Genomic DNA, 230686 nt, shown 5'->3' on the forward strand with positions numbered 1-230686 from the left:
GCTCAACCGCGGGCGTGACTTCAAGCCTGGGCGGTAGACGGCCTACAGCCCAGGTACAAGAACCAATCACTTTATAATGGCTGTTTTGAAATAGCTTTTGCAAGACCCGTGTGGCTATGGTGAAGGTGTTCACTGGGTGAGGAGGGCTAGTGCTTTCTAAAGCAAAGGACAAGTTAGTCATAAAAATAAGCCCTATTGTGAGTAGCCGTGTTAGGTTGTTCGAGTTTTTTAGCCATGATTTCAGCAGCTTCAAGGACATCATGTTCTTTCTCCAGGAGGTGGCGTTGTGCTTTTTCTGATTTTTCAGTCATTAAGAGGGCAAGCAGGTAGCGAGGCGGAATGACACGAAACAATCCCTGATAACGTGACCCTAATAAAACTGCTTCTGCATACAAGCCTTTTTGCGAATCAATATCTCTGATTAAGGTTTCCTGCTGCGGTGTTAATGATTTAAAGCGTTTGACATCAGCAATTTCTTTTTCATCAAGTCCCAATAAAATCCAGGTTTCAATCAACGATAAAATTTTGGTGGCCTTTTCTGAATTCATGTCCGTGACGTTTTGGGTAATAGCAACTAGCCAAAGACCGAGCTTTCTTGCTACTTTGGCAATCAGTAAACACACGGTCACAACAGAAGGGATTTGAAATTGCAAATGGGACTCATCAATAAAGAGAAAGGTTGGTCTGTTATCGTTCTGGGTGGCTTCCGCCATGGCTAGTATTCTTGGTAGCAACGACACCATGACCAAGGCCAGTTTGCCGGTATCATCCTTAATGGCTGAAATATCAACATGAAAAATATCAAAGTCACCTAAAGGCTCTGTCGGCACATTAAAAAAACGAGATTTGACACTGTTAATCACATAACTGTTCAATCGATCGTGCATATCAAGGATGCGGTCTTTCTTGCGAGCAACTGTTTCTCTATCCAGTCGTCGTTTAAAAGCACTTACGATATGCTCAGTGAGCATTTGCGGTATTTCATTGTTAAAGGACGTTAAAATTGCATCACTTAACACTTCGATTAATAGAGTTTCATCAGCCAAAGTAAATTGTTCTTCTTCCAAAGCATTAGCCTCAGTAATCATGGTACGTAAAGCTAAAGCAAGCTCGGCCAGATAAGATCGGTGACCATCACCACAGACCACGTCTTCTGAATTAGCAGGTTCTTGAAGGTTGCTCTTTAATTCCATGATTTTTTGAGCAATTAAGGTAGCCTGCTCTGTACTTAAATTATCTGTGATTTCGGGAATGGCTTTATATGCTTCACAAAATGGATTTAATGGGACTGCTTCATCTTTCTTATTGCTCAGTAATAACTGGTTGGTCTTTTTACCGTGCGCTTTGGCGTGAATGAGTATCCTGTCAAAAGAGTTTCCCATTTCAAAAAGCACTACTCGGGCATCTTTCATGGCCAATAAAGATTGAATCATCCAGCCCGTTAAAACCGACTTGCCACCACCAGAGTTTGCGAAAATAGCGCAATGAGAATTTTGGCTAACAAAATCATGATGCAGTAAGTCAAAAAAAACAGGTTCACCCAAACGATTGAAAAAAGGGAAACAAGGTAAATGTCGTGCCCCTTGGTTGCGTCCATAGACCGGAAGCAGTGCTGCCAGCTCAGTGGCATACATCAGACGATCAAAACATAAATATTTACGGGCATAGTAGGGATCAAAATTAAAGGGTAGAGCATTGAGCCAGGAATTTAGAGGATGGAGATCATAGTTGGAATGAATCAAGGGCATTTTGGCATCATTGAAAATCGCGTGCAGATTTTTTTCTATGATTTGAGCTTGTTGCTCATCTTCGGCTTGATAGAAAATGGCCTGATTAACCCAGAACAATCGATTGCCCATACTTAACTCATTACGGGCTGTCCTAATATCATCTTTGACTTCCTGAGGTTTTAGACTGGTTCCTACGATTCCTTTTTCCAATCGCGTTAAATGGGAATCAAGATTTTCATCATGACTAAAGACGACTTGGATTGTGTAGATGCTTCCTTCTGGCAAGGTATCTAAAAGTGCGTATCGATGTTTGGGATTGGCTTGCTGTCTTTCTCGTGAGACTAAACCAATGATAGGCGCTTCTTTTAACCCATCCACATATAGAATTCTTTGTTTCATTCCTTCAAAGATGAAGCCTTGTTCATCGCTTTCAGGTGGAGCAAAGAATACATTTTGCGCTAGGTTAAAACCTGCTGGTATGGGATTCGGATAAGGGTATTGTTCTAATATCTCGTCAGCTGATTTGGGATTAAACCAACGTATCCACCACTGGTAATAATCTTGCCCTTTGAGGCGTTTAATTTCCAGCCCTGGTGAACGCAGTTTGGTTTCAATCTGACTAATGACTTCTTGATGTTCGAGAAGAATTTGCTCTCGAGGTAGAGTGGTTTGGTGTAATTGTCTATAAAACAAAACTCTGATTCTTCGTCTTCGTCCACGGTAGGGCGCGCCTGTTTTGGGATCAATAAATAAGCCTTCGGGTCGGGTCATCTTATTGTAGAGATCGTGCAGGCGTTCTAAATAATCTTGCGTTAATGGACTTTCTCTAAATTGTTGGGGGATTTGGGTTTTAATATGAGTGATAACGGGATCAAGGCAATATTCGTCTTGAACAAACATCTGCATGACCCAAGGATCAACGGCATGAAGTGGAACTACCGATGCAAAGGTATCCCGAATTTTATTAAATACGGCTTGTAAATATTCAGGTGAAGCGGCTTCTGCTTGAATGTCACCTAATTCAAACCCCGAACCTAAACTTTTACCATCGGCAAATAAAAAGACCTGCTCTTGTTCATTAAAATCAACAATAGCCAGTCTATCGGCAAAAGAGGGTAAAGGATTGGCGTAACGCTTTTTAACGGTTTGTTCCTTTATGGCTTGGGGATTCATTTCCCCAAGCAACCAGTTAGATAATCGTTTCATTATGTCTCCTTAATACAGTTCTGATGCCAAGGCATATTGGTTTTGCTTGTAAAGGAAAAAGCGAGTCGTGTAGGCAGGCTTGATGATTTGTTCATCACCCAATTGCGCCACATGCGCAAAAACATGGATAGGCACTTCGGGGTTAGGCAGTTGCTTAAATTCTTCTCCCGAATCATCAAGACGCATCTGTTGGTAAACAGGCTTTTGTATTGGTTGTTGCAGGCTCTGCTGATACAACTGGCTGACTGTTAAGCCCTGCTCAGGAATGGCGTTTTGCGACATCCTGGCAGTGGAACAAGCGCTTAATGCCAGACTAGCGCAAAGCATTATCAAAGTTTTTTTGTTGATGGTAACCATAATCTAATACCCTCCCTTGGTGTTCTTTATCAATGGCTATTGTTTGGCTGAAATGTAAACTGAGTTGATTAGGGACAAACCCTGTATGGCCGCGGATACTTGCAGGAACAAAGACCATATCGAAGCTGCCCTGGATTCTTTTCTCAAGCCAGTCAGTAATCTTTTGGCTGCCTTCGTTGATTGCGCCCCCAGCAGCAAAGTGCGCTAAGTCGCCTGTCGGTGTGGCAATGGCAGAACCTCCCTCGGCCTGATAACTCATTTGCCATTTAGATAGGGCATTTCCTGCACCTTGAATACCGCCAGCTGCCATGAAGGCTGTTAATACTCTGGGGGCATTGGTGATGTACTGTCCTTTGATACAAGGATTACCGAATTGCGTGGTCAGGTAACCAATGCTGTCGTTATTCACCAGCTCTGCGGAGCTTTTCATTTGTTCTTGGCCGACATTCACAAAATGTCCATCCTCAAAGACAAATAGGGCTGAGGTGACATAGGCGCGAACACAGCTGATGTTATCGAGAAAGGAACCAACGCCAATCGAATAACCGCTGATTTTCATACCAGTGATTTCTTCGGGTAGTTGCATCCCATTGGCTGTCATTAAATCCCCTCGACTGACCATTGCTGTGAAGGGAAATAAAGGCTGCATGAGTTTGCCCTCAACAGGAACTTCGCCGATTAAAGCTGATAAGAGCGTGATTTTGCTGAAATCGCTGCCAGCTGGAATAGTATAAAAAGGCGTTTTAGTGGGTGCTTCTTCCTTAGTTGATGTGTCATGTTCAGGGAAAATTTTGCCTTCTTTCGGTGCTTTATCCAGCAAGGTATCCAGATCTTTAATTTGACCGGATACAGGCGCTTGATTGCCTTCCATGGGGTAGGATTGCGTTTGATGTTCAGTGAGTGACGCAAATTTTTCCTTTAATGCATTCAGTTCATCTTGCAGTGCAAAACTTGTTTCTTGTTTGGGTTGTTTTAATTGTTTTTGCAGCGATTTATTCTCTTTGTGCATTTGATCTAATTTCTTTTCTGTTTCTAATAATCGTGCGGAAACATCACGAATATTGTCATTGAATTGGCTTGCTATAGCTTCGCCAAAATTATTAGGATTGGGCGTGTTGTTGTTAACCGGTGCGCTATGACGGCTATTAATAAGAATCATAATGACCGCAAAAAACACCGAGCCTGCCAGAATTTTAATGCCATTGTTTTTATTCATCGGCTGTACCTCGCATGTTGGATGAGTGCTGTTGCAAAAGGTTGATCAGAGATTAAAAAGACAGTAGTGCTTTCGTGTTGATTGCGTGGTGGCAGTTCGCTTTTTGGGTAAAAACTGGCGGTTTGCCAATGCCCCATCAGCTTGGTGAATTGCAGCTTTACAGGTTGATTCAGCAAATTTTTTAAATCGACTGCGGTGACGTAAAGATTGCCGCCACGCCATGAAGCCAGAGGATGAGCTTCAATGCTTGCACCATAAAACAAAGGGATGGTTTTATTGGTTTGCATAGGTGAGCGGTAAATTCCCTCTGGAATTTCTCTGACCCGTTCAGGCGAATACAAGGCTTGAATGGCAAAACGGGTTAATTGAATAGCGTTGTATTCATATTGACTGGCTCCTGCATTAAGGTTGATTTTGGGATCATCTATCAGAATCTCAATCGGCGTGGTGTTGATTGCTTTCTCATTGGCATTAAGATTAAGAATAACCACTTCGCCTTCAGGCAATAACTGGACAATCAAGCGAGAATCTTTGAATGATTCTTTGGCTTTAAGATACAAGCTACCTTTGACTTTCAGAATATCGAGGCTGGCACTGAGTTGTTGATCAATCACCTTAATGGCTTGGGGAAACTGGACTAACCGCTCTTTATTGATCGGTAATTCAATTGTTAAAGGAACTTTTTCCCAAACCAGGTGTTCACTTTGCAGGGCATGGCTTAGGTGCATCACAGCAAAGCACAGAGCGAATAAGCTAATTTTAATGAGTTTCATGGTGTTCCTCCGTGTCGACCAGTAAATCTTGTAAACGTTCTTCAGGACGGGTATAGCCATCCAGAGCTAATTGAAAAGGGTTGTGAAGACGCGACAGGTTGAGCTTGACCACACGAAGATGATAAGCCACTACTTTGTCAGCAATGACCATGGCAGAGTTGTCTTTGAGCCTTTGCGTAATGCGTAGTATCAGCTTGACTTCCCAGGTATCGGGACCAATTTTTTTAATGTCTTGCGGTTCCATAAAGCGATAGAGACTTGCTACTTGAGTGCGGTCAAAGAGTTGAGCGTTTTTATAAGCTGCCAGGGTTTCACGAAGTAACTGCTCATGCCGTGATGTGAAGTAATAATGAAAGGCTTTAATGTTTTGGTTGAATTCTTCTTTGCCTTTATTAGACCAGCTGTAGAGTGTCGGCATTAAGGAAGTCACATATCCTTGCACGTATTCATTCGGTATTTCGCTTGCCTTCATTAAACCGCCATTAGCAGCCATATTAGGACTAAGCCAGAATTCATAGCGTTTGGGCATGGTCATCAGGTTAATAATTAATGCTAAGATGATGATTGATAACACACCGATAAAAGTCAGTAATAAACGATTGTGATGTTGTAGGCTGTCGATTTTTTTCCAGTAGTTAAACATGCGGCTCTCCAACAGATTTATTCTTTTGCCAAGTTCCCTGGTAATGAATCCAAGGTGAATGTTTGAGCCTTAATCGCACCATCCACTGAATCGTTTTCTTCATCACATAACCATAGGGCTTACCTGCTTTGATGCGGGAAACTCCTTTAGGCCACACAGTAATAGACAGAATGAATCCAATCACAAAACCGATGCAGCCAGAGGCCAGCGGAAACTCAACCATTGCTCCTAAGAGAACGAAGAACAGGGTAGTTGCTGGGGTTGTGGTGATAACAATCCAAAATAATTCACGAAGACTTAAACCTTTCCAGGCTGGGAAGTCGTGTGACAGATGGCGCGAAGAAGGCTGACTCATATTTCACCTCCTATATTTTGAACTTGGTAATCATGGTGTAACCCACATAACCAGAAGCAATGCTAATGGCTAAATAGGTGATGCCCATTACGGCAAAAGTACCGAAGGCCACCATGGATCCTTCGTTCTTTTTAGACTCTTCAATACCGTGTTGTACCGTGGTAATGAATTTAATAAAGGTCACAACAGCGGTAATGAAGAGCAATAAACCCAGACCTTGTTTGACGTAATTCCCTGTCACGGTCATCATGCTTTTAGAGCCGTCCCCGATGTTGTCCGCGTCGGAAATTTTAGGGAACCAGTTATCTGCCAATAGCACAGGGGCATATAAGATATTTACTACTCCAAGGCAGATTGAGCGAAGCATTGTTTTCATGTTGTCTCCTTAACAAATAAAACTAAAATGAAGATCATCAGACCAATCACTAATCTGATGAGCCGAGAACCCAGACGCAGTAAGTATCCATGTTGTTGTTTTTCCTCTGCGTCCATCATGTGGTTGACAGACCACATCACCGCTAATATCACCAGGGCTATGGCAATAAAGCGGATACTGCCGGAAAAGACTTGTGCCGATATGTTATTGCTTGCTTGTTTAAAGGTGGTAGCAAACATTCTGGCTATTTCGTCTTTACTCATTAGGGTTTCCTCACAAAGTCCATTTCCAAGGCCTTGATCTTGCGTGGTGCAATGATTGGTTGATTGATGTAATCAATCAGGCCATTGCGAATATTCAGTAAATCTTCTCTTAAACCTGCATGATATTGGCCTTGGACATCTTCAAATCCTTCAATTTGTAATTGGATACGGGTATTGGGGGTTATCTGTGTTTGTGCTTCATCAAGCAGGGGCATGATGGCGTTAATCTGGTTAATGATGCGCACCAGCGTTTCATTTAAATCAGGGTTATTCGCCCAGCTGTGTAGGCTTATCATCATTAAGGTCAAACAAAGCAATCGTTTCATGGTTTCTCCCTATAAATACTTTTTAAAGCGACTGGCCGTCATGGCCACCATTAATCCCATCAATAAACTGATAGGAACAAAGACATAAGCAGGGGTGATGCTGACAGGCAGGGCAAGCCAGAGCATGAGTAAAATCACAAGTCCCTTTTTTAAATAGTGGTTAAGTCTGTGGAATAAATAAGAGGATTCACGGCCTAAGCAAGCGGTGCGTATTGCTCTTTGGTTAAGACCATCAACTAGACCTGCAACCATAGTCAGGGCAAATAAAGGCATGGCAGCGAATAAAATAATAAGTTTGATTAATAGACATTGACTGCTTAATAAAACCAGCTGGAAAAACTGTTGTGATTTTTCGAGTAAGTCTGCTGCAAATTCATTAATCGCTAATTTGTTTAAATAGGGAATAGTCAGCGTCCAGCTAGGTTTGGCATCTAAGGGTAGGGCTGCCAATAGTGAACCTTGATAAACAGGGGTGATGGCTTCTCGTTGAGTATTTACAAGGACATTGACCTTATCAAAGGCAAATGGATAGCCATGAAGCATCCATTGACTTACAGCCCAGATAATCAACGCTAACCAACCCAAGAAAAGAACTAAAGTCAGCTGCATAGTCATTTGTCTGGAATATTGTTTTACTGCCATACAGCCCCCTCAGCAATGATTAAGGGGTAATGTTGTTCACGGATGTAATTCAGCAATGGATCAACATTGACGGGTAATAGTGGCAATTTAAACTTTTCTTGCAGAGCTACAATGGTTTCAAAGTCATTCACATTGGTGATGAACCCAGTGGCTTGCATGGATTTTAATTGCTCTTGATGTTGTTCTAACCATTTGATGGATTCTCTATCCGCGCCTATGACAAATAGAGCCATGTTTAACAGATTGGTATCCAATTTTTTGCGGCTTACTTTGCCAACAGTGGCTTTGCTCTTTGCTGGTACGCCAATAGGGCTAGACAGATTAAGTCTTAATGACGCATCACTTTGTGACAGCGTTAAAGGAATCACATTCATGCTATGAACATTTAAAGCGACCAACAGCAAGAGCAAAATCCTAATCATTAAAATCTCCCTAAATCGACGACTTGCGAAGTTTTGCCTTTTGCCAGTAAGAGCAAGGGTGTTTGTTTCTTGTCGAGTTTTAAGCCCTCATACTGTTGGCTACCTGGGTTCAAGGTGATTTGTTGACTGGTCACCAAATGGATAGGGATTTGATGTCTGTTAGCCCAAAGTTGGATAGCGCTATTGTCCATATCCAGAAAGAGAAGATTGAGCTTGGTGTTTGGTGTACGGCTAATAGCATCGACCAGTTGCAGTACAATGGTGGTTACAGCGTCATCGGCTCTTATAAAGAAATAGAGCGTTTCACTTTCTTTTAATTGAATGGGTTGATGTGCATAGGGAGAGTAAGGAGATGGATCAAAATCACCGACTACAGGCACATCTTTAAACAGTTGGTTATAGGCTTTGTAAAAGGCATTATTCCAGGCTATGTTTTGCGCGACCTTTTGGGCTTCTTGAAGGGCAGCAAGTTCGGCGAAATGAGCTCGTTCAGCGTCATTCTTGGCATTTAGTCCAAGAATATCAACGGGTGTCATACGTAGGTCTTTGTAGTAAATACCACTTCTGCTTTGTATTAATTGCAGATAGCGTTTTTCTTCTGCCTCACTTAATCCCCATGCTTTGGCTTCCTGTTTTTGTAAGTCGTTAAGTTGAAAATCTTTGTCTTCAATAACTTCATCATGAAATTCGGCCAGACCTGCTTTCGTCAACGCATTATCAGCACTGAGCATAGGTGGTGTGGCAATACCTGGGATATACAAACCGGCAATTGCCTGTTGACCCAGGAGTAACCCGATTGCCAGTGTGGACAGCTTAAGCATGGCTCACCTCTTGTTGACTTAGATGAACCAGCAGATGCGCATTGTCAGCATTTTCAAATTCTATGGTTTGCTTCGCAAAGTCGATCTCAAAGACAGTCCATCCTGCCAAGGAATCGCCTTTTTCCAACGCTTGGGTTTTGTAGTGGTAGGAAACAGAGGCAACAGAAACTTCTTGGATACTGTCTATGCTTAATACTTTAAACGGTAGTTGATTTGCAGGAAGCATTTTGACAGGTTGCTTTTTCTCATCCAGATGGCGTAATAAATCAGTAATGCCTTCAAGCTGTTTCTTAATTGCGATTTGTTCAGTTGTAAACATTTCACCTAATTGGTGTTCATCTTTATTTTGTATTTGTTGAATGAACGCTCCCAATTGTTTTATGTTTTTGGTAATAGGCGATAAATCCGGTTGTTCAACAGGTTGATTGAGTTGTTTTTGTATAGTGGTTAATCGCTCATCCAGCGTATTAAATTTATTGTTCTCAATAGAGGGTTGGCTTTTTAAACAAATGAATACGACCAACAATCCGTTTAACAAAAGAAGACTAAGCCATTTGGCATCAAAATACTTTTTCATCCTGCTCTCCTTGCTATCAGACTAAAATTGATTTCTCTTAACAGGTCATCCTGCTTGAGATTGAATAGATGCTGACCGACCAATACCGTCAATCCATCGGTAATCGTTAAAGGTCCTAAATTTCTACTAACCTGTGGTAGTGGTTGTTGAAATACTTGTTGTAGGCTTTCGCTTTGTTTTTCTTTTGGAGCAAGGTGATACCCTGAATAACGAAGCCAGTAATTCACTGCTTCTCCTATAGTTTGTATGGATGCAGGAAAATGAATCTGTTGAACAGTTTTCAATGGATTTATCTGAGCTGCCAAAGGTTGATTGTTGAGCGTGGCATAGCGACCGACTTGGGTTATATTAGCTGCCTGAGCATTTAGGCTACATAAAACAAAACTACAAAGCAGAAATTTTCTAAGCATGATTGCCTCCTGATTCTGTGGATTTATCCCTTAATTTTTGAGCCAGGGCATGTTGTTCCATTGCTTTTTGGATAAAGACCTCTTTACGTTCAACATCAATATGTTTGGGAGCATCTATACCTAATTTGATTAGTCCTTCCTTTTCAGAGATAAGAAGTACTTTGATTCTGCCTTTATCAATGTAAATTGCTTCGCCCATACGACGGATTAGAATTAGCATGATGTTTTCTCCTTAGCTTCTTTGAAGAGGTAGTCTTTCATTTGGTCGATATGAAGTTGGACGATTTTGGGATCGGTAGGGATATGCGGTTCAGTTTTTTGTTTTAACACTTCTTGACGGGCTTGGATGCCTTTTTGGATGTTGGTGCAGTACTCATAAAAAATCGGCAGACAAGGAGGAACAGCCAGCTTTTTCTTTATTTGTTCTAAAGCAAGTTTCAACACTTGATTGTCAAATTCTTTCAAGCCTTCTGACCATTCACGTTTTGAGATCTCGAGAAAATTAGTGTTGCTGTAAGTTGAGACCCACAGATAGCCATAAATTGCTGCAAGGCGCATAAACAGTGTATCCATTCTCTTATCGTACTCTGGAGTTGTCGAATGAGAGGACATTGCTTCCTGACTCTGGGGGTTCATCAAAGTCGAAATCGAAGTTTGCATCTTTGCAGGATTCAGTAAGGATATCTGTTGCTGATTTTTTTCGAGAACGCGCTTGATTGGCTTCATTTTGCTGCTCCTCTTGGGTTTTTAAGGTAAGTAATTCATCGTTCCAACATTTGCGTGAAAGCCAGGTGGCTGGGTATTTCCAGTTCGGCAGCCACTCGCCGAAAAACTCCATTTCCTCACGGTTATTAATTTGGGCTTGCAAGCCTGTTAGTATTTGTTCAATCAACTGTTCATCTGGTTGCAGATAACCAAACTCACGCCAGGCTTTAGTTCGGTCTTGTTTTAAAGGATAAAGAGACCAAAATTTTTCAAATTGCTGCTGTAAAAAAATAAAACGATCTTTGGAGTTATGAGGTGTGTCGGGTTTTGTGTTTTGCGCTGTGTTGGGTTTTTGATATTTTTTGTCGTAACTTGATGATTTAATATTATTTTTATCGTTCGGGTTTGTGCTGGGTTGAAGTGTCGGGTTTGTGTCGGGTTTATTCTGAACAGACAAATCCGAATTGGCTAATAAGCATTTTAAAATGAGTTGTTTACCAATAGATTTGATCTCCACTAACCCAGCGCGCTCAAGCGCATAGATGATACGGCGTAATTGCGGACGACTAGGGCTACCTGAATGTTCAAAACCTTGGTGGGGTTCAACATAGAGGGCTTCAGCAAGCTGTTGATAGCTGATTTTACGCTTAACACCTACCAGAAAGGTATTACGGTCCATATACGGACGAATCCCCAGCAAATAGGCTGATTGCTGGATATAAGGTAACCCCATCAGAGCTGATAATTCATCGGTATTAACAAACAAAAATCCCATTTTTCTATTTCATCCCTTCAAAAGCACCATCAAAAAACAGCGCTTGCACTATCAAATGATTTCAATTAGTATCAATCAATAACACGAAGTGTGTTGTTGATAACCCATTGTAAATAAGCACTTTTTAGTGTCAATGGGGTATTTCCGTTTGATAGCAAATGAACCTAAATGAACATGAAAAAAATTATTGGCAGTAGGATTGCACAGGCAAGAAGGGCGAATGGATTGACGATTAAAGTTTTGGCTGATAGGACAGGATTTGGGGCTGCCAGGATTGGGAATTGGGAGCAGGGAACCAGGAGTCCTGGGCCGGAAGAGGCTAAGAGCTTGTCTAAGGAATTGCAGGTTGCGGCTTCTTGGTTGCTTTGTTTGACAGATGACCCATTAGGTGAACGAGTTGAAAAGAGCATAATTGCCAACACAAAATACGAGTAAATGTTTTCACAAGAGCTTATTTTGAAAGATCAAGAACAAATATTTTAGTTTTATCAGAAATATCTTTATAACATTCATTGAGTTTATTTTTCATTTCTTGTAGAGATTGAGGACGTTTTCTTTTCCAAGCTTTTGGGAGTTTAGATGTGGTTTTATTTCCAAACCATAATACTAAATAAACACCAAATCCGTTGGCATGATAATCTGTTGAATAATTTTGTAGTTGATCTATTGCGGCAGACCATAGATCAGTATGCCATTGACCTTTTATTTCTATTGGCACATCTAATAAATTATAAGTACTAAGAAGATCACATCGTTTATCATCAGATCTAGCGCCCTCTACGTGCGCGCGTGCATTATATTTTTCAAGATGCGGTGTTAGTGCTGATGCTATTAGATCACGACAATAATTTTCTTTATGTGGGTTTTCGTTATCCCAATAAAATTTAAAATCACTTGTTTCACTACCTTTGAGTCTTAACTGTAATATTTCTAATTGGTCAATTAGTAAGGCTGATCTTGCCCTGAATTGTCGGACACCCTGCTAAGAGAGTAAAATCAAAGGCAGAGGTGAATAATGAACAATAATAAACCAGAGAAGCAGTTAGCCAGAAAAAAATATAGTCCCCGATTTAAAGATCAGGCACTTGAACGAATAGCACAAGACGGAGTTCGTCAGGTGGCAAAAGATCTTGGTCTATCAGAACCCTTACTCTATTCCTGGAAAGCCCAACAGAAAAAAGGTGGAGACTCTCTTGAAAATCAAAAGCTACAGCAAGCAGAAATGGCTCGTTTGAAGCGGGAAAATGCACTGTTAGCAGAAGAAAATGCGTTTCTAAAAAAGGCGGCTGCGTACTTCGCGAAGGAATCAAAGTGAGGTACGCCATGATTAAGGAGCACTCAGGTCAGTTTTCCCTTCGTTTAATGTGTCGCCTACTTTCTGTATCGGTCAGCGGATATTATGATTGGCGGAAACGAAAACCCTCCCGTCGCGACATGAATAGTCAAGTATTAGCCAAGAAAATTAAAGCTATTTTTGATGAGGAAAAATCACGCGCTGGAGCCGTCAGGATTGCTAAACGATTAAACAATGAAGGCGAGCCAGTGAGTAGGCATCGAGTGGCTAAAATCATGCGTTCAAATGACTGGCGTGCACGTGCTGCGAAGAAATTCAAAGCGACAACCAATAGTAGCCATCAACTACCTGTCGCACCGAATTTATTGCAGCAAAATTTCCTGGCACATCAACCTAATGAAAAATGGGTGAGCGACATCACCTATATTTGGACTGAGGAAGGATGGCTTTACCTTGCAGTTGTTATGGATTTGTATTCACGCAAGATCGTTGGATGGGCTCTTTCTGAGCGAATGACAAAGGAATTAGTAATTGATGCTCTTCAAATGGCTATATGGAGTCGAAAACCAACTAAAGGACTTGTTCTACATTCAGACAGGGGAAGCCAATATTGCTCTTACGAGTATCAACAACTTTTAACGCAGCATGGTATTGTGTGCAGCATGAGTAAGCGTGGTGATTGTTATGATAACGCTGCTATGGAAAGCTGGAATCATAGTTTCAAAGTAGAAGCGATTCATGGGGAGAAATTTGCAACACGTGCAATTGCCAAAAATCATGTGTTTGAATACATCGAAATATACTACAATCGGAAACGACTTCACTCAATGATCGGGTATAAATCTCCTGAGTTATTTGAGATTAAAATGGTAGCTTAGTTAGGTGTCCGTTTTTTCCAGGCAAGATCAGGCTTGTAAATCCTTGTGTCCGGTGGGTTCTTTGCTCAGTAAGATATTTTGTACATCTTGTAATGAAAAATATTTTTTATAGCTTTCTGATTTATGCTTTTTATTCTCAGTTAACGCATGTTTAAGTTCATCGCAATATTGACATAAATCGTTTTTGTTAATGAGATCAGAAATTAAATCTTGTGCTTCTTGCGTTGTAATTAAAGAAAGTTCAGTTATACATCCTTTAATAAGTCTGGATGCATCCCACGGATGTTGATTTCCTTCCCAACTGCCAGTGGGGTATGGCACCGGTGGCCATATTGAACCAAATTTCAAAATAAAAAAATATAATTGCTGTGCATTCATCTTTGGCCAATAAGTTGAAATTTTCTTATCAACGAAGATAAACTCACTTAATACCCAAATACTTATTTTATCTTCTGAAGTATATTGATTGAGTATTTCAAAATGAGATTCAAAGTCCAGAAGAAAACAAGTGCTTATCCAAATATCCCGTTGAGGGCATTTATCAAATTCTTGCTTACTAATTTGTTCTCGAATTAACTTAATAACATCATTAGGTGAGTAACAAATAGCTATGGTAAGGACTGTTTTCAAGCTATCATAAGCTAATTTTTGGTAATTATTAAGCCATTTTAAAGCTACTTTTCCTGCTATATCCTGGAATAAACTGTCAGTTTGAATTCGATATAATCCAGGAACATATCTTTCTTCAGAATATAAATAAGGTTCTATCGTTTCATAAATAAAATTTTCTTTTGACAATGAGTCTTTGAAAAGAATAAATTCAAGCTCTTTTTGTACAGAAGAGGATATATCATTGCTTTTGAAGCTAGCTCCCCAATGACAAGCAGCTAGAGCTGAATGAGCAATATTTAATGGAATTTCGTCTAACTTTTCATTGCGAGATAAAATAATATCGCAGTATGCTAAAAGAATAGCCTCAAAGGGGGAAATCAAGTTTTGATTAATACGTAGTTTTATTATCTCATGGACGGTTGGTATGTTATTTTCTTCAATAGCTGAACAGATTCCATTTATTGCTAGTGGTAAGAGCTCTATACCTAAAAGTTCAACTACACGTTTTTTCGGTTCATTTCCCTGAATATCACTAAACCAACCTAAATAAGCTTTCGCTATTTGATTTAAGCCATTTATATGTTTTCCTGAAACTAACTGATCTCTAATTTCATGATATTGTTGGTGTCTTTCTATTACTTTTTTCTTTTGTCTACTACGATGAGCTGCTTGCTTTTTTTCATATTGTTCAATTTCTTTTTTTCCATTAGCTCTTTGCAGTTCTATATCATGTATATGTTTTTTTAAATTTATATTTAGAATGGCTTGATCCTGAGCATGTTTCAAAGCAGCACCAGTAAAAGGCTGATAGGCAAATATCCAACGAACTAGTTCTTTCCATTTTAATTCGTTATCCGACGTATGCAGTCCCATAATATTATCGAGATGAAATATTATGTCTTCCTCTATTACCCATAACCATGTATGACTTAAACAGAATATTAGCCAGAGTTTATCTGGCTTTGAGCTTTTAATTGCAACTGATTGAAGAGATCTACGATAATCAGTATTTTCAGATAAATATTTAGTAATTTCATCATACTCATTATGATGCCGAGAAGCATTTGTTTCAATTATGCTTAACCAAGTCCATAATTCTTGAGGTACAGGTTTAGAAATTCGTTTCATTCTCTCTTGAGTAAACTGTAATACTAATCTCTTTATTTTGTTTTGAATTTTTTCATTTTTTTCTGATGATGCTGAGCCTAATTCCTTCAGAAAAGATCGGATACATCCTTCAATTTGTTCAATAGACAATTGTTCGAATAATTTATAACCTAAAGCTATCAAAGATATTTGTTTATCTTCAGCTGATTTTTTTAATATTTCTAAGAAAATTTCTGAAATTTTGTCTGAATTATACAGTTTGGTAGCAACTCTAAATATATCTAAAATGAGATATAGAGAATTAATTTCGTCATGGTGATGTAATTTATCAGATATTATTATCCAATTGGGTTCTATCGTACATTTTTTTAAAGCTGTTACAACAGCTTCTCTTTCTACAAGAGTTACAGTTTGTTCTAATAAAATAGATATGAGCTCATCTTTTATACTATCAATAAAATTAGGAGATGCGGTATGTTCAATGGATTGAATAATTAAATAAGATAATTGAAACGGCGTATCTTTAGTATGTAAAATACTTAAAACATCGTCTCGCAACTCAGGTCTTAACAGACCGTCTCCCACGCTGATATGCCAATCTTCGGCTCGGAAATAGGGATCGTCCTTTGCAATTTTTTGTAAAGACTTCAGAAGAAATTTTAACTGTTCTGTAGTTAAAATTGTGGGATCACTATATTTTAAGAATCCGTAAGGATCTCGGTTAATAAAACTATTCCTTTCTGGCTGACAAAAAACTGCAAGCCAAGCATGGAGTCCTCTAAGAGCAGAAGGAACTATATATCTATCACCATAAAGCAACGCTTCTAGACGTCGTATAGATAATTTATTATTTAACTTATTGCCGAGCCATTTTGCAGCTAAAAATTCTGCTACTGTTCTATGGCATGGCACTAAAATATTATTAGAATCTGAACGGAATAACATTGTTGATAAGATATGTTGCATTAATTCATTAGAACTATTCTCATCGAAAAATTCTTCAATTTTAGGTGCAGATAAATCTTTATTATTAATAGATACGCCTATTTTCCCTGAAAGCAAAAGTTGAGCACAAATACAACCAGCTGTTTCAATTAGCTTATGGATATTTGGAGGTGTTTTAATAGATGCATGAATTTCACTATGTTCCTCAAGAAGAGTCAAACAAGCATTTTCATACAAATCTAATTTAGAGCTCGGCCATCCACCATTTTGTTGATGTGCTTTTAAAAATAATGACAAATTATTAGGATTTCTTAGTAAATCTACAACACCTCGTTTTTGAGCTTCTATAAAAAAGTCGTTACCATCTATTTCTTTACCTTCGTTGTTAATGAACTCTATAATTTCTCGGTCATTTAAGGATAATAAATGCCCAAGAATTGGTTTTTTATTCCATCTGTTTTGAATGATTTTACTATTTACCGCATCCTTCCAGTCAGCAGTGCGACATGCCAATATAAAGTTTGGGCTATGATGATGCGAGATTTTTGATAAAATATTATCGGATATAAGCTCTTTTTTATATACTGTTACCTCATCAATTCCATCAATGATAATTTTAGAGGGCTTAGAAACTGCTTCGATTGCTGGAGATAACATTATGGATACTGCATCATAACAGATAGAATTTGTTCTTTCTTTGAATTCTCTTAATAGAGTAGACTTCCCACTGCCAGGCTCACCTAGTAGGATTAAAGGACCATCCATAGCAAAAAAATCCGCATCAGAGCAAATTTTTTTCTTGTCTGAATCATCAATAATTTCTATTCGTCTTGGAATATAGTTCATTCAGTGCTCTCTGTCTTGGCTTTGTAGGCTCTTAATTTTGGGTATATTTTATCTATAACATGCTCATATCACCACCCAAGCGATGATTGAATAATATAATAGGTTTTGTCAGCTTTAACCAATGAATGTACCAATATAAAAAATAATGGGGGGAGTGTGCAAATTTAGCATATGTAATCGTTAAACTATTTTATGCAGGTAACTGAGAGTATTTTTGTCTATTATTAGAATGCTTCACATACATAGTAATAAAAGCACTAGCCACCAAAGTAAATACTAATATAGAAGGCGATGATGCAATACCTGTTTTTTTAACCAGTATTAAAGAAACTAACGGAGCAAGTCCAGCTGATAAACTTGCAGCAGTTGAATATAAAATTGATAAAACAGTGCATCGTAACTTAATCGGAAACATTTCAGCTAACATCACCGGTACTGTTGCATAATAAGCTCCAGCAGGAATTGCAATTAATGCTTGTCCTAATAAGAGCTCATAAATATCATGGTGCGATAAAACATAAAAAAATGGCTGGGAAAGAATCAATAAACCAACACTAGCAAAGATCACAATTTTTTCTCGATTGATTTTATCAGATAGTTTTCCAACTAAAGGAAATACAGCTAATAAAACAATTAATGAAAGTATATTTGATAGGATAATTTCATGATCCTGAAAATGACTATATAAATGGGCTTGCATAGGACCATAAATGTAAATCTGGAAAGTCGTTGTTACTCCTAGGCAACTTAAAACAAATACATAAAGAGATTGAATTTTATTGTCCTTGATGTAGTTGACTGATTCTGAAAGTAGACTCTTAAATTTAGGTTTTGGCCTGTCTGCATAGTACATGATGTACTCCATACTCTCAGGAATACACAACCGGATATACAAGCCAATGGAAGAACCTAGTAGTGCAAGGACAAAAGGTACACGCCAGACTAGCCAATCGTGTTCAGGATAGTGATTGGTAAAATAAGTAACTAATAATGCTACCAATGATGCTACGAGCATTCCTGACATGGCACCAAACGAAGCCCAGCTGCCCGAGTAGCCTTTTTTGGAGGCTTCTGCATTTTCAACCAGATAAGCTGAAGAATTTAGATATTCTGCACCACAGGAGAAGCTCTGAATAACTCTTAACACTAATAAGGTTATAACAGAAAAAGTACCTATGGTGCTGTGTGGGGGGATAAACCCGATAAGGGTTGTTGACACGCCCATCGTTAAGATGGACGCTGCAAGGATAATTTTTCTGCCATAGATATCGGATAATAAGCCCATTATCATAGCCCCAATAGGTCTGGCTAGATATCCAGCAAAGAAAGTAAGAAATACTAGAAATAAACCCTTTGAAGCATCACCAATTAGGTATTTGGCAATGTAGACTGAGAGTAGGCCGCAAATGGCCATATCAAAAGATTCTATTAAATTGCCTAGTGTGCCTGCCAGTATGATTCGGGTTTGATGCTTCATAGGATTATCCTTTACTTTGCATTGCCGATAGAGTGGTTAGTGAGTCCTGATCTTCTACTCGGTCTAAAAATAAAAATCCATTCAGGTGATCAATTTCATGCTGAAGAATACGGGCTTCCAAGCCGGAAGCTTTTTTGGTAATTCTATTTCCATCTATGTCAAAGCCTGAATATTCAATTTCCATGGCTCTTGGAACCTCTCCCATTAATTCACCGCAATTAAGGCATCCCTCGTAGCCAGTTTGAATTTCTTGGGACAGGATTTTTAATGCAGGATTAATTAATGCAGTATCGGGGATCGGGTATTCTGGTTTTCTCCGTTTGGTATAATTAGTACCAAATACAATAACTCGTTTGCTGATGCCAATTTGGGGAGCAGCTACCCCTACGGCACCTTTGTCAGCCATAATGCCGAACATAGTCTTAATCAGCTCTTTTAACCAACTGCTACCAAATTCTGATTCTTTAATTGGCTCAGCGGTTTGTCTTAAAATAGGATCGTTTTTATCCAGGAGTGTGTTCATAGTTCACCTGATTGTTGATGATTAATGTGAGTTTGGGCTTAGTCTTCATGCAGGACTGTTTGTCTGGTAAAGTTAAATACTCTTGAATTTGCCTTAACGCAAACTTGCCCATGGCTAACAGTTTTTCGCAATGAATGGAGCTTTTGTTTTGGATATAGGGATTTATTCGTTTTAATCCAAATGAAAAGATTGCTCTATGAGAATCATATTCAGTGGGGATGGAAATACCTGTGATGAGTCCAGGTTCTATCTGTTTGTATTTTGTAATTGCTTCTATACAGCCTATATGAGGAAGTTCGCTCCATAATTTCGGTTGATCCTGGCTGATGAACTCTGGTTGATAGCAACCATCAAATAGCCAGAGACTTTTCTCAATTAAATTTTGCTCTATAGCTGGGTTGGAGGACATGAAAAAGATCTGTCCTGCTTGATTGATGAGGGCAATGGAAGCATAGTCTGTTTCTACTTGCCCGAGTACGTCAGAGAACACTTTTCGCATGGTGATATAATGTTCAAAGAGAAAATCTTTTGCTTTAGGGTGAAGCCTTACTTCAACAGCTGTTACATCCATATCTACAAACTTCTTAAACGGCATGACTGTGCTTTTTTCTTTGTTCTTCGTAGGAAGAAATGGAACCAATGGCCAAGTCAATGATTTTTAGTAAATTATTTTCCGATGTGTCAATTGCACGTACTTCTTTGATTAATCCTAACACAAAATCGGCGTAATCGTCATTACTTCCATGAGAAACAGGGTATAAATGATGGCTTTGCTTCAAGATGTAATGAAGTAGTGTTTCATCGACTTCATTTTTCTTAGGAGCTGCATGTCCTTCCTCACCAAATAATAGCCAGCCTGGGTTTACATGAAGATGATGAGCTAATTGTTTAACTTTCTCATAATCAGGTAGAGCATCACCTCTTATATAGCGACGGCAGATTTGTTCTGATGCACCTGTAAATTCTGCTAGGGCTTTAATACAGATCCCATTAGGTGAACGAGATGCAGTATGTCCTTTATCTTTGAGGGTATGGATCAAGCGATTTGCAAACGATTGATAGGGTCCCTTACTCATAAAATTATCCTTTTAATCGAACGTCGTAAAAAAATTATCATATAAAACGGTATCATTCAATATCATATCGTATCTTAATTTAAATTTCTTAAAAATACATATTGATAATTATTTTAATATCGTTTTAATATTAGTTTCGATAAATGATACTTAATGTTCATTTTGCGCGATTTGGACTTTATTACACATGTTTTACAGGAGTATATCGCATGTTTTACGATCAAAAAATCACCATCTATAAGGGTATTATTCAGTATCTACTGGATTCAACCAATTATTCTCTACAACGAATCGCTAATTTATCAAACTCCCCAATTGCTCATTTGCAGTTAATCTACCAGCACAATCGTTTACCTAAAGAAAGTAAGGTTGAATTGAATTTGCTGAAGCTGTTTATCACAGTCATTGATATGGAACACAAGGGTGAATGGAAGGCTCGTTTACAACTTAAATAACAGAGGGATTTGGAGAATCAATGATGCAACCAGTTAATGATCTATTTACACAACAGATTCTGTTTATCAATGACGTAGAAGTCATTATCGGAAAGGACCGATTGACTTTACGCCGTTGGTGGAGTGAAGGGAAATTTCCCAAGCCAGTAAAATTACATGGCAGAACTTTAGCCTGGCATAAAGACGTGATTGATAACTGGATTAATCAATATGTCAGATAAATCCATTTTCATTGCCTGAAGTGGTCAATGACTGCTTTAGACAATGATTAATTTCTAAAGGTTTATAAGTAATACTTATCATCCCCTTTTTCTAAAATGACTTTAAAACCGCAAGTGTGAGAGATGTTGAGGAAGTTACTAAGCTTTACATCTTCTTGCTCACCGGAGCGAATTTTTTGAATTACAGTTGGAGAAAGCCCTGCTTTTTCGGCCAGTTTTCTCACGGTCATTTTGCCATTCTTCATGAGTGCTTTGATGATTTCAGATAATAGAAACTCATCATATTCTTTTTCAAATTGTTCACGAAAAAGAGGGTCCTGCATTTCTCGTTCAAAAGTAGATAAATGTTTCTTAGTCATAATAATCACCTGTTTTTACTCTACTGGTATATTGATCCATAACCTTTAAGGCTTTTTCCTTTTCGGTTAAAGGTAACTTATCCTGCTTCTTCCTAAAGGCATTAGTTAAAATTATTTTTCTGTCTTCAAAAAAGAAACATAAAAATCTATCTGGCTTAGGTTTGAAGGCATAAATTTTGTCTCCTTCATGTCTAAACTTGGTTTTATCGTGAATGATACCGGCATCGCCCATTCTCTTTAATAGCTTCAACAACTGAATGCGTTCGTCTTTATTCAAAGAATAATAATATTCTTGAGATTGGCTATGCTTCTTTTCGTCAAAGTACCATTCAATCGTAAACTTTTCGCCTTGATAGGCAATATATTCAATATCTCTATTCATTATAATAGTACCACTATAGTTGCACAAATTCAAATTTGTTTATTGTTAGTTCTTCTATCAGGCTACTCCATTTATCTAAAGCCTCTTTGCGCTGGTACAGCATTTCGTCTTTGTTATAAGTCGCCATGATCTTAGGCATTTTATGTCCAAGACATTTTTCTATAACTACTGGGTCGATTCGCAATGTTTCTCCAAGCTGAGTGGCAAAAGTGCGTCTGAGATCATGGGCAGTCCATTGTGGGATACCTACTCGTTTTTGTATGCGTTGAATAGCTTTAGATATCGATTTATCGCCTAGTGGGGAATCATCATCGACCCCAGCTAAAACAAAATTAGATAAGCTGATTTCTTTTATTTCCAACAGAAGTTTTTTAGTAAGCTCGCTCAGATGAATCTTCATGCTAAGTCCGATTTTATTATTCTCGGGAGGAATAATCCAAAGAGATTTCTCGAAATTAAATTCAGACCATTTTGCTAGTCTTAGTTCACCAGTCCTTGCACCAGTTAATAATATGATTTTAATGGCGTTTTTAATCTGAATTGACATCGAGTGATTATCACTATCCAAAAATAGCCATATTTTTTTTATTTCATCAAGATCGAGATTGCGATCACGAGGTTTTTCTACTCCACCTATGTCTCTTGCTCGAATATTTATGGCTGGATTAATTGTAATTTCTCCTCGACTTACCGCGTAATTAAATACTTGTTTCAAGGTACTAAGCACTTTATTGGCGTGAACAGGGGAGCCTCTTTGAACTATATTATCCAAGGCCTTTGCTATGTCTCGAGGCTGTATTTTTTCAATTTCTAATGTTCCTAATAGAGGGATAATGTCAGCATCAATTTGTTGTTTAATCTGTTGAGGTTGCTTACGGTGTTTAACAATATAATTGTTGTACCAATCAGAAATTAACGTTTTCACATTATTATTTTTTTGGAGCAATTTTTTTTGGATAATGTCTTCTGGGTCTTGGTCAGACTGCCTTATCTCCCATAAATCATTAAAGGCTTTTCTAGCTTCAGCAACACCCATTACTGGGAAATTACCAATAGTGAGCCATTTCTCTTTACCGCCAAATTTATAACGGTAGAACCAGGTTTTCGTACCTTTAGGAGAAACCCTTAAACAAAAGCCATTACCCTCAGTAATATGGTAACGATTTTTTTCGGCACTTAAATTTGCAATTTTGTTATGAGTAAACTTTTCCATAATTATGCTCTTATTAGGATATCAGAAATTGGCTACACTTCTGGCTACACTTTTTTGTTTGCTTGTATGAAATCAATTTATATCATTTGAAATATTGAAATGCAAATAATCCTTTATTTAAAAGGATGTTATGGTTATAATTGAATTTGTTTGAAATTAAATGAAATTGGTTGTCACTAGCATGGGGTGCTAGTGGTCGAAGGTTCAAATCCTTCCGTCCCGACCAAGCCCAGTAAGGGTTTTATGAAAACCCCACAACCACTTCAGAATTATTTGGTACCAGTTTTGGTACCGGTCGTAAAATGGTACCTAAGCCAATTAATAAAAACTGACTTTAACTGTATTCTATAAATTTTTGTAAGCTATTGACTATGAATCACGTGAGAGAGTGTAAATGTTAGCTGATTCAATTATATGTGGAAAATACAGACATTATAAAAACGAAAAATTGTATGAAGTCATTGGCCAAGCTCGCCATAGTGAAACAGATGAAGATATGATAGTGTACAGGGCGCTTTATCAATGCGAACAATTTGGGAGTAATCAGCTTTGGGTTCGTCCTATGCAAATGTTTTTTGAGAATGTTGTTCATAATGGAAAAACAGTTCCTCGATTTCAACGAATAGAATAGTCTTAATTTAATCACTTATGTAAGCTAGTTGAGTTTCTGAAGATAATAGTATTAGGGCAAAAAGCGAACTCATTTTTGTTGATTCGCAAAACGATGGGTTTGTTAACACATGCGTCAAGATACTCTAATTTACCAGATTGCTTCCAAAACAGGTCGATAACCAATGTCTATTTCCATTTAGCTTTCATAATTGTATACAAAAAGAATGAGTATGACTTCGTTGCTTAGGGTAAGTTGTTGTTAAATCATATTTGCTTAATAGTGTGTAGCTCAAGAATGTTTGCTTACTCATAAATTAGATGAGCCTTATAACAATCCTCAATATTGGAAATAAAATCATTAACTTGAGAACCTTCTATTTGTGGGGGAAATTTTTCTATCATTAGATCATAACATAACCTGTTAATTTCGGTCATTTTGCTGAAACAGTCTTCAAGATTACTAAATCTTTTAACAAAAAGGTGGACATTACTTTGTAGCATAGAGGAGCACCAACGGGGTCAGGCCTTGAATCTTGAATTTAAGGATAGAGTAAACCTCAGGGGTCAGGTCTTGCCTATTGCCTTTTTTATATAAATAGGCGAAAGGCAAGACCTGACCCCTATGTGTGAGATTGTACTTCGGCTCTTTAATCTCATTTTGAGTCTCAAATCAAGGACTTAGTCTAAACTAAGTTGATTAATGTGCCCCCTTAATTGGTGTAGAGCCAATTTATCTTCGCGTTCGGGGTGAGTTAAAGTTATTAAAAATTGCCCTACAGTCTTGATTTAAATATTTTATTCCAACTCATACACGAAGGTTTTTGAGAAAGCGTATGCCAGTAAGATTGTTAGGCATAGGAATCAAATTGAAGCAAGAAAAGATCTATGAGGGCATTCAACTGCCTTTATTTGAATTAAACTTAGTTCAAAAGCGATAAACAACCCTAACATAAGGCATCAATATTTATGACTGAAGAAATCAAAATTCCAAATCTAAATGAAATTCGCGAAGCCAGAACGCTTCTTGGTGATAAAATTTTGCTCACTCCTGTATGGGAATGGAAGGGACAAGAAAAAGATAATCTTTTTGGAAAGAATACTGAATTATTTCTCAAGCTTGAAACACTCCAATACGGTGGGTGTTTTAAACTTCGTGGCGCCTTATTAAATATGATGGCTCTAAAGATCAGTGAATTAAAAAACGGAGTTACTGCTATAAGTGCTGGTAATCATGCAATTGCAGTCGCATACGCTGCAAAACAATTAGGTATCAGTGCGAAAGTGATTATTCCAAAAACGGCTAACAAATTTCGAGTTCAACGTTGTCAATCCTATGGTGCCGAAATAATTTATTGTGACACCATTAATGAAGGCTTTAACCGGGTTCAAGAAATTGCAAAGCAGGAATCTCGAGCCTTTATTCATCCTTTTGAGGGTTATCATACTGCATTGGGCACTGCTACCCTAGGTTTAGAGTTTGCAGAACAAACTAAAGGATTAGATGCTGTTGTTGTCGCTATAGGAGGCGGTGGTTTATGTGCAGGGGTTGCAAATGTATTTAAGCAAGCTCAACCATCTTGTAAAGTCTATGGAGTTGAGCCCGAAGGCGCAGATACAATGAATCGAAGTTTCATAGCGAATAAGCCAATGGCCATTAATAAAATTCAAACCATCGCAGACAGCCTTGGCGCCCCTAAAGCGGAACCATATAGTTTCCATTTATGTAAACTGAATGTCGATAAATTAGTAACGGTTTGTGATCATGAACTTATTACTGCAATGAAATTAATTGCAGAAGAACTCAAAATGATGGTTGAGCCGGCTTGTGCAGCCGGCATTGCAGCATATCTTGGCCCTTTAAAAAATGAGCTTCATGGAAAAAGGGTGGGGATTATTTTTTGTGGGAGTAATATTGATATCAGTACCTTTTGTGGTCATTGTAATTAGTAAAACAATATTACCAATACATGAAGCAGCCTTGATAAGAGCCTCTTTAAGAGGCTCAGTAAGAATGTAAACCTCAGGGGGCAGGTCTTTCCTTTGCCCTAAAGGGAAAAAGGAAAGACCTGACCCCTTTGTCTGACCCATTATCTATTCAGTTGTTCTACTCAAATCGACTAATTATATTGACATATATATGTATTTAAAGTTTTATATGTGAACAATATGTGGGGATAATTTGGGATCTTTGCGTTTCATTCAAATTAAAGTGAGGAAGATATGTTATGGCCGGTGGTAAGAAAATTGAATCTCCCAAAAACAATAAAACATTCGATTCTCAAAAATATCAGGAATTGCTACGTACTGGTGGAACATTCTCAATAAGTGAGGAGTATCCTAATATTGATATTGGATACATAGGTAGCAAGAAAATAGGCAATGGTTTTGGCACTGCTGTGATGCGTCATGTTGCTGAACAAATAATTGAAAATGATGGAACAATCACTCTTCAAGCAGTTTGGTCTTCCCATATTTTCCATCTTTACATGGGAATGATACCCATTGATCGCGAAGTAAACTATCTAAAAGTCACCTATGGTATGGATAGCCAGAGCTGCCTGGAGAAGTTTCGAGATTACCCTGAGGATGAATTATCACCAAGTATTATCAATAAACTTATCTTCATCTTCAGAATGGAAAAACAAATCGCTGAGGATCAGATACTGACATTACAAGATATCTCTAATGACGATAACCGCTCTTTTCTCCTAAAACTACTTGATAAAAAAGGCTCATATTTAATCCATGAATTTATTCCTAACCTATTGTATATATTTGAGACAAATATCACTCAGAAGTTTCCCAGTACTAGTTCTATGAGATCCGTCAATATGCAATTATCCAATGAGGGTAAATTACGATGGGCAAATGCAATCAATGAGCAAATTGATTTTGAACCTTTCCGCGATTTTGCTCAGCTCTTGCCTTATATGACAGAGGAGCAAAAAAAACAATTGCATTCTATTTTAGAACGTCGTGCTGAACATTTTGGTAAACAGAAAGAAACTACAAATGCTGAAATAACTTTACAGACAAATCCAGAGAAACAATTAGCTAAATCATCAGAGTCTGCTCATATCGCTCTCTCTTTGTTTCCACCTGGACCTAATGAGAGACAAGCAACTAATAATACTGTGATACAGCCAAAAATTTAGTTAAATTGTGATTGAACATATATAGGGTCAGGCCTTGAGTTTTGAATTTTATGGTTTTTATTGGCTCATAGGTGCAATGCAAAATTCAAGGCCTGACCCTACATGCCTACATGCGCTCATTAGTACAAGTACATTAGCAATTTTGTTTCACCATAAAATCTTACCTATTCAATTGGCTATAAACATTTGCTAAGTCTGGCGGTAATTCATATCGTACTGGTTCTGATTTTAGCCATTTATTACTGAAAAAACTTAAATTGGATTTTACAAATTCATAAGCGTTTGATACTGCACTTTTACTGATGTCATAAATTCTTGCGGGGTTGGTGAGTTGTATCATACTATCAATGAAAATCGCATGAAAAATCGACTGCGCATCAGGCTTCTTATTTTCTCTTAATAAGCGTTCCAGGCTGTTTTGAGCGGAATTGATAAACAGAATATAAAATACTCCTAAACCAATAGATGAAAAACTTTCATCTAGTAAATTAACAATTAGAGACATTGTATTAGTAGTTACCAAGAGCCCGGCTATATATCTAGTTAGTTGCACGTACACCGCATTTTGGAATGCAATTTTAATTCTGCTACTCTCAATTTCAGATATAAGTCTGTAGGTATTAAATAGAAATAATAAGTCATGCTCTTCTTTTAGCGAATTACTGATTATTTCATTAAGTGTTTGATTATAGGTTGCCATATTATCACGCCTAAAGAAGACATCCAAAATTCTTAGTCGCGGAGCAGGGTGCCTCAAAAAATTTGCCTTATATTCGCTTATAAATTGACGATTAGGCAAAAGTCTATGGGCTGGAGCAGTTCGGTTTTCATTAGTTCCATGATCAATAAAAGTCAATAGTTCCTGGATGTTCGTTTCAGATGGATTATTGGTTATGTTCTCTTTGAAACTTCTTAATTGCCAATTGAATTTGTTTTCTGTATCTATCTTGGCAAGAACATCATTATCATCAATAAGGGTATTATTATCATTACTTTTCAGCAACTTGCTTACTAAATCTTCATTAGTAACATTTTCGTGAGAGACTGAGATTTTACTTGATAATTTAAGTGCATAATAATGGCCTTTTCGCCTTGATAAAGGGCAAGAAGAAAGCTTTCTCAGAGTTTCCTCATCTCCGATATAGAAGTAGATGTCTTTTTGCTTTTCATTCTGTTTAGGAACTTTAATTAGAAGAGCGTTTTCTTTAGTAAGTGGTTCGAATGATATTGGGCATTTATTAGTGTATGGCATAGATTATTTCTTCTTATTAAAGTTTTCCGGATTTTTAGTTAATCTCTTTACTCGAAGTCTCTCTATCTCTATAGATATCGTGTGAAGCAGTCATTAGAGGAAATTTTAAATCCTTCCTTATTACAATGATTAATTGTAGTAATACTGCTGTTGTGTAATAGTAGATTCCTCTTCTTCATCGCTGTAATACGATTGGATTTCTGTAGGCTGGTTATGTCTATCCTTTTCTTTGTAATAAGCTCTTTCCAGCAAACGAAATTGCTCACGTTCAACTTCTAATCTTGTTTGATCGCTTCTCTGAGACTCTCTATGGCGTTCATTATTTTTGTCGTTTTTTGTAGAAGCATATAAAGTCATCTGACCCAGCATAGTTTGAGTGCTATCTGGACAAGTCCCTGCTTCTTGTTGCAATTCAAATTTAGCTTCTAGAAACAATTCCTTCCATGCTACCAGGGCTTCTTTCATAAGAGGTATGCGATTGATAGCGTCTAATTTTGATAGGCTACTGATAATTTCAGTGGCTTTTAGATGTGACAGAGAGCCTAACTCCCAAATTCCAGCACGCAAAGCTGTATCATGGCTTAAGGCTAAAAGATACAAGAGATCAACTCCATTATACTTGTTTAACGAAGTTAACTTATGATGTGCTATGAAATCTATAAAATCTTGCCCTAAGTGTATGTCTTTTCTTGTCGTTAAAAGAGAAAACTTGTATTGCGAAGAAAAAATAATAGGGGCAACAGCCTGATAATGAGCACTTTTTTCTGCTGATTTTACATCTAGGGGGAATGAATGAGATGTCAATTCATCAATGGAATTTGTCACATGGATCTGGGCATTTTTTTTATAGAAAAAAGGCATTTGTTTTCCTTTTTAAAAAGTTAGAGTGAAATTTAGATAAATACTTATTTGCCTATATGGTAATCTATAGCCAGATAGAACTTAAATAGAACATTTGTATATAGGTTATATAATATTTTTATATTCTTAATGCATGATCTATGAAAGCACACGCGGTTTTTCAAAAGGTTTCAGCACGTGTAGTGATAAGAATTCCTATTTTTCTCAGCAAGCGTAGGTCGGGCCAAACAATTCTTTTTCCTAAGCAACTTGTTAATTTAATCATCAAAATAATTAAATTATTAATAAAACCATAATCTTTTTGAATTATAATTATGCAAAGTGAGTAATTGTATATCAAAAATGACTGCCGGCATCTTTAATACCATAAAACAATGTTTAAATAATTTCTGCGATAACTATTTGAAAACTCCTATTGATGGGTATATTTATGTGCCATTTATGGAAAATGAAATTTCCGAAAAAATGAGAAAAGATATCCAAACATTTAGAGATAATAGTGCAAGCAGATTTAAGAATAAAAATTTTGTAATTTTATATCACAACACCTGTGATCTAGCTAATCTAGCTCCTAACACAAAAATTTATGTGCTGGGACACGGAATTGATTGTTATCCCGATAGAAAATTATCATCAACCTTAGACAATCCCAATTTACCCTATGAGGAATTAAAACATCTCCCCTTTCATGATTGGGCCTATACCGTTTCGGGAGGTAAAAAAGCAATTACAATAGATGAAATTTCCAAACGTATGATAGCTGACGGATTAACTAAAACAGATTCCATTACTATTAAATTGTGGTTTTGTGATCCAAGCAATAAAGCCTATATTATTGCAAGACGATTTGTAGAGGGTTTTGCTAATTATTCAAATTCTCTAAGGGTTGATTATTATGAAAACAAAATTTTATATTCACCAACGATACGAGATGGTGAAATGCATAAATGGGCTAGAGATGAAAAAACGGGCCAAGTAGTAAGAGCAAGCTCAATAAGGGCATCTTTATTTTCTAAGAATCACTCTGATGAAAATGAAACAAATATGCAAGCGTGTAATGAGCAAGTGGAAGAAACAAGATATATTGTTTAAAAGATAGAGTCTGTTTTTGATTCTTTAATCGGTGGCTATACTTCTTGGCAATTTCAAACTACTTCAATTTCAACAGGGGCAATGCCTTTTATACCGAGCTTTTTAGCGGCAGCAAAGGATAAATCAATTATCCTGTTCGATAAAAAAGGTCCTCGATCAGTAATTCGAACCAAAATCGTACGGCCATTATTCAGGTTTTTAACCCGTACTCGTGTAGCAAATGGAAGTGTTGGATGAGCTGCTGTCATCGCATACATGTTGTAGCGCTTTCCGGTCGATGTTTTTTGAGCTTTTCATGTGGGGGTAAGCGGAATTAATATTAACAATATGGCGTAAAAAGAGATTTTCTACACCGCCTTGATTTCGAAAATTAAAAGAAAATTATTCAACAAGCCAAGCTTGAAGTAAATACTCATGGTGAAAATACGGATTTAATTGTCCGGCTCAATGAGAACAAGGAAATTTCCATTGAATCCACAACGAGAAAAACTCATGTTAAAAATAATACGCTACAAGAGGAAGACGATAATGATATAGTCGCAAGTGCTTTAGCTTCTTTGCGTAGCCGTTCTCCATAGCATAGTATTACCTACCTAAAGATAGAGTATCAAATGAACATCTAAAAAATTAAATCTTATCTGCTAAATCATCCTATGGGTTCATTTCTGTTTGCTCTTGGAGGTAATACCCAAATACATGAAACAAAAGTGAGGTTAATCTACCTTTTTGCCAGTAGGTTTCACACTGATTTTTGCCGGAGTAAGGTTGTTGGTGATACGGGAGACCGTTCTATCTACTCGTCGCTGAAGCATGATTTCAACCATTACTGTTTCATTCGGATGAAGAATTTTGTTAATGTCAGCGAGCGAGGAATGAAAATCGAGTAGCTTGTAATAGGCAAGTGCCTGGTCACTTGACTCAGGGTATGCTTTAATACGGAATCCCAGGTTACCCTGCATTTTTGGGGTATTAATCCCGGACTCCATGATATCGTAGTCAAGAAAATAAGTCAGTTTTCCCCGATCATGTTGGTTACGCTGACGGTCTGCGAAGAAACCTGTAGGAAGCGCATACTCGCTATATTGAGGTCCAGCAGTTAGATAAAGATCATAATCTTCAAGATGATTGCCCCGGTCATCAATCAGCCGGAATATAATCATAGAGTAGCGATTGGTGATGTACTCGCGTTTATGTATAAGCGTCTGCACACGTTCTATATGCTCATTTTTCTGGGTTTCTTGGGTAAGCTTATCCAGATCTTTGGTCAATTGACTATAGGAGTCACGATTTTTTACTTGAAGACATCGCAAGACCCATATAGCCGTAGGATGAGTAGCGGCATTGGCCATAGTCACACTGCGGATAATTCCCATTTTTTTACCGGAATGCGAACACCCAGGCAGAACCCCAAATGCCAATTGCTTTGTCCGGGTCATTTTGGAGACAACCAGATTTTCACCATTATTTCCCTCCTGATGTAACTTTAATAGACTGTAATTCATATTTGCAGCAGCTACACGTACAATTCCATCAGACCCGGCTTCTCCCGTGTAGGAGTTAAGTGCATCATAAAGTTGGCGATCAATTTTCTGGCCCGTAAGGACAAACGCATAGATACCATTAGCAGTACAATCGTAATCAAGCCAACTTTCATTAAGTTGCCAGCTCATATTGCTTCCAAGCTCAAGCCAATCAAGCACATGCTGTCCTGGTTCAATACCTTCAAAAAAACTTTTTATACGACCTAGCCGGGATTTACCCAGTTGAGCAAGCGCAGAACCGTGGTTGGGGGGAGCCAACATGATAAGATGACTCAATGGACATTTTGCAAGATTATTCTTAAAGTATAAATCCATCCATTTACGGACAACTGGGCCTCCGGTAGAGTGAGTAATACAAGCAAAACGCTCTCCGTTGCGCAGTTTATCAGCAATTTCATCACGCACTGCATGATTAAATGCACGTGCTATATCGTCGACTGTTACTGTATCGTCAAAGCTGATATAGCGTCCAAGATAGATATTACCCACTTGAATAGTCAGCTTTCCAACTTTGCTCTGACTTTCAAGCCATTGAGGAAGCTCTCCATAAGTATTGGTATGTGTGACACTCCAGCCATGGACGAAGATAACAATCATAACTTTCCTTAACTAATTGACATTACATGGGGTATTGTTGAATAAACCGGATGATATTGCATTATTTTACAATAATATAGGGTTGACCCCATTGATTAATTATTTGAAAAATTAATCAGGAGAGCAAGAGAAAAATCGCATCTACACATGTTTAATTTCAACGAAAAATCTAGTAGGGTTCAATATTGTTAGCGAACTTAATCTTCAATATAATACGATGCTTCGATGATCATCCATCAGCAATGCAGTTCTTTCTCGAGACAGGAGTTTTATGCCATGTTTAGCAAAGCTTTATTAACATCTACATACAAAAATGGAAAACCTGGGCAACGTACTGATGCGCATGAAAGAGCAGAGCACCACCGTTTTAAAACAGAATATCTGTTTAAAAATCCTAAAATCCCCAAAGATTTGTACGTCTCACGATTGATCCAACACTTTTTTATTATTAAAGCAATAGAAACGCAATTACAGGGCTTATCAGGAACTAATAAAGCAGAAATTAATGCATTTTTTTCTTTATCTTATCTTCAACAATTATGGCGTACCTCAGCTATAGAAGAGGATTTGCGACAATTAGGGGTTGAACCTGAAACAATTCAGGAGCACATGAAAGCCAGAACAACCCAAAGTTACCTAGAAAAAATAGAAACATTAAAGCCCAAAGCATTACTTGCCCATTTTTTACTTCATGTTGCCGGTTTTATGCATGGTGGAAATATTATTCAATCAAAATATATTAATCCCAGCAATCGTTTGACTTCTTATAAAATACCAGCAAACCAATATGATTTTTTCCCTGCAGCCTCGTTTCTATCTACGGAGAATCCAATAGCTCTTTATGGAGATATGATGAAGCAAGTGGATAAAATAACTCTGGATGAGGATGAATATAGAGATATTTTTGAGCAATGTACGGGTATTTATGCAACAATGGCAAGTATCTATGATGACTTATGTGATATGCATTCTCTCCACCCAAATCGATTTGTTTCCTCCCTTGCGTTACTCACCGTGAGCATGGTAGCTATTGCATTTATTTTCAAACTAATGACGGATTACTTGAGTCCTAGTCAATCATTTACCCCTACTTAAGACGCATGAAACAATTTAAGGATTCTGGTCTGGGTGATTGTGGCGACAAAGATCAATTGGGGCAGACTCGATTGATTTTACATTCTACCCAATAATTGGGCTGGGGAGGTTCGGGGGAGTTTAAAGAGAAGTCCTGGTTGCGAGCAACCAGGCTTGCTTATCACATTTAGTGCTGTTCAAAGTCTATTTTTATGCATTTGAATCTAAAAATTCTTCCAGGGCTGATTGCGACCTGTTTCCCATAAAATTGTTTTTCATATTATTTTTAAAAGTGATAGGAACGCCTCTAATAGCAGTACCACAAACATTTTCAAATTTATCATTTACCATTTGATAGAAAATCCAATCCTTGTATTTTTCTTTATCAGAAACTTGCCCATAAATTGGCAAAAAAGCCTTGCAATGTGAGCACCATGATGCGTGAACTAATAAGACCGTTTTAGGCATTGCTAAAGCGGGGCAATCTCTGTTAGTAAATGGTCTTAGAGTTGCAAAAGACAGGGTAGGAATCAGCGTTATTAGGGCTATAGCTAAACATTTTGTTACATTCTGCATTTGTTTCTTACTCTGGGTTGATTTCGAGAAGAAATGATAAAGTATATGATAATTCAAATCAATTATAAGGGAATAGCTCAATGAGAGGGTAGGTAGCCACGTCGAAAATAATATTTAAAAGTCTCATTACCCGGAAAGCAGACAGAGATAAAAAGTCGTTTAATTAAGGGGCAAAGACAACGAGAAAAATATTATCTTAAAGATTTAATAATTTACAAATATAAGCCAGCGTAAATATATGGGGTTATGTCTTGAATTTTACATTACGACTTGATCAATGGGGAAGAGTCCGTGATGCTAGATTTTCTTTCGCCTGATAAGTTTTGACTTTTCCCTGTCCCGGGATAATTTTAGAATTAATATTATGTCATTTAAATCAGTCCTCAAATACCATAATACCCTTTTAATTAATGTATCGCGATAAGTTATCTTTTTAAAACAGAGAGTATATAGAGGTAAATGGGGATATCTTTCTGATTAAAATTCAAATATAGTTTCCAACTACTAGAAAATAATATAGGGATATTATCTATGAGATGGGCTATTTCATATACTGGTATTTTATCTGCTTCAATGTTTGTAGCTTTTAGTTCATTCGCCTCGAATATCCATCCAAATAATCCTTCAAATTCCCATGCGAAGGTGATTTATGGTTTATCTAATACACAACACGTTAAAGAAGGTGCGAATGGTCCATTTTACGTTCAAGCCGCTACATTTAAAGATATAAAAAATGCCAGTCTCTATAAACAGCAATTACGAAAAAAATTCCATCAACCAGTAACTGTTAAAGCAACGAGCAAATACTATGTTGTAATCATCGGTCCGCTGAATTCAGTCGCCGAGGTTAGGGCATTGAGTAGCTCCTCGCATGTACCTTTAAACACAATGGCTCATGAGCCTAATAGAACAGTGCATGTATCAAAAGATAAACCTAAAATTAACACTAAAGTCATTATTGGTGATAAAGATGGTGTAGAACCAACTGCCCCTAACCATATAGATATTATAGGCGCTCTTGGGTTTGCAAGTTTAAGTGCAAGTGATGGTTACTTAGGGGTGACCAGCAGTGAAACCGACAGGCTTGTACAAACCAATAATAATCAGTGGGATACATTCGCTGCGCAATTAGGGGTTGGCTATGTTTATCATTTGCGCCATTACAACCCCTTTTCCGACCATGTTCAATGGTTTACCGCTATAGAGCCTGAACTAAACGGATATTACCTCGGTCAAAGCAGCATTAAAGGAGATGTTTGGCGTTTTAGTGATCCTGCTTTTAATGAGATGACCTTTAACATGCCAATAAGAAGTTATCGTCTGATGGTTGATGGGGCCTTAACTGTTGTTTCTAAGAGACAATATTCACTTTACGCCAAGGGCGGTATAGGAAATGCCTGGAATCGTGTAGGCTATCGTGATGCGGATCGTAGCAGTATCCCTTGTGCGGATCAATTTTTAGATCTCAATTCCAATACACGTTCAAGTTTCGCTTGGGAAGTTGGTGGTGGGTTTTTCTATGCGTTCAATAACCGTTTTGCTCTTTCTATAGAGTACTTGTATGCGGATTTGGGCAGTGTGGAAACACCTGGTACTGGATTTACAGGTACTATCACCGCACCTGTCTTAGTTCCAGCCAGTTTTAACCTGACCTCACAAGCAGCATTATTTGGATTGCATGTAGCAATATAACTACACCAGGAATTACAAGGAGATACATGATGTTTAAGAAAGCTCAGCATGGAGTGGTAATTTTAGGTTTATTACTGCCTTTAGCAACGCAAGCACTATCCTGTCGCGGTGTTTCTGAAGGTGGCACATCCCTTGCAAAATGTGACGCAACGTTTATAAATCCCCCCATTTTTGGAGATCTTTGCCAAAACGCAACCTTGACTGGCATTTATACCTTAAGAAACGATACGCCACGTGCTTTGAAGATAAATTATATTAGGATTCAAGATAATGATCCATTGCCTGCCGCTGCTACGGCCATTATTCCAACACCTACGAATGGCTGCGTCATCGGCAGTTTTTTAGCACCAGGTGCTACCTGCAACATTAGCTTGCAACTCCTGCCACTGGCTGCAGGTACTTTCAACCGAGTCCTCCAGGTTGGGATTGATACTCGCCAGGTTCAAATAGATGCTCCAGCGATTACTTCCCTGGTAAGCCTCTGTTCTACGCCAAGCCCTCTCCCTCCTCCAGATTTTATCCCCCCAGTCCCCGTACCCCCTGTCCCGGGTTTTCCTCCCACTGTCCCAGGAGCGCCGCCTCAGCCTCTCTTTAGTACTTCTATTCTTGGGGCATCAACAGTGACAAACACGGGACCAACGTTAGTGAATGGCAATTTAGATCTTACGCCCGGATCATCAGTCACTGGTTTCCCTCCTGGTGTTGTTATCAATGGAGCCATCAACATTAATAATGCTCATGCGACTGGTACAAAAATACAAGCCAGTGCTTATTTCACTGAGCTTAACGGATTGGCTTGTAACTTTAGTTTCGGTCCAGGTGATACGGTGATAACACAAACAATGCTCAATACGAACGGACCAGGCGTTTATTGTTTTGCATCAAGTGCTCAAATTGCCTCTAACCTAAATATTGCAGGTTTACTAGGACAATCCTACACGTTCAAGATAGGCTCTACTCTCACAACAGGTGTTGGTACAATCGTGACGACTAGTGGTGGGATTTTAAATGATAATATTAGCTGGGCAGTTGGCAGTTCAGCCGTTCTGGGGGTTGGTAGTACCTTTCATGGAATCATTGATGCACTTGCCAGCATCACCCTCAATAATGGTGCAATATTAAACGGAAGAGCTTGGGCACTAAATGGGGCTGTTACTCTCGATTCCAATCAAGTAAACCCTACTGGTCCATAATTACCCCAATTTCATTCACTAAGAAGATCTAATTATTAGATCTTCTTAGCTTATACAGTGTAGAAAATAATGATGACCTAATTTTAATCTGCGTGCGAAGACTCCGACCTAAACCAGTGACGGTAACACATCCCTTTTCATTCCCGCTGTTACTGCACACATCAGAATAGCTAAGCGTTTGCAGTGAATTCCAACTGATTTTTGAAGTTGTTTATATAATAATTGCTCGACACGCATTTTTTATTACCTATTAGATTTGGCGACAATAATTGGATCAAAGTACAAAATACGTATCAATTGATTTTCAATAAATTCAAATAGTTATTGGGGGATATTACAGGTCTGACCCCATTGATTCTCTTATTTTTCAAGTAGAACAGCGTATCTTGATAAAGAGGGCATAAATTCCAATGTTATTTTAAGGGTTACAAGAATTGGAACAGAAATAATCGCACCCGCGAAGCCCCATAACCAACTCCAAATCAAAATGGTTAAGAAAATTAAAAGAGGATTTAATTTTAAACGTCTTCCTAGAAAAATAGGAGTTATGAGTTGGCCTTCTATTACGGTAATTAAAAAATATAAAACAGGCGGTGCAAAAATTTGCAGATAAGTATCAAATGTTATTAATGAAACAAATAAAATTATAATGATACCAATTAAATGGCCGAGATAAGGAACAAATGTGAGTATAGCCACCATGGCACCCCAAAGAGGAGCATTCGGCACGTTTAATAACCAAAATACTAAAGCCATTACTAATCCAAGGCAAAAACATATAATCGAAAAAGTGAATAAATATTTAGAAACTTCATTTTTAAGAGTGAGAATATATAGATTTTCTGGTGCCGATGATTTTTTTCGTTTGTAAATAAGTAGTTCTAGTTGTTGTATAAAAGACTTAAAATACATTAAATAGAAGAAAAGCAAAACCACAACGGTACCAATAGAAATAACTATATCAGTGGTTAAATTAAATAGAGAGGGTGCCAAACTGACGTTAGACGTTACAATCACATTCTTTTTTTGGTCTATACCGGCCATGGATTGAGCACTTTCAGCAGCTTTATTGATTTCCCCTAATGAACTTTTTACTGTTCTAAATTTACCCTCAATAATTTTGAAATTATCTGATGCATTGATGATCCAATTTGTAGCAGGTGGAATTATGAAAGTAATTCCTAATGAAATAATGCCGAGAATGCCGCTTAAAATAAATGCTGAAGCAATAACTTTAGGAATCCTAATTTTGACAAGCCATTCCATAAATGGACTAAGTAATAAATATAAAAGAAAAGATAACAATATAGGAAATAAAATATATTGAGAAATTGCAATAGTATATAAAAGAGCAATGGCTACTAATATTTTCAACTCTAAGGATGATTTCATATTTATCTTAATTTTATCTATTCCACTATTTAATTTATAATAATTTGTTTCAGTTCACTATCTAAATTTTATAATTCACAAAAGATTGTTGAAGGGTTTTCAACTCATCCATTTGAGGAAGCACAGCCGGATTGCTTGCAGCCAGGATTTCCAGCGGTGACACAGAATTTTCGAGGCTTTTTCGCCTTACTCGGATTTCCATAGGTATGCACGTGACAATATTCTAGCCAATAAGGGGGCGGAGAAGTTCAGGGGTAATTTTGTGAATAAGAATAGGCAGATTAAATAGAAGTCCTGGTTGCATGCAACCAGGTTATGCTTGTTGCTATTACACTCTTACGATGTTTCAGCAGATCTTCCTGAACATGCTATGAGTGGAACATATATCTTAGGAAGGACATGGCACCAGACCTTGCTTTATCTGTCTTAAACCTTGCGCCACTTTTTCTTTACTCAATGCGTAACAAAAACGTAACACATGTTTTCCTTTATCCGGATTTAGATAAAAAGCGCGTCCAGGAACCACGGCAACTTTTGCCCGCTCAAGTAACATGCGTGTCATGGCGGCATCATCTTTAAAACCCATGCGGGAAAAATCAGCCATAATATAGTAAGCTCCCTGAGGAACCGTCACCTCAAAACCAATGTCACGTAACTCACGAACAGTATGATCCCGTTTTTCCAAATAGCTTTGACACATCGTTTGATAATAATTTTCTGGTAATTTGAAAGCATCGATCGCCGCATGCTGTAACGGGGTCGCAGGACACACATACAATAAATCTTGAACCAAGGCCATTTTTGCAATTACATGTGCCGGACCACTGGCATAACCTAAACGCCATCCCGTCATATTATACGTTTTTGAACATCCTGAAATCGTGATGGTGCGATCTTTAAAATTTTTTAAACTAGCAAATGACACATGTTTATAGCCAGGATAAGTAATGTATTCATAAATTTCATCAGTGATCACTGCTAAATTATAGTGTTCTGCAATTTCGCCAATCGCTAATAATTCGTGCTCAGAAAAAACTTTGCCACAAGGATTACACGGTGTGCAAATGATAATCGCGCGGGTTTTAGGAGTTATCGCTTTTTTAAGATCATCGATTTGAATGCTAAGATCATGTAAATTAATAGGTACCGCTTTAACATTAACTTGATACAGCTCCAAAATATTTTTGTGGTAGCCATAAAACGGTTCAAACAAAATAACTTCATCACCTGGATTAAATAAAGACATCGTCGCACAAATAAAGGCGCCAGTAGATCCGTGGGTCACCAGAATTTCTGTTTCGGCATGAACCGGGATTTTATTAAAAGTTTGAATTTTATTGGCAATAGCATGGCGTAAATTGAATACCCCTTCACAAGCAGAATATACATTTTTCTCTTGTTCAATCGCACGTACAGCGGCCTGTTTGATTATCTCAGGTGTAGGTAAATCACAAATACCCTGACCTAAATTAATGCCGCCAATTTTTTCACACTCCGTGCTCGCCGCACGAATACCAGATTGACACAAGTTTTCACTCGCTTGACTTGTTTTCAGCATGTTGTTAGTTCCTCTTTGATTCTTTGTCCTGCATATAAGAAAAATCTCCGCCTTGTACCGCTCACTACGCGCATCCGCAAAATTGCTTTTAAAAATAACAAGCGTAGCCTTGATGAAGCCCAGCGTAATCAAGGTTTTCATTCTCCGAAGTGCAGGCTATCAACATGCTTCAGTCTCAAGCTTGCCAATGTTCACCTATCCGGCCATTGTGCACATAATGATGAAATGAAGAATATGGCCAATCATGCAGCTCGTCAACTAAACCAGCAAATATTAACGAATAGATTTAAATAATAAACCTTGATTACGCTGGGCTTCATCAAGGCTACGCTTGTTCCCCATCTTTATTTTGCTTGGAATAATGAGAGTTGCAAGGATAAAATAAATTGCGAACTCAGTGGAGTGGGGATAGTTCATTTTTGTGTTTTGCACTCATCTACAATTTCTGGCAATATCCGGCTTCTGTTAAGGATTAAGGAAGATCGTGTCGTGTCGATAAATCTAAATTCCCACTGCTTTAGATTTTTGTTAGGAAGCTTATTGTTCTCTTTCTGTCAAATTATTGTTGCCGGAACTCCTAATGAAAAAGAAAAGAATATATCGCACTATGGCCATGCGATAGCGAGCCAAGAAGGCTTTGGCTTCATTTCAAATGATAACCAAAACAAATTATTTCTGCATGGGCTTTATCAATTTGACCAAGATGCCTTTTTCAATGTAAGGGGGTTAACCATAAATAATGGTGTTGAAAGTACCGATATGATTAACCAGGATAATGTGAATCGATTTTGGATGAGACGTGTACGCCCCATTTTTAATGGTACTTTTTTAAAATATAATGATTTCTATTTCATGCCGGATTTTGGTCAAGGTCAAACTCGCTTATTTGATGCCCTCATTGATTTGCATTATTTTGAAGTGTTCAGTTTAAGAGCTGGCAAACAAAAAAGCCTCTTAACAGGATTTGATCGATTGAGAGGGGCCGCTACGAACAATACAGTTGAACGTGGCTATGCAACGATGATGGCGCCAAGTAGAGAATATGGTTTCGTATTCTACGGAGCTGTGGGGCCAAAGCGAAAAACCAATCAATCTCCTTATAATTATAAGTACAATAAATTCAATGACTGGTTTTCTTATGAAGTTGGGGTATTAACAGGGTCTTTTGATAATACCAATCCCGGATTAAATCCTGTTACACCCACTACCTTTAATTCAGAGACAGCAACTTTAGCGAATAAAGTATTTGAACTTCGTTTGTTTACTAATCCGTTTCTAAACGGTTCTTTGCCGCTTTTAAGAAATTTAGGATTTGGCATCGCTGGCAGTACAGAAGAGGTAAACAATCAAAGCAATCCACCAGCTCTAGTCTCTGTTGGCCAAAATCCAATTTTCTTTTATGAAACGGATGTACACGGCAATGGCCCAAGAAAAAGACTTCATCCTCAAGCTTTTTGGTTCCTGGGTTCTTTTGGCGTATTTGGGGAATGGACACAAACTCAGCAAACCCTGTCTAAAGGGCTTGTTTTCCCCAACGCTGATGATCTTCAATTCGTTGAAGTGACAAATCACGCGGCAGAAGTGCAGGTAGTTTATAATTTGACTCAAGAAGCCTTCACGCTCGGGTCGTTAAAACCTAATCGCAATTTCTCGCCTAGAGAGAGGGGAGCATGGGGCGCGTTTCAATTAGTCGCGAGGTGGTCACAATTAGCGCTGGACAATCGTATTTTTAATTCTTTTTCTGCCGAGGAAGAGCAAACTAATTACACCTTTTCTGATCCTAGGCTATCCGTACAAAGAGCGAACACCTGGGGAGTAGGGATTAATTGGTTTTTAAATAGAAATATGGTCATTATGACAGAATATGATCAAACTAATTTTGTTGGTGGTTGTTCAACAGGAGCATTAAATGCTCCTGAGACACCTGGATGCTTAACCGCTGGTGACTATGCAACCGCTTCGACAAGCAAAGTTAGGAACCGCCCCAATGAACGTGTGATTATGCAACGGTTTCAATTATCTTTCTAGAAATAGTACCTTGCCTAGCCTTGATGAAGCATAGCGTAACCAAAGTTTTCATTCTCCAGAGTGAAATGAAGGATATGGCAATCATGCAGCTCATCAACTAAACCAGCAAATATTAACTAATAGCCTGGCCGACAAAATGAGTAGGGTAGATGAGGTCATTTTGCCCTGAGGTAACGTCAGTTTTTTCATGAGAAACCTCCACTAATTTTTTCGTTTACGTACCGTGCTTATTTTTTTCGCCTACATACCGCACTTATTTCTTCGCCTACCTGCACTTTATGCGCGGTATCCAGGGGATGTTGCTATAGAAATGCTCAGCGGCATCTTAAAATATTGTTCTGGATACCGCGCATAAAGCGCGGTACGTAGAGAAATTTAAGCAGAGAAATTTAAGCAGTACGTAGGGAAATTTAAAATGAAAAACTGACGATCCCTCAGGTTTGTTGGCCTAAGGTATCGTCAATTTTTTGATGAGAAACCCACTAATTTTTTCGTTTACGTACCGTGCTTATTTTTTTCGCCTACATACCGCACTTATTTCTTCGCCTACCTGCCGCGCTTTATGCGCGGTATCCAGGGGATGTTGCTATAGAAATGCTCAGCGGCATCTTAAAATATCGTTCTGGATACCGCGCATAAAGCGCGGTACGTAGAGAAATTTAAGCAGAGAAATTTAAGCAGTACGTAGGGAAATTTAAAATGAAAAACTGAAGATCCCTCAGGTTATTTTGCCCCAACCTATTATGCTATTAATGCACTTCACCACCGTATTTATAGCAAGCAGCGCCACGTGCAAGTTTACCTTGTTTGTATAATTTACTAAGTTTTTTATCACATCTTTTTTTCGCTTCAGCACAGGCATCCGATGCTTTTAAAGCCTTACCTGATTTTGTAACTTCAGCATATTTGCCATTCTCGTATTGTGCAATATATGTGCATTTTTTAAATACCTTAGCATTGGCATTTTCTGCAAACAAAGTCAGCATTAAGGAGGTAGCTAACATTATATTTAAAACCCGTACTATAGTTTTCATTCCTTGATCTCCCAAAAGTACACTCAACTATAGCTCGTTAGTCGAGCTAATATTTGGTAACTATAGCACCTCAATGTGCAGTGGTCTAATAAAACAGAATTTCTATAACACATAAGGGGGCAAGTCTTGAATTTTGCGTTACGACTTGTACATTAAAAATTTTTCTTATTGCTACTTTAGCAATTAAAATATTCGATAAAGACAAGGTATACAAATACCCCTCCCTTATCAAACATATCATTGAAACAAGCGTGAAACCTGCTCAAAACATAGAGTATGTAACAAGGGAGGCCGATCGACACGACTAAAGGCAGTACCTGCGTTTGCGCAAAATATGAATACTTCAATGGGTGTATTATAATAAGTCCATTGTCGCTATAATTTTGATTAATTCTAAACCAAAGCTTTAGAAGTCTGACGCCTTGGAAATAAATGCAACTGAATAAATCTCAAAATGCTATAGAGCTAACATCTCAACTTATTTAACGCTAGGAGATAACTTTGACTATCACCGAGAGCGCGATGGAACAACGCGTTCTAAAATTATCCATAGTGATGACTTCCTTTTTATCACTGATAGGTATCGTATGTGGCCTGCTATCGGGATCATTAGCTATCGTGTTTGATGGTATGTTTGACATGATTGATGCTGTCATGTCAGTTCTTGCGCTCTTGGTTACCCGACTTTTGACCAGTGAAGGTAATCGCCGATTTCAATATGGTTATTGGCATGTTGAACCAATGGTATTGGTTTTTAACGGCAGCATACTTATCTTGGTGTCAGCCTATGCTTTGATAAATGCCATTGGCAGTATATTGTCTGGCGGGAGAGAAATGAATTTTGACATGGCGCTAATTGTTGCTTCATTTATGTCCTTATTATCCATGGGTATGTATGGTTATGTGCGACATAAAAACTTAAAAATTAATTCTGAATTTTTAAGGCTTGATGCCCATAGTTGGCTCATGTCAGGATCGATTTCATTAGCCCTCTTAATTGCATTTGTCATTGCCCAATTAATGGAAGGGAGCAGATACCAACACCTTACTCCTTTTGTTGATCCTTTTGTGTTAGCAATTATGTCTACCTTTTTGTTTTTTGTACCGATGTCGACAGTACGTAATGCAATGAAAGATATTTTTCTCATAGCCCCATTTAGTCTTGATGAGAAAGTAAGACTATTTTTAGATGATCTCATCATACGATATGAATTTAAGACCTATTCAAGCTACGTAGCCAAAATTGGGCGGGCCCAGTTTATTGAAATTCATATTGTTGTCCCACCTGAATATAAAATTTCTACTATTGACTCATTGGATGTAATTCGTCACGAAATAGCTGTTGCTATGGGAGGAGAGAGCCCGCAACGCTGGTTAACCATAGTGTTTACTGCCAATGAAAGTTGGATTTAGGAAGTTGCCAAAGGGAATAGACCCTGGATATATAACATAGCAAGCGTAGCCTTGATGAAGCGCGGCGTAATCAAGTTTTCATTCTCCTAAATGCAAGCCATTAACATGCCTCGGTCTCAAGCTATCCAATGTTCACCTATCCGGCCATTGCGCATATAATGATGAAATGAAGAATATGGCCACTCATGCAGCTCGCAATCATGTATTACGACTCATACTGTGTATATGGGGCAGGTTTGAATATATTAATTTTAAAGGAAATTCACATGCGCCAGTTTTTGATTACAATTTTTATTTTTTTGTTGTCTCTTGCAGCATATTGTGCGCCTGTCTTCGAAATTATTCCTCTTGGAGTCTATGGTGGTTTGAAAGATGGAAATTTATCAGCTTATTTATTAAAGACTAATGAGAGCGAAAATTATACAGTTCTTGATGCGGGTACTCTGGTGCATGGGCTTGAAGTTGCAGTCGGTAGGCAATCAATGCGTAATAAAAATGTTGAGGATTTGCTGCAAAAACATATCCCGACTTACCTCATTTCCCATGCACATCTTGATCATCTTATGGGACTTGTGATGGCGCAACCTGAATTGCGAGAGCAGCAAACAATTATGGCGCGCGAAGAAACAATGCACGCATTGCAGAAAAATATTTTTAATTGGTCGGTTTGGGGGAATTTTGGCGATAGAGGGGAAATTCCGCACTTGAATTATCAGCATTATCAAACTATGCCATTACTACAGTGGGTTGCTATCCCTAATACTGATTTGCACGTAAAAGCGTTCCCTTTGAGTCATGGTGGCATGGCATCAAGTGCTTTTTTAATACGTTATAAGACGGAATATATCTTATATTTTGGTGATACTGGCGCTGACAGCATTGAAAAATCGACAAACATGGGGAATATTTGGAAAGAAATTGCACCACTTATAAGAAATAAGCAGCTTCATGCCATCATGCTGGAGTGTTCATTTTTAAATTCACAGCCAGGTGATAAATTATTTGGTCATTTAAAACCAAACTTATTTATGTTTGAGTTGCGACAATTGGCGTCGATTGTGGATCCTTTAGATTTAAGAAACTCACTACGGGGATTGCCAGTTGTTGTTACTCATATCAAGCCCAGATTAGTTGATCTTGCAAATTCCAGGAAAGATATACGAATGCAGGTTATCAACGAATTGTCTCAGGAAAATGATATTGGCGTAGAATTAATTAAACCTGAGCAAGGTATTATGTTCCGTTTATAATAGACGCTCACGACATCGGTTAAGAGTGCCGAACCAGTCTTAAGAAAGCATGTTGGGTCTGCGGCGGTGCCCCGGACCCCGTGGACAAGCCCCGGGTATAGGCAGAGACGTGATCAAGGGACAGTTGCTACCCCTACACCTGCCCGGCAATGATGGATAGCTAAACTCCATGTTTAATTCCAACAACAATAATTTTTCTTCTATCCCTATAAGCTTGATCTGTAGCTAGAAGATCAAAGTGTTCGAGATTGGCCCGAAAAAATGGACTAAACTATTATTATGAAGGAAGTAATGATATTTTTATTTTGGTTTTCTATTTTATTTTTTTCGCCGTTTATAACGGCAGCGGATCCTCTTTATTCTGATCAGACTGTAAAACTACAAATTTATCTGGATAAAAACAATTTTAGTCCTGGAAAAATAGATGGGGTTAATGGACAGTTTACACGTTTTGTTTTTTCTTTATTAGATAAAATCTCCAAAGAGGAAAAGGCAAACCTAAAACATCCCATTAGTTCAATTAATCCTCTTTATACCGAATATAAAATTAAAGAATCGGATAAAAAATTTATTGGAAAAGTACCTAAAACACCGAAGCAGCAATCCCAAAAGAAATTTATTCCCTATGCCAGTTATGGAGAATTTGTAGCCGAGCGGTTTCATAGTGATATACGTTTATTAAAAGCACTTAATCCAGGAAAAAATATAAATACTTTAAAAGCTGGCGATATACTTAAAGTCCCCAATGTTGACCCTTTTGTCATTGAAGAACTGAAACCAAAAATGTTTGCAAAGCAAAAACCAGAATTCGCAAAACGTGTGATAAAAATAAATACCAAACAACGGATTTTAAGTGTTTATGAGAACGAGGCTCTTTTGGCAGCATTCCCCATAACACCAGGGTCTACCGAGCTTCCAGCACCAAAAGGTGTATGGAAAATTGTAAAAATTACCTTTTTACCCTGGTTTAGATATGACGAAAAAATGTTAAAAAAAGGAAAAAGAAGCAAGCATTTTTTTAATATTCCACCAGGACCGAATAATCAAGTAGGAGTCGTTTGGATAAGTTTAAATAAATCAGGGATAGGTATCCATGGCACGGATAACCCAGAAACAATTGGACGTTCGACAAGTCATGGGTGTATTCGTTTGACGAATTGGGATGCGGTAAAATTAAGCAAATTAACAAGCCCCGGTGTTGAAGTCAAAATCGATGTGAATGAGTAGAGCGATATCTAACATTGCTCCTCTGGTCTTAAGGTAAGGATTTCATGTCCACTATCTGTTACTAAAATAGTATGTTCCCACTGTGCAGATAATTTGTGATCTTTTGTGACAACAGTCCAACCATCTCCTAAAGTTTTAACTTCTTTGCTACCCAAATTGAGCATTGGTTCAATAGTAAAAGTCATTCCTGCCCGTAATTGTAATCCTGTATTTGGTTTGCCAAAATGCATCACGTCAGGTTCTTCCCACATTGCTCTCCCAATTCCATGACCACCAAACTCTCGCACGACTGAATATCCATGTTGTTCTGCATGCTTTTGGATTATGCTGCCTATATCTCCGAGATGAGTCCCAGGACGCACTATCGAAATCGCTTTATATAGGCATTCTTGTGTCACTTCTACTAATTTTTTAGCAAAAGGCTTTACATTGCCAACCAGAAACATTTTGCTTGTATCCCCAATATAACCGTTTTTTTGTACTGTCACATCGATATTAATAATATCGCCATTTTTAAGTCTTTTATCGGAAGGGATGCCATGGCAAACCACATGATTTATGGACGTGCAAATGCATGCCGGAAACCCATAATGATTTAAAGTTGAGGGAATAGCTTGTAAATCTTCGAGAATATATTGACGACAAATTCGTTCAAGCTCATTGGTGCTTGCACCTTCAACCACGTAAGGTTCTATCATTTGCAGTACAGATGCAGCCAAATTACTGGCAATTCGCATTTTTTCTATTTCTTCAGCAGTCTTCACTAACATCGCGTATTTCACCTAATGATGCTTGGTTTATTAAAATTTTGAGAATTTCAGAATAAGTAATTGATGGGTTTTCTTCTGCCAGTTTCCCTATTCTAATCCAATATTCTGCCTGAGAATTAATTGAACGGCTCATTGCTCTTGCCATCAGTTTGGTTGCTTCGTGCAACTCGTCAGAAATTTTTACTATGCCCATATTTTCTCCAAAGCACAAAGAATATAGTGTTTTGTAATAAAATGCTATATTTTGAAATAAAATATATTTCGGGAGAGAGTAATATAATGTACCCCAAAATAAGGGAGATAAGGGTTAAGGCTCGATACACTTGTTGTTTATAAATCCAAGCTTCAAAAGAACTTATAATTAAAAGTAGAATTAAATTCGGAATCTAGATTAGGGACTACGTTAGCTTTCTCTGCAGCAACATCTCATTCTAGGAAATTTAAACAAGCAAACGGGTTACTTCGCTGAATAAGTATAAATTCTTGTTAATAATGTTTATGATTGGCCAAAAATTGCAAATCAATTAAATATATCAGGATTAAATTGATGGATACCACAACTTTAAATCAAACACTCGCAGCGATTCATACCTTTGAAGACTATGAAAAACTTAAGCAGTATATTGAAGAAGACCTCGCTAGAGCGATTATCCATAGACACCAATTACCAGAAGCATCATTAATGCTCTTTTCTGAAGGGACAAATATTGTCTTTTCATATGGGGATACTAAAGTTATTAAAATTTTTCCGCCGTTTCATCAAAGCCAATTTAAAAGTGAGCGATTGGTATTGAAGCATGTGCATGGAAAGCTTTCGATCAAAACGCCTATACTTGAGCATGAAGGTGAGCTATTTGGTTGGCCTTATCTTATCATCAGTAAAATTGAGGGAACGCTTTTAGAAAATCTTTGGGAAAACATGGCTCACAACAACAAAGAGGTCATTCTTCATGAATTGGGAGCACTCATTCGAGAAGTGCATACTTTACCGATCCATGGACTTGAGGCTATTGATTGTCATTGGCCGCAATTTCTTGAAAAACAAATAGCGCATTGCATAGAGCAACATCGAGCTAAAGGACTTTCAACGGCTTTACTGCAACAGCTGCCTGCTTACCTTGATTCAATCAAAGAGGCATTACCGGAAATAAAAAAACCAGTTCTCTTAACCGGGGAATATACTCCGATGAACTTTTTAGTTGGGCAAGTAGATGGCGTTTGGCATCTTAGTGGTTTAATTGATTTTGGAGATGCAATGCTCGGTTTGCCAGAGTATGATTTGCTCGGTCCTGGCGCTTTTCTTATACAAGGCGACAAGCAATTACTGCACACATTTTTAAAGGCTTATGGTTACTTGCCGCATGAGTTGACAAACAGGTTAAGTCATCAATTGACTGCATTAATGCTGCTCCACCAATATAGCAATTTGAACATCCAGGTAAGAATTCCTAATTGGCAGGATAAAGTTAGAAGCTTGAAGGATTTAGAAAATCTAGTGTGGGGCTTTTAAAAACAAGCGGCTCCACCTCTGCCTACGCCCTGCGGCTTCCGCGCGACGTAGGGGTAGAGTTGGAATTCTACGAACATTTATAAAAGGTAATCTTGCGATGTTAATTATTTTTGGTGGGTTGCCCGGAACAGGCAAAACGACGATTTCTAAAATGATAGCCAAGCGTTTAAAGGCAGTCTATCTGAGAGTAGATACCATTGAGCAGACTTTAATGAACTTAGATGGCTATCCTGATTCATTGGTAGTCGGTTCAGAGGGTTACTTAATCAGTTATGCAATCGCTCGAGAGAATTTAGCCTTAGGTTTAAATGTTGTGGCTGACTCGGTTAATCCGATTGCCATAACGCGTAAAGATTGGCAGGATGCGGCAAAACAAACTGAATCAGATTTTATTGAGATTGAACTCATTTGCTCCGATGAAAAAGTTCATCAAAGTCGAGTAGAAGAGCGCATTGCAGATATAGAAGGTCATAAACTGCCTACATGGCAAGCTGTTTTGGATCGTGATTATGATCCTTGGGAAAGCAAGCACATTGTAATTGATACGTCAAAGCATTTAGTCAATGAGTCAGTGGACATCATTATGAGTTTTATAGCCTCGAAGCGAATTTAATTACCATTTGAAGCATTAATGACCTCCTATACCCGGTCCATAACCCTCTTGGAGAACTTGATCTTGATGGCACGCAATAATCTGTTCCTCAAGCACCCAAAGCCCTTCCTGTGTCATATACTGCTGAGTTTCTCTGAAGCAAGCTCCCCTGGATACCGCGCATAAAGCGCGGTACGTAGGCGAAAAAATTATTGGAGGCTCTTATAAAAACTGACGGTACCTCAGGTGAAAATGACCTACTGCTGGATTTCACTTTATCATTTATCTTACTAAATTAATCTTATATTGACGGTATTGTATATTCCCTTTAGAGTTAATCCTGAGTAATTAGAAGTTCATTCTAGATGTTTATTGTTCGGAACATAATTAATAAGGGATTAAACGATGCAATTCACCAAAAATATAGGTTTTATTCTTCTCGCTGTTTACCTGATTATAGTGGCTCTTGGTATCTTGGCGCCTGGAGTTGCAATTCCCAGCACCATCACCGCTGTAGTTGCTTTGGTAGCTGCAATTTTTATACTCATAGGTAGGTAAATAAAAGAAATCCCTATAAGCTTTGATGCACCTCAGCGGTTTGCTAAGCAAAGGGCCTGGCTCGTGCGTGGGGTGGTCGGGTTATAGGTTCAAATCCTACCGTCCCAATCGGCTTCTAGAAAATATCCATGGTGACCTTTTTTTCTGTTACTACTGTAGGGCTTACTTTCTCTCTTGAATGATCAAAAAGGCCCATTTGACTTTGAACAACACTAATTTGCTCTTGAGATTTTACTGGTTCAGGTACCACTGAAATTTCATTTTTCTGTTCTTCTTGGAACTTAGTAAGCATTTCAGCGATTGCGGTAAATCCTCTTGCATTTGCATAATCAAGCGGAGTCTTATACTAGTATCCACAATATCCGTTTTAGCACCTTTGCTTAAAGCAATTCAACTAGCTCTTTTTTTCCCCGGCATACAGCTAAATGCAGAGCAGTTACCTGGATTCAGTTAAGCAGCCAATTGGCTCACTAGGTTAAAGAAGTCAGGGAACGTATTTGTTTGCATGTTTTTTGATGCCTGCATCTGGCGTACTACTACAATATTTTTTTCAGGGATAATGACAAGGTATTGACCTAGATATCCTTCAGCAAAATACATCGTTGGTTGCATCTTTACCCACCAAAGCAAACCGCACATATAAGTGACTCCACTGCCAAAGCGATTAGAGAGTGGCTCTGGATTCATGGATAATTGAATCCATTCTTTGCTGATAATACGCCTGTCGTTCCAAATGCCGTTATTCAGTATCAATTCACCAATTTTAAGCAAATCTTCTGCTTTAATTTGCAGTCCTGCCATACCATGAGGATTGCCAGCAGAATCTTTCATCCAGGCATAATCAGTAATTCCTAAGGGTTGAAATAAGGTGATTTCGATAAAGTGATCCATTGGCAAACCTGATATTTTTTTAAATAGGCCAGCTAATAAATTGATTGCCTTGTTGTTATAGAAAAATACTTCTCCAGGATGGTTACTGAGTTCTGCAGCTAACGCGAGTTGCACAAAATCTGGAGAAGCATAAATCTCTTTGGTTGTTGGATCAGACTGAATACCAGAAGTATGTGTTAGTAATTGCTGAACCGTAATGAATTTTTTTTCCCCCTGCCTCCATTCTGGGTAAAACCGAAAAATCGGATCATCCAATGAAATCAGTTTTGCGTCATATAATATCCCAATGCCCAAGCTAACGATTGACTTGGTCACTGACATGGCTTCAATTGATCCTACGTGCGGCCTTGAAAAATACGCTCCTAGGTTCCGTGAACCAATTTTTTTAATTACTTGAAAAGTAGGCAGTTTTTATAGTGAAATTCGATTGCGATCGTTAACAACACTAATGGAACTGCCTACATGTATAATAATATATCAGAACGAGTCTGGGATACAATTTATTCTTTTCTGCAAGGAGTAAAAGGATTGCACATTAAGAATAATGAGAAGACAAGATGCTTTGTGGAAGGAGTCTGGTATGTATTACGTACAGGCTGTCAATGGCGCCTGCTCCCGCCCTATTACGGACATTGGCGTAAAATTCACAAGCGATATAAAATGTGGTCAGATCGCGGCATTTGGACTGGCTTAATGTCTTCAGTTAGCGATGTTGATGATCAAGCCGTCATGATTGATGCCACCATAGTGCGCGCGCATGCGTGTGCATCTGGTTACGACAAGGAAGGGAATGATGCTCAGGCATTGGGGCGCAGTAAAGGAGGTTTTACCACTAAAATTCACGCTTTGGTGGATGGACTGGGGAATCCGATTAAGTTTATCCTGACCGGGGGACATCGAAACGATATTACTCAAGCAGCAGAGCTATTGAAGGAGCAGCGTGACACGATAGTTCTTGCAGATAAAGGATATGATTCACAGGCACTTGTTGACACACTGGAGAGTCAAGGCTGTATTGCAACCATTCCGTCAAAAAAGAATGCGAAGAACCCAAGAAAAATCGATAAAGAGCAGTACAAAGAGCGGTTTTTAGTTGAAGCTTTTTTCTCCAAAATCAAACACTTTCGGCGTGTTTTTTCTCGTTTTGATAAAACAACGACCGCTTTTTCCGGGTTCTTACATTTGGCCGGAGCGCTTATATGGATGCGCTAGAAAATTGGTTCACGGAACCTAGAATTTTACCATTTTGTGCAACAATCGCAGCATCAGATTGGGATGATTTAGCTCCGCTAATAATATCGATTATAATTTTTTTAGAATTAGCATCAAGTTGATCCAGGGAATAGAATTCATTAGATCGATTATCAAAAGACATATTGAAAGACATACAACACACATCAAAGTTACATCATTTTTTTATATAATAGATTACTTTTTGAACAATTTCATAATTGGATGGATTTTTTTTATCGTTTTTGATTCTTTAACTGAGATATTTATGATTAATTTGACCAACAGGCTACCTCGCTGAGCAGATCATTTTTTGCGATTTTTCCCTCATATTTCCACCTGGCTGCGGACAACCAGGGCTAATATTGTTCGATATATCTTAGTACTTGTTACTTAAGGAAAATGTATATGAACTCATTGGCAAACTACTCGGGAAGTTGGATGGTTTTGGCATTAAACCAAATACTGCTAACCCTTTTGCATGAATGGCCGGTGATATATGGTCAAACGCGACATCCACATCACTAGGAATCGTGTCATGTTCAAGCCCAGCTTGTTTTCTAACATCTAATACCACTGATTCAAAATGCTGTACCAACTTTAAAACATCATCTAAAAGTGTGTTATCTTGTTCAAATGCAGTGATGTAGTGTCGACTTTTTAAATCGGATACTTTCATGTTAGGTTTAGGAAGCACTATCTCCTCATTAACAGGAGGGAGCACAGGCATTACCAAATTCTCAATTGCTGTAGCAAGAGTTTCATCGGTAAAGTGCTTTGCAATTTTAAACCAGGATTCAATTGTAAGCTTTTTATTACTCTCTGTTCCATTCGTGTTATATGCCATCGAATAACTTGCCAGGCTGTAACCCGAAGGCTTCTTTTCGCGGGTCTTTGCTTCGAGGTTCATGCATTCATCAATGTTTTTATAACCTTGCTTTTTTAAATAATTCTCAATTTCATTAATTGTTGCGTCATTGCTTTCCAAATAAATTCTAATTTTTGCATTATCAAGTTTTATCGTAACTTTGATGCCCACAACCATCTCCTTATTATGTTTAAAATAGTCACAACTATACCGATATAGATGTTTAAAATCTATCACTGCCCAAGAGCTATAACGCTCCACTATATGGGCTTAATTCACAGCAAAGCATTATAACCTCTAAGCGCTTCTTCAGGAGAAAGCACTTCACCTTCTAAAGTCTTGTTTGCTGGGATCACTTTTGTTTTTAGGTGCTCAGGAATAGAAAACTCCGAAGTAAAATACATTTGGTCTAAAAAAATTTTAGTGATATTTTTTCTTTGGGAAATACATTTAAAAATGGTATTGTAAAGATTTTTATAATGACAACGGATCTTTTTGCTTATTATTTGATATTAAAGATGATGAGATGAAAAGATTGTCCTTGGCCTCATAACCATTTCAAGCGCATGCTGCGGCAGTATTCATATTCTGGAGTATGGGACGCTGAGCCAAATGGAGAGACAGGAGTGCGTTATCATTTCTGATATTTACTATCGTACCAGCTATTAAATAAATAACAGGGAGGTATTTATGCAGCGATCAGAAAAACACTTGGGCGAGACAACTTTACGAAGATTTTCTATAGCTCTAGGATTAACGATAGCCCTCTATGGGGCGAGTACTGTCGTACAGGCACAAGATTTCCTAACCCACCATATATACCCGGAAATTGCAAATGGAAGTGTGGCATATGTGCGCCCTATGCTTGCGACCAAAGTTTTGCGTCTCGACATTGTATTACCACTGCGTGATCAGGAGGGATTAGACAGTTTTGTAAAAGAACTTTATAACCCTGCAAGCCCCTTTTATCGGAAGTTCCTAACGGTATCAGAGTTTACCGATAGATTTGGTCCGAGTCAGGAGGACTATGACACTGTAATTCATTTCGCCAAAGATCACGGCTTTAAGGTAGTCGGAGGCTCCCGCGATGGTATGGACATTCAGATTGAGGGCTCTGTAGCGAATATCGAGAAAACCTTCAATATATCGATGCAGATGTTCAAGGACGACAAAGAAAACCGCACATTTTATGCTCCAGATCGCGAGCCCACAGTGGACTTGCCATTTCCTCTATGGCATATCTCTGGCTTGGACAACTATTCAATACCTCATCCTCAGTATAAGAAGAGAGATAAGGAGCTGGTTGAACCTTGGGCTATTACGGGTTCTGGTCCTCTGAACTCGTTCTTAGGAAGTGACATGAGGGCCGCTTACTATGGAGTGAATGGGACTCTGACGGGCGCAGGTCAACATCTCGGGTTGCTTGAGTATGCTGGTACAGATCTGATTGATTTGTACCAATATTTCGCTAACATTGGTCAAATCAATAGGGTTCCTATAATCTTGCTCTCCACAGACGGTACGCCAACGAGTTGTGTGTATCCGTCGTGTGATGACACCGAGCAAACACTTGATATGACACAAGCTCTTGGTATGGCTCCTGGACTTGCAAGCCTGGTAATGTACATAGGCTCCACCGATACTGCAATTTTCAGTTCTATGGTATCGCATAATCCTCTACCAACTACTATTGGCTGTTCATGGGGATGGACGCCTGCTGATCCAAACACCCTTAATCCGTACTGGGTGAGAATGATGGCTCAGGGCCAAACTTTTTTTGTAGCATCGGGCGATGATTCTACCTGGACGCAGAGCGGCAGAGCGGCGGCATGGCCAGCAGACTCTCCATATGTTGTCTCAGTGGGTGGTACCAACTTAATTACTACTGGTCCAGGCGGTTCCTGGCAATCGGAAACTGCCTGGTCGCATAGCGGCGGCGGTATTTCCCCAAACAATGTTCCAATCCCCCCATGGCAGACTATTCCTGGAGTGATAAATACCAGCAATAATGGTTCGAGATTTTTGCGCAATGGCCCAGATGTAGCTGCCAATGCGAATTTTACTTTTTATGTGTGCGCCAATCGAAATTGTACGGCAAACCGTTTGGGAGGTACTAGTTTTGCGGCCCCTATGTGGGCTGGCTATATAGCTCTGGCTAATCAACAAACACTGGCCACGCACCAGACGACGCTTGGATTTATTAGCCACACTCTTTATTATCTTGGAGCATCATCCGTTTATAGTATTGTTTTTCATGATATCATCTTCGGCCAGTCCGGCAGTTTTTCAGCAGTACCTGGTTATGATCTTGTAACTGGCTGGGGTAGTATGAAAGGGCCTAACTTGATTAATTTTCTTGCATACTTTGGATAGATGGAACGCTCCGAGCGCTTAGGTACCGAACCACTCCCAGTTGTGGGATGGTTCGGCATTATCTTAAAGAAAACATGTAAATTGGAAATCCTGTTTACAAACAACCAGGCTAGGCGCCAATCTCCTTGATTTATAGTCATTGATTCAAATAGGTAATCCGTTTTCTTTATTGTAATCCACGTGATTAATCAATGTGCAACTCTTTCGCATCGAAATGCGTAATACAAAACGTATTTAGGAACGGACATGTTCAATGACTTGAATTTAAACATGAAACTATACTTCGTAAAAAATATTGGTCACTGTTAAATTACATTCTCCATCACCAACCCGTAAGGTCCTAGTCTCACCAACTCTAGCTTTCAGCAATGTTTTTGCCAAGGGTGAAACCCAGCTTATTTTTCCCGCATTAATATCTGCTTCATCAAGACCTACAATTTTGACAGAATTGGATTCACCATTTTCATTGATATATTGGACAGTGGCGCCAAAAAATACTTGAGTAAGACCCACCTGAAGTTTCGGATCGACTATTTCAGCGCTTTCCAATCGTTTTGTTAAATAGCGAATGCGTCTATCAATTTCACGTAAACGTTTTTTTCCATAAATGTAATCCCCATTTTCCGATCGATCACCATTGCTCGCTGCCCAACTTACTACCTTCACAATCTCAGGCCGTTCATTACTAACTAAATCACGTAATTCAGTTTGCAGCATTGCAAAACCAATAGGGGTCATATAATTTTTGACACTGGGTAACCCTAAGTCTGGACGCTCTGGTTCAGTATACTCATCACCTTCTTTAGTAAAAGCCTTACTCACCACAAACTCCTGTTATAGTCTTTATGATATATTACTTAATTATACCACTCTGTATATAACCTATCTCCAATGGTTTAAGAAAAAAAGCTGGCAATTTTATTGATGAGTTTCCTCATATAAAATCTCTTTCAACGTCATTAATGAAGCAAGCGCCGCCTGAGTTTAGATGTAAGGCCGGAACCAGGCTGCCTTTCATTGTTCCTGGCAATTGCCTGAGTATTTTGATCCGGTGTTTCTCTATATTTTACTTATTGGTACTTACTGCATAAACTTTCTATATCTCTATATGGGTATCAGATGATTATGATGAAATGGCTCTTGATGGTATTATTTTTTTTTCTTAGTTACGGCGTGGGAGCGAATAATAATTTAAATCAGGCTTCGCCAAAGGGGCTTGAAGCCATATCGAGAGCAGCAACCCAATTTGTATCCAATATCTATTCAAATGCAGCGAATCTGGACTTGTTAAGTTCTTCTGAGGGGGATAGAAAAGCGTTCTTTAATAAACAATTTAGTGCGACGAACATACCTTGTAACATCGTTAAAATAGAGTTTCTTAATTTTGAAGTAGCAAACTGGGCGATGTGGGGCGTACAATGTTCAGAAAAAAAATCGTTTATTTTTGCTATCAAAAATGATTATGTAGGAACTATAAAATTATTAGACTGCAAATTATGCACTAATGGAACGTTTAGGCCCTGCCTGGATTGGTGTACACGAACCATTCCTTTAAGTGAAGTAAATACTAAACCCGAATCCTCATATGTAAAACCCGAATTAGCAAATCTGCCCTCGTCAGTCGCTGAGCTATCAACGGATAATGTCCCTCTAGAGCAGGTTTTTTATGATCCAGGCAATCGATATACGATTAAATATCCCAGTGCCTGGAAACAATGGTTGGATAGTTCAGGGGTGCAAAAATTTGGTATCCCTCAAAAACCCTGGGTGGTTTTTGTGTCAAGCTTAGATGATAGGTACAAAAGTGTGATTGAATTATTTAAAGAAAAACCTGATGTAACGTACCTGAAAAATGATTTTACCCAATCCATCAATAAAAACATTAAATTTTTAAACGAGGGCCCATTAACTATAAAAGCGTCCGATGGCAGCAATTTAAAGGCATATTATGTCATCGCCGTTTATTCAGTAGATGGTTTTTGGTATGAACTCTTGGCTGTTATGGTCGAACGCAAAACGGCACCCAAGTATTTAAGATTTGTCTATGCGTCTCCCATAGCACAAGAGAAAGATACCCTATCCATTGCTAAAGCCATGTTAAAGTCTTGGTCAATCTCCCCTTAGTCAATACATCAATAGGGTTTGCGCCGAGTGTTGATGAACGACTCGTTTATGGATTTTGGACTGAGGCCTATAATTAAGCATTGTGTCTAACTAATAATACAAATCAAGTTATTCTTGGCAAGATAATACTAAAACTCGCCCCTTTTAATGTCTTCGAATCATTAATTGAAAGCTTTCCGTCATGTAAACCCAATATGGATTTCGTAATGGATAAACCTAGCCCAATATGTTTTCCTGCAGTGTCGGTCGAATTTAATGTTGTAAAGGGTTCTACTATTTTTTCCCTATCCCGCTCAGGAACACCCGGGCCGTCGTCCTCTACGCGAATAATCACTGATTTATTTTGATATTCCAAACTGATGAGTATTTCTTTACGGGCGTGTTTCAGTGCATTACTAATGAGATTATTTATTGCGTGATATAAAAGTTTCGGATCAAAAAATATCAATTCATTATCGTTTTGTTGGAAATTAAATAACACATTTACTTCATAGGATTGATGCGTTTTTAATAAATTTTCAAGCCATTTACGTAGATTAAGTCGTTCCTTATTTATTTTAAGTTCATGGGTCGTACTTTGTGAATAGAGTAAAAACGTATGAATCAACCGGTTTAATTCTTGGATATCTTCTTCGATGCTTTCAATATGTTCTTGCTCTTCACTGGACTGAGTTTTAATTTTCTTTAAAGAATCAAGTGCCAATTGTATGGTGTATAATGGAGTACGAACTTCGTGTGCGACAAATCGTGCCATATTTTGTTGTGATTGTATCAGTAAATTTATTTTGTTACCCATAGCAACAACATTTTCATAGACACCTCTTAAAGTTGAAAAGCGATTCAGGTGCACCTCATAATTAAAGTGACCTTGGCTGTACTCTTGCGTTAATTTATGTATTTTTGCGCTGTTTCTGCTGAATAACCACGTGAGAACTGCCACGGCAAAAACAGCTAAAAAGGTTGTTGTGATAACAAAGTATATTTGAATCTTTGATAATTGAAGTGAAAAATAGGGGTAGTTTAAAGGGCCTACGCGTATTATTTTGTCACTATTAGGAATTTTAAAATAAATCGTTGTTATAGGGTTCTCATCAGTTGGAATGTCATAATCTACCTCACCATTCATTAATTTATTTTTGGTTTTATAAGCAATATGGGTACTGTTAATTGATGTGAGTTCTAAAGGAATCTGATACTGTAGCTGGAGCGTATCTAATGCTTCATTCCATTTGCTCATCGGGGTAGCATTTAACGAATTTAAAATGAGCATTCTCATCAGATAAGTTGAACTTTGAATGATCTCATTCATCGATGTTCCTACTTGTATTTTCAAAACATAAGGACTCTTGCCCAGACGCTTGTAGGCATAGACATCATGGAGACTGTAGGTTAAAAACATAAGATTTTGTTCATCTTTATAAACAACACCACCTGCAAGCAATTGTTCTTTTTCCTTTTCTGTAAGGGGTAGGGAGCTTATAGCCATCACTTGGGCGGCATTATTGTTTTGTGGGAATAATTTTTTTAATTCCTCATGAGATCGCGAAATAGGTATATTCAATTGCGCTTCATTTGACTTAAGTAATCGGTGTTCGAGTACTGAAAAATTGCCTATCCCTAAAATGTCATGAACTTTTTGGGAACTTACTCGTATGGAGTAAGTAAAGGAGAGATAAAAACCCAGAAGAATGAAAAATAATATCAATAAAGAAGCGCAAATTGTTTTTAGGTATAATTTTATCATTTATCTTTCCATGCATCCGATAAAAATAAATATCCTTTTCCATAAATCGTTTTAATTCGATAAGGATTCTCCAGATCATCACCTAATATCTTTCTTAATCGTGATATCTTAAGGTCAATACTTCGATCCACTCCATCGTATTCCCGACCACGTAATGCATAATCAATATTATCTCTGCTTAAAACGGTATCTGCATTCTTTGCTAACAGAGCGAGTAGCTCATATTCACTTGGGCTTAAATCAATGGGGTTTCCACAATAACGGACACTCTTTTTTATTAAATCAATAATTAAATTATCAAATTGAATTTTTTTAAATTCTGCAATTAAGCTGGGTCTTCTTAAAAGCGCAGAAATTCTTGCTTTTAATATCTCTTCTTTAACGGGTTTCGTGACATAGTCATCCGCACCAAGTTTAAGGCTGGTTACCTCATTTTGCTCTGTGTTCAAAGCAGTTAACATCAATATTTTACCTCGATACGCATCACGTACTGTTTCACAAATTTGCTCACCATTCATCCCTGGCAACATGATGTCAAGAATCACTAAATCGGGCTGGTCTCTAATGATACGATAGGCAGCACTATCTCCTCGAGACTCTGTAGCAACATGATACCCTTCTTCAGTAAGCATTTTTTTTAAATACTTGACTAACTTAAGGTTATCCTCAACCAACAATATATTTATATTCATCGTTTATCATTTTATGCGGTTTAATATTAGTGTAGTCCTGCGGGCTCATTATTCCACAAATCCCCCATTGCCTGTCTAAACATACTCAATATATACAAAGTTTATACAATTGGCGATTTGTATTTCGATATAATGGATTTATCGAACAGTAACATCGTAGGAGAAACAGCATGAAAGCAAGAATTGTTAAATTAGCCACTTCACTTGTAGAAGGTTTAAGTTCATTGACCTTTAAGTCCAAAAGAACAGAGTCTGATGTGGAATGGATTAGGAGGGAAGCCAATATAGAACAAGTAAGTGTGGCTACCGTGCTGGGTAATGGCACTCCTGTAACCCATGGCTATGGGGACGTGAATAAAGATACGGTCTTTGGCGCTGCATCACTAAGTAAACCCGTATTTGCTTATCTTGTATTAAAACTTGCAGAAACTGGCACGCTCTCTTTAGATATGAATAGGCTTAATGACATTTTGCCCTTTAAGGACTTTTGTCAACAACATGGTTTTAAATGGAAAAAGGACGAAGAAATCAATGAAGAGGATATCGCACGTATTAATGCATTGACGCCGGCCATGATTCTTGCTCATAAAACCGGTTTTGATTTAAATAACTGGACCAATGAGGTGAATCATCAATTTGAACCCGGACAAGAATATTATAGATATTCAGGGCTTCCTTTGTTTTATTTGCAAAAAGTGATGGAAAAACTGCACGAACCACAACTTGCTTTAATGCCAGAGAATGATTCTTTTGAAGAAAATAAACTGTATGTTTCAATCAATCCTCCGAATCTTAGATATACAATTTTTGATATTACAGGGGTAGGAAGATCCGGCACCATAGACTTAAACGCACTCAATTGTAATCTACAAAAGCTCACTGATGTTCAGGAGCTTAATCCCTACTTACCCCAAATTATTGAAGAAGTAGCAAAACGGGGGCATACCGCAAATCTTGAAGTGCTTGCTAAAAAATATGTGTTTGACCCTTTACATATGAACCACAGCAGTTTTGGAAAAAAACCATGCGCAGCAAATACTTTAACCACTACCGCTGAAGATTATGCGCTATTCGTGCAAGCCTGGATGAACGATGAAACATTGAACTATGCTTTTAATCCTCAAATTCGAATGACGCAGGATCCTTGGGCAAAAGAGACGGTGTCGGATCACCGTGATTTAAAATATGTAGCAGAATGTTTGGGTTTTCAACTTGAAGTAGATGAAAATGGCAAACCGCTAACGGCGTTTAAGACAGGTGATATGGGGCCATGGAGAGGGTGGGTTGCGATCGATTTAACCGGTGATTTAAAAGAAAGGAAAGCAACAGTTTTTTTTGCAAAGGGCCCAGATGAAGGAAATGGACATATTCTTGCTGAGACACTCATCAAACCCTATTTTCAATTAGAGCATGCGATGAGGTGGTTTAAAGAAAAATATGGCTTTGCTACAGGCTGGGAAGAAAACTGGGAAGCTTTGCAGAAAGTACGATGTGGGCGCGGAATAAACTATCAAAAACACTCACCGAAAGTATCTCAGTCGCAGGATGAAGTTACTGTTCCTAGTGATAGTACACAAAAAATACTTCAGCTTATGCCCAAGCAAGAACCAGTACCACAAACGGTTCAATCTCAAGAAGAAACACACTCAACTAAATCTGTTCAGGCAGTGGAGCAAATAAGAGAAGAGGATAAAACGCAAGAGGAACGGAAATTTAATCCCACCCCATTTTCAAACTCTTATGGCTCATATTACTAGGCTAATTAGGAGAAGGAAATCAATACTAATTGTCGGGGGATTTTAGGATGAGACCAACTCCTAAAGAAACAAGCAGCAAAAACTGCGGTTTCGGTTTGAACCGCAGGTCTTTCAGACCTTCAACCAGGCTTCTTGGGCTGTGAAAGTTCTAAAGTCACTTTGTTTTTTTATTCTATACTTATTAGGGTTAAGCAATAAATTTACACTTGAATTGCTACGGATTATAACTATAGGGAGATTATAATGGCTAGAAATGATTCAAGTAGTAGTGTTGCAATAGTTGCTATAGTAGTGATTGTTATCCTTGTCGTTATTGCAGCATATTATTTCTTTCGTGAGAGTCTTGGCACTACAACACCTACAGCTCCTGCAGTAATTAAGGAGGCTCCAAGTACAACTATAGAGGCACCTAAAACGACAATTGAGGCACCTACTATAGAGATGCCAAAAGCAACGCCAAATAATTCAAGTAGTGGTGATACGAAAAAATAGGGATAATGATAGGAACTTCCTGGTTGCAAGCAACCAGGAGGTAACTGCTTGGAAATGATGGGAATTTAAAGTTATAGTAACACCCTGTGCTTATAAATGATTAGGACATCGCTTCATGGATTGGCAGCCTTTTAAACCGAGAGGGTGGGGCATAAAGACTTTAAGATTCCTTTCGACATTTATTGCGGTGTATTCATTAAATAGTTATGCCGCGCAGCTTCCGCCATTTTCTTTTTCAGAAGTAGAATACTTGGCAGAACAACAGGAAGAGGCATCCTATTTAGGGCATTTGCCTTCAGACTCAAAACAGCTTGATCATGGTTTTGCTCTATCCGAGCATTTAGCAGCAGGACAACAGGTGGCGCTTTTATTTGAGCCAACCAAATCGCCTGAAACGAATGGTTTGCTGCATTTACGCAATGGCCTTAAGCTCACCTATGGGAATATTTTAAGCCTGGGCGATTTATGCGGTATTGTTGGGCAGCCTATTAGTTTAGGAAAAACTCCCAAAGAACGACACCAGCGATTTCTAAATACCTTTTATTCCTTTGCTAAAGAGGTTCGCGCTGTAGATGAAGTCAATCAACTCACTCACGTCATTGAGCAGGAACTACAGGCAATCCAAACGGGCATGCAGCACGGAGAGACACCAGAAGTCATTTATCAACGCATTGGTAATGAAGTAGGTCGACAAGTTAACTGCATTACGGGGGGCGGCTGCCTCTCTTGGAATTGGTGGGTGTTCCCGGGGCGTTATTTGAAATTAGCTATGGAAAATTATGATCATTTCATCCCGAATGCACAAATTGCTTATTTAAGCGGGCATCAAGCTGCATTGTCGCAAGCTTTAAAAGCGCGGGAAACGGGTTTAAGACAGGATTTGGAATTAGCCTATGCAATGGATGCTTTTGCCTGTCATTTTTTGTCGGATCACTTTGCTGCCGGCCATCTGCGTACTCCGCGTATACAACTTGCTCAAGAGGTTTATCCTTCACTACTGGGCTCATTATTAGCAAGCTATATGCACAACGAAGAAAATAGAGAAGGATTACATGTGCATAATGAAAATCAGGAACATTGGATTGTCTATGGTGATTTTTCTTATTTTAATCCCGCCAATGAAGAGAATAGAAATAAACTGGCGCGTGTGTTACAGCAATCTGCCGATGATGTTTTTAACACCTATCATTATGGAATAATCAACGATTACCATCTGCTCCTTGCCTCAATTCCTGAGGCAGATGAAAATAAAGACGAGCACAGCATGGACATTTCACCCTTATTTTATTGGGATGAGCGTACGAAACAACTTTTACGTCGAAAAGATATAAGCAATCCATACGATCGTCGCTTTACCGCAAATTGGTGGGGATGGAGTACTTTTATTTCTCTAAAAAGACACTACGGAATGACCCAGGAAATGCGTTCTATGTCGCATCTTTTAGAGCACAATTCTCAAGAACAGGAATAAGAAAAATAGATATTAAGAGTTTCTGGTTTCAGTGAAAAAACTACAACCATTTCCCTAATGGATTGGTTGTTGGTCTCAAAATTGGGATAAACGATAGAACAACCAATTGCAAAAATAAGAGGTATTCCATACAGTGCCCAATACTAGGTATAAAGTCCTTCATTACCAGGGTCTAAGAAGATCGGTACTAAAAACACTGGATCCCGCAGAGAAGCCATGGGTCGCAAGCACAGATCTGATCCAGGGAGATGCCTGCAGTCCCGAAGGGAAGATGAGGAGGGAACTTCTTGTTGCAAGCAATAAGGCTACGACACACCAGCTGTTCGGGGCTGGTTAAGGTTCACTTGTTCGTGTAATGCTGTTATAAAATCGCTTACCGTATGAACTGTTTTGCCATTCAGTAATTTATCTGCCAAACCTTGTTTTACAAAGACTCTAATAGCGCCGCCTAATTCACCCTTACGTAAGGTGGATAAATGGGCTAATAGATTCGTTGGATTTTCTTTTAAAGCATTTTTAAGCGCCTCAATAGCCTCTTTATTTGCCGACGCGCTCTTTTTAGAGGCAAAAAATCCAAATGGATAGTCTTTATTTAATAGATCCTCAAGAGCCAGAGTGCTGTTTACATAAGAAACAAAATGTTCATCAATAGCTATATTGGCTTGATGTGCCTTGGTGACTGCCTTTATTAATTGGAATTTTTCAAAGTTGGGGTCGGATGACTTTAAATGGTTTAATTTATGGAGCTCCTTACTTTTATTTATTTGATCTTCAATCCACTTTACGGTGATCTGGGTTAAGTCATCGCTGCTTAATATGACATCAATACAAAGATTATATATAGGTGATGTTTCTGCGAAAGAAGCAGGGTTTGCAAGTAATATTTTCCTTAAAGCATGACGATATGCACTGTTGAGATATCCAATGAGTTCCTTTTCATTAATGAGATCCTCTTTAGTGTGAGTTTTTTTAATAAATTTTAAGGGATCATAATAACCGTAAATCGTATTTAGTCTGGGCATACACGCTACTCCTTAGCCTGTTTCAAAATTTTGCTCGTTCTATCTGGATGCAGAAATTTTTATGAATTAAACATACCATACACTATGTTTAAAATATAATAAGTATTTGCAATAAAAATAATACATGGCGGATAAACTAACCCATTGAAGATCTCGAACACCCTCAACATCTTGTTTTTTTAATTAATTCAACCTCACGATAAAATATATTTGTTCAAAAAACCTAAATCGAATCGATGAGTATTTTTTTAACAAAAACTCATTTAAATATAGATAGACAATGCCTGTACGCAAGTGTTATTGAATATACTAAAGAATTTTTAAAATTGAGGTTAATGCAAGAACACCATACCTTTGTAGCTTGAAAAATGGAGCCCCACGGATTATTTCGTTCCGTAGAGGAAATGCAGAAATTTTTATGAATTTAACGTAGCATACAGCGTATTTAAAAATATAAGGATTTGTAATGAAAGTAATACATGATGGTGATGCTGCCTATGAAGATATAATGGCATTATGTTTATTGCTGCTAAATGCTGATGTAGTTGCTGTCACTGTAGCCTATGGAGAGTCGACTACCAAAATTGGTGCCGAAAATATGGAGCGAGTATGTCGGATGTTAAAACCCACAGCAAAAATTCCTGTTGCATACGGAATTAATGCTGCTTTGGATCATCATGGTACACCCTTTCCCGAATATATTAATAAAGAAGCAAATACTATTTTAAATAATACCGATGTGCCCACCATTGCAGATTCTCAAGTTACTGATTCTGCAGTTCAGTTAATGTATGACACGTTAATGTCCAGTGATGAAAAAATAACGATAGTAGCTACTGGCCCTTTAACAAATATTGCTCAGCTGGTATCTGTTCATCCTGATTGCATAGAAAAAATTGAAAAAGTAGTTATTATGGGAGGCGCTGTAAAAGTACCGGGAAATATTTCGGATCTGATTCCTAATACAAAAAATACCCAGGCAGAATGGAATATTTACGCTGATCCAAAAGCCGCAGAAATTGTGTTTACCACAAAAAATCTTTCCATAAGGCTTGTGCCAATCGATATTACCCGTCAAATGCCTATGACACGAGAGTTTTATGCACGATTGGATAAGGAAACATTACCCTCATTAAAATTGGTCAAAGATATGTTAGCGTCCTTATTACGAGAGATGGGAGCCGAATTATTTTATGGTAAATTACAATTTTGGGACAGCTTATCAGCCATGATCGCTTTGAATCCAGCTATGGCAACATTTGAGGAACTCTCACTCATAATTGACTTAAGCACAAGCCAGACAAAAATAGATGAAGCATCAAGCTCTGAAGTAGCTCGTGTTCAGGTTGCAACCTCGCTCAACAATGTTGAGGCTGCTTATGACACCTTCTTAGGATTAATGAAAACAGGAAAAGAGCATGTCAAGATGAGTTCAGATTATAACGGAACCTTTTTTGGATTATCGAAACCAGCGGTGTTTTCTCAAAAATCACTCGATCCAGAAATACCCACAAGCACTCTCACTTAATCCGGGCTGCTTGCAGCCGGGGCTGCACGTATTGTTTTTCTAAGCAAGCTTTTCGTGAACTCGTTCCATGTTAATCAATTTTTGCCATTTTGAAATAATCAATACAGCAATGGCATTACCAATCATATTGGTTAAAGATCTTCCGGAAGACATGAAGCGATCTACTCCAAGAATTATAACCACCCCTGCAACGGGGATCGTGCCTATAGCCGCCAGGGAGCTGGCCAATATAATAAAACCGCTGCCTGTAACACCGGCCGCTCCTTTTGAACTGATAATCATGATAAGCAATAAAAAGATTTGCTGATGAAGCGTTAAATCAGAGTTGGTTGCCTGTGCGATAAATAAAGCAGCAAGGGTAAGATAAATTGCGGTCCCATCCAGGTTAAAAGAATAACCTGTTGGTATCACCAAATCGACCACTGATTTATCGCACCCTAAGTCAATTAATTTTTCCAGTAAATTAGGCATGACTGTTTCAGAAGATGAGGTAGCAAAAACAATAAAAATTTCAGTTTTTAAATACTGGATTACTTTAAATACATTTAAGCCTAAAGCAAAATAGAGAACGCTGCCGAGCAGGATCACGATAAATGCAATGCAAGTTAAATAAAAACAAATCAGTAATTCAGTCAATTCAAGCAAAGAATGAGCGCCATATTGACCAACTGTGTAAGCCATCGCAGCAAAAGCTGCTATTGGAGCGTAATGCATCATTGCATGGATTATATTAAAAAATATTTTTGCCAGATGCTCGAAGCCTTCCAAGATAAATTTTCCTTTGCTTCCATAAGACATCAAACCCAATGCAAATATGATTGCAACAAACAACACTTGCAGAATTTCCCCATGAATAAATGCACTAAAAAATGTTTCAGGAATAATATTTAGAACAAAATCCTGAACATTGTTTATTTGCTCTGCTTTACCAAGATATGATCGTGCTTCAGATATATTTAAAGAGGATGGGTCTATATTCATCCCGGTACCAGGCTGGAATATATTTGCAACAACCAGCCCCAAAGTTAAGGCACAAAGCGTTGTGAGCACAAAATAAATCAATGATATACCCCCAATCTTCCCTACCGTCTTTAAGTCACTCATTGCAGCAATACCTGAAACAAGGGTTAAAAAAATGATGGGGGTAATCATCATTTTTATTAGCTTGACAAATAAATCCGCAAAGGGTTTAAATGAGATAGCGAGTGCTGGAGCAACTATACCCAGAACAATACCAATAATAATTCCCGCGATAACCTGCACATATAACTTTTTAAAAAATTTCATAATGAGCCTGCTCAGTACAATGATGTTTTCTTCCAGTATTCCGACATAGCACGAGAACTTCATTTACAATAATGGGGATGAAGTTGCGATTATATCCGGTTTAAGGCAAAAGAGGAGAAAATTAGCATGCGTGGCCAAATGTAGTGTGAAGCAGAAACCTGGATTACAGGTAATCCAGGTTTGTTGATTCGTTTGGAATAAGTTAATTTTAAGTCAATTTAAAAATAATATTTATTTTCCATGGAGTACAGAAGCGATTAAGTTCTATTCGGGCCTAAACCATAACGAGACACTGCTACTTCTGAATTATCATCATTAATCTTAGTTTCATATCCTTGTATTTCTTTTGCTACTACGCTGGTTTTTTTTGTATTTTGTCTGCCCATCGCTGTAAGCTTATGTAAAACATTATTTATATCGTATTCTCCATTTAATCGTGCAATATCTTTGAGTAGGTAAGTAAGAATAATACCTTCCTTTGCCCTGTCATGACTTTCGTAAACAACTGTTGATTTTTCAGGAGATTGGGACAGTTTAATTTGTTGTGAAAAATAGCGCAATGCCGGCAACATCTGCAGCATAGTAGGTTTGTAGTGCTCGCTTTCATTGCTAATTGAAGAAATTTCACCGGTGTTATCTGTTTCTATAAAACCGGCAGCTTTTACTGGCTGCCCCGCAAAAAACCAGGAATGATTCCAATTATAGCTGGAAGGCACGGCATAAAGATTATTATTTTTATCAAGGACATAGAGTAATCTGCTATCTAAAATTACTTCATTTTTGTAATTATAAAGTTTGCCCTGATTAAAATGTACTAAATAAGGCGCTCTTTCATTCTCCGTATGCAAATAATGACTTGTATCCTCGGTGAGAAATTGACTGTCCATGGTTATTAAGTCCGAGGGAATGTTAGTGGCGTTGATATCATCAGGTGAAGGAGTTAGAGAAGGATTTTCGAATGGATTACTCCGGGAGAAATAGTCTTCAACGGATGAGTGATTACAAATTTGCTGAACCGTTTTAGCTAAACCGGATAAAAAGGATAGTTCTCGTTTTAGAGAATTATTTTCTACTTCAAGCTCTTTAATCGTTTTACTTGTTTCCAAAATACTCGTCTTCAACGCTTCAGCTTGTTGTTCCAGGCGAATTTTTTTTTGTTTCGCTCGTTCTCTCGCATGACGTTGATTTAAAGCATTTTTTGCTTTTTTTAATTCTTTTTTCTCTTCATCTTGGAGATCGCCCCGTCTTTCTTCAAGGAATTCAATCCTACCCTGTAACTCCATATCATTAAGTTTTCTCTTTTTGGAGCGATGTTCGACCTGAGGCGACGGTTGCGAGTCAATTACTGGAAATAAATCAAATTGATCAAAAGGAGGCCAATTCAGTAAATCACTTGGGGTATAGGGGGGGTCATCATTTTGTTTCAGTTCTTCTTTTGGATTCTCTAAATGACTTGACGTACTTTTTTCTCCAAAAGCATCAAGGCCGTCAAAATTAGAATCTAAGAAATCAAATTCGTCGATGCCATCAAAAAAATCATTTTTTCCAAACATAAAATACCTCGATTTTTTAGGATCATTTATTTAAGACAAAATGGCGCAAGTATATAGAATCATCATTAAGAGAACCTTAAGGGGTAAATAAATAGCTGACTTAACTCGATATGGCTTAAATTTGAATGATTAAATAAGGAGTTCTATTTGGATGGCACAACCCAGGTGAACGACCGCGTAATAGTTCATCCCAGGCTATGCGTACTTATCCAGACGTTGAATTTTTTTATGAAGGATTAGCTACTTTGTAGATATATTGTTCGTATCGAATATAACTCTCTTGAAAAGCTTGCGTCAAAATGTTCTGTATTACATAGTTTTTCATCTCATCAACATTTTCGCGGCCATCCCATTCCCAAGTAATTGAAAAATATCCATCCTAGGTGTAGCACCAGCCTGCGGACTCTTGCTCGCAATCATTTTTCCATTGGATATCGCGTAATAATTTAAATGGTCCCAGCGCGCTTTACTCACACTGCCAGGCAGGATATGGGATTGATTCATCATATGGATGTAGTTACGCTCATAAACGAGTTGGACTTCTTCTCTAAAGGCAAAACGGTTGTTAAAAAGTGATTGTTGTACCTCAAGTAGAAATTGGTCTTAGCTAGAGGCTGTGACGGAGGATCTTGGGTTACGGTGAGTTTCACTGTTCCACTCTTATAAAAATCATCAACAAGATCTTGAACAATATAAGCAGTAGGATATAAATTTTGATATGAAGCAGGGAGCACGAATTTGAAATTGTAAAGATTTCCTGTATTGTTAATTTGTATCTTTTTAGCATCAGGCACCTTGATATCTTTGCACTCAAGAGCGCGTGCTCCGTGAGGAGACTTTACAACAGAAACAGCACCAGCCTCAGAATAGCATAGGCTCAGGGCTAAAAAGAGAATGCCTCTCTTAACCGTAGTAATTCGTTGCATGATAGTTTCTGAATTAAAGATATTTAAAATAACATGAAGATACTTATGTGTTAACTTGTTGATGATTTGTTTTTATTGGAAAAAAATAAAGGTGCAATATACTTGTTAATTCATCTTTTATTGGACATGACAGAAATACTATTAAGGAATTAATATGCCTAAATCAAAAGCTCATCAGGCAGTAGAACAATTTTATAAAAATGTAAAAAATCTTGATTATAAATATGGCTATGAACAAGAACACCTTGCAGGAAGAGCTGCATTTCTTCTGGAGGCAGAATTAAGAGCTCTTTTGGCCAAGGATTTGAAAAATCCAAATTCTTCATCCCTTGATGCACAGCAAGAATTAATCAATGATGCTGTTAAGGTTGTTACTCAATATGAAAGTTTAATGAAAGTAGCTCCTGGTACGGTAAATGAACTGAAAGCAATAATTAATTATTTTGTTGGTAAAAAGATTTTCGATGTAGAGGATTCAATATTTTCAGAGTCTTATAGACCCACCGAAGTGGATAGTTCTAAAAAAGATGTTGCTCGAAATTTTAAGCAATATAAAGAGGAACTTGTCGCTATAAAAACATCGGTAGAACTGAATGCGAATGAAGAAATTTCGTATAAAAGTATAATATAGTTTCTAAATTCATACCCCCGTCTGCAGGAGAGGGGAACGCTTTTTATTTGAGCTTGACATAAACAATCAGCTATTTGATTATATCCGCATCGCTTTGCACCAGTATATTTTTCCAGGAATCTGCCAGCAGTGAAAAAAATATTTGCTTTAACTTGTTTATTGATCAGTTTGATAACTTGGGGTATGGATGTGTTTGCCATAGTCAGTCCCTGTGCTTACTGCCGTGTTCAACGAACAGTGATTGGATTGCTTGGACTCATTCTATTGCTTCCATATCTCCGATCTTTTTGTCTTCGATATCTTGGTAACGTGCTTGCTTTTTTTGGAGCAGTAATCGCTGCGATGCAGCATTTCAACGGATGGAACGAGATTTCACAGGGTAATTTTCAATTGGTTACTCCCCTGTATGCAAATGCTTTTATTCTCTCTGGAGCTGCGCTTGCAATTATTATCGCAGAGGCAATGATTTTGAATAATGCAAGGGATGTTCGAGCTACCATAATTTAGGGGTAGGGAGTTAAATGGTCTCAGTTACAGTAATTGGATCCGGAGCCGTTGGTAAATTTTATGGCGGATTGTTTACCCTTGCGGGATGCCACGTTTGCTATCTCGAACGCTCTGATTTCACAATTTTGCAAGAGAAAAAATACTATGAGATTGAATTACCTGATGGTCATGTTGTAAAAATCAGGCCCAGTCAAATTGAGAATGATTCGTTACAGCTTCCAAAGTCCGACATCATTATCATTGCATTGAAAACAACTGAAAACCATTTATTGAAAAAACTCCTTCCTCCTGCTCTTAAACCAGAAAGCAAAATCCTTCTTTTGCAAAATGGCATTGGTAATGAAGAGTATGTATCTGCTTTTATTAAAAATCATTCCATTGTATGTGGCGTGACTACGATTGGCGTTACCCGAATAAATTCTGGATATATCAAAGTAAAAGATCTTGGCGAATTAAAGTTAGCTCCTTTTACTAAGGGTGATGAATCTTCTTGTGAATATATAAGGCAACAGCTCGTATGTGCTAATCTTTCCGATGCCCTTTGTTCCAAAATACACCTTTTTGAAAACCATCGTGCTCTTCGCTGGAGCAAGCTATTATGGAATACTTCTTTTAGCAGTCTCTCTCTGGTGTTTAACACATCAGTGGATGTCCTTGCCACCCAAAAGCATTATCAAAACATTGTTAAAGCGATAATGCATGAAGTATGTGTCGTTGCAAAAGCAGATGGAGTAGAAATTGAAAAAAATATTGAAAGGTTAATTCAACGAACAATAACGTTGCAAGGATATTATCCGAGTATGTATCATGATTTTAAAATGGGCAAACCTATTGAGTCTCAATATATTGTGCTTCATATAATCGATCATGCACGATCCCACCACTTGAATTTACCTTTACTCTCTTTAGTTTATGAGAAGCTAATGATGCTGCAAAAAAATGGCAAATGGTTTAGCGCTTCCGATCAAGAAGAAATTTGTCGCCAGTTAGAGATCAAAATCCAGAAGCTTGACGAGCTCATTGGGTTGTAAACTGGGACTCAATTCGGAACTCTGTTCTCGGCCTGCGTTTGTTCACAGTATGAAAGATTTTATTCTATTAATGAGCTTTATTGTTAGTAATAGAGCGTATTTGATATTATTATTCAGTATTTTTATGATTTACCTGCCTTAGAGATACAATTGAGAAAACCTGGTATCAGCCAAATTTCAACATTTCAATTTTATTCTGCTGATTTGCAAAGCTGGATGCGTTTTAATTTATTGGCCACTAGGATAACTATGTGGATTAGTTTGTCTTTATTCGGTCTTTATATATTTATTTTTTATCTGGGTAATGGGATTACAGGAAGAGGTCTTGAATGGAATCAAAAACTGCCTGGTCTCTTTGAGACCAATGAGATGCTTCCAACAGGCGGAATTTCGCTCCACTTTGTTGCAGGAGGTATTCTCTTAATTTTGGGATTTATCCAATTATCTCACTATGTACGCCAGAGATTTGCTTGGTTTCATCGTATATTAGGCAGGATATATATAGCTGCATCGCTGCTGGCTGGCATAGGTGGTTTGACTTTTATTTTCGCTCACGGAACGATAGGTGGTTTGGTGATGGATATTGGCTTTGCAGGTTATGGCATTTTGATGATTACTGCTGCTATCCAAACCTTGCGTTTTGCTAAACGCGGTGAGTTTTCAAACCATCATATCTGGGCACTCAGGCTTTTTTCATTGGCTATTGCATCCTGGCTTTATCGTATGGATTATGGATTCTGGTTCTTTTTTACTAATGGTTGGGGGCATACTAAGGATTTTCATGGATGCTTCGATCAGTTTATGGCATTTTTCTTCTATCTCCCTAATTTGTATGTGGCTGGGCTGATTGCCCGAAGTAAATCTCAATCCCTAAGTCTAATATATCAGTATATTGGGGGTAGCTTACTTGTTTGTGTTAATGTATTTATTATTGTTGGAACTTACATATTTTTGAGCCGGTCATGGTGGCCAGCCATTCTGAAAGTATTTGGTTTTTCGTGATGAGATCAATGGTTAATTTATTCTCTGATTGCTGCCAAAACGACAATCAGAGAATATAATTTATTTATTGGTTTTGAGGATTGGTTGCGGTTTGATTACCTGATTTTATCCCAGAATTTAAGATGACACTCTCAAAATTCTGGTCAGTTCCTACAACCAGCAATCCGTTATTAAGCTTATAAAAATAAACACATTCTTCCTTTCCATTAAACCAGTGCTCCCACGTCATGCAAATACTACCATCATCTTTTACGAGCCAAGTTCCTTTATCATTTTGTGGGGCACCCTCGGTTTGTTTCGCAAATCCTCCCATCATTTTACCGTCTTTACTAAAATAGCCGGTAAAACTATTGGCAAGTACTTTATCGTTGAGCGTAGCGGCTGATATTGTCGTGACAGTCTTATCGCTTAAGGCTTCGGTTACTTCCGATTTACTCATTGAAGAAATCGATGCAGCAAAGCTAAGTGAGGAAGTTGCCAATAGAACAGCGGCAATGGGTAATAGTTTCATAATTATTCTTTCCTTGAAAATTTATTATATTTTAAAAGAAGAATAGCAGAAATAAAAAAAGTGAGGTAGCTTTGGAAATTTTATCTTTAGCAAGTGATCTTTTTCTGCTGGCCTTCTTCCTTTAAAGACAAATACGGTGGCGGTGGAGAGAGTAGTTACAAAATAGTGCATGTTTCAGAGTTTTGCTCAGGACCCGTATTGGTATTACCTCCTTCTTTTAATTGCATGTATTTGCTTTTAAAAGGTGTGCTACCAGAATTATCTAACGGATTATACTTTTCGAGCTCTTCTGGAAGCGGCTTGAGTTCTTTTTGTAATGAGCTCGCTCTAGTTGCTAAATCTAGAGCACTGTAATAAACCCTCCGCTCATCATGAGTAATCTCTTTAAAATATGAGTGTTTTGTCATGCTCTTTATTGAAACAAAATCCATAGAACGTATTGACCTATATAATTCATCTAAAAAGGAATTACGATCATTTGAATTATCTGAATTTATCATCCCCCGTAGATTAATTAACAGCTCTTCTCTTTGGGAGGATAATTGGCCCCAGTATTGATCGTATACGTCCTGATATTTTGTTTTCAGTGTTCCATCCAAATCCATATTGGGATCGCCTAATATAGAGCTGATAGCATCCATTTCTTCAAGCTTTTCTAACATTGCTTCATCAGTTTGGCTGTCGGATTCATGGATTGTGGGAATTGCGTCTTTGTATCCTCTTTCAGAAAAGCAAGTCATCTGTTGTTTGGTAACCGAAATGGACTCAACATCATTCATGTCAAGTAACTTAATCTCTGCAATCTGAATCCCATATGTTTCGCATAATGACCTTAAATATCGCTCCATACCTAAATAGGGATGATGCTCCAGCCCTTTTTTATTTTTAGGTGTGCCTATTTCAAAATAAATGGGTTGCCCACCAGAAAGCTCTTTTAATTTTAATAGCCATTCTTTATAGGTAACATTATTTGTATTATCAGGCCGGTCAGCAATTGTTTGTAGATGGTAGAGTCCAAACATAGAGTCATTTTTTGCATAAATTGCGGTACATCCTCCAAAATCTTGTGTACGAAGTTCATCATTTGAATTGATTGGAAGTACTTCTCCATTATTCATCCGAACATCAGGCATAGCTGGCTCCTTGATAAAACACCCTATTATTAATTATATATTAATATTTATAATTGATTAAAAAGAGATCAGCTCCATGCCGGGTAATAACAATACCTAGTGACTTAGACTTGAAACATAGGGAATAAATGCAGGTGCAATCTGGGACGTGGCCCATGTCAGCTTAAGAAGCCCAAGGATGTAGGCTAGCCTGAAAAGCCAGAGGGAGCATTAGCAAGTAGCAATTGTCTTGAAATAAATTTTCAAGACAATTGCTACTCTCTAAATTTTAGAGCCATTTTTTCTTGAGCTTTTTGTGAATGGTTTTCTATCGGCTTTATTGTATGTTGAAGTTGTTTTCTTATGAGTAGGAGAATGTTTTTTTGGCTTGGAAACGATATTGGTCTGGGGGAGATTGTGCTTGGGTTCGAAATCTTCGATTTCAATACGGTTTAACTTGTGTTGAATTAGTTTTTCTATAGCGTGTAATTGATTTACCTCATCAGCACTTACTAGGGAAATCGCTACTCCTGAGGCGCCAGCGCGTCCGGTTCGCCCGATACGATGGACATAATCTTCAGCAACTTGCGGTAAATCAAAATTGACCACACAGGGCAATTGATCAATGTCAATTCCTCGTGCAGCAATATCTGTCGCGACTAAAATATGTAACTCTCCAGACTTAAACTCGGTTAAAGCTTTAGTTCGCTGGGATTGCGATTTATTGCCATGGATAGCCGCAGCATGAATTTGAGCTTCAGCCAATTGCTTAACTAATTTATTTGCACCATGTTTGGTCTTTGAGAATACTAAAGTCTGCCCCCATTTATTTTTATGAATTAAATGGCTCAATAAAGCAGCTTTTTGACTTTTATCAACTGGATGTACTGTTTGCTTGATTTTAACTACGGTTGTATTTCGAGGTGCAACATCAATTTCTACAGGTTGGTTTAGAATGGTTTTTACAAGATTGCGAATGTCATCAGTAAAAGTAGCTGAAAACATGAGATTTTGTCGGTTTTTTGGCAACCATTTAATAATTCGTTTCATGTCATGAATGAAGCCCATATCCAGCATTCTGTCCGCTTCATCCAGAACAAGCGTATCAACTTCATCGAATTGTATGGCGCGTTGCTGATGCAAATCCAATAAACGTCCCGGGGTAGCGACTAAAAGCTCAACCCCAGAACGTAATTTCATCATTTGCGGATTAATTTTTACCCCACCAAAAACTACTGCGGAGCGAAGCGCTAGATGGCGTCCATATTGAATGATGCTTTCATGGACTTGACTCGCTAATTCACGTGTTGGAGTTAGAATGAGCACACGAGTTCTGTTGCTTTTAGCTCGGGGTTGTGTGCTGAGTTTTTGTAAAATAGGTAATACGAAACTTGCTGTTTTACCTGTTCCAGTTTGTGCCGAAGCCAGAACGTCTCGACCTGATAATATCTTGGGGATGGCCTGAGTTTGAATAGGAGAGGGCTCTTTGTAACCTAATTCGCTAATGGCTTGAAGTAAGGGTTCGATTAAACCTAACGGCTTAAAACTCATGCGGTTTCCTTTATTTATAGGGGACAGTGAAAGGGGAAATGGTTCTGTTTTCATTTCAAATTGTTTATTTTCAGGGCAATTGTATCACAAATGTTAGAGAGTATGTTAGTAAATAAACTGTCTTGGGCTCCTAAACAGTTGTTTACCTAAGATCGGGATGAATAATGCTTTCTGGAATATTCCAGAAAGCATTTGATACGTTATGATGTTTTATTTATAAGTATAACCCATCGTTTGCTCATATTTTTGCAGGTATTGCTCTTTAGTTTTTTCATCTAATCCATTCCAAAAAGCTTCTGTGGTTGGTTTGGGCGACATTTTATGGGGAATACCTTGAGTTTCTTCTGATAAATAAGACCTAAATTCAATATCTAATGCATCATAAATTTTTGATTTTTTATGGAGATGATTCTGGAGAATAACTTCTTTTTCTTGTTTTCCCAGCATACTCCAATATTCATTGGTTGGTACATGGTTAAAAAATTCTACGCGTACTTTGCGTGTTGTTTCAGAAATATAGGCTTTAAACTCGGCATCAAGCTGGTCCCATTCATTAGTAAAGAAACTTGAATTGCTTCCTGGAATGGAAGGGTTTTTTTCTGCTTTCTGTATTGCTGAGTGCGCCTCGAGCACTTCGGTAATGCCGTTTTGTAAATCTTCTGGAGATTTAACTTGAATTGCTTTAAACCCATGGGTTCTTGCTTCTGATACATTATGAAAGGAGTCATCAAAAAAATATATTTCTTCTTTATTGACATTAAATCGTAAGGCAATTGCTTCTAATCTCGGCACCTTGCTGCCGTCGGTACCTTTTTCTGGACCCATATAATTTTCAGGTGGAATATTTACACCATAGCGTTTAAAAAAATCCAGCGCGTGTGGAATTACCTCTTTATCTAAATCTGCACCATTATTTGTTACTAAAACGATGTGGATGCCTTTTTTTTGAGCACGTTGAAGTAACTCAGCGGTTTGTTGTCCTCCAACCATTACCGAATATGCTCCTGGGATCACCTCATTCCCTACACGCATCGGCTGTCCTAGACCATGGTCATCATATTCTGACCCAGTTTGTAATGTCTCTGACACATCGAATGCTAATATTTTTGTCATATTGAGTCCTTGTTATTCAAAAATAGGTAATTATAAACCAAATTTATTCAAATTTCCTTATGTTTGTTTGGTTTTTGGGCAAAATGGGTGAATTTTGCCGAGGGTATTCACTTCATTCACAATTTTAAGCATTGTTTCCAAGATATATTTGGCATAGTCTGTCATTCATGTAATTGGAAGCACTTCCTTGACACGTTCTCATCGCTTTGCTTAAGATGGTTACCATGCTGCCTTCTTCAAATGATTTGTATTATTTTATCGAAGTGTGTCAAACGTTGAATTTGTCACGTGCTTCTGAACGCCTGGGAATTAGTCAGCCCTCTTTAAGTAGTGCAGTCAAACGACTTGAACATGCAATTGGCACCAGTCTCTTTATCCGCATAAAAAATGGCTTGAAATTAACGAAATCGGGGGCGCAATTTTATACCCACGTCAAGCAATTGATTCATTTATGGGAAACCGCTCGCGCAGAAAGTCTGGCAAGTGTTAATGAAATCCAAGGGGATTTTGCTCTTGGTTGCCATCCTTCTGTAGCCCAATATGACTTGCCTTTATTTATGCCCAAGTTGCTTGAACAATATCCGCAAATAAGAATTACCCTGAAACATGATTTATCACGCAAAATTCTCGAAGGAATTATTAATTTTTCCATTGATATTGGTATTGTTGTTAATCCAGTGAGGCATAGAGATTTGATTTTGCAAAAGCTTTACGATGATGAAGTAGGCTTTTGGCAGCCTCAAGATAGAAATCTCATGAAAGAGCAAAAGATTTTAACCTTATTATGCGATGTCGATTTATTGCAAACGCAAAAATTACTCAAAGATTTGGAAGCAATGGGCATCAAGGAATATCGTTTATTGCCTACCTCAAATCTGGATGTAATTGCCAGTTTGACTGCAGCGGGGTGTGGTGTGGGTATTTTACCTCGCTCCGTAGTATATACTCATCATCAGCAGCTGCTTTCCCAAGTTCCGAATACACCCATTTTTCATGATGAAATTTATTTAGTATACCGACCGGAGCAAAGGCAGGTTAAAGCGTTTCAGGTTATAGTGCAAACAATTCGTGATTCGTGTAAAAACATGCCGCATTAAATGGTTAAGCAACATCTGAAATGATGTCTTCGTCTAAATGTTCATTAAACCAGCGGATTAAGGTTTCTTCACCTAATTGCTCGTAAATATAATTCAAAAAAAGCTCTAATTGGTTGGTAAAATCATCTTCAGTAAAGTTCAATTTTTCACGCATATTGGGAACATGATGCAAATACTCTCCAAAGTAGCGATTACAGAATTCATGGTAATCCAAGGTAATCAGAATAAATTCATGCCACATATTATCGACCGGTCTCATTTCTTCATGCATGACAGGAATGAATTGCAGGTCTGGATTACCGGGGTTGGCTTTTAAATCATATTCGTGTTTTACACTGAGCCATAGATATTTGAGCATGTCGGCAAACAGCAGTTCTGCTGAATCAGAATAACCAGGAAAATTTTGTTTAAATCGCTCTATAACTAATGGGTTTTTGTATTCTAGTAATAGTCTAAGATTAGGTAATTTTTTCATGGTCATTCTCATAAAATAGTCTATGGCTAACAGGATATTAGGAATAACGACAGCATTTGCAGCGCATCATCCCTTTTTGTCTTTTGGCTTTAACGATTTGTTGCACTAGTTGTTTTTTCATCTTTTCTCTCCATTGGTAATTGTGTTTTTAGCATAATTTATATGGAGCGTTTTAACTATAAAGAAAAAGCTATCGCTGTAATAGTTTATTGTAAAAATCCCTGCCAGGTACGTTTTGAAATTGTCACGCACTTCCAGAAATCAAACCGTATTCTTGAAAGTGCGCACAAGTCATCAGTACTCATTTTTTCAAGAAATTAATTTCATTTTTTTGTTGGTAATTTACTAATTTCTTCCGCTACTTCGGGCTCATTAATACCACGAATAACCACCTGCTCCTTTTTCTCGACGTTTGTCACTTCATAGGTAACCTTACCTAAGGTTTTATTTAGACTCCTCAAGAAATCTGAAGATCTTACCTGGCGTGTTTGCTCAACTTTTTCGAGAGGTATAAGTGCATCTACACGATGTTGGCCGTCTTTGCGCAAACGGACTGAAACTTCCGGGCCAATTAGAGATTTCAGAATGGAGGCGGTCGACGTATTAAGCTCCTCTGATTCGTAACTATAACAACGAGCACTTATTTGATTCCATAAAGCGGTATCCAATTTTGGATCGGAATTTTGAAAAATATTAATTCCAAGAGGGAAATAAGCATCATAACCTTTTCTTTCATAGGCCGTAACCAATTCTCTGTGATCTGAAGTTTCATTAGCTGGATTATGTACATGGAACCAGAGAAATTGATCCGGATTTTCAGCGTATTGTTTAATCATTTGTTGGAATATGCAATGACCAAACCCCAAAACGACCACAATTCCTCCATCATTTTTCCTGGCTTCTTTTAAGGTGTTATCAGTAAGTGTTTTTTCTCTTCTTTCGGAATTCAGACGCTTTTCTTTAAGCTGCTCAGAAACCGGTAAATCAATTCCGCCAAGTTTAAAACCTTGGTCCCTCATTGCTTCAAAAAGTTCCAGTTTAGCAAAAACGCTTCTTAATTTTTCAGCTTCGCGTGCATAATCAGGATGGGCAGGCGGCATTTCCTCTAATCTTTTTGCTTGCATTGAAACGAGCATTTTCATCATAGAAATATTTTGCTCCAGTGATGCTCCTGGCTCCATTCCATCGACACAAATCGTGGTATAACCTGCTTTTTTTAAATGAGGCAGTTGTTTGATAAGGAATTCGCTTGTGGCCCTATCTGCATGGCTTTCGAATAATACAACAGGGGGGAGTGCATATTTCGCATACATGATTTTTTCCCAATCTAAGTGTACTATTTTAATTATAGTAAATTAAATTTTATACAATAACTCCAAATGTAGAATTAATTTCATCCTAATGAAGAAATAAATTTTGATTTTTCCTCTATAGTTACTCAACTATTGAGTCTCTTGTTCCATATCACTTGATCTACGTTAAGTAGGTGTTTAGCTATTAAAAAGGCTATCAATAAAGTTATTTTCCCTTTCCTGCTCTGTTGGCAACTTACGTTGACCTAATTCTTGTTCCCCAAGAAAAACCGTTTGTCTTTGAGTGAAGAATAGCTGGCTAGCAGCTATAGAAAGGTAATAGAAATGATGGTCATTAGTTTCATAATCCATAGCGTTATCATCAGCTCCAGGCAGAGAATTATCATGAGTCTGATTTGCTTTATGGCGTTTTCTGGAGGAATTGACTTCGTTGTTGTTCCCTCTCTTATGTCTTGGAGTAGTAAAAATTACTTCATCTGGGACAAGTTTATTCTGACTAAAATGAACAAATTCTGTCATAAGAAAATTCTTTTTAAACAATTCAAATCCCATTGATAAAATCATGTCTGGATAATTTGGATCTAAAAAATAGACCTGTTGAGTCGGTTGATCGTTACAACCAATTAAAAGGACGCAGTGAGGGATGTTATCTGCAAACTTGTCAATGTTGTAAATATTTCTTTCTAAACCGCTTGCTGTAGTAATTTTTTCAGAAGGGGATAAATTTCGACCGGGTAAGTTATTTCCCCTAGTGAGCCTTATTGCAATGGGTCCGTATTCTTCTAAAATATTTTTCAGCCCAGGTATGGAGAGATGATCCTTAACAAGATTTATGTCCTCAAGGGTTTTGACGGGTAAATTGAGTAATTTTGCCATGGTAATGTCAACTCCATATTTATCCACAAAATCGACAACCCAATCCCCTTCATAGCTACTGTCTTCCTCGTCCAATATTTCATCTCCAAATCGGGTAAGATCTTCGGCATGATCTGTCAATATATTGATCATGATTTCTCTGTACCCGTCCGTTTCATGTTTGCATGCCTCAACAATTTCTTGTACATAAGGTGGGATATTATTTGGCTGTCCATGCATAGCAAGGAGATGCAAGAATGAAAAGTAGTAGCACTGTGGGCTGTTCTGGACAGGAACATGTGTATGTTTGGGTATGTAAATAATCTCTTTCTTGCTTAACATTTTATTTATCGCTCATTTTAATCTTCTTTGCCATTCAGGTATTTCTATATCTTTTATCGCCACATTCGCTATGAATATATAAAACATAATGATATATTTTAAATCATTATGCTTAGGGAAGTGTTAATTAGTAGATCATTGCTCCAGCTGATCGGAGATGTTTTTAATTGGGGAAAAATCACCCGAAAGCGATCGAAAAATGCACTTCTTTTTAGCAAGAAAAAAGAAATAATTGATTAAATGTATTATAAAAGGGGATTTTTTATTTCATTTTGAACCGGTGGGGGCGGGGAAAAGAAATAGAGAAGCAGTAAAATGAGAAAAATAATTATAGAAATATAAAATACAATTTTTGCATTATTTGCTAATGAAGGATCTGTGCTTTTATATCCAATGTATCCTGAAACAATCACTATAACTAAAAAAATAAAAGCTGCAGTTAACATTTTATCGTTCCTTTTAAGAGTCAAAAAGTATTTATTTCCTTGCTTTTGTTTAGCCTCTTTTATTTTAATTATAGATATCTTTTGTAAGTTCGTTTTTTCAGGGATGGTTTAGGGGCTGTTTACAATTCTACTTCCTCGGCCAAAATAGCGAATTGTAAACAGACTCTATTAGATCGGTCATTTTTTTTTCTGAATTATTCATGACGAACTCGTTTGTTTTTGTATTGCGATTATGTTAAAAATCATGGCTTAATACCGCAATAATGCGGCAATATCTTTATCTTATAAAGAGATTTTCATGGACGAAAATAATAAATCCCTGGCTCTCCGTGTCTGGATAGTCTGTGCGCTGGGTTTGTTCATAGATGGTTATGATTTATATATTGCTTCTGTAGCAGAGCCTTTTATTAATGCTTTGTATCATCCTTCGTCACTTATGATTGGCCTCACTCAAGCTGCAGCACCTCTTGGGGCAGTATTTGGTGCAATCATTGTTGGTCGCTTGGCAGATATGCTGGGTAGGAAAAGTATGCTCATTATAAATCTTGTATTTTTTGTGCTCATTGCTCTGTGTTCCGCTTTTGCCTGGAGTATAACCTCACTATGTGTTTTTCGATTTTTACTCGGTTTTGGCGTGGGGGCTGATTATCCTATTTGTGCAGCCTATTTAGCTGAAATGATTCCACCTCATAAAAGTGCCCAATTTATCGCAACTGCTATGTTTATCAATTGCCTTGCTTCTCCAGTAGGTGTCATTGTTGCCTGGCTTTTATTTAAACTGCATCCTCAACTCGATGTTTGGCGATGGATATTTGCTTCAGGAGCAATTCCTGCAATTGTAGGATTGTTATTTAGAGCTAAGCTGCCAGAGAGTTTTTTATGGCAAGTCCATCAACGGTTAAAACCACGCTCAAGACGTGCTGTTTTCACTCATTATCAATTTATATTTTCGCCAAGAATGATAAGAGTTACTGTTTGCCTTTGTCTTTGCTGGTTTTTACTCGATATATCATATTATGGAATAGGGCTATTCACTCCTTACGTCTTACAGGCATTTAACCTTTCGAGCGAAGCAAATTTCCTAAGTGCGCAAACGGAAGTTCTAAAAAGCACTTTAGTGGTCAATATTTTTGTTACCTTAGGTGCTTTTGTCGTCATTTTTTTTGTCAATCACGTTTCTTTGATTAAACTGCAGAAAACAGGATTTCTCTTTTCGTTTGTGGGATTGTTAATTCTTAGCCTCAGCTATCTGTTCCCAAGTACTGGCATTATTTTTATAGGATTTATACTGTTCAATTTTTTTATAAATTTTGGTCCAGGAATTTCAACTTACCTACTGCCCGCAAAACTTTATAATCCTGAATTTAAAGCTACGGGACATGGATTGGCGGCTGGAACCGGGAAATTTGGTGCGTTTATTGGAACGGTTTTTTTACCTATCCTTCAGGCTCACTTGGGTATTTATCTGACTTTGGCTATTCTTGCCAGTACTCTTCTGCTGGGTTGGTGGTTAACAAAATGGTTAGAGCGGGAAGAGGGTAAATTAGCTACTGTTTCGGATGCAATTTCTGAAAATACATTGCTATCAGCGTCTTAAAAGGGGAAATCATGAATTATCAATTAAGTGAAGCGCAACAAAGTTTTTGGCAAAAACAGGGATTTGTCCTTTTGCAAGATTTTCTCTTGATTACTCTGAAACACCATCTGCAAACCTGGTGTGATGAATTAACATCTTGGCCTGAAACACCAGGTAAGTGGATGAAGTATTTTGAAAAAAATGCCCAGGGTGGACGCCAGCTTTGTCGTGTTGAAAATTTTATTGATTATCATAAAGGAATGTATGAGGTAGCTAATGGCTCACGTACTTTAAACTTAGTGTCTTCATTAATGGGAGAACAGGCCTCTATTTTCAAAGAGAAAATTAACTATAAATTTCCGGGCGGGGGAGGTTTTAAACCGCATCAGGATGCTCCTGCTTTTATTAGCTTTAACCAACGATTTCACATCACCATGATGGTGGCAATCGATGATTGTACTTTAGAAAATGGTTGTTTACACGTAGTTAAAGGAGGAGCGAATAAGCCTGTAATTCTTCCTCAAGAAGCGGATGGTTCGATTAAAACGGAAATTGCAGAGACTTTCCAGTGGACTCCAATTGAATGTAAAACGGGAGACGTCATTTTATTTGATTCTTATTTACCGCATTATTCTGAGGCAAACCGCAGCAATAAACCGCGTCGGGCGATTTTTATTACCTTTAGCAGATTGTCTGAAGGTGGGGCGAAGCGTGAAGCTTATTACCAGGATAAGCGGGAAAAGTTTCCTCCAGACTGTGAGCGCGATCCCAATAAAGATTACTCAGCCGGTGCTGCGATTTATAATGTCGCTAATCCTATTAGTGAAATGATGCAATGAAGACAATGAATCATATCGACCAAAAAATTGATAGGGTTTTTCAGTATTTGTGTTTCTCTAAAGACATGGATTACATTGGAGAGTCTGTTTCGCAATTAGAACATGCGTTACAGTGCGCCTATTTTGCCGAGCAAGCAGGACATGGCCAGGAAGTCATTCTTGCGTGCTTGTTGCATGATATAGGGCATTTTGCCTCAGATACCGAGCAAAACAAGATGGCAGATTTAGGGGTAGTGCATCATGAATGGATTGGTGCGCAATTAGCCTATAGCTCAGGATTTTCTGCAAAAGTAGCCTTGCTCATTGGTAATCATGTGAATGCCAAACGCTATCTGGCAGGAAAGAAAAAAGACTATTTTGAGCGTTTATCTGAAGCAAGTAAGAAAACGCTTCTCTTTCAAGGCGGGGTGATGTCGGATGAGGAGATGCGGCACTTTGAGGCAAATACTCATTTTAAAGATATATTACGCGTGCGAGTAAATGATGAAAAAGCCAAAGAAATTGGTTTGGAGGTTCCCGACCTTGTTTATTATCGCCCATATTTATATAAGCACTTTGAGGAAACGGTAGGATGCCCAGTAAATATGGTGCTCCCAGATTATGTGGATAATGTATGGGTAGAGCAATTTAAAGCGTCACTTGAGAATGAGTGCAATAAGAATTTATCCGGTGAAAAATAAAGGTGGCTCTATTGGGAAAAAAAGGTTAGAATTATTGCTGAATAATTTTACATTATGTAAATATTTTCAATAAATTTTTTCTGTTAAAGTCGGCTCGCCGCTCCACGTTCCCAAGGGCCAAGAATGAATATGTACGCACAAACAACCCAAGAAAAAAGACAACTCTGGATTATTTTACTCATTGTCTTAATTAGTTTTATTGGTTCATCTATTGCTTACCCCATTTTCCCACCTTTGTTTTTACAATCCACGGATCAATCAATTATTTCCCCGGAATGGAGTGAAACAAGCAGACGTATTTTGCTGGGGCTAACCCTTGCAATTTTTCCTTTGGGACAATTTATTGGCTCTCCTATTCTAGGAAGAAATTCTGACCTGTACGGCCGCAAAAAAATAATGGTAATCAGTTTGGCAGGAAGCATACTGGGGTATTTATTGACTGTCATCGCATTTTGGACAAACAGTTTCTGGTTGTTATTATTTAGCCGCTTTTTAACCGGATTCATGGAAGGAACTTTTGCCGTTGCAAGGGCGTTGGCCACTGAATTAACTACAATTAGCAAGTTTGTAAGCTTTGGTAGAATTAACAGCATGGCTGGCATTGGCTACATCATTGGACCAATCATTGGTGGTTTACTATCAAACTCAAATATTGTTCCCTGGTTTTCATGGTCGTTCCCTTTTACTTTTGCAGCATTCGCTTCAATTATCACCCTGAGCCTTGCCTGGTGGAAATTACCAGAGCATAAAACCCTATCCAAACCTGAAAAAAAATCCATATTAAGCCAACTCAATATTATCCGGCAATTCAAGCTCTTATTTCAAAATCATCCCCATTTAATCCATCTGCTCATCATCAGCACATTGTTTACCTTCGCAGTGGATATGTTTTATGAATTTGGCCCGGTTTATCTGGCGGGAAAATGGTTTATGTCTCCAGGCATGATTGCGGTTTATAATGCTGCATTGTCAGCTGCCCTTGCTTTAGGTGCCGCATGGCTTCCACATCATCTTTCAAAACATATGCCCGTTCATAAAATGATAATCTTGGCTATGATGACCACTGCTCTGATTTTTGCGGCGATGGTTGCTTTTCAATACCCATCAGCCCTATTTTTATTGTTCACACTTATTGGATTTAGTATCACTACTGTGACAACAACGATGACGATTCACATATCAAACATGTCTCATACTGCTATTCAAGGAGAAGTCATGGGTGCACAATTAAGCTTGCGTACTCTAGGTGATGCTATTATTTGCTTTGTTGGTGGGTTTCTAATTGTTTTATCAATTATCACCCCTATTATTTTATGCGGTATCACTGCATTGACTGCTGGCATTTTGTGCTTGGTATATTTAAAACCAGCAGTCTAAATAGGTTTGTGATGATTGAATAGTAGTACCCTTATGCAGGTAGAGCCTTTCGCTGTTGATCATAGTAATAACTCATCATTGATGATTATTTATTTATTGAAAAAATGCATTTAAATTATTTAATTTATTGATTAATAAGTAATTTTTTATTTTAGGTGGCCCTATGATTTTTTCGAAATCTCTGTTAAATTAATTCGCTGTTGTTTTTATCAGAAGAAGTTTGCTTAAAGCACTTTTTTTCGTGTAGTTATTTTTTAAGGATGAAGAAATTGTTAAAGAGTAAATATGGATTTGCATTAGCTATTTTTGGATTCACTTCAATTAGTGTTCAACCAAGCATTGCGGCTGCTTCGCCTGTAGTAAAAAAGCACGCTGTTTGGAAAGATCAGATTGAAAAAAAAGTTGATTGGTTTTCAATGAGTTGGCGTCCTTTTGCAACGGTATCATTAGGCGCAGCATTCACTGATGATGCAGGTAAGTCGCAATTTATTTCTATTGACGATCCTGTTCAAGATGAGTCATTTAGTTATTCTGCCGACGATACGGATCAATCTAAATTTATATATGGGGTTTCGCTTGGGATAGAAATTCTATTAAATCCAAGTTGGTTTTTACAAACCGGGTTTAGTTATTATCAACCCATGGAATTTAATACCCAAGGTGTTGTGACACAAGGCGCGTCGGATGTATTAATATTTGATTCATTTTCATATAAGTATGATATACAGGCATACCAAGTATTATTTGAAAACAAACTATTATATAACTGGATGTACCAATCGCTGACTTTCCATCCGTACATTTCAGGAGGTATCGGGGTTAGTTCGAATACTGCAAAAGATTTCACTGTCAATATTGTACCTGAATTTAGCACCTTTAGTAATCAATTTAAGGATGAGACGCGTACCTCTTTCTCGTATAGGGTAGGGGCGGGTGTAGATTATGATGTGACAAATCATATCCGTGTAGGTGTGGGCTATCGATTTTCTGACTTTGGTAAAGTGGAGCTTGGAAACGCTTCAATCGACGGTGTTCCCACATTTAATAATTTATCACAATCTCATTTATATACTAACGAAGTATTAGGACAAATCACTTTTGTGATTTAAAGGAGATGTAAAGCCTGGTTTGGTTTTATATAGACTCCAACAAAGTACAAAATTTACTTCAGATGCTTAAATTTTAGGGATATGATTGGCGTTTTGAGTGTGATCTAAATTGTCATTCAAGTGATTTAACTCATTCTTCTTACTCAATGATAGTTCCTGAGCTTTAGGCATCTGTATTTGAATTAATAGATGTGCTTTTGAGCAGCTTATTTTTTAAGCATTGTATTAGACTATCAAAGGATGAACAATGAAATATAAATATCATTTGTGTGCGGTTGGTTTTTGGGGGATTGTCGCTTCAATGAGCAGCTTTGCCTTACCTTTCAATATTAATCCCCAAGGTACCTTACCTACCACTGTTCCTGTAGGAGCAAGTGTGAATGCTGCATACACGGTGACGAACAACACCTTATCGATGCGGTTTAATAATTTTGTTAAGTGGCTTCCACCTAATGTAACTCAGGTGCTTGAGCCAACAGATCCGACTGTTTGTCCACTTTTTTTTAATTTAGGGCCAAATGGTTCGATTAATCAAAGTTGTACTTTAAAATTGAAAATATCCGGTGCGGTTAATCGGAATGATCCTGATCCTCACCATCATTTATTTGTTTGCTTTCCTGGGGGCAAAACCTGTGCCGGCCCAACACTTGATAATTCGTTAAATGTAATTGTAACCAACGCGCCACCAGAAACCCAAATTTCTGTTGCAGTGGGGGGCTATGGAACTTTAACTTCAGGATTTCCGCTTGTTTATACAAGTAATAATAATGGCGCTACCTGGCCCACTCCGGTATTACCACCCACTGTTGGTCTTCCCGGTAATCAAGCAGCACTTATTGGTGTGGCGTGCAATGGAAATCTCTGTACTGCCATTGGTGCGGTTTTCGGACAGGTAGATGATACGTTGCCTTTTTCATATTCAAGCTCAGATAGAGGAGCAACCTGGTCTGCACCTAACCTTTTTTTACGGACCGGTCCTCTTGCAACCAGTAATGAGATCCTCCTTGTTACTGTGAGTTGTGTGGGTAGCAATTGTGTGAGTGGAGGAACATGGCGGGACAGTGTTTCTGGAAATCGTTATCCACTGAGCTATTGGAGTTCTAATAATGGCGTCACCTGGTCTCAGCCTACGTTTCTTTCAACTGCAGCTCTTCCACCTGGAAATGAAGGTGCAAGACTTGGTTCAATTAGTTGTGTTGGAACAAATTGTTCTGCAGTTGGTTTTTATAATGACGCTACAGGCGATCGCCAACCTGTGAGTTATTTCAGTGCAAACAATGGAATGACTTGGTCCGAAGCAATCATACCAAGTACTGCTAATTTTCCAGTTGGATATGTAGGTGGTGCTAAGCTGATGGGTGTAAGCTGTGTTGGCACGAATTGCAGTGCTGTGGGTGAGAGTCCTGACCCAGCAAATCCTAACGGAAATTTACCTCTGAGTTATACCAGTGCAAATGGTGGAATTTCCTGGTCTTTAGTAAGGTTTCTTTCAATAAATGGTTTGCCGCCTGGAAACAATGGAGCGTTTCTAAATGGAGTGAGCTGCGCCGGTGTTCGTTGTTCTGCGGTGGGATATTACAGAACAAGTACGGATCAGGTATTGCCTGTGAGTTATTTCAGCGCAAATAATGGAGTAACTTGGTCAGAAGCTATATTTCCTCCTACAAGCGGGATTCCTGCAGGCTTCGAGAATGCCCAATTAACCGGAGTTTCATGTAAAAATAATATATGTTCAGCAGTTGGCTTTTATAACGATCCAATGGGCACTACATTTCCTCTAACTTATCAAAGTTTGGATAATGGAATAACCTGGACCCTCTTTTTGCCGAGTATTGCTTCTATTCCTGGCGCTACTTCAGCTGTTACGTTTAGTGTAGGTGGTTCTGAAAGTGGTCTTTTGCAAACCTAATCTTGGGATAAAGCTAACTCAGGATGTTTCCTGGGTTAGCAAATTACCTTAAAGCAAAATTAGTATTATTTCCGAATCTAATTGCAGGTGAAATTTATCTGGGATCCTGGATAGTTGTTCTCAGTGATAGATACCCTCGATAAAAATCCATGATTGAGTAAGCCTGATATTGGCCATTGCAATTGTTGATGCTCTATGACTTTGCCATTACACGAACTCAAAATAAGTTGTCCGTTATTATTAAAAATAGAGAAATTTTTGTTATCGGGTAAATTTTGGAGTGTCTCCCTGGATAAGGAGGTCATTCTGGGGTTAGTGATGAGTGCTGCATATATAAAATCCATACGACTTTCTATGGGCTCACCACACATTGATTCAAAATATTTTTGCGCGCAAAAGGATAATGAGGCTGCACTGCCAGCAAGGGTTTTTACAGAACCTTTTTCTCCAGAAGGTAGACTGCCTTCTTTCATCAGGAAATTACCTTCCTTGTCTGCCAAATAGAAACTATTGTGCTCTTTACGAATATCCAAACTTCCTAATTTATAGGCTCCATCTTGACAACCTGTGGGCCCCAAGGCATCGGTTACAAGAATAATTTTGTTTTTAACCGCATTGTGTATGAGCGAAATAAATGAGGGAGATAAATGTACACCATCAGTAATGAGTTCCACCCCAGGCGGACAATGCTCAGGATTTTCGAGTATCCATTGTACTACATGGCTTTTGGGGTCACTTAAAGTAAGTGGTCGTGTCTCTCTGCTACACGATTCTTGACACCCATTGCCTAGGTGCGTAAATCCACGAGCGCCCGCCGCAATTGCACGGCTAAGGATCTCCTTATCATCCGGATTGCAGTGACCAATAAATACTGTTACAAAAATACCTTCTTGTTCAAGTGACTTTGTCTGTCTAATAAAATCTTCTGCACCTAATAAATCAGGCGCAATTGTGATTTTCCAGTGTTTAATGTGAGGCGCTACATCAATAATATCCCTAAATTGTTCCATACAAATACTATTTTGTAATGCATCTTCAGCATGAGCACCTTTACAACTCTTTGAGATAAAGGGGCCTTCTAAATGTACGCCAAGAAGCTGAGTATCACCTGGGGTAGGATTTTGTTCTTGTTTGTGAATAAAATCATTAATTTTTATCAGTGATTTTTTTAAGGCGGGGATTGGCATGGATACTAGAGTTGCGAGCGCATAAGAAAGTCCCGTGTTTCCTAGTGCTTTAACAATCCGATCCAAGCCTTCATCACTTATTTCATTGCCTAAATCAGCAAAATCAATACCGCCCTGGCCATGAACATGAGAATCCAGCATCCCTGGCATGAAGAAATAGCAACCTTTAGAATCAATTATTTTATCCTCTTGAAAAGATGATAAATCAGCATCAATATTGAAAATTATTCTTGCCCCATCTTCGGTAATTTGCACGTGTTTTAATTCTTTAATCCCGGCATGGTTATAGACATAAATATTTTTAATTAGCATTTAATACCCTCTTAGGGATGAGCTCCACAAACAATTGCCGGGCGCTTAATCTATTCCGGTCAGAGCTCTAAATACATGTTTTAGAACCGGACCCCCTCAGGAAATGCCCTAGAGTTTCACTGCTAAATTGGCTAAAATCGCACGTCGATAAATCAATTTTTTTTATGATTCATTGGCATCCTGCACTATTGTAATTGTAACAAAATATGGGAATGAGATGAATGGAGTGTTCCATAAGGTTTTGTTTACATTTCTACTGTCTTGGTGAAATGTAACCAAATCCTAAGTGATCTTCTTTAATCTGAATTCTTATTTGTATCGGATAGTACACCTTGAATTCTCGGAGAAAATATTTATGTTTAGCCGCATTTTTGTTAGGGAAACATCTGAAGGCATGGCAAGTAAAGCTGCTCGAGCTATTCAAATGACAATTATGGAAAATAATAAGAAAAAAATACCTACCGTTTTGGGACTGGCAACAGGGAGTACTCCTGAACCTTTATATAAAGAATTAGTTCGTCTGCATAAAGAGGAAAATTTAGATTTTTCATTGGTTATCACGTTTAATTTAGATGAGTATTTAGGATTAGGACCAACGCATGTTCAATCGTATAATTACTACATGCATCATCATTTTTTTGATCATGTTAATATCAAGAAAGAGAATATTCATATGCTTGATGGAACCGTTCCACTTCAGTCAATTGAACAGCATGCGAAAGAATATGAAGAAAAGATTAAAGAAGCGGGTGGAATAGATATTCAAATTTTAGGTTTGGGCGTGAATGGTCATATTGGTTTTAATGAACCCGGCTCTTCATTTGATTCTAAAACACGATTAATACAGTTAGATGATAAGACCCGCGAGGCGAATAAACGATTTTTTAATTCAAAAGATGAAGTGCCCACCCATGCGATAACAATGGGCATTGGAACGATTTTGCAACACAGCAAAGTGTGTTATTTGCTCGCCTCAGGCTCAACAAAGGCAGATATTATTGCTGCTGTTAATCTGGCTTCTTCACCGAATCAAGATATTCCGGCAACCGCTTTATATGCTCATAAAAATGTTACAATCATACTTGATAAAGAAGCAGCGTCCAAGTTGCCATCGTTGGTTAAACCAACAACATCCCCATTACTGTCGCGAAGCATCTATGCTCCTAAAGTTTCGGAAGAACTCAAAACAGTTCCTGTTAATGGGGTCAATGAAGTAAGAATAAATCTAACCTGATAAGACATCTAAAGCAATTCATCCAAACCCTATATTCAGGAAAGACGAATATGGGGTTAATTTTTTTAGTTGCAAACGAAGAGCTTGAAGAAGGTAATGAATTTCTTGTGATACGTTCATTGGCGATGCCGTGTTGGTATTTTTTGAAAATGGGTATTGCAGAAGGCTAAAGCAAGTCTACGGAATATTTACTTGAGAGCTAAATCTTTATCTATAAATTGTGGTTTTTATAGGATAAAGTAGGCTGGCTCACTGAGTGCAGCAGCTCAGCACCAACCTACTGAGTTATGATCAATTAATTATCATCATCATCTTTATTGAGAAGCCGCCTGGCCATTTTGATAATTTAACTGGCTTTTTCTATATTGTGTTTGGTAGTTCGGTTGGCCAGCTTGATAATTTACTTGATTATTTTGATAATTTAACTGGCTTTTCCTATATTTTGTTTGATAGTTCGGTTGGCCAGCTTGATAATTGACCTGATTATTTTGATAGTTTAACTGGCTTTTCCTATATTGTGTTTGGTAGTTCGGTTGGCTAGTTTGATAGTTCACTTGACCATTTTGATAGTTTAGCTGGCCATTTCTATATCTTTTTTGATAATGTACCTGGCCATTATCATATCCTACGTTGCCTTTATAATATTTGGTATTCCCATATCCAACGTAGGTGTTATTGTAGTAACCGATGGGTTTATTATAGTTTCTATAACCCCCGTAATGTCTCGTTTTTCCAGTATTATAGACGATATTGTTTGAGTAATATCCTCTTGTTCTAGAGTAAGCGCTAGGCCAATAACCGTTGGTATTACCATAATAGCCATCATGCCAGCCTGCCCCATAACTACCTACTCTATAATAATTAGTAGTATATCCCGGAGGAGTATAACCAGCTGAATAGACATGATTGGCACGGTATCCAGGTGAATTCACGGTGGTCGTAGTACAACCACTTAGACCTATCAGAGTTGCAGCAATCCCCACGAGCTTAATTGTTTGATTCATAATGACCTCCTGTCGTTAAAATGCAATTTCATTGTAGTATGAGATTATAATTTGATCAAACTGGAATTTAATGATCCATGTCTCATTGCATTGGGATAGGAGTTCATTGGATGCTTGAACAGTTGGGAAATCCTCTATTTTTGAGAATGGATAAAGTTTTTTATCTCAATAAAGCAATAGCGGAGAAATGGTTCGTTGAGTTTTATTTTAGAAATTCCTTCTTTATGATCTTTTAAAGGAATTACTTCAATTAGAAGCGTATTGGCATTCAAGTTAAGGGCGTTGATCGTTTCTTTTGTGTCCACTCCATATCGATCGGAATCTAATTTTCCATTTCCATGTAGGAGGCAATTACGAATTTTAGAAATATTAACGAGCATGTTCCAATGCGTGTTATCAACAAGGTAGCCTAGTTCGCTCAGAACGGGTTCAAATCGTGATATGCTTGCCTTTTTCTTAATTAACAATGGGTCACATTCATAATACAGGGCTTCTTCTAGTTTGGCGTAAATTTGCAGGAAGGTCGATTCAACTAGAGTCTGGACGCTTTGTTTATAAAACTCCAGAGCATGCATTTCTTCTATTGTGAGTTCATTAATATTTTTCTTCGCTTCGAGATGAGCGAGCTCTTTTTGAATGGATGCAGAGATTAATTCGTAGAGTTGTAGTTGATATTCAAAATGAATTGTTTTTAGAAATTTAAATTGCTTCATCGCTCATTATCCATGTCAGACAGTTGTTCTGCCAAGAAAATAGACTGAGTAGGATATCACTTTGAGTCAGTTATGTCTCATCCGAAGATGTTGAGTAGCCAAGAGTGCTGTGCCTTAACTCCTCATTTGCCCGAGTGGTTATTTCTTCAGATCCCAACGCATTCCTTTTTATCACATTATCTCCAGTAGAAGTATTTGAGTGAAATAAAGAATCAAAATGCAAGACATCTTTAGGGCTTTCTTGGTACTCATCTGAATCTGGCGGTAAGATACTGTAACTGTGTTTTACCTGAACTTCTTCTTTATTTAAATTGAGTCGAGTATAGAGATAATTTATTGCTGGGTCAGCAAGTTCATAAGCACCAGTTACTGCCAGGGCGGGCAAAAGTAAAATAGAAACAACTGCAGCTGTTGCTGCAGAAACCACAGCAACCGGTGCAAGCAGCAAAAAGAAAAGGACACTTGTCGTTGATAATGAAGTAATTATGGGGCCATTTCCATAGTTGGAAGTCATAATATTTTTAGAAGGATATAGCCAGTTTGTAAATTTTTCAGACAACTTTCCGGCAGACCATAAAGCACCGCCGATAACTATAACAGGAGAAAGGAGGGCAAGCATGGCCAGTAACAATGCTACTAGTACTACGCTTGCAGCAGCAGTAAATGGCAATAGGAGTACTGTCAATATACCAGTCAGGACCTGTTTCATCTTTTACCATATTATTGGTGTGTTTTTTATTTTAACAGGGTGACCTTAAGCAATACTTAACTACATTTACTGGAAAAACATAAAGCAGGTTAGACTTTAATTTTTGAATAAAAAGCAGCTTTTTTGCCTACATGCCGTTCCCGACCCCCAAGACTTGTTTGCGGTGTCATGCTGCTCCTATAATGCGTGGAGTAAAGACTTTTTGGTTTCGTAATGATGCGCTCACTTGATCATAGAGTAAGTTCTTAAGCTATACTTTTTTTTATGGAATATAGAATAGAACATACTGATTATGATTAGTAGAGAAGAAGCCCAACGACGAAAATTTGTGGATTGCCAAGCTTTAATAAAAAGCATACGTCAAAATCTTTCAGAGTGGGAAAACACTGAAATGCCTCCTCAATACCGTGAGACCCACCAGGACGTTACCCAGGTTGTAAGCAATGAGGTGGAGCGATTAGACAAAGCTTTAGTCGCTGCTGCCCCTCCGGATGAGGAGGGCCGCCTCAATGAGGTTTATGAGTCGCTCCAAGACCTGAGTAAAAAAACTACAACCGCGCAACTGCTGAGTAATGCTGTGATTATGACCTATGATCTCAGTAAAGAGAAACGGCTTGATCCTAAAGCACTACAAGAAGTAGGTATCAATTCCGTGAGAGTCGCATGGAATTTGGCCACTGACTTAGCCTTTGATAAATCCAAATCTTTTACTGAAAAAATGATGGGTTTTGCTAAGGCGTGCGGTAATGGAGTAATTGGCATGTGTCAAGGTGCCCTAAAGGGGTTTGATGAAGGTAAAGGTTTTTTCGACACAATAAAAAATATGGTCACAGGAGGGTTTGAACAGGGCATGGGAGGGTATAATAAATCACTTGCTACGAGTTTGTTGGGCGAGAAGGAGCGAGGAAAGCAAATTATATCCGATCTTAGGGCAGAACATGACAAAGTAGCGAAAGAGTTTGAGGATGATCCTAAGAACTCCATAAAACAAGCACGAAAAGCAATTATCGATGAGGAAGCCATCTATTTAAAGGATCTTGAAGACAGATTAAATAAAAGCTCAGGTAAAGAACTCTCAAATACTGTTCGCTCTTTGGAAGTATTACAATTAAGCCATGCGGGTACGTCACTTCAAAGTTCTGGCTTGTCATTTCTGCATCGTCTTGTTCTTGGCGATGACAAAAAATTAGATCGCAGCGTAGTAGAGAAATTAGGAAAGGATACGTTAAATGTCACCAGAAATATAAATCAACTCCTCGATGATTCGGCTAAAAGTATGCCTTCTAAATTATGGGATATGACTAAAGCTTATGCTAGTGCAGCAGGAGATGGAATAACAGCGTTTGTGAAAGGTTTCGAGGGGGGCAATTTAAAAGAAAAATACGTAAATGCTGTAGAAAAAGGTTTTTCTACTTTTATGGAAAAATTTTCTAAAGCACTGGATAAAAGTAATTCCCCAAAAAAATTAGATGCCGAGCCAGATTCGTTCGAAATGACTGCCCTCCCATCAACGAATAAACCACCGTCTATTCCACCGATTGAATCAACCCTCCCCACCAAGAAAGAGCCAACCGAAACGGCTAAAGTAGAAAGTGACTTGAATATAAAAAACGGCTGATATCTTAAGGGACTACTGAGCGCATGATGGGATTTTGCAATGAAATCAATGTCTCTGTGGATTGAATTTCATCGATAAGCTGAATTTTATTAACGAGTAACTGCTGTAAGGTGTCTATGGATTGGCACATCACTTTGATAAAAATATTAAAATGATGGCCAATCGTGTAATATGCTTCGATGACTTCCTCTAAATCCTCCAGTTTCTTTAAGACCGCTTGATAATCTTTTGCATGATTCAAAGTAATGCCAATGAAACAACAGACATCATATCCTAATCGCTTGGGATTAATATGGACATGTACCCCTTCAATAATACCTGCTTGCCGCATTTTTTCTACACGGACATGAATCGTAGCAGGACTTACGGCACAGGCTTTAGCGAGTTCTGCATAAGCAGTACGTGCATTTTTTATTAACGCATTCAGTATTTTTCGGTCAAGATTATCGATTGGATAATTTTCCAGGTCTTTCATGGTTATTTATTAAAATTTATTTAATTAAATTGCCATTTTAATAGATATTATTTTCTTTATCTATGTTTATTTTAAATTGGTAATAAAAATAAACTAAAAATTCAATATAATGTTAAGTTCATTTATTTTTGAGGCAGTGTAATGAAACAGGCATTTATTGAAAAGCAAAAGCAAATAAGCTTTGTTAAGGGCTTTTTTTCCCGTGAATTGGAACAAAAATTAGGTCTTATTGAGGTGCAAGGGCCATTATTGACTCGTGTTGGAGATGGTGTACAAGATAACCTGTCTGGCACAGAACAAGCTGTTTCTGTGAAGGTTAAAGCCATGCCCAATCATTCTTTTGAGGTTGTTCATTCTTTGGCTAAATGGAAAAGAAAATTACTTGGAGAATTTGCATTTCAGGCAGGGGAGGGAATTTATACTCATATGAATGCTTTAAGGCCTGACGAAGAGACATTAAGCCCGACCCATTCAGTTTTTGTGGATCAATGGGATTGGGAGCGTGTCATAGACTATAAAGACCGTTGCTTAAGTTATTTGAAAAAAACAGTCATTGAACTCTATGAATCGATAAAAAAAACAGAACATATAGTCAGTGATTTGTATGGTTTGACCCCATTCCTTCCTCAATACATTCATTTTATTTATACTGAAGAATTACGCGCTTTATATCCTCATCTATCGCCTAAAGATCGAGAGCGGGCTATTACTAAAAAATATGGGGCTGTTTTTTTAATTGGGATAGGTGGTTCGTTATCCGATGGAAGACCTCATGATTTACGTGCTCCTGATTATGATGATTGGAGTTCAGTGAATGAAGTAGGATTAACCGGCTTAAACGGTGATATTTTAGTTTGGAACCCGATAATTTCAGATGTTTTTGAAATTTCTTCTATGGGTATTCGAGTCAATGAGGCCATATTAAAATACCAATTGGCATTAACAGGTTGTCAGCATCGTTTGGATTTTGATTGGCACCAGAAATTAATATCCGGTTCTTTACCTCAAACAATTGGCGGCGGTATTGGTCAATCGCGTTTAGTGATGCTGTTGTTGCAAAAAAAACATATAGGCGAAGTCCAATGCAGTGTTTGGCCTGAATCCGTAGAAATTTGACCTACTCTGAGAGTAAATTCAGGGCATAAATCCAAAGATACTGCATTTGGATTATGCCTATTACTCAACTCTTATTCAGACCGTTTCTGATAATCTCCGTCCTACATCGTTTTACTGACACGGTTTTCAACTTCTTCGCCTACTTCATGACTGTCTTCATAGAATTTACGTAATCGCTCGATAGAGACGAATCGCACACCCTCAGCATTGGTATCGGCAAATTTATCAAAAAAAGCGCTCCATTCGCCATTAGATGCCTTTAACCCTATTCCAAAAGTATCAGAGCGTGTTTCCTGTTGTCTGCATGCATCTAAAAATTGATAGAAGCTGGCTTCAGTAATCACCAATTTGTTCGTCTCTTCATTTTCTTCTGCATAGTCAAGCAGCTCACTCCATCGTTCTTCATTAATGGTTCCATCCAGGTTGTAAATCCGCGTGCTTTGAGGATGATTGAGTACTCCAACTGCGTGTTTGGCTTTAAATATGGAAAATGGACAGCCGCTGACTTTCATTCCACCAGCAGCCGATACGATGGCTGCATTGGAGCGTGCTGCAAGCCAACTATCTCCCAGACGTTCATTTTGTTGGCTAATCGAGGTATAAGAAATTCCCTCGGGTTGGTTGCCGCCAAAATATTTCATATGTTTTTCTAGTGGAGTGACTGTTCTGGATGGGGATTTTTTTTCTTCTTTTTCATCTACGTCTACTTCCATTTTTAATTCCATATCAAAAGCTCCTAATTAAATAGTCCAATTAGATCAAATACTTACATCGCGAAAAACATAATACCTTAATTTTTTAAAATGATCTAATTACTCCAATTGACTTCATTTTGCATGTAAAATAGCTTCAATGCGGAGTGATAATTAAATGTTCTTTTGATTAAAAATTGAATTAAGTACTAAAATTAGTATATGGGAGATAAACGACACATTTACTTATATGGATATAAATCACAGACTCGCAAAAAGCTCTATTGTTTTCAAAGAATATGTGAACAAGTATGCGTATATAGGATTAAGCATTTCTATTTGTAGTATCTTCATTGCGTCACTTATTGTGTCGTATCAAATAACAGGATTCATCAATCTGAGTGGTTTTGTTAAAGCTCAAACAACAAATCCTGCCATTTGGGTTCTTGATCTAAGTCCTTTTCTCTTTGCTTATTGGGGCCAGTCATTTTGTCATGGATTGGCCAATACAGCAGAATCTCTTGTAGCAGATAAAACCAAGGAACTTCTATATAAAAGCGGTGATCTTGAATCAAAACTCAAATATGAAAGCGAACATGATTATTTTACTCAACTACCCAATGCGCTCCTGTTTAGTGAACAAATCAGACAAGCAATTGATAAGATTGAGAAACCAAATGAGTTGGCAGTGATTATCTTAAAATTGAATGATTTTAAGACTGTTCACAACAATTTTGGTAATTTTAACGCAAATAGTGCTTTAATTCAGTTCGTTAAAAAATTAAAAGATATGTTGCTTAATCCTTTTATGCTACAGGCTACTATGGGAATAAATAGCATTGCCCGGATAGAAGGTGATGAATTTGCTTTATTGTTGCCAAGATTAAATAAAAATATCAATTTCAACGCGTTGTTAGAAGCTATTATTGGAGCAACTACTCTTAATTTTATTGTAGATGGGATTCAGGTACATATCAGTACTACTGCAGGCGCAGCTATATATCCTCAGGCTGGGGAAAATGATGTTTCATTAGTGAGTCATGCTCGAACTGCTGTTTTCCATGCAAGAAAGAAAAGTAAGCCTTTCGCTATTTATAATTCGAACATGGAAGACGATTTTACTTCAAACCGAATTGTGATGAATTCGTTAAAAAAATCAATAGAAAACCAAGAAATCAAGATCTATTATCAACCCACAGTAGAGCTGGCAACAGGTAAAATAATTGGTGCTGAGGCCAAGGTTCGTTTTGTTCATGAAAAATATGGATTAATCAGTGCGGAAAAGTTTAATCCGCTTATTGAGGGCTCAAGTTTAATCCAACAACTAAGCTCATTTTTGTTAATCGATGTCATAAAGCAACTCGTACTTTGGCATCAAGAGGGACATAAAATATTTGCCTCTGTTAACTTATCTGTTCAAGATGTTATTGATGTGAAATTACCTGATTTTGTAGAAAAATTACTAAATAAAAATAAAATTGCACCTGAATATTTAATATTAGAGTTCAATGAACGTGCCTGTTTATCGGATCAAGAAAAATCAACTGAGGTGTTAAATCAATTAAGCGAATTAGGCGTTAAAATATCGATAGATGATTTCTGCAGTGGTTATTCTTCGTTTACATATCTGGTAAATTTTCCTATCAATGAAGTTAAAATTGAAAAATCCCTCGTTCTGAACATGATTAAAGACAAGAAGAAATCTAAAATTGTCGAAGCTATTATTAAGCTGGCGCAAACTTTAGAGTTAAATGTTTTAGCTGATGGGATAGAAAATCAAGAAATTAGAGAGCAACTGCAACAGTATGGTTGCAGGTATGGGCAGGGATTTTATTTCTCACGTCAGGTAAGCCCTTATGAATTTATGGCTCTGTTAAATTCAGAGGTAACGGGATAGCAAAGAAGAATCAATTTTATCCTTTTTTCCCGTTTCGCAGAAAAAATCTTGCAAATTAAACTATACTAATCATACAAATTGCGCTTTTAGTGATTAGAATTGATACCGTAATCATTGAGGAGTTGATGTATGTCTCATATTAAAAAGATTTTTATGATCTTGTTTGTAAGTTGTTTTGTATCTAATTCCTTTGCAGCTTGGGGATATCATAAATCCACCACTGTTTGTAAAGGAGGCACCTGCCATCATACAAATGTTAAAAAAGGTTGTGTTGATGGTCATTGCGGGAAGGTGCGATATGGTACAACCTGGCATAGATAGTAAGAAGATCATGAGATCACACCCTGATGTGATCTCATTATTTGTAGTTCCATTAATTCAATAATCGAATAATTCAAATAACGCTGCTTTTATGGAAGTAATTATTTTGACCTAGTCTAACCCTCCTATATCATTGCTCTTAAATAATACTTATTGATTGGATAGTGATATAAAAGTAATGTAATATCATTGCCATATAAAAACTAAAGGACTACAATGATGCCAATACTTTTGTTCTATCCTGCAAAAAAACTGTCTTCTGATACTTAAAACCAACTCAATTATTTATTGGGCATGTCTGACACAAGAGGAAATCTCTAAGGAATCGAGATTTACAAAAAAAGGAGCTTATTATGTTTCATGTAGACAATAGTGGTGAAGGCAATTGCATGTATTATGCCTACAGCATTTCTTTAATGTATTTTTTACGAGCAAAAAATACTCCGCACCTGACAGAAGATATTTTTAACAAGTTAAAACTTAAAGAAGATGCTAAAGTTAATTTGCGAACCCTATTATCTAAGGAAGCAAATCAAGAATTTACCTCCCATGAGATCAAAACGATTATTGAACCCATATTGGGAAGAGCAACGAGAGATTTGGCTGCGGAACATACTCAACATGAATTCAAAATGTTTCCTAAAGATTCACCATTATTTTCTGCCTCTAAATACGGCTTAGAATATTATTTTAAGCTACAGTTTAAGACGAAGCATGGGGAATTGTCAGGACTCATCACGCATGAATTTACTCATGCGGATTATACTGAAGCAGAAATATATCGAGTTAGCGGCATGAAAACTGCGATGGAAGAATTCGCCAAAGCAAGATTCCTTCAGGTCAAAGAAGAGTTTGACCGTGAGTGGTCAACTAAAGAACAAAAGCTCAAATCAAACGGTAAAAGGCTAACCGAAACGGCTATTCAATCTCACAAAGCACATCTGTTAGATAATATCCTGAGAAAAGAAACGGTTGCATTTTTTTCAGCCGATAATGATAAACATCTTACTCAATATAAAAATCACCTAAAAAATGAGCATACGTGGGGTTCGGAAGAAACACTATTTGTCTTACATCGAGCCATTCAAGGTGAACGTATGGTACGTAATACAAAAGGAACTATCGATACTTTCTATGATCATGAGATCGTTTTACACCTTCACAGAAATGATAGTAGCCCTTTTATTCAATCTGGAAATCCAGTAATGATTTTGAATAATAAAGATAATACACATTGGACCTCTAAAATACCGAATTCGATATTTTCAATCAACCAATCCACTAAAATGACTCAAACCGATTACCCTGCAGAAATTGCTCTTTTTGTTAAAGAAAACAGACAATCGGGCCCAAAAGTAGCAAAAGCGCTGAGAGAGATGTATAAAAAAGGGTTGCTTGAAGACAATGAACTATACTCCCCAGAACGGTGTAAACAAATAGCAGAACACTATCTAAATTATGTAAAAAATCACAATCGTCGTTTTATAATTACTGAGGTAGAGTATTTTTTAAAAGAAATGGAAAAACTCATTAAGAAAAAAACAGACATTGATAACCCCCCTGCAGTTGATACAAGTCCCTTGCCAGAAGTGAAGGAAGCGAATTCCCAGCCACAAATGACCACTACAGATAAGCCTATGGGAGAGGTTTTACCCGAGAAATTAGAGCCCCAAGATGGGACATTGAATATCCCAGTTGCAAAGGAGCTTACACCCTTTGTTCTGCCAGAATATCCCATACCAAACAGTGACCTTACGAGCAAGGATAAGCTTTTTGCAAATAAGAAAGACAAACAATTTACACATCCTTATGATGACGAGGACGTCACTATGTTGTGTCAGGCGATTTATGATTGGGTCGATACTTTAACGGATAGATCATTTAGAAGTTTAATCAATTCTTCATTAAGAAAATATGAATCGAAAATATGGGGAAGTCTTTGGGGCGCTTCCAGGAGAGCAGAGGTAGAGGGTTATTTACATGGGAATTGCGGTTCGAAAGCACTTGCCCTGATGCTTATAAATGGAGATGCAGAGTCAACATTCAATGCGTGTTTGTTTGTCAAGATAGTAGAAACAATTAAAAAAGAAATTAATCGGTACCCAGTAATGCGGGAAGAGCCAAAATATCAATTAATTTCTCAATTTAATTTAGAGGAGCATGGGGCGTTTTATCTTACGAAAATGAAATCTCATGATGAAACGATTTCAGTTTCGCAGCGTCAATTACAAGATACTTCGAATTTAACATGTTGAATTCTGGGCTTTTTAGCCCAGTTTCCTTTATTATTTTCAATCGGAAGTGGGTTGGGTGGAACGGGCCTGAGTTATCCTCATTTTTTCATTTAAAATTTCTCTACGTACCGCGCTTAAAATTTCTCTACGTACCGCGCTTTATGCGCGGTATCCAGAACGTTCTTTTAAGATACTGCTGAGTTTTTCTAGAGCAAGCTTCAACCTGGGTACCGCGCATAAAGCCCGGTACGTAGAGAAAAAAATTAGCGGAGGTTTCTTACCAAAAAAGTGACGATTACTCAGGTCATTAGACCCAAGCTTGCTTGCTTTTTTTAGAGTTCAAATGAATTATTATGGAATCCAGAATATATAGGCTTAGATCTTGTCAATAGTTGGCGGAGTCGATATTTTCTGGTCTTCTGTAGTGGGGTTTTTCGCATTGAGGGAGTCTTTTGCTGTATTAAAAACACCAATTTTTATCAATGCATTACTTAAAGTTTGAGGATCTTTAATCTTAACCTCAGCTTGGGCAAGTGCATCTGCATCCGGTTTTGGGGTAGGCATCTCTATTGAGTTATTATTGACTTGTACTTGGGTTCCGGATTGTGGATACGTTTTTGATAGAGCTTCTTCTGTTGCTGACGTTTTGGTTTGAAGAATCGCTCCAACCAGCCCCATGCTATCTGCTAACCGTATGCCAGCTTCGACATATTCCCTATTGGCAGACTCTAGAATTAACTGAACCTCTTTTCCAGGAAAAACTCGATTCAGCGTACCATCGAATAAACAAGGGGTTGGCGCTTTGTTGCCAGTACACAGGTTTAAATCACCTTTATAGGTTACTTTACCCAGGGTTACGTCATTATAGTTTTTGCTTTGCTTAATCGTAGATAGTAGTTCAAGTAGCTTGCTTTTTATATCATCATTGGTATAGGGGTCTGGGATATCTGCCTCTAATTTTTGTAAGTCCGATAATTTTAATTCTTTCTTAATTAAAGCAAAACCATTAGAGAAAGACTGCGTCCTTTCATGATAACTTGAGATGGCAAGCTCTCCTTTGGGGGTAATTGCATAGTGCACATAAATTTTTGGCATGATAAATAACCTCCCTTATTTTGGATAAAATAAGGATGAATATAATTATTATAGACTATTGGACTGTATTTGGATTGAATCAGAAACTTTCGTTGATTCAAGCGATTTATCATAATATTCAATAAAAAAATCTTTAGCTTGGGACGGTAATTCAAATCCCAGAAAATTACTGCATTTAAGCCCCTGACCTATACTCGCATTTTGTATGCTGTAGTAGCTTTCTTTTAAAATGAGCTCCGCATTATCCAGCAACTCCAAAACCAGTCTATATTCGGCCTGTGCTTTTTCCACTTCAAAATTGTTGAGTAACCAGATACAGTAATGACTAATTGCATAGGCTAAAACCATATAACCATAACTGCCATAGTGCGGAAGCATGAGTTTACTATTCGTGATAAGCTCCTGGTAAAGCATGTGGGATTCTTCAGGGCTTGCTTGTTCTAGTTTATGGTAAATGTATTCATTATACCGTTGGATTGCATGAACAGAACCGTAACGAATTGCAATTTTAATTGATTCAATTTCAGAAAATCCGAAATCCCGCTCCATATTTTTTCTTACTTCTTGAGAGAAATGAAAAAAATAGGCGCCCCGTACTAAATCAAACGGATTTAATTGAGGCTGAGAAAAAAACATCATTAATGGTATATTTTTTTGCTGGGATAAAGCGACACCATAGGCACACCATATTTTTTCCCAATATTCCTTTAATTCCGGGACGTTACAAAATATTTCAACATCATGGAAATGATAAGCAATTCGCGCAATTGTTTCAATTTTCTGGTTTCTGATGAGCTCAAGTTTTTTAATATGATTTGCCTGATTAAATAGATAGAGAAACAAACGATCGTGCTCTGTTAATTTTAATGACGTATTTAATGTCTTAAAATCAAAGAATTGGTGCATATTTTTCTATTGCCTTTATTTTACAGATCCTATTGGATATATATTAATATATTTCATCAGTTCCAAGCCAACATGTACTTTTTACTAGTGCCAGACTTTTTTCATCTGACATCAGCTCTAACTTGTTAATTTTTGTTGTTCTTTTGGTTCGTCTTCTTTTTTGGAGGTCACTGTCGACTCTTCTTTTACCGGTATCTCAGGGAGCTGGACACTACCTGAGGAGTGTGGGCTAGTTAATAATGGCTCATCCTCTGTGGAACTTGGAGGTGGTGTTTGTGGCTTTTGAAATTTATCTAAAGTAGGGAGTTTTTCCATCTCTTCTTTACTCGGTCGTAAAGGACCCTCTGTCAATTCCTTATCTCCTCTGAATAGTTTTCCATCCTTTGAATAAGCTAAAACTTTATTTGTCTCTTTATCAATCATGATAAAGTTCTGAGTCTCGGCTAATTTTTTAGCAAATTTGAGTGCATCTTCATCGGACTTAAAGCTTAAACTTGTCCTATTTCCCTCAGTTTTGGGTTCGTGAGTTTTATACCATTCATTATCTTTAAAATACTCTCTAAAAGCACTGACTACAGCATTAGCATTGGGGGATTGAACACTTGTCGTTACGGAAGGAGGGCTTGGATTATGTTTCTGATAATGCTCTTTAACTGTATCCAATTTTTTACCATTTTTTTCAAAAAATGCTTGATATTCCTTATAGGCGTCCATACTTGCCTTATCATTTTCTTCTTTAATTCTTATATACTCATCATAGGCTTTCTCATTTAGCTCTTTGCATTGTTCAGGAGTTATGGCGCCGCTTTTTACTTGATCATTATTCATTTCACAGGTTTTATGATAGTTTTTAGAGGCTTCTTCAGATTTAGCTTTATTTAATTCATCAATTTTTAGATAGACGTCATGAGCCTGCTTGTTGACGGCGTCAAAGGCTTTTACAGCGGCTTCTTGGTCTTCGATTTTAGGAATTCTAGGAGGATGAGGCATAGCTTCGATTATCGCTTTATCTACTAGACGCTGAGCTTTTTCAAGTTTTTTACGCTCCACTTCAAGAAGCTCTTTTATTTTATCTATACCAGTTGACATAATAGTACTCAAACCCACATCTACATATATAAATGTATAGCATAAAACTGCAACAATATTAGTATTTGGGCGTTACTTATTCAATATGGTTTGAAGCTTATCGTTTGGAAAGAATAACTTATTTAATCAATGGACGAAAATTAAGAACGGCACGTAATGCGGTAAGCTCGGAGCATTTGACTCCGAGCTGACAATACTATTTTGCACGAACTTCTTTCCACCAATTTGTTTTGGTTTCTGTTGCCCAGTGCCCTTCGCGCATACGAGCAACAAACGCTTCAGCCTTTTCTGGAGAGGACATTTTTTGATCTAACTTAATGCACCAATCCCATTCACCGGTTGTGGACCACATTTTCTCTACGCCTTCCCATTTTGCCATTGCATTCATGTCAGACATCGATTTGTTACTTTTTACAAAAATTACACTATTCCATGCTTCCATTATTACGATCCTTATAAAAATGTTTAAATGAACTGCTTGAATGATTCAAGCATATTAAGAATAGAATAATTCAAGCGTTCTTTCCATGTATCCCATAATTTTTTATTATTTGATTTTTAAAGTAATTTTACTTATATCGAGTAAGTTGGTATTCGAGGTATTTTGACGGATTGAGGATAGAATCGATATATAACAACCAGGTAACAGTTAAGCTATTAATAAAATAGAACAAATATAAAACAATGTGATAACTAATCTTGATTGATTTCAGTAAAACAGCCATTTGTTAACAATACCATAAGTTTTATTTGATATCATATTGCTTATTTAATTTATTTAATTTTTTAAAATGCGTGATAAAAAATTCGAGATTCTTTCTTGCTCTATCGATCAAGATCAGGTGAATGTTGCCCAACAATGGGCTAAAACATTTATATATAATTCAAAAGATGATCATGCAGTTAATATGACCCAGTTGTTGCTGGCCTGTTTGGCCTGTGGTGACTTCGGAGTACATCCTTATCTATCCAAATCCCCTGAATTACAAGCCCCATCTACTCATCTAAGCATTGTTGATTACATATCTCATGCGAGCCGCGTGATTCTTGATTATCAAGAACTATCGGAAGCGAATAAAAAAGAATTATTAGATTTTTTCCCTGCTCCCGGAGGAGACAATAAGATTTTTGCCCGCTCAGCTACTCATAACGTGTATCGCGGCGGAAAGGGGGAAGTTGTAGAGGGGAAGGGCTTCTTGTTGGGGGTAATAGGACAATTGCCCGAAATGATCAAATCAGCCCTGGATTTTGGGATTAACATCGCCATGGGGGGAGAAGGGCAAAAGAATTTTTATGGTAAAAAAATATCAACCAATGGTTGCAGTGGCCATTTCTATTTTCACCGCAATGACAAAGATAACTTACTCATGCTTGGGCTGGAGCAATCAGCACCAGCAGCTTCTCCATTAGCATTTGTTTGGGGGACAGAAAAATATCCTGAGGATGTGCAACAAAATCATGATCAATTTGGTCAGGGACATTCATTGACAGGTGCCTCTGATACTTACACTGCTGCAGGATCTCTATATTTTAGCGATCCTGTTTATCAAGCAAAACTCTTATCGGAAAAAGGAGTTTTTCCGCCGGATAAATACGGAGCAATGCGAGTCAAGGTTACTGATACAAATTGGCCAAAAATCAAAGAATTTTTAGAGCAATTGAGAGCACTGTCTGATGAAAGGTTTAAGGAACAACTATTAGGCTTATTGCTAACCAAGCCTTCTACTGCAAAGCCAGCTAAAAAAGACGACTGCAAAAGTTATATCGCACTTGATTTCCAAAGTTATTTAAAACGCGTCTATCAAGTTTTTATTAGTGAAGAGGAGTTGGATTCAGAGAGTCAATTGCACTTCTTCACATTACAGTCTAATTTATTATCTACTATTAAAAAATTACAACAAGGCCAAATTGAGAGTTATGAGTTTTTTAAGGAACAGATTGCAGAAATAATTGGAATAAGAAATATTCCACCTGAGTACCGAAAGGCGATAATTCGTATTCAAGAGTTATTTGAATTACAACTTAATATCGATCCGAAACTGAATCAAACACATGAAGAGCTCTTACTCAGAAACCAATATGATGATTTGCAGGAAGAAAGTAAAGTTATCCTGGAAAAACTCTTGGAAATTCAAAGGTATTTCCAAGAGCACCCTCCTACAAAAGAGCAAAAAGAATTACACGCTTTTCTCCTGCAACTGGATACACAAATTAACGAGCTAGAAAACCCGTTTGCTTCAAAAGACCCAGTTGATTTAGAATTAAGTTGGGTGATGTGTGAATCTCCTGTTCCCATTAATACGGATTCTATTGAAAAATTGAGACAAACAATAGAGCGGGCTAAAGCACTTACTAAGCAAAACCCTTTAAAAGACAGGGAAGGAGTTTCTTTCCCTCAAGTAATCTTAGGCTGGCAAGAAAAGCTTTTACCGTTATCCCAAATCAATCTTATTGATTACACCGAATTAAACTTAAGTGATTTGGCGAAACAATTTAATGAATATGTAGATTTTTTAGCACAGCAAGCGGAAGATCTTAATCTCTGGGGACACGAGCCTTCGCAAACGACGAATCTCCTAGTTAAGTACTCCGATAAAAATCCCGAGCTTGCCCATGGCCATGCTTTTATAGCGCAATACCGTGAGAGTACAATTCTCAGACGTTTATTTACCTTAAATACTTTAGATCTGGGAACTTACCGTTTTAAACCCTATGAAGGCCCTAATACACAATGTAGGGAGCAACTACCTGAATCTTATTGGGGCAAAGTCAGCACACTTCTGACAGCAGGATCTGATGTAATTGCGATGCTTCGAACTTTAAAAAACCTGCAAACGCTTAAAGCTTCATGGGAAGATATGAATCGTACAGCAACTTTATTGAAAGAGGCAGTAGCGCGATTTGAAAAAGCACGTGAAGAGGTAGCGAAACATCCCAGCAACATTTCAGAAGAAGAACCTAGAGTGGCTTTTGAAAGTCCATTTTTCTATCCCATCAGCGATGAAGCATTAAATACAATGAATGGTGTGCAACTTGCCACCCTATGTCTGGAAGAGTTGAATGCAAAAACACCGAGTATTTTGGTGAAACGCATCACAAGCAATCAAGAATTATGGCAATCTATGAATGCGGGCTTAGAAACTGAAATAGCGGATTTCAAAAGACGTAAAGATAATGTGGAACACAAAATTGTGGTTTTACGGCAAATTCGCAGTTTCTGGGAATCAGTTAATCAGTTTAAAGAAAGTGCCATTCTGCAAATTAAAGAGACTCAGCTGTTGGAGCTGGAGCGTCTATCGAAAGAGTGTCCTTCTATTTTTGGAGCTGAGGAAGCCATTAAAGAGGCTCAGACGGAATACGCACTATTACAAGACTTCTTATTACAGTTGCGAGATTTAGCGAATAAAGTAGATAAGTACGCAGCACTTCAATTATTGGAGCAAGGATATCAGAAGCTTGCCGAAAATGAACAAGAGTATTATGCACCCCAATTGCTTAGGGCGAGGGAGGCTACTTGCCAGTTTTACTTTGAGAAAATCAATGCATCAAAAACAATTGATGAGAGGAAAGTATATTTTAAAATCTTCCATCAATTATTTGAAAAACTGCGTGTTGAGTCACAAGAACAATTTAAGGATGAACATGAGGTAAAACAAAAAGAGGACAGTTTATACGCATTACAAGAGCGCTTAAGAACAGCGATTTTAGTAACTGACAAGCAACAAATTTTCAATAATGAATTATTTGCTACCACCGTACAGAATTTTGAAAATATAAGAGATGACCTGACCTCTGAATGTGCCAAAAAAGTTCATAAACAAATAACAAGGGCGAAAGCGATCTACGAAACACTTTTACGTGAAAAAGTTATTCAAGAGGAAGGTACAAGCAATGCTGTAGACACACTTCTAAATCAGCTGGAACCAATACTTGATGCAATTAAAGAGCCCCTGCACAGCCAATTAGTAAAAACAGCACTCCAAGATGAAGTTTTTAAAAATGCTCTTCTAAAAAACGCAGGCATTAAAAAATTCACCTCAGCATTGGTTCAGGATTTATTTACCTTCAAAGAGTTCCGAGATCAAAAAATTGCGTTAAGTGCCGAGAAAAAATATGGTAGTGAATATGATCAATCAATTAATGATTTTTATGCAAAAACCTTAGACATACGCTTATCAGGACTTCCTCTAAAAAAACAGGGTGAAAAAATAATTGACGTTGCCAATGCTGAGTTTAAACAGCGACATGATGGAATTCGCCTGGTTGCTGATATAATCATGATAGTTACGGTTTTGGGTCTTCTGGCAGGACTAGGGCGTTTGGCTTTAAATAAGAATTTCTTTTTCAGTAGTTACCTCGGTGATATAAAAACAGATAGAGAAGTGGAATTAAAAGATGATTGGCTTGTTAAAGAGTTACCGGAAGATGAGAGTGATGCTCGAATAATAGCTGCTCCTGCTGCTTAAGCATAAGGAGCAGTCGAGATCTAAAAATAGCAATTAAGTGCAAGGGCTCCGGTCACGAATTTAGCTGCATGCGGTCCGGTTACAGAAAACCAAACGCCGCCAATAAGACCGATATTGGAATTAAAGTTATATTCGACGGCAGGGGCCAGCGAGGCTTGTTCATTTGCCCTTCCTCCCAGACCTGCAAGAGTTCCTCCCGGAGTAAATCCTGGATTACCATCAAAGTGGCTTCCCGGACTGTGTACATAGAGCACTTCAAAAACGGGAACCCAGTTTTGTGTTAGGGTATACTCAAATGCCAAGTCAGCAGAGTAACTATTATCCAGTTTTACTTTACCTCTGGTTCCGGAGGTGCCGCCAAAAACATTCAAATTATGTACGGTGATCTCACTAAACCTCGCGCCAACCAAGCTCAAACGTGTTCGTAAGTAACGTCCATTATGGAACTGAAGCAATTTTTGAAAGTTAAAACCAAGGTAGGTTTGGTAAGCACCTAAACCCGTTTGATCGGTACCCAATCTTTGAGGATCCAGGTTTTCAAAGCGTCCAGTGGGAAAAACCTCTTGCACAACTACCCGGAGGTCAGGAAGCCATGAATTTTCTTTTTGTCGCAGAACTTGAAATCCTAAAGCCAAGCTGTAATCGCCAATGCCATTCCCATGTTGCCTATCATCCCAACTGTAATCATAAGGCAGAGAAGTTTGTAAATCTACAAAACTAAGAATCCCTATGCTTAAAATGGGAACGACTTCAAAATTTCTAAATCCTTTGGGATAGCCACTATAAAATGCATAAGGTTCAAAGTTTATATGGCCTGCTGGTATTGTTTTTCCAGCTGGTGCGAGTAGAGGTCCTGTAAACCATGGACTTGCAAGCGCAGTATGAGCAAAAAATAATAATAATAAAAAAAGCAATCTTAAATGCATAGTGAAATAGTTCTTATTATGAATGGAAAATAGAATTTAAAACTTTTTTCATATTAATGGAATCTATTTTTACTCACTTCTTAAACTTTTTTTGCTATCAATGATTTATGCGTCAAAAAAATTTTCACAGTCTGCATTTTTAGAGTACCAGGCAGCATCCAAATCCGAAAAATGCCGCTCATTTATTTCAGCAGATGGCTCATCATAGGAAGAAGCAGCACATTTAAAAGACCTGATAAAATCATGACCAGGCTCGCAATAGCTCCTTCATCATGCCCTATTTTATGGGCTTGTGCAGTCCCCGCGGCATGTGCTCCAGCGCCCAAGAGCGCACCTCGGGCCAGGGTTGAATGAAACGAAAAGCGTTTTAGAATGGATTCCCCCATAATAGCTCCCAATATACCTGTAATCGCCACGAATATGGCCGTCAGTTCAGGGAGACCACCAATATTGTGTGACACTTCCAGCGCGAAGGGCGTGCTAATCGATCGGGGAAGCAGGCTTAACCGTATATTTTCATCAAGGCCTACCAGTATTGCTAATGACCAACTCGATAATATTGCAGTGAAACTTCCGACAAGTACGCCAACTAAAAGTACTAGCCAATGTTGGCGAATGAGTGCATGTTTTTCATAAATGGGAATTGCGAAAGCGACGGTTATCGGTCCAATTATTTGAGCTAGCCATTGTGTTCCATGAGCATAATCCTGATAACTTACATGCAGTAAAAGAATAAGACCAGCAATAATTACTGGTGTTAAAATAAGCGGCATTAACCCAAAAAATGACCACCGTCTGTATAAATTTTTGGTAATAAAATACAGGCTTATTGTTATGAAGGACCAGAAAAGTGCTGGTGCTACTGGTTTAAAGAGAATGGGGCTTAGCACGATTAGTTCTCCGATAAAAATAATCCACAACAATCGCAGTGACAAGCATCACACAGAGCGTACTGAGTAAAATAACAAAGAGAATTTTAAGGCCTAAGAGACCTATAAGCTCATGATGCTCGAGTACTGCAAGTACGGCTGGGATAAAGAAAAGCAACATATCTGCAAGGATTAATTCAGCTCCATTCTTAATCAGATTCAGTGTTAAGCGTTTTGTTGCTAAAAGCAATAAAACCATTCCTAGGCCAAAGATTCCACCAGAAAAAGGAAGTTTTAAAAAATGGACAATAAGTTCGCTAGAAAGCCAAAATAGGCACACTAACCCCACTTGAAGTACCGAATTGTTCTGAATTTTTAATGTTAAATATCTGTTCATTGTGTTCATTCCCATTTCAGTGTATTTTACACTTTTCTATAATATGAATAAAATGAATTTATAGACTAATGATCATTCTAAAATGGAATAATTATGGAATTTAAACTACTCCGTGCATTTGTCGAGGTTGTGCGCCAAGGCAGTTTTTCCAAGGCTGCTGAAACTCTTTTTGCTACTCAGTCCACGGTGAGTAAAGCGATAAAGCAGCTTGAAGATGAACTGGGCGTTGCTCTTATTAATCGATTTAAAAAATATAATGTACCAACTACTGCGGGTGAAATTGTTTATCGCAGAGGCGTTAAGTTGCTTGCTGATCGTGACGATCTTCTCAAAGAGCTTGATGCAATCCGTGGTTTGAAGCAGGGACATCTGCGTCTGGGTATTGCTCCGGTGGGGAGTAGTATTTTATTTGCTCCTCTTTTTGCGCAATATAACCAGCGCTATCCAGGCATCGAGGTGGAACTCATTGAACATGGAAGTGTTAAGCTTGCGGAATGTTTACGGGCAGGTGAAATTGATTTTGCTGGAACATTATTATCTGTTGTTTCTGAAGAGTTTGATTGTCAATTAATCCGTAGTGAGCCTCTTGTTGCACTTTTGGCGTCAGGTCATCCTTTGGCAACGCGGCGTTCAATTTCCTTGCTGGAGCTTAAAGAGACGCCGTTTATCTTATTTAGCCGTGATTTTGCCTTATATCGAATGATACTGGATGCGGGCCGTCGAGCAGGTTTCGAACCCAAAGTGGTAGCCCAAACCAGTCAGATTGATTTTATGGTAGAACTTGTTGCTGCAGGTCTTGGCGTTGCCTTCTTACCACGAATGATTGCCCATGAACGATCAAACCCACAAGTTCGGTTTCCATTACTTGAAGGGGAGGAGTTTCAGTGGAATATGGCCATGACATGGCGCCGTAATGCGTATCTTTCTGATGCTGCAAAAGCATGGTTGGCTCTGGTACGTGAAGTACATGGTACAACTCCCCCTCTATTTATTTGAATGATTGTAACAGTCGCTATTCTTTTTTGATTCCATTTATTTGTCTTCAAATTTTACTATATGATGCAATAGTAATATATTTGGAAGGTGTGCTTCGATATGTAAGCCAAATCAGAAGAATGTTCAGGCAATTTTGACCAGATAATCGAAATGACATAATGAAAAGTTTTTGTCAGAACAGATGAGTGTAATGCGGTACATTTCCAACACTATGAACAATACAATGTATGTCCCGCTGTTCATATGAAGGTTATTATTTCTTAATTGTCAACATGCCCTAAAATTCTCTCGCAAAAATAAATTCATGTTGGGTCAGAATTGACCCAACATGGTTATTTATAGAGTATGCAATCGTGCCAGTTCCGATAAGGATTGTTCGAGTGTTTCCAAGATGAAATTGACGTGTTCTCGATTAATTGTGAGTGGCGGAGCTATTCGGAAGACGTTACCAAATTGTCCTCCTTTTCCAACTAACAACCCTTTATCCTTACACAAATCCATTAATTGAAATGCTTCATCAGACGCTGGAATTTTTGTTTGAGGATCTTTGACGAGTTCAATCCCTAAAAGCAAACCGCGACCGCGAACGTCTCCAATGATGGGATATTTCTTTTGCAGTTGCTGGAATCCGTCTTTTAGTAGTTCGCCCATGATGCGCGCATTTTCAACCAGCTGTTCCTCTTTAATAATTTCCAATGTGAGTTTGGATTGAATCATTTGTAAGGGGTCGCCAGCAAAGGTATTAAAATACGTTTTGCCAGTCATTGTTTCAGCCACTTCGGTTTTCATAAGCACTGCCCCAACTGGAGCGCCGTTACCAAATCCTTTAGCCATAGTGACCATATCGGCATCGATATTTAGGGTTTTGGTAAGTAACAGATCACCACCACCGCGACCCGCTCCGGTTTGTACCTCGTCACTAATGTATTTACCGCCGTAATTATGAACAATACGGGCAACTTCGCTAAAATAATCATCAGGAGGGGTAATAAAACCACCTACCCCCATTACAGGTTCCAGTATAAACGCTGCAATCTTTCCATGAGTTGAATTCTGAATGGTTGTTTCAACATTTTTTGCACAGGATAAATCACAACTGTCTGGTTTTTGATTAAACGGACACCGGTAACAGTAGGGTTCAAGCGCCGAGGTTACACCGGAAACTGGCTGTGCCTTGAATCTCCAGATTGAATGGCCACATGAGGCAAGTGCGGCAGAAGTCCCTCCGTGATAAGAGTGGCGTACATTTACTACCATTGTTTCGCCAGTCGCATGGCGAGCTGCCATTATGGCAAGTTCATTAGCCTCTGAACCCGAGTTAGTAAACGATACTCTGTCCATACCATTGGGTGCTTCTTCGAGTAAACGCTCTGCAGTTTCTACGGGTGCCTGGTTTAAATAAAGCAGGGTTGTGTGTTGAATTCCATCATTTTCTATCGCTTCAATAAGTGCTTTTTTGATTTTGGGATGATTATGTCCCGCTGAGATGCAAACAATTCCGCCTATGGCATCAAGGTAGCGTTTTCCTTCAGAGTCCCATACATAAGCATCCTGTGCTTTGACAAGCTGAATGGGTTCTTTATGGTAAAAACCAGCGGTTGGTAAAAAGTGTTTTTTTCTGAAATTAATAAGCTCTTCGTTTGAGCGCAGTTGTTGTTGATTATTACTCTCGTTCATGAGGGTTGTTTCCTTTTATGTTTGTAAAGACTTGAGCTTGTAAATAAAGAGCTTTTGCAAACTCCTTTTACTTCAAAATCTTGTTGATTTATTTTGAGATTTACATCTTTCAGTATTTTTTGAACACTATATTCTTTGGAATTCATAACTTTATCATTCTCCTATTTTGTATTTTCGTTATTAAAAAATGAAAAATATAAGTTTGCGCATGTGCGCTTAAAACTAATGAGGAGACCTTAACGTGTTGAGGTCAAGCTCCTCAGGGCTATCATTCTTGCTGCAAGCAGCGTCTCTTAACCGCATCTGCCCCTACGCCCCGCGGACAAGCGGTGGGACATTGGAGTAGCAGCGGAGTTGTTGTTTCAGCGATGTATAGAAAATTCAGCTGCAAGCAGCCAGGCCATGAAATGTTGGGTTTTGACCCAACACGTGCTCAATTATTCTAAATAACCGATTTATCTGTTGCAGTTTCCTGTGCCAAAAATAGTTTATAAACCGATGCAACGGATTTGGTTCCCATAGGATCAGCTTGTGTTTTTAGTTTGCAGAAATTTTCTGCCCATTCAGATGTTCTGATTCTCAATGGAGGATTTTTACTGTTCACTACGTCAACGACACAATCCGCAACCTGGTCACTACTTTGATAAACATCAAGGGTGGACGCATTTTTTAAACGCTCCCGCGCCTCTTCAAAATACCGTTTGAAAATTGGAGCATATTCGTCATTTTCTGAGAAATCAATCGTACTGTTTTTAATAACATTTGTAGAAAATTCTGAAACAATACCCCCTGGTTCAATGGCTGTGAATTTAATATTGAAAAAAGGCTGTATGTAACTTGCCATACTTTCAGTCAAGCCTTCTACTGCAAATTTGGACGCACAATAAATTTCATTAAATGGCTGTCCAATTAAACCACCAACTGAGGTGATGTTAATAATTTGTCCTGATTTGGCTTGGCGCATTGCAGGCAATACTGCCTTAGTTGTGCGGACAACTCCCATGAAATTAATATTCATTACCTGGTTGATCTTTTCCTCCGAGGCGTTCTCCGTGGTTTCTACAAAACCCATTCCTGCATTATTGATCAGGCAATCAATACGGCCGTTTTGCTCAAGAATGGCTGAAACAGCACAGGCAACGCTCTCTGTGGACTCAACGTCCATCTGAATTAAATGAATATTGAGATTCTTGTTTGCTATGGCTTGCTTTATTTGATCTGCTTTATCAAGATTACGCATACTTGCATAAACAGTATGACCTTGCTCTGCAAGTTTAATCGATACGCTTAAACCTAGGCCGGAAGAAGTTCCGGTAACTAATATTATTTTATTCATGATGATGACTCCAATGTCCGCTCAATGATCCACTATGTGTTTATAACGCAAAATATGCGTCAGTATCAAATGAAAACTTTTTCAGCCGGGAGGATTACCCCACTGCTGTTATTGTTTTTCTGCTGTAAATAAGGGCTATATGCGAGAAAGACGTCATTAATTTTTCTGATGTGGCAGAATCTTGCATGAGTGATGTCCTTATTCAAACTTTTAAAAAAAATAGTAACTTAGCGAAATGATAGACAAACAGCTCATTTATTTAATTTTTGCATTTCCAGCAATTTGAAGGGCTCCTTGGGCAGCTCTTTCCATAGACTTATCGGGTTTATCAAAAAAAGAGTGATTTAAAAAAGTACCCGAGGTTGGTATTGTTCCAGAAGGTCTGCTAGGTGATAAATTAGAACTGTATTTAGGGGCAGTTTTGGAACTGGCAGGCATCATAATATTCAACGCTGCCTGATTATCGTGTTTCTTTGCAATATCAAGCGCTGTTTCGTCATCGATGTTAATGAGGGTGACATTGGCTTTGGCTTCTAAAAGCAGCCTAAGTAATGCAGGTTTTTTTTGTGTATAAGATGATTTACATGCCAGCATTAAGGGAGTCATTCCTTTGGCGTTTTGCATGTTCACATTAATATTGGCATTGCGAAGCAACAATTGTACAACACTTTCATTGCCATACCTGCAAGCAACTCCCAGCGGGGAGTCGTCGTCATGACTACAAGGACTATTGATATCTATTTTGGGAATATTTATTAGTTGATTCATAATATTCGACCGATTGCAGGCTGCCGCATAAAAGAGTGCACTCTCTAATTCAGATTGGCTGATAACCGGTGATTTATTATGTAATCGCAGTATTTTCCAGACCGTACTTCTATCATCATTTTGAACTGCCAAAGCAAGCGCACCATAGCCGCGGCAATTACTGATTTGAATATTCTCTGAACTGACAGGATATAAATCATCAATCGCCCGTATTTGTTGTGCTAAGTTCCGTTTTCCCGACTGTGCAATGAAAGAGCAGTGAAATACCAAACGCTTACTGGATTCAAAAAGGGATTTATAAAGTATGGGGCAGAGTTCCTCGCTGGTTAATAGTTGATAAGGGTATTCTTCACTTTGTTCATATAAGTGATTGATATCCATGAACAACCATGTATTGTCTTTATACTTTTTAAAGCCAATCGTATGTTCTTCGCTACTACAAACCACCACAACATGGTTTTTAGCCGGGAGGATAATATGTAGTTGCTGTAAAAATTCCTTGACGTTTTGGGGGGATGCCAAGCTTATTGTTTTACTAAACAGATTCTTAACGGTGTTTTGATTTCTACAGAGATTAAGCTGGATCATCTTGTAGATAGTATCAATATTAGATTGTTGAACCGCTTGAGCATAAATCTCATGATAATCGTCGGGGGATTGAGCCAGGCATATGGCTTCAAGGAAAGGTTTTATTTCGTTTCGTTTTTGTTCTTTTCTGGAGAGAGTTTGACTCGATCTTATTTTCTCACTAATAGCCTGTAACGTATTGGGTAATGTTCTTTTTTCACGCTTAATCAGATTGAGCCGATTATAAAATTGATAATCTAATCCAAGTGCTGCTTCTTGAGCCCAGGTTAATGTAAATCCATGACAAACGCCGTCTTCATGTTTGTAATTAAATTTATCAAAAAGAGTCAATAAATCTTCATGCTCTAAAGCATTCTGTCTTGATAAAGCAGGGATTAACTGATTCAATGGTATGAGCTTAAGCTGGTGTACTACTACAATCAGCAGAGAGATTAAGAAAAGCACATAGACGACGTATTCCATGTTACGAATCGGTTATTCCTTTACCAAAATCAAATCATAATCCGCATACAAAAGCAACGTCTGGTAAAAAATTGATCAATAATATTCCTAAGGTATTGATACGCGTCGCAAAGTTCATGAGCTAAACCAATGGCCATAGGTCTCTGTTAATTTTTTTATTTTTTAATGCTTTTTTAATAGAGTAACTGCTTCGGATACTGGGCTGACCAACATTTTTTACACCATTAAAACTTTTTAAATTATAGGCAAAAAAATGGAAAAAATGATAAGTCGTTCTACACTTAAGGTATCTGAGGCCTCGTGGTTAATTAGCTCCATATGATTTATTGCGGGTTAAGGGAGCTCCAAATGAGGAAAAGAGTCATGGAGGACATACATGAGAATTTGGCAATCAATCGTCGCAACTTTCTTGCTGTTTCCCTTAAGTCATGCTAATTCACTTACAAGTAATATCACTGATTTTCCCCAACTCGTACAAGCTGTTGAGAGTGGTAATGATGTCCGCGCAATTATTCATTTTGATAACTGTGATGTTACAGGTCCTGAACTTTCGACCCAAGTGAAAAGAAAATTAAACGGAGCCACAACTCGATTTAATTTTACTCAGTATTTCCATGGTAAAGAAGATATTGATGATCAGTTAATCGATACAGTAACCACGTCCATGAAAATTTTTATAAAGAAACCTACAGGGGAATTCTTAACATTCTCTGGTCGTTTAAGTGTTTTTGAAGATAATACTGCGACACTGCATGTGGATTTCTTTGATCCCGTTTTGAAAAAGCAAAAATTGGTTGTTGATTGGTTTTGCAGAATTAGTAATGGCAACGATAATAATGGTTTAGTGTTATTCAATTTTTCGTAGCAGGCTAGGGGCGGCCCTGAGGCATCTTCTGTAAACCTCTATTTTATTAGGGACATTCACATGGTATGGAGACGTTTCTTTTTTCTAATCGGATTTTTGTTATCTTATAGCACCATAGCTGTGGCCTTGAAGGTGGAACTCGGTGAAACAAGCCCAGCATCACCTGCAGTATTACATCAAGATGAAGCGCTCTATGTGCTTATTCATTATCAAAGTGAGCAGCCTTTGCGTTTCCAGGCCATTGGCACATATCTTGGAGCGGAGATCAAGACCAATGCCCGTATGAATCCTTCCCAAGCATACCCTGCAGGTGAAGGGCAAGCTATTGCTTGGGTATCTTATTATAAGCCCACAGAAATTGATTCAGTGAAGGTGACTGTATATAACGCTAATTGGCGGGCTTTAGAAACTAAATCCCTTTCGCTTTCAGCAACTTGGCAAGAAGATTACCGTAAGGTGGCTCATCCAAAGGCTCCCTGGGTCAATGAGCTGAATCAGCAGCAACAGGCAAGCGTCACCGCAAAGCAGCAGCCTCTTTCTACTTGGGATATTTTATTCATAAAACTTCTTTTTTGGTCCATTCCTATCTATTGGATTTTGCAGCTCCTCACGTTATGGAAATGGTCTGGTACATGGCGGAAAATCGCTTGTATTCCTCTATTTTTTAGTATTCCTTTATTGATTTATACTGTTTTTGCTCTATTTGCAGGGTCTAATTTGTGGCCGTTAATGATGCTTTTTATTACACCGGTTCTTCTATTGCTCCTCTTGATTATTATGATTATGAAAAAAATGAGCACTTCATAAAATCTAAAAATGCCCGGATCTATACCCGCTCTGAGCTCAATTCCCAAACTACACTTGATTTGTTAATCAATCCTTAAGCAGCATTGTTTTATACTGGTAAAAAAGTAAGGGGCGCATCAAATTCAATCCTTGAGATAAAATAAGATTCATTCTGTATTATTGAAATACAAAAAATAACATATAATTAAAATATTAACGCTGTCAGTTTTTTATATTCTCACTCACTGAATAATTAAATATTAGTGGGGGTTTGATAATACATCAATCAAAGAGGAGAAAAGAAATGGGTCGGGAAAAATTAATAAATGGTCTTGGACAAGAATCCACTTCTCTTAAAAAAATGGCACCCCCAAAAATAAGAGAAGGCGTATCTACAGCTTTTCTTCAGTCTCTTTCCACACAGGCAATGCTTGATTTGAAGAATGAGATTATAAATAAAAAAGATGATGAGAAATATATAAAGCTTACACTAGACAGCCTGTACGTAATACATACCAGACTCCTTCCACAAAGCATCTTGTCTTCTCATTATTCTTAATGTGCAATCCTTTTACTCCTTGCAGAAAAGAATAAATTGTATCCCAGACTCGTTCTGATATATTATTATACATGTAGGCAGTTCCATTAGTGTTGTTAACGATCGCAATCGAATTTCACTATAAAAACTGCCTACTTTTCAAGTAATTAAAAAAATTGGTTCACGGAACCTAGAGTATGAACGCATCAAGATAAATTTTAAGAGAGCTGCACGAGAGATAATTGAAGGGGATTTTTCTGAAAGTAAAAAAAATGAATTTGCCCAATTAACTCATCAGTATTATAGCGCTTTAACGATTTTTACTGACTGTCAGTTGCATATAGCAAAGCACTCAAACCGACTGATGACCACTGAAGAAAAGGAGTTTACGCATCTTCAAGATGACATTTCTTCATATAAAAAGAAGGTAGAAGAGGTTGCATTTGCGGTAGCAGATCACCAATTAAGGAATATCCAAAAAGGAGAGAAAGTAAGGCTTAATGAGGTCATTCCTCATATCAAAGCAGTCTACGATAAAGCATATGAGGATGAGCATAATCCCTTTTGGCGATGGATTAAAAGTAAGTTTAAAAAGAGCGACAGAGCCAAAGAAGTTGAATTTCTAAATCAAATATCAAAACATCCCCAGTGTAGTGAATCGATTCGGCTCCAAGCAATACGTTTAGTGCATGATAAAATTATTCACGAAGAAATGTTTGGTAAAGAAGGTAAAGTTTATAAGGGTAGCAAGCTCGGTAAATTATTTGAAAGAGTTCTGGGAAAGGGCGATTTTTTTGCTGATAAAGATGGTGCGACGTTAGTTGATTTTATTAAAGAAAATAATCTGAACGATGCAATTCCAGATGGTTTAAAGGATTATTTAGCAAAAACTGATCCTGAATATGGAAAAAGTGTTACAGTCGTAAATCAGTAATAATCCTAGATCAAACAATCTATCAATATTAAAGCATCTCTTATGCAAATATCGAATAAAAGATGCTTTAAAATTCGAACTACAAAATAAACGAGCTTACAAGCACAGGAAATCTGACTTTATTTTAAAAATATTGTCTATAATATGATTTGTTTGTCCGTTTATATTTCCTAAAAAATTTATCTAACAAGGGAGAAGATCATGAAAGGAATAATGAAAATGATTGTTTTAAGCAGTATGTTTGTGGTATCAAGCCATGTAATGGCGGATAACGCTACTTCTACTCCAGCAAATACGACAACTGCCACCCAACCCGCAGCAAATACGCATCCAGGCATGTGGATATGTACTACCAATGCGAGCAGTCCAACTTCAGGTTCACCTGATGAGCAGGCTGATGAACAAATGTCTAAACATGCAGCCAGTGGAAGTTCTGCTTTTGATTTTGCTTTAAAAAATTGTCGTGACTGCACAAAAATTACCTGTGAATTGCAAACAAAACCTACAGAATAAGGTAATCATTTACTCAACCCGGTGCTATGTTGCACCGGGTTTTTCTTGCGACAAAAATTTGTGACAGTAGCGATATTATGAAATAAATCAGAGTTATAGCAAAAATTATCCTCATCATGATTAATGCCCATTTCCCTTAGTGTTTATAAGCAAAATCCTCAATTGCGTAAAGAATACCTGGAAATTAAGATAAATCATCCTTGCTTTATGGTCATTTGAAGTGCTTGAAGTCGTTTCATCAAGTGCATCTTCAACTAAGAAATATTAGGTTCTGAACTGCAATAATAAAGGAATAATGACAATGCCAGAGAAGATAAACGGAACTGTAAAATGGTTTAACGAACGCAAGGGCTTTGGATTTATCCAAAGTAATGGCCAGGATTATTTTGTACATTTCAGTTCCATTCAAGGTAGTGGCTTTAAGACTCTCAAAGAAGGTGAGTCCGTTTTATTTAAGCAAGGAAAAGGGCAAAAAGGTCTCTTAGCAGAAGATGTTCAAGTGGTTTAAGCTCATGGATGTGAGTAAGTTCGTGTTATTTGATAGTTAATGATTACCCACTCGAATTCCGCGGATTAGTCCGTGGAATTTCTCATATTTGTAGTCACATTACATTGGCAAATGTTCTCGCAGAAAATCAGATAATTTTTGCTCTGATAAATGAATCACGTCATTCTTAATATTATAAGTTATCAAATTATTGATATGTTTGTTTGTATGCTGTAATAAAAGCCCATTCATATGCGGTGGTGCAACGATAATGAGTCGGTCATAATCGTGATTATTTCTACCATTATCCAGTTCTTCTGCGATTTTTCTTGCAAAATCATCGTTCTCTATTTCTTTTGGATCGGATTGTTGTGTATACGTTCCTTGAGTAGTGGTTCCGGTGTTGAAGCGACCTGCTTTACCTGATGTCATCTCAATATCTCTAAGCTTACCTTCAGGATGGAGAAATTCTTTGACCAATGAAAATTGATAAGGTTTGGTGGTCGATTTATAGATTCTGCAAGTGCTTGTGTCTGCAGTCAGAATCCATGTTGTATGTTGATCAATTTTCATCACGATATCCTTATTATGAGTAGTGGAAACTTTAATATTTATAACTAAATCGATGAGGCAAGAGTTTCTACTTCATTTTCTTCCTTCAAATGGGCATCAAGCTTCGGGGAAAATTCATTTTTCAGTGCATATTTTTTTAACAGATGCAATACAATTCCATCTATTTGTTCGTCTATTTCTTTAAACAACGGCTCTATGTTTTTATTATCCATAATAACTCCATTCATTAGATTGCTCTCAATGCCTTCATCGAGATGGGAAGTATGTCTGGCTACTGACAATTCGCTAGATTTGTCAACAAACCCTGGCAGAACCTGTTTTCTAAATGTAAATAGCTCCTAGTTTTCCTGAAAAAGAGTTGACTGAATTTCTAATCAGAAATGGGCAATTTTAATTTCTATATACTTTTTTTAACAATCGTGGTCTTACTTATAAAAACTAAGGAAAATAGGGATGCATTGATTTTCCAATTTCCTGAGTGGAAAAGCACCTATCTTATTGCTCCTCTAATACCTATGACCACAGAATTTTTATCCAATTTGACAGCTTTTACTTTCATATACATACCCGCTTCAAAATGACCCGGTAGATTACAGGCGAATACAACATCATGCTTTGGATTTGATTTAAATTGCCAAGTCAATGTTTTCGTTTCACCAGGATTAATTGTGATGGTATTACCCTCCTCATGCACCATACTTGGCATGGCACGCATCATTTTTTGATGTTCTTTTTGTTCTTTTTCATCACCTATAGAAAACTCATGAACTACTTTCCCTCTATTGGTCACTTTAAATGTTATAATTTCACCATCATGAAATTTGGGGGGTTGTAAAAAATTAAATCGCATATCATCTGAAGCAGTCACTTTAATTGTTTTGGTGGTTTTTGTTGCCTTCACTGGACTTCCTATGGAACTTGCTTCGTGGTGAGAATGGGCAAATGTTGAATTGATAAAAATTCCTGAAAAAAAGCCGGTCAAAATAATTGTTCTTGACAATCTAGTTAACATATTTGAAATCCTATTTTAATAATAAGTGCTCAGGCCCTAATCAGAGAAACGAGTAAACAATCACAGGGAGCTGGGCTATTATGTGCACATGGAGTAATCGTATGGGTGATTCTAAATGATCTTAATGTTTCATTGCACCCGGCTGCTTTGGTAAAGTACAAATAAACCAGGCGCCTGTGCCATCGTGATTCTGCACATAAAGTTTGCCGCCATGAGCTTCAATGAGGTTTCTACAAATAGTAAGCCCCAAGCCAGTTCCTTGAGCTTTAGTCGTAAAATAAGAGTGTAAAATTTTATCTTTGTGCTCAGGAATGATGCCTGGCCCATTGTCACGGAAATGAATCTCAATGCATTCATCTTTATTCTTTGTTTGAATGGTTAGTTCAGGGACTTGGTTTATATTCTCTTGCATTGCTTCAATGCTATTTCGAATTAAGTTGATAATAATTTGCATTATTTGAATTCTATCAATATCTAATTGAGGGAGCTCCTCTTCTAAAATTAAATTAATCTTTAAGTTTGATTTATTATTTTAAAATAAAATTCTTGATCTAAAGTAGCTATCGCATCAGAAACATTTTGTAATAAATTGGTAACCGTCTCTAGGTTCCGTGAACCAATTTTCTAGCGCATCCATATAAGCGCTCCGGCCAAATGTAAGAACCCGGAAAAAGCGGTCGTTGTTTTATCAAAACGAGAAAAAACACGCCGAAAGTGTTTGATTTTGGAGAAAAAAGCTTCAACTAAAAACCGCTCTTTGTACTGCTCTTTATCGATTTTTCTTGGGTTCTTCGCATTCTTTTTTGACGGAATGGTTGCAATACAGCCTTGACTCTCCAGTGTGTCAACAAGTGCCTGTGAATCATATCCTTTATCTGCAAGAACTATCGTGTCACGCTGCTCCTTCAATAGCTCTGCTGCTTGAGTAATATCGTTTCGATGTCCCCCGGTCAGGATAAACTTAATCGGATTCCCCAGTCCATCCACCAAAGCGTGAATTTTAGTGGTAAAACCTCCTTTACTGCGCCCCAATGCCTGAGCATCATTCCCTTCCTTGTCGTAACCAGATGCACACGCATGCGCGCGCACTATGGTGGCATCAATCATGACGGCTTGATCATCAACATCGCTAACTGAAGACATTAAGCCAGTCCAAATGCCGCGATCTGACCACATTTTATATCGCTTGTGAATTTTACGCCAATGTCCGTAATAGGGCGGGAGCAGGCGCCATTGACAGCCTGTACGTAATACATACCAGACTCCTTCCACAAAGCATCTTGTCTTCTCATTATTCTTAATGTGCAATCCTTTTACTCCTTGCAGAAAAGAATAAATTGTATCCCAGACTCGTTCTGATATATTATTATACATGTAGGCAGTTCCATTAGTGTTGTTAACGATCGCAATCGAATTTCACTATAAAAACTGCCTACTTTTCAAGTAATTAAAAAAATTGGTTCACGGAACCTAATGATTGATTTAATTGAATTTGCTGTGATTCTAATTGACGCACATAAGTTAAGTCCCTAAGAAGCAGCAGTATTAATTTATCTTTGGTAAAGAGACATTCAATCTTTATATATTTCCGTGTTCCACCTTTTACTAATAATTCCAATTCACAATCTTGTTTCACTACTTTCTCGATGAGATCGTGAATGCATTTTTTAAGCGTATTGTATTGAAAAGTACTAATGAAGTTAAAGAAATTTTTATTAATCAATTCATTACGTTCATAACTCATTAATAAGGAGCTTTGAAAGGTTACAGCTTGTATTGAATAATTTTTATCAATAGTTAAAAAAGCAGAGGAATTAAAATCATAAAATTCAGTCAATTGATTTTTTAATTCCTCAATTTCTATATTAAGAAAATTAATCTCCTCTTCTTTTTCATTTAACCTATTTTTTTTGAATAAGAGTCGTTCATGTAATTTTTTAATTTCCTCATGTATTTGGAACGATGATTCTTTAATGACTTTTGAATTCATTTCATTTACTTCCAGTTAATTGAAATTAAAAAGTGTTTACCAAAAATTGTTTTTTCTTGAGATGAATATCCTTAATTAACAAACTATGCCCATTATTCTGGGTCCACATTTTGCTTATCATTAAGAACTTATAATGAATCTTTTTAAACAGTATTAATAATTCAGAATCCAAAACTTTTTGAACAGTTATTTTATAAGTAGATTCATTGTCAGCTTCGAGCTCTTCTTGAGAATAATTTTTCTTGCTTGTTAAGAAAATCCTCCAAGAAATGCTTTAACTTGTTTCTATCTAATTTTAGGTTTGATTTAAAAATATTATTGGTAATAATGCTTTCTTTATTTTCATTAAATTGTTTCGTTAAGCAATTATTTGTTATGAATAAACAATACTCGCTTCTTTTAAGATGTTTAACTATATACCAAATTTATTAATTCAAATATAGGGTAAACCCGTAATTCAGCGCGTGTATTTCATAATGGTGTTTTTTAAAAAAAGTTCGTACAGTTACTCTTGAAAAGGGAGTTGAGTTGTTACAAATGTGCATAAATATGCTGAATCAACATTTTTAGATTTTTGCTAAGTTATTATTCCGTTGCCAAGTTACTCTATAACCTAAATGTAGCGACTTGTTTTATCTTTGATAAAGATGCTGAGCAAGTCGCAACTCTTCGGAAAAAATAGATTTTTCAATGCAATTAAAACAATGAACCCGATTTAAATGATCTACGTTCACTTTTTTCTGGTGATGTTATTATGTGGGGCACTGGTATTCACGGGTATCGAAAAGGTGTCTTGCAAATCGAGGAATAATTTTTGTGGGATTGGAAACAATATGATGACCCGTAATAAATCAAAGAAAATTGTTGATGATGTGTTAACTAATGAAACAAAGAGATACGATAAGCTTTACTCAGGTACATTTACTATATTTATTTAGAATTTGAAACACATCATTTAAATCGAAAGGTTTGGACAAAAAAGTTTCATGCGGCATTTTTTCCATTTTTTCCAAATTCGTTTTAGCAGAAGTAATAATTGTGGGGATATTTCTTATCCGTTGAGATGTTTTTTTTCTTTCCCGGAATTCAAAACCATCCAGTACGGGCATCATGAGATCCAAAAAAATAATTGCCGGCAGGGGATCTTTTTCAAGCATATTTAATGCCTCTTGGCCATCTCTAACCGTCACTGTCATATACCCTGCATAGTCTAAAGCCCAAACTAAAGCTTCACTTACAGCATTGTTATCTTCGATTAATAAAATAAATTGCTCTTTCTTATCTAGTTCCATGGAATCAATTAGCAGTAAGTAAAAAATTCATTTGCCCCGGTTTCAACGAATCCCCGTTTTTCTATGTCGTGTAAGTTTGATTAATTCCTGCTGCCTATCGAGCGAATGCGATCCTTACACAAAATCAAACTGATTCATTCTGTAGAATCAATGACTCCGGTATAAATTAGATTAATCTTTATAAGCTCAGCTAAAGATTTTGTCTCCATTTTTCTCATGACATTAGCACGGTGAACTTCCACTGTCGATAAGGATATATTAAGGTCATAAGCGATCTGTTTATTTAATTTACCATTAACCACCAAATCCATAACCTGTTTTTCACGTCGGGTCAAACTATCTATTCGTTCATGAACATTAGACTGGGAGATTATAGTATTATTATTTTTTTTAAGGCATTTTTGTGTGGCTTCTAATAAATTTTGATGATTAACGGGCTTAAGAATGAAATCCTCGGCTCCAGCTTTCATAGCTCGTATGGCCATTGAAATATCACCATAACCTGTGATTACGATTACTGGTAATTTATTTGGTGAGGAATTTAATTGCTCCAATAACTCTAAGCCACTCATTATAGGCATGCGTACATCAATGATTAAACATCCTGGTTGATTAGTGTAACTATCAAGAAAATCCCCGGCGTTTTCATAGGTTTGAACTTGAAGATTGATTGACTCAAATAACCACCGGAATGATTTGCATATTTCGGGATCATCATCAACAACAAAAACAGTTTTATTAAACGGCATATCCTTTACCTTTGTTGAAACGCTGTAAGTTGAAAACAAATACTATGAGCACATAATTCAGCTAATAAGACACCACTCTCTTGATCAAGAAAAGTATTGCAATAGGTAAGTTCATTTTTAAAATCCTCTTCTTTTATTAAAAAATTACTTTTGATTGTGATTCTCATCGAGCTTTTATCCATGTAAGTTTGGATTTCTAATTTCGCTCTGTGAAGCTTATTTTTTTCTACCGTGTGAATGCATTGTTTCAATAAACGAAATAAAACATGTCTGATCTGAAAACTATCAATGTGAAAATTAGGAAAATCTCTTTGAAAATTTAAGATTAAGCTAATCTTGTGATGTTTTATTTCATAGGAATATAGTGAAATAATCTCTGTAATAACGCTATGGACGTCAGCAGACTTTTCTATGAGTTTTTCTTGAGATATGTGCTCATACAAGGAATCAATTTTATTTTTCAAGAAATCAGCCTGTTCATTAATTTTTTGCAAGACGCTTAGTATTTGTTCCAGGCTTAATTTGTTTTTTTGTATTCTGAGTTCACAACCTCCTAAATAGGCTTTAATTGCTGTTATTGGTTGATTTAATTCATGGATCAATTCTGAAATATATTGATCTTGCGAATCGTCTTTCCTTATTTTTTTCATTTTTCCTTACCCAACAATTTACATACCCTAAATAAACTAAGCATGCTGGGATAAACCATTTTTTACTCGCCATACATCTAACACAAATCCATATTAATTTATATAGTTTCTTTAGTTTATACTGGTTAACCTTAGTTGGAACTGGAATTACAGTACCGGTGGTTAAGGCGAATGAAGATGCAACTGTTGATAGTATAGGATTTATGTTTATGCCAGAGAAGGTATAAAACAAAAGTGAATCAGGTTACACTTTGAAAAGTATCAGGGAACAGTTAAAGGTAAGGAATGCATTATATTGGTTTCATCATTGTGTTATTGATGAGCTTCATGAGTGATGGGGCGCTGGCGACTGCTCCCTTTACTTTTAAAGAGGCATTAGAAATTGCCTATCGTAATAATCCCGATTTGCAAGCAGAAATGGATAAAGCACAAGCAATGCGCGGTTATTTTATCCAAAGCGGCCTCTATCCCAATCCCCAACTGACCTTAACTGCTGAAAATTTTGGCGGCTCAGGCAGCTATTCTAGTTATGAGGCTGCGGAAACCACGGCATCTGTAACTCAGCCTATTCCTTTAGGGCATCGTCTTGCTTATCTGAAAAACGCAACCTATGCAGATTATTTGGCTGCTTTGGCCCAGATTAAAGTTCAAAAAGCAGTACTTTATGTATCGGTTGGGGTGGCCTATGTTGATGCTTTGTACGCCGGTCAATGGCATCAAGTGACTAAAAAATTAATTCGCCTGAATGAAAGTATTGTGGCAGCGATCGAACGCAGGGTAAAAGCCGGGGTGGGTACTGAATTGGATTTACGCTTAGCCCAAGGACGTTTAGGCGAGGCGCGTATTCAAGCACAAAAAGCGATGCGAGATGCGTTTTCTCAACGAGCAAAACTTGCCCGTTTATTAGGAGATGGATTGAGGATCGACAGGGCTTTGGTAGATAAAGGGTTACCCGATGTTGTATTAGATTGGTCATTTCTCTTGAAAAAATTACCACAAAGCCCGCAATTAATGCAAATGCAACTGCAACTTCGAGCAAAACGGGCAACAATTACAGCGGTTAAAAAATCAGTTTGGCCCGATTTAAATATTCAACTAGGAGGGCGTCATTTCTCCGATGATGGAAGTAATGCAGCAGTAATTTCTGCTTTTGCACAAGTGCCTGTTTTTGATCGAAATCAGGGAAAGATCCTGACGGCAGAGGCACAATTTACGCAAACAGCCCATGCATATCAAGGAGCACGGCTTGATGTACGGCAAAATGTTTATAATGTTTTTTTACAGGCGCAGCAAAGTCGTTACGAAGCGAATTTAGTTACTGAGTCACTTTTACCTTTAGCCCGTAAATCAATTAAACTTGCTGAAGATGGATACCAAATGGGCCGATACACCTATATTGAATTATCTCTTGCTTTAAATACATTATACGAAGAAGAACGGCACTATCAACAAGCCCATGCGGATAATCATAAAGCATTAATTCAGCTTACGGGACTCTTAGGACTTCATCCTGCTAAGGAGAGTAAATGAAATTTCCAAGACCATGGGTTTCTTTTCTATTATTGTTTGTTCTTCTGTTGGGGCTAAGTTTGACTTTCTGGCTAACGCACGCGACGGATGATGTTCACCAAGAGACTTGGGAAATAGGACCGCATAAAGGTCGTTTATTTAAGGAGGGTGATCTGGCACTCGAGCTTTTAATATTTGAACGGGCAATGCCTCCTCATTTTCGCGCTTATCTTTATAAGAAAGGGGACTTGATTTCCCCGGACAAAGCACAGTTATCCCTTTTATTAACACGATTCAATGGTAAAAAAGAGGCGGTTACCTTTAGTCCCGCCAATCCTTTTTTACAAAGCAATGAAGTGATTAAAGAGCCGCATTCTTTTGATGTCACAGTTCAATTAGAGCTCTCAGGAAAGCAGATGAATTGGCATTATGCCTCGTACGAAGGGCGAGTTCAGTTGAGCCCAACGGTCCTTAACGCTGCCAGGATATACACTGCAACAGCACAAAGTCATGAGATCAAGGCTCGATTAAACGTAGTGGGAAAAATTCTCCCTAACCGCGATACAATGGCACCTATTTATGCACGTTATCCTGGCATCATAAAATCCATGACTAAAAATTTGGGTGATGAGGTCATGAAAGGAGAAACATTAGCCACGGTAGAAAGTAATGAAAGTTTACAAAATTACACGATTACAGCCCCGATTACCGGTACTATTGTACAAAAGAATGCTACGAATGGTGAGTTGACGCAAAATACCAAACCGATTTACGAAGTGGCGAATTTAGCGAATGTATGGGCAGATTTTACCTTGTATCGTAAAGATGCTCCTCTTGTAAAGCAAGGAATGGAAGTCATAGTAACGGGGGACGAAGGAAAACCTGAATCCTTGAGTACCATTTCTTATATCTCCCCTTTAGGCATTGAAGACAGTCAGACTAATTTAGCACGTGCCATTCTTCCTAATGAAGAGCGCTCCTGGTTGCCTGGTATGTATATTAATGGGGCGATCATCATCAACAAAAAAACAGTTTCTGTCGCTGTTCCCCTCTCTGCCATTCAGAAAATGAATGGAAACGATGTGGTTTTTGTCCAACAAGGGGATTATTTTGAGGCAACTCCAGTACTTTTAGGAGAAAAGGACCAACAATGGGCAGAGGTGATTTCGGGGCTTGATGCAGGGCAACGTTATGTCAGTAAAAACAGTTTCTATATCAAAGCAGAATTAGGTAAGGAAGGCGCAAGCCATGAGCATTAAGGATAAAGATGCTTGAAAAAATGATACGCTTTTCTTTAAAACATCGTTGGTTTGTCCTTTTATTCACAATGATTATTGCAGCGCTGGGGATCTATAATTTTCAGCGCCTCCCAATTGATGCTGTGCCGGATATCACGAATGTCCAAGTGCAAATTAATACCGCAGCTTCAGGTTATTCACCTTTTGAAGTGGAGCAGCGCATTACTTTTCCTGTCGAATTGGCGATGAGTGGCTTGCCTAATTTAGATTACACCCGTTCTTTATCACGTTATGGGTTGTCTCAGGTTACTGTAGTATTCAAAGATGGGACGAATATTTATTTCGCACGTCAGTTGATTAATGAACGGTTACAAGAGGTTAAAGATAAACTCCCTGCAGAGGCAGAAACGACATTAGGACCTATTTCTACCGGTCTTGGTGAGATATTCATGTACGTTGTGAAGAATAAACCTAATGTCCCTAAATCACAACGTTATAATCCAACAGAACTTCGTACACTTCAGGATTGGATCATTAAACCGCAATTACGTAATGTGGAGGGAGTAGCAGAGGTCAATACGATTGGTGGTTATGAAAAACAATTTCATATTACACCTGAACCGAGCAAATTGGTTCGCTATGGCTTAAGTTTAAATAATGTGGTCGAGGCTTTGCAGCGCAACAATAATAATGTAGGAGCAGGGTACATTGAGCGCAATGGCGAGCAAAATCTCATTCGCGTTCCCGGTCAGGTAAAAAATATAGCGGATATTGAAAATATTGTCATTGCCAGTTTTGAGGGTACGCCAGTTCACATCCGTGATGTAGCGGATGTTGCTTTAGGGAAAGAGTTACGCACTGGAGCGGCTACTGAAAACAGTAAGGAAGTAGTTTTAGGCACGGTGTTTATGCTGATGGGAGAAAACAGTCGCACTGTATCGAAACGTGTTGCGGCTAAAATGAAGGAAATTAATAAATCTCTTCCTGAGGGAGTTGAGGCTGTTACTGTTTATAACCGAACCGCGCTCGTTAATGCCACGATTAATACTGTTAAGAACAATTTACTTGAAGGTGCTTTGCTCGTTTGCGTTGTTTTATTTTTATTTTTGGGAAATATTCGTGCAGCGCTGATTACCGCTATGGTTATTCCTTTATCGATGTTACTGACCATAACGGGGATGGTCAGTAATCAAATCAGCGCTAATCTGATGAGTTTGGGAGCGCTTGATTTTGGTTTGATTGTTGATGGCGCGGTGATTATTGTTGAAAATTGCATGAAGCATTTAGGAGAGCAACAGCATAAGCTACAGCGTATTTTAACCCATGAAGAACGTTTAAAAGTTATTGCCTATGCAACGACCGAAGTCATCAGACCCAGTATTTTTGGGGTATTCATTATTACTGTAGTTTATCTTCCAATTTTAACCTTAACCGGTGTGGAAGGAAAAATGTTTTTGCCTATGGCTGAAACGGTAATTATTGCCCTGATGGCCTCAATGTTATTTGCTCTAACTTTTGTTCCAGCTGCAGTGGCTATCTTTCTAAAAGGACGGATTCAAGAGAAAGAAAATAGGTTGGTGCATGGTATTTCATTAGGATATGCGCGAATTTTGCGGCATAGTTTTCATGCTCGATATGGGGTGATTTGGGCGGCGGTAGTATTAGTGCTCATCAGTCTTCTGATTGCTTTTCGATTAGGTGGTGAGTTTATTCCAAGCCTTGATGAGGGCGATATTGCCATGCATGCAATGCGTATTCCGGGTACCAGTTTAACTCAGGCGATTGCCATGCAAGATTTGGTTGAACAACGGATTAAGCAGTTCCCTGAGGTACAGATTGTTTTTTCTAAATTGGGCACGGCCGAAGTTGCTACCGATCCTATGCCACCTAATGTGGCTGATACGTTTATCATGCTAAGACCACGTAAAGAATGGCCTGATCCTAAAAAAGCAAAGCAAGAACTCGTGCAAGAAATCGAACAGGCCGTAACACAGATCCCAGGAAATAATTATGAGTTCACCCAACCCATTCAAATGCGTTTTAATGAATTAATTTCAGGTGTACGCAGTGATGTAGCTGTGAAGGTATTTGGTGATGATATGAATACTTTAAGAGAAATTGCAGAATCAATTAGTACGCAACTTAAAGAAGTCCCAGGAGCAGCTGATGTGAAAGTAGAGCAGGTGAGTGGCTTGCCTCTGCTTACTATTGAAATAAATCGGGATACGCTCGCTCGTTACGGTTTGCAAGCAGCCGCAGTTCAAGACGCTATTGTTATTGCAACAGGAGGAAAGAAAGGGGGAGAACTTTTTGATGGGGATAAACGATTTGATTTAATTGTGCGTTTACCAGAATCCTTACGTTCCAGCCCTGAAGTGTTACGACAAGTTTTTGTTCCATTACCGCCGGCAAAAGATGGAGAGCTTCATTTCATTCCATTGAGTGAAGTGGCTAAAACGATACGAAGCGAAAGCCCGAATCAAATCAGTCGTGAAAGCGGTAAGCGTCGAGTAGTGGTTACTGCAAATGTTAGGAACCGGGATTTAAGTTCGTTTGTTAATGAAGCCAAAGAACGCATCGAACAAAGTGTTAAATTACCCAGTGGGTATTGGATTACTTGGGGAGGCCAGTTTGAACAATTACTCTCTGCATCTCAACGCTTACAACTGGTAGTACCTGTTACCTTATTAGGTATTTTTCTATTGCTTTTTATGAGTTTTGGGAATGCCCGCGATGCACTTTTAGTTTTTTCAGGTATTCCTCTTGCTCTAACTGGAGGCGTCTTTGCTTTGTACTGGCGAGGTATTCCATTGTCCATTTCTGCAGGGGTAGGGTTTATTGCTTTATCCGGGGTGGCGGTTTTAAATGGCCTGGTGATGATTACTTTTATCAATAAGTTATACGAACAGAAAAAGTTCTATTTAAAAGATGCAGTAATGCAAGGTTCTTTGGCGAGACTTAGACCCGTGCTGATGACCGCACTGGTTGCTTCTTTGGGGTTTGTGCCTATGGCATTGGCAACAGGCACTGGTTCAGAGGTTCAAAGACCTTTAGCAACGGTAGTCATTGGTGGAATAATTTCTTCAACTTCTTTGACGTTACTGGTTTTACCGGGTTTGTACTATATAGTTCATCAACGACGTAAAAGAACACCAAATCCAAGTCTGTAATTTTTTAGTATGTTCCTGATGTTGCATTGCAGTACAGTACAGGTAGCGCGCTTTGAAAACGGTCAATTGATTCAGTTTTTTGCAGCTTATCATGAATTGTGTTTGCACTTTTTTTCAGGTAATTTGATATATATAAAACAGATTCTTACATGGATGGTATTATGGCCGACATGATTATTTTGGCGATTCGTAATTTTACATTGACCTGTTTTATTTTAGGCCTGGTGTTTTCTTTTATAGAATGGTTGATAAAATCCAGGCCAATGCAAAAAGCCAAGGTTATTGAAATTATATTTTCCTGGTTTTTATTATTTAATATTGGCTTGGCTTATTTGTTTAATTTTGTAATGCATGTCTTCTTCGGTTATTTTACAGCACAGTTTATTGGCTGGCCGCAAAGCCCGTTTCAAATGGAGGTTGGCTTTGCAAGTTTGGGAATTGCTGTGAATGGGATAATTAGCTTTAGAAGCCAAATTGCTTTTCGTGCCGCAACGATTATTGTTCCTGCCATGTTCTTATGGGGGGCTGCTGGCGTTCATCTTTATCAAATGATGACTACCCATAATTTCGAACCCGGTAATGCGGGGACCATATTTTGGACTGATATTCTAATGCCTGCTGTCGCTTTTCTATTACTCTGGCTTCACCATCGCAACCCGCTTGCCCGATAGGTGAGTGGGTTCAGATAAAACACGTCATTCCTTGGTATTTATTACTTTTTTTTCAGGTGAAGCTTCATTTGACAAAGTTGCTTTTTATTACCAAAATTTATAGATACCCATCGAGTTATGGAGGTGAGTCATGAGCAAAGTAACTCAATTCAAGAAAGGATCTCCTTCTAAAGGATCTTCCATTCAAATTAATCGTACGCACAATCCTTTTTTAAGTCTGCAAAATGAAGTAGATAGATTATTTAGAGACTTTAATGATTTTTTACCTACATCTAAATTCAATTTGGGACAATTTGAAAAGCTGGATCTTTCTCCTTCAATGGACGTTGTTGAGGACAAAGAGCATTTTTGTGTTCAGTTAGAAATGCCTGGCATGGATGAAAAAGACGTTAAAGTGTCTATAGCTGACAATGTACTCACTATAAGTGGTGAAAAGTCCAGTGCGAAGAAAAATGAGGGTAAAAAATTTATATCCCGAGAAATTAGTTATGGAAAATATGAACGTTCCATTTCGTTACCTTCAACAGTTGATCTCGCTAAAGCAAAAGCAACATTTAAAAAAGGAATGCTTTGGGTTGATTTACCTAAAAAATTAGAATCCAAATCAGGTGTGCGATCAATAAAAGTTGAACAAGCCAAATAGATCTTAATAGCCTCATAGTTAAACTATGGGGCATTATCTAAGACTAGATCATTCACGCATTTATCCAAAAAATACGCACTAAAACGTACAAAGTGGCCATGCCTAAAATAGGGATAACAAGAAAAGCAAGAACGTTATAAAATCCTATTCTATTCTCTGGCGAAGCATTGTAAAACGCTTTAAATTTTTTCCACAGGGACATTAGAAACGATCTCCATTTTTTGCTTAAGCTTCATTGAATAAGATTATAGATTCTAAAGAGGTCTAATGGTACTCTTTAGACCAGCCGATTACAGGTTCGATTCAAAATCAATGGCAAGGTTGGGCTTGCTCGTTATGAGGATGTAAAATGTTGCTTTTTAGTGCTGCGTTGTTTAAACATAAATTGAATTTTAAACCACTATCAGAACGCATGGAGTATTTATCGCTGGCTGCAACTTGGGCAGAAGAAGAATGGGGATATATTCGTAATAAAGGAGTTGAATTTCGTAAGGGTGTTCTCAATAATTTGAAGGAGCATGTCTATATAGGGACTTTGAATGGTACACCGGTTGCCTTATTTGCTTTATTCCCCAAAGAAATGGCTCCTGAGTTTAACGAAAAGAAGTTTAAAGCACCTATTATAAGTGACTTAATGTATGTTTATGTGGATAAGCCTTATCGCGGATTAGGTTTTGGCACACAAATAATTGAAAAGGCCAAAGAAATTGCTAAAACACAAAAAGCGGAATTTATCATGCTGGATACATTAAAACCTTCACTAAATCGATTTTATAAAAATGCCGGGGCTGAAGTTATTGCAGAGAATCAGTTGTTTTCTCATCCTACAGATGTTTTAACAATTAGATTGTAGAATTCTGCGGACACCCCCGCGAACAGGTCGTGGGGGCGGAACGTCGGAGTAGAGCTGGCCTTGGTTTTCAGCGATGTGTAGAAGATACAGGAAGTATAACCTGGGCTACGCGGATATTTCACCCAGGATAGACAATTGAACGCTTTATAACGTAGCAAGCCTAGATTTAAAGTTTAAAAAGTCGATATCCCCCAGATCAGCCCCAAATTTTGCGCTTGCTTGCACCAGGGTATCCGTAGTAACGGCTTCCATAATATCGATTAAAGGGGTTTCTTTATAGCGTCTCATGGATTTAACGTGTTTTTCCAAATTCTGTCCAGCAACTGTTTGAGGATTAGTATGATTCAATTGAAATTGCCCTAGTCCTATTTCACTGGTTACTTTATCCAGTGCTTGTTGATAGGAAGTGGCCATACCCGATTTAATTGCTTTTACTACTGAGTCAACAGGAGTCCCTTGCTTCAGTAACTGAGCGCATATATCCGCCAATTGATTGATTTCATTGATATAGCCTTGTTGTTTGCGTAACATTAATATTTTCATGGCTGAGGCAGCTGTCGAACTGACTTGGGGAATATCTGCGGTTAATTCCTCTTCAAATAAAGCATCTAAAGAAAATACAGGTTGATTTGTTACATCAATTTTTTTTTGCACAATAGACTCCAAAAATAGAATTAGATGGATAAATTGCTCACGCATTGAGCAAAATAATCAAGCATTATGTAGTAATTTTGCTCAACTGTAAAGGCTTTTTCAAAATAAAAGAAGAGAGAAACCTACTGAAATATGCTTCACTTCATGTGGTATAATAAGACTATTTTTATTGTTTTCCGAGCGAGTAGTTAAATTGATTTCCAATCGTATCGATCTTCGTTCTTATCATACCGAAAGTTGTAGTCATGCTCATGATTTTGCGCAATTGGTTTTACCTCTCGCAGGCTCCATGGAGTTAGAGTCAGGTCTTTATTCGGGTGTGGTGGATACGCATGTAGGTGCATTTATTGCACCTAATGAACGGCATTGTTTTGCAGGAAGTCAGAAAAATCTTTTTTTAGTGGTTGATGTGGCTGCCCAAAATCATCTATTTGAAGATCGCAGATCGCATGCGTTTAATTTAACTGCGGGCGTTAAAAAACTGTTACATTTTACACATCATTATTTAGCAGCTAAAGAAGGAGATTTCTTTACTGATTCTTTAATTAATCAATTACTTATTCATTTTACTACAAAATCTTTTTCGCCCGAGTCGGATCCAATAGCAATTAAGGCAAAAAACTGGATTGATCTGTATTTTGCGGATGCTGTAGATGTACGTAAAGTCGCACAGCACTGTCATTTGAGCGTAAGTCAATTACAACGTCGGTTCAAACATGCTTTGGGATCCAGCATGGCCGAGTATTGGCGATTTAAAAAATTACACCACGCAAAGCAACTGTTGTCTTCAAAAAATCTTTCTATTGAAGCCATCGCTTTTGCAGTGGGTTATGAAAATTTACCTGCATTTAGTCGACGATTCAGTAAAGTATTTGGTGAGTCGCCTTCTCAATGGAGAACAAAAGCGTTATCAGCAAATAAAATGCGTGAACCAGATAACTCATGCTGATTTTAAAATTGATAAACTACTGATTCGTTTTTCAATTTAAAGAAGTGATTTATAATGAAAAAATCCAACGCTTATTTTCTGCAAGGCATGCTTTTTCTTATCCTGGCGCAAATTATGGTAGGCGTGAATATTGTTTTTTCCAAGTACGTGCTTTCCTCAATTCCCATTCTCTTTCTATTAACGCTTCGGTTTACTTTGGCAACACTCATTTTATTACCCTTACATTGGCTGACACCTGCCAAAAGCAAACCGGTTCGTTATTATTTTTCCCAATTAAAGCAAAAAGATTGGATTTTTATTGGTGCCCAGGCAATCTCTGCAGGGGTGTTGTTTAATTTCCTTATTTTATGGGGATTAAATTACACTGATGCCAATGTGGCAGGCATTATTACCAGTGCTTTACCTGCAATTATTGCGATGATGTCCTGGATTATTCTTGGGGAAAAAATTTCAGGGAAGAAAGCCATTTGTGTGGGTTTTGCTACACTGGGATTAGTTGTTATCGCATGCGATAAATTAGCTGGCGTGCGGGTAAATCATTCTTTTTGGGGGGATGCGCTTGTTTTAATCTCCCTTTTGCCTGAAGCAACTTATTATATTTTAAGTAAAATGCATAAAAATTCTCTTCCAGTATTTTTAATTTCTTCTCTGCTTAATGCAATTAATGCTTTTTTATTATTACTTTGCCTGAGCTTTAGTACCTGGAAAAGTTTAACCATCCCGCCTTTAGACTGGCTTATTTTGATCATTTTAGGTTTAAGCTCGGGTCTTTTTTACGTTTTTTGGAGTTTTGGTTGTCAGAGGGTGGATGGTGTAATGACTTCATTATCAACTGCTGTGATGCCATTAGCTACAGTGCTCATCGCGTGGATGTTGCTTGGTGAGCATTTAACTCCCGGACAGGCTATCGGGATGGGCATGGTTATTCTTTCTATTGCTGTATATGCAAAACGGTAGAGCAGATAATTTTATGAGCCATTTGCTTTATTAGATGATTTTTTTCAGATCAGGAGGGTGTGACCTCGCATTAATACATAAGTCATTAACAGTAAGGACTTATTTCATTAATGATCTTTGTAATATCAATTTGTCGTTTTAATATCCCATTATTCAAGTATAATAATCCCTTTTTTTCTAATTCACTCGAGTTGTAAAAAGCGTGCAAGCCAAATTCGAATTATTTAATGAATTGCCCCCAGAAATCCGAAGAGAAATAGCACAATGTTTATCAACTCCTGATTTAGTAAATTTTACTATGGCATCAAAGAAGCATTGGGATTTTTTTAAGCCCATATTGAATGTCCGTAAATTATTAAACCATATTGTACGCGGTGAGTACGATTCGGTTCAATCGATATTAAAAAACGATAGGAGTTTAATTTTTAAAAGAGGCAGAGTGACCGATTGCTCTGGTCGAATCTTTGAAAATATTAGCGCCTTTGAATACGCACTTTGGGCCTTGGATAAACATATGTGGTCGATGATGCTTGAATGCTTACCCCAAAACGAAGAAGGTAAAAAGATATTAGCAATGCTACTTTCTCAATATCATAACGTAAATACAAAAGGGGTAACTTACAGGCTTAATGGAGAAACAGTCACAGAGAGTCATTTTGATTTCAAGAACACCATCATTAAAGAACTGCAAATGCAAGTCGATTCTATACATGCACCTGGGGATAAGGATTGGGTTGCCATTGATAAGCAATGGAGAGAAGGTGTTGGTAGTTCACAAAAGAACCTTCCTATGCATGTTGTTTATGAATACTGCTCTGATATGCCTTTTTATCCTATGCCTGAATTTACTTCCCGGCCAAAATCATCAAAGAAATTTTATAATTGGATAACTGAAAAGATGGAAAATTGGTTTGAGGATAATTCTAAATTGGGTAGTGATTTTGCAATATATAAGGCGCGGCAAACGACGTGCGGGTCGGGGGGCGCGTGGGGGCGTGTTCCCACTGGGATGCTGAGTGTGTTTGTGGCCGACCTGGATTTAGCCGCCATAGAGACATTATGTGAAGTAAGAACAAAGGAGTTTATCAATCTTGAGTCGCAACTTGAAGAACAGATGATGGTTGATAACCAGCACAAAGCACGTCAAAATTTCCCAAAAACCATAGATCCTGGTATTTTCTTATTATCTATCTAATCCAGGCCTTTCTCCGATATTAAGAAGGAATCTAATGATTGCACAAAAAAAATGGGAGCATTTTTCTCATGAATCAGACATAGGGGTGAGGGGGTGCGGATCTACAATAGCCGAGGCTTTTGCAATGGGCGCTTTGGCCCTGACCAATGTGATTACTAGCTCAGAATTAATCCAACCTCACAAGACGCTGCGTATAACGTGTGAGGCACCGAATCAGGAGATTTTATTTGTCGACTGGTTAAATGCCATTATTTATAACATGGCAATTCACAATATGCTGTTTAGTCAATTCGATGTTTCCATTAAGAGGCAGAAGTTAACTGCTATAATTGCAGGAGAGCTTGTGGATATCAATCGACATCAACCTGCAGTAGAGGTCAAAGGTGCTACGTTCACGGAGTTAAAAGTTTATCAAAGTGATGGCACCTGGGTGGCTCAATGTGTGGTGGACGTGTAATTTCTTTTTCATATCCTGTATTCCTTAATTTTTAAAATAAGCTCTTGGAGATAAGGTAGAAAATCAATGGAGTTAAACCGGTTAGAAAAAATTAGTGATTTTGAATGGCGAATCCCAAAACATGGGAAAATGCGTGTACCAGGGGTGATTTTTGCCTCAGAGGAGCTGATACTCAATATGGACATGAAAGTCTACGAACAAGTCACGAATGTGGCAACTTTACCTGGTATTGTTCACGGTTCATTTGCCATGCCTGATGCGCATTGGGGATATGGATTTCCTATTGGCGGTGTTGCTGCATTTGATCCTGACAATGAAGGAGTTGTCTCGGCTGGCGGTGTAGGTTTTGATATTTCATGCGGGGTAAGACTGTTATCCACAGGGCTTAAACGTGAAGAATTTGAACCGTATAAGGAACTTCTGGCAGATACACTGTTTGCTCATATTCCAGCAGGCGTAGGCAGCAAAAGTCGTATTCACCTCACCATGAAGCAAATGGATGATATGTTACGTGGCGGCGCGGTTTGGGCTGTAAAACAAGGATATGGCGAACGGGAAGATTTAGAGCGAATTGAAGATAATGGTCGTGTAGAAGGCGCATTGCCTGAGCATGTTTCAGAGCATGCAAAAAAACGACAAAAAAATGAAATGGGTACTTTAGGCTCAGGGAATCATTATTTGGAAATTCAAGAGGTCCGCCAGATATATTGTGAAAAAACCGCTGCCGCATTTGGTTTAGCACAGGGAGATGTGGTTGTGAGTATCCATTGCGGTTCGCGTGGTCTGGGCCATCAAATAGGAACTGATTTTTTGCGCTCCATGTTAATTTATGCTCAGCAGCATGGTATTCAACTCGTGGATCGCGAATTAGCTTGTGCGCCTATTCGTTCACCAATGGGCGAAAGCTATTTAGGTGCTATGCGTTCAGGAATAAATTGTGCTCTGGCAAATCGTGAAATCATTACCCATTTCATGCGTGAAGTTTTTCAGAAGGAAATGCCAGGAACCCAAATAAAACTTATTTACGATGTATCCCATAATACCTGTAAAGAAGAAACGCATCAGGTAGATGGTAAGACAATGCGTTTATTTGTTCATCGTAAAGGGGCAACTCGAGCTTTTGGCCCAGGCCACCCTCAATTAACAAAAGACTTTAGACAGGCAGGGCAACCAGTGATTATTGGCGGCAGTATGGGAACTGCGTCTTATATTCTCGTAGGCACGGCGAGTGCTGAAAATAAATCATTTGGTTCAGCCTGTCATGGTGCTGGACGTGCAATGAGTCGACATCAAGCAACCAAAAAATGGCGTGGCAGTGAAATCATTGAACAACTGGCGCAACGAGGGATTCTCATTCGCAGCAGTTCCTACCGTGGTGTAGCAGAAGAAGCTCCCGAGGCGTATAAGAATGTCGATTTTGTTGTGGATGCCGCGCAAGCATCCGGTTTAACCCAAAAAGTTGCAAGGCTTGCACCGATTGTTTGTATTAAAGGATAGGGTCTGTTTACAATTCTACTCTCTTGGCCAAAATGCTGCGATTTTATGCGCTCCGATACTCACATACTTTATGTATGCTCCGTTTCGGTGCTCTAAAATCGCAACATTTTGACTCAAGATAGCGAATTGTAATCAGACCCTGGTTATAGTTTACAATTCTACTCTCTTGGTCAGAATGCTGCGGTTTTATGCTCCCATACTCACATACTTTATGTATGCTTCGTTTCGGTGCTCTAAAATCGCAACATTTTGACTCAAGATAGCGAATTGTAATCAGACCCTGGTTATAGTTTACAATTCTACTCTCTTGGCCAAAATGCTGCGGTTTTATGCTCCGATATTCACATACTTTATGTATGCTTCGTTTCGGTGCTCTAAAATCGCAACATTTTGACTCAAGATAGCGAATTGTAATCAGACCCTGGTTATAGTTTACAATTCTACTCTCTTGGTCAGAATGCTGCGATTTTATGCGCTCCGATACTCACATACTTTATGTATGTTCCGTTTCGGTGTTCCTATTTGATTAGAAACATTTCTGAGCAAGTAAAATTCCAAACAGACCCTGAATGGGTTTGCCAGATTCATCAAGCTTATGCAATTTTCCCACGACTTCTTTATATTCCAAAATGGACCAGCCACAGTTTTGATAATAATGGTAGAGCTCCTCATGTTCTGCCAAATAAGTAAAGAATGTAGGTAATTCAAATTGTTCTGAGCGGATTGGAAAGACAAAAAAATGAATTCCTTGTGCTACTGTTGCCTCCTGTAATTCCTTTAAAAGAGATGGAATTCGTGCAGCATCTAAAAATTGCAGGGATACGGTTGCAATAACCAAATTATAAGCCTCTCTTTTAAGGGATAGAGGGGTGTGGAGATCATGAACTATGGGAGTCAGTGTCGTTATTTCTTCCTCATGAACGATTTGACGCATTTTCTTTATTGCTGCTTCATTATGATCTATTCCTGTTACTTCATGCCCCATGAGCGCTAGGAAAAGTGGGTTGCGGCCTGAACCACAGCCTATATCGAGTACTTTTAACTTATCCTTTTTCTGGAGGTAGGTGGTATAAACATAGTATAAATCGGTATGCACATTACCCAATTTGTATTTCTTATCAAAATAGCGATGTGGTTTACAATAAAAATCCAAAGATGCATTAAAAACAGCGCTAATGGGGATTATTTTGTGCCAGGATGCGGGGGGAATGACGAGGTGATTATTTTTTTCATTTAAATGGTGGCGAGATAATTCCTGTCCATTTCCATCAAGAAAAAGAAAATCAATTTCACCAGTATTAATTTGCAACTTGCCCCAAGTTCCCTCTTTAGTACTATGTTTTTCAAGGAAAAATTTGAGTTTCCCATCATGAGTTATTTGCAACTGTTTATAACAAATCAGGTCCTCATAAAAAGCAGTCATGCTTTTTTCTCCATGTCAGAATAAGTGGGTACGATCCCTTTCAGTTGAAATTATAGCTTTATTTGCATAGTGTATTAAAAGGATTAAGTATTATTTGTTGTTTCTTGCTCCAATTATGAGTAAGGCTACTTTATTTAATAGGTTAATTTTGAGATGAAGACCACGTTTAGCTTACATCCAGTAGCTCCATTCCAGCTGGAGTATACAGTCCTTGCGTTGCGTCGAAGAAGCAAAAATAATGTTGATCTTTGGGATGGGCACCGTTATACGCGATTATTGGTCATAGAGAATGTGCTTGTTAAAGTCGTCGTTGAGCAAAAAGAAATTAATAAACCAGAATTACTTTTATCCATTGACAGCCAAAACGAGGTATCTCAAAATCAAATCGCATCTCAAATAGAGAAAATGCTGGGTATAAAATGGGATCTAAACGATTTTTATCACCTGACACAACATGATGCTCAATTAAATCCACTTGTTGTTCAATTTAAGGGAGTTAAACCACCGCGATTTCCTTCTCTTTTTGAAGCGCTGGTTAATGCGGTTTCCTGCCAGCAAATATCCCTTGATGCAGGATTGCACATTCAAAATCGATTGGCTGAATTTCTGAGCATGAGAATAAAGGAAAAGGAGCGCATTCTCTATGCATTTCCAAGACCAGAAGAAGTTGCTCATTGCACTGTTTCTGATTTAAAGAAAATAGGCTATAGCACCCATAAAAGTGAAACATTAAGGCAATTAGCAGTGGCAATCATGGAAGAAGAATCAAGTTTTGGATCTTTGGAAAACAAAGCAAATGGAGAGGTAATCGATTTTTTATGCCGTTTTAAAGGAATAGGGCGTTGGACTGCAGAATATGTTTTGTTGCGTGGTTTGGGGAGGATCGAGACTTTTCCTGGCGACGATATTGGTGCACAGAATAATTTATACCAATTGCTGCATCTTGATAAGAAACCTGATTATAAGAAAACAGCGGAAATTACTGCCAAATGGCATCCCTACGCAGGATTAGTTTATTTCCATTTATTATTACAGCGCTTGTATGATAAAAGAATCCTAAAATAGCCATACTTAAAAGAAATTTTGTTTTATAATAATTTTTTTTTATAAAAGTACAAGATCAGTTTCGTGAGTAAATTAAAAAGCGCATAAGGAATGTGAATGAATAATAAACCTCAAAGCTCAATGGAATCTACGAACTTTGATAAAGTATCTAATGTCTTAAAATGGATTCTTTTAATTACTGCAATTATCTGTTTCATCGTGCTGATTTGGGGTACTTATAAAACCTATCAGCTTGCCCCTCCTTTACCGCAGCAATTTCAATCCCCTTCTGGACAAATCGTGATGACCGCAGAGGATATAGTGGCTGGTAAAGCGGGTTTTCAACGCGCTGACCTTATGGATTATGGAAGTCTTTATGGAATGGGCTCTTATTTTGGAGAAGATTATACTGCAAAATACTTAGTCAGTCTTGGTAGACTCACCGAAGATAAAATAGCACAACAACATTTCGGTAAGCCCTTCATGAGTCTGACTGTAGGAGAACAATACACCGTGCGTCAAACGATGCAACAGGATCTGCAGAAAACTGATCTGAGTCAGCCAATCAGTATTTTGTCACAGCCAGTAGCCGATGCAATTGTGCAACTGCGTAAGCAAATTTCACACAATCTACTTAATCATGATCCAGAAACAGGTTGGACCAAAGCTTATAGCTTAAATGAGCAAAGTGCTTTACAAACGGCAGATTTCCTTATTTATTCTTCGCTCACTACGATTGCGCATAGACCCGGGCAAAATAGTTCCTATACCAATAATTGGCCCTATGAACCCACCATGGGAAATACGCCAACAGCCAATACCTTTTACTGGACTTGGGTATCGTTTTGTTTTGTATTTCTGGGGTTTGGAGCAATACTTTATATTTATCATCGATATTTGAGTGTGCCTGATGATGCATTGAGAACTCCCGTGTTTTTAGGGTTTGAGCCGCTGACACCAAGTCAGCGTAAGGTAGGGCAGTATTTTGTTGTCGTTGCACTTGTTTTACTGATCCAGATCACTGTGGGTGTGATTATGGCGCATTACTATACAGAGCGAACGGGTTTTTATGGAATTAATATTAATGATTATTTACCTTTTAATTTCTTGCGCGATGTACACATTCAAACACCAATCGTTTGGATCGCTCTTTCATGGGTGAGCGCTGCTGTTTTTATGGCTCCTCTCATCAGTAAAAAGGAAGCGAAAAGACAAGGCTTTTTAGTTGATCTTTTGTTTTGGGTCACCTTGTTTATTGTTGGCGGAGCGCTTGTTGGCAATTATTTGGGGATTATGGGTTATGTGAATGAATCCTGGTTTTGGATCGGCAATCAGGGATTGTCCTATCTACAGCTTGGTCGCTTATGGCAAATTGGATTTTGTTTAGGGCTTTTTCTGTGGAGCTTTATTATTTTTCGTGGTATGTGGCCTACCTGGCATGGCTTAAAAACTGCTACTGTTGAGTTTTGGACTGGGCGTATTCGTTTAGAGCATCTTTTTTGGGCAAGCACGATGAATATTGCTGTATTGTATTGTTTTGGAATGATCCCTTTAACGGGAATTGAAAAATCATTCACAATCACTGATTTTTGGCGCTGGTGGGTAGTTCATCTTTGGGTGGAGCAGTCATTTGAATTTTTTGCTGCGTGCGCCACTGCTTATCTTTTAATGGGAACAGGATTGGTTTCACGTTCTCTAGCAGAACGTACAATGTATTTTGAAACAATTTTAATCTTTTTAGGCGGGATCATTGGAACTGGCCATCACTGGTATTGGACAGGGACGCCGGATATCTGGGTACCACTAGGAACTATGTTTTCCTTTATTGAAGTATTGCCTTTGGTTCTCCTCATTATTGATGCCATCGAACATCATCAATTGATTAAGGGCCAACGTGCATTTACTTATAATTTGGCTTTTCTCTATATTTTGGGAGCATCCTTTTGGAATTTTGTTGGTGCAGGAGTATTTGGTGGGGGGACACTCAATGCGCCACTTATAAACTATTATGAGCATGGGACATTCCTTACTTTAAACCATGCGCATACCGCATTATTTGGTGCATTTGGTTTGCTTGGCCTAGGTTTAATTTATTTTTGTTTGCGCTATGCGGCTGGTGATCGGTTTGCTTGGAGTGATCGTTTAGGAACTTGGGCATTTTGGTTGTATAACCTAGGTCTTGTTTTATGGATTGTGTTGAATTTCTTTCCTATTGGTTGGGCGCAATTAATGGATGTTTATGAACATGGCTTTGCCCATGCAAGAAGCCTTGAATTTTATAATACAACATTGTTATGGCAATGGTTGCGATTGCCCGGAGATGTCGTATTTGCTCTAGGTGCATTATTCATGGCCTATGATTTTATTAAAAAGTTAGGTCCCTTTTTCCCAAGATGGTCGGGAGCTAAGCAATTAGAACAGCATCTTGTTCGCGATATTTAGAGGAAAAAGCAATCCAGAAGGAAGATATAATTATGTCTGAGCTTTTTACGATTGGCCACTCAACGCATACTTTGCAGGAGTTTTTTGAAATAATCCATGCCCATCAAATAACTCATGTTGTTGATGTGCGAACCATACCCAAATCGCGCAAGGTTCCTTGGTTTAATAAAGAGGAATTCAAGAAATCGCTTGAAAAAGAAAAAATTGCTTATACACACTTACCTAAATTAGGAGGGTTACGTAAAGTTGAAAAAAACTCCATCAATATGGGGTGGAAAAATGAAAGTTTTAGAGGATTTGCTGATTACATGCAAACTGAGAGGTTTCTCGAAGGCCTTAGTGAATTAAATAACTTAATTAAGAAGAGCCCTAAGGTGGCGATCCTGTGCGCTGAAGCAGTGCCCTGGCGATGTCATCGCTCGCTTATTGCTGATGCAGAGTTGATTCGAGATTATGCGGTTTGGGATATTATGAACAAAACCACTGCGAATCCTCATCAATTAACTTCCTTTGCGGTGGTAGACAGAAAGAAAAACCCAATACAAATTTATTACCCCTAGTCATTTCTTATCGCAACAAAATTGGATTCATAGTGATGTAATTACTGGTAGACTCGCTGGCTTAATTCAAGCTGTTCGATTCTTCCAAAGAGTTTTGGTCCGTATCATCCTTCTTAGTTGTTATTCTGACTCCATTGAAACCCAATGGTGAAATATGAGTACCATACTGCTGTACATTTTTAAAAAGAGTATAAAAATTCGGAAGTTTATAGGTTGATGCAGAAACGGTATCTTTTTTTTGCAGAGCGTTCTCAATAGATTGGCAATTTTCTTCCTGGGCTTGCTCGAAGTTAGATACTCCAGCGATTAACAGATTCAAATCTGGTGATAATGATTGAAGCCAGTGATAAAATGTCATCTCGCGTCTGAAGTAGTTATCCTCAAGCGGATAAATACATTTCCCCTGGTTATAGTTTTTCTCGGTTAATACGACCACCTGCTTGATTCCAAATTCTTTTAATTGCCCCAATGTTGGTAGTTTTGTAGCGTCAATGGCAGTGAATCCATGATTGGGTTCGAGGATTAAACCTAATGAAGCGTCATGTGATGTAGGTGATTGTGATAACAGTTGGTCACGCGGTAAAGCGTCTTGTAGCTGATCCATTATCCGTGTTTGGGAAGTTTGATCATTCATTATGGATAGCTGCCAAATGCAATCAACACCATTCATATATAATGCGCTTGCAACAGGGGCTTCATGGCCGGTAAAGTTTATAAACAATGTATTGTCGAGCCTATGTTGCGTATTTAATTCGGCTAATACAGCATGTGTGTTGTCCCTAAACACCTCATCAACGGCTTTTGTTATAAAGTCCCGTCCTTTGGGTATCACATCAGACGGACTCTTAAGACGAATGAAATGAAGTTCACTTCCAAACCTGGATAATACCTTTTGTGAGGGGGTCACAATGTCTACTAATGTCTGTAAATCATGTTGGGTTCTTCTCATTTCAAAGCTTTTTGGGGGATCTTGTTTTACAGGGGGATTTTGCAAGGCATTTATTTGATGGGTGATGAGCTTTACTTTGAGTAACTCATCGATAGGGATCTTAAACGCAAAATTGCCGTCTATATTTTCTACTGAAACACCTAAATACTTTTTAAAGAAATTATCGCGTAATCTATATTTATTGATCCTGCTTGCCTCAACATTACCATGCTCAATTTTGCTAAAAATCAAAAGACAGTTTTCATTTTCTAAAAACTCTATTTTATCTTGGTAGTAACCAAAATCTTCGGTCTCGTCAATTACTGCATTTAAAGCATCTATAATCAGTTGTATCTCAGGTTTCATTTATTCACTATCTAAAAGTTACTGTCTCGAAAATTAATAAGATACCTGAAACAAATCTGTGGGGTATGACGCGTCAAGCACTTATTTGTATAATTATTGTACTATTATAAATGAATAACATTAACGACAAATTAAGAGGGTATGGATATTAGCCATGGAATGATCGGGATAAAGGGTTCTATTACGCATGAAGAGCGGAGCTGGATTCCGCGTATAAAAACGCGGAATGTAGCCTTTTTGATTTTATATCATCTGGCTCGTTACTGGAGTTCATTTCTAACCAAATATTTAAAGACCGATGTTTATTGTATTTTCGCTGTCTAATGTGGTCTCATTGATAATCTTATATATTGAGTCACGAACCTGTCTAGGCACGTTATTACTAAAGATTAGGTGTATGTCATCTTTATTTTCTCTCGAAACAGCTAATTGAATCATTTGCGATCTGCTTCCTGTAATATTCTTTTGGTATAGGTAAGAAGGACGTCCTTCTACTATTCCAACTCCAGCTCCTTGATTCATAAACATGAACCCTGCCTTATTAAGAAATGCTTCAATTCTTTCAAATTTCATTATTAGTACCCAGTTAATAAATAAAAGTGGCATTATGAATAAAATTTATATTAATTTCAATTCATTATTTGTTATTGCGTGTGGACTTGGGATCAGAGAGGTTAATCTATTTCACAGAACGAATGTTTTGATATACTTTAGATGAATCCAATATTAAATCTGTGTGACATGTACATCAAATCCGGCCAATTAATTTTCTCGCCATCCGATCTTACCCAATTTATGGAGAGTCCTTTTGTATCTTGGATAGAACATCTTGCAGTGGTGCACCCTGATTTATTGCCTAAACCCGATGCAAAAGACGAATTAATTGATGTATTGCAACATTTGGGAAACCAGCACGAATTGGAACTCTTGGCATTATTTGAAGAGCAGGGATTATCCGTTGCTAATTTGCATCGACATCCCAACTCTTATGATGCAACCCTAACTGCCATGAATGATGGAGTAGATGTGATATATCAGGCGCATTTGCAATTGCCTCCATTTCAGGGATACGCTGATTTTCTAATAAAGAAAGCAGGTAAAAGTCGATTGGGTGATTATTACTATGAAGTTTGGGATACTAAGCTTTCCCGATCGGTAAAACCAGGTTTTCTGCTGCAATTATGTTGCTATGCGGAAATGCTTGAAGCAATGCAGGGCAGTAGAACAGAATACATTACGATAACTTTAGGTAATAAGGAAAAAAGACGCTTTCGTACCGCCGATTATTTTTATTTTTATCAAAATCTGAAACAACAGTTTTTATTGGCGCATCAAAATTTTGCTCTTAATGCCTGCCCTGATCCTGCTGTATCTAAAAGTTGGGGCAGATGGAGTACTTATGCTGAGGAGTTATTAGCTAAAGAAGATCATTTGATCCAGGTCGCAACCATTACCTCAGGGCAAATCAAAAAACTGCAGCAAGCAGGAATTAAAACCATGACTGCATTGGCTCATGCAAATTGTTCTTGGATCAAAGGGATTAAACCGGAACGTTTTGCACGTTTGCAAGCACAAGCTAAAATCCAAAAGAAAAGTAGCGGCAAAGATACTCCGTTATATCAGATACTTCCTCATGTCCCGGGACAAAAGCAAGGCTTGGCGCTGCTGCCTCCTGCATCACTGTCCGATATATTTTTTGATATTGAAGGTTTTCCTCTTGAGGAAGGGGGGCTGGAATATCTTTGGGGTATTGCTTATTTTGATGAAAATGGCCAGCGCCAATATAAGGATTTTTGGGCTCATGATGCAGAGCAGGAAAAAGAAAGTTTTCAAGCTTTTGTGAAGTGGGCTTATGAACGTTGGCAAGAAGATCCACACATGCATATTTATCATTATGCCAATTATGAAATTTCTGCTTGCCGCAAATTAATGGGGCGGTATGGTGTTTGTGAGGATGAAGTGGATCAGCTCTTACGTAATGAAGTTTTTGTTGATTTATATAAAATTGTTAAAACATCTCTAATTATTGGCGAGCCACGCTATTCCATCAAAAATATAGAGCATTTATATCGAGGGAAACGAGATACAGAGGTGGGGTCCGGGGGCGACTCAGTCGTTGTTTATGAACATTGGCGGGAAAATCCAGATGGGGCAAGTTGGCACACGTCCAAAATATTAAATGACATCCGCGTTTATAATATGGATGATTGTAATTCCACTCAGGAACTGGTGGATTGGCTAAGGGCGCGGCAAAAGGAAGAAGGTATATACTACTTAGGTAAAACTGAGCGTGTTGAGCTTGAGATTAAGGAAGAGGTCAGTGAGCGTGTTCAATTGCGCGATCGATTATTGGCACAAGCAGAACGTTTAAAGTCTGAAGGGAACATAGAATTAGCGAAAATACATTTGATTTTTGCATGGTCTATAGAATTTCACCGACGTGAAGCGAAACCGGTGTTTTGGCGTATGTTTGAGCGATTGGGGCTAACTGGAGAGGATCTACTCGATGATATTGATTGTTTGGCCTATTGCCGACGAACCGCTAAACCACCCTACAAGCCCTCGCCAAAATCACGCAATATGGCCTATGAGTATTTTTTTGATCCGGAACAGGAGTTTAAAGGAGCTGCCAAGCAATATTTCATTTTAGATAAAGAAACAGAAGACGGTAAGACGGTTACCGCAAATTATTATGAAGAAGACAGCGATCTGGAGCATGGGATTATTGTCTTGCAAATGAAAAATGAATTGGCTGATCCAATTACTTTAATTCCTAATGAATATGTAGATCCCCATTCGATTCCTGATGCGATTGCAAAACAGGCTGCATTATTTGAGCAAGGCATGCTTGAAAATACTGCGATATTGGATTTTCTGAGCAAATCATATCCGCGAATTAAAGATCATCCTCAAGGATTCGCGATTGCGCCAAGTCATCATCCTGAAGAACGATTAACTGAAATTATTCGTGCTGTTTTAAATTTAAATAATAGTTATCTTACTCTTCAAGGTCCTCCCGGTGCAGGTAAAACCTATACTGGAAAGCATTTAATCGCAGAACTCATTCGGAGAGGAAAAAAAGTGGGTATCTCGTCCAATAGTCATAAAGCAATCAATAACTTATTGCTGAATACAGTTACCTATTGCCATAAGGAAGGGATTAAGGGACATTTTGCATGCGCTCGTAATACAGATGGAGAAATTGAAGCTTTAAACATTACAGTTTTGGAGAATAAAAAAATTGTTGATTTTATTCAACCGGGATGTGTTGTAGGGGCTACAGCTTGGGGATTTACCAGAGAAGAACTCGTTGATGCTTTTGATTATCTTTTTATTGATGAGGCAGGACAAGTCAGTGTTGCAAACTTGATTGCCATGAGTCGTTCAACCCGCAACATGATACTCATGGGTGATCAAATGCAGTTGGGTCAGCCTTCCCAAGGAAGCCATCCAGAAGAAAGTGGTTTATCTATCTTAGAATACTTGTTACATACAACGCCAACAATTCCAGATTCCATGGGGGTTTTTCTAGGGACTACCTATAGAATGCATCCCGCGGTAAATCAATTGGTTAGTGATGCGATTTATGAGGGAAAACTGGAAACTGCTCCTGAAAATGCCCATCAAGCAATAAGCATCCCAAAGGGATATCAAGGTGTGCTGAATAAAGAAGCCGGAATTATTTCTGTACCCGTCATGCATGAGGGAAATACGCAATCCAGCGATGAGGAAGTAGAACAAATTGTCTTATTAGCCAGGGAGCTTTTAGGTCGGACTTTTAAGGCAAAAGATGGGTCGCAAAAAGCAATCAGTTGGGAGGATATCCTTTTTGTCGCCCCATACAATCATCAGGTGAATAAACTGAAAATGGCACTGGGTGAACAGGCTAAAGTAGGAAGTGTGGATAAATTTCAAGGACAGGAAGCGCCCATTGTTTTTTTGAGCATGTGTGCGAGCAATGCAGATGAATCTCCTCGAGGGCTTAATTTTCTTTTTGATAAAAACAGAATAAATGTTGCGGTTTCAAGAGCTCAGTGTCTGGCAATTGTTGTTTATTCTCCTTTTTTACTTGAAACTATTCCTACGAATGTCGAGCAAATGGCGATGATGAATGTATTTTGCCAATTGGTAAAAAATTAGAGGATCTTAGAAAGCAATTAGCTGAAATTCATTCTGACCTATAGAGGTATAACCACAGCTCCTTTTGCTTGCTACGAGCCCACGACTGCTTTTCCCGAAATTACCCCTTCATTGAATGCACAATGATTTCCATTAATAAACACGGCGGGGTTTTAACTTATGAGCAATAAGGGCAAGTATACTTATAATAGGTAATATGATTGGAAATATTATAAATTCAATCATTCTCATCAGATATTTTTTAACTCCAGTCGATAAAGCATAACGTTCACTAAACTTTTTAACAATCGGCCAGTTACTAATTAAAAAACCGGTTGGTTCTTTAAACCCGAGGAAAAAATATCCTGTAAAATACCCATAAATCTGCAGTATTTTTTTAGGATAAAAAATATAACATGCAGAAGAAGAAGGTTCGAGATATTCAGTATAGTGCCAACAATTTCTTGGCATAAACAGCATATCCCCTTTTTCCAGGGTAACCCTGTACCCTTCAGCTTGTTGTGTTCTTGGATATTGCTTATTAATTTCTTCTAAAGGAGTGCTAAAATCAATCAAGGTATCACTCACAAAAGGAAGTTTATAAAGCGCTTCGCTCTGATCTTTAGTAAATAATAAAAATCTCTTTTTCCCGCTTAAACATACATGAAGATTGGAGCAATGCTCTCTGTCATAATGCATATATGTATGAGTGTTTTGGCCACCAAAAAAATAGATTACTTTTAAAGTTTTATTAAAGTATCTAGGTCTTAAGGGAATATGTTGCCAAAGGGGTATATGCTTTTCAATCTCAGCAGACTGTTTTTCCGTAAGAATTTGGCCAAAGATTCGGTAGGGCATATTTTGTTTTATTTTAGCTATTATTGTACCAAAATCAGCAGGTTGATGTGCGACGCGACGATTATTTTCAAAAGTTGCATAGGTGGTGTCTGCATGAATGTGTTGTTCAAAATAATCTAAAGTAAAGTTACCCCTAAAGTTTTTTATTTTTATGAGTAGGGGCTCCGTAGATTTGTATAGAATTTTCTTGATTTCCTCTTCGTCGCCATAAAAATAATCTATGGTCTTAACATCCCTTATCTTCATTGATTGACCTTTTGAATTAAATAATAAAAATAATATTTTTTACCGTAGAGAAGGGTTTTTTTGCGCTCTTTTTTTGCAATATGGCGTAGAGCTGATTTTTTAAACAGAAAAAACCACCAGGGAAGAAAAGCTAATCCCATGGAACTAACGAAATCTGGAAGTTCTTCATCATCATTCATCATCGAATCAATATAGGGTAATATTTTTTTCTCATTTACGATTAAGCGATGATAAATAGCCGATTGAACCATTCGAGTTATATCTACTTTTTGAATTATTTTTAAAGCTTTGCTTGTCTTAAGATATTCTTCTAATTTTTTTGCTTGTAATTTATCTTTAATATTTATATCAGAATAACAAAAAAAACCATTAGGAGACAAAATACGCTCTACTTCTGTGAAAAATAGCTCAATTTGTGGGTAAAGATGAGAACTCTCAAGGTTTGTTATAATATCAAAACTGTTATTTTCAAAAGGTAAATATTCCGCATCGGATTGAATATAATTGATCTTGTTTTCTTTGTAGAAATTATGATGAGCATGTTGTACTAATTCTTTTGTTAAATCAACACCTAAAGCGTATTTTGTTTTGAGTAATTCGGAACTAACTTTTAACCCAATACCATTACCACACCCAACTTCAAGCAGTTTTTTATCAAAAAATTGCATTCTTACTAACGGTCTTATCAGATGATAGAGAAGTAAGGGAGAATAAATATCTTGTATGTTACATATTTTTGAAAAATTAAAGTTCAATGCAGCATATTCATTATATACTTGTTTATTCCATAAACCCCAATTCAAAAAGGATTTATCAAAAATAATATGTGCAAAACTTTTATAGCTCTCTTGAACCTGATTTTTAATCAATTTTACTTCTGAGGGATGAAGATTCCCTAGTCTCAATAATGAACGAAGTTGTTTTAAAGCCTGGCCGTACGTCTTAATGTTATTTTCCGTGATTAAATGCATAATAAATAACGTAGCATGGAGTGTTGTATTAATCAAATGCAGTACCCGCCAATACTGAAATGAAGAAGTAATCTTGCCTCGTTTTTTGTTCTATTGAATCTTTTGTGCTATTAAATAAGTATAAGTGTCATGATGCCCTTTCGAGTCACTTTGTAAATAAACTTTTGGGCTATGACCTTATTGTTTTCATATGAAATAAAGGTAGTGGGGATATGGTGAATAAGCACATAAAAGAACATGGTATTCAGTAATAAACAAAATCAACGTGTGGGTCCCGTCACGCAAAAAATTTGTGTCTTGTTATAAGTCCTTATTATTGCTATTTTTTATTTTAATTTTGTGTACTACCTCTGGTGGTCACTGCCATTAAGTTAATGACTTTTGGCCCTTTATCCTACGTCCTGTCTCCACGGCCAGCTCCGGGGTTCCGCAGGATCCAGAAATGTCGCGAGTTTCTGAATTTCTCGGACAAGCACGGAACGTAAGTAAGGCACTTGGTTTCTTAACTTCATGGTATTGTCTCTGGTGGTATGGGAGTATTTTAAAGTGGTGAAAAAAAACCAGGAACGTAATCCAAAAGACATTCTTAATGAACCTCTTGCAATCATTGGAATGAATTGCCAATTTCCTGGGGTTGATTCGGATATAGAAGATGTTGAGGCATTTTATACAATGCTGCTCAAGGGACTTTCGCCTATTAAGGAAATGCCAAAAAATCGTTGGGACGTTGATGAATATTATGATCCTGATCGTGAGAAAACCGATAAAATAATTGGTCGTAAAGGAGGTTTTCTTAATAACCCTCAGTTATTCGATGCATCTTTTTTTAAAATATCTACAGTCGAAGCCAAACAAATGGATCCGCAACATCGTCTTTTTTTAGAGGTAGCGATTCGTGCTTTAAATCATGCCAACCTTCCACTGGACTCATTAAATAATTCAAATACCGGAGTATTCTTTGGTAGTTCAACGCAGGATTACAGCCAACTCAATTATAAAGACCATATCGAATTTAATGCGTATACCCAGATTGGTGCAGCCAGCAGTGCTGCAGCAGGAAGACTGTCGCACTTTCTCAATTTAAAGGGACCCGGTATGGCTGTAGATACAGCCTGTTCTTCTTCACTGGCAGCGCTTTATGTTGCGGCAACCTCGTTGAGAATGAAGCAATGTTCTATGGCCATTGTTGGTGGGATTCACCTTAGTCTTTGCCCTGAAAGTTTTATCAGTGTGACTAAAGCAAAAATGTTATCTGCACAGGACCAATGCAGAAGTTTTGATATCAATGCGGATGGTTATGTTCGCAGCGAAGGGTGTGGTGTTGTTATTGTAAAACGCTTAAGTGATGCCATTAAAGATCAGGATACAATTCATGCGGTCCTCAAAAGTATTGTCATGAATCAGGATGGTGATGATGGAACGATTTTGGTTGCTCCAAATATTAAGGCACAAATTGCAATGCACCACGAAGTGCTGGCACAAGCTCATTTAGCCCCAAGTGATATTGATTATATTGAAGCTCATGGAACGGGTACAATTGTGGGTGATTCAGTTGAATTTAATGCGATCCAACACATACATAAAGGCCATCATAACCAAGCTAAGCCTCTGATTATTGGCGCAGTAAAAAGTAACATAGGGCACAGTATTTCATCATCTGGAGTTGCCTCACTGATTAAAGCAATCGGTGCATTGAAACATGAAACAATTCCAGCCAATTTACATTATACACAACCGAACAAAACGATAGATCCTGAAAGCATACCCGCGCTTTTACCAATACAAGCAATTGCTTTTAAGAAGCAAAAAAATAAAAAGAGACATGTGCAGATATCTAATTTCGGTTTTACGGGTACTAATGTAAGCGCGATCATTGAAGAAGCAGACAATGATGCATTACCCTCGGTACCATTAGATGATGGGCAAACAAAATGTTTTGTTGTTTCAGCAAATAGTGAGTATTCATTAAGGCAGATGTTAGCACGTTATGTACTGTATCTTCGCGAGAGTATGGCGAGTTTGCATGATATTTGTTTTACACTCATCAATTGTCGGGATCATTATAAATATCGTTGTGCCATTGTTACTCAAGATAAAGAAACATTGATCAAAAAGATTGAGTCTGGCGATTATGAGCTGCAAAAGATCACGGTAAAAAAAGAGATTCAAAAAATAACCCCTGATGCACATCAGATTTATGAGGCGTATCTTGCAGGATTTAATATAAAAATCGATCCAAATAATGTTCAATTCAATAAAACAGATTTACCCCTTTATTATTTTGATAGAAAACCTTATTGGCATGAGCCCAGAAAAAAGAATGGGTTAAATACTTTATGCCTGCAACCCAAAGAGCAGCAAGTAGAAGCAATCAAGGAGAGGCTTGCCGCTCAAATACAATCTCTTTTAAAAAGAGAACACTTAGAAGAACATCAGGATTTCGGTTCTCTGGGTTTCAATCAGGAGTCACTGACCGAACTAGAGCAGATCGTTTATGAACTCTTTTCTTATAAAGTGTCCATTCCTGCTTTTCTAACTTTGGATAAGTTGGCCAGACACATACAACAAATTCAGATGCCAGAACCCGTTTCTCGCCAACCTATAGTGAATGTACTCAGCAACGAACCTATCGCAATTATTGGAATGAGTTGTCGTTTTCCCAAAGCAGAGAATATCCATGAATTTTTATCCTTATTGGAACGCGGCGAAAGCGGTATGGCTGATATCCCTTTAGAGCGATGGGATAATGAGAAGTTTTATGATCCTGATGTGAATGCTTTGGGTCGACTCTATATTAAACAACTTGGATTAATTGAAAATATAAAAAATTTTGATGCAGATTTTTTTAATATTAGTCCACGTGAAGCAAAGCTCATGTCGCCGCAATTACGGGTGTTTCTGGAGACTAGCTACCATGCTTTGGAAGATGCAAACTTACCTCTAGCTTCGATTAAAGACAGTAAAACTGGAGTTTTTGTTGGTTGTGGTACGAATGAATATCCACGGTTATTAGCGGGTCTTGGTGTAGGTTTAGAAGATCTAAACATTTATTTTGCAACTGGAAATGTGTTAAATGCGATACCTGGCCGAGTGGCTTATGCATTTGATTTCCATGGACCAATACAAGCCATTGATACAGCATGTTCCTCATCGATGACCGCGATTCACGATGCATGTTTGAGTTTGCAAAATGGTGATTGTGATATGGCACTTGCGGGAGGGGTGAATATTTTGCTGGCTCCAGATTCCAACATTACCCTTTCAAAAGCCAGAATGTTATCTCCCGAAAGTCGCTGTAAGACATTTAGTGAGGATGCTGACGGTTATGCACGCAGCGAGGGATGTGGTGTTGTTGTTTTAAAACGGTTAAGCACTGCTTTAAAAGACAATGATATGATTCTTGCAGTAATCAAAGGCACTTCAATTAATAGTGACGGTAAAAGTGGTGGTTTTACTGTCCCTAATGGTACTGCTCAAGAGGAAGTAATTCGCAGCGCTCTTGCTAAAGCAAAATTATTGCCCGCGGATATTGATTATATCGAAGCACATGGCACAGGTACACCATTAGCTGACCCAATCGAAGTAAATACGCTGACGAAAATTTTTAGTGAAGCTCACAGCACAGAGAGGCCCCTGTACGTCAGCTCAGTAAAAACGAATATAGGCCATTCCGAAAGTGCTTCGGGTGTATCCGGCTTAATTAAAGCCGTTTTAAGCTTACAAACACATCAATTATTTAAGCATCTTAATTTCAAAAAATTAAATCCTGCGATCGAGTTAAAAAATACGGTAATTCCTTTGAGCACTATGGAGTGGTCTAAAGAAGAGGGGTTACGATGTGCTGGCGTTAGTTCATTCGGGTTTAGTGGAGCCAATGCGCATGTCGTATTGCAAGAAGCACCCCCTATAAGAAAAATAGAAAAGCGCATACTCCCACAAGAATCCTTATTAGTGCTTTCAGCAAAAAGTAAGCCCGCTCTTGAATTACTTATAGCAAGTTATCAAAAGTATTTAGCGAACACGCCGGAGGAATTTGCGGATATCTGCTATACCGCCGCAACCTGTCGCAGTCATTTCTTATTTCGTGTAACGATTAAGGCACAGACAACAAAAGAAGCCGCTGCAGTTATTGAAAAGAATAACTATACGATCTATCAGATTAAAAAAGAAATAAACAATCCTATGACTTTGCAACAACCCAGATCATTGGTGCACTTACAGGAGGACTATCAAGCAGGAGTTATTATTGATTGGAGCGATTATTATCGTTCCCTAAATACCCAGTTTAGAAAAGTTAAACTCCCTTTATATGAGTTTGCTCGCGAAGAGCATTGGTTTGAAACGAAAGATAAACTCAAAGATGCCCCTTTTCCTAAAGATTGGAGTTTTCAATTGCAATGGCAGCAGCAACTTTGTACTCGAAATAATCGCAAAACTCAGGGTAATAATTGGCTACTTATAGGAGCCCAACATTTAGCCCCCCGGCTTAGTGCCCAGGGATTAGATATTATTTTAGAGGATGAAAACTATCCATTAGGGCAACTGGATGGGATTATTTTTGCAATGGGACTCGATAACCCTTTAACAACCGATATTGAATCCAGCATCGATTTTCAAAAGAAAACACTCAAGAAATTATTAACTCTGGTTAAAGAATTGAGTAATGAAGCCGCTAAATTGCAATTAATTGTGCTTACTGTAAATGCAATCGCTGAACTTGCTGCAGGTGAACTCAATCTGAGTAATAGCCCGCTTGTTGGATTTTGCCGAACTTTGGTTTTAGAGCTACCGCAATTAAATACTATTTTGATTGATACGGGAAAAACGGAAGATGAAGACTATGCTGGGCAAATCGTGGATGAAATCCGGCATAATTTTGATCAATGCTATGAGCATATAGTTGCCTATCGTGAAGGAAAACGCTTCGTTGCACGGCTGAAGAAAGCCAAACTGGTGGATAGGAGGCGATCTTTATATGGTGAAGGCCGGTATCTAATTACCGGTGGTTGCGGCGGTTTAGGTTTAGTCACTGCACAAGCTTTGCTTTCAGCCGGTGCCAGAGAAGTTATCCTCACTTCAAGAAATGTGGATAAACCTGCAGTAAAAGAAGCAATTAAAAAAATTAAATATAATTATACTGGCCGCACCATTAGTCCTGTGAGTTTGGATGTTACTGACAAAGAAAAATTACGTCTCTTGCTTCTTGAATTGAATGCTGATGGGTTGTTAAAAGGCATTATTCATGCAGCTGGTACGGCGGTTAAAGCCCCATTACTGGAGCATACAAACGAGGATGTAGATTATTTATTTTCTGCCAAAGTCCAAGGCAGTTGGTATTTGCATGAGTTAAGTAAAAATTTCGATCTGGATTTCTTTGTTGTCTATTCTTCGATTTCTTCAGTTTTTGGAAGCAATAAAGAGTCAGTTTACAGTGGTACAAACAGTTTCTTAGATGCTTTGATTGCTGAACGTCAACGTTTGGGCTTAGTGGGAACCGCGATTGAGTGGGGGCCTTGGGGTGAGGTTGGGATGGCCAAAAAAAGATCTCAAGACCAAGGTTTGAAACAATCTTTAGTCAGTAATGAACAAGGCCAGACATTTATTAAAATTCTTATTAATGATCAATTAAGCCATGTAGCCATTATTTCACCGGAATACCTCAAATTCATGCTTGATTTTGTTCCTAAACCTGTACCTGCTTTTCATAAATATTTAGCAGATGATCTGGCAATAACAGAAAAAGTTGCTGATAAGAATTTGTCATCATGGCTTAATGATTACCTGGAAATTGACGAAAAGAATCGATTCCAAGCCTGCAAAGATATGGTGTGCGCTATTTGTAATGAGATCCTTGAACTAACCGATGCAGAGGATCTGGATGCAGATGAAGGATTTTTTGAACTTGGTTTCGATTCATTGATGATTACTGAAATGGCAACCAAACTTAAAGAAAAGCTGGCACCAATGATTAAAGTGACCGCCACCATAGGTTTTGATTACCCATCAATTAACAAACTGGTTCGGTATATAGAATCTGAATTGGATAAACATTTAGTTATCAAGCAATCGCCAAAACCAGTGGCAGAAAAGACTGATGATTCAATTGCTATTATTGGTATGAGTTGTACTTTTCCTAATGCTCCCAATGTTACTGCTTTTGAAATGCTGCTTGAAGAAGGCAAAAGTGGCATGAAGGAAATTCCATCCGATCGATGGGATAATCGAAAATATTATGATCCCGATATGGACGCTCCAGGAAAATCTTATGTCAATAAACTTGGATTAATCGAAAATATTAAATGTTTCGATGCGAACTTCTTTGGCATTAGTCCTCGTGAAGCAAAATTGATGGAACCTCAGCAACGAATTTTTTTAGAATGCTCCTATAAGGCATTAGAAAATGCAAATTATTTGCCTGAGTCATTACGGGGTAGTTTGACGGGAGTTTTTGCAGGTGTAGGCCCCAATGAATACTATGCGCAACTGGAGAAGTCCGGTTTTTCTAACGAAGAGCTCAGCGTCTATTCGATTACCGGAAATGTGTCCAATCTTATTCCTGGTCGTGTAGCATATACTTTTGACTTTAAAGGCCCATCAATTAGTGTAGATACCGCCTGTTCGTCTTCTCTGGTTGCCATTCATTATGCATGTCAAAGTTTAAAAAATCGGGAAATTGATTATGCATTGGCTGGCGGTGTCAATGTGCTGTTATTGCCTGAAGCAAATATTACTTTGTGCAAAGCCAAAGCTTTAGCTCCGGATGGTTACTGCAAAACATTCGATGAGCAAGCCGATGGATATGCCCGTGCAGAAGGCTGCGGCATACTCTTTCTTAAAAGATTATCCGATGCGCTACGCGATAAAGACACCATTTTAGCAGTCATTAAAGCGTCCGCGGTAAATAGTGATGGGAAATCAGCGGGCTTGACCGTTCCCAATGGTAAAAGCCAGGAAGAAGTGATGCAAAAGGCTTTAAGCCAAACCGATTTATCCAGTAATGACATTAGCTATATTGAAGCACACGGAACAGGTACACCTTTGGGTGACCCGATAGAAGTTCATGCAATCAATCAAATCTATGGAAGGGGGCGTACTCAGGATAATCCTTTATATGTTGGTGCAGTCAAAACCAACATTGGCCATCTTGAAAGCGCTGCTGGAGTAGCAAGTGTTATTAAAACGGTTATCAGTTTGCAAAAGAAAAAAATTTATAAGTTGCTTCATTTCAACAAATTAAATCCCCATATTCATCTGGGGGATACTCGCCTGGCAGTGCAAAAAATTGATTGGAACCCCGATTCCAAATTAAGATGTGCCGGTATTAATGCCTTTGGATTTAGCGGCACTAATGCTCATCTTCTTTTACAAGAATTTCCCAAAGCTGAAGAGCATAAGGCAACTAAGCCCTCTAAAATTCAACTGTTGGTTCTCTCTGCGAATTCGCAAACAGCCCTGGAACATTTAGCTCAAAGTTATCAACAGTATTTGGCAACAACATCTGATGATTTTGGAGATATCTGTTTTACTGCAGCTACCTGCCGCGAGCAGTATACTTATCGATTGGCTTTAATTGCTCAGGATGCTCAAGAAGCATGCCAACTATTAGAAACAGGGCAGTTTGCATTATCTCATGGAAAAATGAATGCACTTGAAATACAGAATGATCCTGCGCTTAAATCAGTATTGGCAGACTATATGCAAGGAAAACAAGTTGATTGGGGCTTATATTATAAAAACAGTGGTTTTGAATTTAACAAAGTCAACGTACCCCATTATGTATTTGATCCCATTGAATTTTGGATTGATAAAAAAACCTCTACCCGGACCCCTGCAGATGTTCTCCATCCTCTTTTAGGACAGATGTTTTCACTCCCTGGCAATGAATTTTTATTTAGTAATAAGCTGGATTTAGAAAATTTAACTTATATCAACCAGAACTTTGTTTTTAATAAGGTTGTTTTCCCGGCAACAGCATTTATTGAGTCGGGTTTGGCGGTTGCCAAACTTGTATTGAAGCGCAATACTTTTTCTATTGAAAAATTTCATATTGAACGTCCGTTTTACCCGAAACACGATCAAGAGCTTCAGGTTCAAGTCAAACCGAAAAATGAAGAACAATACAAAATCAATATTTTTGCAAAACAAGATGATAATTGGCAATTGTATTCGGAAATGGAAATTAATTTGCAATCACCCTCAATAGCTGAATCTATTGATATTGATCATTTAAAATCGACTTTTAAACGTCGATTTGATTTATCACAAATTTATGAACATTTTAAAAGGCAGGCTCTATTTTATGGCGCTGAATTCCAAGTGCTACAAGAGAGTTATATTCATGCCGACAACGTTCTATCGAAGGTAATGACTAAAAGCACTCAGAGCATTAGCTATTATTATCCCCCTATTTTGCTTGATGGTGTGATGCAAAGTATTTTGTTGCTCAGAGGCAATCAGGTTGAACATTCTACTTATGTGCCCTATACATTTGCACGGATGACTACAATTCAGGAAGCACCACGAAGTGTGTGGGTTCATTTAATTCAAAGAATTTCAGAGCATGAGAGTGAACTGTGTTTTGATGTTAAATTTTATGATAATTCAGGGTTATTGATTGGTGCAATTGAGAAGTTGAAGCTAAGAAGAGTGACCCAAAGTCATTTCATTCCTTATGAATCCTATCTCCAACAGTTGTATCAAATTCGCTGGATCCCATTTAAGTCGAACTTATTCACTCAAAAGCAGTTGCCCGAGTTGTTTGTGATAACAAATGAACCGGATAAGGCAAAAACAGTATTGGGTGATGTGGATTATCGGCTGATACGCGATCTGGATGAGCTGGAGCATATTGAAAATAAAAATATAATTTTTTTATACAGTCAGGATCAATTCAACGAGTTATTCTATTGTTGTCAAAAAATGTTTAAGTCACGGCCTAATTGCTTCATATTGGTCACAGAGAATGCATATGCGATTCAGGATTCTGATAAGGTAAATCCTTACCACACTATGGCATGCGCTTTTTGGAAAACCTTTAGCAATGAGCTTGAACTTACCAAAAACTACACCATCGATTTGGGCACCCACAGTGCCTTATCAGAGATTTTAAAGTACCTTTTGGCTGCCAACTGTGTTGAGAATCAATTCGCCATCAGAGATGCGATTTATATTCCCAGATTAAAGAAAGCACAGCTCTCGGCAACTCTTGCACAACAAGAGATGTTATTTAAAAGTGATGCAACTTACCTGATCACTGGCGGTACAGGCGGTTTGGCAAAAACATTAATTGAGTACCTTATTCACCGAGGGGTACACCATATTGTGATTACGAGTAGGTCTGAATGCTCTGCGGATACTAAAGCTCTGATTGATCTCGCCCGGAAAAAACACGTATTCATTAAACATTATCAGGCTGATGCCAGTAATTATCAGCAAATGGAACATGTCATTACAGAAATTGAACAGAGTTCCGAGACACTTCAAGGCGTATTTCATCTCGCCGGCATTGTGCAAGATGGTTTATTGATCAATTTAAATGACGAAGAGATGCAAAGTGTATTAAGTGCAAAAATGGAAAGTGCATTGATTCTGCATCAGTTAACCAAAAATATTCCACTGGATCTTTTTGTTTTATTTTCATCTTCAGCTTCTGTATTAGGTGCTAGAGGACAAGCAAACTATGTTGCAGCCAATGGATTTTTAGATGGATTAGCCTATCTGCGTCAGCACGAAGGACTTCCCGCATTGTCAATCAATTGGGGACCTTTTCATTCAATGGGAATGACTGCAAATCTGAGCCAGGCAATTCAACAACGCGGCTTTACTTTGTTAGACAAGGACAGCATTGATGTTCTTGATGTTTTGTTAAGAACTCAGTTGGCGCAAATTGCTGTATGTCCTATTAACTGGGATATTTATTTCAAATATTCACCGAAACAGGCATGGCTAGTGGAACTTATGAAGCATACGCTTCCAGCCGATCAGCACTTTTTAAACTCTCTTCGCCAACACACCAAGGAAGAGTGTATCACCATACTGAGTCAGGTTTTACGCGAAATTGCCGTAGATGTTTTAGGGTTAGATGATGTAGAGCAGATTAAGTTGGATGATGGTTTATTCTCTTTGGGCCTGGATTCCCTGATGGCTATAGAAATTCGCAATCGCATTCATGATAAATTACAAAGCCCCACCCTGAACTTATCAATAGAATACTTTATTAATGAGCCAAGTATTAGCAAGATTGCTAAAAACATCACGAATGAATTACACAATTTATTTGATTTTGATCATAAAACTGCAAATCAGGCAGCGATAAACATAGTTGGGGAAGAAGTCCCTTTATGTGATTTTCAATTTGTTTTTTGGGTGCTCAACAGGCAAGATTATCCGTATAATATTGGCACGCAGTTACAGATTCAAGGCAAGTTGAATAAGGATTATGTAGCCCAGGCATTTGATGCAGTAGTAAAACAGAATAGTGCTTTTTGGTTGAGCTTCGAGACAGAAGTACCCATTCAAGTGTTGAAGAAAAAAGGTCAATTTGAATTAATCTATAAAGACATCTCCTTAAATAACGAAGAGAAGGTGCTCAATCAAGAGTTTCAAAATAATATGATGTGGGAGATTCCATTAACACAACAGCCACTCATTAGGGTATCTCTTTATAAGATAAATAGTGATCTGCATGAACTGCACCTAATTATTCCTCATATCATCGTTGATGGACCTTCATGCGATCTTATATTGAGCCAATTTAAAAAATTCTACGAAATGCTTGCTCAAGGCAAACAATTGATTCTTGAACCAGAAAAAGATTCATTTCTTAACTTTGTCAAAAAAAATAATCATCTTTATACAGCGAATTTAAAACATAAAATTAAATTTTGGCAGAATTATAATAAAGGTTTTAAAATGCTGTATCTCGGACGTAAATACTTTATGTCCATAGAACGTCAAAAAAAATATTTATTTCATTATCCTATTGATTCGCAGCGAGCAGAACAATTTATTGAATGGCATAGAGCTAAAAATATCAATGTAAGTACCGGATTAATTGCTGCATGCCATCTTGTTTTTTACAAACTCAGCCGCCAAAAGAAAATACCATTTATTCAGATTCATAGTGGTAGGGAAGGCAGCCAATATAATTCTATTGTCGGTTTGTTTTCGGAATATAAACGACTCAATATTACTTTAGATACCCAATATACTTTCATTGATTTTATTAAGGCCATTGAAGAGCAGCAATTAAAAACAGCTTCTTTTCAAAAATGTTCTCATGTAATTAAAAACAGTGAGTTTAAAGACTCGGGATTCACAGTGAGCCATTATTTGTTTTATAGGTGGAATAAACTGTGGTTAACCAAGCAATTTAGAAAGAGCAAGCTTAATTCAGTGATGATTGATTTTTATCTCAAGTACTTAAGTTGGGCAGAAGCACTAGGTTTTAATACGTCACTCAAAAGAAAATTTAATAAATTATTTAAATTAAATATACCTCTGCAAAAACCAGAGCGGTTAAGAGTTCTTGTAAATATTACCCCTTCTTTTTTCAGTAAAGCAGTACGGGATATGAGTGTTACCCATCTTAAATATCGATATGCCAATCATTTTGGCAGCGAGGATCGTCCGGTAAACAGTCGCTCTTTATGGGTTTTGTTTTCAAAAAATCAGGAAGGTGAGTATTTAATTTCGATTAATGGGCCGATAACAACTCAGTGCAAGGATTTAATTGCTCATGAATTTAATCAGGTTCTTGCTAAGTTACTAGAAAGTGATGAGTATACAGTTGATGAGTTAATTCAATAATAGGCCAATCTTATAGACAATTAAAGGTGGATTTTCTTTAAAACAAAAAGTATAATTTTTATATAATCTGTTTAAAATGATGTATATCTAGATTGAAAAAAAATCCATTACCCTTCAATTTCAATCTAAGACAGGTCGTGTAACGTTACGAAATTATAGGGATTAGTGAGTTATGAAACATGGGCATTGTGATCGCGAACAGCATAAAAAAACGCCACCAGAACCAATGAATGCGCATAAGGCCTGTCATCAACATCCTATGCATAGGCAGCTTCCTAGTCATCCGGATGATCATCGAACTGAGACCGGAATCTACACATGTCCTATGCATCCAGAGATTCGCCAATCGGATCCAGGAAATTGCCCTATTTGCGGCATGGCTTTAGAACCGGAAACCGTTTCCGCAGAAAAAGAAAATCCTGAATACAAAAGCATGAAATACCGGTTTTGGGTGGCACTGATTTTGAGTATCCCTGTAGCTGTATTAGAAATGGGCGGTCATCTGTTCCATTTCATTGCGGCCAATACTTCTGCCTGGATTCAATTTGTATTAGCAACTCCTGTAGTTTTATGGTGTGGTTTGCCTTTTTTTCAGCGCGGCTTTCTTTCACTGAAAACCCGCCAACTGAATATGTTTACACTCATCGCTATGGGGATAGGGGTTGCCTGGGTTTATAGTACTATAGCTCTATTGTTTCCTGGACTCTTTCCTGCTGCTTTCCGTAACCAAGGAGTAATCAATGTTTATTTTGAAGCAGCTGCAGTCATCACTACTCTGGTTTTGCTCGGACAAGTTCTGGAGTTAAAAGCACGAGAGCAGACGGGCGGAGCCATTCGTGCTTTATTGAATTTAGCTCCTGAAAGCGCCCGTCGAATTGATCAGGAGGGCAATGAAGAAGACGTAACTCTGGATCAAGTCCAGGTAGGGGATATGCTTCGTGTCCGTCCTGGCGAAAAAATTCCTGTAGATGGTGAGGTACTCGAGGGAGGCAGTAATGTGGATGAATCCATGGTTACTGGGGAATCGATGCCAATAAATAAAGTGGCTGGCTCAAAAGTGATTGGAGCGACAATAAACCAGAATGGCAGTTTTATAATGAAAGCTGAACATGTGGGTAGTGACACCATACTTTCTCATATTGTACAAATGGTGAGTGATGCTCAACGAAGTAGAGCCCCAATTCAACGATTAGCTGATACAGTTTCAGGATGGTTTGTACCCGCGGTGATTTTGATTGCACTAGCGGCGTTTACCGTCTGGTTTTTCTTAGGTCCACAACCTTCATTTAGTTATGGTTTGCTTGCGGCGGTATCCGTGCTGATCATTGCCTGTCCTTGTGCGTTAGGTTTGGCAACACCGATGTCCATTATGGTGGGTGTTGGTAAAGGTGCTCAGAATGGAGTCTTAGTTAAAAATGCTGAGGCACTGGAGCACATGGAGAAAGTTAAAGTACTCGTTGTTGATAAAACGGGTACTCTAACGCTTGGCCATCCAAAACTAACTCAAATTATTTCTGAAAAAGAATATGAAGCTGATGAAATACTTGCTTTAGCTGCTGCATTGGAACAGCAGAGCGAGCACCCGATTGCCAACGCAATCATCACTGCGGCAAAAGAGAAACAGCTGTCATTTGCTACAGCAACGGATTTTAAAGCAATTGCAGGGAAAGGTATTATAGGTAAGGTTAGTGGTTCAAAAGTTGCACTTGGGAATCGGCAATTAATGAAAGAATATGGGGCAAATAATACATCGCTCGACGAGAATGCTGATGAATTACGAGCTCAGGGAGCAACTGTAATGTTTGTGGCTGTCGACGATGAAATCATTGGCATCCTGGCAGTTGAAGATCCAATTAAATCGAGTACGCCTGATGCCATCCTCGAATTGCAAAAAAATGAGATTGAAGTATATATGCTCACTGGGGACAGTCAAAGAACTGCAGAGTCAGTGGCAAGTCGTTTAGGTATAAAAAATGTGATTGCTGAAATTATGCCCGAGGATAAGCGTCGTATAGTGAGTGAGTTGAAAGATAAAGGCTTTATTGTGGCAATGGCAGGAGATGGGGTGAATGATGCTCCCGCTTTGGCTATCGCAGATATTGGTATCGCAATGGGTACAGGTACTGATGTTGCCATTGAGAGTGCTGGAATTACTTTACTGCATGGTGATTTGCGTGGCATCGTTAAAGCATATCATCTATCTCGAGCGACAATGGGCAATATACGTCAGAATTTATTTTTTGCCTTTATTTATAACGGATTAGGTGTGCCCTTAGCTGCCGGAGTATTGTATCCAGTGATGGGATTATTGCTTAATCCCATTATTGCCGCAACAGCGATGGCATTAAGTTCTGTTTCGGTAATTATTAATGCACTTAGATTAAGGAGAGTCAGGCTATAAGACTGCCTGGTTTCAACAGGTGCTATAAACTATAGTGTCGTTTTATTTGGTTGATACAGAGGTTTTATGTCTAAAATACTCATGAGTGCCTGTCTTCTTGGTCAAAAAGTTCGTTATGATGGAGGCGATTGTTTGCAGAACCATCCGCTTTTACAGCAATGGTTTAAAGAAGGAAAAATAATTGCTATTTGTCCGGAAATGGCAGGAGGATTACCTACCCCCAGACCCCCTGCTGAGATTCAAGGCAGAAAATCAGGCATCGATGTATTAAAGAAAAATGCTTTAGTTAAAACCAAGAACAATCAAGATGTTACTGACTTTTTTCTTGAAGGTGCCCAAAGAGCACTGGAACTCGTAAAGAAGCATCACATACGTGTTGCTATTTTAAAAACCAGAAGTCCTTCTTGCGGATCGAATACAATCTATGATGGAACATTTACGCGTTCATTGATGCAAGGGGAAGGCGTTACTGCCGCATTATTAATGGAGCATGGCATTCAAATATTTGATGAAAACCATATTGAAGAAGCATTGCGTGCGGCACTAAGGTAAACCCTTAATAAACCGCAATTTACAAGTCCATAATTTGTCCCTATATTTAACCAAGATCTATAACACTTTTAGTTTGTTCGTTACGGCCTCAACTGTTTTTTTCTAGGTTGAAACAGATTTATTTTACAAGGAGAAAAAGATAATGGAATACAAATGCCATAAATGTGGAATGGGAGTGAAAAACTTAATGTGTAGCAAATGCAATGCACTACTGGTTAGTGATGTTGTTAAAACCGATAATGGGAAGGTTCAAGTAGCAAAATGTCCTAATGGGTGTGGACAAATTAAATCACCAACATGTTGTGGTCACGATATGGTAAGCTCGGATTAATTGAAAGTTTTTAGCGAATCTTTCACACATCGCTGAAAAAAACGTCGATCGCTCCCCCTACGTCCCGCCCCCACGACTTGTTCGCAGGGGTGTCCGCGAGACGCAGAAGATCTGCGCTAATGAGCACCGAACCCCGCGGACGTATGCAGAGATGTGATCAAGAGTCAGTTGTTTGCAAACAGGTTGCCATTCAAGCATGAAGCAGCAGTTTCTGACAAATCGCTCTAGGGCAAGCTTGCAAACAGGTGGATTTGCAAGTTAAGAATAAATCCATATTTCATGCAATATTCTGCTGCATATTCATGATTACGTTGATTTTTTTCCATATCTAAAAGCCCCGGTTCCCAAAAGCTGACTACTTCATTGATTTCAGAACGCTCTGCTAAAGTAAGATCACGTCCTTTATCACGAATTGTGCTAACACGTTGAGGCTCTTTTTGGTATCTATTCATAGGACTCACAAATACCGGTTTCTTTGTTTTTTCGGCCCATTTATGTGCCCAGGCTGGTATTTCACTATAAGGTACATACTTGTTCTCTTCGGGGGCTGACATGACAAATTTCAAGCAATCAGCACGTTCCAACATTTTTGCATTCGGCTTCAGGTATCGAATAACTTTCCCATCCTTTTCCAGGCACTTGGGGCTAACTACCAAGGTGGTGCTTTTAGGAAGGTCTGCTAGAATGGAAATACCATTCGATTCAATTTGAGTGTCTTGGAAATACGACTTGGCTTCTTCTAAAAATAACGATAAATTTCGTTGCAATAAAGGTTCTCCCCCTGTAATTACGAGGACCATTTTTTTTGCCAGGCCTTTTGCCCAGTAGGGCGTTGGAAGATTACGACTCTGAAAAAACGCAGCAATGACGCTATCTGCTTCCTCGAGTAATGATTTAAAGCTTCTCCATTCACCAGTATCAAAGTAAGTATCGCAAAAGGAACATGCCAAATTACATTTGGCCAAACGAATAAAATAGGCTGGATGGCCGCGAAAAGGTCCTTCTCCTTGCAAGGTAAAAAAACGACTGGTAATAAAAAGCTCGTCCGGCTTTGCTTCTTTAAAAAAAGACTTTCCTACACTGTCGTTCATGCCGAACATCTATTTATCCTCTGGCTGTATAAAAATTTTACATATTATACTCTATTGCATTTAAAATGTGAGCCTCTCCTCTTATTTTTATTCTATGGAATGCGCTGTTCGAATCTTTGGGATTATAGCTTAGTGAAGAACGTAACCATAACTCGGAATTTGAGAGGCTTTATAGAAATGCGGTACTTCCAGGCTACAAAGCTTTTTTGCTGTTGTGATGTGAGCCGTTTAAAGACTGAATTAAGGCAAAACGCTCTATTAAATTGATGTTCTTTGAGGCCAGCTGATAAATTTTTGCAATCGTTTCCTGTCTTTTTTGCTTGAAAATAAGCTTTATTTCATTTTGTTGAGGCAGGTATATAGGGGAATACCGATAGGCGCCAAGTATTTTTCTCATTGAGTTCAAATTAATAGAATCAAAGACATAAAAATTATTGCGGGTGTAAATCTTAAAAGGGAATGATGTTTTTCTTATTTCGGGGCTAAAATTTAATTTACTAAAAGGCAATTTATTTTGACTGAAGCAATTCAATTCTTTGTATCGCTTTATGAAGTTGATTTGATTTAGATAGAAAAAATCTTGTGAGATTCCACTTAGTTTTCTGTTTACGATAGAGCAGTTAATTACGGGAAGGCCAAAGCCTACGTAATTAATAAAAAGCAATTCAAATAAATTTTCAATATAATGTTCTATTGCGTGCTCACGATGGCTTAGCAATGCTTTATGGATAAAATGAAAATCAAGGCCTTTCCAGGGTGTGGTATCGGAATGTAAGTACCACAGAAGATAATAAATTCCATCCCATGGGTTCTTGTAGTACTGCTCTGCTATTTGATTTTGCAGCTTACGAATTTCAAGCACCAGAGAAGGAGTGATAATGTAAGGAATTCTTGGCTTTAAACAAACGGCCATTCCATTTGTTTTTTGATGGCGGATGGCCAGTAGCTCGATATTATGCACAGCAATCCTTATTAAATAGACTAGAAATATCCAAATAAGGGAATAACATTTGAAAGTTTAGTAGAGAAAATCGAGTTTTTCAAAAAAAAACGTACTCTATTGTTTTTGAGGATCCGAAATCAGCCGCACAGCCATTAAATTGGAGATATGTTTTAATTGCTCACAAAGCTGGGGTAGTGATTCTTGAGGACCGCATATATCGATAAGATTCGCTGCAATTAATCCACGTGATTTATTTTCCATTTGTTCAATATTGTATTTTAGCTTTGATATGCTCTGGGTGATCTTACCCATCGCTCCTGGAGTATTTTTATTGATAACCAATATACGGTAACAATTAGGGACTTGAGTAGTAGAAAGGGAGATATTTGGAAAATTAATAGAATACTCAATGATCCCATGTTCTAAATAATTACAAATATTGCGAATTACCATTTCTGCTGCGGTCTGCTCCGCCTCCTGGGTACTTGCCCCCAAATGAGGAAAGCTCAAAACATTAGGATGATCAGCCAAGTTAATTGTTGGAAAATCTGTAATATAACCCATGAGTTTCTGATTATTTAATTGTTGTAAAATAGCTGCTTCACTTACTATTTGTTCGCGTGAAAAATTAAGTAACAGGGTATGGGGTTTCACTAGGGCAATATTTTCTTCATTGATTAAATGGGTGGTTGTTGCATTTAAAGGAATATGCAGCGTAATAATATCTGTGTGGGCAAGCAATACATTCATATCAATGACTTTTTCAACTCCGGGCATCAATGCTAGAGCATTTGTCAGAGTCATATTGGTATCAAAACCTAATACTTTCATTCCTAAGGCTAATCCAGCATTAGCCACTTTAACGCCTATATTACCTAAACCTATAACGCCCAAAGTTTTACCTGAAATTTCATGGCCAACAAATTTCTTTTTTTTCGTTTCTATTTCTCGATGAAATAGTTGGTTATCTTCTTTTGCTAATTCAGTAATGAAGGAGCGTGTTTCATCTAAATGTCTATAGCCTATTATCATGGCTGCCATTACCAATTCTTTCACTGCATTGGCATTTGCTCCAGGTGCATAAAATACCGGGACACCCATATTGGTCAGCACATCGATGGGAATATTATCAATACCTGTTCCTGCCCGCGCTACTGCTTTTAAGTTTTTTGAAAATGGATGATTATGTAATTTATGGGAGCGCACCAAAATAACATCCGGGTCGATGGGATTAAGACCTAATTGATAAACGTCAGGGTGAAACAAGCTCAAACTCTGAGGAGATATATTATCAAGAATTTGAATGGTGAACATGCGCATCTCCCTTGATCAAAACAATAGAATTATAAATCTCTGCAAGTCCTTGTTCATAATAAGCATAATATTGTGAGGGCAATTGTTTCAACTCATCTTGAGTTAATCCTAAAGGGATTATTGAGTAAAAGCTGGTATTGGTGATATAGAAATCGGAATGGTTTTTCACCCATTCTTTAGGATTTAAACCAGCAAAACCAATAAATCGTGTTACTGTTTCTCGAGCTTCCCAGTCGCTTACTCCATCACCTATCAGTAGGGATCGTTCACCTGGTTTAAGTATTGAGGCAATTTCCAATGTTTTACCATTGCCCTGAGTCATATTGCTTTGTCTATCAAAGTCTTGATAGTTCCCTTGTTTATCAAAATACACTTCTACTGCAAGCACATTACTTGAGGGAACTCGGAGATCCTCAGCAAAGGGAACTACGGCCATTTTAATCCCTGCGGAAATGATATAGATTTTTTTATTAAAATGATGCAATAACTGAAAGAGTTCTTGTGCTCCGGGAGCAATATTGCGTTTATAGCGCTCGGCCAGCTCTTCTATTTGTTCTCGTGTAGGTTGAACATAGCTCAAACGTTGCTGATAATCATTAGGGGTCATGCCGGTTTGCCCCATACATCGTTCAGTAATTTCATGTACTTGTTGGGCAACCCCATTCATGGTTGCTAATTCATTAATGCCTTCAATTAGAGAGAGTGTCCCGTCGCAATCAAAGAAAAAGGTATCAATGGGGAGTTCTAAAGCCCAGGGATTTGTATTTTGCATGAATAGCACTCTTATTTTGTAGTTATTACCCGATTTTTAAACTGAGTATCACAGCCCTGGTAGAGATGGGCCATGCGCGTATTCTTCTTTATCCATTAATAGGCGCAATTGTTTCGCAACGGTATACCAATACTCTTTGTCATAGATTGTTTCTTCTTGTGGTTTATATTCATCTCCTTGCACTAGGCAATTGAATTCTGCAAATAAATAAGAGGCGAAAGAGTGGTTTTCACATCGAGTATCAGGATCTTCGAAAAACCGCTGCATTTGCTGCATAATTGCATCAATGTTTGGGCTTGCTTCCGCTTCGGCTTTAACCAGTTCTGCTTTTTTTTGCCCATCAGGCCCGTGGCGCCACCAACTAAACCATCCATTAGGTTGGCGAGTATTGATACCTAGTTCATAGTATTTTTTGTAAGCGATCTGTGCATTTCCTATTGTCTTCTTCAACACGTTGAGCCAGTCTTTAGTTAAGTCTGCATCAATTGATTCACTGTGTTTTGGCTCATTTTTTTTAAAAAAATCCTGCGGGAATGAGTTCGATTTGCGTTGGGGACGTGAAGGATTTCTATGCTCAATTTTGGGCCTTGATTTGGTAACATGAGTCAGGGATGCTTTACCAGGAGGTATCGCATTAATCGATGTTGGATTAAGGGGTATCGGTGGATTATGAGGTATCCCATTAGCATTAAGAGGTATCGTATCAAGGTAAGTTGTATTAAGAGATATCGCACTCAAACGAGAACGTTCTTTTGCGGCAATTAATTCTGCCCTCCTTTGAGCAACTAATCCTGTAGGAATACCAAAATTGTTCCCTTTTTCAATTGAAGTTTTCTGCTTATCCTTTTTGCCCATTGTAATTCCTTATCCCTAAGTTATTCATTTACAACATCAAATTGATATGATTTTAAGGCAATCTAATCATATAGGCTCTTTTTTTACTATGCAACAATCCCAACTCATGTTACCTGAGTTATACAGCAGGATTAAGACTCAGCTATAACCTCAAGAATAAGTCTATACTTGGAAGAATGATAGGCTCAGGAAAAAGGAATACCCATGAATACCTATACACCAGACATTGAACATCCAGTAACTATCCCCAGTAAAAATGTTTATCTCAACGGTTTTTTATTTATCCCTGAAAAAGCTAAAGGAATGGTCGTTTTCGTGCATGGCAGCGGAAGCAGCCGTTTCAGCAGCCGCAATCAATATGTGGCAAGCACCTTGAATGAAGGGAAATATGCTACGTTGCTCTTTGATCTGCTTACCTCACAAGAAGATGTTATTGATAATGTCACTCGCGAATATCGTTTTGATATTCATTTATTAGCTTCTCGACTTGTTGATGTCATTCATTGGTGTACAAAAGAATTTGCAGAATTTCATTTTCCAATTGGTTTGTTTGGTTCAAGTACTGGCGGGGGTGCCGCACTTGTAGCTGCAGCCCAGGAACCTAAGTTAGTCAATGCGATTGTATCGCGTGGCGGCAGGCCAGATTTGGCTGGAAACTATTTGCCTCAGGTCAAGACGCCCACTTTACTTATTGTGGGCGGTGATGATGAAGTGGTGATAGGACTCAACCAGCAAGCGATATCCCAAATGAGTTGTACCACACATTTGGAAATAGTTCCTGGAGCAACTCACTTATTTGAGGAACCTGGAAAATTACATGAGGTCTCAAACTTGGCCAAAGAATGGTTTGATGAGTATTGTGCTGGATAGTAAGGAGGCTTTTATGAATAAGGATGCTTTGCAAAAGCTAATAGATGAACTCAATGGTGCAATAGTTTCACTTAAACCTGATGGTGAAGATTATGATGCAATAATCAAACAAATTGGAGATGCTCGATTTGTGATGATTGGCGAAGCAACTCATGGAACGCACGAATTTTATCAAACACGCATCGAAATATCGCAACGTCTTATTAAAGAGCATGGATTCATGGCTATTGCTATTGAAGGGGATTGGCCTGATGCACATCGTGTTCATCGTTATTTACAAGGGAAAGGCAATGTAACCGACAGTGAGCGAGCCTTGAATGGTTTTCAGCGATTTCCAGTATGGATGTGGCGTAATTCAACGCTTCCTCCATTCCTGAGTTGGTTACGTCAACACAATGATGCCTTGCCTGCAGCACAAAAAATTGGATTTTATGGTCTTGATTTATACAGTTTAAACTCTTCGATGCAGGCAGTTATTGATTTCTTAAATAAAATCGATCCTGAAGCAGCACAACGTGCCGCACAACGTTATGCCTGTTTTGATCATTTAAATCAGGATCCTCAAATGTATGGTTATCTAATTAATGCCGGGATTAAAAAGGCCTGTATTCATGAAGCGGTAGCACAATTAGTAGAATTACAGCATCGTGCTTTTGAGTATCTTCATCGTGACGGAGTCACTGTTGAAGATGAATATTTTTTTGCAACACAAAATGCTCGCTTGGTAAAAAATGCAGAAAATTATTACCGTTCCATGTTAGAAGGGAGGGTGTCTGCATGGAATATTCGGGATAGTCATATGATGGAAACACTCAATGTACTCGCTGATCATTTGGAAATGCGATTTAATCAACCTGCTAAAATTATTATTTGGGCGCATAACTCGCATCTTGGGGATTCACGTGCTACGGAGATGGGGGATCGTAATGAATTTAATTTGGGTCAATTAGTACGCGAGCAATATGGACAACATTCTTATTCTCTTGGTTTTTCTACTTATGAAGGAACCGTAATGGCTGCATCCGATTGGGGAATGCCTGGAGAGAAAAAATCAGTGCAACCAGGGATGCAAGGAAGCTATGAGGAGTTATTTCATCATCTGAAGCACAAGAATTTTTTCTTGAATTTATTAAATAATGAGAAATTGGAACATTATTTAAACATTCCTCGCTTACAACGGGCTATAGGTGTGGTTTATCTTCCGGCGACGGAACGTTTTAGCCATTATTTTTTTACACATTTGCCTTATCAATTTGATGGGCTGATTCATTTTGATAAAACAAGTGCTTTACAGCCTTTAAGTTAAGAGCCGCTGATGACTCATGACTCATGAATAAGGTAAAACGGTAGCCTGCATCCAGGCTACTTTTACTAGGTTTTTTACTTGATATTTAATGCAATTAAATCTTCTTCATTTAAGGTTTCTTTTTTTAATAATAATTGCGCACCTTTCTCTAAAATTTTAATGCGCTTTTTGATGATATCCACAGCATCATCAAAGGCAGTTTGAATTATTTTGCGAACTGCTGCATCAATCTCACATGCAGTTTCCTCGCTAAACTCACGTTCGTGGTGCATTATAGGAGCTTCCAGGAAGGGTGAGTTTTCTTTTTGGTACGTTACAGGTCCAAGTTCTTTATCCATACCGTAACGCATGACCATATTCCGTGCAATATCAGTAGCTTTGGCAAGATCATCTGCTGCCCCCGTTGAGAATCGACCAAAAACAACAAATTCAGCTGCTCTACCTCCGAGCAAAACCATCATTTTATTTTTTAATTCTTCTTCTGTCATAAGATAACGGTCTTCGGTAGGACGTTGAATGGTATAACCCAAGCTACCTATCCCGCGGGGAATAATTGAGACTTTGTGTACCTGGTCTACATTAGGCAAGGACAGTGCTATCAGGGTATGTCCCATTTCATGATAAGCTACTGCTTTACGCTCTTCAGGATTGAGTAAGCGATTCTTTTTTTCCAACCCCGCCACCATGCGTTCAATAGCGTTGGTAAAGTCATCCATACTTACAGAATCGGCATTATGACGCGTAGCCAGCAAGGCTGCCTCATTGACCAGATTCGCTAAATCGGCTCCAGAAAAACCTGGTGTTAAGGCCGCAATCTTTTCCGGATCAATATCAGGACCCTGCTGTATTTTTTTCAGATGAACATTGAGAATTTCTATCCGGCCTTTTTTATCAGGTCGATCCACAAGTATATTGCGGTCAAAACGTCCCGCCCGTAATAATGCGGGATCAAGAATTTCCGGTCGATTGGTAGCGGCAAGGAGTATTAATCCTTCACTGGGATCAAAGCCATCCATTTCCGAAAGCAACTGATTTAAAGTCTGTTCTTTTTCATCATGTCCTCCGCCAATAGGATAAGCACCACGTGCTCTGCCTAAGGCATCCAGTTCATCAATAAAAATAATTGTTGGAGCGGTTTCTCGGGCATTGGTAAACAGATCACGTACTCGTGCAGCACCAACGCCAACAAACATTTCTACGAATTCTGAACCATTAATTGAAAAAAATGGTACTCCCGCCTCGCCTGCTACAGCTCGTGCAAGTAATGTTTTTCCTGTTCCAGGTGGGCCAACTAAAAGTACGCCTTTAGGTATGTGAGCGCCAATACGAGTATAATGTTGCGGGTTTTTAAGGAATTCAACCACTTCCATAAGCTCGGCTTTTGCTTCATCTACTCCTGCAACATCTTGAAATGAGACATGTGTTTCTTTTTCCATGTAGATTTTTGCTTTACTTTTTCCAACATCCAAAACTCCCCCAGCTGTAGAACCCATGCGTCTTAGTAAAAAACTCCACAGAGCAAAAAAGAGCAATGCAGGAATAATCCAGGATAATATCAGGGTTAACCATTTGTTTTCAGCTTGTCCATTAAATTTCACTTTTGCTGCTTCCAAAGTAGATATAAGGGACGGATCATTAATGCGGACCGTAGTGACTTGGGGGTTTTTGCCGCCATATTCTTTTATTTCATTAAATTTATCTTCAGTGAGTAATCCTGATAAACCTTCAGTTTTTACATCTGCGGTAATGTAGCTTTCAGCAAGTAAGACATTATTTAACTTATCGGCTTTCAACAGTTTTATAAAATCACTGTAAGCAATATTTACAGGGTGGGCTGCGAAAAAAAAGTTCTGGAATAAGATGATAATCCAGAAAATTATCAAAAAATACCAGAGCGAAAACTGCCATTGTTTGTTTTCCACCACTTCCCCCAATTTATGGCCATCCTTTTATTAGTAGAAAAAACGAACTGGTTTTATACAGTATATACCAAAGGATGAATGATCAAGTCATCAGTATTAGCCCCTTCCATATTTTCAGGCTGTGCTTCTGCTGAAGAAGGATAAACTCAGCTTAACTGAATCTTATTTTCTAAAAATGCACATACTGTTGAATATTGATTCATTTTTAATTATAATTAGGCTATCGATCCGTAACGGGCATTAATTCATGTATCAAGCTGTAGAGAGTACGACTAACACACTTCCTAACGAATCTTATGTTCTTGATTATCCTAATAAAGATGATTTATCTGACTTTTTAAATTATGTCCGGCACGAAGATGCGATGGCTGAAATTTATTTTGAAAATGATGTTGAAAAATTAGATGAGGAAACGATTCTGTTATTTAACAATAATGGAAAATTGTTACATAACAAGAACAATAGATGTGATTTAATGCTTGTTTTACGTGACGATGGAAAAGTCGTTGGTTTTATTGAATTAAGACTAACTAAAGATACAGAAAACATATCTCAGTTATTTAGTTTATTCGTAAGTGAGAAATATCGTCGTAAAGGGCTTAGTAATTTAATGATGGCCTATGCTCTGGATTTTTTCATAAATAGCGGTCAGAAAAATATGGCCGTCGCTCCTTCAGCAGAATCACTTACCGTTTATAATAAGTTTGGTTTTTATCCACTAGAATTTCATGCAAATAAAGAGTCATTAGAAAATTGGTTCAAAAAGACGGAGGAAGAACGGCTTGAACAGTTAAAAGATGACCCTTCAGAGTACCTTGCGATGGATTTAACCGATCCATTTTGTCGTGAAACCTTTGAAAATCATTGTAAAAAAGTTGCTCCTCATTTTGTTAAATTTAAGATTTCCCAAGATTTACAAAAGGATCTAAAAATTGATGTTTTCGACTGGAGAAAAAAAACAACCACACCAACTTTATCGAGCAGTGGCTTGGGAGTTCTAAGTACTTTAGACGATAGCAGAAAAAGAAAATCTGAGTCTGAAACATCACTGCCGCAAGATGAGTCAGACGAGAGCAAAAAAAGAAAAGCTGAGCCTGAAACATCGCTGCCGCAGGATGAGTCTCAAACCCCAAAAATATTTTTTGAACAATAGAGAAAGTGCGCGCAGAATCAATATTCAGCGCGCGAAACATCCATCGCTTATTGTCACATATTCTTTAATTTACGACTATTATTAGTAGAAAAAAATGAACTATTTTTCAGGTTAATTAAAGGATGAAGGCTCATGTCATCAGTATTACCCCAATTCCATATTTTTTTATGTGGTGATGTCATGACGGGGAGAGGGATTGATCAAATCTTAACTCATCCGTGTGAGCCGCAAATTTATGAATCCTATGTTAAAGATGCACGTGATTACGTCTGGCTTGCTGAAAGGATTAATGGCACGATTCCGCTGGGCAACAAAGGAGCCTATATATGGGGTGATGGTTTAATCGAATTAAAACTAAGAAACCCTGATCTCCGTTTAATTAATCTGGAAACAAGCATTACCCGCAGCAATACTCCATGGCCATTTAAGGGGATTAATTATCGCATGCATCCTGAGAACATAGATGCTATTACTTCGGCACATATTGATGTGTGTGCTTTAGCAAATAATCATATATTGGATTGGGGAAGAGAGGGGTTTTTAGAGACATTGTTGACTTTGGATAATGCTCGAATAGCTTATGCAGGTGCAGGAAAAAACATTCAGAAAGCGACTGCACCTGCAATTCATTTTATTCCAGGTTTTAAAGGAAGAGTTCTCGTGTTCTCGATGGGGCTTTATTCCAGCGGTATTTTAAATGAGTGGGCTGCCACTCAGGAACAACCTGGGTTATGGTTGTTGACTGATTTAAGTGAAGACTCCATAAAGCGAGTCAAGGAAGTTATTGAGTATTATAGAAAAACTGGAGATTTATGCATCGTTAGTATTCATTGGGGAGGAAATTGGGGTTATAACATTCCCGCCCAACATCAGCAATTTGCATACACACTCATTGATGAATTAGGTGTTCATGTGATCCATGGTCATTCCTCACATCACCCAATGGGTATTGAATGGCACAATCAGGGCTTGATTCTTTATGGTTGTGGGGATTTGATTAATGATTATGAGGGTATCAGTGGCTGGGAGCACTTTAAAAGTGATTTGTCATTGATGTATTTTTTCTCTTTTGACCCAAATTTGCGATTGACGCAATTGGAATTAGTCGCAATGATAAGAAAAAATTTCAAATTGCACTACGCAAGTAACGAAGAGTGTCAATGGATGATGAACAATCTTATTCAATGCTCTCAGGATTTTAAGACATCTTTTGAATTAGAAGAGCGAGTGATTTATTGTTCATGAATTCAGTTGCTTAAGTTTGAGGAGAGCGGTGAATCTATCTTTTGGGTTAGCCCTTCTGTAATAATTGAAATTAAAGGTGCTAAGCTTTTTTTGCTGCATTGCTCGAGTTTTTTTCGTGTTTTTTCATGTGAAGTAGAATAAAAATCAGCAGAATCATTATGTTCATAGCAGTAGAGTAACCATTGTATGTCTTTTGATGTTGGTGGCGAAGAAAAAAAGGAAGTCGTCCATGAAGGTTTCTTTAAAAAACAAATTTGTTCCGCCAGATGGTCCGCAACAGCTCTTCGCAATTGGTTTATCAGTGGTGCGGGTGCATTGCTTTCTTGGGCAATTTTGTAGAATAGAACGCATTGATTCATACTCATTAAGGTAATTAATCTATTTTGCAAATGCTCATCCAAATGGAAAAATAATGTTTGATATTTTTTCTCGGTTAACCAATGTTCTTCTTGTGCTGCTATGGAAAGACGCAAAAAGTAGCTCTTCTTTTCTATATCGAAGTTATTGGACTCCTCGAGTAGGCTTAATTGCCTTAATGCAGTAAAAAATTCAAGTATGGCATTGGGCGAAGGTCGATCCTCCCTGTTTTTTTTCCCCATATTCAGGATGAACTTTTTAACTAATTCACAAACAAAGAGGTCAGGTTTTTCTTTAAAATGTTCAAAAAGGCCCTCAGTGCAAAAACCAATGTCGCGAAATGTTCTTATTAGTTCATCTCGCTTCATATGCATGTTGTTATTTCTGAATTCAATAATTTTTTTTAAGGGGTTATGTGCACCAAATAGACTTAATAAAAGCGGGCTCAATGCAAAAAAATCACTCGATTCCGAGTAGTTGCCGTTTAATATTTCGATGGCAACATGTTCTGGGGTTCCTTGAGGGATTTGCGGCATATCAGTGATGAGTTTGGCATAATCGAGATCCAGGAATGACACGTCGACTTTATATTTTTTCCCCTCAGGAGTCTCAATTTCTTTAATTTTTATTTTGATATTTTCCCCTTTAATATCGCCATGAACGATCGCAGGACCGCTGGTATTCCTATAATGAAGCGTATTAAGCTGAAGAATTAATTGCCAAGAGATCTCTACCACTTGCAAAAAAGTTAATTGATTTAGTTCAGGATTATCGCGAGCATCCGGATAAATATGGAACCCGTCGATGTAATCCATGATGAGCACATCTCTACCTTTAATATCTAAGACAGCTATCTCTGAAGCATAAAATTGAAAAGGGGAGGGATGGTGCTTGCCATCATAGAGCTTTATGGCTACCGGGCTATTGTGGTCAATTTTCAATTCTTCTTTTTTTACATGTCGCGGTTTTAAATGAATGGGATTTGCGTTGACTAAAGTACACTGATACCCCCTATAAACAGAATCGCCTAATTCTTCAGAAAAATCAGAGACATAGTACACAATTGAACCCTGTCGTTGTTGTACAGGAAATAAGGTAAAGGGCAGGGGTTTTTTCCCTTTTTCTTTATTTGTCATAAAGCGTAAGCCTTTTTTAATAGGGACTATTTTAGTGCTCAAATCGTGTCAAAAATGAAAACACTAAATACTCTTAATTAGTGACATGAAGCCTCCTGAAAAATTAGTTACTTTTTTTATTTAATGCAACATACCTTTGCATTATTTTTACAAACTGCTTAATAGTCTCTTAATTTTAAAGGAATAAAGTTAAAGGAGGAAAGAAAAAATATTAATGAAGAAGAATTAAATTTTCTTATTTTTAACTGCAACTCCAATCATTACTCTTTAAAGAGGAAGATGACATGATATCTAAAAGTGAAATTTTAAAAAAACACAACGCTGTAGGTATCACAACAGATCATTTTGTTAAGGAATATAAAGAGCTCATCGAAAAAATTTCGGGGCTGCAAATGGATACCCCGCGCCTGAATCGCATGAGTCAAGAAATAATTAAAATAAAGGAAAATGATTCTCTATCTTCTGATGCAAAAATTATGGCACTTTTGGATGTCTTCGTGAGTGAATATGCTGTTATTTTAAATTCATTTGGGGGCTCATACAGTGAATTAGGTACTCTTATTAAAAATTTCTGCTCAAAAAATTTTGGTGTCGAATTAGGTAAAGCGCCTCTATATCGTATAAAACCAGATGGTTTAATGATGCATATTTTTAATGATCAGATAAGAGCTGAGTCCCAGGAGATAGAGGAAGAAAGTTTGCTGCCACCTATCAGAAGGAGAACAACCGAATTGGGTTCTGTCTCAAAGAGCGAACCAATACTCAGCGTGCAAATGGAGTCAAGGCCCAGAGTATCTTCTTCATTAAGTATTCTCGACACAGAGACAGAGGAAATAGGCCAATTCACCGTTCGCAAAACTAAAGAATTAACTCGATTAGGCAGTATGTTTGGTGCAAAACAGTTTTGTTATGCAAAAAAACCTAGTGGTGTAGAGCCAGGATTTAGGGCGATCGATTTAGATAAATTATTTTTTCAGGAACTGGATTCAATTTTAGCTGCAGAACATTTGCCCTCTTCAGAGCGAGTCCCGGATAAAGAACGATTAAAACTTATTCAATTAAGAGATGACTTAAAGAATGTAAAAAGTGTGGAGCAAAAGCGAATTGTATTTTCAGTTTTTATCAATTCGCATATAAAAGGTCCCCATCCTGAAAGCACAGTGGTTCCTGGCATTCAATGGCTATGCAATGAAATAAAAGAAGCTGTTGCCAAGAACAATGGCTTAAGTGCTTGGATGTATAAACTTGATTATGCCGAAGGGCAAAAAGACAGAATTAAAGCCAACAAAGAAGCAATAAGAGAGTTTGTTGGCACCCGTTTGGCCGGGATTTTTAGTGCGCAAAATCAAAAGCAGGAACTTATCTGGGTAAAAAATGGTTCAAAAGGGGTTCATGCATTATTAGCGTGCGGCTGGAAAAATGGTTTGCGGGAGTTAACAAGTTTTCTATATGGCGGTTCTGAGCCTGATTATAATGGTGTCTTGGTAGAGGATAAGCAGGCCTCAATCAAACGCTCCAAATACATTGCTGGATTAGCTAAAAATTTAATTTTTGGCATTGCAATTGGTGATCGAGATGGCATGGGTAAGGATGCGCAAAATAAAGGTTTTGCGGACGATGCATTTTACGGTTTTGATTATGGCAAACCTTATGAAGGCGAAGGCGTATGCTCAAGCTTAAGTGACGATTTTTCATTTGAGGACAGTTTCGCTAAAGCACCTTCCCTCTTTAGAAGCTCTTCAACAATTGGTTTTGCCCGCCACTTTATGTATCGAAACTACAGCGTTTTTTATGATACTACCTTGTCTGAACGCATGGTTGGGTTCCATTTGCTCAGAAAGATGATCACTGGTGAAAACCCCAGTGACGAAGTGATTGAAAGTTATCCAGAGCTTAGACAGGAATTAGAGCGTATTGAAAAAAGTACCCCTTCCTATGAAGAATTATTAGGCTCTTTAGGAGGACTTAGGAGGAACTGTAGAGAAGGAAGTCAATTACAGGCTCTAATCGATACCGATATTATGAAAATATGGACAGGAAAATTATCAAATTTTGATCTTTATTTTACTAAAATAAAAATTGATTTAATCGAAATGGGCATAAAAAATGACATGCCCTATGAAGAACTTGAGGGATATCTAGGGTTTATTAATGATATGGCAGCAACAGCCCATAACAGCAATCAACAGATATTGGCTAAATTCCAAAAACGAATGGTGTTAATGTCACCGGAAATCGATTTAATCGATAAATTAGAAAAATATTTTTCACCTACATCAGTCATGTCGCATGATGGAGCAGTTTTTTTACGTACCATGCGTCTTGATCCACAAAGTGGCAGAATTCCATTTCAATTAAAAAAAGAAGAGAATGGAACTTATACCCTAACTACAACGAATAAAAAAATTGCCCATCAATTGAAAGAGGAGTTTGCGCTTGAGTGTGTTCACAGCGATGAAGGATTAAGCTGCAGTATTATGCCCAAACAACTTTTAAAATTAATGGAAACCGTTGAGTTTAAATACAATCAAAAAAGAGAGATGTTGTTAATTAAACCAACCTATAAATTTGTTACTTTTCCTAATATGTCCTTTTTACTGAACCAGCATAATACGCCATCGGATCCTAAAATAGATGTTGGTTTTTTATGGCATGCAGAGAATACCTTATCTTTGCGGATTATTGCTAAAACCGAAAAACAAGCACAGCAAGTGCAAAAGCTCTTTGGAATACTTCCTGTGCTTAATCAAGCTGAACTTATTGAAATTTCATCAGGCGAACATTATAAATTTCAACAATTCATTGACCAATCCTATGAAGATGCTCAGGAATTAATACGATGCAAAGCGTGTGTAAAGGCGGAACGAAGAGAAGATGTGATTTCTACTTTATCTCGTTCGAGCATGCGAATTGCTTCGACAACAACCAGTAATACCAAATGGAACGGTTTACATGAAAAGGCTGAAGTTGAAGAAGAAGTGCCAATAAGCCAATTATTACTGAAACGATTGCGAGGATTGATTGCTGACTCAGGCATTTTACAACCAATTGAAAAAGTGGTTAACGAGATAACGAGTCCTGTAATTCTCGAAGAATTGATGCAATACAATGATAAAACGCTATCCTCTCGTGATAACCTGAAAGCGATTATTGACGAACGATTTGATGCGATAGTAGAGATTGGAGAGGAATATGAGCTAATGGATTTATCTGCTTCACACAAAATAAAACAAACAATTTTTTAATAAACGAATAGGTCCTGGCTGGCAGCAGAGCACTTTATGCATATGCTCTTTCTGTTTAGAACTGGATCCCATATAAATAAATGCACCTACACGACATTCCCATGCCTTTTATGTCGAATTCATATTATTTAAAACAATCCCTTTATATAATCCTTTGCACTGCGTGCTATACCAAATGCCTTTTGTAATTCCTGCCTCACTGTATTTATATAAAAAATAATTGATCTGATCATGCCAGGAATTTTTTGCTGTCTTCCCCGATGCAATTAAACTGCCGTGAATGAGATAAATACGGTCTACTTTATCACTTTTAAATGATATTTGTTTTAGTTTAATCCCCTTATTGGTAATTAGAGGCTTATCAATTCCATCATTTATGGTGTGAATAAAGGTGCCAGGGTTATGTTCCTTACAGTATTTTTTTGTGACTCCTTTTTTATTCGGAACTGCTTGATAATAAATTCCTTTCCAAGTGATTAAATCAAGATTGGCAAATAAAATACCAGGAAAAAATAAGAGATATAAAAAAACAAATATGCAGTACAACATGATTATCCTTATCTAAATATATGTAATCTGAATGTAGCGGGCTACATCGTACTTAGCTCATAATAATGGTTTGTGAAAAGGGATTGGAAGCCAATGCGTGTGTAAAGATTAAGGCCAGCTGTGGATGCTTCTAAAAAGCATGTTTGAACTTTTAAATCCAAAGCTTTTTTCAAGGCATAAACCATCATTGCGCTGGCACAGCCGCGTTTTTGAAAGCTCGGTATCGTAGCTAAGTCATCGATGCGGGCAAGATTGTCTTTTACGGTTAAGGTTACCGATACAACTGCTTCTCCTGCAAAAAAACCTGAAAAATGATACATGTCATTCGATTTTTTCAATGCCTCATCATGTCTTAAGGTATAAACATGGGTAATTTCCGGTGTTGATTGAAACCCATGAATAAGGGGGATACTCCAGGTAGGTAAATCCTCATTCATTTCCCTAAATTCAAGCGGGTTATCCGGAATGTTTAGCGAATTCGCCATAAGATTGAACGCCATACCTACGCCCGTATCAGTTAATTCATAATCTTGGGGTAATTGATTATCGTGTTCTGAAAAAATTGGTGTATCTTCTGCAACAATAATTGCCCATGGTAAATTCTTTTGCGCAAAGTATGATCTGCACTTTGCGAGATCATGTAAAAATTCCTTATCTGTATCTGTCTTGATAGCAAAAGCAGGGTTCAAACCCGTCGCAAGCACTCCAGTTTCAAAAGCAGTTATTGTTTGATAATCAAGGCAATTCAAACTTATAAGAGAGAAAAAGCATCTTTCCATCTCATGAAAATCATGAATCAGTTTTTGCATTAAAATAAATCCAATAAGTAATTTTTTATTGCATTATAACAAACTCATGAGAGGATGATGTATTGAAAAAGGAGGAAATCTTATTTAAGTAGAATGCTAAAACGAAGCACAGCGAAAGAGCGTCCAGTATATGGGTAATCCTTCGCTATAATTCTTAGTTTACTAAAGTTCATTCATTCAGGATTGTTTGCCTCTGATAAGGAGAACTGGCATCGGTGCATTACGGATAACCCCTTCTGCAACACTACCAAGTAATAAATGCTGATAGCCTCGCCTACCATGCGTTCCTACGACAATCAAATCGGCTGGCCAATTTTTTGCTGCGTCAATGATTTTCTCGGACACTTTTTCTTTAGAAGGATTTATTTCAAGTAAATGTGCTTCACAATCTGCATGGTCTTCGCGTGCAATGGTTAGCATCTTGTCCAGAAATTTTTGACCATATTCTTTGAATGAAGCTTCCAACTTCTCATAATCAACACCGGTTCCAACATAAGGAGCATAAAATTCGTTTGCTATATGTACGATGCGTAATTTTGCCTGATGCACTTTGCTCAGCTTAATGGCTTCATGGAAGGCTTGCATTGATGTAGTACTGTCATCAATTGCAACTAAGATATTATGATACATTATTATTTCCTTATGAAAGTAAATTGATTCCAGTGGTAAAGGCATTTAAATCAAAAGGCCTATATTCCGCTCTTAATACGGAATACAGCTCCGGTCTTCATGCACGATTGACTGGATGCCCTGCATAAAGCGCGGCAAGTAGGCCCAAAGAGCGGTTTTTATGTTCAAAAATTAGATGCCTTTACCCTTACATTCTGGAATATCTTACCTATAATCTAGAATGAAACCTAGGGCTATTGCCAATCCGCTTGCGTTTCTATGCTCTAAAATCACATCATTTTGATTAATCTAGCGAATTGACCGCAGACCCTATAGAATGTTTTTAATTATAAAAAATACAATGAATTATTTTTTGTGTATAAAAATTGCATGAGGCAAAGAATGACTACGAATAATGAAATTCTGTTTACTCCATTTAATTTGCGAGGTTCAACTTTAAAAAATCGCATCGTGATGGCTCCACTAACGCGGAATCGTTCCATTCATGGAATGGATGCTCCTTCAGAACTTAATGCGGAATATTATGCGCAACGAGCAGATGCAGGTTTAATCATCGCCGAGGCGACACAAATTTCACCGACTGCAAAAGGATATGCTTGGACCCCAGGAATTTATTCCTTAGAACAAATAGCCGGATGGAAATTAGTAACAAACGCAGTCCATGCAAAGGGCGGGGTTATTTATCTGCAACTTTGGCATGTAGGACGAATTTCACATCCTTCTCTGCAGCCAGGAGGTATTGCTCCCGTAGCCCCTTCTGCTATTGCGGCAACAGGGCAGCGCACATTTATTGAAAATGGGACTTTTGTCGAAGTTGGAAATCCGCGTGCCTTAAAGCTTAGTGAAATTCCAAGTATTATTGAAGATTATCGAATAGCTGCAAGAAATGCCATTTTAGCCGGATTTGATGGTGTTGAAATTCATGCAGCCAATGGATATCTTATTCATCAATTTCTGTGTGATGGAACAAATCATCGCACCGATCAATACGGTGGTTCGATTGCTAATCGGTTGCGTTTTGCACTTGAGGTGACCAGTGCTATTGTATCTGAAATTGGTGCAAATCGAACGGGAATTCGTCTTGCTCCAGTAAGTCATGCCAATGGAGTTTCAGATACTTCGCCTGCTGCTGTTTTTTTCCCGCTTGTACGGGAATTGAGCCGATTCGATCTGGCTTATATTCATGTCATAGAAGGAGAAACGCAAGGACCAAGAGAGAATTATGGTCTTGATTTCTCCGCGTTACGAAAAGAATTTAACGGACCTTGGATGGTAAATAATGGTTATACATTAGAAATGGCAACCGAAGCGGTCAGCAGTGGTTATGCAGATCTCGTAGCTTTTGGGCGATATTATATTTCCAATCCGGATCTGGTTAGGCGATTTAAAAAAAATGCTCCATTGGATGAATTAGATCGTGCGACTCTATATGGTGGTGGTACAAAAGGTTACACTGATTATCCTCGAATGAATGAAGACAAATAAGATGATGCACAAACAATTATTACTGGTTCTTTTTCTTTTTATTTTACTGGTTACTCTAGCGTATTTTTTTCAACGCCATTTCATTTATTTCCCATCCGCTGAAAAACCGGATTTGAGTAACTTTCAAGCCGAAGACATGCACATCATCAAGATACCTGTTGCTGATGGGTTGCTTTTAAGTTCTTGGTATAAACCCGCAGTGGATAATAAGCCGACGATCCTCTATCTACATGGAAATGCGGGGCATATTGGTTATCGTATGAATTTGGCTCGCCAGTTCCTTTCACAAGGGTTTGGCGTGTTATTACTTGAGTATCGTGGATATGGGGGAAATCCAGGAAAGCCAACCGAATCAGGATTGTATCAGGATGCTCGAGCGGCAATGAAGTTTTTACAACAACAGGGCATTCAGGCAAATAATATTGTGCTTTATGGAGAGTCATTAGGAACTGGGATAGCGACACAAATGGCAACAGAATTTCCTGTTTGCTCTTTAGTTTTGCAATCCCCTTATACTTCATTAACCGCTATGGCTCGATTTCATTATTCCTGGGTGCTCATGCCTGTAATTGATAAGTATGATTCTTTATCGCGTATTCAAAACATTCATGTTCCCGTCTTAATGTTGCACGGAAAATTGGATGAGGTTGTACCTTACGATCAGGGTTTAGCCCTTTTCAATCAGGCAAACCAGCCAAAAAAATGGATTGAATTTGCTGATAGAGGGCATCATAACTTATGGGATGAACATTTTGCTCAAATCGTTATTCATTTTATTAATACGTATTGTGTCCCTAGCATGCAAAACGCTGCAAAACGTTAATTTGGGTAACTTTTTTTGATCCAATAGATCTTGCGGTAGGAAAAAAAAGTAACATAGAATGCATTATGTTTCTTGTTAAGGGGTTATGGATGACCTATTTGAAGCCTATTGTAGCTTCCCTCAGTCTATCGTTGGCTCAGGGATTGGTTTTAGCAAAACCAAATACTGAAACTCGGATATGCGATGCAAGCATGCATAATCCTTGTATTGTGCAGGATACTGAGTATTCTTTTTCTCCATTAAAGCTATTGCGTCATGCCTCTATGATTGCCGATGCCTACCAAGGGAATACAGCAGGCATTAAAGAGCTGGCCATTTCTGGTAGTGAAGAACCAAGTGAAAAGGGATGGAAAGATATCTCTGATTATATTTCCAGGCATAAGAATTCAAGGAATCAACCTGTTTTGGTATTGGACTTGCGTCAGGAGAGCCATGGTTATCTTAATGGTAAAGCGATTACGTTAGTGAGTGAATATGATTGGATAAATAAAGGGAAAAGCAATAGCCAAAGTCTTAGCGATCAGGAAGATTGGCTTAAATCATTAAGAGTTCAGAACAAGATAAGAGGAATTTTATCCTCACAACAGTTTGCCGCTAAGGAATATTCCAATGGTAAAACCATCCCTGTTAAAGTAGTAAAAAATGAAAAAGATTTAGTTTCTAGATTAGGTTTTGAATATCATCGGCTCTATGTGACCGATCATGCTGCACCCTCTGATTCAGAAGTTGATGCGTTTTTGACCCTAATTAAAAAAGCACCTAAAGATACGTGGTTTCATATCCATTGCCGGGGAGGAAAAGGCAGGACAACAAGCTTTTTTGTAATGTACGACATGTTAAAAAATGCAGATAAAGTCAGTTTTGAAGAAATTGTTGCGCGACATGCCTCAATACCGCCCTATTATAATTTGTTTGAAGTGAATCGAGCTGATCCTTTCCTTACCCCTTATTATGAACAGAGGATTCATTTTCTTTCACATTTTTATCAGTTTGCTCAGCAGCTTTTGAAAGGGTATCAAGGGACATGGAGTCAATGGAACAAGAGCAATCCAGCGGATTTTGATAAGGCTTAATTTTCTTTTACCCCTTAAAGAAAGAGCTACTTTGACCCAATAGTTTATAGTTGGAGTTGAACTATTAAAAATGGTTGACTCTATACCTGAGAGGATAATATTGAACAAAAATACTGGAATAAAACTTAGTCGCAAATTGATAAGATATGGTATTTTTCTCTTTTTGTTAGGATTACTCACCGGCTTTACATTACCTCTAATGCATAATCCTAGAATGGGTCTCTCCAGCCATCTTGAAGGGATCCTCAATGGTATGTTCTTAGTTCTATTAGGATTAATATGGCCTCAATTACATTTATCACAACGTACATTGAATTGGGGTTTCGTTCTTTCTCTATTTGGAACCTATACCAATTGGGCAACCACTTTGTTCGCAGGGATTTGGGGCATCGGCGCAGACATGATGCCAATTGCCGGAGGGGATTTTCATGGGGTTGGCTGGCAAGAAATACTGATCAAATCCGGATTAATTTCTTTGTCATTTGCAATGGTTATTGTCTGTGGCATGTTACTTTGGGGACTGAGGGGCAGATTTACCTGAGGGATCGTCAGTTTTTCATTTTAAATTTCTCTACCTACCGCATAAATTACTCTATACCGCATAAATTTCTCTACGTACCGCGCTTTATGCGCGGTATCCAGAACGATATTTTAAGATGCCGCGGAGCATTTCTATAGCAACATCCCCTGGATACCGCGCATAAAGCGCGGTAGGTAGGCGAAAAAATTAAGGGAGGTACGTAGGCGAAAAAATTAAGGGGGGTATGTAGGCGAAAAAATTAGTGGAGTTTTCTTATCAAAAAACTGACGATACCTCAGGTCAGATTTACTATGGCGAGAATTAATCCGATCTAATACCGATAGGTTTGTGGATATTGTATCACTTGGTAAATGAAATAATTCACTTGCAGGGGGGATTTGGGGATTAAATCAATCAACATCATATCCATATGAATTCTTTAAAGATTTTTTTTTGGAGTGATAGTTGTATACCATTTTTCTCCAAGAATAATTTGTTCCCACCAGGCAGACATATTTTCCTCATTCATTTCGTGCCATTCAACAGGATGTAATACCAAAGCATCAGCCATTCGTTTTGATAAATCATACATGGCAAGACGTTTAGGAAGGGAATCTTTTTCCCATGTTGCAATTGCTTGCTGAAAATCATCGCATTTCATGAGATGTTCACTAAGACTTAGCGCATCCTGAATGGCTAAAGAAGCACCGTTTCCTACATGAGGGCGTAATACTGCACTTGCATCACCCAATAAGAGAGCTCCCGGAACTGCAAGACGATTGACACAAACATCAACAATTTTCTGCATGAAAGGAGATGGCGTATCAAGAATTATTTGTGCCGCGACCTCAGGTAATTGATTACGAGCTAATTGGTGTAGATGTTCTTTTGCTTTTGCAGAAAAGTCGATTAAAGAGGTTGACCCTAAATTCTCAAGATTTTCACTCGCCATTTTTTCATAAAAAACCCAGTTTAACTTATTCGTTTGATGATGATATACCGGATAAGTTAATAAATGTCCTTGGTTATAGCAGTAATAAAGCCCCTGATCATTGAAAAGAGTTTTATTTTTTATCCTCTCCAATTCCAGTGTTCCACGCCATGCAACATAACCCGAATATTCCGGCTGCACATTGGATATCAGTTTTCTTCCCAGTGAATGAACGCCATCAGCAAAAACAATGAGATCAAAGTACAGTACTTCCCCCGACTCTAAAGTGACTTGAGCTGGGCCTTTATCATGGAGTTGCACATCAATGACTTTTACTCCATGATGATATATCGAGTTGGGTAATCTTTTTCTTAAGTTAGTGAATAAAGTATCCCAGTGGAGGCTTGCCATGGAAATTCCCTGTTTCCATAAAAATTTTCCATAAACCGGCTCATTGTCCGCTTGGCAATAAAAACTGCGAGTGGTGAATGTATGAGCTAATGTATCTGGGTCAATAATATTTTGGGCGATTAAGGTGTTGAGTAATTCAATAGAGAGGGTAATACCCGCCCCACGTGATTTTAAATCAGGTTCTCGCTCAAAAACAGTGACCGGAAACTGGTCTTTCAATAATAAGGCTAAGGTACAACCTGCTATAGAACCTCCAATAATGGCGATTTTCAATGTAATTCCTTCCAGGAAATTGAATGAATACGATGGATTATATAAAGTAACAAAACAAAATCAATAAAGACCAATTAAACGCACAGGGGCTTCGGTTAAATCAGCGATTTTCATAGGTAAAATCATGCTGAAGGCATCTACTGCAGGTAATTTTGTTGCATTAAAAACATTTTCAACAATATATTTGTTGTTTTCGAGCATCAGCTGGTGAACGATATAGTCATTTTCTGGCCTATCCGGAGACAAGGTATCAATCCCGATACCTGCGCAATTTCGTTCCAGAATTAAGTGTGCGGCTTCTTCACTAATACAGGGAAAAACCAAATTATTCCTATATTGCTGGGTATCATGCCAATGCTTTTCCCAGCCAGTATAAAAAATTACAAATGAATGTTCGGCAATTGTTCGATATTTTTTCTCGAAATCCAGGATATCTTTCCCGGTGATACTGTAGCGCTCATGAGACTGATGACTTACATCAATCACCACACATTGGGTAATTAAATGATGGTCGATAAGATCGAGCTCGGCGACGTGAAGCCCGTTTTTAATGCAATGGGCTGGAGCGTCAATATGGGTGCCAATTCCTGCTGGCATGCTCATTTCTTGCACTTTAAATTGTACTGCAGTAGAACATTCGTCATAATTTAGGATTGTTTTATGACTAAAGCCGCAGCCTATATCCCAAGAGGGACTTTCTGGCGAAAGTGTATGGGTCATGTCAACGATCTTAAATGGAAAGGTCATTGGATTTCTCAAAAAAACGATACGTTCTTACGTTTTGCCATAGTTTTGCGAAAAGGAAAATAGATTTTTGTTTATTTCTGCGCGGGTAACCCAGTTACGTGCAAATTGAATCCGATACACATCCCCGAAGAATCAGTCCAACTCTATTTCGACGTCCCCCGGCTTACGAGGGGCGTGGCTAAAGATAGTTACACGCAACCGGAATAAAGGTATTTTTAATTCAAGTTCCAATCAGCAACCGGTGTTTCTGAATATTGATTTTTAATATACTGTTCCAGCATATAATTAAAATCATTTTTATGTTTTGCAAGATGATTCTTTTGCCAGATACTTCCATTTTGATTTTTATAAAGCCTGGTTTTAATGATATCTAAATAAAAATGAGCATCAACAGAGCTTATTCCTAAATCTTCAAGTCCTTTTAAAGCCAGGGGTAATAAGTTTTTTAAAAGGGTTCTGGCCTTAATCTTACCTGTATTCCAATTTAATCTCGCCTCTAATCCATAACGGGCTGACGCATAAAAATTTTTTAAAGTAGATTCATGAGTTATTAAAGAGGTCAAAGAAGGTGATGTGTTTGCATAATAATAAGTGATGCCATAAAAAAACGCAGCATTTGCTATCATATCGATTACAGTTGGGCCTGTAGATAATGCCCGGTGTTCTATTCTCAGATAAGGTTCATTCTGTTTATTAAAATCTAAAATAGGTCTGTTCCACCGAAAAATACAACTATTTTGACATCGGACATGGAACATATTATCAATGGGTTCTTCATAAGCTGCTAAAGGCAAGAGATAAGGAAAATTGTTTAAATTATTTTCAAAAATAGGAAATAGAGTTTCTTGCATATAACTAGGTTCAAAAAAAACGGTTTTTTGCAATGGATAAGGAAATGTATAAAGTTGTTCAAAAATACCAATTCGTGTCTCGCTCCATAAATTTTTCCCACAAAAGTAAGGCGAATTACTGCTCAGGGCTAATAAGGGAGCGGATAATATTTGAATAATATTAAAATAATGAACTAATTGATCTTGGGGAACTTCGATATGAAGTTGCAAAGCACATATTAAACCTTCTATAGCTAAAGATTCTGGAGATAACTGGAGCTGTTCATTTCCTTTGATATGAATAAATAAAGGCTCTTCTTTGCGATATTTGGTTACAAACTCATTCATTAAAAGAAAAGCATTCTTAGGCGTAATATAGGAAGATCGAAAAAGTGCAGGGTTTGTTTGCGGTATTGAACCTATGAGCGCCAAGTGATGCTGGGTATTAAGCGCGACTTCACAACATTTATTCCATGTAGTTAAAATATTTTGATGCAGTAGAGATAAAAAATTATCTCTTAAGTGAAAAACTGGAGTGTTAATTTCCAGTTGAGTACCTCCTGCTTCTCTTACCAGGTCTTGATTTTTTAATTTTTTAGTAAAAAGAATATTATGAGGCGTTAATTGATATTCTTTATCCAAGATAAGAAATTCAATTTCTGCGCCTGCATTCATCCGTTCAGATTTAAAATAATTTTTTGTAAACCATTGTTCTAAAAGCTGGGTTTCAGCAATTAAATTTTTTTCAAATAATTCACAATCAATTTTATAGTTTTCAATTTTTTTAATGCGCATTGCATAGTCCTTAGTATTTACAACTAAAGCTTTTGTAATGAAATACTTAAATTTGCTTCAACCATGAAACAATGGTTCGCCGGAATAATTTGCCATCTAAATCCATTATTGGTTGATAACTTTTCAGAAGCAATGATGATGTATTTGTAAATGGTTTCATTTGTTGTTTTTTGTACAGGATCTTCTCCTACGGAGAAGTACATCGTTTCAGGTTTAATGCATGGAGAAGTACATGAACGAAACGCAACGATCCTTTTTCCATCTGTAATGCAAATATTAAAATAGGATACTCCTTTTTCATGATATTTTTTTACTAATTCGTTAATTATGTTCAATGTTTTTAGCAAAGTATCGTATATATCATAAGCATTTTTTATTTTTACATTTTTTGCTAATTGCAAAAATAATGCAAAAATCAATTCTGAATCGGTATTGCCTTTAATCCAATTATAAATATCATTGTCCAATAAATTATGAATTTGACGTTTAATTTTTTCAAAGTAGGGTATCCACCCATTATGCATAAATAACCATTTTTTATATATAAAAGGATGGCAATTAAATTGAGAGATCCCTCCTGTACTTGCTGCACGTATATGGCCAAAAAACAAATGCGACTGGGTCTTTTTTGCCAAATAGGTTAAATTTTGATCGTTCCATGCAGGGTAAAGCGATGTGAATAAAGCCGGTGCTCTAGAGAATGAAGTATACCACCCTAATCCAAACCCATCACCATTAGTCAAAGTACGTGATTCACGGGCAAGGAGGCTTTGTTTTATAAGCGAATTATTCGGCTTTATTAAAAGATCCGCTAATAAAATATTTTCTTTTCCTATATAAGCTACGAATCGACACATAATTTGTCCTTATCGAGGCTTAAAACGATGCAATCATTGTAATTTTAGGCGGGGAAAAATGAGATGTCCAAAATAAACATTCAAATAATTGCTTTTCTGCTTATTTCTACTCATGTCATCCAGATTGTAGTAGTGTTATTCGGTTTTTCCGTTGCTTTTTTAAAATCACTTCCTAAATCCAGGCACTGTATAGGATGTTGTGTAGTATAATTAATAACAATGAGCGGCCATGGACCTAGGCAGCAAGATGGAAAAAAATAAATGGGAGTTTTGGATCGATCGAGGCGGCACGTTCACCGATGTTGTCGCGTGCAGTCCTGAAGGGCGTGTAAGTAGCCATAAATTACTTTCTGAAAATCCTGAACGCTATCCAGATGCGGCCGTTCAGGGAATTCAAGACATCCTCAAATGCACTTCTATTCCAGCGGATGACATTGCATTCATTAAAATGGGAACAACAGTAGCAACGAATACCTTACTTGAGCGAAAAGGAGCGCAAGTCCTGTTAGCGATTACTCAAGGCTATGCTGATGCATTGCGGATTGGGTATCAAAATCGCCCCGAACTTTTTGCACTCAATATTAGATTACCTACCTTACTTTATGAAGAAGTGATTGAAATTAAGGAGCGAATTGATGCAAAAGGCACAGTCTTACAGCCCTTAGATGTAGCAGCGTCGCGAAAAAAAATGGAACAAGCTTTTGCTCAAGGATATCGCACGCTTGCTATCGTATTGATGCATGCCTATCACTTTAATCAGCATGAAAAAAAATTAAGGGAAATTGCCGAGGCAATAGGATTCACCCAAATTTCGGTGAGTCATGAAGTCGCACCCGTAATGAAAGTGGTAAGTCGTGGCGAGACTACTGTTGTTGATGCTTATCTTTCTCCAGTATTACAACACTACATTCAAAGCCTGCAAAATAAGTTAGGAAAAATCCCATTGTTTTTTATGCAATCCAATGGGGGGTTAGTGAATGCAAAACTTTTTCGGGGTAAAGACAGTCTTTTTTCAGGTCCAGCCGGAGGAGTGATTGGTATGATTAAAACCAGCCAATTTGCTGGTTTTAATCGGGTTATTGGCTTTGACATGGGGGGAACATCAACTGATGTTTCTCATTTCGCAGGCGAATATGAGCGCAGCTACGATTATGAGTTCAGTGGTGTACATATCCGAACGCCAATGATGCTGATCCATACTATAGCAGCCGGGGGAGGGTCAATTCTTAATTTTGATGGCCAACGTTATACTGTAGGACCTCAGTCAGCAGGAGCAAATCCAGGGCCTGCCTGTTATCGTCGGGGTGGTCCGCTCACTATAACTGATTGCAACGTGTTGCTTGGTAAAATACAACCTCAATTTTTCCCTAAAATCTTTGGTTCTGCAGCCAATCAAGAAATTGATGCGCTCGTAGTGAATGAGCATTTTCAGGCTTTAGCAGAAAAAATTCAAAAAGAAACGGGAAGGAAAAAAACAGTTGAAGAAGTTGCAGAAGGTTATCTCAACATCGCAGTGGAGAATATGGCGAATGCGATAAAAAAAATTTCCATACAACGTGGTTATGATGTGCGGCAGTATGTATTAAATTGTTTTGGTGGGGCTGCAGGACAGCACGCATGCATGGTTGCTGATAACTTAGGAATCAAAAAGATATTAATTCATCCCCTGGCAGGTGTGCTTTCTGCTTACGGAATGGGATTGGCAGAAATCAGCGTCATGCATGAACAAGCAATTGAAAGAGCATTGCAGCGCGGTATTCTTTCTTTTTTGCGCTCAAATTTTAAAAAAATAGAGCAAAAGGCACATAGGGCATTAAAATCCCAGGGATTAACCAATAAAGCTGTGGCATGCAAACGGCAAGTGCACTTACGTTATGAAGGCTCAGATACTACATTACTCGTTGCATTTGGAACCATTAAATCCATGCGGCAGAGATTTATAGAGCAACATCGTAAAACTTTTGGATTTGCCTCATCCAGAAAAAAACTGATTGCTGAAGCAATTTCTCTGGAATGTGCCGTTCCTAGTAAAACCTCTATTGAATTGACTGAAGAACCATTTAAGCACCGTCCTGAAAATAAAATTCCACAACGTGAAACCGTTAAAATTTTTACTCAGAATTCTTACCATAAAGCTTCCGTATATGATCGAGGTGAATTAATTCCTGGGGATTGCATTAAAGGTTGCGCCGTCATTATCGAGGCTAATGCGACCACCATTGTGGAACCAGGCTGGCAGGCTGAAGTGACTGTACAAAAATACTTATTATTAACACGATATCAAACCCCGGCTGCTAAAGAAGTAACGACTCAAATTGATCCTGCCCTATTAGAGATATTTAATAATCGCTTCATGAGTATCGCGGAGCAAATGGGCGAGGTTTTACGTAAAACAGCAAGTTCGGTTAATATCAAAGAACGACTCGATTTTTCTTGCGCTATTTTTGATGAGGAAGGCGAGCTCGTTGCCAATGCGCCTCATATTCCGGTACATCTAGGCTCAATGAGCGAGAGCGTTAAATCCATTTTAAAGGACAATCCGCGGATTCATCCTCATGATGTATATGTCTTGAATGCCCCCTACAATGGCGGGACCCATTTACCGGACATCACTTTGATCACTCCTGTTTTTGATAAACAAGGAAGTAATTTGTTATTTCTAGTTGGTTCACGCGGGCATCATGCAGATATTGGCGGGATTACTCCTGGATCGATTCCTGCGGAAAGCAAAATTGTCGAGGAAGAAGGGGTACTGATCAATAATTTTAAAATCATGGATCAAGGCCGTTTTTTAGAAAAGGCCACATTAAATCTGCTCACCAAAGCAAAATATCCAGCGCGTAACCCTCATCAAAATTTAGAGGATTTTAAGGCTCAAATTGCAGCAAATGCCTCGGGTGTACAGAGTTTATTGGATTTAATTGCGCAGTTCGGTTTGAACGTAGTGCATGCTTATATGAAATACGTACGTGATAATGCGACTTCATCAGTAGAGCGTTTATTAGGTAAGCTGGGTAATGGTCATTTTACTTATGCATTAGATGATGGCAGCCCAATTAAGGTCGCATTGAGTATTAATAAACAAACAAAACGGATGCATATTGATTTTACCGGAAGTTGCAATCAACATCCGGGCAACTTTAATGCACCCACAGCAATTTGTAAGGCTGCTGTTTTATATGTTCTACGCTGCCTGATTGCTGAAAATATTCCGTTAAATAGTGGTTGTTTTGTGCCGATTGAACTCGTTATTCCTGAAAAAAGTATTTTAAATCCAAGTTATCCTGCTGCGGTTGTTGCAGGTAACGTTGAAACTTCCCAATGCATTGTTGATACCTTGTTTGGTGCATTAGGAGTAGTCGCTGCATCCCAAGGAACGTGTAATAATTTTACTTTTGGCAATAAAAAATATCAATATTATGAAACGATTTGTGGCGGGGCTGGAGCTGGACCTGATTTTGATGGAGCTTCTGCAGTCCATACTCATATGACGAATACGTATCTTACCGATCCAGAAACTCTAGAGTTGCGTTTCCCAATTCTGCTCGAGCAATTTTCCATTCGCACAGGAAGCGGGGGGGGCGGTTTACATTGTGGTGGGGACGGTGTTGTTCGACGAATTCGTTTTTTAGAGAAGATGATTGCAAATATTATTTCCAGTCATCGTGTCATTCCTCCCTATGGGGTGCAAGGAGGGGCTTCGGGTAAACCTGGACACAATTGGGTTCAACGTGCAAATGGTCATGTAGAAGAATTAGGGAGTTGTGCAGGTATAGAAATGCATCCAGGTGATGTTTTCGTTATTGAAACGCCTGGAGGCGGGGGATTTGGTAAACGATAACCCCAGCTGCAAAAAAATGCCTTCAAAAACCATGTACACTGTAATGGTACTCATTTCGACGTTCCGCGGCTTGTTCGCGGAATCCAGGCGATCTATTCTGCCGGATCCTGGATCCCCCGGAAAAGCCGCGGACGTGGATGAAAAGGATTTTAAAGGATTTTACTCGTTAACTTAGTACTATTAGTATATACCGCGCGCTTTCCAATATTTTTTCTTCGATCATGTCTCTTTACAGTTTGGCGCGAATTCTATTAAAAATGTGCCACAAAGCGCAGTACTCCATTTGTACCTTGGGCGCGATTTCGGGCACCTTGTTCAGAGTACACATTTAAAAAAATAAAGTGGTTTTTGCTAAGACTATAGACCATCCCTGGACCAATTGCCCAAACACGCTCCTTGCGATCGGGAACATCAATACCATTTACCAGAGTGTCGGTAATCTGATTGAAAAAATAGCCATTTAAGCCCACAGTGAGCTTCTCTATTACCGCATATCCTACTGCAATATCCCCAAAAACCGCTTGTCCTGCTTGGGTGGAATGGACATTAGGTCCAAAAGCAACGTTAGGACTATGATTGACACCATTCCATAGATAATGCAGGCGTGCCGCAGCGGATAATTTAGGCGTCATCCAAAACGTAAAAGCCCAGTAGGGATTTAACGACAAAAAATTGCTCCCGGGATTAATTGCATTGAGACTGCTGTATCGTCCTGTTGGTATAACTACATCCAGTTCAAAGCGCTGAACAAATAAAGGCCCTTTGCCGTCTTTTCGCATAATTGGATCAAATTGCAGCGCAGGCCCGACCCACCAATCTCCAGGACCATTTTCAGCTTTTAGAATCCTATTATCTAATCCGTCATCCACACGGGCATTAACTACCCAAGGCAAAAGTGTGGCAAAACCTAAATTAGCTCCGAATATTTTTTTTGTCGTTACATAGATGAACTGAGTCACATTTGCAACAACATCAAGTTCAGTACGTGGCAGAGGAAGCTTATTACCCTGGTTATCATTAAACCGATTGGAAGTGTAGTACTGAAAATAATCTTGGAAATAAAAACCTGGGCCGGAAGGAGGACTCCCATCATAAAAACTGGTATAACCCAGGTTAACAACGGGTTGATCATAAGCAAGTACTGAGGAAGCAGCCAATAAGAATGCTAAGCTAAAACAAAAATGCAGTATTACTTTCCATTGCATAAAAAGTTGTCCTTTCTAAAACCTATCTCTTTCTAGTAGTTACTTCAGAGTGATATCTTCTATTGCCTGCTGAACTGAAATGTACGGAATTAACCTGAGTTTTTCAGCGCTCCTGTTGTGCTATGGGGGATGATTATTCTTTTTTGTATATTTATTTGGCATAATTAAATCATTACTCTTCGATAATTGATGAAATTATGTCTGATTTATTGCAGAAGAACAATATATTAAAGGAGGGATTTTCCCATATGAATCAATGGGTAAAAATGAATGTTTTAGGAATTAATAAATGCATCCAATCGTTTTTATAGAAAATCCAAGTGAAGAGGATCACGGCGCCATTTGCAAGGGGATAGATCAGTACGCCGCCCAAATTGGTCTTGCAGGAACAGGTGGTTATTTTTATGCAGCGTATGACGCGCATCACAATATTATTGCTGCAATCTCGGGATTTGATAATTTTGGCCCAGCTGAAATTGGTGGCTTGTAGGTCGATGAGCGATTTCGAAATCAAGGATATGGAAAAGCACTACTTGCTAAAGCAGAAGAATGGGCGAAAAATAAGGGATGTAACATGATGACAGTTTTTACTTTAAAAGATTGGCCGGCATGTGTCTGGTACCAAAAATTGGGTTTTTCTATAGAGTATGAACGATCCGACCATGCCAATAATTCTATAGGTTGTTATTTGATAAAAAAACTAGACGTGTAGAACAATTCCAGTCTTCTTGCCCAAAATGATGTGATTTGATGTGCTGCTATGTATGCCCTATATGTAAGCATAAGTAAGTAGATTAATATTGCTCTAGTTTTATTGATATCCAAAAGTATTTGATGGAGGTAATACTATGCGTACTGCATTTATCGGTTTGGATTATATTATTGATATCATGCATCCTCAAGGTAAAATCGCGCGTTCCGCTTCACATGCACAGGAGCGAGATGTAATTAAAAAGGTAAATAAGGTTCTGGAAATTGCAAAACTAAAAAATTGGTTACCCATAATGGTTAAAGTAGGTTTTAGTGCACATTATATGGAGCAACCGAAACACTCTCCTATTTTTGGTAAAGTTCATGAATTGGGTGCACTTAAGTTAGGTTCTGAAGGAACTGAATTTCACCCGGAATTGCAAATTGGTGATAGTTTAGTCATTGTAAAACCTCGAGTTAGTGCCTTTTATGGAACGGCACTTGATGCAGCATTGCGAGCAAATCAAATTGAACGGCTTATTATCGGAGGAGTAAGCACCTCTTGGGCGGTGCAAAGCACTGCCCGAGATGCCCATGATCGTGATTATAATGTGTGTATCGTTGAAGATATTTGTGCAGCGGCGAATCAGGAGGAACATCAATTTTCCATCCAATTAATGCAAAAAATAGCACAAATTGTAACGGTAAATGAATTAAAAGGGATTTGATGCAGGTTATTTCTAAGACAATACAAACAATAAAAGATGAGATTCTGATATGGCCGTTGTTAAGAGGTATTAGTGTAGTATTGCCTTTCGCATTTCTTTATTTGAGCACCAATAATCCACGTTGGCTCCAGTCGTCCGTTTTGACTATGGCGACCCTAATTGTCGAAGAACGACTGGCGCTGACTGCATTAGGTGTGTTACTCCATGGCAGTATGATTATTGCAATGTTTTATTTGCTTTTTTTAACCCAAATAACGCCTATGCTGTATGTTGTTTCATGTTCCCTTGCGGCAACGATTGTGATCTGGGTAACAATAAAAGGAGAGAAGTTGCGTCCTTTGGGAAGTTGGACTTTTATTCCTGCCATTATTCTTGCTACGGAGTTTGCAGCTGAGACTAAGCCCGCAACAATGTTTTATCAAGCGCCTCAATTCTTACCGTATTTAGTGTTTGCATTAATTCCTACTTTATTGATTGCGCAGATTGATAAAATGAGAGCATTTTATAAAAAGCGTATCACCCATTATCATCCCTTGCGATTAGGAGGGTTAGGTGATTTCGGAGAACAAAAGCCTTATCTTGAAAGCATGATCGCTATAGCACTTGCTGTTTTTATTTCTGCATTTTTAGTTGAGTATGTGCAAATGGAAAACGGGCAATGGATGATTTGGGGGGCGGCAAGTGTTGTGACCGGTAATATAACGACAACCCCACAAAAATTACGTCAACGCGTTACTGGAGTCTCCATTGGTGTACCATTAGGTATTTTATTAGGTCAGTTCATTCCCAATACCCCTTTTGATTTGACGTTTAACGTGTGTGGTGTTTTTTTAACTTTAGTGGCTTTTCGTCGTTATGCAGTTGCATATACTTTTCGGTGCTTCTTTGTTACAACAGCTGTGATATTGGCGACTCATTCAGTGAGTATTGCTTCAGAGCGCTTTACTCACGTTATATTGGGAGGTCTCGTAGGATTCGTATGCGTTATGATCTGCCATTTTTGCTTACTTTGGACAACAAAAAATAAAATTTAAAATTGAGATGTTATTTGAATTTTTGAACGGGTTACATTACGGGTTAGAGATATTTATCATTTTTTTGTAGGAAGATTTCTAATAAATTAAGCTACAGGGAGGAGTAACTATGCGTTGTCGAATGAGTTATTCAAACGCTTTTATTGCTGTTTTATTGATTTTATTGATTATCCCAGCTGTTTCTTCAGCAGCACAAAAATTTAATCTGCGGAATATGCGTTATTGCGAGATTATTTTTTCTAAAAGTATTGGTTATTATGCAGTGTATAATACGATTGGACTTAATAATTGCCCACAAAATATTTGGGCTAAGATAACACCAAAGGATGTAGAAAAAGCTACAGGATCAACCCATGTTTACTTGAATGGTCCTCGTTACTGGACAATTGATGGAATGCAAAATTCTGCTCTAGTTAATCCGGATATCATGACATTTAATGGGTTGGCTATGCGCGAAGCGGGAGTACTCTATATTCGTTTAAGGGATGTATTATTAGATGCCCCTTATAAGCTGCGGGATGTCGCTCGAACAACAACGTGGATTTATGATGCGGGAAAACCTGTTTATGAACTCATTGACCCCAAAGGCAATGTGTTTGTCATGCAATCCTATAGTGTGCAAAAAGTACCACAAACAGAACAATCTCTAGCTCAGTTGGGTGCAAAACTGAAGTTGCCTGCCCATTGGCAATTTAAAACAGGGATTCTTAAGAAAGCGGGCGCAGTACATGCGATTGATCATATGGCTGTAGTTGTTCAAGATGATTTTTTAAATACTTATCAAAAAGCAACTCATGATTTGCTTGCGGATTAAAGAGAGCTCACAATAAATGGGAAATTTGAGCACTTTAATGGGAAACGGAGGAAGCTTTTTATGGGCTTTTACAAAGTCCGTTATTTGTTCTTCATCCTTAACTGTGGCAGAGGGAATACAGCTAGTACAGGTATGTTTAGTATACTTTTCGGTAACAATATTTATACTTTTATTTCCATACGAGAATTTCTGGTAATTTGCGCGGTACTACCGGTTGAGGGGCAGCTGGAAACCCTACAATAATGGGGGCAATTGCTGTTATATCAGAGGGAATATTCAGTTTTGTTTTCCATTCAGGGGTATTTAATGCCGAAACCGCAAGGCCGATAACACAGGTTCCTAGTCCTTGAGCACACGCAGCGAGTATTAAGTTTTCGGCTGCCAACCAACAATCTGCAGTTACAAAATGGCCATGATATTTACTGTAAATAATGATGAGGGTGTTTGCATTATAAAATGCATGAAAATCAGGATCATTTATAAGTTCTTGCAGATATTTCATCTGTATTTTTGAATAGTTAAGGGATTCTGAATAAATGAGTGCTTTCACACTGTCTGATAAACGATCTAATGTATCCTGCTCTTGAATTACAGCAAAAGACCATGGTTCTTCATGCATGGCAGTAGGCGCTTGAACTGCGGCATCAAGTAATGCATTAATGGTTGTCGGATCAAGTTTTTTTGATGTGTAATTACGTATGGATCGGCGTTTGTAAATTATTTCAATTTCGTGCATTAGGGCTTTTTCTTCCTTAGGTTTTTTTGAAGTAGCCATAATTTTCTCCGTTTAAACCCTGTGACCTTACAATCACAAGAAAAATAACACATTTTTTAATACGATTTCTTGGAGGTTGTTGTGCTTGTTTTTCATGACCAACATAAGAACTCCTTTTTCTGGGGCGATGAATTGATTGTAGATGATAGGCATGGATGTTTTTTCATAACATCAAAATAATTCCCCTTTTATGGTTCTTAAATTTTGGTTCATCTTCCCGCTTTGTCAAGTTTATCAAATCAGGCTCGATTGATTGAAAAAAACAAAGTATTATTTTGGAGGTTATTTTGAAATAACCAAGATAATCATATAAGCAGCATTTTTGGAGGGAGCCTGCCGGAGAGTAAGGATGCGTTACTTTTACCCTGAACCACTAAAACCTGGAGATACCATTGGGCTGATTACTCCATCCAGTCCCATGATCCCAGGCATATTGGAAGTTGGTACTTCCTACCTACAGCAAAAAGGGTTTCAAGTGAAGCTGGGACAGTATGTGCGTGCTACTGATCGTTTTTTAGCCGGTGAAGACGAATTCCGGGCAAAAGATGTTATGGGTTTTTTTATGGATGATGAGGTTAAAGTGATCATGGCGATTGCCGGAGGTTATGGATCGCAACGAATACTACCTCTTCTTGACTATGATCTTATTCGAACTCGGCCCAAATATTTATGCGGGTTTAGTGATACTACCGCTTTACACGTGGCTTTACTTAAGAAGGCGAGAATGATTTCTTGTACAGGATTTGTATTTGGTGATTTAGGAGATGGTCCACTCGATTCTTTAATTGAGCAGACTCTATGGACATGTCTTGCAGGAGAATCATTTCAAATCAAAGAAGGGCAAACAGTGCAACCGGGTATCGCCAAAGGGAGATTGATTGGTGGCAATTTGGAGGCCTTGATTTCATTAATGGGGACACCTTATCAACCCGAAATAAAGGACTGTATTTTATTGTTAGAAGACGTAGGTGCAGAGCCTTATCAGGTAGATAGCCGTTTATCTCAGCTTGATATGGCTGGAGTCTTTAGGGAAGTTAATGGTGTTATTTTTGGACAATTTGCTCGCTGCGTCGCAAAATATTTTCCGGAGCGTGATGGGATTGTTGAGGATGTGATTGAAGAATGGTCATTGCGGATGAACGTACCTTGTATTAAAAATTTTCCGTACGGACATTTTTCTAGGCGATGTGTATTACCTCTTGGTAAAGAAGTTCTTTTGCATGCAGATCAATGTTTAGTGACTATTTTATAATACATTCAGTACCAAATGAGTTATTATATTTTTTTAATTGTAAAGGTTAAATATAATAAAAAATGAGCAATCCCCTATGAACTACAAGAAGATAAAATGGAGCTGAACTATCATGTATGACGCGATTATCTTTGATTTTGATGGAGTTATTTTAGACAGCGAACCTCTTCACTATGAAGCATGCTGTCATGTACTTAAGTCATTAGGGATAACTATAAGCTATTCTGAATATATGAAAAAATACTTGGGTTTTTCTGATAAAGACATGTTTCCAAGGTTATTGCACAATGAGGGAGTTCGTTGTTCGGATAAAGAAATCAAACAGTTGATCCAGCAAAAAGCCATGGCCTATATCAATATTATTCATCATCGAGATTCCATACCTCTGATTGTAGATTTTGAGCAATTTATTTTTAAAATTTCTTTTAAAATTAATAAAATTGCCATTTGTAGCGGATCCAGCCGCCCCGAAATCACCGCGGTACTCTCTAAAGTAAGAAAGGGAAAATTACAGGCTTATTTTGATACCATTGTTACATCAGAAGATGTGCAGAGCGGCAAACCATCCCCTGAAGGTTATTTGCTAGCAGCCAAACGTTTAAAGGTTGCTCCTGGACGCTGTTTGGTCATCGAAGATACATTACATGGAGTCAAAGCAGCTAAAGTGGCAGGGATGCAAGTAATTGGTTTGATGACAACCTATGACAGACATCAGTTTTTAATTGCGGATAAAGTCATTACAGGCTATAGACAGTTATTGGCTAGAGTCTGGTAAGGAGTATTCATATAGCCAGGGAACGTAGCAAAATTAGGGAAAATCCATGGCTAAAACTTCTGGTTCCGCTACATTCACTCAGAAGACAAGGCTTTGAGCGCGGCTTTATTGATTTGCTAACCAATCTTCATAGGTTAAAGCAAAGCGGAAATGATCGCACCATACGTCGTTTATTTTTAAGTATCTTGGGGAGAATCCTTCTTTAAGAAAGCCATTTTGGGTGGCTAAATGAATGGATGCCGTATTAGTAGGTTGGATGTTTGCTTCTATGCGATGCAGTTTTAATTCTAAGAAAATTTCTTTTAAAACCAGTTTTAATGCTCGACTCATTAGTCCTTGGCCAGCATAGGTTACCGATGCAAAATAACCCATATACGCACTTTGAAACATACCGTGTATCATTTCATTAATATTGAATACACCGATAATCTCTTCATTTTGGTTTAATGCTAAAAAACATCGGCGATCCGCGTGCTGATATTTTTGGAAATAGGCTTGAAACTCCTCAGAAGTTTGGGGCGCCTTAACAAAAGGATAGTGAAAGTCCCGGCTTTTTTGCATGCTCAGGAGAAAATTGACTTCATCATGCTGACTTAATGTACGCAGCAGTATTGTATTTGGTGTTTGCATAAGTATAGATGTTTGAGAAAGCGAACATATTATCACAGTTATCATTTAGGAGTTTAGGGTTTACCTGGAGTTTGGAAATACGACGGAACTGGTTTGAATTGCAAAGTAAGTTCTTCATTTGAATCACTTTATTATTTGGGATAGAATCGGCAAAAAAATACCCAGGTAATTGAACTCATGCCACTTATTGTCAATTTATCAGCCATACATGCCTTGAAACCCATCAGCACCTGTGTTCGAGCATTTGAAGATATTTGCGATCGTTATTCTACTGGGTATTTCAGTTGTTGTTCCAGTTTCTTTCAATCATGGACAAATTATGCTTGGCTTATGTATCAACTGGGTAGAAATGACTCTAAATTGATTCAGCCTTATCGCTTAGGCAAGCTCACCACAGAGCAGTTTCTGGAGCGTTTATTGAAGATTTTTTCATTTCTTGAGGATGCAACTCCTGAAGAAGGGGAGATGGAGGAGTTAAAAGGCAAGCAGTTGTATTCCAATACTTTTGCAAGGATGCTTTTAGAAAATGCTTGGAATTCACAAGTTGAATGGGATGAGTCAAAGGCAGATTATCTCTCAGCATTAATTCATGAAGCGGAGGGAAGCGATTTAAATGCAGAAGTTTCACAAGCAGTTGAGTCTAAGCCTAAAAGAGATCCTATTTATTTCATTGCGAACACCAATGAATTGCATGTGTTACAGATTCTCAATATGTTGCGAAAAGCCTATCCATCCATTAAATTTTATCGAAATATTGATTTAAGTATTAAGGAAGACAAAGAGCCGGTTGAAATTGCTCCGGGCATATTTCTTTGTTTATCTTACCGTTACCAACTATTTAAAACACAAGAGGAAAACCAAACGGTTGATCCCAGCTCAACGATGTCGTTACTCAATTATTTGGTTACGAAACAATTTACAGATGTACCTGTTTCAGAACTTCGTGTTATTAGCCAGCACCAAGAGGATTTGGTCGAAGCGCTACGCGTTGGTATTGATGCGGATCATATTTATCAGGCTAAAGATTATTTTGCAGTTCAAACAGCAAATATAAAGAAAATGAGTTAAATCTATGGATAAGGTGTGCTTGGGGCTCACATTATATTTTTTCTTACTAGGGAGTACCGCGAGTATGGCTATGGACATAGTAACTGTAGAACAACCTCAATACCGCCAGGTTCTAAAGAGCAAGGCTCAAGAAGTCCAGTTTCCTTTAAGCCAGGAAGATAAAGAGTTAATTGCTGCAATGAAGACGAAATTGCATGAACTGGGCGGGGTTGGCTTGGCCGCGCCCCAGGTAAACTGTGCAAAAAGAATAATTGCTGTTTATATTCCCGAAGAAGCGACTTTATTGCGTGATAATGTTAAAAAGTTCTATCCTATGCATATTATGATTAATCCAAATTACGAACCGATGGCAGCTTCTGGGATGCACCAAGATTTTGAAGGTTGCTATTCTGTTTCCAGCAAATCTGGGAAAGTTCCTCGTTATGAGCAAATCACGGTGAGTTATTATGATGAGTCAGGCGATTTTCATCAACAAATTGAAGAAGGATTTTATGCTCGGGTTTTACAACATGAAATTGATCATTTAAATGGCTTTCTAATTATCGATCGACTTACTCCAGATTGCATACAAGGTACAGTGGAAGAAATGATGGCTTTACGACGAGAATCGTTACCTCCAGAGAAAAGAGCTCTCTTTGATCAGGCTATGGCACGAAAGAATAAAAAATAACCCTTTAAAGATTACCTTATATGAGTTTATCCGCATCATATTGAGGAGTGCTTTGTAATAGTTCAGCTAAATTTTGAGCAGTAAACTGAGCTTTTGCTTGTACATAACCCGCTTCAGCAATTTCTTTGTATTTTTTGAAATCCAGAATGCCGTATTGGTCTATTTTTAAAGTAATACCATAATCTGCCATGGCCATCATTTTCGAAGTATTTTGATGAGAGCTTATGGTTAATAGCCTCAATACCAACTCACCTAGGTTAATAGGTAATATGGACTCTTTCCCCATAAATTTATTGTACAGCAGTTTCCAACCAGAAAGTGAATAGGGTAATGGTGTTAATTTAAATATGTTGTTAATGCTGATATTGGAAGCAATAATTTTACTGCTATGAGAGTACTGTCTCATGATATTAGTAGGGATATTATTGAGTATCCCGCCATCAATCAGAAGTTTGTCATTAAAAGACACTGGCGGATAAATAAAAGGCAGGGATATGCTGGAGCGAATGGATTCCCATAATCGTCCTCTATCATGGACATATAAATTTTTGCTGATTAAATCTGTTGATACGCAAAAATAGTTAAGCCATAAATCTTCGATTTGACTGTTTTCACCATAGAGCTCAATAAGACTGTCTGTGGCTCTTCTGCCTGTAGCAATCGCGATGTAGGGAAAGGTAAAGTCAATCTTGGCGCCTTTAATTAAATGCTCTTCCACATATTTCAAAACATCACTGGAGGAATATCCCATGGCAAAAGCAGCCGCGAGCATTGCCCCCATGCTTGTTCCGGCAATGTAATCTACAGGTATTCCTCGTTCTTCTAATAAGCGATAAACCCCTATATGGGCAAGACCTCGTGCTCCGCCGCCACTGAGTACTAAGGAAATAGTATTGTCAGTAAGGATACGCATCATTCGAGAAGTACCTTCCTCTGTATTATTTCGAACATGGAAATGACTGTTGACAGAGGGCCGTTTTTCTAACCAGTTTTGCGTATTGTTTGGTGGGTTTGCAGTTTGATGAAGAAGTACTAATACGTTTCGTTTAATAAAATTACTCTGCATCGTTAAGATGTAATTTTCTACCTCAGATAACGCAGGATCATGTTCTTCTGCGAGCGCTAAAAAAGCGAGCGAATCAGCTTGACGAACGCAAAATTTAGTCCAGCTTGTTATTGTTTCATCGGCTAGGTAGAAAATAAAGGAGTATTCTTTTTCTAGTTGGTTAATCCATAAAATCCCTTCATTACTCATATTTCCATTTACATCCAGCAGATTTGTTTTATTTTCCAGATAACTGCTGTTTAATAAAAGAATTTTTTCTCCATAAGAGAAACGACGAATCATTTCTTGCAATTGAAATTCGAGGTCTTGTATTGGTCTTACAGGGATTAGAGCAATGGATTTATCACGTGCAGCAGCGCTATGAATTCCCTGCAGTGAATTGGTTAGTCGTTGAATGGTGAATTGGGTTATTTTATTCAGTAGTTCAGGAAAAGTTTTGCACAATTTCAAAAAATTTTTTTTCGATAATTTTAATATAATGCTGTCGCGTAAGGTATAGACATTCGCAGAGCGTGGTAAATCAGATAAAAGAGCCATTTCGCCTATAATTGACCCTTCATGTAACTCGCCTTGAAACGTTATATTTCCTTCAATATCGGTTATCTGATAGTAAAGACGACCTTTAATTAAAATGTAAAGATCATTCATATTTTCCCCTTTTTTTATCAAAAGGGAATCACCGGTTCGAGACTCGATTTCCAAAACACGAGAAAGTTTTGCAAGGCATGCATCGCTCATAAACCTAAAAGGCTCATGCTGTTTAATGAATTCAAAAATTTCTTTGGGTGTAAGTAAGGGTTGATCCATATTTTATTGTTAATCAAGATTAAATTAATTATTTCTATTATAGACTTTGTTTTGGGAGTAGGGATGAGTGGAGGCCGCTTATTGCCGTTATTCCTGCGATTTGGCTAAACACTAAGGAAAACCATTATTTTTCAAAGGTGAACTTGACAAAATTAAATATAAATTTCTAAAATGCGAAGGGCTAAATTATATTTTGCCTTATAGCTATATTTAACTAACTCTAAAAGGAATTTAGTAATGAACAAATTACAATTAACAGGCGTTGCTCTTGCAATGGGTGCTGCTTCTATGTTTGCTTTGACCCCTGCTTTTGCTGCTGATACTTCTGCTGGCATGGTAAAATGCCAAGGTGGTAATGCATGTAAAGGACAAGGCGCTTGCAAAACTGCAGATAACGCTTGTAAAGGCCAAAACGCTTGTAAAGGCAAAGGTGTGGCTGAAATGTCTCAAGAAGACTGCCAAAAAGCTGGTGGTACTGTTGTTCAATAAATTTCATCTGAATTTCGCGTAACTCCAGGCATGTTTGCATGCCTGGTTTCACATTTTTCCCCGGACTGAATATGGATATCCCAAAGTATAAAGTAACTGAAAAAATGCCTTTTTTAGGTTTTGGATTGGGATTACGACCTGATTATTATGAAGAAATCTTAGAACAAAAACCCAACTTGGATTGGTTGGAGATACTCACCGAAAATTACATGGTTCCAGGCGGCAAACCACTTTATTATCTTGATCAAATACGAGCCCACTATCCTGTAGTGATGCATGGGGTGTCTCTTTCATTAGGAAGCACAGATGCTCTAGATCGAGACTATTTAAATCAGTTAAACGCTTTGGTCGCTCGTGTCGAGCCAGTATGGGTTTCTGATCATTTATGCTGGACTGGGGTTAACGGCATTAATGCCCATGATTTGTTACCCGTTCCCTATACACGTGAAACTGTAAACCACATTGCATCACGAATTCAGCAAGTACAGGATTTTTTAGGACGTCCCATTTTAATTGAAAATGTTTCCAGTTATCTTACTTACAAACAATCTGAAATGACTGAATGGGAGTTTATCCAGGAAATTGTAAAACAAGCGGATTGTTATATTTTATTAGACATAAATAATATTTATGTGAGTTCTGTAAATCATCAGTTTAATCCTATAGATTATATTATGGCCATGCCCGCTGAGCGTGTAGCCCAAATTCATTTAGCTGGTCATTCAAATCATGGAAATTACATTATTGATACGCATGATGCACCAGTAATTCAACCTGTTTGGGATCTTTACGCTGCAGCATTACAACGTTTGGGACCAATATCATCTATGATTGAACGGGATGACAATATGCCTCCTTTCTCAGAGTTGCTCGCAGAAATCAATCGCGCACGGCGAATTGCGGAATCAATATTGGTTGAAGAGGTATTTGTATGATCACGCTTTCTCAGTTACAAGATCAGTTTCAAAAATTTTTATTATCAGGGCACGCTGCGATTCATGGATCTATAGTACAAACCGATTTGGTATCAGTGGATATTCGTTTAGGCATTTATCGTGATGCTTATAAACTTCGGCTTATTGAAAGTTTGAGTACTAATTTCCCGGCGTTGTATGCTTATTTAGGAACTGAAGAATTTAATAAGTTAGCAACTTATTACCTTGATGCTCATCCTTCTTATTATCGATCCATTCGTTGGTTTGGTGATTTATTACCAGATTTCATTAAACATAATTATCCACAATATCCGTATTTATATGAGCTTGCTGATTTTGAGTGGAAAATGGGTTTGGCATTTGATGCTGCTGATGAACAGATAGTACGAGTTGAGGATATGGCAGTTATTCCACCTGAGGCTTGGCCCAATCTTCAATTTGTTCTCCACCCATCACTGCAGCGAGCCAATTATTTGGGAAATACAATTCCTCTTTGGCAGGCTTTAACTCACGAACGAGAGCTTCCGGAATTGCAACAAAACTCAATACCTACATCCTGGGTTTTATGGCGCTCACCAGAATATATAATTCAATTTTATAGCTTGTCTGATGAAGAAGGTTGGGCTTTAGACAACTTAACACAAAGACTGTCTTTTGGTGCACTTTGCGAAGGGCTTTGTCAGTGGATAAAGCCGGAAGAGGTGGGGATGAAGGCTGCTTCTTTTCTCAAAGGTTGGATTCAAAATGGTATGCTATCGCAATTATTGATTGCCGATTAGTTGCTTTTTTCAAATAAATACTTCCTATTGCGAGTTAAATTCTCTCGTAGCATAATATGTGAACATTTTTGTTTTAGACCTCTTTGGAAACTCGCTGGAGAGGGGAGTTGCGAGGAGACATGGAGCGTCGCAAAACTGGAGTGTACACGCAAGCAAGTACATGAGGATTCGAGCACCGTATCGACGAAGCAAGACGTCGCTACAGTAGAGTTTCCGAAGAGGTCAAATTCTATAAAGTGCAACCGGGGAGCATATCAATGTCTGGAACCAAAATTGAAATGGACAAGGGACCATCCATGACTTATCCGAGCTCCGAAGTCTCCGATGATACTCTTACTGTGGAAGTGCAAGAAAGGATAATCGATAATCCAGGTGGTGGTGATTGCGGATTTTATGCTTTTGCTATAGGTTTAATCGATATTATTCAAAAAGAGCATGCACTTACCGGAACAAGCAAAACTTATGATCAATGGAAGATCCAAAGTCGTTATCACATCAGTTTTCAAGAGATTCTTGGCATTGATTTAAATGAATTATATCATTCACGTGGAAATTATAGGAAAGAACTCCAAGAGCTCCTGTTCAAGTTACAAATGTCTTTACGAACTATTGCCTGTAATATCTATAAAGACGAACCCATTAACAGAATAATAACAGAAGCCGTATTAAAAGATGGGCGAGCCAATATTGAAGCCACTCCAATATTTTGTAAGTTCATGGAATTGGTAGATTTTTTCTTAGGAAAAGGCGATTCACTTGCCAAGATAAGCCAGTTTAACGAATTAGCTTTTTCTCGTGAAGTCCAGGAGTTGGCAATAGAAACTGCTCAATCGCTAGTACCACTGATAACAGATAAAAGCGAGAAGGAAGCAAAAAGAATACAAAATACTCATGTCAAAGAGGCATTACTAAAAGACGTAGTAGTGGACAGGAAAGCAAATCCGGATTCAGTTATTTTAAAAGGCGTTGAAAAGATTAAAGAAAAAGGAAGATGGGCAACTCATTATGACTTGAAAGAAATTGCAGATCAACTTCATGTAAATCTCCATGTAGTCGGTAAGGTGAATGGACGTGATAAACCTTCTTACCCTGTGATTACCTTATATAACGAGAGTAACATCCATTGGACTACAAAAGCGACAATAGTTAAAAAAATGTCAAAAGCTTTAGCAAAGCCCACTAAACTCCTTGAGGTCAGTTCGCTACCCGGTTTAAGCAGTAAGAAAATAATTGAGTTAGAAACAGAACCTAAGCCACTTAAAAAAGATACTGTTACAAAAAAATCACCTATCCAAGATCAAAATTTCCAAAAAACAGAAGTAGGTACGCAAAAGAAAACTCAACCTCAAGTAATGAAGAGACAGCCTCAATACTCTATTTATAACCAAACTCTTTTTAATCACAGTGATGAGATACCTTTAACGTCAATGAGTTCAAAGGAAGATCAAAAAGAATTAAATCGATTAATTCATATAGTCCATCGAGCAGTAATAGCATATTGTACCTATAGTGATGGAATTATTTTTTCACTTTTTCACAGACATGGCGCATCCGGGAGGACAAGAGCCAGTAAGTTTGATGAACAGCTTTCCTTAGTTGAAGACCTTGAGCAGGCCAAGAATATGTTAATGGATTTTCTAGAAGATAGTAAAAACGGCAATACTCATCCTCATTCATTCAGGACTATGTTATTACAAGGGTTATTAGCTGCAAATGACCCGCATCATAAAAAAGATTTAAAATATGTTTCTAAAAATTATTCAGTACTTTTAGAGGAGTTTCAAGAGGAGTTAATTCCTGATGAACTGGTAATTTCTTTGTAAGCGTCCACGCTGGAACGCCATATTTTGTTCGTTCAACCTCAGCGCAAATCTGACGTTCTACTAAGAGTCACAAATACCTTATGAAGTAAGGCGGCATTTATTCATCTGAGTAGGCTCGTTTTCGACTTAATAAAGCAAGAAGGGGGGGTAATATTGAAATAAAAATGATCCCGTAAATTACTACAGTGAAATTTTCTTTGACTAATGGAATGGAGCCGAGAAAATAACCTAAGCTCAACAAGCTGACGATCCATATTAAGGCACTAATCAAATTGTATAATGAGAAATGAACAATTCGCATTGTCCCTATACCTGCAACAAAAGGTGCAAAAGTACGTATGATTGGAAGAAAACGTGCAAAAATTATCGTTTTACCTCCATGTTTTTCATAAAATGCATGGGTTTCCTCTAAGTGTTTTCTATTAAGCAGCCAGGATTTATCGGTAGAAAAAATACGAGGACCTAGTAAACGACCAATCAAGAAATTGATTTGATTTCCCAAAACTGAGGCAAGAAAAAGCAGCAGCAACAAAATTGAAATATTTAATGGGTTCCCAGGTTGCGCTGCGATACTGCCTGCAGCAAAAAGTAACGAGTCTCCCGGTAAAAAAGGGGTCACAACAAGTCCGGTTTCGCAGAAAATCACTGCAAATAAAAGCAAATAAGTCCAAAATCCATAGTTTGAAACAATGGCATTTAGATAAACATCAATATGAATAATATAATCAAAAATAGTGTTTAAAAGCATTTTATATTGAAATTGGATTAAATAAAGTAAATATTCTTACATACTTATTTCTTAATTAATATAAATTTTATATCTCCAGCGTGCCTGCTTTTGCTATTCTTATAGAATAGACCAATACAAGGAGTATGTATGGCTCAGAAGAATGGAATATGGAAAAAACAAAAAACGATTAAGAAATTAAATTCATGAATACTTTATTTCATCTCGCATTCCCAGTGCATGATCTTGCTCTCGCAAAAGATTTCTATCACCATAAATTGGGTTTTTCATTAGGACGTGAATCGGAGCATGCACTGATTTTAGAATTCGACAATCATCAAATTGTGGCACATAAAGTGGATACCATCCTTCCTTCACAAGAAGGTATTTACCCAAGACATTTCGGCTTAATTTTTCTCGAGCGACATGAGTTTGAGGCTTTTTTGACAAAAATTAAAAGGGAGCAGGTTTCTTTTGAAATTCCATTGAAAACACGATTTAGTGGAAGTCGAATTGAACATCTATCCTTTTTTTTGAAAGATCCCAGCAATAATTTGTTGGAATTTAAATATTATCTATTTAGCTCGGCCATTTTTGGCGAAAAAGATTTTAAACGAATTGGCGAGTCATCCAATAAGAATGAATCAAGATAGATCAGTGTAATGATACAATGTAACTCTGTTCTCGCTTATTGATAAATGGTGTGCAACTGTCTTGCATTTTTTTATACACAAGAATTTCTAATAATCAATATTAATAGTAACAATACATTTTGATCTAAATCCCAGTCATTCCCGCGCAGGCGGGAATCCATCTCACAAACAAAGTAATGAATTAATATGATGGATAGATTCTCGCCTACGCGGGAATGACACTCTCAGCTGTGTTCTTTTTTAATTTACATTCGCTGTGCGCGCTTTGGCTTTTAGTCTTCCTTGGAGAGTTGCAAGATTGGGTCATTTTGACCTGAGGTATCGTCAGTTTTTTGATAAGAAACATCCACTAATTTTTTCGCCTACATACCGTGTTTTATGCCTGAACGATCGTCAGTTTTTTAAATTTATTATGTACCACTTAAGTTTCTCTACGTACTGCTTTCCTACGTACCGCGCTTTATGCGCGGTATCCAGAACGATATTTTAAGATGCCGCTGAGCATTTCTAGAGCAAGATCCCCTGGATACCGCGCATAAAGCGCGGTACGTAGACGAAGAAATTAAGCGCGGTAGGTAGGCGAAAAATTTAGTGGGGGTTTCTCAAAACTGACGATCACTCAGATCATTTTGATCCAATCTACTTGCTAATTATTTCAATAGTGTGAGCGGTTACGATACAATATACGACATGGGTTTCACTTTGGGTGAACTCGCAAAATCTGCCGGTGCAATAAAGCCTTTTGGATTGTAGTTTATTGTAATACCAATGGATTTATAACAAATGAAGACATATTCAGAACAAATGAATGCATGTTGTGAGATAACCTCGGGACTTGTTTTGTCAAAACCAAAAGCACTCATTCCTATTCGCGCAGCAATTTTGAGTATTTCCTCAGTATCATAAGGATATCCAAGTAAATCAACTGCTTGTTTTGAGAGATTTGCAAGAGAGTCTGTAGGGAAATCCTGATGACGAGCCAGCATTAACCTTCCAGGATATCCCTGACCGCTTCCATTATAATTACGTACATAACTGCTTAAGGGCACTGTACGTACCCCAAGGGTTTCAACACTTTCCATAATCATGATTCGATCAATGGATTCCAGGCGCACAATAAATGCGACATGACTCCACACGCTGTTTGTTGCCCCTTTAATCATAGTAGACATTAAGGAGTTTCCCGAAGCAAATAGGAGATCTCCCGTTTTGATAGTATCTCTTATTTGTTCATAACTATTTACACTTACATTAGGAAAACCATCCATAGCTACTCCCGAAAATAATGGAAAATAACGGTAAATATAACCTTTGCTTACATCTTTTAACAGACCTTGCCACAATAAGTTGAATAACCGTTTTGGTAATCTTACAATGGATTTTTATAGGTGGAGTTTTCTAGCCAAGGATGCTTAGTGCGTTTTTTATTTCCTATTAGTTTGTTCTTAAGCGCCATTCTTTTATTTAGCATTCAACCTATGGTTGCTAAATCTTTATTACCTGTTTATGGTGGAACACCGGCAGTTTGGACCGTATGCATGCTTTTTTTTCAGGTTGTATTGCTGATTGCTTATGGATATGCCGTGGTGCTTGGTTTTTTTAATAAACCAAGTGTATGGCGAATGATGCACGCCGCATTTGTTTTTTTGAGTTTTATTACTTTACCGCTTGTATTTCAACCCTTGATCCTTCATGAATCTCCTGAATGGAGCATTTTATCTAATTTATTCACCCAATTGGGATTGCCCTTACTTGTTATTGGTGCTTCAGCACCTTTATTGCAGTTTGCGTACAGCCAGACTAAAGAAAAAGGCGCCACAGATCCTTACTTTTTATATGCTGCTTCTAATTTGGGTAGTCTCTTGTCTTTATTACTTTATCCTTGGGTAATAGAACGTTTTATAGGGTTAAAAAATCAATTTTATTTATGGAACATAGGTTATGTAGTCTATGTAGTTCTGTTGTTTTTTATTCTCATTGCTAATCGTTATCAGCCGCTTGAAAAACAAAATGAATTCGCTGCAGTCTGGTCTTGGCAGAAAATACTGTATTGGATTTTTTTTAGTTTTGTTCCATGCAGTTTAATGCTGGGAGTGACTTTGTATATTACTACAGATATCGCAGCAACCCCTTTATTTTGGGTATTGCCTTTGGCTTTGTATCTGCTTACTTTTGTGCTTGTGTTTACTAACAAACCCCTAATTTCATTTCCCTGGATAGCACGAAATAGTGTATTTTTTCTCATTTTTCCAATTATTGGCTTTATTTTAAATGCAGGACAAATAAAGGCTTGGCAAGGTATCTTGTTTCATTTGTTGAGTTTCTTCGGATTAGCATTGCTTTGCCATAGTCAGTTATTTTTCAGCAGGCCTAAACCCCAGTCCCTTACTTTATTTTATTTTTGTTTGGCTCTTGGGGGGGTACTGGCGGGGGTGTTCAATGGAATTTTAGCACCCCGTTGGTTCAACCAGATTTATGAATATCCTTTGGCAATCCTCCTAAGTCTTTTTGCTTTACCTCAAGTCCCAAGAAAGTATGGCTGGTGGGTTCCTGTAGTTGTCCTGGCTCTTATGCTTCTTCATTACACTCTTCGCGGTATTTATTGGCCTGGAGGTTTTTCATCCTTTCAGATCTGCGCTATTTTGGCATTAATTGTTATCGTTATCTGGCAAGAAAGTAAAACCAGTTTGATTTTATCGTTATTCATTTTATTTGGGTTTATTTTTTCACCACTCTTGCAAAATGACTCAATTTTAATCCAGGTACGCAATTTTTATGGGGTAAAAAAAGTAATAAATAAACAGGGAACACATGTCCTGATCAATCAGTCTACAGTGCATGGATTGCAGGCTTCAGGAGAGAAAAAACCTACTGGACTGACTTCCTATTATGGAGCGGTTAAACCCCTGGTGGATGCCATGCAACAAAAATGGAGTTCTTTATCCGTAACAATTATAGGCTTAGGTATTGGTACTATGATCTGTCAATTTCGAAAAGAAGATCAGATTAAAGTAATTGAGATTGATAATCAGGTCATTGATCTCGCAAAAAATCCCCAATTATTTACTTACTTACATAATTGTGCGCCACGTGTCTCCATTATAAAAAATGATGGACGATTGGCTGTAGAACAATTACCGGCTCATTCCCAAAACTTATTAGTCATTGATGCCTTTAGCTCAGATGCAATTCCTGTACATTTATTAACTCTTGAAGCATTTACTTTATATCAACAAAAAATTACCGAAGACGGGGGCATATTGATTCATTTAAGTAATCGGCATATGAAATTATTCGCTGTGATCAATGCTGCTGGTAGGTCTTTGGCGTTGAAAGTGCTTTATTTAAATAATAAAGGCCTTCTGTCATTAGGTCAGTTTGATTCTCAGTGGGCTTTTTTGACTTCTAATGAAAATCTGGCTTTTCAAATTATGAAAGGGACTCATTGGCACTTTAATACCAGTGACGAGCAGTTTTTATGGACGGATGATTATTCTAACTTAATCCCATTGTTCAAGTGGTAGCTATTATTTATTGCTCATATAGGGGAGTTTGGAGCGTGGTTTATTGACTGCATGAGGTTTATGATCGCATAGTATTTCCCAAAATATTATGCGGATCTGTTATGCAGTATGCAGTTTGTAAAATCAATTTGAGAATGAGTTTTAATCCTAATTTCAAACAAGTAAAAGTCTTAGAGAAAAGGTGGTTATGAATAATTATTGGCAACTGGGTGAAAAAATACTATCCTTTGCTGCAACACGTTCAAGTAACAATTCAAATTGACTATTATCTAAAAATTCTTCTTGGGCATCTTTTAAATAGCCTGCCTCAGACATCAATAATTCTCCACTTTCAAAGGCTTTCAATCCGCTATCACTAAACAATTTTGGATAGTATGAAGGATGAAGATTAGTTAATTGCCTCATGGAATTAATGTAGTTATTTTCAAACAACTTTAAACCATTGGCGGATATAATATGCTCCAGTGAACTCTTATTAAAGTAGATTATTGCAAACCAACCTGAGATGTAGTTTTTTTTCATCATTTTTAAGCCACGAGGTGACACGAGCAGGTTGACTAATGGTTGAAGTTTGGGATTGTCTGATAGTTTTGCATCAATTTCCACGGCATTAGATGAGTCGAGTTTTCCGCTATTGACCAGTTCAATGAGTGTGGAGTTTTTTACTCTGGCGCGAGCACAGTCTTTGCTAAAAAACGTATTACTCCCAATGGGCTTAAATTGGCATAGTTCTAATTTTTTGGCGGCTATGATCTCAGGAGGTAGATACATGATGCCATGCATGTAACATTGTAATGAGTCCAAATTGGTTAGTTTTTTACCGGAAGATTTAGCATTGGCAATTCTGTTAGCAAACTCATCATTCTGGGCACTGTAATCACCATATTTCAATATCTCTTCAAAAGAAAGTGATGTTAAACCCTTTTTCCTGGTAAATGTCTCAGCATCTATTTTTAAGGACTGGTAAAAAGAATCTTTTTCAATTTCACGTTTTATAGCGGGTGATTTAGTAATTTGATATTCAGATATTTTTTTGTGTAACCACATAGCCCCGGTTCCTTTTTTCCTTAGTCCCATATGAAAATAGGCGGCTGGTGAATTATCAATAGCATCTAGCTCGATACGACCATCTTTACCAGCTTGGATACTCTTGTGAAAGGCATATTCAAACAAAAGAGAACCAACATATTTATATGGAGCATCAGAATTAATCGTATAATTATCCATACGATGGATATAAAGGCAATTTTCCTGGATAGAATACTTCATATAACCAATCTCTTTGCCATTTACAAAAACCCTCACCTCTGTGCGTGGACCAAGTAATGTCTCTCCTGAGAATTTATGAATCCTATAATTAACTGGTTGGTTAGAGGAGGTTCTGATTTGGGTGGTTAAGGGCATTTTGCAGTCTCTGCGTAATGAATGATTATTAAGGCGGCGAAATAGTAGCAGATAAAAAGAAAATTACAATGACTCATGGGGTTATTGAGTCAACCATAGAAATTGAAAAGTTAATAACAGCAAAAGAAGCTTTCTTCCTGAAATTCTTTGTTCTTTAACAAAAAATTGGCCTATGCACTTTAATATCTTTTTGTATTGCTTTGCTGCCGATTTCTCAGACACCAAGGCTACTAATAGGAATTATGCCTAGGAAAAATTAAATTTCCGCTAAATTTCCTTTAGACTCCAACCAGACTTTTCTGTCGCTTGCTCTTTTTTTATTTAACATCATATCCATAATTGCTTCAGCTCCTTCTTCATCATCCATGGTTAATTGAATCAAGCGTCTGGTGTTGGGATCCATGGTTGTTTCACGTAATTGGATAGGATTCATTTCACCCAAGCCTTTGAAGCGTTGAACATTTGCTTTAGCTCGGGTTGTTTGTGCCAAGTGGTTGAGGATGCGATTTTTCTCTTCATCATCCAGAGCATAATAAACGTCTTTGCCTGCATCAATTCGATAAAGTGGGGGCATGGCAACAAATACATGTCCTGATAGAACCAGGGGTTTAAAATGGCGTAAAAATAAGGCACAAATCAATGTTGCAATGTGTGCTCCATCGGAGTCTGCATCCGCGAGAATGCATATCTTACCGTAACGAAGCCCACTTAGATCAGAAGAACCAGGATCTACCCCAATGGCTACGGAAATATCATGAATTTCCTGGGATGCCAAGACTTGTGATGAATCCACTTCCCAGGAATTAAGAATTTTTCCGCGCAAGGGCAAAATTGCTTGAAAGTCTTTATTACGTGCTTGTTTTGCTGAGCCTCCTGCCGAATCGCCTTCTACTAAAAATAATTCAGCTTGGCTTAAGTCAGTAAGTAAGCAGTCAGCCAATTTACCTGGGAGAGCGGGTCCTTGACTTACCCGCTTGCGTGCTACTTGTTTTGCTTGTCTTAAACGTTTTTGTGCACGGTCAATTGCCAAAGAAGCAATCGCTTCACCTTGGTTGCGGTGTTGATTGAGCCACAATGCAAAAGCATCTTTAACCACATTACTGACAAAGGCTGAAATTTGACGGGAACTTAAGCGTTCTTTAGTTTGGCCTGCGAATTGAGGTTCTTTCATTTTAACTGATAATACATACTGGCAGGGCTCCCACAGATCATCTGCGGTAAGTTTTACTCCTCGGGGCAGTAGATTTCTTAGTTCACAAAATTCCGCCATGGCATCAAATAAACCGGATCGTAAACCATTGACGTGAGTACCCCCCTGAACAGTTGGAATTAAATTCACATAACTTTCATTAAAACTGCTGTTTGCACCATTAGACCAAACCAAAGCCCAGTCAACAGTTGCTTCATCGCTTTTGAATTCGCCTGTAAAGGGTTCTTCAGGCAAGTACTCTCCATCGGGTAATGATTGATTTAAATAATCAATAAGTCCTTGCTCATAACACCAATGCATTTCTTCATTACTTGTCTTATTGACAAAAGTCATGGCCAAACCAGTGCAAAGCACGGCTTTTGCTCTAAGCACATGAGTAAGATGTTTTACTGAAATACGGGTGGTATCAAAATACTTGGCATTGGGCCAAAAGCGGATAATTGTACCTGTATCTCTTTTTTTAGTAAGGCCGGCTTCATTTAATTCGCACAATTTATCGCCATTGGCGAAAGACATTTGATAAATAATTCCATTGCGTTTAATTGTGACATCAAGACGCTCAGAAAGGGCATTTACTACAGAAACACCGACTCCATGTAATCCACCAGAAAAGCTGTAATTTTTATCAGAAAATTTACCTCCAGCATGTAAGCGAGTCATAATGACTTCAACACCACTTAAGCCTAATTGTGGATGTAAATCGACTGGCATACCGCGACCATCATCTTCTACTTCAATAGAACCATCCTCATGAAGTGTGACACGTATATTGCTTGCAAAGCCTGCCAATACTTCATCCACGCTGTTATCAACCACCTCTTGTGCCAGATGGTTAGGGCGCGTCGTATCGGTATACATGCCGGGGCGCCGCTGAACAGGTTCCAGTCCACTTAAGACTTCAATTGCTTGGGCAGTATAGTTTTCTGACATGGGTATTTCTCAAATAAAAGTTAGCTTTATTTTACCATATATTATGATACAGTAGACCAAAGACGAATATTCCTTTTGTAAATCTATTATAAAGATCCCCTGCTCTGCAAGCGGAAGAAGATCGGAACGTCGTAACTGAACCCTGGATTTGGGCCGTCTAGGTCCTGTTTCCATTTCGCTAGCTTGAGTAAAAATGGTCTGATTTTTGAGTACCGAAGCGCAGCATACATGGAGTATGTGAGCATCGGAACGCAGAAAATCAGGGTAGTTTGGCCAAGATAGTAGTAAAGGGAACAGAACCTAATCTGGGAAATGAATAAAGCCGCTTTCCTGGATTATGTGGTGCTTCATCAAGCGAAACAGAAACATATGCAAAAAAATAGTGTTGAAATTCATCAATTATCCGTAGCTTTTCAAAATCACCAAAAAACGGTATCTGCTTTGGATGAGGTCAGTTTTAATTTACATCCTGGTGAAACATTGGTTTTATTGGGGGAGTCAGGCTGTGGTAAATCCTTAACTTCTTTGGCGTTAATGCGTTTATTACCCAGGTCCGGTGTTTATGGAATTGATAGTGTCATTCATATGGATGGACAAGACATTCTGGATTTACCGGAACAGATGATGCGGCAATTGAGAGGCCGCAAAATTGCAATGATTTTTCAAGAGCCAATGACGGCACTCAATCCGGTGATGACTATAGGAGAACAGTTAACAGAAGCTTTGGTAAAATGTAACGCCTCCTTTACTAAGAAGGAATTGCACGAGGCATTATTATCTTTACTGCTTGAAGTAGAAATGCCTCAGCCAGAAGTTAAAATCCATCAATACCCCCATCAATTGTCCGGCGGACAGAAACAACGCGTCGTCATTGCTATGGCTTTGGCTTGTAAACCTGATGTTTTAGTTGCTGATGAACCCACCACAGCTTTGGATGTTACAATCCAGGCTCAAATCCTTGCACTACTCAAAAAAGTACAAAAAAACCATCAAATGAGTTTACTGCTCATTACGCATGATCTAGGAGTGCTTAGGGCTATGGCATCCCGAGTGTGTGTGATGTATGCAGGGCAAGTAGTGGCGCAATCTTCTGTAGATGATTTTTTTTCACGAGTAAAGCAACATCCCTACGTACAGCAGTTGTTGGCTTCTGTGCCTTCTTTCGCAAAACGTGAAGAACGGTTGTCCGTAATTCGTGGATTTGTACCCTCTTTGGAAGAAATGCCTTCGGGATGTCGTTTTCACCCACGGTGTATGTATGCATTTGAGCGTTGTCCCATAGAGGAGCCGCAATTACAAGAACAAAATAGTCAACTGGTCCGATGTCATTTATATCCTGATTTAGATGAACTACCTCCTTTACAAAAAAATAAAATAGCCTGGAATATTGCATCTTCTGAAACAAAAACAATACTCACAGTGAATAATTTATCTGTTGGGTTTATCCAGAAAAAAGGAATATTCAGTCGTAATAAAGTTATTTTTAAAGCAGTTGATGGCCTTTCCTTTCGTTTGCAGCAAGGAAAAACCTTAGCTTTAGTAGGCGAGTCAGGATGCGGAAAAACTACGGCCAGTCGTGCTCTGTTGCGTTTATTGCCTATTTCTGGTGGCGAAATCCATTATAAAGAAAACGATGTGCTGGCATTAAAAGGACGTTCATTAAGGGAATACAGAAAAAAAGTTCAAATTATTTTCCAAGATCCTTTTTCATCTATGAATCCACGAATGACAGTAGGAGAAATAATAGCCGAGGGCATGCATGCCCAAGGAATGAAACGTTCCATAATTAACATAAGGCAAAAGGAGTTGTTAAATCAGGTTAACTTACCTGGTAATAGTTTGCAGCGTTATCCGCATCAATTTTCCGGTGGCCAAAGACAACGAATTTGCATTGCGCGCGCTTTGGCCACAGATCCGGATGTTTTGATTTGTGATGAACCAACCAGTGCGTTAGATGTTTCTGTGCAGGCACAAATCCTCAATTTATTAAAGGAATTACAGCAGGAAACAGGTATTTCTTATTTATTTATTACTCATAATATGGGAGTAGTCTCCTATATTGCTGATGAAGTGCTCGTCATGAAGAATGGGGTAGGTGTTGAATTTGGAAGTTGTGAATCCCTTTTTAAAAATCCTAAAGAAGCATATACCCAGCAGCTTTTAAATGCCGTTTTAGAGGTTTTTTAATCAAATTTTCAAGTCACTATGAGCTATCTTTCATATTTTATTCATTAAAAATGTGATATATTTGCGCACTATTTGGATAATAAAGTCTTAGTATTATTATCCTAGAAAAAAGCAGTTGAAGCCTACTGCGCAAGCTAAAGGTACCGAATCTGCCGGATTTTTTTGAATTTTTTCACTCACCGTAGTATTGCTATTGCTTTCGCGAAAAAATTCAAAAAAATCCAACATCTTCAGCACCTTTGGTTTGCTCGCTGCGGCCCCAATTCCTTTTTCTAGGATTTATTTGGGGGACATGGTTGTATGAGAATCGCTGTGGGCAAAGATAATTTTAATAATATCAAGGATTTTCTCACCTATTTGGAAACCACCTTCGAGCAAGATAAGTTGGTTTCTGAAGAAGTTACTCTGTCTTTGGTGTGTGATGGATTACTCCAGGAAGAATTCAATGAATTGACTGAATTTCTTTTAAAACCAGAGCGTCCCAGACTTTATAAATTCAAATTTTCTCCCCAGCAGGGGCAATATCAATTGCCTTTCGATAATGTCTATCTAATGGCTAAACGACAAAAATTTTCTCTTGCATTCCAACATCAGGTGGAGTTGCCTGGATTACCCATTTCTTTTCAACCCCCCGCCAATACAATACGCAAAACAAAAAAGAATTGGATGGAGGGGACAAAAGGCCCAAGCATTAGTCTACAATTGCAATATCAGATTCAATCCCAACAGGAACACCCTCAACCGCGATTCCAAAAGGCAACTCTGAGAAAACGAAAAGAGGAACCTGTTGTCGGTGCTGTTGTTGAAGCAGAAAAAATACGCTCGGAAGACTTGGGCGAATTAGTTGATCGTGCCAGTTTAGATAGTAAGAGGTGGCTGAGTTTTCTAAAAAAACAATTGAATCCAGGCAGCCAACTGGCCATATCAGATAAACTGCTACTTTCCATCTGGGATAGGCTGGTAGGTAAGGGGGCCAATCAAGTTAAAGCACTGGATAGGAAAATTACCCATGTGCAGGTGGCTGCCATGGAGAAAATTATCCGAAATTTTCCTGAGTTTTCTTACGGCGTGCTTTTTGAAAATTTACCTGCAGGATTTTATTTACAACAAACTCTGGATGGCAAAAACGTATTGTGCTTTAGTGAAGCGCCAGAACATCAACATCCCGAACAAATAACCCCTCTTACGCTCGTCCCTGAACTTTCTCCAGCGAATGGCCGCAATATTGTTGGCTCGTACCGCCAATTCTTGAAAAGAAATTCTGAAAATGTGGAACGTTATAAAGCTGAGTTTAGTGATCTATTGAGTAGAAAGTGCACGCCGGAACGTCGTCAAGAAGCTGTTGTTTTTTTCCTGTCAGAGTTGACAGAAAATGATGCGCTAAAATTGAAGCGGATAAAAAGATTATTACAGACTTTACCCTTATCTGATCTCAACTATCGTGGTCTGGCTCAAGTGCTAATTCATACTGGAGCCGATGGTGTTTTACTTTTGTTACAACAACTTAAGACCTTCCATGAAAAGAATCTTTTTAAAGATTTTAATGAAATGTTTCTGGATAAACCGGAAAATTATCTCGCGCTCATGTCAACTCAAGGTTTTGCAAACCTTAAAAAGTTGAGTGAATTAAATAGTGAACAGAGAGCCTGGTGGAATTCTTTAGTGGCGCAACATAAAGCAGCAGGTGCCCGTACCGAGTTTAATGAGTTATTTGCTGCTTATGATTATTTTCTGAGACAGCTGGAAAACAAGAAACTGAAATTACCTCTATCCTGTGCTTTAAAAAATATTAGACATATGAAGCCCGCATTAGATCGCTTACTGTTTATCATAAACAACAGCAGTGATCCAGAAGAACAACTTACGTGTCTCGATGGATTGGATTTTGATGTTTATGGCGCTTACTATGCCAGTCGGTATAACAGGTATAAGTTATTATCAAGGCACATGAATTTAAAGCCCAACGTCCATGAAGAGGCCCTTGATTATGCGGCCCCTGCGATGCCGAATGAAATGCTCGCTTGGTTAACGCGTTTGGATGATTCATATGGGGAGGTTATATCCCGGTTTTATCGTTTTATCGGAGAGCAGGAATGGGCATTTACACTGGATGTATATCAAAAAATCGAACATGAAATTAGTAACAATCAAAAGCTGAATAAGCAGAATAAAATATTATTACTCAGTATTGTTGCTTTGATAGCTACAGGACAACAGGTTTGCTCTAAAACCGAAGATCCCTATGCCCAGGTTAAGAATTTGCTGAATCAATTCATTACAATAACCGAGGACTTTGATGAACACTTAAACAGTCAGTTGTCGACAGTACTTCTTGCTTTTTTGGGATCCCTGGAGCAATGTCGTTGGGAATCAATGCCCACTGCAGATGAGTTGCATCAGCTTATTGATATCTTATTGCCCATGCAAAAAGCAAAAGTCCCAGATGTAGCACGTCAAGACTTCCTGGAGATGAGTTCGCTTGCTTTGAAATTCATGGGAGAGTACAACAATGCTGCATCAATAATTATTGATAATTATCAAAGACGCTTTGCGATAGAGCAGACAAAAACGGTTCCTATTCAGAAGTTTTCTTTTCCAACTTTGTTAAACCATTTGGTTACTCCTTCTAAACTGAATCAATTTCTGCCTGCTCTTTTTCACGATCAACCCGAGTCACTTTCTCAGTTCATGGTACTCTTTTCATTATTTGACGATGAAATACCAGAAGGTACCGGAAATGAGCAAGAAGATAGTGAATTTGAGACAAAAATAAAAAATCTGGCACAAGCTGTATATCACATGCTGCCCGAACGTAGGGGACAGTTATTATCCATTCTCGCTGAGATTAATATAGAAGCTTCCTATCGACTGCCTTCGCTGGAACAACTGATAAAAACGGTTGATTCGGTGGCAAAGGCAGAAGAGAAATTAGGTGCACTGCCAATTGTTGAAAATCAAAAAGCAGGTATTCTTGAAATTGTTCGTGCTGAATTACCGAATCTAAAAGTAGGGAA

At 38.0% G+C, this 230686-nt stretch carries 202 protein-coding genes and 4 pseudogenes (2 of these 206 only partly in view); 95 read left to right on the top strand and 111 right to left on the bottom strand.

Annotated features, from left to right (window positions below; genetic code table 11):
* The 18 genes in view from FOLKNPGA_RS03990 to FOLKNPGA_RS04075 are tightly spaced (at most 10 nt apart) and all read right to left on the bottom strand, a layout consistent with a single transcriptional unit that may run on beyond the window.
* Positions 1–181: the 5' end (the start) of a TIGR03756 family integrating conjugative element protein gene (locus tag FOLKNPGA_RS03990; protein ID WP_010652862.1), read on the bottom strand. 794 nt of this gene lie to the left of the window's left edge; the window shows 181 of its 975 coding nt (coding positions 1–181); it begins with the start codon at positions 179–181; its stop codon lies beyond the left edge, outside the window.
* Positions 174–2936, bottom strand: coding sequence for a conjugative transfer ATPase (locus FOLKNPGA_RS03995; protein ID WP_010652863.1), 2763 nt, complete (start codon positions 2934–2936; stop codon positions 174–176). Before FOLKNPGA_RS03995 ends, FOLKNPGA_RS03990 begins: the two co-directional genes overlap by 8 nt.
* A 9-nt stretch (positions 2937–2945) precedes the next feature.
* Positions 2946–3293, bottom strand: coding sequence for a hypothetical protein (locus tag FOLKNPGA_RS04000; protein ID WP_010652864.1), 348 nt, complete (start codon positions 3291–3293; stop codon positions 2946–2948).
* A complete protein-coding gene (locus tag FOLKNPGA_RS04005) occupies positions 3250–4509 on the bottom strand; it encodes a TIGR03752 family integrating conjugative element protein (protein ID WP_010652865.1) in 1260 nt (419 codons plus the stop codon). Before FOLKNPGA_RS04005 ends, FOLKNPGA_RS04000 begins: the two co-directional genes overlap by 44 nt.
* The gene (locus FOLKNPGA_RS04010) at positions 4506–5282 is read right to left on the bottom strand and encodes a TIGR03749 family integrating conjugative element protein (RefSeq protein ID WP_010652866.1); all 777 of its coding nucleotides are present in this window, start codon (positions 5280–5282) and stop codon (positions 4506–4508) included. Before FOLKNPGA_RS04010 ends, FOLKNPGA_RS04005 begins: the two co-directional genes overlap by 4 nt.
* Positions 5269–5925 carry a DUF2895 family protein gene (locus FOLKNPGA_RS04015; protein WP_182351804.1) on the bottom strand — a complete coding sequence of 219 codons (657 nt, stop codon included), beginning with the start codon at positions 5923–5925 and terminating at the stop codon, positions 5269–5271. The genes FOLKNPGA_RS04010 and FOLKNPGA_RS04015 overlap by 14 nt, the downstream gene beginning before the upstream one ends.
* Entirely contained in the window at positions 5918–6280 is a 363-nt protein-coding gene (locus FOLKNPGA_RS04020; protein WP_010652868.1) for a TIGR03750 family conjugal transfer protein, read from the bottom strand. Before FOLKNPGA_RS04020 ends, FOLKNPGA_RS04015 begins: the two co-directional genes overlap by 8 nt.
* Before the next feature lie 10 nt (positions 6281–6290).
* A complete protein-coding gene (locus FOLKNPGA_RS04025; protein WP_010652869.1) occupies positions 6291–6656 on the bottom strand; it encodes a hypothetical protein in 366 nt (121 codons plus the stop codon).
* The gene (locus tag FOLKNPGA_RS04030) at positions 6653–6919 is read right to left on the bottom strand and encodes a hypothetical protein (RefSeq protein ID WP_010652870.1); all 267 of its coding nucleotides are present in this window, start codon (positions 6917–6919) and stop codon (positions 6653–6655) included. The genes FOLKNPGA_RS04025 and FOLKNPGA_RS04030 overlap by 4 nt, the downstream gene beginning before the upstream one ends.
* Complete coding sequence (locus FOLKNPGA_RS04035; protein WP_010652871.1) at positions 6919–7245, bottom strand: RAQPRD family integrative conjugative element protein; 327 nt, start codon at positions 7243–7245, stop codon at positions 6919–6921. The genes FOLKNPGA_RS04030 and FOLKNPGA_RS04035 overlap by 1 nt, the downstream gene beginning before the upstream one ends.
* A gap of 9 nt (positions 7246–7254) precedes the next feature.
* On the bottom strand, positions 7255–7887 hold the full coding sequence (locus FOLKNPGA_RS04040; protein ID WP_010652872.1) for a TIGR03747 family integrating conjugative element membrane protein: 633 nt from the start codon (positions 7885–7887) through the stop codon (positions 7255–7257).
* Entirely contained in the window at positions 7878–8309 is a 432-nt protein-coding gene (locus FOLKNPGA_RS04045) for an integrating conjugative element protein (protein ID WP_010652873.1), read from the bottom strand. The genes FOLKNPGA_RS04040 and FOLKNPGA_RS04045 overlap by 10 nt, the downstream gene beginning before the upstream one ends.
* Positions 8309–9130, bottom strand: a complete 822-nt coding sequence (locus tag FOLKNPGA_RS04050) for a TIGR03759 family integrating conjugative element protein (protein ID WP_010652874.1) — start codon at positions 9128–9130, stop codon at positions 8309–8311. Before FOLKNPGA_RS04050 ends, FOLKNPGA_RS04045 begins: the two co-directional genes overlap by 1 nt.
* Complete coding sequence (locus FOLKNPGA_RS04055) at positions 9123–9707, bottom strand: hypothetical protein (RefSeq protein WP_010652875.1); 585 nt, start codon at positions 9705–9707, stop codon at positions 9123–9125. Before FOLKNPGA_RS04055 ends, FOLKNPGA_RS04050 begins: the two co-directional genes overlap by 8 nt.
* Positions 9704–10117, bottom strand: coding sequence for a hypothetical protein (locus FOLKNPGA_RS04060; RefSeq protein ID WP_010652876.1), 414 nt, complete (start codon positions 10115–10117; stop codon positions 9704–9706). Before FOLKNPGA_RS04060 ends, FOLKNPGA_RS04055 begins: the two co-directional genes overlap by 4 nt.
* Positions 10110–10337 (bottom strand): carbon storage regulator, encoded by a 228-nt coding sequence (locus FOLKNPGA_RS04065; protein WP_010652877.1) that lies wholly within the window; start codon positions 10335–10337, stop codon positions 10110–10112. The genes FOLKNPGA_RS04060 and FOLKNPGA_RS04065 overlap by 8 nt, the downstream gene beginning before the upstream one ends.
* On the bottom strand, positions 10331–10690 hold the full coding sequence (locus FOLKNPGA_RS04070; RefSeq protein WP_050801619.1) for a hypothetical protein: 360 nt from the start codon (positions 10688–10690) through the stop codon (positions 10331–10333). The genes FOLKNPGA_RS04065 and FOLKNPGA_RS04070 overlap by 7 nt, the downstream gene beginning before the upstream one ends.
* Positions 10691–10694: 4 nt before the next feature.
* The gene (locus FOLKNPGA_RS04075) at positions 10695–11597 is read right to left on the bottom strand and encodes a hypothetical protein (RefSeq protein WP_010652879.1); all 903 of its coding nucleotides are present in this window, start codon (positions 11595–11597) and stop codon (positions 10695–10697) included.
* Between the two features lie 168 nt (positions 11598–11765).
* Between FOLKNPGA_RS04075 and FOLKNPGA_RS04080 the strand changes: the two genes are divergently transcribed.
* Positions 11766–12032 (top strand): helix-turn-helix domain-containing protein, encoded by a 267-nt coding sequence (locus FOLKNPGA_RS04080; RefSeq protein ID WP_010652880.1) that lies wholly within the window; start codon positions 11766–11768, stop codon positions 12030–12032.
* A 16-nt stretch (positions 12033–12048) separates the two neighbouring features.
* On the opposite strand, the gene FOLKNPGA_RS18845 is transcribed toward FOLKNPGA_RS04080, so the two are convergent.
* Positions 12049–12315 carry a hypothetical protein gene (locus tag FOLKNPGA_RS18845; protein WP_255466049.1) on the bottom strand — a complete coding sequence of 89 codons (267 nt, stop codon included), beginning with the start codon at positions 12313–12315 and terminating at the stop codon, positions 12049–12051.
* Positions 12316–12612: 297 nt separating this feature from the next.
* On the opposite strand from FOLKNPGA_RS18845, the gene FOLKNPGA_RS04090 reads away from it, so the two are divergent.
* Positions 12613–13769 (top strand): IS3 family transposase gene (locus FOLKNPGA_RS04090; RefSeq protein ID WP_182350985.1). Its coding sequence is split into 2 segments (ribosomal slippage): positions 12613–12862 and positions 12862–13769, totalling 1158 coding nucleotides; the frame shifts between segments, so codons are not numbered across the junction.
* A 27-nt stretch (positions 13770–13796) separates the two neighbouring features.
* Here the strand turns inward: FOLKNPGA_RS04090 and FOLKNPGA_RS04095 are convergent.
* The 5 genes from FOLKNPGA_RS04095 to FOLKNPGA_RS04115 all read right to left on the bottom strand — a co-directional run bounded on the left by FOLKNPGA_RS04095 (position 13797) and on the right by FOLKNPGA_RS04115 (position 20355).
* Positions 13797–17279 (bottom strand): NACHT domain-containing NTPase, encoded by a 3483-nt coding sequence (locus tag FOLKNPGA_RS04095; protein WP_255466050.1) that lies wholly within the window; start codon positions 17277–17279, stop codon positions 13797–13799.
* A gap of 190 nt (positions 17280–17469) precedes the next feature.
* Positions 17470–18756 (bottom strand): MFS transporter, encoded by a 1287-nt coding sequence (locus FOLKNPGA_RS04100; protein ID WP_010652882.1) that lies wholly within the window; start codon positions 18754–18756, stop codon positions 17470–17472.
* Between the two features lie 4 nt (positions 18757–18760).
* Positions 18761–19279: a peptide deformylase gene (gene def / locus FOLKNPGA_RS04105; protein WP_010652883.1), complete on the bottom strand. Its 519-nt coding sequence runs from the start codon at positions 19277–19279 to the stop codon at positions 18761–18763.
* Positions 19260–19874: a hypothetical protein gene (locus tag FOLKNPGA_RS04110; RefSeq protein WP_028389628.1), complete on the bottom strand. Its 615-nt coding sequence runs from the start codon at positions 19872–19874 to the stop codon at positions 19260–19262. The genes def (FOLKNPGA_RS04105) and FOLKNPGA_RS04110 overlap by 20 nt, the downstream gene beginning before the upstream one ends.
* A complete protein-coding gene (locus tag FOLKNPGA_RS04115; RefSeq protein ID WP_010652885.1) occupies positions 19864–20355 on the bottom strand; it encodes a helix-turn-helix domain-containing protein in 492 nt (163 codons plus the stop codon). The genes FOLKNPGA_RS04110 and FOLKNPGA_RS04115 overlap by 11 nt, the downstream gene beginning before the upstream one ends.
* A gap of 209 nt (positions 20356–20564) precedes the next feature.
* On the opposite strand from FOLKNPGA_RS04115, the gene FOLKNPGA_RS04120 reads away from it, so the two are divergent.
* Both FOLKNPGA_RS04120 and FOLKNPGA_RS04125 read left to right on the top strand, forming a co-directional pair.
* Entirely contained in the window at positions 20565–20810 is a 246-nt protein-coding gene (locus tag FOLKNPGA_RS04120; RefSeq protein ID WP_010652886.1) for a hypothetical protein, read from the top strand.
* Between the two features lie 23 nt (positions 20811–20833).
* A complete protein-coding gene (locus FOLKNPGA_RS04125; RefSeq protein ID WP_010652887.1) occupies positions 20834–21031 on the top strand; it encodes an AlpA family transcriptional regulator in 198 nt (65 codons plus the stop codon).
* Positions 21032–21093: 62 nt separating this feature from the next.
* Here FOLKNPGA_RS04125 and FOLKNPGA_RS04130 read toward each other — a convergent pair whose 3' ends face one another.
* From FOLKNPGA_RS04130 to FOLKNPGA_RS04140, 3 genes are read right to left on the bottom strand one after another with little or no spacing between them, the layout of a single operon-like run.
* Complete coding sequence (locus FOLKNPGA_RS04130) at positions 21094–21390, bottom strand: AsnC family protein (protein ID WP_010652888.1); 297 nt, start codon at positions 21388–21390, stop codon at positions 21094–21096.
* The gene (locus tag FOLKNPGA_RS04135) at positions 21383–21772 is read right to left on the bottom strand and encodes a type II toxin-antitoxin system RelE/ParE family toxin (RefSeq protein ID WP_010652889.1); all 390 of its coding nucleotides are present in this window, start codon (positions 21770–21772) and stop codon (positions 21383–21385) included. Before FOLKNPGA_RS04135 ends, FOLKNPGA_RS04130 begins: the two co-directional genes overlap by 8 nt.
* 13 nt (positions 21773–21785) lie before the next feature.
* Positions 21786–22985 (bottom strand): site-specific integrase, encoded by a 1200-nt coding sequence (locus tag FOLKNPGA_RS04140; RefSeq protein WP_010652890.1) that lies wholly within the window; start codon positions 22983–22985, stop codon positions 21786–21788.
* A gap of 394 nt (positions 22986–23379) precedes the next feature.
* On the opposite strand from FOLKNPGA_RS04140, the gene FOLKNPGA_RS04145 reads away from it, so the two are divergent.
* From FOLKNPGA_RS04145 to FOLKNPGA_RS04155, 4 genes and pseudogenes are all read left to right on the top strand, one after another.
* Positions 23380–23616, top strand: coding sequence for a DUF1653 domain-containing protein (locus FOLKNPGA_RS04145; protein WP_182351805.1), 237 nt, complete (start codon positions 23380–23382; stop codon positions 23614–23616).
* A 761-nt stretch (positions 23617–24377) separates the two neighbouring features.
* A pseudogene (locus FOLKNPGA_RS19170) lies at positions 24378–24535 on the top strand (DNA polymerase IV); the annotation flags it as partial.
* A 28-nt stretch (positions 24536–24563) separates the two neighbouring features.
* Complete coding sequence (locus FOLKNPGA_RS04150) at positions 24564–25544, top strand: threonine/serine dehydratase (protein WP_182351806.1); 981 nt, start codon at positions 24564–24566, stop codon at positions 25542–25544.
* Positions 25545–25822: 278 nt separating this feature from the next.
* On the top strand, positions 25823–26752 hold the full coding sequence (locus FOLKNPGA_RS04155) for a hypothetical protein (protein ID WP_182351807.1): 930 nt from the start codon (positions 25823–25825) through the stop codon (positions 26750–26752).
* A gap of 160 nt (positions 26753–26912) precedes the next feature.
* On the opposite strand, the gene FOLKNPGA_RS04160 is transcribed toward FOLKNPGA_RS04155, so the two are convergent.
* Both FOLKNPGA_RS04160 and FOLKNPGA_RS04165 read right to left on the bottom strand, forming a co-directional pair.
* Positions 26913–28004: a hypothetical protein gene (locus tag FOLKNPGA_RS04160; protein ID WP_182351808.1), complete on the bottom strand. Its 1092-nt coding sequence runs from the start codon at positions 28002–28004 to the stop codon at positions 26913–26915.
* A gap of 129 nt (positions 28005–28133) precedes the next feature.
* Complete coding sequence (locus FOLKNPGA_RS04165; protein WP_182351809.1) at positions 28134–28865, bottom strand: hypothetical protein; 732 nt, start codon at positions 28863–28865, stop codon at positions 28134–28136.
* Positions 28866–29306: 441 nt separating this feature from the next.
* Here FOLKNPGA_RS04165 and FOLKNPGA_RS04170 point away from each other — a divergent pair, with 441 nt between their 5' ends.
* On the top strand, positions 29307–29957 hold the full coding sequence (locus tag FOLKNPGA_RS04170; protein ID WP_182351810.1) for a hypothetical protein: 651 nt from the start codon (positions 29307–29309) through the stop codon (positions 29955–29957).
* A 53-nt stretch (positions 29958–30010) separates the two neighbouring features.
* Here FOLKNPGA_RS04170 and FOLKNPGA_RS04175 read toward each other — a convergent pair.
* Both FOLKNPGA_RS04175 and plaB read right to left on the bottom strand, forming a co-directional pair.
* Positions 30011–30244, bottom strand: a pseudogene (locus FOLKNPGA_RS04175) (septal ring lytic transglycosylase RlpA family protein); the annotation flags it as partial.
* 426 nt (positions 30245–30670) lie between these two features.
* The gene (gene plaB, locus FOLKNPGA_RS04180) at positions 30671–32095 is read right to left on the bottom strand and encodes a phospholipase PlaB (protein WP_182351811.1); all 1425 of its coding nucleotides are present in this window, start codon (positions 32093–32095) and stop codon (positions 30671–30673) included.
* Positions 32096–32371: 276 nt separating this feature from the next.
* Between plaB and FOLKNPGA_RS04185 the strand changes: the two genes are divergently transcribed.
* The gene (locus FOLKNPGA_RS04185; protein ID WP_182351812.1) at positions 32372–33190 is read left to right on the top strand and encodes a biliverdin-producing heme oxygenase; all 819 of its coding nucleotides are present in this window, start codon (positions 32372–32374) and stop codon (positions 33188–33190) included.
* Positions 33191–33379: 189 nt separating this feature from the next.
* Here the strand turns inward: FOLKNPGA_RS04185 and FOLKNPGA_RS04190 are convergent, their stop codons facing one another.
* The gene (locus FOLKNPGA_RS04190) at positions 33380–33745 is read right to left on the bottom strand and encodes a co-chaperone YbbN (RefSeq protein WP_182351813.1); all 366 of its coding nucleotides are present in this window, start codon (positions 33743–33745) and stop codon (positions 33380–33382) included.
* Positions 33746–34276: 531 nt separating this feature from the next.
* Here FOLKNPGA_RS04190 and FOLKNPGA_RS04195 point away from each other — a divergent pair.
* On the top strand, positions 34277–35437 hold the full coding sequence (locus FOLKNPGA_RS04195; protein ID WP_182351814.1) for an outer membrane beta-barrel protein: 1161 nt from the start codon (positions 34277–34279) through the stop codon (positions 35435–35437).
* 26 nt (positions 35438–35463) lie between these two features.
* Positions 35464–36630 carry an ice-binding family protein gene (locus FOLKNPGA_RS04200; RefSeq protein ID WP_182351815.1) on the top strand — a complete coding sequence of 389 codons (1167 nt, stop codon included), beginning with the start codon at positions 35464–35466 and terminating at the stop codon, positions 36628–36630.
* A gap of 360 nt (positions 36631–36990) precedes the next feature.
* On the opposite strand, the gene FOLKNPGA_RS04205 is transcribed toward FOLKNPGA_RS04200, so the two are convergent.
* Positions 36991–38022: an AI-2E family transporter gene (locus tag FOLKNPGA_RS04205; RefSeq protein ID WP_182351816.1), complete on the bottom strand. Its 1032-nt coding sequence runs from the start codon at positions 38020–38022 to the stop codon at positions 36991–36993.
* Between the two features lie 388 nt (positions 38023–38410).
* Positions 38411–39580: a pyridoxal phosphate-dependent aminotransferase gene (locus FOLKNPGA_RS04210; protein ID WP_182351817.1), complete on the bottom strand. Its 1170-nt coding sequence runs from the start codon at positions 39578–39580 to the stop codon at positions 38411–38413.
* A gap of 540 nt (positions 39581–40120) precedes the next feature.
* On the opposite strand from FOLKNPGA_RS04210, the gene FOLKNPGA_RS04215 reads away from it, so the two are divergent.
* A complete protein-coding gene (locus FOLKNPGA_RS04215; protein ID WP_182351818.1) occupies positions 40121–41608 on the top strand; it encodes a porin in 1488 nt (495 codons plus the stop codon).
* A 749-nt stretch (positions 41609–42357) separates the two neighbouring features.
* Here the strand turns inward: FOLKNPGA_RS04215 and FOLKNPGA_RS04220 are convergent.
* Entirely contained in the window at positions 42358–42642 is a 285-nt protein-coding gene (locus FOLKNPGA_RS04220) for a hypothetical protein (RefSeq protein WP_182351819.1), read from the bottom strand.
* Between the two features lie 501 nt (positions 42643–43143).
* Here FOLKNPGA_RS04220 and FOLKNPGA_RS04225 point away from each other — a divergent pair.
* The 3 genes from FOLKNPGA_RS04225 (at position 43144) to FOLKNPGA_RS04235 (ending at position 46532) form a co-directional block, all read left to right on the top strand.
* On the top strand, positions 43144–44055 hold the full coding sequence (locus FOLKNPGA_RS04225; protein WP_182351820.1) for a cation diffusion facilitator family transporter: 912 nt from the start codon (positions 43144–43146) through the stop codon (positions 44053–44055).
* A 266-nt stretch (positions 44056–44321) separates the two neighbouring features.
* Positions 44322–45305, top strand: a complete 984-nt coding sequence (locus FOLKNPGA_RS04230) for an MBL fold metallo-hydrolase (protein WP_182351821.1) — start codon at positions 44322–44324, stop codon at positions 45303–45305.
* A gap of 291 nt (positions 45306–45596) precedes the next feature.
* Entirely contained in the window at positions 45597–46532 is a 936-nt protein-coding gene (locus tag FOLKNPGA_RS04235) for a L,D-transpeptidase (protein ID WP_182351822.1), read from the top strand.
* Between the two features lie 8 nt (positions 46533–46540).
* Here the strand turns inward: FOLKNPGA_RS04235 and map are convergent, their stop codons facing one another.
* Positions 46541–47302, bottom strand: a complete 762-nt coding sequence (gene map / locus FOLKNPGA_RS04240; protein WP_182351823.1) for a type I methionyl aminopeptidase — start codon at positions 47300–47302, stop codon at positions 46541–46543.
* The gene (locus FOLKNPGA_RS04245; RefSeq protein ID WP_182351824.1) at positions 47283–47495 is read right to left on the bottom strand and encodes a ParD-like family protein; all 213 of its coding nucleotides are present in this window, start codon (positions 47493–47495) and stop codon (positions 47283–47285) included. Before FOLKNPGA_RS04245 ends, map begins: the two co-directional genes overlap by 20 nt.
* Positions 47496–47849: 354 nt before the next feature.
* Here FOLKNPGA_RS04245 and FOLKNPGA_RS04250 point away from each other — a divergent pair, with 354 nt between their 5' ends.
* The 3 genes from FOLKNPGA_RS04250 (at position 47850) to FOLKNPGA_RS04260 (ending at position 49962) form a co-directional block, all read left to right on the top strand.
* Positions 47850–48812 carry a phosphotransferase family protein gene (locus tag FOLKNPGA_RS04250; RefSeq protein WP_182351825.1) on the top strand — a complete coding sequence of 321 codons (963 nt, stop codon included), beginning with the start codon at positions 47850–47852 and terminating at the stop codon, positions 48810–48812.
* A 97-nt stretch (positions 48813–48909) separates the two neighbouring features.
* The gene (locus FOLKNPGA_RS04255) at positions 48910–49425 is read left to right on the top strand and encodes an AAA family ATPase (protein WP_182351826.1); all 516 of its coding nucleotides are present in this window, start codon (positions 48910–48912) and stop codon (positions 49423–49425) included.
* A gap of 384 nt (positions 49426–49809) precedes the next feature.
* Entirely contained in the window at positions 49810–49962 is a 153-nt protein-coding gene (locus FOLKNPGA_RS04260; RefSeq protein WP_182351827.1) for a hypothetical protein, read from the top strand.
* Between the two features lie 115 nt (positions 49963–50077).
* Here the strand turns inward: FOLKNPGA_RS04260 and FOLKNPGA_RS04265 are convergent, their stop codons facing one another.
* The 3 genes from FOLKNPGA_RS04265 to FOLKNPGA_RS04275 all read right to left on the bottom strand — a co-directional run bounded on the left by FOLKNPGA_RS04265 (position 50078) and on the right by FOLKNPGA_RS04275 (position 51174).
* Entirely contained in the window at positions 50078–50254 is a 177-nt protein-coding gene (locus FOLKNPGA_RS04265; protein WP_182351828.1) for a hypothetical protein, read from the bottom strand.
* A gap of 88 nt (positions 50255–50342) precedes the next feature.
* Positions 50343–50408, bottom strand: coding sequence for an ankyrin repeat domain-containing protein (locus FOLKNPGA_RS19175; protein WP_182352752.1), 66 nt, complete (start codon positions 50406–50408; stop codon positions 50343–50345).
* Positions 50409–50412: 4 nt separating this feature from the next.
* A complete protein-coding gene (locus FOLKNPGA_RS04275; RefSeq protein ID WP_182351829.1) occupies positions 50413–51174 on the bottom strand; it encodes a serine hydrolase in 762 nt (253 codons plus the stop codon).
* Positions 51175–51315: 141 nt separating this feature from the next.
* Between FOLKNPGA_RS04275 and FOLKNPGA_RS04280 the strand changes: the two genes are divergently transcribed.
* On the top strand, positions 51316–52065 hold the full coding sequence (locus FOLKNPGA_RS04280; RefSeq protein ID WP_058441825.1) for an IS5 family transposase: 750 nt from the start codon (positions 51316–51318) through the stop codon (positions 52063–52065).
* Here the strand turns inward: FOLKNPGA_RS04280 and FOLKNPGA_RS04285 are convergent.
* Together FOLKNPGA_RS04285 and FOLKNPGA_RS04290 are read right to left on the bottom strand one after the other, a co-directional pair.
* Entirely contained in the window at positions 52049–52240 is a 192-nt protein-coding gene (locus FOLKNPGA_RS04285; RefSeq protein WP_182351830.1) for a hypothetical protein, read from the bottom strand. The two genes, FOLKNPGA_RS04280 and FOLKNPGA_RS04285, sit on opposite strands and share 17 nt — an antisense overlap.
* Positions 52241–52462: 222 nt before the next feature.
* The gene (locus FOLKNPGA_RS04290; protein WP_182351831.1) at positions 52463–53122 is read right to left on the bottom strand and encodes a hypothetical protein; all 660 of its coding nucleotides are present in this window, start codon (positions 53120–53122) and stop codon (positions 52463–52465) included.
* A gap of 690 nt (positions 53123–53812) precedes the next feature.
* Between FOLKNPGA_RS04290 and FOLKNPGA_RS04295 the strand changes: the two genes are divergently transcribed.
* Positions 53813–55324: a protease pro-enzyme activation domain-containing protein gene (locus FOLKNPGA_RS04295; protein WP_255466081.1), complete on the top strand. Its 1512-nt coding sequence runs from the start codon at positions 53813–53815 to the stop codon at positions 55322–55324.
* A gap of 276 nt (positions 55325–55600) precedes the next feature.
* Here the strand turns inward: FOLKNPGA_RS04295 and greB are convergent, their stop codons facing one another.
* Positions 55601–56146: a transcription elongation factor GreB gene (gene greB / locus FOLKNPGA_RS04300; RefSeq protein WP_182351833.1), complete on the bottom strand. Its 546-nt coding sequence runs from the start codon at positions 56144–56146 to the stop codon at positions 55601–55603.
* A gap of 303 nt (positions 56147–56449) precedes the next feature.
* Here greB and FOLKNPGA_RS04305 point away from each other — a divergent pair, with 303 nt between their 5' ends.
* Complete coding sequence (locus FOLKNPGA_RS04305; protein WP_182351834.1) at positions 56450–57448, top strand: hypothetical protein; 999 nt, start codon at positions 56450–56452, stop codon at positions 57446–57448.
* A gap of 103 nt (positions 57449–57551) precedes the next feature.
* Here FOLKNPGA_RS04305 and FOLKNPGA_RS04310 read toward each other — a convergent pair whose 3' ends face one another.
* Both FOLKNPGA_RS04310 and FOLKNPGA_RS04315 read right to left on the bottom strand, forming a co-directional pair.
* Positions 57552–59192 (bottom strand): ATP-binding protein, encoded by a 1641-nt coding sequence (locus FOLKNPGA_RS04310; protein ID WP_182351835.1) that lies wholly within the window; start codon positions 59190–59192, stop codon positions 57552–57554.
* Positions 59189–59884: a response regulator gene (locus tag FOLKNPGA_RS04315; protein ID WP_182351836.1), complete on the bottom strand. Its 696-nt coding sequence runs from the start codon at positions 59882–59884 to the stop codon at positions 59189–59191. Before FOLKNPGA_RS04315 ends, FOLKNPGA_RS04310 begins: the two co-directional genes overlap by 4 nt.
* 170 nt (positions 59885–60054) lie before the next feature.
* Between FOLKNPGA_RS04315 and FOLKNPGA_RS04320 the strand changes: the two genes are divergently transcribed.
* The 3 genes from FOLKNPGA_RS04320 (at position 60055) to FOLKNPGA_RS04330 (ending at position 63604) form a co-directional block, all read left to right on the top strand.
* Complete coding sequence (locus FOLKNPGA_RS04320) at positions 60055–61641, top strand: serine hydrolase (RefSeq protein WP_182351837.1); 1587 nt, start codon at positions 60055–60057, stop codon at positions 61639–61641.
* Between the two features lie 243 nt (positions 61642–61884).
* Positions 61885–62133, top strand: coding sequence for a hypothetical protein (locus FOLKNPGA_RS04325; protein ID WP_182351838.1), 249 nt, complete (start codon positions 61885–61887; stop codon positions 62131–62133).
* 115 nt (positions 62134–62248) lie between these two features.
* Complete coding sequence (locus FOLKNPGA_RS04330; protein ID WP_182351839.1) at positions 62249–63604, top strand: phospholipase; 1356 nt, start codon at positions 62249–62251, stop codon at positions 63602–63604.
* Between the two features lie 305 nt (positions 63605–63909).
* On the opposite strand, the gene FOLKNPGA_RS04335 is transcribed toward FOLKNPGA_RS04330, so the two are convergent.
* A complete protein-coding gene (locus tag FOLKNPGA_RS04335; protein WP_182351840.1) occupies positions 63910–64626 on the bottom strand; it encodes a hypothetical protein in 717 nt (238 codons plus the stop codon).
* A gap of 466 nt (positions 64627–65092) precedes the next feature.
* Between FOLKNPGA_RS04335 and FOLKNPGA_RS04340 the strand changes: the two genes are divergently transcribed.
* On the top strand, positions 65093–66154 hold the full coding sequence (locus FOLKNPGA_RS04340; protein WP_182351841.1) for a nucleoside hydrolase: 1062 nt from the start codon (positions 65093–65095) through the stop codon (positions 66152–66154).
* A 39-nt stretch (positions 66155–66193) separates the two neighbouring features.
* Here FOLKNPGA_RS04340 and dctA read toward each other — a convergent pair whose 3' ends face one another.
* The 3 genes from dctA to FOLKNPGA_RS18850 all read right to left on the bottom strand — a co-directional run bounded on the left by dctA (position 66194) and on the right by FOLKNPGA_RS18850 (position 69920).
* Positions 66194–67441, bottom strand: coding sequence for a C4-dicarboxylate transporter DctA (gene dctA, locus FOLKNPGA_RS04345; protein ID WP_182351842.1), 1248 nt, complete (start codon positions 67439–67441; stop codon positions 66194–66196).
* 257 nt (positions 67442–67698) lie between these two features.
* Positions 67699–68994, bottom strand: a complete 1296-nt coding sequence (locus FOLKNPGA_RS04350) for a bZIP transcription factor (protein WP_182351843.1) — start codon at positions 68992–68994, stop codon at positions 67699–67701.
* A gap of 503 nt (positions 68995–69497) precedes the next feature.
* Entirely contained in the window at positions 69498–69920 is a 423-nt protein-coding gene (locus FOLKNPGA_RS18850; RefSeq protein WP_255466051.1) for a hypothetical protein, read from the bottom strand.
* A gap of 154 nt (positions 69921–70074) precedes the next feature.
* Between FOLKNPGA_RS18850 and FOLKNPGA_RS04360 the strand changes: the two genes are divergently transcribed.
* From FOLKNPGA_RS04360 to FOLKNPGA_RS04375, 4 genes are all read left to right on the top strand, one after another.
* Complete coding sequence (locus tag FOLKNPGA_RS04360) at positions 70075–70551, top strand: hypothetical protein (RefSeq protein ID WP_182351844.1); 477 nt, start codon at positions 70075–70077, stop codon at positions 70549–70551.
* A gap of 129 nt (positions 70552–70680) precedes the next feature.
* Positions 70681–71058, top strand: a complete 378-nt coding sequence (locus FOLKNPGA_RS04365) for a hypothetical protein (RefSeq protein ID WP_220471050.1) — start codon at positions 70681–70683, stop codon at positions 71056–71058.
* Positions 71059–71072: 14 nt separating this feature from the next.
* A complete protein-coding gene (locus FOLKNPGA_RS04370) occupies positions 71073–72089 on the top strand; it encodes a ketopantoate reductase family protein (protein ID WP_182351845.1) in 1017 nt (338 codons plus the stop codon).
* Positions 72090–72239: 150 nt separating this feature from the next.
* The gene (locus FOLKNPGA_RS04375; RefSeq protein ID WP_220471051.1) at positions 72240–73091 is read left to right on the top strand and encodes a DUF2306 domain-containing protein; all 852 of its coding nucleotides are present in this window, start codon (positions 72240–72242) and stop codon (positions 73089–73091) included.
* Positions 73092–73155: 64 nt separating this feature from the next.
* Here the strand turns inward: FOLKNPGA_RS04375 and FOLKNPGA_RS04380 are convergent, their stop codons facing one another.
* The 4 genes from FOLKNPGA_RS04380 to FOLKNPGA_RS04395 form a co-directional block, all read right to left on the bottom strand.
* Positions 73156–73602 (bottom strand): hypothetical protein, encoded by a 447-nt coding sequence (locus tag FOLKNPGA_RS04380; protein ID WP_182351846.1) that lies wholly within the window; start codon positions 73600–73602, stop codon positions 73156–73158.
* A gap of 155 nt (positions 73603–73757) precedes the next feature.
* Positions 73758–74735, bottom strand: a complete 978-nt coding sequence (locus FOLKNPGA_RS04385; RefSeq protein WP_182351847.1) for a hypothetical protein — start codon at positions 74733–74735, stop codon at positions 73758–73760.
* Positions 74736–74996: 261 nt separating this feature from the next.
* Entirely contained in the window at positions 74997–76265 is a 1269-nt protein-coding gene (locus tag FOLKNPGA_RS04390) for a DEAD/DEAH box helicase (protein ID WP_182351848.1), read from the bottom strand.
* Positions 76266–76475: 210 nt separating this feature from the next.
* On the bottom strand, positions 76476–77378 hold the full coding sequence (locus FOLKNPGA_RS04395; RefSeq protein ID WP_182351849.1) for a hypothetical protein: 903 nt from the start codon (positions 77376–77378) through the stop codon (positions 76476–76478).
* A 224-nt stretch (positions 77379–77602) separates the two neighbouring features.
* On the opposite strand from FOLKNPGA_RS04395, the gene FOLKNPGA_RS04400 reads away from it, so the two are divergent.
* Positions 77603–78475, top strand: a complete 873-nt coding sequence (locus FOLKNPGA_RS04400; RefSeq protein WP_182351850.1) for a LysR family transcriptional regulator — start codon at positions 77603–77605, stop codon at positions 78473–78475.
* A gap of 4 nt (positions 78476–78479) precedes the next feature.
* Here the strand turns inward: FOLKNPGA_RS04400 and FOLKNPGA_RS04405 are convergent, their stop codons facing one another.
* From FOLKNPGA_RS04405 to FOLKNPGA_RS04420, 4 genes are all read right to left on the bottom strand, one after another.
* Positions 78480–78950 carry a hypothetical protein gene (locus FOLKNPGA_RS04405; RefSeq protein ID WP_182351851.1) on the bottom strand — a complete coding sequence of 157 codons (471 nt, stop codon included), beginning with the start codon at positions 78948–78950 and terminating at the stop codon, positions 78480–78482.
* Between the two features lie 323 nt (positions 78951–79273).
* Complete coding sequence (locus FOLKNPGA_RS04410) at positions 79274–80263, bottom strand: hypothetical protein (protein ID WP_182351852.1); 990 nt, start codon at positions 80261–80263, stop codon at positions 79274–79276.
* 177 nt (positions 80264–80440) lie between these two features.
* Positions 80441–81271: a hypothetical protein gene (locus FOLKNPGA_RS04415; protein ID WP_182351853.1), complete on the bottom strand. Its 831-nt coding sequence runs from the start codon at positions 81269–81271 to the stop codon at positions 80441–80443.
* 434 nt (positions 81272–81705) lie between these two features.
* Positions 81706–81906 carry a DUF1328 family protein gene (locus FOLKNPGA_RS04420; RefSeq protein WP_182351854.1) on the bottom strand — a complete coding sequence of 67 codons (201 nt, stop codon included), beginning with the start codon at positions 81904–81906 and terminating at the stop codon, positions 81706–81708.
* Between the two features lie 298 nt (positions 81907–82204).
* Here FOLKNPGA_RS04420 and FOLKNPGA_RS04425 point away from each other — a divergent pair, with 298 nt between their 5' ends.
* The 6 genes from FOLKNPGA_RS04425 (at position 82205) to FOLKNPGA_RS04450 (ending at position 89396) form a co-directional block, all read left to right on the top strand.
* Entirely contained in the window at positions 82205–83503 is a 1299-nt protein-coding gene (locus tag FOLKNPGA_RS04425; RefSeq protein WP_182351855.1) for an MFS transporter, read from the top strand.
* Positions 83504–83514: 11 nt separating this feature from the next.
* The gene (locus FOLKNPGA_RS04430; protein WP_182351856.1) at positions 83515–84321 is read left to right on the top strand and encodes a phytanoyl-CoA dioxygenase family protein; all 807 of its coding nucleotides are present in this window, start codon (positions 83515–83517) and stop codon (positions 84319–84321) included.
* Positions 84322–84326: 5 nt separating this feature from the next.
* Positions 84327–85001 (top strand): HD domain-containing protein, encoded by a 675-nt coding sequence (locus FOLKNPGA_RS04435; protein ID WP_182351857.1) that lies wholly within the window; start codon positions 84327–84329, stop codon positions 84999–85001.
* Positions 85002–85124: 123 nt separating this feature from the next.
* Complete coding sequence (locus tag FOLKNPGA_RS04440; RefSeq protein WP_232890639.1) at positions 85125–86378, top strand: MFS transporter; 1254 nt, start codon at positions 85125–85127, stop codon at positions 86376–86378.
* Positions 86379–86638: 260 nt separating this feature from the next.
* Positions 86639–87487 (top strand): outer membrane protein, encoded by an 849-nt coding sequence (locus tag FOLKNPGA_RS04445; RefSeq protein WP_232890640.1) that lies wholly within the window; start codon positions 86639–86641, stop codon positions 87485–87487.
* Between the two features lie 247 nt (positions 87488–87734).
* Complete coding sequence (locus FOLKNPGA_RS04450; protein ID WP_182351859.1) at positions 87735–89396, top strand: glycoside hydrolase; 1662 nt, start codon at positions 87735–87737, stop codon at positions 89394–89396.
* A 77-nt stretch (positions 89397–89473) separates the two neighbouring features.
* On the opposite strand, the gene FOLKNPGA_RS04455 is transcribed toward FOLKNPGA_RS04450, so the two are convergent.
* Positions 89474–90895 (bottom strand): N-acetylglucosamine-6-phosphate deacetylase, encoded by a 1422-nt coding sequence (locus FOLKNPGA_RS04455; protein WP_182351860.1) that lies wholly within the window; start codon positions 90893–90895, stop codon positions 89474–89476.
* Positions 90896–91250: 355 nt separating this feature from the next.
* Between FOLKNPGA_RS04455 and nagB the strand changes: the two genes are divergently transcribed.
* Positions 91251–92129, top strand: coding sequence for a glucosamine-6-phosphate deaminase (gene nagB, locus FOLKNPGA_RS04460; protein ID WP_182351861.1), 879 nt, complete (start codon positions 91251–91253; stop codon positions 92127–92129).
* Between the two features lie 314 nt (positions 92130–92443).
* Here the strand turns inward: nagB and FOLKNPGA_RS04465 are convergent, their stop codons facing one another.
* The 3 genes from FOLKNPGA_RS04465 to FOLKNPGA_RS04475 form a co-directional block, all read right to left on the bottom strand.
* Positions 92444–93133, bottom strand: coding sequence for a hypothetical protein (locus FOLKNPGA_RS04465; protein WP_182351862.1), 690 nt, complete (start codon positions 93131–93133; stop codon positions 92444–92446).
* 134 nt (positions 93134–93267) lie between these two features.
* On the bottom strand, positions 93268–93846 hold the full coding sequence (locus tag FOLKNPGA_RS04470; RefSeq protein ID WP_182351863.1) for a hypothetical protein: 579 nt from the start codon (positions 93844–93846) through the stop codon (positions 93268–93270).
* A 70-nt stretch (positions 93847–93916) separates the two neighbouring features.
* Positions 93917–94555 (bottom strand): hypothetical protein, encoded by a 639-nt coding sequence (locus FOLKNPGA_RS04475; protein WP_182351864.1) that lies wholly within the window; start codon positions 94553–94555, stop codon positions 93917–93919.
* A gap of 292 nt (positions 94556–94847) precedes the next feature.
* Here FOLKNPGA_RS04475 and FOLKNPGA_RS04480 point away from each other — a divergent pair, with 292 nt between their 5' ends.
* Positions 94848–96173, top strand: a complete 1326-nt coding sequence (locus FOLKNPGA_RS04480; protein ID WP_182351865.1) for a hypothetical protein — start codon at positions 94848–94850, stop codon at positions 96171–96173.
* 4 nt (positions 96174–96177) lie between these two features.
* Here FOLKNPGA_RS04480 and asnC read toward each other — a convergent pair whose 3' ends face one another.
* Positions 96178–96648, bottom strand: coding sequence for a transcriptional regulator AsnC (asnC, locus tag FOLKNPGA_RS04485; RefSeq protein ID WP_182351866.1), 471 nt, complete (start codon positions 96646–96648; stop codon positions 96178–96180).
* A gap of 141 nt (positions 96649–96789) precedes the next feature.
* Here asnC and asnA point away from each other — a divergent pair, with 141 nt between their 5' ends.
* The gene (asnA, locus tag FOLKNPGA_RS04490) at positions 96790–97764 is read left to right on the top strand and encodes an aspartate--ammonia ligase (RefSeq protein ID WP_182351867.1); all 975 of its coding nucleotides are present in this window, start codon (positions 96790–96792) and stop codon (positions 97762–97764) included.
* A gap of 101 nt (positions 97765–97865) precedes the next feature.
* Here asnA and FOLKNPGA_RS04495 read toward each other — a convergent pair whose 3' ends face one another.
* Entirely contained in the window at positions 97866–98489 is a 624-nt protein-coding gene (locus FOLKNPGA_RS04495; protein ID WP_182351868.1) for a caleosin family protein, read from the bottom strand.
* A gap of 217 nt (positions 98490–98706) precedes the next feature.
* Between FOLKNPGA_RS04495 and FOLKNPGA_RS04500 the strand changes: the two genes are divergently transcribed.
* From FOLKNPGA_RS04500 to FOLKNPGA_RS19130, 3 genes are all read left to right on the top strand, one after another.
* On the top strand, positions 98707–100353 hold the full coding sequence (locus FOLKNPGA_RS04500; RefSeq protein ID WP_182351869.1) for a bifunctional diguanylate cyclase/phosphodiesterase: 1647 nt from the start codon (positions 98707–98709) through the stop codon (positions 100351–100353).
* Positions 100354–100482: 129 nt separating this feature from the next.
* Positions 100483–100674, top strand: a complete 192-nt coding sequence (locus FOLKNPGA_RS04505) for a hypothetical protein (protein ID WP_182351870.1) — start codon at positions 100483–100485, stop codon at positions 100672–100674.
* 353 nt (positions 100675–101027) lie between these two features.
* Entirely contained in the window at positions 101028–102929 is a 1902-nt protein-coding gene (locus FOLKNPGA_RS19130; protein WP_304599231.1) for a hypothetical protein, read from the top strand.
* A 354-nt stretch (positions 102930–103283) separates the two neighbouring features.
* On the opposite strand, the gene FOLKNPGA_RS04515 is transcribed toward FOLKNPGA_RS19130, so the two are convergent.
* The 4 genes from FOLKNPGA_RS04515 to FOLKNPGA_RS04530 form a co-directional block, all read right to left on the bottom strand.
* Positions 103284–104003, bottom strand: coding sequence for a hypothetical protein (locus FOLKNPGA_RS04515; RefSeq protein WP_182351871.1), 720 nt, complete (start codon positions 104001–104003; stop codon positions 103284–103286).
* Between the two features lie 48 nt (positions 104004–104051).
* On the bottom strand, positions 104052–104909 hold the full coding sequence (locus FOLKNPGA_RS04520; RefSeq protein ID WP_182351872.1) for a DUF5630 domain-containing protein: 858 nt from the start codon (positions 104907–104909) through the stop codon (positions 104052–104054).
* 117 nt (positions 104910–105026) lie between these two features.
* Positions 105027–105998 (bottom strand): hypothetical protein, encoded by a 972-nt coding sequence (locus FOLKNPGA_RS04525; protein ID WP_182351873.1) that lies wholly within the window; start codon positions 105996–105998, stop codon positions 105027–105029.
* A gap of 196 nt (positions 105999–106194) precedes the next feature.
* Complete coding sequence (locus FOLKNPGA_RS04530; protein WP_182351874.1) at positions 106195–106440, bottom strand: hypothetical protein; 246 nt, start codon at positions 106438–106440, stop codon at positions 106195–106197.
* 349 nt (positions 106441–106789) lie between these two features.
* Between FOLKNPGA_RS04530 and FOLKNPGA_RS04535 the strand changes: the two genes are divergently transcribed.
* On the top strand, positions 106790–110464 hold the full coding sequence (locus tag FOLKNPGA_RS04535) for a LepB GTPase-activating domain-containing protein (RefSeq protein ID WP_182351875.1): 3675 nt from the start codon (positions 106790–106792) through the stop codon (positions 110462–110464).
* Between the two features lie 20 nt (positions 110465–110484).
* Here the strand turns inward: FOLKNPGA_RS04535 and FOLKNPGA_RS04540 are convergent, their stop codons facing one another.
* The 3 genes from FOLKNPGA_RS04540 to FOLKNPGA_RS04550 all read right to left on the bottom strand — a co-directional run bounded on the left by FOLKNPGA_RS04540 (position 110485) and on the right by FOLKNPGA_RS04550 (position 112656).
* Entirely contained in the window at positions 110485–111390 is a 906-nt protein-coding gene (locus tag FOLKNPGA_RS04540; RefSeq protein ID WP_182351876.1) for a hypothetical protein, read from the bottom strand.
* Positions 111391–111572: 182 nt separating this feature from the next.
* A complete protein-coding gene (locus tag FOLKNPGA_RS04545) occupies positions 111573–112163 on the bottom strand; it encodes an LrgB family protein (protein WP_370529199.1) in 591 nt (196 codons plus the stop codon).
* Between the two features lie 94 nt (positions 112164–112257).
* Positions 112258–112656, bottom strand: coding sequence for a CidA/LrgA family protein (locus FOLKNPGA_RS04550; RefSeq protein ID WP_182351878.1), 399 nt, complete (start codon positions 112654–112656; stop codon positions 112258–112260).
* Positions 112657–112749: 93 nt separating this feature from the next.
* Here FOLKNPGA_RS04550 and FOLKNPGA_RS04555 point away from each other — a divergent pair, with 93 nt between their 5' ends.
* Positions 112750–113652 carry a LysR family transcriptional regulator gene (locus FOLKNPGA_RS04555; protein ID WP_182351879.1) on the top strand — a complete coding sequence of 301 codons (903 nt, stop codon included), beginning with the start codon at positions 112750–112752 and terminating at the stop codon, positions 113650–113652.
* A 336-nt stretch (positions 113653–113988) separates the two neighbouring features.
* On the opposite strand, the gene FOLKNPGA_RS04560 is transcribed toward FOLKNPGA_RS04555, so the two are convergent.
* From FOLKNPGA_RS04560 to ankG, 3 genes are all read right to left on the bottom strand, one after another.
* On the bottom strand, positions 113989–115329 hold the full coding sequence (locus tag FOLKNPGA_RS04560; protein WP_182351880.1) for an aspartate aminotransferase family protein: 1341 nt from the start codon (positions 115327–115329) through the stop codon (positions 113989–113991).
* Positions 115330–115771: 442 nt separating this feature from the next.
* Positions 115772–116665, bottom strand: coding sequence for an SDR family oxidoreductase (locus FOLKNPGA_RS04565; RefSeq protein ID WP_182351881.1), 894 nt, complete (start codon positions 116663–116665; stop codon positions 115772–115774).
* Between the two features lie 255 nt (positions 116666–116920).
* Positions 116921–118483 carry a Dot/Icm T4SS effector AnkG/AnkZ/LegA7 gene (gene ankG / locus FOLKNPGA_RS04570; RefSeq protein WP_182351882.1) on the bottom strand — a complete coding sequence of 521 codons (1563 nt, stop codon included), beginning with the start codon at positions 118481–118483 and terminating at the stop codon, positions 116921–116923.
* Positions 118484–118859: 376 nt separating this feature from the next.
* Here ankG and FOLKNPGA_RS04575 point away from each other — a divergent pair, with 376 nt between their 5' ends.
* Both FOLKNPGA_RS04575 and FOLKNPGA_RS04580 read left to right on the top strand, forming a co-directional pair.
* Positions 118860–119348 carry a hypothetical protein gene (locus tag FOLKNPGA_RS04575; protein WP_182351883.1) on the top strand — a complete coding sequence of 163 codons (489 nt, stop codon included), beginning with the start codon at positions 118860–118862 and terminating at the stop codon, positions 119346–119348.
* A gap of 60 nt (positions 119349–119408) precedes the next feature.
* Entirely contained in the window at positions 119409–120155 is a 747-nt protein-coding gene (locus FOLKNPGA_RS04580) for a hypothetical protein (RefSeq protein WP_232890651.1), read from the top strand.
* Positions 120156–120628: 473 nt separating this feature from the next.
* On the opposite strand, the pseudogene FOLKNPGA_RS04585 reads toward FOLKNPGA_RS04580, so the two are convergent.
* Positions 120629–120766: pseudogene (locus FOLKNPGA_RS04585) on the bottom strand (IS5/IS1182 family transposase); the annotation flags it as partial.
* 270 nt (positions 120767–121036) lie between these two features.
* Between FOLKNPGA_RS04585 and FOLKNPGA_RS04590 the strand changes: the two are divergent.
* From FOLKNPGA_RS04590 to FOLKNPGA_RS04600, 3 genes are all read left to right on the top strand, one after another.
* The gene (locus tag FOLKNPGA_RS04590) at positions 121037–121606 is read left to right on the top strand and encodes a hypothetical protein (RefSeq protein WP_182351885.1); all 570 of its coding nucleotides are present in this window, start codon (positions 121037–121039) and stop codon (positions 121604–121606) included.
* Positions 121607–121807: 201 nt separating this feature from the next.
* Positions 121808–122119, top strand: a complete 312-nt coding sequence (locus tag FOLKNPGA_RS04595; RefSeq protein ID WP_182351886.1) for a hypothetical protein — start codon at positions 121808–121810, stop codon at positions 122117–122119.
* A gap of 301 nt (positions 122120–122420) precedes the next feature.
* Entirely contained in the window at positions 122421–122627 is a 207-nt protein-coding gene (locus FOLKNPGA_RS04600; protein WP_182351887.1) for a cold-shock protein, read from the top strand.
* 99 nt (positions 122628–122726) lie between these two features.
* Here the strand turns inward: FOLKNPGA_RS04600 and FOLKNPGA_RS04605 are convergent, their stop codons facing one another.
* From FOLKNPGA_RS04605 to FOLKNPGA_RS04645, 9 genes are all read right to left on the bottom strand, one after another.
* Entirely contained in the window at positions 122727–123179 is a 453-nt protein-coding gene (locus tag FOLKNPGA_RS04605; protein WP_182351888.1) for a host attachment protein, read from the bottom strand.
* A gap of 44 nt (positions 123180–123223) precedes the next feature.
* Positions 123224–123391: a hypothetical protein gene (locus FOLKNPGA_RS04610; protein WP_182351889.1), complete on the bottom strand. Its 168-nt coding sequence runs from the start codon at positions 123389–123391 to the stop codon at positions 123224–123226.
* A 278-nt stretch (positions 123392–123669) separates the two neighbouring features.
* On the bottom strand, positions 123670–124191 hold the full coding sequence (locus FOLKNPGA_RS04615) for a hypothetical protein (RefSeq protein WP_182351890.1): 522 nt from the start codon (positions 124189–124191) through the stop codon (positions 123670–123672).
* 121 nt (positions 124192–124312) lie between these two features.
* Positions 124313–124645, bottom strand: coding sequence for an ATP-binding protein (locus FOLKNPGA_RS04620; RefSeq protein WP_370529182.1), 333 nt, complete (start codon positions 124643–124645; stop codon positions 124313–124315).
* A gap of 170 nt (positions 124646–124815) precedes the next feature.
* Positions 124816–125565: an IS5 family transposase gene (locus FOLKNPGA_RS04625; RefSeq protein WP_058441825.1), complete on the bottom strand. Its 750-nt coding sequence runs from the start codon at positions 125563–125565 to the stop codon at positions 124816–124818.
* A 73-nt stretch (positions 125566–125638) separates the two neighbouring features.
* On the bottom strand, positions 125639–126181 hold the full coding sequence (locus FOLKNPGA_RS04630; RefSeq protein WP_182351891.1) for a hypothetical protein: 543 nt from the start codon (positions 126179–126181) through the stop codon (positions 125639–125641).
* Between the two features lie 911 nt (positions 126182–127092).
* Positions 127093–127473, bottom strand: a complete 381-nt coding sequence (locus tag FOLKNPGA_RS04635) for a response regulator (RefSeq protein ID WP_182351892.1) — start codon at positions 127471–127473, stop codon at positions 127093–127095.
* A 134-nt stretch (positions 127474–127607) separates the two neighbouring features.
* Positions 127608–128222, bottom strand: a complete 615-nt coding sequence (locus tag FOLKNPGA_RS04640) for a response regulator transcription factor (RefSeq protein ID WP_182351893.1) — start codon at positions 128220–128222, stop codon at positions 127608–127610.
* A gap of 5 nt (positions 128223–128227) precedes the next feature.
* A complete protein-coding gene (locus FOLKNPGA_RS04645; protein ID WP_182351894.1) occupies positions 128228–128872 on the bottom strand; it encodes a HAMP domain-containing histidine kinase in 645 nt (214 codons plus the stop codon).
* Positions 128873–129157: 285 nt separating this feature from the next.
* Between FOLKNPGA_RS04645 and FOLKNPGA_RS04650 the strand changes: the two genes are divergently transcribed.
* The 6 genes from FOLKNPGA_RS04650 to FOLKNPGA_RS04675 all read left to right on the top strand — a co-directional run bounded on the left by FOLKNPGA_RS04650 (position 129158) and on the right by FOLKNPGA_RS04675 (position 136956).
* On the top strand, positions 129158–130402 hold the full coding sequence (locus FOLKNPGA_RS04650; protein WP_370529183.1) for a TolC family protein: 1245 nt from the start codon (positions 129158–129160) through the stop codon (positions 130400–130402).
* Entirely contained in the window at positions 130399–131640 is a 1242-nt protein-coding gene (locus tag FOLKNPGA_RS04655; protein WP_182351895.1) for an efflux RND transporter periplasmic adaptor subunit, read from the top strand. Before FOLKNPGA_RS04650 ends, FOLKNPGA_RS04655 begins: the two co-directional genes overlap by 4 nt.
* An 8-nt stretch (positions 131641–131648) precedes the next feature.
* On the top strand, positions 131649–134789 hold the full coding sequence (locus FOLKNPGA_RS04660; protein ID WP_182351896.1) for a CusA/CzcA family heavy metal efflux RND transporter: 3141 nt from the start codon (positions 131649–131651) through the stop codon (positions 134787–134789).
* Between the two features lie 161 nt (positions 134790–134950).
* Entirely contained in the window at positions 134951–135460 is a 510-nt protein-coding gene (locus tag FOLKNPGA_RS04665; protein WP_182351897.1) for a DUF6790 family protein, read from the top strand.
* Between the two features lie 130 nt (positions 135461–135590).
* Positions 135591–136103, top strand: a complete 513-nt coding sequence (locus tag FOLKNPGA_RS04670; protein WP_182351898.1) for an Hsp20/alpha crystallin family protein — start codon at positions 135591–135593, stop codon at positions 136101–136103.
* A gap of 349 nt (positions 136104–136452) precedes the next feature.
* Positions 136453–136956: an N-acetyltransferase gene (locus tag FOLKNPGA_RS04675; RefSeq protein WP_182351899.1), complete on the top strand. Its 504-nt coding sequence runs from the start codon at positions 136453–136455 to the stop codon at positions 136954–136956.
* Positions 136957–137100: 144 nt separating this feature from the next.
* Here FOLKNPGA_RS04675 and FOLKNPGA_RS04680 read toward each other — a convergent pair whose 3' ends face one another.
* Entirely contained in the window at positions 137101–137610 is a 510-nt protein-coding gene (locus FOLKNPGA_RS04680) for a hypothetical protein (protein ID WP_182351900.1), read from the bottom strand.
* 193 nt (positions 137611–137803) lie between these two features.
* Between FOLKNPGA_RS04680 and FOLKNPGA_RS04685 the strand changes: the two genes are divergently transcribed.
* The 5 genes from FOLKNPGA_RS04685 to FOLKNPGA_RS04705 all read left to right on the top strand — a co-directional run bounded on the left by FOLKNPGA_RS04685 (position 137804) and on the right by FOLKNPGA_RS04705 (position 142665).
* On the top strand, positions 137804–138559 hold the full coding sequence (locus tag FOLKNPGA_RS04685; RefSeq protein ID WP_182351901.1) for an AraC family transcriptional regulator: 756 nt from the start codon (positions 137804–137806) through the stop codon (positions 138557–138559).
* Positions 138560–138613: 54 nt separating this feature from the next.
* Positions 138614–139516 carry a DMT family transporter gene (locus FOLKNPGA_RS04690; protein ID WP_182351902.1) on the top strand — a complete coding sequence of 301 codons (903 nt, stop codon included), beginning with the start codon at positions 138614–138616 and terminating at the stop codon, positions 139514–139516.
* A 202-nt stretch (positions 139517–139718) separates the two neighbouring features.
* A complete protein-coding gene (locus FOLKNPGA_RS04695; RefSeq protein ID WP_182351903.1) occupies positions 139719–140711 on the top strand; it encodes an F-box protein in 993 nt (330 codons plus the stop codon).
* A gap of 34 nt (positions 140712–140745) precedes the next feature.
* Entirely contained in the window at positions 140746–141168 is a 423-nt protein-coding gene (locus FOLKNPGA_RS04700; protein ID WP_182351904.1) for an archease, read from the top strand.
* A 66-nt stretch (positions 141169–141234) separates the two neighbouring features.
* On the top strand, positions 141235–142665 hold the full coding sequence (locus tag FOLKNPGA_RS04705; protein WP_182351905.1) for an RtcB family protein: 1431 nt from the start codon (positions 141235–141237) through the stop codon (positions 142663–142665).
* A 526-nt stretch (positions 142666–143191) separates the two neighbouring features.
* On the opposite strand, the gene tehB is transcribed toward FOLKNPGA_RS04705, so the two are convergent.
* Positions 143192–144088 carry an SAM-dependent methyltransferase TehB gene (gene tehB, locus FOLKNPGA_RS04710; RefSeq protein WP_182351906.1) on the bottom strand — a complete coding sequence of 299 codons (897 nt, stop codon included), beginning with the start codon at positions 144086–144088 and terminating at the stop codon, positions 143192–143194.
* Between the two features lie 153 nt (positions 144089–144241).
* Between tehB and FOLKNPGA_RS04715 the strand changes: the two genes are divergently transcribed.
* From FOLKNPGA_RS04715 to FOLKNPGA_RS04725, 3 genes are all read left to right on the top strand, one after another.
* Positions 144242–145153: a DNA-3-methyladenine glycosylase gene (locus FOLKNPGA_RS04715; RefSeq protein WP_182351907.1), complete on the top strand. Its 912-nt coding sequence runs from the start codon at positions 144242–144244 to the stop codon at positions 145151–145153.
* Positions 145154–145249: 96 nt separating this feature from the next.
* A complete protein-coding gene (locus FOLKNPGA_RS04720) occupies positions 145250–147574 on the top strand; it encodes a nitric-oxide reductase large subunit (RefSeq protein ID WP_182351908.1) in 2325 nt (774 codons plus the stop codon).
* 32 nt (positions 147575–147606) lie between these two features.
* Positions 147607–148134 carry a DUF488 family protein gene (locus FOLKNPGA_RS04725; RefSeq protein ID WP_182351909.1) on the top strand — a complete coding sequence of 176 codons (528 nt, stop codon included), beginning with the start codon at positions 147607–147609 and terminating at the stop codon, positions 148132–148134.
* Between the two features lie 61 nt (positions 148135–148195).
* Here the strand turns inward: FOLKNPGA_RS04725 and FOLKNPGA_RS04730 are convergent, their stop codons facing one another.
* Positions 148196–149428 carry a hypothetical protein gene (locus tag FOLKNPGA_RS04730; RefSeq protein WP_232890661.1) on the bottom strand — a complete coding sequence of 411 codons (1233 nt, stop codon included), beginning with the start codon at positions 149426–149428 and terminating at the stop codon, positions 148196–148198.
* A 288-nt stretch (positions 149429–149716) separates the two neighbouring features.
* Positions 149717–150001 carry a hypothetical protein gene (locus tag FOLKNPGA_RS04735; protein WP_182351910.1) on the bottom strand — a complete coding sequence of 95 codons (285 nt, stop codon included), beginning with the start codon at positions 149999–150001 and terminating at the stop codon, positions 149717–149719.
* Between the two features lie 168 nt (positions 150002–150169).
* On the opposite strand from FOLKNPGA_RS04735, the gene FOLKNPGA_RS04740 reads away from it, so the two are divergent.
* Positions 150170–153568 carry a TM0106 family RecB-like putative nuclease gene (locus FOLKNPGA_RS04740; RefSeq protein WP_182352759.1) on the top strand — a complete coding sequence of 1133 codons (3399 nt, stop codon included), beginning with the start codon at positions 150170–150172 and terminating at the stop codon, positions 153566–153568.
* Positions 153569–153700: 132 nt separating this feature from the next.
* Here FOLKNPGA_RS04740 and FOLKNPGA_RS04745 read toward each other — a convergent pair whose 3' ends face one another.
* Positions 153701–154651: a cupin-like domain-containing protein gene (locus FOLKNPGA_RS04745; RefSeq protein ID WP_182351911.1), complete on the bottom strand. Its 951-nt coding sequence runs from the start codon at positions 154649–154651 to the stop codon at positions 153701–153703.
* Positions 154648–155520, bottom strand: a complete 873-nt coding sequence (locus FOLKNPGA_RS04750) for a class I SAM-dependent methyltransferase (RefSeq protein ID WP_232890662.1) — start codon at positions 155518–155520, stop codon at positions 154648–154650. Before FOLKNPGA_RS04750 ends, FOLKNPGA_RS04745 begins: the two co-directional genes overlap by 4 nt.
* Before the next feature lie 648 nt (positions 155521–156168).
* Here FOLKNPGA_RS04750 and FOLKNPGA_RS04755 point away from each other — a divergent pair.
* From FOLKNPGA_RS04755 to FOLKNPGA_RS04765, 3 genes are all read left to right on the top strand, one after another.
* Positions 156169–167430 (top strand): SDR family NAD(P)-dependent oxidoreductase, encoded by an 11262-nt coding sequence (locus tag FOLKNPGA_RS04755; protein WP_255466052.1) that lies wholly within the window; start codon positions 156169–156171, stop codon positions 167428–167430.
* Between the two features lie 172 nt (positions 167431–167602).
* Positions 167603–169831 carry a copper-translocating P-type ATPase gene (locus FOLKNPGA_RS04760; RefSeq protein ID WP_182351913.1) on the top strand — a complete coding sequence of 743 codons (2229 nt, stop codon included), beginning with the start codon at positions 167603–167605 and terminating at the stop codon, positions 169829–169831.
* Positions 169832–169897: 66 nt separating this feature from the next.
* Positions 169898–170383 (top strand): DUF523 domain-containing protein, encoded by a 486-nt coding sequence (locus tag FOLKNPGA_RS04765; RefSeq protein ID WP_182351914.1) that lies wholly within the window; start codon positions 169898–169900, stop codon positions 170381–170383.
* Between the two features lie 555 nt (positions 170384–170938).
* On the opposite strand, the gene FOLKNPGA_RS04770 is transcribed toward FOLKNPGA_RS04765, so the two are convergent.
* The 5 genes from FOLKNPGA_RS04770 to FOLKNPGA_RS04790 all read right to left on the bottom strand — a co-directional run bounded on the left by FOLKNPGA_RS04770 (position 170939) and on the right by FOLKNPGA_RS04790 (position 175689).
* The gene (locus FOLKNPGA_RS04770; protein ID WP_182351915.1) at positions 170939–171814 is read right to left on the bottom strand and encodes a 7-carboxy-7-deazaguanine synthase QueE; all 876 of its coding nucleotides are present in this window, start codon (positions 171812–171814) and stop codon (positions 170939–170941) included.
* A gap of 184 nt (positions 171815–171998) precedes the next feature.
* Entirely contained in the window at positions 171999–172766 is a 768-nt protein-coding gene (locus FOLKNPGA_RS04775) for a hypothetical protein (protein WP_182351916.1), read from the bottom strand.
* A gap of 96 nt (positions 172767–172862) precedes the next feature.
* A complete protein-coding gene (locus FOLKNPGA_RS04780) occupies positions 172863–174062 on the bottom strand; it encodes a 3-phosphoglycerate dehydrogenase family protein (RefSeq protein WP_182351917.1) in 1200 nt (399 codons plus the stop codon).
* Positions 174040–174834 (bottom strand): HAD-IB family phosphatase, encoded by a 795-nt coding sequence (locus FOLKNPGA_RS04785; RefSeq protein ID WP_182351918.1) that lies wholly within the window; start codon positions 174832–174834, stop codon positions 174040–174042. The genes FOLKNPGA_RS04780 and FOLKNPGA_RS04785 overlap by 23 nt, the downstream gene beginning before the upstream one ends.
* A 48-nt stretch (positions 174835–174882) precedes the next feature.
* Entirely contained in the window at positions 174883–175689 is an 807-nt protein-coding gene (locus FOLKNPGA_RS04790; RefSeq protein WP_182351919.1) for a hypothetical protein, read from the bottom strand.
* A gap of 204 nt (positions 175690–175893) precedes the next feature.
* Here FOLKNPGA_RS04790 and FOLKNPGA_RS04795 point away from each other — a divergent pair, with 204 nt between their 5' ends.
* Both FOLKNPGA_RS04795 and FOLKNPGA_RS04800 read left to right on the top strand, forming a co-directional pair.
* Positions 175894–176559 carry a dienelactone hydrolase family protein gene (locus FOLKNPGA_RS04795; protein ID WP_182351920.1) on the top strand — a complete coding sequence of 222 codons (666 nt, stop codon included), beginning with the start codon at positions 175894–175896 and terminating at the stop codon, positions 176557–176559.
* A 13-nt stretch (positions 176560–176572) separates the two neighbouring features.
* Positions 176573–177865 carry an erythromycin esterase family protein gene (locus tag FOLKNPGA_RS04800; protein WP_182351921.1) on the top strand — a complete coding sequence of 431 codons (1293 nt, stop codon included), beginning with the start codon at positions 176573–176575 and terminating at the stop codon, positions 177863–177865.
* Between the two features lie 74 nt (positions 177866–177939).
* Here FOLKNPGA_RS04800 and ftsH read toward each other — a convergent pair whose 3' ends face one another.
* Positions 177940–179787 carry an ATP-dependent zinc metalloprotease FtsH gene (gene ftsH, locus FOLKNPGA_RS04805; RefSeq protein WP_182351922.1) on the bottom strand — a complete coding sequence of 616 codons (1848 nt, stop codon included), beginning with the start codon at positions 179785–179787 and terminating at the stop codon, positions 177940–177942.
* Between the two features lie 247 nt (positions 179788–180034).
* Between ftsH and FOLKNPGA_RS04810 the strand changes: the two genes are divergently transcribed.
* Positions 180035–180940, top strand: a complete 906-nt coding sequence (locus tag FOLKNPGA_RS04810; protein WP_182351923.1) for a GNAT family N-acetyltransferase — start codon at positions 180035–180037, stop codon at positions 180938–180940.
* 132 nt (positions 180941–181072) lie between these two features.
* Positions 181073–182185 (top strand): CapA family protein, encoded by a 1113-nt coding sequence (locus tag FOLKNPGA_RS04815; RefSeq protein WP_182351924.1) that lies wholly within the window; start codon positions 181073–181075, stop codon positions 182183–182185.
* A gap of 2 nt (positions 182186–182187) precedes the next feature.
* On the opposite strand, the gene FOLKNPGA_RS04820 is transcribed toward FOLKNPGA_RS04815, so the two are convergent.
* Positions 182188–183678: a hypothetical protein gene (locus FOLKNPGA_RS04820; protein ID WP_182351925.1), complete on the bottom strand. Its 1491-nt coding sequence runs from the start codon at positions 183676–183678 to the stop codon at positions 182188–182190.
* A gap of 284 nt (positions 183679–183962) precedes the next feature.
* Between FOLKNPGA_RS04820 and FOLKNPGA_RS04825 the strand changes: the two genes are divergently transcribed.
* Entirely contained in the window at positions 183963–186923 is a 2961-nt protein-coding gene (locus tag FOLKNPGA_RS04825) for a hypothetical protein (protein ID WP_182351926.1), read from the top strand.
* 108 nt (positions 186924–187031) lie between these two features.
* Here FOLKNPGA_RS04825 and FOLKNPGA_RS04830 read toward each other — a convergent pair whose 3' ends face one another.
* The 3 genes from FOLKNPGA_RS04830 to FOLKNPGA_RS04840 all read right to left on the bottom strand — a co-directional run bounded on the left by FOLKNPGA_RS04830 (position 187032) and on the right by FOLKNPGA_RS04840 (position 188911).
* Positions 187032–187472 (bottom strand): hypothetical protein, encoded by a 441-nt coding sequence (locus tag FOLKNPGA_RS04830; protein WP_182351927.1) that lies wholly within the window; start codon positions 187470–187472, stop codon positions 187032–187034.
* Between the two features lie 41 nt (positions 187473–187513).
* Positions 187514–188281 carry an N-acetyltransferase gene (locus tag FOLKNPGA_RS04835; protein ID WP_182351928.1) on the bottom strand — a complete coding sequence of 256 codons (768 nt, stop codon included), beginning with the start codon at positions 188279–188281 and terminating at the stop codon, positions 187514–187516.
* Positions 188282–188458: 177 nt separating this feature from the next.
* On the bottom strand, positions 188459–188911 hold the full coding sequence (locus FOLKNPGA_RS04840; protein ID WP_182351929.1) for a universal stress protein: 453 nt from the start codon (positions 188909–188911) through the stop codon (positions 188459–188461).
* A 381-nt stretch (positions 188912–189292) separates the two neighbouring features.
* On the opposite strand from FOLKNPGA_RS04840, the gene FOLKNPGA_RS04845 reads away from it, so the two are divergent.
* The 4 genes from FOLKNPGA_RS04845 to FOLKNPGA_RS04860 all read left to right on the top strand — a co-directional run bounded on the left by FOLKNPGA_RS04845 (position 189293) and on the right by FOLKNPGA_RS04860 (position 192833).
* On the top strand, positions 189293–190396 hold the full coding sequence (locus tag FOLKNPGA_RS04845; protein ID WP_182351930.1) for an alkene reductase: 1104 nt from the start codon (positions 189293–189295) through the stop codon (positions 190394–190396).
* A gap of 4 nt (positions 190397–190400) precedes the next feature.
* Positions 190401–191219 (top strand): alpha/beta hydrolase, encoded by an 819-nt coding sequence (locus tag FOLKNPGA_RS04850; RefSeq protein ID WP_182352761.1) that lies wholly within the window; start codon positions 190401–190403, stop codon positions 191217–191219.
* 89 nt (positions 191220–191308) lie between these two features.
* Positions 191309–192292 (top strand): tyrosine protein phosphatase, encoded by a 984-nt coding sequence (locus FOLKNPGA_RS04855; RefSeq protein ID WP_182351931.1) that lies wholly within the window; start codon positions 191309–191311, stop codon positions 192290–192292.
* 100 nt (positions 192293–192392) lie between these two features.
* Positions 192393–192833, top strand: coding sequence for a hypothetical protein (locus FOLKNPGA_RS04860; protein ID WP_220471052.1), 441 nt, complete (start codon positions 192393–192395; stop codon positions 192831–192833).
* Positions 192834–193251: 418 nt separating this feature from the next.
* Here the strand turns inward: FOLKNPGA_RS04860 and FOLKNPGA_RS04865 are convergent, their stop codons facing one another.
* From FOLKNPGA_RS04865 to FOLKNPGA_RS04880, 4 genes are all read right to left on the bottom strand, one after another.
* Positions 193252–194427, bottom strand: coding sequence for an FAD-dependent monooxygenase (locus tag FOLKNPGA_RS04865; RefSeq protein ID WP_182351932.1), 1176 nt, complete (start codon positions 194425–194427; stop codon positions 193252–193254).
* 60 nt (positions 194428–194487) lie between these two features.
* Positions 194488–195174 carry a cyclase family protein gene (locus FOLKNPGA_RS04870; protein ID WP_182351933.1) on the bottom strand — a complete coding sequence of 229 codons (687 nt, stop codon included), beginning with the start codon at positions 195172–195174 and terminating at the stop codon, positions 194488–194490.
* Between the two features lie 215 nt (positions 195175–195389).
* A complete protein-coding gene (locus FOLKNPGA_RS04875; protein WP_182351934.1) occupies positions 195390–196799 on the bottom strand; it encodes a glutamate-cysteine ligase family protein in 1410 nt (469 codons plus the stop codon).
* 23 nt (positions 196800–196822) lie between these two features.
* Positions 196823–197656, bottom strand: coding sequence for a class II glutamine amidotransferase (locus FOLKNPGA_RS04880; RefSeq protein ID WP_182351935.1), 834 nt, complete (start codon positions 197654–197656; stop codon positions 196823–196825).
* A 247-nt stretch (positions 197657–197903) separates the two neighbouring features.
* On the opposite strand from FOLKNPGA_RS04880, the gene FOLKNPGA_RS04885 reads away from it, so the two are divergent.
* Positions 197904–201497: a hydantoinase B/oxoprolinase family protein gene (locus FOLKNPGA_RS04885; protein ID WP_182351936.1), complete on the top strand. Its 3594-nt coding sequence runs from the start codon at positions 197904–197906 to the stop codon at positions 201495–201497.
* Positions 201498–201748: 251 nt separating this feature from the next.
* Here FOLKNPGA_RS04885 and FOLKNPGA_RS04890 read toward each other — a convergent pair whose 3' ends face one another.
* Entirely contained in the window at positions 201749–202702 is a 954-nt protein-coding gene (locus FOLKNPGA_RS04890) for a transporter (RefSeq protein WP_182351937.1), read from the bottom strand.
* Between the two features lie 289 nt (positions 202703–202991).
* Here FOLKNPGA_RS04890 and FOLKNPGA_RS04895 point away from each other — a divergent pair, with 289 nt between their 5' ends.
* The 5 genes and pseudogenes from FOLKNPGA_RS04895 (at position 202992) to FOLKNPGA_RS04915 (ending at position 205968) form a co-directional block, all read left to right on the top strand.
* Positions 202992–203192 carry a hypothetical protein gene (locus tag FOLKNPGA_RS04895; RefSeq protein ID WP_182351938.1) on the top strand — a complete coding sequence of 67 codons (201 nt, stop codon included), beginning with the start codon at positions 202992–202994 and terminating at the stop codon, positions 203190–203192.
* A gap of 60 nt (positions 203193–203252) precedes the next feature.
* Positions 203253–203414: pseudogene (locus FOLKNPGA_RS04900) on the top strand (GNAT family N-acetyltransferase); the annotation flags it as partial.
* A gap of 136 nt (positions 203415–203550) precedes the next feature.
* Positions 203551–204120, top strand: a complete 570-nt coding sequence (locus tag FOLKNPGA_RS04905) for a cysteine hydrolase family protein (RefSeq protein ID WP_182351939.1) — start codon at positions 203551–203553, stop codon at positions 204118–204120.
* Positions 204120–205154: an FUSC family protein gene (locus FOLKNPGA_RS04910; RefSeq protein ID WP_182351940.1), complete on the top strand. Its 1035-nt coding sequence runs from the start codon at positions 204120–204122 to the stop codon at positions 205152–205154. The genes FOLKNPGA_RS04905 and FOLKNPGA_RS04910 overlap by 1 nt, the downstream gene beginning before the upstream one ends.
* A gap of 109 nt (positions 205155–205263) precedes the next feature.
* A complete protein-coding gene (locus FOLKNPGA_RS04915; RefSeq protein WP_182351941.1) occupies positions 205264–205968 on the top strand; it encodes a hypothetical protein in 705 nt (234 codons plus the stop codon).
* A gap of 169 nt (positions 205969–206137) precedes the next feature.
* Here the strand turns inward: FOLKNPGA_RS04915 and FOLKNPGA_RS04920 are convergent, their stop codons facing one another.
* Entirely contained in the window at positions 206138–206743 is a 606-nt protein-coding gene (locus FOLKNPGA_RS04920) for a nitroreductase family protein (protein ID WP_182351942.1), read from the bottom strand.
* A 349-nt stretch (positions 206744–207092) separates the two neighbouring features.
* On the opposite strand from FOLKNPGA_RS04920, the gene FOLKNPGA_RS04925 reads away from it, so the two are divergent.
* Together FOLKNPGA_RS04925 and FOLKNPGA_RS04930 are read left to right on the top strand one after the other, a co-directional pair.
* Positions 207093–207995: an LD-carboxypeptidase gene (locus FOLKNPGA_RS04925; RefSeq protein ID WP_182351943.1), complete on the top strand. Its 903-nt coding sequence runs from the start codon at positions 207093–207095 to the stop codon at positions 207993–207995.
* Positions 207996–208107: 112 nt separating this feature from the next.
* The gene (locus FOLKNPGA_RS04930) at positions 208108–208770 is read left to right on the top strand and encodes an HAD family phosphatase (protein ID WP_182351944.1); all 663 of its coding nucleotides are present in this window, start codon (positions 208108–208110) and stop codon (positions 208768–208770) included.
* Between the two features lie 105 nt (positions 208771–208875).
* Here the strand turns inward: FOLKNPGA_RS04930 and FOLKNPGA_RS04935 are convergent, their stop codons facing one another.
* Positions 208876–209400: a GNAT family N-acetyltransferase gene (locus FOLKNPGA_RS04935; RefSeq protein ID WP_182351945.1), complete on the bottom strand. Its 525-nt coding sequence runs from the start codon at positions 209398–209400 to the stop codon at positions 208876–208878.
* 177 nt (positions 209401–209577) lie between these two features.
* On the opposite strand from FOLKNPGA_RS04935, the gene FOLKNPGA_RS04940 reads away from it, so the two are divergent.
* The gene (locus FOLKNPGA_RS04940) at positions 209578–210468 is read left to right on the top strand and encodes a hypothetical protein (protein WP_182351946.1); all 891 of its coding nucleotides are present in this window, start codon (positions 209578–209580) and stop codon (positions 210466–210468) included.
* A 64-nt stretch (positions 210469–210532) separates the two neighbouring features.
* Positions 210533–211138 (top strand): peptide deformylase, encoded by a 606-nt coding sequence (gene def, locus FOLKNPGA_RS04945; protein WP_182351947.1) that lies wholly within the window; start codon positions 210533–210535, stop codon positions 211136–211138.
* A 16-nt stretch (positions 211139–211154) separates the two neighbouring features.
* Here def (FOLKNPGA_RS04945) and FOLKNPGA_RS04950 read toward each other — a convergent pair whose 3' ends face one another.
* The gene (locus FOLKNPGA_RS04950; protein WP_182351948.1) at positions 211155–213011 is read right to left on the bottom strand and encodes a cyclic nucleotide-binding and patatin-like phospholipase domain-containing protein; all 1857 of its coding nucleotides are present in this window, start codon (positions 213009–213011) and stop codon (positions 211155–211157) included.
* A 237-nt stretch (positions 213012–213248) separates the two neighbouring features.
* Here FOLKNPGA_RS04950 and FOLKNPGA_RS04955 point away from each other — a divergent pair, with 237 nt between their 5' ends.
* The 4 genes from FOLKNPGA_RS04955 to FOLKNPGA_RS04970 all read left to right on the top strand — a co-directional run bounded on the left by FOLKNPGA_RS04955 (position 213249) and on the right by FOLKNPGA_RS04970 (position 217037).
* Positions 213249–213500, top strand: coding sequence for a hypothetical protein (locus tag FOLKNPGA_RS04955; protein ID WP_019233847.1), 252 nt, complete (start codon positions 213249–213251; stop codon positions 213498–213500).
* A gap of 71 nt (positions 213501–213571) precedes the next feature.
* Positions 213572–214435: a DUF692 domain-containing protein gene (locus FOLKNPGA_RS04960; RefSeq protein ID WP_182352763.1), complete on the top strand. Its 864-nt coding sequence runs from the start codon at positions 213572–213574 to the stop codon at positions 214433–214435.
* Complete coding sequence (locus FOLKNPGA_RS04965; protein WP_182351949.1) at positions 214432–215214, top strand: DUF2063 domain-containing protein; 783 nt, start codon at positions 214432–214434, stop codon at positions 215212–215214. The genes FOLKNPGA_RS04960 and FOLKNPGA_RS04965 overlap by 4 nt, the downstream gene beginning before the upstream one ends.
* Before the next feature lie 257 nt (positions 215215–215471).
* Positions 215472–217037 carry a hypothetical protein gene (locus tag FOLKNPGA_RS04970; RefSeq protein WP_182351950.1) on the top strand — a complete coding sequence of 522 codons (1566 nt, stop codon included), beginning with the start codon at positions 215472–215474 and terminating at the stop codon, positions 217035–217037.
* Positions 217038–217134: 97 nt separating this feature from the next.
* On the opposite strand, the gene FOLKNPGA_RS04975 is transcribed toward FOLKNPGA_RS04970, so the two are convergent.
* Positions 217135–217785: a DedA family protein gene (locus FOLKNPGA_RS04975; protein WP_182351951.1), complete on the bottom strand. Its 651-nt coding sequence runs from the start codon at positions 217783–217785 to the stop codon at positions 217135–217137.
* Between the two features lie 185 nt (positions 217786–217970).
* On the opposite strand from FOLKNPGA_RS04975, the gene FOLKNPGA_RS04980 reads away from it, so the two are divergent.
* On the top strand, positions 217971–218417 hold the full coding sequence (locus tag FOLKNPGA_RS04980) for a VOC family protein (RefSeq protein WP_182351952.1): 447 nt from the start codon (positions 217971–217973) through the stop codon (positions 218415–218417).
* Positions 218418–219088: 671 nt separating this feature from the next.
* Here FOLKNPGA_RS04980 and FOLKNPGA_RS04985 read toward each other — a convergent pair.
* Entirely contained in the window at positions 219089–219685 is a 597-nt protein-coding gene (locus FOLKNPGA_RS04985) for a YiiX/YebB-like N1pC/P60 family cysteine hydrolase (RefSeq protein WP_182351953.1), read from the bottom strand.
* Positions 219686–219832: 147 nt separating this feature from the next.
* On the opposite strand from FOLKNPGA_RS04985, the gene FOLKNPGA_RS04990 reads away from it, so the two are divergent.
* Complete coding sequence (locus tag FOLKNPGA_RS04990) at positions 219833–221941, top strand: spermidine synthase (protein WP_182351954.1); 2109 nt, start codon at positions 219833–219835, stop codon at positions 221939–221941.
* A gap of 195 nt (positions 221942–222136) precedes the next feature.
* On the opposite strand, the gene FOLKNPGA_RS04995 is transcribed toward FOLKNPGA_RS04990, so the two are convergent.
* Both FOLKNPGA_RS04995 and parE read right to left on the bottom strand, forming a co-directional pair.
* A complete protein-coding gene (locus FOLKNPGA_RS04995; RefSeq protein WP_182351955.1) occupies positions 222137–223210 on the bottom strand; it encodes a hypothetical protein in 1074 nt (357 codons plus the stop codon).
* A gap of 391 nt (positions 223211–223601) precedes the next feature.
* On the bottom strand, positions 223602–225485 hold the full coding sequence (gene parE, locus FOLKNPGA_RS05000; protein WP_182351956.1) for a DNA topoisomerase IV subunit B: 1884 nt from the start codon (positions 225483–225485) through the stop codon (positions 223602–223604).
* A 369-nt stretch (positions 225486–225854) separates the two neighbouring features.
* Between parE and FOLKNPGA_RS05005 the strand changes: the two genes are divergently transcribed.
* A complete protein-coding gene (locus FOLKNPGA_RS05005; protein WP_182352764.1) occupies positions 225855–227672 on the top strand; it encodes an ABC transporter ATP-binding protein in 1818 nt (605 codons plus the stop codon).
* A 300-nt stretch (positions 227673–227972) separates the two neighbouring features.
* Positions 227973–230686, top strand: the 5' end (the start) of a protein-coding gene (locus tag FOLKNPGA_RS05010; RefSeq protein ID WP_182351957.1) for a hypothetical protein. 5962 nt of this gene lie beyond the right edge of the window; the window shows 2714 of its 8676 coding nt (coding positions 1–2714); its start codon is at positions 227973–227975; its stop codon lies off the right edge, out of view.

This window comes from Legionella sp. PC1000 (genome assembly GCF_014109805.1).
Classification (GTDB): Bacteria; Pseudomonadota; Gammaproteobacteria; order Legionellales; family Legionellaceae; genus Legionella; species Legionella resiliens.

Excerpts from the sequence above, each read along its gene's own strand:
- FOLKNPGA_RS04845 (WP_182351930.1), top strand. The coding sequence starts at position 189,293 with ATGACTACGAATAATGAAATTCTGTTTACTCCATTTAATTTGCGAGGT.
- FOLKNPGA_RS04830 (WP_182351927.1), bottom strand. The coding sequence starts at position 187,472 with ATGTTGTACTGCATATTTGTTTTTTTATATCTCTTATTTTTTCCTGGT.
- FOLKNPGA_RS04530 (WP_182351874.1), bottom strand. The coding sequence starts at position 106,440 with ATGGAAGCATGGAATAGTGTAATTTTTGTAAAAAGTAACAAATCGATG.
- FOLKNPGA_RS04975 (WP_182351951.1), bottom strand. The coding sequence starts at position 217,785 with ATGCTTTTAAACACTATTTTTGATTATATTATTCATATTGATGTTTAT.
- FOLKNPGA_RS04160 (WP_182351808.1), bottom strand. The coding sequence starts at position 28,004 with ATGCCATACACTAATAAATGCCCAATATCATTCGAACCACTTACTAAA.
- FOLKNPGA_RS04970 (WP_182351950.1), top strand. The coding sequence starts at position 215,472 with ATGTCTGGAACCAAAATTGAAATGGACAAGGGACCATCCATGACTTAT.
- FOLKNPGA_RS04005 (WP_010652865.1), bottom strand. The coding sequence starts at position 4,509 with ATGAATAAAAACAATGGCATTAAAATTCTGGCAGGCTCGGTGTTTTTT.
- FOLKNPGA_RS04980 (WP_182351952.1), top strand. The coding sequence starts at position 217,971 with ATGAATACTTTATTTCATCTCGCATTCCCAGTGCATGATCTTGCTCTC.
- FOLKNPGA_RS04125 (WP_010652887.1), top strand. The coding sequence starts at position 20,834 with ATGCAACCAGTTAATGATCTATTTACACAACAGATTCTGTTTATCAAT.
- FOLKNPGA_RS04135 (WP_010652889.1), bottom strand. The coding sequence starts at position 21,772 with ATGAATAGAGATATTGAATATATTGCCTATCAAGGCGAAAAGTTTACG.
- FOLKNPGA_RS04665 (WP_182351897.1), top strand. The coding sequence starts at position 134,951 with ATGGCCGACATGATTATTTTGGCGATTCGTAATTTTACATTGACCTGT.
- FOLKNPGA_RS04035 (WP_010652871.1), bottom strand. The coding sequence starts at position 7,245 with ATGAAACGATTGCTTTGTTTGACCTTAATGATGATAAGCCTACACAGC.
- FOLKNPGA_RS04395 (WP_182351849.1), bottom strand. The coding sequence starts at position 77,378 with ATGACAAAAATATTAGCATTCGATGTGTCAGAGACATTACAAACTGGG.
- FOLKNPGA_RS04630 (WP_182351891.1), bottom strand. The coding sequence starts at position 126,181 with ATGAATTCAAAAGTCATTAAAGAATCATCGTTCCAAATACATGAGGAA.
- FOLKNPGA_RS04140 (WP_010652890.1), bottom strand. The coding sequence starts at position 22,985 with ATGGAAAAGTTTACTCATAACAAAATTGCAAATTTAAGTGCCGAAAAA.
- FOLKNPGA_RS04825 (WP_182351926.1), top strand. The coding sequence starts at position 183,963 with ATGATATCTAAAAGTGAAATTTTAAAAAAACACAACGCTGTAGGTATC.
- FOLKNPGA_RS04770 (WP_182351915.1), bottom strand. The coding sequence starts at position 171,814 with ATGTTCGGCATGAACGACAGTGTAGGAAAGTCTTTTTTTAAAGAAGCA.
- FOLKNPGA_RS04210 (WP_182351817.1), bottom strand. The coding sequence starts at position 39,580 with ATGCTGAAAACAAGTCAAGCGAGTGAAAACTTGTGTCAATCTGGTATT.
- tehB (WP_182351906.1), bottom strand. The coding sequence starts at position 144,088 with ATGACTGCTTTTTATGAGGACCTGATTTGTTATAAACAGTTGCAAATA.
- FOLKNPGA_RS04045 (WP_010652873.1), bottom strand. The coding sequence starts at position 8,309 with ATGATTAGGATTTTGCTCTTGCTGTTGGTCGCTTTAAATGTTCATAGC.
- FOLKNPGA_RS04500 (WP_182351869.1), top strand. The coding sequence starts at position 98,707 with ATGGATATAAATCACAGACTCGCAAAAAGCTCTATTGTTTTCAAAGAA.
- FOLKNPGA_RS04065 (WP_010652877.1), bottom strand. The coding sequence starts at position 10,337 with ATGCTAATTCTAATCCGTCGTATGGGCGAAGCAATTTACATTGATAAA.
- FOLKNPGA_RS19130 (WP_304599231.1), top strand. The coding sequence starts at position 101,028 with ATGTTTCATGTAGACAATAGTGGTGAAGGCAATTGCATGTATTATGCC.
- FOLKNPGA_RS04535 (WP_182351875.1), top strand. The coding sequence starts at position 106,790 with ATGCGTGATAAAAAATTCGAGATTCTTTCTTGCTCTATCGATCAAGAT.
- FOLKNPGA_RS04800 (WP_182351921.1), top strand. The coding sequence starts at position 176,573 with ATGAATAAGGATGCTTTGCAAAAGCTAATAGATGAACTCAATGGTGCA.
- FOLKNPGA_RS04515 (WP_182351871.1), bottom strand. The coding sequence starts at position 104,003 with ATGCCAAAAATTTATGTGCACTATGCAATTACCCCCAAAGGAGAGCTT.
- FOLKNPGA_RS04305 (WP_182351834.1), top strand. The coding sequence starts at position 56,450 with ATGATGAAATGGCTCTTGATGGTATTATTTTTTTTTCTTAGTTACGGC.
- FOLKNPGA_RS04295 (WP_255466081.1), top strand. The coding sequence starts at position 53,813 with ATGCTTGCGACCAAAGTTTTGCGTCTCGACATTGTATTACCACTGCGT.
- FOLKNPGA_RS04220 (WP_182351819.1), bottom strand. The coding sequence starts at position 42,642 with ATGAAAACTATAGTACGGGTTTTAAATATAATGTTAGCTACCTCCTTA.
- FOLKNPGA_RS04600 (WP_182351887.1), top strand. The coding sequence starts at position 122,421 with ATGCCAGAGAAGATAAACGGAACTGTAAAATGGTTTAACGAACGCAAG.
- FOLKNPGA_RS04145 (WP_182351805.1), top strand. The coding sequence starts at position 23,380 with ATGTTAGCTGATTCAATTATATGTGGAAAATACAGACATTATAAAAAC.
- FOLKNPGA_RS18850 (WP_255466051.1), bottom strand. The coding sequence starts at position 69,920 with ATGCAACGAATTACTACGGTTAAGAGAGGCATTCTCTTTTTAGCCCTG.
- FOLKNPGA_RS04415 (WP_182351853.1), bottom strand. The coding sequence starts at position 81,271 with ATGATCAATATATTGACAGATCATGCCGAAGATCTTACCCGATTTGGA.
- FOLKNPGA_RS04960 (WP_182352763.1), top strand. The coding sequence starts at position 213,572 with ATGGATATCCCAAAGTATAAAGTAACTGAAAAAATGCCTTTTTTAGGT.
- FOLKNPGA_RS04400 (WP_182351850.1), top strand. The coding sequence starts at position 77,603 with ATGCTGCCTTCTTCAAATGATTTGTATTATTTTATCGAAGTGTGTCAA.
- FOLKNPGA_RS04965 (WP_182351949.1), top strand. The coding sequence starts at position 214,432 with ATGATCACGCTTTCTCAGTTACAAGATCAGTTTCAAAAATTTTTATTA.
- FOLKNPGA_RS04645 (WP_182351894.1), bottom strand. The coding sequence starts at position 128,872 with ATGAAAAAAATAAGGAAAGACGATTCGCAAGATCAATATATTTCAGAA.
- FOLKNPGA_RS04350 (WP_182351843.1), bottom strand. The coding sequence starts at position 68,994 with ATGTTTGGAAAAAATGATTTTTTTGATGGCATCGACGAATTTGATTTC.
- FOLKNPGA_RS04205 (WP_182351816.1), bottom strand. The coding sequence starts at position 38,022 with ATGAAATCATCCTTAGAGTTGAAAATATTAGTAGCCATTGCTCTTTTA.
- FOLKNPGA_RS04655 (WP_182351895.1), top strand. The coding sequence starts at position 130,399 with ATGAAATTTCCAAGACCATGGGTTTCTTTTCTATTATTGTTTGTTCTT.
- FOLKNPGA_RS04995 (WP_182351955.1), bottom strand. The coding sequence starts at position 223,210 with ATGAAGTATTCTATCCAGGAAAATTGCCTTTATATCCATCGTATGGAT.
- FOLKNPGA_RS04550 (WP_182351878.1), bottom strand. The coding sequence starts at position 112,656 with ATGAACAGATATTTAACATTAAAAATTCAGAACAATTCGGTACTTCAA.
- FOLKNPGA_RS04545 (WP_370529199.1), bottom strand. The coding sequence starts at position 112,163 with ATGCCGCTTATTTTAACACCAGTAATTATTGCTGGTCTTATTCTTTTA.
- FOLKNPGA_RS04275 (WP_182351829.1), bottom strand. The coding sequence starts at position 51,174 with ATGTCAGTGACCAAGTCAATCGTTAGCTTGGGCATTGGGATATTATAT.
- FOLKNPGA_RS04785 (WP_182351918.1), bottom strand. The coding sequence starts at position 174,834 with ATGCAAAATACAAATCCCTGGGCTTTAGAACTCCCCATTGATACCTTT.
- def (WP_010652883.1), bottom strand. The coding sequence starts at position 19,279 with ATGAACACACTCCTGGATAAAAACGATCCTATTTTAAGACAAACCGCT.
- FOLKNPGA_RS04870 (WP_182351933.1), bottom strand. The coding sequence starts at position 195,174 with ATGACCTTTCCATTTAAGATCGTTGACATGACCCATACACTTTCGCCA.
- FOLKNPGA_RS04895 (WP_182351938.1), top strand. The coding sequence starts at position 202,992 with ATGCATCCAATCGTTTTTATAGAAAATCCAAGTGAAGAGGATCACGGC.
- asnA (WP_182351867.1), top strand. The coding sequence starts at position 96,790 with ATGAAACAGGCATTTATTGAAAAGCAAAAGCAAATAAGCTTTGTTAAG.
- FOLKNPGA_RS04250 (WP_182351825.1), top strand. The coding sequence starts at position 47,850 with ATGGATACCACAACTTTAAATCAAACACTCGCAGCGATTCATACCTTT.
- FOLKNPGA_RS04780 (WP_182351917.1), bottom strand. The coding sequence starts at position 174,062 with ATGTTCACCATTCAAATTCTTGATAATATATCTCCTCAGAGTTTGAGC.
- FOLKNPGA_RS04650 (WP_370529183.1), top strand. The coding sequence starts at position 129,158 with ATGCATTATATTGGTTTCATCATTGTGTTATTGATGAGCTTCATGAGT.
- FOLKNPGA_RS04940 (WP_182351946.1), top strand. The coding sequence starts at position 209,578 with ATGCCACTTATTGTCAATTTATCAGCCATACATGCCTTGAAACCCATC.
- FOLKNPGA_RS04920 (WP_182351942.1), bottom strand. The coding sequence starts at position 206,743 with ATGGCTACTTCAAAAAAACCTAAGGAAGAAAAAGCCCTAATGCACGAA.
- FOLKNPGA_RS04565 (WP_182351881.1), bottom strand. The coding sequence starts at position 116,665 with ATGAATAAAATAATATTAGTTACCGGAACTTCTTCCGGCCTAGGTTTA.
- FOLKNPGA_RS04040 (WP_010652872.1), bottom strand. The coding sequence starts at position 7,887 with ATGGCAGTAAAACAATATTCCAGACAAATGACTATGCAGCTGACTTTA.
- FOLKNPGA_RS04935 (WP_182351945.1), bottom strand. The coding sequence starts at position 209,400 with ATGCAAACACCAAATACAATACTGCTGCGTACATTAAGTCAGCATGAT.
- FOLKNPGA_RS04540 (WP_182351876.1), bottom strand. The coding sequence starts at position 111,390 with ATGCATTTAAGATTGCTTTTTTTATTATTATTATTTTTTGCTCATACT.
- FOLKNPGA_RS04010 (WP_010652866.1), bottom strand. The coding sequence starts at position 5,282 with ATGAAACTCATTAAAATTAGCTTATTCGCTCTGTGCTTTGCTGTGATG.
- FOLKNPGA_RS04430 (WP_182351856.1), top strand. The coding sequence starts at position 83,515 with ATGAATTATCAATTAAGTGAAGCGCAACAAAGTTTTTGGCAAAAACAG.
- FOLKNPGA_RS04925 (WP_182351943.1), top strand. The coding sequence starts at position 207,093 with ATGCGTTACTTTTACCCTGAACCACTAAAACCTGGAGATACCATTGGG.
- parE (WP_182351956.1), bottom strand. The coding sequence starts at position 225,485 with ATGTCAGAAAACTATACTGCCCAAGCAATTGAAGTCTTAAGTGGACTG.
- FOLKNPGA_RS04720 (WP_182351908.1), top strand. The coding sequence starts at position 145,250 with ATGAATAATAAACCTCAAAGCTCAATGGAATCTACGAACTTTGATAAA.
- FOLKNPGA_RS03995 (WP_010652863.1), bottom strand. The coding sequence starts at position 2,936 with ATGAAACGATTATCTAACTGGTTGCTTGGGGAAATGAATCCCCAAGCC.
- ankG (WP_182351882.1), bottom strand. The coding sequence starts at position 118,483 with ATGGAATACGTCGTCTATGTGCTTTTCTTAATCTCTCTGCTGATTGTA.
- FOLKNPGA_RS04440 (WP_232890639.1), top strand. The coding sequence starts at position 85,125 with ATGAATATGTACGCACAAACAACCCAAGAAAAAAGACAACTCTGGATT.
- FOLKNPGA_RS04615 (WP_182351890.1), bottom strand. The coding sequence starts at position 124,191 with ATGTTAACTAGATTGTCAAGAACAATTATTTTGACCGGCTTTTTTTCA.
- FOLKNPGA_RS04520 (WP_182351872.1), bottom strand. The coding sequence starts at position 104,909 with ATGCACCAATTCTTTGATTTTAAGACATTAAATACGTCATTAAAATTA.
- FOLKNPGA_RS04495 (WP_182351868.1), bottom strand. The coding sequence starts at position 98,489 with ATGGAATTAAAAATGGAAGTAGACGTAGATGAAAAAGAAGAAAAAAAA.
- FOLKNPGA_RS04730 (WP_232890661.1), bottom strand. The coding sequence starts at position 149,428 with ATGAAACCTGAGATACAACTGATTATAGATGCTTTAAATGCAGTAATT.
- FOLKNPGA_RS04130 (WP_010652888.1), bottom strand. The coding sequence starts at position 21,390 with ATGACTAAGAAACATTTATCTACTTTTGAACGAGAAATGCAGGACCCT.
- FOLKNPGA_RS04280 (WP_058441825.1), top strand. The coding sequence starts at position 51,316 with ATGTATAATAATATATCAGAACGAGTCTGGGATACAATTTATTCTTTT.
- FOLKNPGA_RS04470 (WP_182351863.1), bottom strand. The coding sequence starts at position 93,846 with ATGAAGCAATTTAAATTTCTAAAAACAATTCATTTTGAATATCAACTA.
- FOLKNPGA_RS04025 (WP_010652869.1), bottom strand. The coding sequence starts at position 6,656 with ATGAAAACAATGCTTCGCTCAATCTGCCTTGGAGTAGTAAATATCTTA.
- FOLKNPGA_RS04260 (WP_182351827.1), top strand. The coding sequence starts at position 49,810 with ATGCAATTCACCAAAAATATAGGTTTTATTCTTCTCGCTGTTTACCTG.
- FOLKNPGA_RS04835 (WP_182351928.1), bottom strand. The coding sequence starts at position 188,281 with ATGCAAAAACTGATTCATGATTTTCATGAGATGGAAAGATGCTTTTTC.
- FOLKNPGA_RS04795 (WP_182351920.1), top strand. The coding sequence starts at position 175,894 with ATGAATACCTATACACCAGACATTGAACATCCAGTAACTATCCCCAGT.
- FOLKNPGA_RS04950 (WP_182351948.1), bottom strand. The coding sequence starts at position 213,011 with ATGGATCAACCCTTACTTACACCCAAAGAAATTTTTGAATTCATTAAA.
- FOLKNPGA_RS04155 (WP_182351807.1), top strand. The coding sequence starts at position 25,823 with ATGGCCGGTGGTAAGAAAATTGAATCTCCCAAAAACAATAAAACATTC.
- nagB (WP_182351861.1), top strand. The coding sequence starts at position 91,251 with ATGTTTAGCCGCATTTTTGTTAGGGAAACATCTGAAGGCATGGCAAGT.
- FOLKNPGA_RS04735 (WP_182351910.1), bottom strand. The coding sequence starts at position 150,001 with ATGAAATTTGAAAGAATTGAAGCATTTCTTAATAAGGCAGGGTTCATG.
- dctA (WP_182351842.1), bottom strand. The coding sequence starts at position 67,441 with ATGAAATTTTTTAAAAAGTTATATGTGCAGGTTATCGCGGGAATTATT.
- FOLKNPGA_RS04245 (WP_182351824.1), bottom strand. The coding sequence starts at position 47,495 with ATGGGCATAGTAAAAATTTCTGACGAGTTGCACGAAGCAACCAAACTG.
- FOLKNPGA_RS04410 (WP_182351852.1), bottom strand. The coding sequence starts at position 80,263 with ATGTATGCGAAATATGCACTCCCCCCTGTTGTATTATTCGAAAGCCAT.
- FOLKNPGA_RS04325 (WP_182351838.1), top strand. The coding sequence starts at position 61,885 with ATGGCTAGAAATGATTCAAGTAGTAGTGTTGCAATAGTTGCTATAGTA.
- FOLKNPGA_RS04340 (WP_182351841.1), top strand. The coding sequence starts at position 65,093 with ATGAAAGTAATACATGATGGTGATGCTGCCTATGAAGATATAATGGCA.
- FOLKNPGA_RS04435 (WP_182351857.1), top strand. The coding sequence starts at position 84,327 with ATGAATCATATCGACCAAAAAATTGATAGGGTTTTTCAGTATTTGTGT.
- FOLKNPGA_RS04425 (WP_182351855.1), top strand. The coding sequence starts at position 82,205 with ATGGACGAAAATAATAAATCCCTGGCTCTCCGTGTCTGGATAGTCTGT.
- FOLKNPGA_RS04575 (WP_182351883.1), top strand. The coding sequence starts at position 118,860 with ATGAGAATTTGGCAATCAATCGTCGCAACTTTCTTGCTGTTTCCCTTA.
- FOLKNPGA_RS04330 (WP_182351839.1), top strand. The coding sequence starts at position 62,249 with ATGGATTGGCAGCCTTTTAAACCGAGAGGGTGGGGCATAAAGACTTTA.
- FOLKNPGA_RS04815 (WP_182351924.1), top strand. The coding sequence starts at position 181,073 with ATGTCATCAGTATTACCCCAATTCCATATTTTTTTATGTGGTGATGTC.
- FOLKNPGA_RS04760 (WP_182351913.1), top strand. The coding sequence starts at position 167,603 with ATGAAACATGGGCATTGTGATCGCGAACAGCATAAAAAAACGCCACCA.
- FOLKNPGA_RS04185 (WP_182351812.1), top strand. The coding sequence starts at position 32,372 with ATGTTTAGCAAAGCTTTATTAACATCTACATACAAAAATGGAAAACCT.
- FOLKNPGA_RS04505 (WP_182351870.1), top strand. The coding sequence starts at position 100,483 with ATGTCTCATATTAAAAAGATTTTTATGATCTTGTTTGTAAGTTGTTTT.
- FOLKNPGA_RS04640 (WP_182351893.1), bottom strand. The coding sequence starts at position 128,222 with ATGCCGTTTAATAAAACTGTTTTTGTTGTTGATGATGATCCCGAAATA.
- plaB (WP_182351811.1), bottom strand. The coding sequence starts at position 32,095 with ATGATTGTTATCTTCGTCCATGGCTGGAGTGTCACACATACCAATACT.
- FOLKNPGA_RS04715 (WP_182351907.1), top strand. The coding sequence starts at position 144,242 with ATGAAGACCACGTTTAGCTTACATCCAGTAGCTCCATTCCAGCTGGAG.
- FOLKNPGA_RS04450 (WP_182351859.1), top strand. The coding sequence starts at position 87,735 with ATGAAATATAAATATCATTTGTGTGCGGTTGGTTTTTGGGGGATTGTC.
- FOLKNPGA_RS04360 (WP_182351844.1), top strand. The coding sequence starts at position 70,075 with ATGCCTAAATCAAAAGCTCATCAGGCAGTAGAACAATTTTATAAAAAT.
- FOLKNPGA_RS04190 (WP_182351813.1), bottom strand. The coding sequence starts at position 33,745 with ATGCAGAATGTAACAAAATGTTTAGCTATAGCCCTAATAACGCTGATT.
- FOLKNPGA_RS04115 (WP_010652885.1), bottom strand. The coding sequence starts at position 20,355 with ATGAGTAAGGGACCCTATCAATCGTTTGCAAATCGCTTGATCCATACC.
- FOLKNPGA_RS04810 (WP_182351923.1), top strand. The coding sequence starts at position 180,035 with ATGTATCAAGCTGTAGAGAGTACGACTAACACACTTCCTAACGAATCT.
- FOLKNPGA_RS04390 (WP_182351848.1), bottom strand. The coding sequence starts at position 76,265 with ATGAGTTTTAAGCCGTTAGGTTTAATCGAACCCTTACTTCAAGCCATT.
- def (WP_182351947.1), top strand. The coding sequence starts at position 210,533 with ATGGCTATGGACATAGTAACTGTAGAACAACCTCAATACCGCCAGGTT.
- FOLKNPGA_RS04235 (WP_182351822.1), top strand. The coding sequence starts at position 45,597 with ATGATATTTTTATTTTGGTTTTCTATTTTATTTTTTTCGCCGTTTATA.
- FOLKNPGA_RS04840 (WP_182351929.1), bottom strand. The coding sequence starts at position 188,911 with ATGTATCATAATATCTTAGTTGCAATTGATGACAGTACTACATCAATG.
- FOLKNPGA_RS04595 (WP_182351886.1), top strand. The coding sequence starts at position 121,808 with ATGAAAGGAATAATGAAAATGATTGTTTTAAGCAGTATGTTTGTGGTA.
- FOLKNPGA_RS04875 (WP_182351934.1), bottom strand. The coding sequence starts at position 196,799 with ATGCGCATTAAAAAAATTGAAAACTATAAAATTGATTGTGAATTATTT.
- FOLKNPGA_RS04885 (WP_182351936.1), top strand. The coding sequence starts at position 197,904 with ATGGAAAAAAATAAATGGGAGTTTTGGATCGATCGAGGCGGCACGTTC.
- FOLKNPGA_RS04700 (WP_182351904.1), top strand. The coding sequence starts at position 140,746 with ATGATTGCACAAAAAAAATGGGAGCATTTTTCTCATGAATCAGACATA.
- FOLKNPGA_RS04265 (WP_182351828.1), bottom strand. The coding sequence starts at position 50,254 with ATGCTTACTAAGTTCCAAGAAGAACAGAAAAATGAAATTTCAGTGGTA.
- FOLKNPGA_RS04370 (WP_182351845.1), top strand. The coding sequence starts at position 71,073 with ATGGTCTCAGTTACAGTAATTGGATCCGGAGCCGTTGGTAAATTTTAT.
- FOLKNPGA_RS04320 (WP_182351837.1), top strand. The coding sequence starts at position 60,055 with ATGAAAGCAAGAATTGTTAAATTAGCCACTTCACTTGTAGAAGGTTTA.
- FOLKNPGA_RS04120 (WP_010652886.1), top strand. The coding sequence starts at position 20,565 with ATGTTTTACGATCAAAAAATCACCATCTATAAGGGTATTATTCAGTAT.
- FOLKNPGA_RS04075 (WP_010652879.1), bottom strand. The coding sequence starts at position 11,597 with ATGGGATTTTTGTTTGTTAATACCGATGAATTATCAGCTCTGATGGGG.
- FOLKNPGA_RS04620 (WP_370529182.1), bottom strand. The coding sequence starts at position 124,645 with ATGCAAATTATTATCAACTTAATTCGAAATAGCATTGAAGCAATGCAA.
- FOLKNPGA_RS04910 (WP_182351940.1), top strand. The coding sequence starts at position 204,120 with ATGCAGGTTATTTCTAAGACAATACAAACAATAAAAGATGAGATTCTG.
- FOLKNPGA_RS04095 (WP_255466050.1), bottom strand. The coding sequence starts at position 17,279 with ATGAACTATATTCCAAGACGAATAGAAATTATTGATGATTCAGACAAG.
- FOLKNPGA_RS04605 (WP_182351888.1), bottom strand. The coding sequence starts at position 123,179 with ATGAAAATTGATCAACATACAACATGGATTCTGACTGCAGACACAAGC.
- FOLKNPGA_RS04385 (WP_182351847.1), bottom strand. The coding sequence starts at position 74,735 with ATGCCTGATGTTCGGATGAATAATGGAGAAGTACTTCCAATCAATTCA.
- map (WP_182351823.1), bottom strand. The coding sequence starts at position 47,302 with ATGTTAGTGAAGACTGCTGAAGAAATAGAAAAAATGCGAATTGCCAGT.
- FOLKNPGA_RS04560 (WP_182351880.1), bottom strand. The coding sequence starts at position 115,329 with ATGAACGAGAGTAATAATCAACAACAACTGCGCTCAAACGAAGAGCTT.
- FOLKNPGA_RS04690 (WP_182351902.1), top strand. The coding sequence starts at position 138,614 with ATGAAAAAATCCAACGCTTATTTTCTGCAAGGCATGCTTTTTCTTATC.
- FOLKNPGA_RS04930 (WP_182351944.1), top strand. The coding sequence starts at position 208,108 with ATGTATGACGCGATTATCTTTGATTTTGATGGAGTTATTTTAGACAGC.
- FOLKNPGA_RS04195 (WP_182351814.1), top strand. The coding sequence starts at position 34,277 with ATGAGATGGGCTATTTCATATACTGGTATTTTATCTGCTTCAATGTTT.
- FOLKNPGA_RS04850 (WP_182352761.1), top strand. The coding sequence starts at position 190,401 with ATGCACAAACAATTATTACTGGTTCTTTTTCTTTTTATTTTACTGGTT.
- FOLKNPGA_RS04070 (WP_050801619.1), bottom strand. The coding sequence starts at position 10,690 with ATGGATACACTGTTTATGCGCCTTGCAGCAATTTATGGCTATCTGTGG.
- FOLKNPGA_RS04675 (WP_182351899.1), top strand. The coding sequence starts at position 136,453 with ATGTTGCTTTTTAGTGCTGCGTTGTTTAAACATAAATTGAATTTTAAA.
- FOLKNPGA_RS04255 (WP_182351826.1), top strand. The coding sequence starts at position 48,910 with ATGTTAATTATTTTTGGTGGGTTGCCCGGAACAGGCAAAACGACGATT.
- FOLKNPGA_RS05005 (WP_182352764.1), top strand. The coding sequence starts at position 225,855 with ATGCAAAAAAATAGTGTTGAAATTCATCAATTATCCGTAGCTTTTCAA.
- FOLKNPGA_RS04610 (WP_182351889.1), bottom strand. The coding sequence starts at position 123,391 with ATGGATAATAAAAACATAGAGCCGTTGTTTAAAGAAATAGACGAACAA.
- FOLKNPGA_RS04740 (WP_182352759.1), top strand. The coding sequence starts at position 150,170 with ATGTACATCAAATCCGGCCAATTAATTTTCTCGCCATCCGATCTTACC.
- FOLKNPGA_RS04855 (WP_182351931.1), top strand. The coding sequence starts at position 191,309 with ATGACCTATTTGAAGCCTATTGTAGCTTCCCTCAGTCTATCGTTGGCT.
- FOLKNPGA_RS04790 (WP_182351919.1), bottom strand. The coding sequence starts at position 175,689 with ATGGGCAAAAAGGATAAGCAGAAAACTTCAATTGAAAAAGGGAACAAT.
- FOLKNPGA_RS04745 (WP_182351911.1), bottom strand. The coding sequence starts at position 154,651 with ATGAAGATAAGGGATGTTAAGACCATAGATTATTTTTATGGCGACGAA.
- FOLKNPGA_RS04915 (WP_182351941.1), top strand. The coding sequence starts at position 205,264 with ATGCGTTGTCGAATGAGTTATTCAAACGCTTTTATTGCTGTTTTATTG.
- FOLKNPGA_RS04050 (WP_010652874.1), bottom strand. The coding sequence starts at position 9,130 with ATGCTTAAGCTGTCCACACTGGCAATCGGGTTACTCCTGGGTCAACAG.
- FOLKNPGA_RS04335 (WP_182351840.1), bottom strand. The coding sequence starts at position 64,626 with ATGCCCAGACTAAATACGATTTACGGTTATTATGATCCCTTAAAATTT.
- FOLKNPGA_RS04880 (WP_182351935.1), bottom strand. The coding sequence starts at position 197,656 with ATGTGTCGATTCGTAGCTTATATAGGAAAAGAAAATATTTTATTAGCG.
- FOLKNPGA_RS04890 (WP_182351937.1), bottom strand. The coding sequence starts at position 202,702 with ATGCAATGGAAAGTAATACTGCATTTTTGTTTTAGCTTAGCATTCTTA.
- FOLKNPGA_RS04660 (WP_182351896.1), top strand. The coding sequence starts at position 131,649 with ATGCTTGAAAAAATGATACGCTTTTCTTTAAAACATCGTTGGTTTGTC.
- FOLKNPGA_RS04230 (WP_182351821.1), top strand. The coding sequence starts at position 44,322 with ATGCGCCAGTTTTTGATTACAATTTTTATTTTTTTGTTGTCTCTTGCA.
- FOLKNPGA_RS04315 (WP_182351836.1), bottom strand. The coding sequence starts at position 59,884 with ATGAATATAAATATATTGTTGGTTGAGGATAACCTTAAGTTAGTCAAG.
- FOLKNPGA_RS04015 (WP_182351804.1), bottom strand. The coding sequence starts at position 5,925 with ATGTTTAACTACTGGAAAAAAATCGACAGCCTACAACATCACAATCGT.
- FOLKNPGA_RS04445 (WP_232890640.1), top strand. The coding sequence starts at position 86,639 with ATGAAGAAATTGTTAAAGAGTAAATATGGATTTGCATTAGCTATTTTT.
- FOLKNPGA_RS04100 (WP_010652882.1), bottom strand. The coding sequence starts at position 18,756 with ATGAAGCATCAAACCCGAATCATACTGGCAGGCACACTAGGCAATTTA.
- FOLKNPGA_RS04420 (WP_182351854.1), bottom strand. The coding sequence starts at position 81,906 with ATGTTAACTGCAGCTTTTATTTTTTTAGTTATAGTGATTGTTTCAGGA.
- FOLKNPGA_RS04000 (WP_010652864.1), bottom strand. The coding sequence starts at position 3,293 with ATGGTTACCATCAACAAAAAAACTTTGATAATGCTTTGCGCTAGTCTG.
- FOLKNPGA_RS04055 (WP_010652875.1), bottom strand. The coding sequence starts at position 9,707 with ATGAAAAAGTATTTTGATGCCAAATGGCTTAGTCTTCTTTTGTTAAAC.
- FOLKNPGA_RS04590 (WP_182351885.1), top strand. The coding sequence starts at position 121,037 with ATGACCACTGAAGAAAAGGAGTTTACGCATCTTCAAGATGACATTTCT.
- FOLKNPGA_RS04480 (WP_182351865.1), top strand. The coding sequence starts at position 94,848 with ATGATTAGTAGAGAAGAAGCCCAACGACGAAAATTTGTGGATTGCCAA.
- FOLKNPGA_RS04820 (WP_182351925.1), bottom strand. The coding sequence starts at position 183,678 with ATGACAAATAAAGAAAAAGGGAAAAAACCCCTGCCCTTTACCTTATTT.
- FOLKNPGA_RS04310 (WP_182351835.1), bottom strand. The coding sequence starts at position 59,192 with ATGATAAAATTATACCTAAAAACAATTTGCGCTTCTTTATTGATATTA.
- FOLKNPGA_RS04625 (WP_058441825.1), bottom strand. The coding sequence starts at position 125,565 with ATGTATAATAATATATCAGAACGAGTCTGGGATACAATTTATTCTTTT.
- FOLKNPGA_RS04380 (WP_182351846.1), bottom strand. The coding sequence starts at position 73,602 with ATGAAACTATTACCCATTGCCGCTGTTCTATTGGCAACTTCCTCACTT.
- asnC (WP_182351866.1), bottom strand. The coding sequence starts at position 96,648 with ATGAAAGACCTGGAAAATTATCCAATCGATAATCTTGACCGAAAAATA.
- FOLKNPGA_RS04465 (WP_182351862.1), bottom strand. The coding sequence starts at position 93,133 with ATGAATCAAACAATTAAGCTCGTGGGGATTGCTGCAACTCTGATAGGT.
- FOLKNPGA_RS04080 (WP_010652880.1), top strand. The coding sequence starts at position 11,766 with ATGAACATGAAAAAAATTATTGGCAGTAGGATTGCACAGGCAAGAAGG.
- FOLKNPGA_RS04020 (WP_010652868.1), bottom strand. The coding sequence starts at position 6,280 with ATGAGTCAGCCTTCTTCGCGCCATCTGTCACACGACTTCCCAGCCTGG.
- FOLKNPGA_RS04030 (WP_010652870.1), bottom strand. The coding sequence starts at position 6,919 with ATGAGTAAAGACGAAATAGCCAGAATGTTTGCTACCACCTTTAAACAA.
- FOLKNPGA_RS04525 (WP_182351873.1), bottom strand. The coding sequence starts at position 105,998 with ATGTCAACTGGTATAGATAAAATAAAAGAGCTTCTTGAAGTGGAGCGT.
- FOLKNPGA_RS04405 (WP_182351851.1), bottom strand. The coding sequence starts at position 78,950 with ATGAAAAAATTACCTAATCTTAGACTATTACTAGAATACAAAAACCCA.
- FOLKNPGA_RS04705 (WP_182351905.1), top strand. The coding sequence starts at position 141,235 with ATGGAGTTAAACCGGTTAGAAAAAATTAGTGATTTTGAATGGCGAATC.
- FOLKNPGA_RS04110 (WP_028389628.1), bottom strand. The coding sequence starts at position 19,874 with ATGCCGTTTAAGAAGTTTGTAGATATGGATGTAACAGCTGTTGAAGTA.
- FOLKNPGA_RS04580 (WP_232890651.1), top strand. The coding sequence starts at position 119,409 with ATGGTATGGAGACGTTTCTTTTTTCTAATCGGATTTTTGTTATCTTAT.
- FOLKNPGA_RS04955 (WP_019233847.1), top strand. The coding sequence starts at position 213,249 with ATGAACAAATTACAATTAACAGGCGTTGCTCTTGCAATGGGTGCTGCT.
- FOLKNPGA_RS04455 (WP_182351860.1), bottom strand. The coding sequence starts at position 90,895 with ATGCTAATTAAAAATATTTATGTCTATAACCATGCCGGGATTAAAGAA.
- FOLKNPGA_RS04200 (WP_182351815.1), top strand. The coding sequence starts at position 35,464 with ATGATGTTTAAGAAAGCTCAGCATGGAGTGGTAATTTTAGGTTTATTA.
- FOLKNPGA_RS04060 (WP_010652876.1), bottom strand. The coding sequence starts at position 10,117 with ATGCTTAGAAAATTTCTGCTTTGTAGTTTTGTTTTATGTAGCCTAAAT.
- FOLKNPGA_RS04905 (WP_182351939.1), top strand. The coding sequence starts at position 203,551 with ATGCGTACTGCATTTATCGGTTTGGATTATATTATTGATATCATGCAT.
- FOLKNPGA_RS04170 (WP_182351810.1), top strand. The coding sequence starts at position 29,307 with ATGGAAAATGAAATTTCCGAAAAAATGAGAAAAGATATCCAAACATTT.
- FOLKNPGA_RS04725 (WP_182351909.1), top strand. The coding sequence starts at position 147,607 with ATGTCTGAGCTTTTTACGATTGGCCACTCAACGCATACTTTGCAGGAG.
- FOLKNPGA_RS04765 (WP_182351914.1), top strand. The coding sequence starts at position 169,898 with ATGTCTAAAATACTCATGAGTGCCTGTCTTCTTGGTCAAAAAGTTCGT.
- FOLKNPGA_RS04150 (WP_182351806.1), top strand. The coding sequence starts at position 24,564 with ATGACTGAAGAAATCAAAATTCCAAATCTAAATGAAATTCGCGAAGCC.
- FOLKNPGA_RS04985 (WP_182351953.1), bottom strand. The coding sequence starts at position 219,685 with ATGGATGGTTTTCCTAATGTAAGTGTAAATAGTTATGAACAAATAAGA.
- FOLKNPGA_RS04555 (WP_182351879.1), top strand. The coding sequence starts at position 112,750 with ATGGAATTTAAACTACTCCGTGCATTTGTCGAGGTTGTGCGCCAAGGC.
- FOLKNPGA_RS04635 (WP_182351892.1), bottom strand. The coding sequence starts at position 127,473 with ATGGAACTAGATAAGAAAGAGCAATTTATTTTATTAATCGAAGATAAC.
- FOLKNPGA_RS04165 (WP_182351809.1), bottom strand. The coding sequence starts at position 28,865 with ATGCCTTTTTTCTATAAAAAAAATGCCCAGATCCATGTGACAAATTCC.
- FOLKNPGA_RS04285 (WP_182351830.1), bottom strand. The coding sequence starts at position 52,240 with ATGTCTTTCAATATGTCTTTTGATAATCGATCTAATGAATTCTATTCC.
- FOLKNPGA_RS04670 (WP_182351898.1), top strand. The coding sequence starts at position 135,591 with ATGAGCAAAGTAACTCAATTCAAGAAAGGATCTCCTTCTAAAGGATCT.
- FOLKNPGA_RS04475 (WP_182351864.1), bottom strand. The coding sequence starts at position 94,555 with ATGAAACAGGTCCTGACTGGTATATTGACAGTACTCCTATTGCCATTT.